At 58.6% G+C, this 230,470-nt stretch carries 208 protein-coding genes and 7 pseudogenes (1 of these 215 cut by a window edge); 129 read left to right on the top strand and 86 right to left on the bottom strand.

Translation table 11 applies throughout. The features are described from left to right. Positions 1-285 precede the first annotated feature (285 nt). Positions 286-2,178 carry a penicillin-binding protein 2 gene (mrdA, locus tag H8B20_RS16820; protein ID WP_210623921.1) on the top strand — a complete coding sequence of 631 codons (1,893 nt, stop codon included), beginning with the start codon at positions 286-288 and terminating at the stop codon, positions 2,176-2,178. A 165-nt stretch (positions 2,179-2,343) separates the two neighbouring features. Here mrdA and H8B20_RS16815 read toward each other — a convergent pair whose 3' ends face one another. Both H8B20_RS16815 and H8B20_RS16810 read right to left on the bottom strand, forming a co-directional pair. After that, positions 2,344-2,748 carry a lysozyme inhibitor LprI family protein gene (locus H8B20_RS16815; RefSeq protein ID WP_210623920.1) on the bottom strand — a complete coding sequence of 135 codons (405 nt, stop codon included), beginning with the start codon at positions 2,746-2,748 and terminating at the stop codon, positions 2,344-2,346. Between the two features lie 56 nt (positions 2,749-2,804). Further along, positions 2,805-3,725, bottom strand: coding sequence for an ADP-ribosylglycohydrolase family protein (locus H8B20_RS16810; RefSeq protein WP_210623919.1), 921 nt, complete (start codon positions 3,723-3,725; stop codon positions 2,805-2,807). 197 nt (positions 3,726-3,922) lie between these two features. Between H8B20_RS16810 and H8B20_RS16805 the strand changes: the two genes are divergently transcribed. After that, positions 3,923-4,411, top strand: a complete 489-nt coding sequence (locus H8B20_RS16805) for an SRPBCC family protein (protein ID WP_210623918.1) — start codon at positions 3,923-3,925, stop codon at positions 4,409-4,411. Between the two features lie 7 nt (positions 4,412-4,418). Next, positions 4,419-5,219, top strand: coding sequence for an aminoglycoside phosphotransferase family protein (locus H8B20_RS16800; protein ID WP_210623917.1), 801 nt, complete (start codon positions 4,419-4,421; stop codon positions 5,217-5,219). 287 nt (positions 5,220-5,506) lie between these two features. On the opposite strand, the gene acnA is transcribed toward H8B20_RS16800, so the two are convergent. Continuing rightward, the gene (acnA, locus tag H8B20_RS16795; RefSeq protein WP_210623916.1) at positions 5,507-8,248 is read right to left on the bottom strand and encodes an aconitate hydratase AcnA; all 2,742 of its coding nucleotides are present in this window, start codon (positions 8,246-8,248) and stop codon (positions 5,507-5,509) included. A 222-nt stretch (positions 8,249-8,470) separates the two neighbouring features. On the opposite strand from acnA, the gene rlmM reads away from it, so the two are divergent. Beyond that, on the top strand, positions 8,471-9,544 hold the full coding sequence (rlmM, locus tag H8B20_RS16790; protein ID WP_042560180.1) for a 23S rRNA (cytidine(2498)-2'-O)-methyltransferase RlmM: 1,074 nt from the start codon (positions 8,471-8,473) through the stop codon (positions 9,542-9,544). A 165-nt stretch (positions 9,545-9,709) separates the two neighbouring features. Further along, positions 9,710-9,961: a sulfurtransferase TusA gene (gene tusA / locus H8B20_RS16785; protein ID WP_042562150.1), complete on the top strand. Its 252-nt coding sequence runs from the start codon at positions 9,710-9,712 to the stop codon at positions 9,959-9,961. Positions 9,962-10,096: 135 nt separating this feature from the next. Here the strand turns inward: tusA and H8B20_RS16780 are convergent, their stop codons facing one another. Beyond that, positions 10,097-11,506: an MATE family efflux transporter gene (locus tag H8B20_RS16780; protein ID WP_210623915.1), complete on the bottom strand. Its 1,410-nt coding sequence runs from the start codon at positions 11,504-11,506 to the stop codon at positions 10,097-10,099. Positions 11,507-11,721: 215 nt separating this feature from the next. Here H8B20_RS16780 and pdxB point away from each other — a divergent pair, with 215 nt between their 5' ends. After that, positions 11,722-12,864 (top strand): 4-phosphoerythronate dehydrogenase PdxB, encoded by a 1,143-nt coding sequence (gene pdxB / locus H8B20_RS16775; protein ID WP_210623914.1) that lies wholly within the window; start codon positions 11,722-11,724, stop codon positions 12,862-12,864. Positions 12,865-12,939: 75 nt separating this feature from the next. On the opposite strand, the gene H8B20_RS16770 is transcribed toward pdxB, so the two are convergent. Beyond that, the gene (locus tag H8B20_RS16770) at positions 12,940-13,119 is read right to left on the bottom strand and encodes a PA1571 family protein (RefSeq protein WP_042560177.1); all 180 of its coding nucleotides are present in this window, start codon (positions 13,117-13,119) and stop codon (positions 12,940-12,942) included. 256 nt (positions 13,120-13,375) lie between these two features. Here H8B20_RS16770 and H8B20_RS16765 point away from each other — a divergent pair, with 256 nt between their 5' ends. Next, on the top strand, positions 13,376-15,154 hold the full coding sequence (locus H8B20_RS16765; RefSeq protein WP_210623913.1) for an ABC transporter transmembrane domain-containing protein: 1,779 nt from the start codon (positions 13,376-13,378) through the stop codon (positions 15,152-15,154). A 100-nt stretch (positions 15,155-15,254) separates the two neighbouring features. On the opposite strand, the gene H8B20_RS16760 is transcribed toward H8B20_RS16765, so the two are convergent. Continuing rightward, positions 15,255-17,183: a transglycosylase SLT domain-containing protein gene (locus H8B20_RS16760; protein WP_047302248.1), complete on the bottom strand. Its 1,929-nt coding sequence runs from the start codon at positions 17,181-17,183 to the stop codon at positions 15,255-15,257. 214 nt (positions 17,184-17,397) lie between these two features. Here H8B20_RS16760 and H8B20_RS16755 point away from each other — a divergent pair, with 214 nt between their 5' ends. Continuing rightward, positions 17,398-19,314 (top strand): ATP-binding cassette domain-containing protein, encoded by a 1,917-nt coding sequence (locus H8B20_RS16755; RefSeq protein WP_047302246.1) that lies wholly within the window; start codon positions 17,398-17,400, stop codon positions 19,312-19,314. Positions 19,315-19,434: 120 nt separating this feature from the next. Here H8B20_RS16755 and H8B20_RS16750 read toward each other — a convergent pair whose 3' ends face one another. After that, positions 19,435-19,872 (bottom strand): universal stress protein, encoded by a 438-nt coding sequence (locus H8B20_RS16750; protein WP_042560173.1) that lies wholly within the window; start codon positions 19,870-19,872, stop codon positions 19,435-19,437. Between the two features lie 103 nt (positions 19,873-19,975). Here H8B20_RS16750 and H8B20_RS16745 point away from each other — a divergent pair, with 103 nt between their 5' ends. The 7 genes from H8B20_RS16745 (at position 19,976) to H8B20_RS16715 (ending at position 28,383) form a co-directional block, all read left to right on the top strand. Then, positions 19,976-20,413 carry a hypothetical protein gene (locus H8B20_RS16745; RefSeq protein WP_210623912.1) on the top strand — a complete coding sequence of 146 codons (438 nt, stop codon included), beginning with the start codon at positions 19,976-19,978 and terminating at the stop codon, positions 20,411-20,413. 527 nt (positions 20,414-20,940) lie between these two features. After that, positions 20,941-23,088 (top strand): fatty acid oxidation complex subunit alpha FadB, encoded by a 2,148-nt coding sequence (gene fadB / locus H8B20_RS16740; RefSeq protein WP_210623911.1) that lies wholly within the window; start codon positions 20,941-20,943, stop codon positions 23,086-23,088. Between the two features lie 32 nt (positions 23,089-23,120). Continuing rightward, positions 23,121-24,296 (top strand): acetyl-CoA C-acyltransferase FadA, encoded by a 1,176-nt coding sequence (fadA, locus tag H8B20_RS16735; protein WP_042560170.1) that lies wholly within the window; start codon positions 23,121-23,123, stop codon positions 24,294-24,296. Positions 24,297-24,393: 97 nt separating this feature from the next. Next, a complete protein-coding gene (locus H8B20_RS16730; protein ID WP_042560169.1) occupies positions 24,394-24,630 on the top strand; it encodes a DUF1653 domain-containing protein in 237 nt (78 codons plus the stop codon). 114 nt (positions 24,631-24,744) lie between these two features. Beyond that, positions 24,745-27,375 (top strand): type I DNA topoisomerase, encoded by a 2,631-nt coding sequence (gene topA / locus H8B20_RS16725; protein ID WP_042560168.1) that lies wholly within the window; start codon positions 24,745-24,747, stop codon positions 27,373-27,375. A 143-nt stretch (positions 27,376-27,518) separates the two neighbouring features. Further along, entirely contained in the window at positions 27,519-28,043 is a 525-nt protein-coding gene (locus H8B20_RS16720; protein WP_042560167.1) for a DUF6586 family protein, read from the top strand. Between the two features lie 106 nt (positions 28,044-28,149). Beyond that, positions 28,150-28,383, top strand: coding sequence for a hypothetical protein (locus tag H8B20_RS16715; protein ID WP_042562149.1), 234 nt, complete (start codon positions 28,150-28,152; stop codon positions 28,381-28,383). A gap of 97 nt (positions 28,384-28,480) precedes the next feature. Here H8B20_RS16715 and sulA read toward each other — a convergent pair whose 3' ends face one another. Then, on the bottom strand, positions 28,481-28,954 hold the full coding sequence (sulA, locus tag H8B20_RS16710) for an SOS-induced cell division inhibitor SulA (RefSeq protein ID WP_042560166.1): 474 nt from the start codon (positions 28,952-28,954) through the stop codon (positions 28,481-28,483). Positions 28,955-28,964: 10 nt separating this feature from the next. After that, complete coding sequence (gene lexA / locus H8B20_RS16705; RefSeq protein ID WP_042560165.1) at positions 28,965-29,573, bottom strand: transcriptional repressor LexA; 609 nt, start codon at positions 29,571-29,573, stop codon at positions 28,965-28,967. 229 nt (positions 29,574-29,802) lie between these two features. Between lexA and H8B20_RS16700 the strand changes: the two genes are divergently transcribed. The 3 genes from H8B20_RS16700 (at position 29,803) to H8B20_RS16690 (ending at position 32,429) form a co-directional block, all read left to right on the top strand. Continuing rightward, positions 29,803-30,510, top strand: a complete 708-nt coding sequence (locus H8B20_RS16700; protein WP_042560164.1) for a TetR/AcrR family transcriptional regulator — start codon at positions 29,803-29,805, stop codon at positions 30,508-30,510. 158 nt (positions 30,511-30,668) lie between these two features. Continuing rightward, a complete protein-coding gene (gene nagZ, locus H8B20_RS16695; RefSeq protein ID WP_042560163.1) occupies positions 30,669-31,679 on the top strand; it encodes a beta-N-acetylhexosaminidase in 1,011 nt (336 codons plus the stop codon). Between the two features lie 12 nt (positions 31,680-31,691). Beyond that, positions 31,692-32,429, top strand: a complete 738-nt coding sequence (locus tag H8B20_RS16690) for an S-methyl-5'-thioinosine phosphorylase (RefSeq protein ID WP_210623910.1) — start codon at positions 31,692-31,694, stop codon at positions 32,427-32,429. A gap of 138 nt (positions 32,430-32,567) precedes the next feature. Here H8B20_RS16690 and H8B20_RS16685 read toward each other — a convergent pair whose 3' ends face one another. The 3 genes from H8B20_RS16685 to mfd are packed head-to-tail and all read right to left on the bottom strand — an operon-like array spanning position 32,568 to position 39,296. Then, positions 32,568-35,258 carry a DEAD/DEAH box helicase gene (locus H8B20_RS16685; protein WP_210623909.1) on the bottom strand — a complete coding sequence of 897 codons (2,691 nt, stop codon included), beginning with the start codon at positions 35,256-35,258 and terminating at the stop codon, positions 32,568-32,570. Positions 35,259-35,269: 11 nt separating this feature from the next. Next, positions 35,270-35,836 (bottom strand): CsiV family protein, encoded by a 567-nt coding sequence (locus H8B20_RS16680; protein ID WP_210623908.1) that lies wholly within the window; start codon positions 35,834-35,836, stop codon positions 35,270-35,272. A 10-nt stretch (positions 35,837-35,846) separates the two neighbouring features. Then, a complete protein-coding gene (gene mfd / locus H8B20_RS16675; RefSeq protein ID WP_210623907.1) occupies positions 35,847-39,296 on the bottom strand; it encodes a transcription-repair coupling factor in 3,450 nt (1,149 codons plus the stop codon). Between the two features lie 354 nt (positions 39,297-39,650). Between mfd and H8B20_RS16670 the strand changes: the two genes are divergently transcribed. Further along, positions 39,651-41,114, top strand: a complete 1,464-nt coding sequence (locus H8B20_RS16670) for a glyceraldehyde-3-phosphate dehydrogenase (protein WP_210623906.1) — start codon at positions 39,651-39,653, stop codon at positions 41,112-41,114. Positions 41,115-41,299: 185 nt separating this feature from the next. Here H8B20_RS16670 and tcuC read toward each other — a convergent pair whose 3' ends face one another. Then, on the bottom strand, positions 41,300-42,598 hold the full coding sequence (gene tcuC / locus H8B20_RS16665; protein WP_210623905.1) for an MFS transporter: 1,299 nt from the start codon (positions 42,596-42,598) through the stop codon (positions 41,300-41,302). 74 nt (positions 42,599-42,672) lie between these two features. Here tcuC and H8B20_RS16660 point away from each other — a divergent pair, with 74 nt between their 5' ends. Together H8B20_RS16660 and sthA are read left to right on the top strand one after the other, a co-directional pair. Next, complete coding sequence (locus H8B20_RS16660) at positions 42,673-43,719, top strand: FAD:protein FMN transferase (RefSeq protein ID WP_210623904.1); 1,047 nt, start codon at positions 42,673-42,675, stop codon at positions 43,717-43,719. A 201-nt stretch (positions 43,720-43,920) separates the two neighbouring features. Beyond that, positions 43,921-45,315, top strand: coding sequence for a Si-specific NAD(P)(+) transhydrogenase (gene sthA, locus H8B20_RS16655; protein WP_042560156.1), 1,395 nt, complete (start codon positions 43,921-43,923; stop codon positions 45,313-45,315). Between the two features lie 42 nt (positions 45,316-45,357). Here the strand turns inward: sthA and H8B20_RS16650 are convergent, their stop codons facing one another. Together H8B20_RS16650 and H8B20_RS16645 are read right to left on the bottom strand one after the other, a co-directional pair. Beyond that, the gene (locus tag H8B20_RS16650; RefSeq protein ID WP_042560155.1) at positions 45,358-46,080 is read right to left on the bottom strand and encodes a glycerophosphodiester phosphodiesterase; all 723 of its coding nucleotides are present in this window, start codon (positions 46,078-46,080) and stop codon (positions 45,358-45,360) included. 14 nt (positions 46,081-46,094) lie between these two features. After that, a complete protein-coding gene (locus tag H8B20_RS16645) occupies positions 46,095-46,676 on the bottom strand; it encodes a PilZ domain-containing protein (protein WP_047302229.1) in 582 nt (193 codons plus the stop codon). Between the two features lie 94 nt (positions 46,677-46,770). Between H8B20_RS16645 and H8B20_RS16640 the strand changes: the two genes are divergently transcribed. From H8B20_RS16640 to H8B20_RS16630, 3 genes are all read left to right on the top strand, one after another. Beyond that, positions 46,771-48,021, top strand: a complete 1,251-nt coding sequence (locus H8B20_RS16640; RefSeq protein WP_042560153.1) for a lipoprotein-releasing ABC transporter permease subunit — start codon at positions 46,771-46,773, stop codon at positions 48,019-48,021. Positions 48,022-48,028: 7 nt separating this feature from the next. Then, positions 48,029-48,712 (top strand): lipoprotein-releasing ABC transporter ATP-binding protein LolD, encoded by a 684-nt coding sequence (lolD, locus tag H8B20_RS16635; protein WP_164488114.1) that lies wholly within the window; start codon positions 48,029-48,031, stop codon positions 48,710-48,712. 63 nt (positions 48,713-48,775) lie between these two features. Then, the gene (locus tag H8B20_RS16630; RefSeq protein ID WP_042560151.1) at positions 48,776-50,020 is read left to right on the top strand and encodes a lipoprotein-releasing ABC transporter permease subunit; all 1,245 of its coding nucleotides are present in this window, start codon (positions 48,776-48,778) and stop codon (positions 50,018-50,020) included. Between the two features lie 99 nt (positions 50,021-50,119). Here H8B20_RS16630 and H8B20_RS16625 read toward each other — a convergent pair whose 3' ends face one another. Then, entirely contained in the window at positions 50,120-51,469 is a 1,350-nt protein-coding gene (locus tag H8B20_RS16625) for a heavy metal sensor histidine kinase (RefSeq protein ID WP_210623903.1), read from the bottom strand. Further along, entirely contained in the window at positions 51,469-52,149 is a 681-nt protein-coding gene (locus tag H8B20_RS16620) for a heavy metal response regulator transcription factor (protein ID WP_210623902.1), read from the bottom strand. The genes H8B20_RS16625 and H8B20_RS16620 overlap by 1 nt, the downstream gene beginning before the upstream one ends. Positions 52,150-52,323: 174 nt before the next feature. Here H8B20_RS16620 and copI point away from each other — a divergent pair, with 174 nt between their 5' ends. Together copI and queF are read left to right on the top strand one after the other, a co-directional pair. Then, the gene (copI, locus tag H8B20_RS16615; RefSeq protein ID WP_042560147.1) at positions 52,324-52,857 is read left to right on the top strand and encodes a copper-resistant cuproprotein CopI; all 534 of its coding nucleotides are present in this window, start codon (positions 52,324-52,326) and stop codon (positions 52,855-52,857) included. A 61-nt stretch (positions 52,858-52,918) separates the two neighbouring features. Further along, entirely contained in the window at positions 52,919-53,749 is an 831-nt protein-coding gene (gene queF / locus H8B20_RS16610) for an NADPH-dependent 7-cyano-7-deazaguanine reductase QueF (RefSeq protein ID WP_042560146.1), read from the top strand. Between the two features lie 26 nt (positions 53,750-53,775). Here the strand turns inward: queF and H8B20_RS28135 are convergent. From H8B20_RS28135 to H8B20_RS16600, 3 genes and pseudogenes are all read right to left on the bottom strand, one after another. Further along, positions 53,776-53,862: pseudogene (locus H8B20_RS28135) on the bottom strand (metal ABC transporter ATP-binding protein); the annotation flags it as partial. A 76-nt stretch (positions 53,863-53,938) separates the two neighbouring features. Continuing rightward, positions 53,939-54,202 carry a DUF4404 family protein gene (locus tag H8B20_RS16605; RefSeq protein WP_042560145.1) on the bottom strand — a complete coding sequence of 88 codons (264 nt, stop codon included), beginning with the start codon at positions 54,200-54,202 and terminating at the stop codon, positions 53,939-53,941. Between the two features lie 109 nt (positions 54,203-54,311). Continuing rightward, a complete protein-coding gene (locus tag H8B20_RS16600; protein ID WP_210623901.1) occupies positions 54,312-54,932 on the bottom strand; it encodes an HAD superfamily inactivated hydrolase PcrP in 621 nt (206 codons plus the stop codon). Between the two features lie 198 nt (positions 54,933-55,130). On the opposite strand from H8B20_RS16600, the gene H8B20_RS16595 reads away from it, so the two are divergent. Continuing rightward, entirely contained in the window at positions 55,131-55,820 is a 690-nt protein-coding gene (locus tag H8B20_RS16595; RefSeq protein WP_042560143.1) for an MlaA family lipoprotein, read from the top strand. 53 nt (positions 55,821-55,873) lie between these two features. On the opposite strand, the pseudogene H8B20_RS16590 reads toward H8B20_RS16595, so the two are convergent. Then, positions 55,874-56,173, bottom strand: a pseudogene (locus tag H8B20_RS16590) (PilZ domain-containing protein). A gap of 274 nt (positions 56,174-56,447) precedes the next feature. Between H8B20_RS16590 and rssB the strand changes: the two are divergent. Together rssB and rssC are read left to right on the top strand one after the other, a co-directional pair. Next, positions 56,448-57,629, top strand: coding sequence for a two-component system response regulator RssB (gene rssB, locus H8B20_RS16585; RefSeq protein ID WP_047302218.1), 1,182 nt, complete (start codon positions 56,448-56,450; stop codon positions 57,627-57,629). Next, the gene (gene rssC / locus H8B20_RS16580; RefSeq protein ID WP_042560140.1) at positions 57,629-58,111 is read left to right on the top strand and encodes an anti-sigma factor antagonist RssC; all 483 of its coding nucleotides are present in this window, start codon (positions 57,629-57,631) and stop codon (positions 58,109-58,111) included. Before rssB ends, rssC begins: the two co-directional genes overlap by 1 nt. Positions 58,112-58,295: 184 nt before the next feature. Here rssC and tal read toward each other — a convergent pair whose 3' ends face one another. Beyond that, the gene (tal, locus tag H8B20_RS16575; protein ID WP_200616759.1) at positions 58,296-59,222 is read right to left on the bottom strand and encodes a transaldolase; all 927 of its coding nucleotides are present in this window, start codon (positions 59,220-59,222) and stop codon (positions 58,296-58,298) included. 202 nt (positions 59,223-59,424) lie between these two features. Then, complete coding sequence (locus H8B20_RS16570) at positions 59,425-60,387, bottom strand: cellulase family glycosylhydrolase (RefSeq protein WP_210623900.1); 963 nt, start codon at positions 60,385-60,387, stop codon at positions 59,425-59,427. A gap of 291 nt (positions 60,388-60,678) precedes the next feature. Between H8B20_RS16570 and H8B20_RS16565 the strand changes: the two genes are divergently transcribed. The 8 genes from H8B20_RS16565 to H8B20_RS16530 all read left to right on the top strand — a co-directional run bounded on the left by H8B20_RS16565 (position 60,679) and on the right by H8B20_RS16530 (position 70,354). After that, on the top strand, positions 60,679-61,119 hold the full coding sequence (locus H8B20_RS16565) for a low molecular weight protein-tyrosine-phosphatase (RefSeq protein ID WP_042560138.1): 441 nt from the start codon (positions 60,679-60,681) through the stop codon (positions 61,117-61,119). 39 nt (positions 61,120-61,158) lie between these two features. Next, positions 61,159-63,387 carry a polysaccharide biosynthesis tyrosine autokinase gene (locus H8B20_RS16560; RefSeq protein WP_210623899.1) on the top strand — a complete coding sequence of 743 codons (2,229 nt, stop codon included), beginning with the start codon at positions 61,159-61,161 and terminating at the stop codon, positions 63,385-63,387. Positions 63,388-63,423: 36 nt separating this feature from the next. Continuing rightward, on the top strand, positions 63,424-64,506 hold the full coding sequence (locus tag H8B20_RS16555) for a glycosyltransferase (protein ID WP_200616757.1): 1,083 nt from the start codon (positions 63,424-63,426) through the stop codon (positions 64,504-64,506). Positions 64,507-64,521: 15 nt separating this feature from the next. Next, entirely contained in the window at positions 64,522-65,634 is a 1,113-nt protein-coding gene (locus H8B20_RS16550) for a polysaccharide pyruvyl transferase family protein (protein WP_210623898.1), read from the top strand. Beyond that, positions 65,631-66,863 carry an MATE family efflux transporter gene (locus tag H8B20_RS16545; RefSeq protein WP_210623897.1) on the top strand — a complete coding sequence of 411 codons (1,233 nt, stop codon included), beginning with the start codon at positions 65,631-65,633 and terminating at the stop codon, positions 66,861-66,863. Before H8B20_RS16550 ends, H8B20_RS16545 begins: the two co-directional genes overlap by 4 nt. Further along, a complete protein-coding gene (locus tag H8B20_RS16540; RefSeq protein WP_210623896.1) occupies positions 66,854-67,957 on the top strand; it encodes a hypothetical protein in 1,104 nt (367 codons plus the stop codon). Before H8B20_RS16545 ends, H8B20_RS16540 begins: the two co-directional genes overlap by 10 nt. Positions 67,958-67,969: 12 nt before the next feature. After that, positions 67,970-69,019, top strand: a complete 1,050-nt coding sequence (locus tag H8B20_RS16535; RefSeq protein WP_210623895.1) for an acyltransferase family protein — start codon at positions 67,970-67,972, stop codon at positions 69,017-69,019. A 198-nt stretch (positions 69,020-69,217) separates the two neighbouring features. Then, positions 69,218-70,354, top strand: coding sequence for an SGNH/GDSL hydrolase family protein (locus H8B20_RS16530; protein ID WP_210623894.1), 1,137 nt, complete (start codon positions 69,218-69,220; stop codon positions 70,352-70,354). 112 nt (positions 70,355-70,466) lie between these two features. On the opposite strand, the gene H8B20_RS16525 is transcribed toward H8B20_RS16530, so the two are convergent. Together H8B20_RS16525 and galU are read right to left on the bottom strand one after the other, a co-directional pair. Beyond that, positions 70,467-70,877: a phosphohexomutase domain-containing protein gene (locus tag H8B20_RS16525; RefSeq protein WP_210623893.1), complete on the bottom strand. Its 411-nt coding sequence runs from the start codon at positions 70,875-70,877 to the stop codon at positions 70,467-70,469. 47 nt (positions 70,878-70,924) lie between these two features. Continuing rightward, complete coding sequence (gene galU, locus H8B20_RS16520; protein ID WP_042560129.1) at positions 70,925-71,758, bottom strand: UTP--glucose-1-phosphate uridylyltransferase GalU; 834 nt, start codon at positions 71,756-71,758, stop codon at positions 70,925-70,927. A gap of 390 nt (positions 71,759-72,148) precedes the next feature. On the opposite strand from galU, the gene galE reads away from it, so the two are divergent. The 6 genes from galE (at position 72,149) to H8B20_RS16490 (ending at position 78,350) form a co-directional block, all read left to right on the top strand. After that, the gene (galE, locus tag H8B20_RS16515) at positions 72,149-73,165 is read left to right on the top strand and encodes a UDP-glucose 4-epimerase GalE (protein WP_210623892.1); all 1,017 of its coding nucleotides are present in this window, start codon (positions 72,149-72,151) and stop codon (positions 73,163-73,165) included. 231 nt (positions 73,166-73,396) lie between these two features. After that, positions 73,397-73,633 (top strand): hypothetical protein, encoded by a 237-nt coding sequence (locus H8B20_RS16510; protein WP_210623891.1) that lies wholly within the window; start codon positions 73,397-73,399, stop codon positions 73,631-73,633. 91 nt (positions 73,634-73,724) lie between these two features. After that, positions 73,725-74,840: a polysaccharide biosynthesis/export family protein gene (locus H8B20_RS16505; RefSeq protein WP_210623890.1), complete on the top strand. Its 1,116-nt coding sequence runs from the start codon at positions 73,725-73,727 to the stop codon at positions 74,838-74,840. Between the two features lie 11 nt (positions 74,841-74,851). Continuing rightward, entirely contained in the window at positions 74,852-75,517 is a 666-nt protein-coding gene (locus H8B20_RS16500) for a YjbF family lipoprotein (protein ID WP_210623889.1), read from the top strand. Between the two features lie 29 nt (positions 75,518-75,546). Beyond that, positions 75,547-76,275, top strand: coding sequence for a capsule biosynthesis GfcC family protein (locus H8B20_RS16495; RefSeq protein ID WP_210623935.1), 729 nt, complete (start codon positions 75,547-75,549; stop codon positions 76,273-76,275). Then, entirely contained in the window at positions 76,272-78,350 is a 2,079-nt protein-coding gene (locus H8B20_RS16490) for a YjbH domain-containing protein (RefSeq protein ID WP_115147229.1), read from the top strand. Before H8B20_RS16495 ends, H8B20_RS16490 begins: the two co-directional genes overlap by 4 nt. Positions 78,351-79,224: 874 nt before the next feature. Here H8B20_RS16490 and H8B20_RS16485 read toward each other — a convergent pair. The 3 genes from H8B20_RS16485 to H8B20_RS16475 all read right to left on the bottom strand — a co-directional run bounded on the left by H8B20_RS16485 (position 79,225) and on the right by H8B20_RS16475 (position 82,680). Then, positions 79,225-80,619, bottom strand: coding sequence for an undecaprenyl-phosphate glucose phosphotransferase (locus H8B20_RS16485; RefSeq protein WP_210623888.1), 1,395 nt, complete (start codon positions 80,617-80,619; stop codon positions 79,225-79,227). A 389-nt stretch (positions 80,620-81,008) separates the two neighbouring features. After that, positions 81,009-81,668: a winged helix-turn-helix domain-containing protein gene (locus tag H8B20_RS16480; RefSeq protein WP_115147230.1), complete on the bottom strand. Its 660-nt coding sequence runs from the start codon at positions 81,666-81,668 to the stop codon at positions 81,009-81,011. A 271-nt stretch (positions 81,669-81,939) separates the two neighbouring features. Next, a complete protein-coding gene (locus tag H8B20_RS16475; protein WP_042560122.1) occupies positions 81,940-82,680 on the bottom strand; it encodes a winged helix-turn-helix domain-containing protein in 741 nt (246 codons plus the stop codon). A 567-nt stretch (positions 82,681-83,247) separates the two neighbouring features. Here H8B20_RS16475 and H8B20_RS16470 point away from each other — a divergent pair. Continuing rightward, entirely contained in the window at positions 83,248-84,081 is an 834-nt protein-coding gene (locus H8B20_RS16470) for an undecaprenyl-diphosphate phosphatase (RefSeq protein ID WP_210623887.1), read from the top strand. Here H8B20_RS16470 and H8B20_RS16465 read toward each other — a convergent pair whose 3' ends face one another. Together H8B20_RS16465 and dusA are read right to left on the bottom strand one after the other, a co-directional pair. Continuing rightward, positions 84,082-84,453: a DUF2388 domain-containing protein gene (locus tag H8B20_RS16465; RefSeq protein WP_210623934.1), complete on the bottom strand. Its 372-nt coding sequence runs from the start codon at positions 84,451-84,453 to the stop codon at positions 84,082-84,084. Between the two features lie 75 nt (positions 84,454-84,528). Further along, entirely contained in the window at positions 84,529-85,548 is a 1,020-nt protein-coding gene (gene dusA, locus H8B20_RS16460; protein WP_210623886.1) for a tRNA dihydrouridine(20/20a) synthase DusA, read from the bottom strand. Positions 85,549-85,650: 102 nt separating this feature from the next. Here dusA and H8B20_RS16455 point away from each other — a divergent pair, with 102 nt between their 5' ends. The 3 genes from H8B20_RS16455 to H8B20_RS16445 all read left to right on the top strand — a co-directional run bounded on the left by H8B20_RS16455 (position 85,651) and on the right by H8B20_RS16445 (position 89,559). Continuing rightward, positions 85,651-86,745, top strand: a complete 1,095-nt coding sequence (locus H8B20_RS16455; protein ID WP_071550931.1) for a site-specific integrase — start codon at positions 85,651-85,653, stop codon at positions 86,743-86,745. Between the two features lie 90 nt (positions 86,746-86,835). Further along, entirely contained in the window at positions 86,836-87,561 is a 726-nt protein-coding gene (locus tag H8B20_RS16450) for an ImmA/IrrE family metallo-endopeptidase (RefSeq protein ID WP_210623885.1), read from the top strand. Positions 87,562-87,627: 66 nt separating this feature from the next. Next, the gene (locus tag H8B20_RS16445; RefSeq protein WP_210623884.1) at positions 87,628-89,559 is read left to right on the top strand and encodes an AAA family ATPase; all 1,932 of its coding nucleotides are present in this window, start codon (positions 87,628-87,630) and stop codon (positions 89,557-89,559) included. A 72-nt stretch (positions 89,560-89,631) separates the two neighbouring features. On the opposite strand, the gene H8B20_RS16440 is transcribed toward H8B20_RS16445, so the two are convergent. From H8B20_RS16440 to H8B20_RS16410, 7 genes are read right to left on the bottom strand one after another with little or no spacing between them, the layout of a single operon-like run. Next, positions 89,632-89,901, bottom strand: coding sequence for a pyocin activator PrtN family protein (locus H8B20_RS16440; RefSeq protein WP_071550928.1), 270 nt, complete (start codon positions 89,899-89,901; stop codon positions 89,632-89,634). After that, on the bottom strand, positions 89,898-90,536 hold the full coding sequence (locus tag H8B20_RS16435) for a hypothetical protein (RefSeq protein ID WP_210623883.1): 639 nt from the start codon (positions 90,534-90,536) through the stop codon (positions 89,898-89,900). Before H8B20_RS16435 ends, H8B20_RS16440 begins: the two co-directional genes overlap by 4 nt. Continuing rightward, a complete protein-coding gene (locus H8B20_RS16430) occupies positions 90,533-90,952 on the bottom strand; it encodes a hypothetical protein (protein ID WP_210623882.1) in 420 nt (139 codons plus the stop codon). Before H8B20_RS16430 ends, H8B20_RS16435 begins: the two co-directional genes overlap by 4 nt. Before the next feature lie 58 nt (positions 90,953-91,010). Then, positions 91,011-91,328 carry a pyocin activator PrtN family protein gene (locus tag H8B20_RS16425; RefSeq protein WP_210623881.1) on the bottom strand — a complete coding sequence of 106 codons (318 nt, stop codon included), beginning with the start codon at positions 91,326-91,328 and terminating at the stop codon, positions 91,011-91,013. Further along, complete coding sequence (locus H8B20_RS16420; RefSeq protein ID WP_210623880.1) at positions 91,321-91,500, bottom strand: hypothetical protein; 180 nt, start codon at positions 91,498-91,500, stop codon at positions 91,321-91,323. Before H8B20_RS16420 ends, H8B20_RS16425 begins: the two co-directional genes overlap by 8 nt. Further along, positions 91,487-91,771, bottom strand: a complete 285-nt coding sequence (locus H8B20_RS16415; protein ID WP_123595049.1) for a phage antirepressor KilAC domain-containing protein — start codon at positions 91,769-91,771, stop codon at positions 91,487-91,489. The genes H8B20_RS16420 and H8B20_RS16415 overlap by 14 nt, the downstream gene beginning before the upstream one ends. Positions 91,772-91,781: 10 nt before the next feature. After that, positions 91,782-92,372, bottom strand: coding sequence for a hypothetical protein (locus tag H8B20_RS16410; RefSeq protein ID WP_210623879.1), 591 nt, complete (start codon positions 92,370-92,372; stop codon positions 91,782-91,784). 420 nt (positions 92,373-92,792) lie between these two features. On the opposite strand from H8B20_RS16410, the gene H8B20_RS16405 reads away from it, so the two are divergent. Together H8B20_RS16405 and H8B20_RS16400 are read left to right on the top strand one after the other, a co-directional pair. Then, complete coding sequence (locus H8B20_RS16405) at positions 92,793-93,347, top strand: mobilome CxxCx(11)CxxC protein (RefSeq protein WP_210623878.1); 555 nt, start codon at positions 92,793-92,795, stop codon at positions 93,345-93,347. 9 nt (positions 93,348-93,356) lie between these two features. After that, positions 93,357-93,563 carry a hypothetical protein gene (locus H8B20_RS16400; protein ID WP_210623877.1) on the top strand — a complete coding sequence of 69 codons (207 nt, stop codon included), beginning with the start codon at positions 93,357-93,359 and terminating at the stop codon, positions 93,561-93,563. A gap of 32 nt (positions 93,564-93,595) precedes the next feature. Here H8B20_RS16400 and H8B20_RS16395 read toward each other — a convergent pair whose 3' ends face one another. Next, the gene (locus H8B20_RS16395; protein WP_210623876.1) at positions 93,596-94,327 is read right to left on the bottom strand and encodes a LexA family protein; all 732 of its coding nucleotides are present in this window, start codon (positions 94,325-94,327) and stop codon (positions 93,596-93,598) included. Positions 94,328-94,406: 79 nt separating this feature from the next. Here H8B20_RS16395 and H8B20_RS16390 point away from each other — a divergent pair, with 79 nt between their 5' ends. From H8B20_RS16390 to H8B20_RS16370, 5 genes are all read left to right on the top strand, one after another. After that, positions 94,407-94,667 (top strand): hypothetical protein, encoded by a 261-nt coding sequence (locus tag H8B20_RS16390; protein ID WP_210623875.1) that lies wholly within the window; start codon positions 94,407-94,409, stop codon positions 94,665-94,667. 331 nt (positions 94,668-94,998) lie between these two features. After that, on the top strand, positions 94,999-95,517 hold the full coding sequence (locus H8B20_RS16385) for a phage regulatory CII family protein (protein WP_083366735.1): 519 nt from the start codon (positions 94,999-95,001) through the stop codon (positions 95,515-95,517). Continuing rightward, positions 95,510-95,737: a TraR/DksA family transcriptional regulator gene (locus H8B20_RS16380; protein WP_083369365.1), complete on the top strand. Its 228-nt coding sequence runs from the start codon at positions 95,510-95,512 to the stop codon at positions 95,735-95,737. The genes H8B20_RS16385 and H8B20_RS16380 overlap by 8 nt, the downstream gene beginning before the upstream one ends. After that, the gene (locus H8B20_RS16375) at positions 95,727-97,943 is read left to right on the top strand and encodes a VapE domain-containing protein (RefSeq protein WP_210623874.1); all 2,217 of its coding nucleotides are present in this window, start codon (positions 95,727-95,729) and stop codon (positions 97,941-97,943) included. Before H8B20_RS16380 ends, H8B20_RS16375 begins: the two co-directional genes overlap by 11 nt. Further along, entirely contained in the window at positions 97,936-98,295 is a 360-nt protein-coding gene (locus H8B20_RS16370; protein ID WP_210623873.1) for a PA0613 family protein, read from the top strand. The genes H8B20_RS16375 and H8B20_RS16370 overlap by 8 nt, the downstream gene beginning before the upstream one ends. 498 nt (positions 98,296-98,793) lie before the next feature. Here H8B20_RS16370 and H8B20_RS16365 read toward each other — a convergent pair whose 3' ends face one another. After that, complete coding sequence (locus H8B20_RS16365) at positions 98,794-99,141, bottom strand: hypothetical protein (RefSeq protein WP_210623872.1); 348 nt, start codon at positions 99,139-99,141, stop codon at positions 98,794-98,796. A gap of 108 nt (positions 99,142-99,249) precedes the next feature. On the opposite strand from H8B20_RS16365, the gene H8B20_RS16360 reads away from it, so the two are divergent. The 28 genes from H8B20_RS16360 to H8B20_RS16225 all read left to right on the top strand — a co-directional run bounded on the left by H8B20_RS16360 (position 99,250) and on the right by H8B20_RS16225 (position 122,885). Further along, positions 99,250-99,594, top strand: a complete 345-nt coding sequence (locus tag H8B20_RS16360) for a phage holin family protein (protein ID WP_210623871.1) — start codon at positions 99,250-99,252, stop codon at positions 99,592-99,594. Positions 99,595-99,762: 168 nt separating this feature from the next. Beyond that, a complete protein-coding gene (locus H8B20_RS16355; protein WP_210623870.1) occupies positions 99,763-100,365 on the top strand; it encodes a terminase small subunit in 603 nt (200 codons plus the stop codon). Between the two features lie 4 nt (positions 100,366-100,369). After that, positions 100,370-102,391 carry a phage terminase large subunit family protein gene (locus H8B20_RS16350; RefSeq protein WP_210623869.1) on the top strand — a complete coding sequence of 674 codons (2,022 nt, stop codon included), beginning with the start codon at positions 100,370-100,372 and terminating at the stop codon, positions 102,389-102,391. 1 nt (position 102,392) lies between these two features. Then, on the top strand, positions 102,393-102,599 hold the full coding sequence (locus tag H8B20_RS16345; protein WP_008087653.1) for a phage head-tail joining protein: 207 nt from the start codon (positions 102,393-102,395) through the stop codon (positions 102,597-102,599). Continuing rightward, positions 102,599-104,080: a phage portal protein gene (locus H8B20_RS16340; protein WP_210623868.1), complete on the top strand. Its 1,482-nt coding sequence runs from the start codon at positions 102,599-102,601 to the stop codon at positions 104,078-104,080. Before H8B20_RS16345 ends, H8B20_RS16340 begins: the two co-directional genes overlap by 1 nt. Further along, positions 104,077-105,225: a head maturation protease, ClpP-related gene (locus tag H8B20_RS16335; RefSeq protein WP_210623867.1), complete on the top strand. Its 1,149-nt coding sequence runs from the start codon at positions 104,077-104,079 to the stop codon at positions 105,223-105,225. Before H8B20_RS16340 ends, H8B20_RS16335 begins: the two co-directional genes overlap by 4 nt. A gap of 2 nt (positions 105,226-105,227) precedes the next feature. Further along, entirely contained in the window at positions 105,228-105,572 is a 345-nt protein-coding gene (locus H8B20_RS16330) for a head decoration protein (protein WP_210623866.1), read from the top strand. 64 nt (positions 105,573-105,636) lie between these two features. After that, entirely contained in the window at positions 105,637-106,632 is a 996-nt protein-coding gene (locus tag H8B20_RS16325) for a major capsid protein (RefSeq protein WP_210623865.1), read from the top strand. A 2-nt stretch (positions 106,633-106,634) separates the two neighbouring features. Further along, positions 106,635-106,955 carry a head-tail joining protein gene (locus H8B20_RS16320; protein WP_210623864.1) on the top strand — a complete coding sequence of 107 codons (321 nt, stop codon included), beginning with the start codon at positions 106,635-106,637 and terminating at the stop codon, positions 106,953-106,955. Continuing rightward, positions 106,952-107,617 carry a hypothetical protein gene (locus H8B20_RS16315; protein WP_210623863.1) on the top strand — a complete coding sequence of 222 codons (666 nt, stop codon included), beginning with the start codon at positions 106,952-106,954 and terminating at the stop codon, positions 107,615-107,617. The genes H8B20_RS16320 and H8B20_RS16315 overlap by 4 nt, the downstream gene beginning before the upstream one ends. Beyond that, positions 107,610-108,125, top strand: coding sequence for a hypothetical protein (locus H8B20_RS16310; protein WP_210623862.1), 516 nt, complete (start codon positions 107,610-107,612; stop codon positions 108,123-108,125). Before H8B20_RS16315 ends, H8B20_RS16310 begins: the two co-directional genes overlap by 8 nt. Positions 108,126-108,154: 29 nt before the next feature. Then, the gene (locus tag H8B20_RS16305; RefSeq protein WP_150592594.1) at positions 108,155-108,688 is read left to right on the top strand and encodes a phage baseplate assembly protein V; all 534 of its coding nucleotides are present in this window, start codon (positions 108,155-108,157) and stop codon (positions 108,686-108,688) included. Positions 108,689-108,740: 52 nt separating this feature from the next. Then, positions 108,741-108,989 carry a hypothetical protein gene (locus H8B20_RS16300; protein ID WP_150592465.1) on the top strand — a complete coding sequence of 83 codons (249 nt, stop codon included), beginning with the start codon at positions 108,741-108,743 and terminating at the stop codon, positions 108,987-108,989. 5 nt (positions 108,990-108,994) lie between these two features. After that, complete coding sequence (locus H8B20_RS16295) at positions 108,995-109,321, top strand: GPW/gp25 family protein (RefSeq protein ID WP_150592464.1); 327 nt, start codon at positions 108,995-108,997, stop codon at positions 109,319-109,321. Next, a complete protein-coding gene (locus H8B20_RS16290) occupies positions 109,318-110,199 on the top strand; it encodes a baseplate assembly protein (RefSeq protein WP_210623861.1) in 882 nt (293 codons plus the stop codon). Before H8B20_RS16295 ends, H8B20_RS16290 begins: the two co-directional genes overlap by 4 nt. Before the next feature lies 1 nt (position 110,200). Beyond that, positions 110,201-110,806, top strand: coding sequence for a phage tail protein I (locus H8B20_RS16285; RefSeq protein ID WP_210623860.1), 606 nt, complete (start codon positions 110,201-110,203; stop codon positions 110,804-110,806). Then, entirely contained in the window at positions 110,803-112,761 is a 1,959-nt protein-coding gene (locus H8B20_RS16280; protein WP_210623859.1) for a phage tail protein, read from the top strand. Before H8B20_RS16285 ends, H8B20_RS16280 begins: the two co-directional genes overlap by 4 nt. A 2-nt stretch (positions 112,762-112,763) precedes the next feature. Continuing rightward, positions 112,764-113,225 carry a phage tail assembly chaperone gene (locus tag H8B20_RS16275; RefSeq protein WP_210623858.1) on the top strand — a complete coding sequence of 154 codons (462 nt, stop codon included), beginning with the start codon at positions 112,764-112,766 and terminating at the stop codon, positions 113,223-113,225. A gap of 103 nt (positions 113,226-113,328) precedes the next feature. After that, positions 113,329-114,495: a phage tail sheath subtilisin-like domain-containing protein gene (locus H8B20_RS16270; RefSeq protein ID WP_150592459.1), complete on the top strand. Its 1,167-nt coding sequence runs from the start codon at positions 113,329-113,331 to the stop codon at positions 114,493-114,495. Positions 114,496-114,508: 13 nt separating this feature from the next. Next, positions 114,509-115,012 (top strand): phage major tail tube protein, encoded by a 504-nt coding sequence (locus H8B20_RS16265; protein ID WP_210623857.1) that lies wholly within the window; start codon positions 114,509-114,511, stop codon positions 115,010-115,012. 13 nt (positions 115,013-115,025) lie between these two features. Further along, positions 115,026-115,625 (top strand): phage tail assembly protein, encoded by a 600-nt coding sequence (locus tag H8B20_RS28335; protein ID WP_210623856.1) that lies wholly within the window; start codon positions 115,026-115,028, stop codon positions 115,623-115,625. 150 nt (positions 115,626-115,775) lie between these two features. Further along, positions 115,776-118,619: a phage tail tape measure protein gene (locus H8B20_RS16255; RefSeq protein WP_210623855.1), complete on the top strand. Its 2,844-nt coding sequence runs from the start codon at positions 115,776-115,778 to the stop codon at positions 118,617-118,619. Positions 118,620-118,628: 9 nt separating this feature from the next. Next, positions 118,629-119,474 (top strand): phage tail protein, encoded by an 846-nt coding sequence (locus H8B20_RS16250; RefSeq protein ID WP_210623854.1) that lies wholly within the window; start codon positions 118,629-118,631, stop codon positions 119,472-119,474. After that, positions 119,449-119,655, top strand: a complete 207-nt coding sequence (locus H8B20_RS16245; protein WP_064596196.1) for a tail protein X — start codon at positions 119,449-119,451, stop codon at positions 119,653-119,655. Before H8B20_RS16250 ends, H8B20_RS16245 begins: the two co-directional genes overlap by 26 nt. A 98-nt stretch (positions 119,656-119,753) precedes the next feature. Beyond that, positions 119,754-120,803, top strand: coding sequence for a phage late control D family protein (locus H8B20_RS16240; RefSeq protein WP_210623853.1), 1,050 nt, complete (start codon positions 119,754-119,756; stop codon positions 120,801-120,803). A 48-nt stretch (positions 120,804-120,851) separates the two neighbouring features. Next, positions 120,852-121,415, top strand: coding sequence for a glycoside hydrolase family 19 protein (locus H8B20_RS16235; RefSeq protein WP_206420770.1), 564 nt, complete (start codon positions 120,852-120,854; stop codon positions 121,413-121,415). Then, entirely contained in the window at positions 121,397-121,939 is a 543-nt protein-coding gene (locus tag H8B20_RS16230) for a lysis system spanin subunit (protein WP_210623852.1), read from the top strand. Before H8B20_RS16235 ends, H8B20_RS16230 begins: the two co-directional genes overlap by 19 nt. A gap of 151 nt (positions 121,940-122,090) precedes the next feature. Continuing rightward, positions 122,091-122,885 carry a DNA adenine methylase gene (locus H8B20_RS16225; RefSeq protein WP_210623851.1) on the top strand — a complete coding sequence of 265 codons (795 nt, stop codon included), beginning with the start codon at positions 122,091-122,093 and terminating at the stop codon, positions 122,883-122,885. 94 nt (positions 122,886-122,979) lie between these two features. Here the strand turns inward: H8B20_RS16225 and H8B20_RS16220 are convergent, their stop codons facing one another. From H8B20_RS16220 to H8B20_RS16190, 6 genes are all read right to left on the bottom strand, one after another. Next, positions 122,980-123,507: a hypothetical protein gene (locus tag H8B20_RS16220; RefSeq protein WP_210623850.1), complete on the bottom strand. Its 528-nt coding sequence runs from the start codon at positions 123,505-123,507 to the stop codon at positions 122,980-122,982. 316 nt (positions 123,508-123,823) lie between these two features. Beyond that, the gene (locus H8B20_RS16215; protein WP_210623849.1) at positions 123,824-125,158 is read right to left on the bottom strand and encodes a hypothetical protein; all 1,335 of its coding nucleotides are present in this window, start codon (positions 125,156-125,158) and stop codon (positions 123,824-123,826) included. Positions 125,159-125,239: 81 nt separating this feature from the next. Further along, the gene (locus H8B20_RS16210; protein WP_210623848.1) at positions 125,240-126,442 is read right to left on the bottom strand and encodes a hypothetical protein; all 1,203 of its coding nucleotides are present in this window, start codon (positions 126,440-126,442) and stop codon (positions 125,240-125,242) included. Then, positions 126,429-127,727 (bottom strand): hypothetical protein, encoded by a 1,299-nt coding sequence (locus H8B20_RS16205; protein WP_210623847.1) that lies wholly within the window; start codon positions 127,725-127,727, stop codon positions 126,429-126,431. The genes H8B20_RS16210 and H8B20_RS16205 overlap by 14 nt, the downstream gene beginning before the upstream one ends. A gap of 749 nt (positions 127,728-128,476) precedes the next feature. Beyond that, the gene (locus tag H8B20_RS16200; protein WP_210623846.1) at positions 128,477-128,716 is read right to left on the bottom strand and encodes a hypothetical protein; all 240 of its coding nucleotides are present in this window, start codon (positions 128,714-128,716) and stop codon (positions 128,477-128,479) included. A 508-nt stretch (positions 128,717-129,224) separates the two neighbouring features. Further along, positions 129,225-129,443 carry a hypothetical protein gene (locus tag H8B20_RS16190; protein WP_210623845.1) on the bottom strand — a complete coding sequence of 73 codons (219 nt, stop codon included), beginning with the start codon at positions 129,441-129,443 and terminating at the stop codon, positions 129,225-129,227. 170 nt (positions 129,444-129,613) lie between these two features. On the opposite strand from H8B20_RS16190, the gene H8B20_RS16185 reads away from it, so the two are divergent. The 6 genes and pseudogenes from H8B20_RS16185 (at position 129,614) to rimA (ending at position 136,048) form a co-directional block, all read left to right on the top strand. Continuing rightward, positions 129,614-130,120, top strand: coding sequence for a hypothetical protein (locus H8B20_RS16185; RefSeq protein ID WP_210623844.1), 507 nt, complete (start codon positions 129,614-129,616; stop codon positions 130,118-130,120). 817 nt (positions 130,121-130,937) lie between these two features. Further along, the gene (locus H8B20_RS16180; protein WP_150592445.1) at positions 130,938-131,600 is read left to right on the top strand and encodes a hypothetical protein; all 663 of its coding nucleotides are present in this window, start codon (positions 130,938-130,940) and stop codon (positions 131,598-131,600) included. A 780-nt stretch (positions 131,601-132,380) separates the two neighbouring features. Beyond that, positions 132,381-132,743: a DUF6124 family protein gene (locus tag H8B20_RS16175; protein WP_210623843.1), complete on the top strand. Its 363-nt coding sequence runs from the start codon at positions 132,381-132,383 to the stop codon at positions 132,741-132,743. A gap of 360 nt (positions 132,744-133,103) precedes the next feature. Beyond that, positions 133,104-134,273 (top strand): annotated as a pseudogene (locus H8B20_RS28330) (methyl-accepting chemotaxis protein); the annotation flags it as partial. Further along, positions 134,259-135,131 (top strand): methyl-accepting chemotaxis protein, encoded by an 873-nt coding sequence (locus H8B20_RS28325; RefSeq protein ID WP_414704603.1) that lies wholly within the window; start codon positions 134,259-134,261, stop codon positions 135,129-135,131. The pseudogene H8B20_RS28330 and the gene H8B20_RS28325, both read left to right, overlap by 15 nt. 137 nt (positions 135,132-135,268) lie before the next feature. Beyond that, a complete protein-coding gene (rimA, locus tag H8B20_RS16165; protein ID WP_210623841.1) occupies positions 135,269-136,048 on the top strand; it encodes a S6 modification regulatory phosphodiesterase RimA in 780 nt (259 codons plus the stop codon). Between the two features lie 6 nt (positions 136,049-136,054). Here rimA and pseH read toward each other — a convergent pair whose 3' ends face one another. The 5 genes from pseH to H8B20_RS16140 form a co-directional block, all read right to left on the bottom strand. Beyond that, complete coding sequence (gene pseH, locus H8B20_RS16160; RefSeq protein WP_210623840.1) at positions 136,055-136,606, bottom strand: UDP-4-amino-4,6-dideoxy-N-acetyl-beta-L-altrosamine N-acetyltransferase; 552 nt, start codon at positions 136,604-136,606, stop codon at positions 136,055-136,057. 154 nt (positions 136,607-136,760) lie between these two features. Then, positions 136,761-137,180, bottom strand: a complete 420-nt coding sequence (locus H8B20_RS16155; protein WP_042560113.1) for a DUF6691 family protein — start codon at positions 137,178-137,180, stop codon at positions 136,761-136,763. A 2-nt stretch (positions 137,181-137,182) separates the two neighbouring features. Further along, positions 137,183-137,617, bottom strand: a complete 435-nt coding sequence (locus tag H8B20_RS16150) for a YeeE/YedE family protein (RefSeq protein ID WP_210623839.1) — start codon at positions 137,615-137,617, stop codon at positions 137,183-137,185. A 91-nt stretch (positions 137,618-137,708) separates the two neighbouring features. Then, the gene (locus tag H8B20_RS16145) at positions 137,709-138,494 is read right to left on the bottom strand and encodes a transporter substrate-binding domain-containing protein (protein ID WP_210623838.1); all 786 of its coding nucleotides are present in this window, start codon (positions 138,492-138,494) and stop codon (positions 137,709-137,711) included. Between the two features lie 58 nt (positions 138,495-138,552). Then, entirely contained in the window at positions 138,553-139,209 is a 657-nt protein-coding gene (locus tag H8B20_RS16140; protein WP_210623837.1) for an FMN-dependent NADH-azoreductase, read from the bottom strand. Positions 139,210-139,311: 102 nt separating this feature from the next. Here H8B20_RS16140 and H8B20_RS16135 point away from each other — a divergent pair, with 102 nt between their 5' ends. Then, positions 139,312-140,166: a LysR family transcriptional regulator gene (locus H8B20_RS16135; RefSeq protein WP_210623836.1), complete on the top strand. Its 855-nt coding sequence runs from the start codon at positions 139,312-139,314 to the stop codon at positions 140,164-140,166. A 6-nt stretch (positions 140,167-140,172) separates the two neighbouring features. On the opposite strand, the gene H8B20_RS16130 is transcribed toward H8B20_RS16135, so the two are convergent. Next, a complete protein-coding gene (locus H8B20_RS16130) occupies positions 140,173-140,655 on the bottom strand; it encodes a hypothetical protein (RefSeq protein WP_210623835.1) in 483 nt (160 codons plus the stop codon). 163 nt (positions 140,656-140,818) lie between these two features. On the opposite strand from H8B20_RS16130, the gene H8B20_RS16125 reads away from it, so the two are divergent. The 3 genes from H8B20_RS16125 (at position 140,819) to H8B20_RS16115 (ending at position 143,946) form a co-directional block, all read left to right on the top strand. After that, positions 140,819-141,484 (top strand): ribonuclease T2, encoded by a 666-nt coding sequence (locus tag H8B20_RS16125; protein ID WP_210623834.1) that lies wholly within the window; start codon positions 140,819-140,821, stop codon positions 141,482-141,484. A 160-nt stretch (positions 141,485-141,644) separates the two neighbouring features. Next, positions 141,645-142,169, top strand: coding sequence for a hypothetical protein (locus H8B20_RS16120; protein WP_210623833.1), 525 nt, complete (start codon positions 141,645-141,647; stop codon positions 142,167-142,169). Between the two features lie 208 nt (positions 142,170-142,377). Beyond that, a complete protein-coding gene (locus H8B20_RS16115) occupies positions 142,378-143,946 on the top strand; it encodes a sensor domain-containing diguanylate cyclase (protein WP_210623832.1) in 1,569 nt (522 codons plus the stop codon). Between the two features lie 192 nt (positions 143,947-144,138). Here the strand turns inward: H8B20_RS16115 and H8B20_RS16110 are convergent, their stop codons facing one another. After that, positions 144,139-144,426, bottom strand: a complete 288-nt coding sequence (locus H8B20_RS16110) for a hypothetical protein (RefSeq protein ID WP_042560105.1) — start codon at positions 144,424-144,426, stop codon at positions 144,139-144,141. A 178-nt stretch (positions 144,427-144,604) separates the two neighbouring features. Between H8B20_RS16110 and H8B20_RS16105 the strand changes: the two genes are divergently transcribed. Then, complete coding sequence (locus H8B20_RS16105; protein ID WP_042560104.1) at positions 144,605-145,045, top strand: carboxymuconolactone decarboxylase family protein; 441 nt, start codon at positions 144,605-144,607, stop codon at positions 145,043-145,045. A gap of 46 nt (positions 145,046-145,091) precedes the next feature. Here the strand turns inward: H8B20_RS16105 and H8B20_RS16100 are convergent, their stop codons facing one another. Then, entirely contained in the window at positions 145,092-145,856 is a 765-nt protein-coding gene (locus H8B20_RS16100) for an AraC family transcriptional regulator (protein ID WP_210623831.1), read from the bottom strand. A 98-nt stretch (positions 145,857-145,954) separates the two neighbouring features. On the opposite strand from H8B20_RS16100, the gene H8B20_RS16095 reads away from it, so the two are divergent. The 6 genes from H8B20_RS16095 to H8B20_RS16070 all read left to right on the top strand — a co-directional run bounded on the left by H8B20_RS16095 (position 145,955) and on the right by H8B20_RS16070 (position 157,776). Then, positions 145,955-147,088, top strand: coding sequence for a multidrug effflux MFS transporter (locus H8B20_RS16095; RefSeq protein WP_210623830.1), 1,134 nt, complete (start codon positions 145,955-145,957; stop codon positions 147,086-147,088). 108 nt (positions 147,089-147,196) lie between these two features. Then, positions 147,197-148,924 carry a ShlB/FhaC/HecB family hemolysin secretion/activation protein gene (locus H8B20_RS16090; RefSeq protein ID WP_210623829.1) on the top strand — a complete coding sequence of 576 codons (1,728 nt, stop codon included), beginning with the start codon at positions 147,197-147,199 and terminating at the stop codon, positions 148,922-148,924. A 107-nt stretch (positions 148,925-149,031) separates the two neighbouring features. Next, positions 149,032-153,501 carry a hemagglutinin repeat-containing protein gene (locus tag H8B20_RS16085; RefSeq protein ID WP_210623828.1) on the top strand — a complete coding sequence of 1,490 codons (4,470 nt, stop codon included), beginning with the start codon at positions 149,032-149,034 and terminating at the stop codon, positions 153,499-153,501. Between the two features lie 186 nt (positions 153,502-153,687). Continuing rightward, entirely contained in the window at positions 153,688-154,179 is a 492-nt protein-coding gene (locus H8B20_RS16080) for a sigma-70 family RNA polymerase sigma factor (RefSeq protein ID WP_150605333.1), read from the top strand. Positions 154,180-154,267: 88 nt separating this feature from the next. Then, positions 154,268-155,251 carry a FecR family protein gene (locus tag H8B20_RS16075; RefSeq protein WP_210623827.1) on the top strand — a complete coding sequence of 328 codons (984 nt, stop codon included), beginning with the start codon at positions 154,268-154,270 and terminating at the stop codon, positions 155,249-155,251. A gap of 98 nt (positions 155,252-155,349) precedes the next feature. Next, positions 155,350-157,776, top strand: a complete 2,427-nt coding sequence (locus H8B20_RS16070) for a TonB-dependent siderophore receptor (protein WP_210623826.1) — start codon at positions 155,350-155,352, stop codon at positions 157,774-157,776. A gap of 900 nt (positions 157,777-158,676) precedes the next feature. On the opposite strand, the gene H8B20_RS16065 is transcribed toward H8B20_RS16070, so the two are convergent. Continuing rightward, positions 158,677-159,828 carry an MFS transporter gene (locus H8B20_RS16065; protein ID WP_115147256.1) on the bottom strand — a complete coding sequence of 384 codons (1,152 nt, stop codon included), beginning with the start codon at positions 159,826-159,828 and terminating at the stop codon, positions 158,677-158,679. 248 nt (positions 159,829-160,076) lie between these two features. On the opposite strand from H8B20_RS16065, the gene H8B20_RS16060 reads away from it, so the two are divergent. Beyond that, entirely contained in the window at positions 160,077-161,057 is a 981-nt protein-coding gene (locus H8B20_RS16060) for a diaminopimelate epimerase (RefSeq protein ID WP_210623825.1), read from the top strand. A 150-nt stretch (positions 161,058-161,207) separates the two neighbouring features. On the opposite strand, the gene codA is transcribed toward H8B20_RS16060, so the two are convergent. The 5 genes from codA to H8B20_RS16035 form a co-directional block, all read right to left on the bottom strand. Then, on the bottom strand, positions 161,208-162,455 hold the full coding sequence (codA, locus tag H8B20_RS16055; protein ID WP_042560094.1) for a cytosine deaminase: 1,248 nt from the start codon (positions 162,453-162,455) through the stop codon (positions 161,208-161,210). Between the two features lie 14 nt (positions 162,456-162,469). After that, entirely contained in the window at positions 162,470-163,741 is a 1,272-nt protein-coding gene (gene codB / locus H8B20_RS16050) for a cytosine permease (RefSeq protein ID WP_210623824.1), read from the bottom strand. A gap of 293 nt (positions 163,742-164,034) precedes the next feature. Then, entirely contained in the window at positions 164,035-164,847 is an 813-nt protein-coding gene (locus H8B20_RS16045) for an alpha/beta fold hydrolase (RefSeq protein ID WP_042560092.1), read from the bottom strand. Between the two features lie 199 nt (positions 164,848-165,046). Then, positions 165,047-165,403, bottom strand: coding sequence for a 6-carboxytetrahydropterin synthase QueD (gene queD, locus H8B20_RS16040; RefSeq protein ID WP_003223505.1), 357 nt, complete (start codon positions 165,401-165,403; stop codon positions 165,047-165,049). 85 nt (positions 165,404-165,488) lie between these two features. Continuing rightward, positions 165,489-166,568: a patatin-like phospholipase family protein gene (locus tag H8B20_RS16035; protein ID WP_047300665.1), complete on the bottom strand. Its 1,080-nt coding sequence runs from the start codon at positions 166,566-166,568 to the stop codon at positions 165,489-165,491. A 180-nt stretch (positions 166,569-166,748) separates the two neighbouring features. Here H8B20_RS16035 and H8B20_RS16030 point away from each other — a divergent pair, with 180 nt between their 5' ends. From H8B20_RS16030 to H8B20_RS16015, 4 genes are read left to right on the top strand one after another with little or no spacing between them, the layout of a single operon-like run. Continuing rightward, positions 166,749-167,057: a PepSY domain-containing protein gene (locus tag H8B20_RS16030; protein ID WP_150592424.1), complete on the top strand. Its 309-nt coding sequence runs from the start codon at positions 166,749-166,751 to the stop codon at positions 167,055-167,057. After that, positions 167,057-167,368, top strand: a complete 312-nt coding sequence (locus tag H8B20_RS16025; RefSeq protein ID WP_210623823.1) for a PepSY domain-containing protein — start codon at positions 167,057-167,059, stop codon at positions 167,366-167,368. Before H8B20_RS16030 ends, H8B20_RS16025 begins: the two co-directional genes overlap by 1 nt. A 3-nt stretch (positions 167,369-167,371) precedes the next feature. Then, a complete protein-coding gene (locus H8B20_RS16020; protein WP_042560088.1) occupies positions 167,372-168,040 on the top strand; it encodes a response regulator transcription factor in 669 nt (222 codons plus the stop codon). After that, complete coding sequence (locus H8B20_RS16015) at positions 168,037-169,350, top strand: sensor histidine kinase (protein ID WP_210623822.1); 1,314 nt, start codon at positions 168,037-168,039, stop codon at positions 169,348-169,350. Before H8B20_RS16020 ends, H8B20_RS16015 begins: the two co-directional genes overlap by 4 nt. 172 nt (positions 169,351-169,522) lie before the next feature. Here H8B20_RS16015 and H8B20_RS28320 read toward each other — a convergent pair. Both H8B20_RS28320 and H8B20_RS28315 read right to left on the bottom strand, forming a co-directional pair. Further along, a pseudogene (locus tag H8B20_RS28320) lies at positions 169,523-170,116 on the bottom strand (methyl-accepting chemotaxis protein); the annotation flags it as partial. A gap of 264 nt (positions 170,117-170,380) precedes the next feature. Next, positions 170,381-171,349: pseudogene (locus tag H8B20_RS28315) on the bottom strand (PDC sensor domain-containing protein); the annotation flags it as partial. 577 nt (positions 171,350-171,926) lie between these two features. Between H8B20_RS28315 and H8B20_RS16005 the strand changes: the two are divergent. From H8B20_RS16005 to H8B20_RS28305, 3 genes and pseudogenes are all read left to right on the top strand, one after another. Further along, positions 171,927-173,243: a Na+/H+ antiporter family protein gene (locus H8B20_RS16005; RefSeq protein WP_042560084.1), complete on the top strand. Its 1,317-nt coding sequence runs from the start codon at positions 171,927-171,929 to the stop codon at positions 173,241-173,243. Between the two features lie 33 nt (positions 173,244-173,276). Then, positions 173,277-174,260: pseudogene (locus tag H8B20_RS28310) on the top strand (cache domain-containing protein); the annotation flags it as partial. Between the two features lie 36 nt (positions 174,261-174,296). Beyond that, a complete protein-coding gene (locus H8B20_RS28305) occupies positions 174,297-175,118 on the top strand; it encodes a methyl-accepting chemotaxis protein (protein WP_395593806.1) in 822 nt (273 codons plus the stop codon). 114 nt (positions 175,119-175,232) lie between these two features. Here H8B20_RS28305 and H8B20_RS15995 read toward each other — a convergent pair whose 3' ends face one another. Next, on the bottom strand, positions 175,233-176,168 hold the full coding sequence (locus H8B20_RS15995; RefSeq protein ID WP_210623820.1) for a LysR family transcriptional regulator: 936 nt from the start codon (positions 176,166-176,168) through the stop codon (positions 175,233-175,235). Between the two features lie 111 nt (positions 176,169-176,279). Between H8B20_RS15995 and H8B20_RS15990 the strand changes: the two genes are divergently transcribed. The 3 genes from H8B20_RS15990 (at position 176,280) to H8B20_RS15980 (ending at position 177,715) form a co-directional block, all read left to right on the top strand. Then, positions 176,280-176,765 carry a DMT family transporter gene (locus tag H8B20_RS15990; protein ID WP_042560081.1) on the top strand — a complete coding sequence of 162 codons (486 nt, stop codon included), beginning with the start codon at positions 176,280-176,282 and terminating at the stop codon, positions 176,763-176,765. A 3-nt stretch (positions 176,766-176,768) separates the two neighbouring features. Continuing rightward, positions 176,769-177,224, top strand: a complete 456-nt coding sequence (locus H8B20_RS15985; protein WP_042560080.1) for a DMT family transporter — start codon at positions 176,769-176,771, stop codon at positions 177,222-177,224. Positions 177,225-177,547: 323 nt separating this feature from the next. Then, on the top strand, positions 177,548-177,715 hold the full coding sequence (locus H8B20_RS15980) for a metallothionein (RefSeq protein WP_080896040.1): 168 nt from the start codon (positions 177,548-177,550) through the stop codon (positions 177,713-177,715). 24 nt (positions 177,716-177,739) lie between these two features. On the opposite strand, the gene H8B20_RS15975 is transcribed toward H8B20_RS15980, so the two are convergent. The 3 genes from H8B20_RS15975 to H8B20_RS15965 form a co-directional block, all read right to left on the bottom strand. Then, entirely contained in the window at positions 177,740-178,012 is a 273-nt protein-coding gene (locus H8B20_RS15975) for a hypothetical protein (protein ID WP_210623819.1), read from the bottom strand. Between the two features lie 39 nt (positions 178,013-178,051). Beyond that, positions 178,052-178,279: a DUF6555 family protein gene (locus tag H8B20_RS15970; protein ID WP_034154602.1), complete on the bottom strand. Its 228-nt coding sequence runs from the start codon at positions 178,277-178,279 to the stop codon at positions 178,052-178,054. 132 nt (positions 178,280-178,411) lie between these two features. Then, positions 178,412-179,368, bottom strand: a complete 957-nt coding sequence (locus tag H8B20_RS15965) for a nucleoside-specific channel-forming protein Tsx (protein WP_210623818.1) — start codon at positions 179,366-179,368, stop codon at positions 178,412-178,414. Between the two features lie 439 nt (positions 179,369-179,807). Here H8B20_RS15965 and H8B20_RS15960 point away from each other — a divergent pair, with 439 nt between their 5' ends. Further along, the gene (locus tag H8B20_RS15960) at positions 179,808-190,334 is read left to right on the top strand and encodes an autotransporter-associated beta strand repeat-containing protein (protein ID WP_210623817.1); all 10,527 of its coding nucleotides are present in this window, start codon (positions 179,808-179,810) and stop codon (positions 190,332-190,334) included. A gap of 136 nt (positions 190,335-190,470) precedes the next feature. Here H8B20_RS15960 and H8B20_RS15955 read toward each other — a convergent pair. Beyond that, positions 190,471-190,689: pseudogene (locus tag H8B20_RS15955) on the bottom strand (DUF6124 family protein); the annotation flags it as partial. A 594-nt stretch (positions 190,690-191,283) separates the two neighbouring features. Here H8B20_RS15955 and selD point away from each other — a divergent pair. Further along, positions 191,284-192,318 carry a selenide, water dikinase SelD gene (gene selD / locus H8B20_RS15950; RefSeq protein ID WP_210623815.1) on the top strand — a complete coding sequence of 345 codons (1,035 nt, stop codon included), beginning with the start codon at positions 191,284-191,286 and terminating at the stop codon, positions 192,316-192,318. Next, positions 192,318-193,421 carry a tRNA 2-selenouridine(34) synthase MnmH gene (gene mnmH, locus H8B20_RS15945; protein WP_210623814.1) on the top strand — a complete coding sequence of 368 codons (1,104 nt, stop codon included), beginning with the start codon at positions 192,318-192,320 and terminating at the stop codon, positions 193,419-193,421. The genes selD and mnmH overlap by 1 nt, the downstream gene beginning before the upstream one ends. 362 nt (positions 193,422-193,783) lie before the next feature. Here mnmH and H8B20_RS15940 read toward each other — a convergent pair whose 3' ends face one another. After that, positions 193,784-194,458, bottom strand: coding sequence for a hypothetical protein (locus H8B20_RS15940; RefSeq protein ID WP_042560072.1), 675 nt, complete (start codon positions 194,456-194,458; stop codon positions 193,784-193,786). 343 nt (positions 194,459-194,801) lie between these two features. Between H8B20_RS15940 and H8B20_RS15935 the strand changes: the two genes are divergently transcribed. Further along, entirely contained in the window at positions 194,802-195,500 is a 699-nt protein-coding gene (locus H8B20_RS15935; RefSeq protein WP_210623813.1) for a glutathione S-transferase family protein, read from the top strand. Between the two features lie 245 nt (positions 195,501-195,745). After that, positions 195,746-196,720, top strand: coding sequence for a porphobilinogen synthase (gene hemB, locus H8B20_RS15930; RefSeq protein WP_047300672.1), 975 nt, complete (start codon positions 195,746-195,748; stop codon positions 196,718-196,720). Between the two features lie 130 nt (positions 196,721-196,850). Here hemB and H8B20_RS15925 read toward each other — a convergent pair whose 3' ends face one another. Beyond that, positions 196,851-198,386, bottom strand: a complete 1,536-nt coding sequence (locus tag H8B20_RS15925) for an FAD-dependent oxidoreductase (RefSeq protein ID WP_210623812.1) — start codon at positions 198,384-198,386, stop codon at positions 196,851-196,853. A gap of 339 nt (positions 198,387-198,725) precedes the next feature. After that, a complete protein-coding gene (locus H8B20_RS15920; protein ID WP_210623811.1) occupies positions 198,726-200,930 on the bottom strand; it encodes a TonB-dependent receptor in 2,205 nt (734 codons plus the stop codon). Between the two features lie 225 nt (positions 200,931-201,155). Between H8B20_RS15920 and H8B20_RS15915 the strand changes: the two genes are divergently transcribed. Next, entirely contained in the window at positions 201,156-202,247 is a 1,092-nt protein-coding gene (locus H8B20_RS15915; RefSeq protein WP_210623810.1) for a DUF1615 domain-containing protein, read from the top strand. 85 nt (positions 202,248-202,332) lie between these two features. Here H8B20_RS15915 and H8B20_RS15910 read toward each other — a convergent pair whose 3' ends face one another. The 4 genes from H8B20_RS15910 to H8B20_RS15895 form a co-directional block, all read right to left on the bottom strand. Then, complete coding sequence (locus tag H8B20_RS15910; protein ID WP_210623809.1) at positions 202,333-202,890, bottom strand: hypothetical protein; 558 nt, start codon at positions 202,888-202,890, stop codon at positions 202,333-202,335. Between the two features lie 113 nt (positions 202,891-203,003). Then, complete coding sequence (locus H8B20_RS15905) at positions 203,004-203,696, bottom strand: anti-sigma factor (protein WP_210623808.1); 693 nt, start codon at positions 203,694-203,696, stop codon at positions 203,004-203,006. After that, complete coding sequence (locus H8B20_RS15900; RefSeq protein WP_042560064.1) at positions 203,693-204,220, bottom strand: sigma-70 family RNA polymerase sigma factor; 528 nt, start codon at positions 204,218-204,220, stop codon at positions 203,693-203,695. The genes H8B20_RS15905 and H8B20_RS15900 overlap by 4 nt, the downstream gene beginning before the upstream one ends. Before the next feature lie 155 nt (positions 204,221-204,375). Further along, positions 204,376-204,897 (bottom strand): DUF3455 domain-containing protein, encoded by a 522-nt coding sequence (locus tag H8B20_RS15895; RefSeq protein WP_042560063.1) that lies wholly within the window; start codon positions 204,895-204,897, stop codon positions 204,376-204,378. A 235-nt stretch (positions 204,898-205,132) separates the two neighbouring features. Here H8B20_RS15895 and H8B20_RS15890 point away from each other — a divergent pair, with 235 nt between their 5' ends. Beyond that, positions 205,133-205,756, top strand: a complete 624-nt coding sequence (locus H8B20_RS15890) for a glutathione S-transferase (protein WP_210623807.1) — start codon at positions 205,133-205,135, stop codon at positions 205,754-205,756. Positions 205,757-205,825: 69 nt separating this feature from the next. On the opposite strand, the gene H8B20_RS15885 is transcribed toward H8B20_RS15890, so the two are convergent. Then, complete coding sequence (locus H8B20_RS15885; RefSeq protein ID WP_210623806.1) at positions 205,826-206,266, bottom strand: CBS domain-containing protein; 441 nt, start codon at positions 206,264-206,266, stop codon at positions 205,826-205,828. Between the two features lie 233 nt (positions 206,267-206,499). On the opposite strand from H8B20_RS15885, the gene H8B20_RS15880 reads away from it, so the two are divergent. Beyond that, on the top strand, positions 206,500-208,860 hold the full coding sequence (locus tag H8B20_RS15880) for a DNA polymerase II (protein ID WP_210623805.1): 2,361 nt from the start codon (positions 206,500-206,502) through the stop codon (positions 208,858-208,860). On the opposite strand, the gene H8B20_RS15875 is transcribed toward H8B20_RS15880, so the two are convergent. The 3 genes from H8B20_RS15875 to H8B20_RS15865 all read right to left on the bottom strand — a co-directional run bounded on the left by H8B20_RS15875 (position 208,825) and on the right by H8B20_RS15865 (position 211,484). Then, positions 208,825-209,295 (bottom strand): DUF1810 domain-containing protein, encoded by a 471-nt coding sequence (locus H8B20_RS15875; RefSeq protein ID WP_210623804.1) that lies wholly within the window; start codon positions 209,293-209,295, stop codon positions 208,825-208,827. The genes H8B20_RS15880 and H8B20_RS15875 overlap by 36 nt on opposite strands. A gap of 24 nt (positions 209,296-209,319) precedes the next feature. After that, on the bottom strand, positions 209,320-210,141 hold the full coding sequence (locus H8B20_RS15870; RefSeq protein WP_210623803.1) for an aldo/keto reductase: 822 nt from the start codon (positions 210,139-210,141) through the stop codon (positions 209,320-209,322). A gap of 194 nt (positions 210,142-210,335) precedes the next feature. After that, the gene (locus H8B20_RS15865; RefSeq protein WP_210623802.1) at positions 210,336-211,484 is read right to left on the bottom strand and encodes an aldose epimerase family protein; all 1,149 of its coding nucleotides are present in this window, start codon (positions 211,482-211,484) and stop codon (positions 210,336-210,338) included. 246 nt (positions 211,485-211,730) lie between these two features. On the opposite strand from H8B20_RS15865, the gene H8B20_RS15860 reads away from it, so the two are divergent. From H8B20_RS15860 to H8B20_RS15845, 4 genes are all read left to right on the top strand, one after another. Next, positions 211,731-212,480 carry a hypothetical protein gene (locus tag H8B20_RS15860; protein WP_210623801.1) on the top strand — a complete coding sequence of 250 codons (750 nt, stop codon included), beginning with the start codon at positions 211,731-211,733 and terminating at the stop codon, positions 212,478-212,480. A gap of 153 nt (positions 212,481-212,633) precedes the next feature. After that, a complete protein-coding gene (locus H8B20_RS15855) occupies positions 212,634-213,848 on the top strand; it encodes an MFS transporter (protein WP_210623800.1) in 1,215 nt (404 codons plus the stop codon). Between the two features lie 980 nt (positions 213,849-214,828). Next, a complete protein-coding gene (locus H8B20_RS15850; protein ID WP_042560052.1) occupies positions 214,829-215,614 on the top strand; it encodes a sulfite exporter TauE/SafE family protein in 786 nt (261 codons plus the stop codon). 9 nt (positions 215,615-215,623) lie between these two features. Continuing rightward, entirely contained in the window at positions 215,624-215,950 is a 327-nt protein-coding gene (locus H8B20_RS15845) for a hypothetical protein (protein WP_210623799.1), read from the top strand. A gap of 34 nt (positions 215,951-215,984) precedes the next feature. Here H8B20_RS15845 and H8B20_RS15840 read toward each other — a convergent pair whose 3' ends face one another. Next, positions 215,985-216,455, bottom strand: a complete 471-nt coding sequence (locus H8B20_RS15840) for a GNAT family N-acetyltransferase (RefSeq protein WP_210623798.1) — start codon at positions 216,453-216,455, stop codon at positions 215,985-215,987. A gap of 206 nt (positions 216,456-216,661) precedes the next feature. On the opposite strand from H8B20_RS15840, the gene H8B20_RS15835 reads away from it, so the two are divergent. Further along, positions 216,662-217,231, top strand: coding sequence for a DUF4174 domain-containing protein (locus tag H8B20_RS15835; RefSeq protein ID WP_047300688.1), 570 nt, complete (start codon positions 216,662-216,664; stop codon positions 217,229-217,231). Between the two features lie 98 nt (positions 217,232-217,329). Here H8B20_RS15835 and ampC read toward each other — a convergent pair whose 3' ends face one another. Continuing rightward, complete coding sequence (gene ampC / locus H8B20_RS15830; protein WP_210623797.1) at positions 217,330-218,496, bottom strand: class C beta-lactamase; 1,167 nt, start codon at positions 218,494-218,496, stop codon at positions 217,330-217,332. 160 nt (positions 218,497-218,656) lie between these two features. Here ampC and H8B20_RS15825 point away from each other — a divergent pair, with 160 nt between their 5' ends. After that, entirely contained in the window at positions 218,657-219,529 is an 873-nt protein-coding gene (locus H8B20_RS15825; protein ID WP_210623796.1) for a LysR family transcriptional regulator, read from the top strand. 177 nt (positions 219,530-219,706) lie between these two features. On the opposite strand, the gene gudD is transcribed toward H8B20_RS15825, so the two are convergent. Then, a complete protein-coding gene (gudD, locus tag H8B20_RS15820; RefSeq protein ID WP_210623795.1) occupies positions 219,707-221,050 on the bottom strand; it encodes a glucarate dehydratase in 1,344 nt (447 codons plus the stop codon). Positions 221,051-221,079: 29 nt separating this feature from the next. Continuing rightward, positions 221,080-222,426: an MFS transporter gene (locus tag H8B20_RS15815; protein ID WP_210623794.1), complete on the bottom strand. Its 1,347-nt coding sequence runs from the start codon at positions 222,424-222,426 to the stop codon at positions 221,080-221,082. A 369-nt stretch (positions 222,427-222,795) separates the two neighbouring features. On the opposite strand from H8B20_RS15815, the gene H8B20_RS15810 reads away from it, so the two are divergent. Together H8B20_RS15810 and H8B20_RS15805 are read left to right on the top strand one after the other, a co-directional pair. Next, complete coding sequence (locus H8B20_RS15810) at positions 222,796-223,509, top strand: FadR/GntR family transcriptional regulator (protein ID WP_042560044.1); 714 nt, start codon at positions 222,796-222,798, stop codon at positions 223,507-223,509. A gap of 92 nt (positions 223,510-223,601) precedes the next feature. Further along, complete coding sequence (locus H8B20_RS15805; RefSeq protein ID WP_042560043.1) at positions 223,602-223,832, top strand: hypothetical protein; 231 nt, start codon at positions 223,602-223,604, stop codon at positions 223,830-223,832. A gap of 128 nt (positions 223,833-223,960) precedes the next feature. Here H8B20_RS15805 and H8B20_RS15800 read toward each other — a convergent pair whose 3' ends face one another. Further along, complete coding sequence (locus H8B20_RS15800; protein WP_210623793.1) at positions 223,961-224,863, bottom strand: DMT family transporter; 903 nt, start codon at positions 224,861-224,863, stop codon at positions 223,961-223,963. Between the two features lie 100 nt (positions 224,864-224,963). On the opposite strand from H8B20_RS15800, the gene H8B20_RS15795 reads away from it, so the two are divergent. Next, a complete protein-coding gene (locus H8B20_RS15795; RefSeq protein ID WP_210623792.1) occupies positions 224,964-225,827 on the top strand; it encodes a LysR family transcriptional regulator in 864 nt (287 codons plus the stop codon). A 146-nt stretch (positions 225,828-225,973) separates the two neighbouring features. On the opposite strand, the gene trhP is transcribed toward H8B20_RS15795, so the two are convergent. Continuing rightward, positions 225,974-227,311 carry a prephenate-dependent tRNA uridine(34) hydroxylase TrhP gene (trhP, locus tag H8B20_RS15790; RefSeq protein ID WP_210623791.1) on the bottom strand — a complete coding sequence of 446 codons (1,338 nt, stop codon included), beginning with the start codon at positions 227,309-227,311 and terminating at the stop codon, positions 225,974-225,976. A 156-nt stretch (positions 227,312-227,467) separates the two neighbouring features. On the opposite strand from trhP, the gene H8B20_RS15785 reads away from it, so the two are divergent. Beyond that, entirely contained in the window at positions 227,468-228,529 is a 1,062-nt protein-coding gene (locus H8B20_RS15785; RefSeq protein WP_042560039.1) for an AI-2E family transporter, read from the top strand. Here the strand turns inward: H8B20_RS15785 and H8B20_RS15780 are convergent. The 3 genes from H8B20_RS15780 to H8B20_RS15770 form a co-directional block, all read right to left on the bottom strand. Further along, positions 228,526-228,708 carry a hypothetical protein gene (locus tag H8B20_RS15780; RefSeq protein ID WP_210623790.1) on the bottom strand — a complete coding sequence of 61 codons (183 nt, stop codon included), beginning with the start codon at positions 228,706-228,708 and terminating at the stop codon, positions 228,526-228,528. The two genes, H8B20_RS15785 and H8B20_RS15780, sit on opposite strands and share 4 nt — an antisense overlap. Before the next feature lie 102 nt (positions 228,709-228,810). Continuing rightward, positions 228,811-229,005, bottom strand: a complete 195-nt coding sequence (locus H8B20_RS15775; RefSeq protein WP_016984641.1) for a hypothetical protein — start codon at positions 229,003-229,005, stop codon at positions 228,811-228,813. A gap of 227 nt (positions 229,006-229,232) precedes the next feature. Further along, on the bottom strand, positions 229,233-229,592 hold the full coding sequence (locus H8B20_RS15770) for a hypothetical protein (protein WP_042560037.1): 360 nt from the start codon (positions 229,590-229,592) through the stop codon (positions 229,233-229,235). 255 nt (positions 229,593-229,847) lie between these two features. Here H8B20_RS15770 and H8B20_RS15765 point away from each other — a divergent pair, with 255 nt between their 5' ends. Then, positions 229,848-230,470 carry the 5' portion of a shikimate 5-dehydrogenase gene (locus tag H8B20_RS15765; protein WP_042560036.1) on the top strand. 196 nt of this gene lie beyond the right edge of the window, so the window shows 623 of its 819 coding nt (coding positions 1-623); its start codon is at positions 229,848-229,850; its stop codon lies off the right edge, out of view.

Genomic DNA, 230,470 nt, shown 5'->3' with positions numbered 1-230,470 from the left:
AGTGAAACGATGCATCGCCGATGGTAGTGTGGGGTTTCCCCATGTGAGAGTAGGTCATCGTCAAGATTAAATTCCGAAACCCCAATTGCGAAAGCAGTTGGGGTTTTGTTTTGCCCGCAGGAAAGTTCTCGGGTGAGTCGAACCCTAGCTTTCACAAGCGTTGCCATTGGGAAAAACCTTCTTAAGTGGCCGGGCAGTTTTTGTTATGGTGCAACTCGCTTTTTTCATGGACTGATTTTTCGCCAAAGGATAGGCACTCACTTATGCCAAAGAGTTGCTGTAGAAATGCCTGAACCCATCCCGATCAAGGATCACGAAAAAGAGACGCGCCTGGTCAACAAGCGGTTGATCGCCTGTGCCCTTTTTGTCTTCGCAGTCAGCTGCGCCCTGGTAGCGCGTCTGTACATCCTGCAAGTCGTGGAGTTCGACTACCACTCGACCATTTCCGAAAACAACCGTGTCCATGTCCTGCCGATCCCGCCAACACGCGGACTGATCTACGACCGAAACGGCGTGCTCCTGGCAGATAACCGTCCCAGCTACAATCTGACCATCACTCGCGAGCGCGCTATCGACGTCAATCAGGAGCTTGACGAGGTTATTGATCTCCTGCACCTCCCCGTCGAAGACCGTGCGGTGTTCGACAAAGCCATGAAACAGTCCCGTCATCCATTTACGCCGGTAACGCTGTTTTATGAACTGACCGAAGAGCAGATTGCCGTCTTGGCGGTCAACGAGTTCCGTTTGCCTGGGCTGGATGTCGAGCCACAGTTCGTTCGACATTATCCACTTGGCATGCACTTCGCTCACTCGATCGGCTATGTCGGTCGGATCAACGAAAAAGAATCCAAAACCCTCGACTCGGTGGAGTACCGCGGCACTCAGTCCGTCGGCAAGACTGGCATCGAACGCTTCTACGAAGCGCAGTTGCATGGCCATGTCGGTTACGAGGAGGTTGAAACCAATGCCCAGGGCAGAGTGTTGCGTGTGCTCAAGCACACTGACCCTGTACCCGGCAAAAGCATCGTTCTGAGCCTCGACGTGAAACTGCAAGAGGCCGCCGAAGCTGCCTTGGGTGGTCGTCGTGGTTCGGTCGTGGCGCTGGATCCGTCCACTGGGGAAGTGCTGGCGATGGTCAGCAACCCGAGTTTCGATCCCAACCTGTTCGTCACGGGTATCAGCTCCAAAGAGTATTCGGCGCTGCGTGATTCTATCGACCGGCCACTGTTCAACCGCGTGCTGCGCGGCTTGTACGCACCGGGCTCGACCATCAAGCCAGAGGTGGCGATTGCGGGCCTCGACGCAGGCGTTGTCACACCGCAGACCCGAGTCTTCGATCCGGGTTACTACCAACTCCCGGACTTCGATCACAAGTACCGCAACTGGAACCACAGCGGCGACGGCTGGGTGGATATGGACGCTGCGATCATGCGTTCCAATGACACCTACTTCTATGACCTGGCGCACAAGCTTGGCATTGATCGCCTGCACGACTACATGGCCATGTTCGGTCTCGGCGAAAAAGTCTCGCTGGACATGTTTGAAGAGTCTCCTGGTCTGATGCCATCCCAAGCCTGGAAACGCACTACACGTCGACAAGCGTGGTTCCCGGGGGAAACGGTGATTCTCGGCATTGGTCAGGGTTATATGCAGGTCACGCCGCTACAACTGGCACAGGCCACTGCACTGATCGCCAACAAAGGCGTGTGGAACCGCCCACACCTGGCCAAGACTGTCGATGGCATGGCGCCGGTCGACGAGCATCCGATGCCGAACATCCTGCTCAAGGATCCGCGCGATTGGGAACAGGTCAACCATGGCATGCAGATGGTTATGCACGATGCCCGCGGCATTGCCCGTGCGGCAGCGGCGGGGGCGCAATACCGTATCGCTGGTAAAAGTGGTACGGCGCAAGTGGTGGCGATCAAGCAGGGTGAGCGCTACAACCGCGCGAAGACGCTTGAGCGCCACCGCGATAACGCCTTGTTCGTCGGCTTCGCTCCGGCTGAGCACCCGAAAATTGCGATTTCGGTGATGATAGAAAACGGTGAGGCCGGTGGTCGTGTCGCCGGGCCGGTGGTGCGGCAGATTATGGACGCTTGGCTACTCGATCAGGACGGCCATCTCAAGTCGCAGTATGCGGCGCCGTCGAAAGCGCCGGGTGATCCGCACGTGTAACCGATAACAGCTTCACAGCGCGGTCTTACGGGGGGCTGAGCGTGCCTGAAGTAGTTTCATGCAGTCACCGTATTGCCGCCATTGCTGGCAAGCCAGCTCTCACAAGGTTTTCGAGTGTTCAAATACCTGTGAGAGCTGGCTTGCCAGCGATATGCCCTTGAGCAATCAGGCTCCCGGCACCGGGCAACTCATGTCACCTTCTTCACACTTCAAGTACTGCTTCAGCGTTTCAACCCGCACCTTGGTCACAGCGGTCATGCAGTTGCTATAGATCAGCGGATACACACTTCCGCCCGTCACACCCGAAGACGAAAACTTGCATTCGGCATCACGAAAACCGATCCATGCGCGTTGCGCACTGACCAACAGCTTCTTGCCATCAGGGTTGCCCTTCAAACGCCCGGTGATCTGCTGATACACAGCGTTCAATTCTTTGTCGGCAGCTTTGTAATCCTGCCCGGCGCACTGATTCATCGTCGCCTGATCGCTGGCGTTGGCGCAGTCAACGGCGGCGTGGCTGAGGGTGGTGAATAGCAAAGGCGTCAGGGCCAGGAGCAGACGTGGGGACATGGAGATACTCGCTGTGTCGAATGAAAGTGCAGAGCAGTGTAGTGATTGCACAGATTCTATTCAGGTACTTGTTGTCTTGAGGCCTCCAGCAAGCGATCCGCTGTAGCCGCAATCTCTTCACCATCATGCAGCAGGTCCAGCCAGTTGGCGGGAATGGCTCGCACGCCATAGTGGGCGCCGGCCAGCTGGCCAACGATCGCTGCCGTGGTATCGGCGTCATCACCCAGATTGGCGGCCTGCAGGATTGCCGCCGCAAAACTGTCGGTGTGCTGAAAACACCAAAGCGCTGCTTCCAGCGACTGGACGCAGTAGCCGCTACCGCAGATTTCGTCTATTGATTTCGTGAAATAGTTACCTCGAGCAATCTCCGCGACTTTCGGTTGGCTGAAGGTTGAGTCTGGCAAAAAGCGCAGTTCTGTTTTGGACGCTCCAAGCAGTGCTTTGTTGATCAGCTCTGCCAACAGTTGGCAGCTTTCGATTGCCTCGGGTGCTGCGTGGGTAGTTCGCGAACTTTCGCTGGAGAATTTTCTGACTTTCCGGTCGTCCGGGAAGTAAAACAGCACCACCGGTGCCAGTCGCATCAGAGAGCCGTTGCCAGCACTATTGGGCTCGGTCGACCCCGCAAAGGGCTCACCTGTTCGCTGGTATTGCGACAGCGCCTGACTGACGGTCATGCCGATATCAAAGCATTCGCCGGTCGAACTCAGGTAACCCCATTTCCACCAATTGAGATAGCGTCCCATTTGATCAGTGGCGTCGAAGCCGTTCTTGATCAACAGGCTTTCCGCCAGGCAGAGCGCCATCGAGGTGTCATCGGTCCACTGCCCAGGCTTGAGGTGGAAAGGACCGCCGCCGACCATGTCAGTCAATGGTTGGAATGAATGGCGTGGCTTGAACTCTACCGTGGTGCCGACTGCGTCGCCGCAAGCCAGACCTAGCAGGGCGCCGCGATAACGTTCAGGGAGGGATGGCTGCATGATTCGTCCTTGTCAGGTTCAGCATCGATGGAAAAGGTATCAGCTTCGTCCGTTGGGTTGTGCTGTAAATTGCTCGAATCACCAACGGAAAATGCAGCCGGATGTTTCCTGCCTTTTGCACAGCGGCACCGCTTTGATACAACTTCACCTTGGACATGTGGTCATACAAGCCTACTGTTCAGAACAGGAGGTGACGTATGAAACCAGTACCCAATAGTTTCGAACGAAAAATCACGCTCAAGGCGTCGCGTTCACATGTCTGGCGTGCATTGGTTGATGCCGAGGCGTTTGGCCAGTGGTTTGGTGTGGCGCTGGAGGGCAGGCGTTTTATTGCCGGAGAATGGACGCAAGGGCAGGTCACGTATCCGGATTATGAGCATGTGTTGTGGAACGTATTGATCGAACGGGTCGAGCCGCAGCAATTGTTCTCGTTCCGATGGCATCCGTATGCGGTCAATCCGAAGATCGACTATTCCCAGGAACCGACAACGCTGGTCAGGTTCGAGCTGGAAGATTTCGAGGGTGGCACGTTGCTCAAGGTCTCTGAGTCCGGTTTCGCGCACATTCCCGACATCCGCCAGAAAGAGGCCTATTACATGGACAGTCGTGGCTGGGAAGAACAGTTGAGCAGGCTTGAACAGTTTCTCGCGGAAAGCGCCAGGGCACGCGAGCGTCACGGTGGTTGAGAGCGCGATGTTCGACCCTTGGCTCAAACGCTGGTCACTGGTGCCGGACGGGGCACCGATCATCACCCCCGGCAGCCGTTTGTTGCCGGTGCGCTTGGGTGATGCGCCCGCCATGCTGAAATTGGTCGATGATACGGATGAGAAGTACGGCAACCCGCTGATGATTTGGTGGGATGGCGACGGTGCCGCACGGGTGTTGGCTCATCATGAGGATGGCTTGCTGATGGAGCGGGCCACGGGCGGGCGTTCGTTGATGCACATGGCGATGAACGGCGAGGACGACGAAGCCAGCCGCATTCTGTGCAAAGCGTTGGCACGTTTGCATACTCCGCGCGCGATGCCGGCACCGCCGCTGTTGGAGTTGACGCCGTGGTTTGCTTCTCTGCGAGTGGCGGCCGCACAAGAGGCCGGGCTCTACGCCTTGAGTCTGCAAACCGCCGAAGCCTTGCTTGCCGACCCGCAGGAGGAGGTGGTACTGCACGGTGACATGCACCACGACAACGTTCTCGATTTCGGTGCGCGCGGCTGGCTGGCGATTGATCCGAAACGGGTGAGGGGAGAGCGCGGTTTCGACTACGCCAATCTGATCTGTAACCCGGATCTACCGAGCGCCGGCGACCCTGAGCGCCTCCAGCGACAAGTTGAAGTGATCGCCGAGGCCGCAGGGCTTGATCGTCGCCGACTGCTGCAATGGGTGCTGGCGTTTGCCGGGTTGTCCGCTGCCTGGTTTCTGGAGGATAGCCTGCAGAAGAGGGCCTCTGGGCAGTTGAAAGTCGCGCAAATCGCGACGGGCATGCTCAATGCATGACCCTTCTAAGGGTTTTCGGAAGTGCTTCCATGGCGAATGTCTTACACGCGATGGTAGTTATTACGACTATTGTCGATTGGATCCACCACGTAATCTACACCCATCAACTGAAGCACAGGGAGTACTTCAGGATCAAGGATGATCGACCATGCAAGGATCGCTGCCGACAGGGAGTCGATAATGGTCTTGGGAAAAACCCGCTTCGGCGGGTTTTTTTTCGCCCCAAGAAAAGTACGTCCCCTGTAGACGCTGCCGAGCTCACGGCAGTTCCTACAGGGGGCACGCGTTTATGAAGCGATTAGCTGCCGCAGCACATAATGCAGAATCCCCCCTGACTTGAAGTACTCCACTTCATTCAGGGTGTCGATGCGGCACAGCACTTCGATTTTCTCCTGTCGCCCGTCTTCACGAGTGATCACCAGAGGCAGGTTCATGCGTGGTGTCAGGGATACGCCGGTCAGGCCTTGAATGTCGAAGGTTTCCTTGCCGGTCAGGTTCAGACTCTTGCGATTCTGATCGAGTTTGAATTGCAGCGGCAAGACGCCCATGCCCACCAGGTTGGAACGGTGTATGCGCTCGAAGCTCTCGGCGATCACGGCTTTGACGCCCAGCAGGTTGGTTCCTTTGGCCGCCCAGTCGCGACTGGAGCCGGTGCCGTATTCTTGCCCGGCAATCACCACCAGCGGTGTTCCGGACGCCTGATAGCGCATGGCGGCATCGTAGATCGGCAGTTTCTCACCGGTCGGAATGTAGATCGTGTTGCCACCTTCTTCGCCGCTGAGCATCTCATTGCGTATACGAATGTTGGCGAAGGTACCGCGCATCATCACTTCGTGGTTGCCGCGACGTGAACCGTAAGAGTTGAAGTCCCGCGGCTCGACGCCTTTTTCGCGCAGATAACGCCCGGCCGGGCTGTCAGCCTTGATGTTGCCGGCAGGGGAAATGTGGTCCGTGGTCACCGAGTCTCCGAGCAGCGCCAACATCCGCGCCCCTTTCACATCCTTGATCTCTGGCAACGGGCCGGAAATGTCGTCGAAAAACGGTGGATGCTGGATGTAAGTCGAATCGTCCTGCCACACATAGGTGGCGGCCTGTGGCACCTCGATGGCTTGCCACTGTTCGTCGCCGGCAAACACTTCGGCGTATTCCTTGTGGAACATGGCAGTGCTGACCTGACTCACCGCGTCGGCGACTTCCCGGCTGCTTGGCCAGATGTCACGCAGGTAAACCGGATTGCCCTGTTGGTCATTGCCCAGCGGTTCGCTACTGATGTCGGTACGAACCGTGCCAGCCAAGGCATAAGCCACCACCAGAGGTGGCGAGGCCAGCCAGTTGGTTTTCACCAGTGGGTGCACGCGACCTTCAAAGTTGCGGTTGCCGGACAGCACCGAAGCGACGGCGAGGTCAGCTTTCTGGATGGCTTTTTCGATCGGTTCCGGCAATGGCCCGGAGTTACCGATGCAGGTGGTGCAGCCATAGCCGACCAGCGAAAAACCAAGCTGGTCGAGGTATTGCGTCAGCCCCGCCGCCTTATAGTAGTCAGTGACCACTTTCGAACCTGGCGCCAGCGAACTCTTTACCCACGGTTTGCGCGTCAGGCCTTTCTCCACGGCTTTTTTCGCCAAGAGCCCAGCAGCCATCATCACACTCGGGTTGGAAGTGTTGGTACACGACGTGATTGCAGCGATGACCACCGCACCGTTTTTCAGGCGATAGGTGTGGCCGTCGTGTTCGTACTCCGTTTCGCCAACCAGATCGGCATTGCCCACCGCGACGCCGCCACCGCCCTCGCTTTCCAGGCGTCCTTCTTCCTTGCTCGTCGGTTTGAATTGCAGGTCAAGGAAGTCACTGAAGGCTTGTGCGACATTTGGCAGCGAGACGCGGTCTTGCGGGCGTTTCGGCCCTGCCAGGCTGGCCTCGACGCTGCCCATGTCCAGCGCCAGACTGTCGGTGAACACCGGCTCCTGACCGGGCAGACGCCACAATCCCTGGGCCTTGGTATACGCCTCCACCAGTTTCACCACTTCCGTTGGCCGTCCGGACAGACGCAGGTACTCCAGCGTTACGTCATCGACCGGGAAGAAGCCGCAGGTCGCACCGTATTCCGGGGCCATGTTGGCGATGGTCGCACGGTCAGCCAGCGGCAGGTCGGCGAGGCCATCACCATAAAACTCGACAAATTTGCCGACCACGCCTTTCTTGCGCAGCATCTGCGTAACGGTCAGCACCAGATCGGTGGCGGTGATGCCTTCCTTGAGTTTGCCGGTGAGTTTGAAGCCAATCACTTCCGGAATCAGCATCGACACCGGTTGCCCGAGCATCGCCGCTTCCGCTTCGATCCCGCCGACACCCCAGCCGAGCACGCCGAGGCCGTTGATCATGGTGGTGTGGGAGTCGGTGCCAACCAGCGTGTCGGGAAAGGCGTAGGTGCGGCCGTCTTCATCCTTGGTCCACACGGTGCGGCCGAGGTATTCGAGGTTGACCTGGTGGCAGATCCCGGTGCCCGGCGGCACTACGCTGAAGTTGTCAAAGGCACTTTGGCCCCAGCGCAGGAAGGCATAGCGTTCGCCGTTGCGCTGCATTTCGATGTCGACGTTCTGCTCAAATGCGCTGGGCGTGGCGAACTTGTCGACCATCACCGAGTGGTCGATCACCAGATCCACCGGGGATAGCGGATTGATTCGCTGCGGATCGCCGCCGGCCTTGGCCATGGCCGCGCGCATCGCCGCGAGGTCGACCACGGCAGGGACGCCGGTAAAATCCTGCATCAATACGCGGGCAGGGCGGTACTGGATTTCCCGGTCGGAGCGACGCTCCTTGAGCCACGCAGCAATTGCCTTGAGGTCGGCGCCGGTGACAGTTTTTTCATCTTCCCAGCGCAGCAGGTTTTCCAGCAGGACTTTCAGCGACATTGGCAGTTTGTCGATATTACCCAGGCTTTTGGCAGCATCCGGCAAACTGAAATAGTGGTAGGTTTTGTCGTCGATTTTTAGTGTTTTAAGGGTCTTCAGGCTATCTAGGGACGGCATTGCAATCACTCCTTTGAATCCGCACTGCTACGGATTGAGGGGACGGGCAGAGCTATCAACGTAGCCCTGTTTTCATTAGCTGGCTAATAACTGGACTCTATGAAGAGAACCAAGGTTCCGACATCGGCTATCATGCGCCGGTTTTCGTGACAGGCTTTGCTTCAACGCAAGGCCTGAGCATCGCGCAGGGGCCGAATGTTCGCCCGCTGCTCAGGAGTAAGAATGAACACCCTATTCATGCATTGCCGGCCAGGTTTCGAAGGCGAAGTCTGCTCGGAGATTTCCGACCTCGCTGCCCAGTTGAACGTGTCCGGTTACGCCAAGGCAAAAACCGCCACTGCGTACGCGGAGTTTGTCTGCACCGAAGAAGACGGCGCCGAGCGCCTGATGCGCGGTCAGCGTTTCGCCGAGCTGATCTTCCCGCGCCAATGGGCGCGCGGCGTTTTCATTGATCTGCCGGAAACCGACCGCATCAGCGTGATCCTCGCGCACATGGCCGAATTCCCGGTATGCGGCAGTCTGTGGCTGGAGGTCGTCGATACCAACGATGGCAAAGAGCTGTCGAACTTCTGCAAGAAATTCGAAGGCCCGCTGCGCAAGGCGCTGACGGGGGCCGGCAAACTGGTTGAAGACGCAAACAAGCCGCGTCTGTTGCTGACATTCAAAAGCGGCCGTGAAGTGTTTCTGGGTATGGCTGATGCCGGTAACTCGGCGATGTGGCCAATGGGCATTCCCCGCCTGAAGTTTCCGCGTGAGGCTCCAAGCCGTTCGACGTTGAAGCTGGAAGAGGCCTGGCACCATTTCATCCCGCGTGATCAGTGGGAAGATCGTTTGCACAGTGACATGACCGGCGTTGACCTTGGTGCAGCGCCCGGTGGCTGGACCTGGCAACTGGTCAACCGCGGCATGCTGGTGACCGCTATCGACAACGGCCCGATGGCCGAAAGCCTGATGGAGACCGGCCTGGTGCAACACTTGATGGCGGACGGTTTCACCTTCAAGCCCAAGCAGCCGGTGGACTGGATGGTCTGTGACATCGTCGAGAAACCGGCTCGTAACGCGGCAATGCTCGAAGAGTGGATCGGCGAAGGGCATTGCCGCGAAGCGGTGGTCAACTTGAAACTGCCGATGAAGCAGCGTTATGCCGAAGTGAAGCGTTTGCTTGAGCGCATTGCGGATGGTTTCAAGGCGCGCGGGATCAAGGTTGATATCGGCTGCAAGCAGCTTTATCACGATCGTGAGGAAGTGACCTGCCATCTGCGCCGGCATGACGTGAAGAAAACCAAATCCCGCTAAATGCAAACGCCCCCCGTGCAGGAACTGCCGCAGGCTGCGATCTTTTGAGCTTTCAAAAAGCAAAGATCGCAGCCTTCGGCAGTTCACAGGGGGATTAGTACGAAGCCACAGGTGACCGAGCACCCGGCAATGCGCGACAATGCCGGCCAGTTTCAGGAGTTAATCATGAGTGAAATGATCGATACCCCGGTCGACGGCACCCTCGACGCTACCGGCCTCAACTGCCCGGAGCCGGTAATGATGTTGCACCAGCACATCCGTGATCTGGCCCCCGGTGGCCTGCTCAAGGTGATCGCTACGGATCCCTCGACCCGCCGCGACATTCCCAAGTTTTGCGTGTTTCTCGACCATGAACTGGTCGGCCAGCACGAAGACGCCGGGACTTATCTGTACTGGATCCGCAAAAAACAAGCCTGAGCCTCAGGCCAACGCTAAACCAAATGTGGGAGCCAGCCTGCTGGCGATGTGGTAGTCAATTCAACGTCTATGTTGACCGACTCTCCATCATCGCCAGCAGGCTGGCTCCCACATTTTTTGTCTCGCGTAAAGGACTCAGCCCAGCGAGCGACTGATCCGAATGCGCTTGCGCGCGCTGCGAGTCAAGCGGATCGACAGCATCAGCGCGGCGCAGCTCAGGCCGACGATAAGACCCTGCCACAACCCGCTCGGGCCACGCGGCTCGCCGAGCCAGTCGGTCAGGCCGAGGGCATAACCCACTGGCAGGCCGATGCCCCAATAGGCGAACAGCGTCAGGATCATCGTTACTCGCGTGTCCTGATAACCGCGCAGCGCGCCGGCAGCGGTGACCTGGATCGCGTCGGAGAACTGGAACAGCGCCGAATACACAATCAGCATCGCCGCGATATGAATCACCGTCGGGTCAGCCGTGTAAATCGCCGCAATCGGTTCACGCAGCAACAACATCATGCTCGCCGAGAGACACGCATAGGCCAGTGCAGTCCCCATGCCGACGCCGGCGGCGAAACGCGCCTCGCGTGGTTCCTCACGGCCCAGGGCCTGACCGACGCGCACGGTCACGGCCATGCCCAGCGAATAAGGAATCATGAACACCAGTGAGCTGACGTTCAGCGCAATCTGGTGCCCGGCGACCACGGTAGCGCCGAGGCTGCCGATCAACAGCGCGATCACCGCGAAGATGCTCGACTCGGCAAACACCGCGATGCCGATTGGCAAGCCGATGGCCAGCAGACGCTTGATCACCGCCCACTGAGGCCAATCGAAACGGCTGAACAATTCACTCGAACGATACGCCGGAGCCCAGCGCTCATAACCGGCCAGACCCAGCGCCATCACCCACATCACGATCGCCGTGGCCCAGCCGCAACCGACGCCGCCCATGGCCGGCACGCCGAAGTGGCCATAAATGAAGATGTAGTTCAGGGGAATATTCAGCGCCAGCCCGCACAGACCCAGCACCATCGCCGGGCGAGTACGACCGAGGCCGTCACTGAAGCAGCGCAGCACATGATAGAACGCCACCGCAGGCAAACCGCAGGCGATGCCATGCAAGTACTGCATGCACGGGCCGATCAGCTCGGGATCGACATTCATCAAATGCAGAATCGGCTCTGCGGCAACTAGCATCGCGGTAGCGATCAAACCCACTACCAGCGCCAGCCACAATGCCTGGCGCACGATCGGACCGATCTCGCTGTGGGTTCCGGCGCCGTAACGCTGGGCGACTTTGGGAGTGGTGGCCAGCAGGGTGCCGGTCATCAACAGAAATACCGGCACCCAGATCGAGTTGCCCAGTGCTACCGCCGCCAGATCCTTGGGACCGACGCGCCCGGCCATCACCGCATCGACAAAGCCCATGGCCGTAGTTGCCAGTTGCGCGATGATGATCGGCACCGCCAGGGCAAGCAGAGTCTTGAACTCCAGGCGAATCCGCGCGGGGCGGGTGAGGGAGACGGCGACAGGTTGGTCAGTTACAGGATTCACAGGCAAAGCGTCCACAGATGTTGATGCGCAAGGCGGCGCATTCTACGCCGCTGACGTGTTGGTCAGGAAAAATCCTGTGTTGCGGATTTGTAATCACTCATGGCTTTGCGCCGTCCTCGCCACAGGGGGCATGTCGTTGTCAGGATTGGAATCAAACCCCGCTGGCCCAACCGCGTATCTGCACCTAAACTGCCGATCCGCCCAAGGAGCCCGCCATGCTGATTGTTGCTGACGAAAATATCCCGCTGCTCGATGCCTTTTTTGCCGGTTTTGGCGAGATCCGCCGAGTGCCCGGCCGTTCCATTGACCGTGCGACGGTCGAGCAGGCCGACGTGTTATTGGTGCGTTCGGTGACCAACGTCAACCGCGCGCTGCTCGTGGGCAGCAAGGTTCGCTTTGTTGGCACCTGCACCATCGGCACCGATCACCTGGATCTCGAATATTTCAACGAAGCGGGCATCACCTGGTCGAGCGCGCCCGGCTGCAATGCCCGAGGCGTGGTCGACTACGTGCTCGGCAGCCTGATGACGCTTGCCGAAATCGAGGGCGTTGATCTCACTCAGCGTACTTATGGTGTCGTCGGCGCCGGTGAGGTCGGGGGGCGCCTGATCAACGTCTTGAAGGGCCTGGGCTGGAACGTGAAAGTCTGTGATCCGCCACGTCAGGCTGCCGAGGGGGGGGATTACGTCAGCCTGGAGCAGATCATCGAACAGTGCGACGTGATCAGCCTGCACACACCGCTGACCCGCAGCGGTAACAGTGCGACTTGGCACCTGTTCGATCAACAACGTTTGCAGCAACTCAAACCTGGCGCCTGGTTGATCAACGCAGCGCGTGGGCCTGTCGTGGATAACGCTGCGCTACGCGAAGTGCTACTGGAGCGCGAAGACCTGCAAGCGGTGCTCGATGTCTGGGAGGCCGAACCCGAGGTCGATGTGGCTCTTGCCGAACTCTGTGTGCTGGCCACGCCGCACATTGCCGGTTACAGCCTCGACGGCAAGCAGCGCGGCACGGCGCAGATTTATCAAGCGTACTGCGAGTTCATTGATCAGCCTGCGAGCATCCAGCTCAGTGACCTGCTGCCGGCGCCGTGGTTGTCGCAAGTAACCTTGCATGCCGACAGTGATCCGGCCTGGGCATTGGCGATGTTGTGCCGTGGCGTGTACGACCCACGTCGGGATGACGCGGATTTTCGCCGCAGTCTTGTAGGCAATGTCGCCGAGCAACGTGCGGCGTTCGATGTTTTGCGCAAGCAGTATCCGGTTCGGCGCGAGATTGAAGGGTTGAAAGTACGGATCGAGGGGCATTCGCTAACGTTGCGCCAGATCGTGACAGCGCTCGGAGCAGTAGCTCTCTAGCCCATTCCCCTGTAGGGCGGAAGCAGGCATAAAAAACCCGGCCAAATGGGCCGGGTCAGGAAGACGGTGGCTATATCACTCTTGTTCGGCAGGCTTGACCAATCGTTTCTCCAGTTCGCGGCAAGCGTCCTGGATCATGTCTTCAGTGATCGGTACTTCGCGGCCTTTTTCATCAATAATCGAGCAACCCAGAGTCTGGCCGGGTTTGGTACGGATCACTTGAATCTTGTCTTCGCTGCTTTGTTGCAAGGACATGGCCTGTCTCCTCATCAGGTTGTGCGCCTAGGTTAAAACCCCCACGTGACCGGGCTGTGACAGCTCCCTGCGGTCCGTCGGCGGCGGCATCTCTACTCAACCAGAAATGACCGCGCGCCTCAATCGGGACTTTAGACCAATAGCAACTATGGCCTAGTCTTTGGGGGCATATTTAAACTGACTCATTGTGATTTACAGAGTTCCACCCATCGAATGGTCTAGGATGGCCTCTCCATCAACACGGATGTGTACCTGAATGACACCGACGCTTTCCTCACGCCATCGGCGCGCCTTGAGTTTGACCAGCCGATTCATCGCGCCTTACCGCTGGCAGGTTTGCGGCGCGCTGCTGGCGTTGATCGTCACCGCAGCCGTAACGTTGTCGATGGGGCAAGGGATCAAACTGTTGGTCGATCGGGGTTTCATGACCCAGTCGCCGCACCAGCTCAACCAGACAATCGGCATATTCATGTTGATGGTGGTGGGGCTGGCGATCGGCACGTTCGCGCGATTTTACTGGGTGTCGTGGATTGGCGAACGCTGCGTGGCCGATATCCGGCGTGAGGTGTTCAATCATCTGGTCTACCTGCATCCCGGGTTTTACGAAAACAACCGCAGTTCCGAGATTCAATCGCGCCTGACCGCCGACACCACACTGCTGCAATCGGTCATCGGATCATCGCTCTCGATGTTCCTGCGCAACCTGCTGATGGTTATCGGCGGTGTCATCCTGCTATTCGTTACCAATGCGAAACTCACCAGCATCGTGGTGATTGCCTTGCCGTTCGTGGTTGCGCCGATCCTGATCTTCGGTCGGCGCGTTCGCAATCTGTCACGGCTGAGTCAGGACCGGGTCGCCGACATCGGCAGCTATGTTTCCGAGGCCCTCGGCCAGATCAAAACCGTGCAGGCCTACAATCACCAGGTTCAGGATGAGCGACGTTTCGCAGCGACCGTCGAAGATGCTTTCGAGATGGCGCGCAAACGCATCTTTCAGCGCTCATGGATGATCACCATGGTGATCGTGCTGGTTTTGGGGGCAGTCGCGGTGATGTTGTGGGTCGGCGGCATGGACGTGATCGCTGGGCGAATCACGGGTGGCGAACTGGCCGCATTTGTCTTCTATAGCCTGATCGTTGGCAGTGCAATCGGTACCTTGAGTGAAGTTATCGGGGAGTTGCAACGTGCCGCGGGGGCGGCGGAGCGAATCGCCGAACTGCTCAGTGCGCAAAGCATTATCAAGGCGCCGACCACAGGGTTGGTGGCTTTGCCGGAGCGAGTGAGGGGCGAACTGCAATTGCAGGATGTGCGTTTTTCCTACCCGTCACGTCCGGAAAGCTTGGCCGTCAATGGCTTGAGTCTGAGTATCAAGGCGGGTGAAACGCTGGCGCTTGTTGGGCCGTCCGGCGCCGGCAAGTCCACGGTATACGACTTGCTGCTGCGTTTCTATGACCCTGTTGAAGGGCAGATTCTGATCGATGGCGTGCCGTTGACCAGTCTTGATCCGCTGGATTTGCGCCGCTGTTTTGCTCTGGTGTCACAGACTCCTGCATTGTTCTTTGGCAGTGTGGAAGAAAACATTCGTTACGGCTGCCCGACGGCCACACTTGACCAGGTCAAGGAAGCGGCCCGAATCGCCCACGCTCACGACTTCATCGAGAAAATGCCGAATGGCTATCAGACTCACCTGGGCGATGCTGGACTCGGACTCTCCGGTGGACAACGGCAGCGCCTTGCTATCGCCCGAGCCTTGCTGGTGGACGCGCCGATTCTGCTGCTCGACGAAGCTACCAGCGCCCTGGATGCGCAGAGCGAGCATCTGATTCAGGAAGCGTTGCCAAGCCTGATGCAAAACCGCACCACGCTGGTCATTGCCCATCGCTTGGCCACCGTAAAAAATGCCGACCGGATCGCGGTGATGGATCAAGGCAAACTGGTCGCGGTGGGTACACATCAGGAATTGATTGCGAGCAATCCGTTGTATGCGCGGTTGGCGGCGTTGCAGTTCAACGATGGACAGGCGGCTGTCGTGTAGGCGTTGCTGCAGGCTGCGACCTTTTGATCTTTGCACGTTACAAAAAATGCCCGTATCTCGCGATACGGGCATTTTTTATTACTCGGCGTTAGCCTGCTGATCACTGATCATCGAAGTAGCGTTCATGCCAATCCACCAGCGGCTGCGGTGAGTTGAGCTTCTGGCCGTAGATCACCGAATAGGACAGCACGTTCTGTACGTACTGGCGCGTTTCGTCGAACGGGATGCTTTCCACCCATACGTCGAAGCTCAGGTGATCGGCGCCGCGCAGCCATTGACGCACGCGTCCGGGGCCGGCGTTATAGGCGGCGGAGGCGAGGACACGGTTGCCATTGAACTGGCTGTGCACCTGGCTCAGGTAAGCGGCACCGAGCTGGATGTTCTTGTCCGGGTTCAGCACTTGCTGCGGCGAGGCCAGGGGGATGTTGAACTTGCGTGAAGTTTCCTTGGCGGTGCCGGGCATCAGTTGCATCAGGCCGCTGGCGCCAACGCCGGAGCGGGCGTCGTCCATGAACGCACTTTCCTGACGGGTGATGGCGAACACCCAGCTCGAATGCAGACCACGAACCTTGGCCTCACGCACCAGGGTATCGCGGTGGGCCATCGGGAAACGGATGTCCAGATCGTCCCAGTATTGCGCCTGGCTGATGGTGCGGATCGCCGGGAAATACCACTTCAGGTCGTAGGCCAGTTTGGCCTGGGCAACCATTTCGTCGCGGTTGAAGTGACGGCTGACGTGGTACCACTCGCGGCGTCCGTCGACGATTTGCCCGCGTGCATGGAACTCAAGTGCGCGGCGCACGCCGGGCGTGTTGCGTACCTTGTTGATCAGCGCCTGGCTAAGCACAAGCGGTTTATTGTTCAACGAGTACGGAGATTGCGAACGGTCAGCGGCGAGGAAGCCGTAGAAATCACGCTCGCGCGAAAGATTTTTGTACAGGGTCTGCGCTTCCGGGTTCTGCGGTTGCGCCAGCTCAAGACTGCGCGCCTGCCAGTAACGCCAGCGGTTGGTGGTGGCCAGATCCTGCGGCAGACGGCGGGTCAATTGATAAGCATCGTCCCAGCGCGCCAGACGAAGGAGCAGGCGCAGGCGCCATTCTGAGACGGTGTTGTCACGCAGTTCCGGGTCGTATTTGGTCATCACGTCCAGTGCGCGGCTGTCGAAGCGGCGGGCCAGCGTCAGGCCGATTTCCCGGGCGATCGCGACTTTCTCATCGCGGGAGAAATGCATGCTGCTGGCGTAACCGTCGAGCAGCGCCATGGCTTTGTCCGGATCCTGGCGGGCGAGGCGGCGCAGGCCGAGGCTGACCACATCGGACATCGGCTCATCGGCCGGAGTAAAACGCGACGGCTGGTTGAGCAGTTCGGGTTTCTGCGCCACATCCACCAACAGGCGACCACGGGGGGCGAGGGTGGTCAGGCCGTTGATCAGACTGTTGGCCAGCGGATAGTTGCGCGCCTGGGCGGCAAGCTTGGTGCGCTCCCAGCGCTTCTGTTCGGTCAGTTGACCCTCGGCGGCCCACATGCCGAACAGTGCATCGCACGCGGCGGGTTGCGACTTGCCGGTCAGCCAGAGCTTTTCGGTGGCGGCGTAACCTTCGGTCTTTTTGTTGTGGCTGATCTGATACTGCGCGTTCAGGCAGTCCAGTTCGGTGAAATTGAGCTTGGGATCGTAATACTTGACGAAGGTCGCCCAGTCACCGCGATCGGCCAGCCAGCGCAACCAGCGCAGCTTCATCCAGTTGGCCTGGGGCAGGTCACCGTGCTCGGCGAGGAATTTCTCTATTTCCGCATTGCTGGCGCTTTTCAGGCGTGCGGTCAGCTCGTCGTAAGCAAGATACGGCTCGAGGGGGTAATCGGCCAGCGCCTGGCTATAGCGCATATATGGGCCGGTATCGCCCTTGGCCAACGCGCGTTTGGCTTCATCGTAATACTGACGCTGGGTGGACAGGTCCACCGCCTGGGCGGATTGAACGGCAGCGGCGGAGAGTAGCAAACAGGACAAAACACTGAAGAGGCGACTGCGCATGAGACATCCGGGCAGAGAAATCATGACAAGTGCCGACATCAATCAGCACTGAATTATCTGTAGCTTAGCCTTTTGCCGGCGAGCGGCGAAAGCTTTGCGGGCCTTGCAGCACAAGTTCGCAACAAATGTTGTGCAGAGTGCTTCGACAGACAAATTGCCGGCCTGCTGAAGCCTCAAGTCAGGTAGAATGCGCCCCCGGTTTTTGGAGAAGCTCATGACCCTGCTCAAATTCAGCGATGTGTCCCTTGCGTTCGGCGCTATGCCGTTGTTGGACAAGGTGTCCTGGCAGATCGCCCGTGGTGAGCGGGTGTGCATCATCGGCCGCAACGGCACTGGCAAGTCCAGCATGATGAAACTGGTCAAGGGCGACCAGAAGCCTGATGACGGCTCGGTGTGGCGTGCCCCCGGTCTGAAAATCGGCGAACTGCCGCAAGAATTGCCTGTGGCCGACGAGCGGACAGTATTCGACGTGGTGGCTGAAGGCCTCGACGGCGTTGGCGCATTGCTCGCCGAATACCATCACTTGAGCCAGAACATCGTTACCGATGCCGATCTGGACAAGCTCATGCACGTTCAGCACGACCTCGAAGCCCGTGATGGCTGGCGCTTGCAGACCCTGGTCGACAGCACCCTAAGCCGCCTGCAACTGCCGGCCGACAAGACACTCGCCGAGTTGTCCGGTGGCTGGCGTCGTCGCGTGCTGCTGGCGCAGGCGCTGGTGTCCGAGCCGGATCTGCTGCTGCTCGACGAGCCAACCAACCACCTGGACATCGGTGCGATTGCCTGGCTTGAAGAAGCGCTGAAAGATTTTCAGGGCGCCGTGTTGTTCATCACGCACGACCGTTCCTTCTTGCAAAACCTCGCCACGCGCATCCTGGAACTGGATCGCGGCGGCCTGATCGACTGGAACGGCGACTACGCCAGCTTCCTTGTGCACAAAGAAGCCGAGCTCGCTGCCGAAGCCACTGCCAACGCGCTGTTCGACAAGCGTCTGGCCCAGGAGGAAGTGTGGATCCGTCAGGGCATCAAGGCCCGTCGCACCCGTAACGAAGGCCGCGTGCGCGCCCTGAAAGCACTGCGCGTTGAGCGCAGCGAGCGTCGTGAGCGTACCGGCAAGGCCAACATTCAGCTGGACACCGCCGACAAGTCCGGCAAACAGGTGATGGTGCTCGAGAACGTGAGCTTTGCTCATCCGGGCGGCCCGTTCCTGATCAAGGATTTCTCGATGGTTCTGCAGCGCGGCGACCGTATCGGTTTGCTTGGCGCCAACGGTACCGGCAAGACCACCCTGTTGAAGCTGATGCTCAACGGCTTGCAGCCAACCAGCGGTAAAGTGGAAGAGGGTACGCGGATCGACGTGGCGTACTTCGACCAGTTGCGCCATCAGCTGGATCTGGAAAAAACCGTAATCGACAACGTCGCCGAAGGTCGCGACTTTATCGATATCGATGGTCAGAGCCGCCACGTGCTGAGCTACCTCGGTGACTTCCTGTTCAGCCCGCAGCGTGCTCGCACGCCGGTCAAGGCGCTGTCGGGTGGTGAGCGTGCGCGTCTGTTGCTGGCCAAGCTGTTCAGCAAGCCAGCGAACCTGCTGGTACTCGACGAACCGACCAACGACCTGGACGTGGAAACCCTCGAGCTGCTTGAAGAAGTGCTGCTGACGTTCAACGGCACTGTGCTGATGGTCAGCCACGACCGGGCATTCCTCGACAACGTGGTCACCAGCACCCTGGTCTTCGAAGGTGAAGGCAAGGTGCGTGAATACGTCGGCGGTTATCAGGACTGGATCCGTCAGGGCGGCTCGCCGCGTCTATTGGGCGTGACCGAGAGCAAGTCGGGCAAAGCTGACCTGAACTCGGCAGTGGTTACTGCTGAGCCGGCCGCTGCTGCGCCAGTTGCTGCTCCGGCTGCCAAGAAAAAGCTGAGCTACAAGCTGCAGCGCGAGCTGGAAGCGTTGCCGGGCGATATCGATGCCAAGGAGCAGCAGATCGCTGCCGTTGAGGCTGAAATGGCCGACAGCGGTTTCTATCAGCGTCCTGCGCCAGAGACTGCCAAGGTCATTGCCTCGCTTGAGCAATTGCAGGCGGAACTGGAAGCGTTGGTGGAGCGTTGGGCCGAGCTGGATGCCTGATTGCTTCAGCCATTAAAAAGCCCGGCCTCATTCGCGTGAGGCCGGGCTTTTTGCAGGAGCTGCCGAAGGCTGTGATCTTTTGGTCTGCAAGACCGCAGCCTTGGGCCGCTCCTGCAGGGTTTAGCGTTTGACCAGATGCACCGCCAGCACATCGCAAGGCGCGCCGTGCAGCACATCATTGGCTGTCGAGCCCAGCAATAGCGCCAGACCATGACGGCCATGGCTGCCGACCACGATCAGATCGCATTGCTGTTCCTTGGCGAAGTGATGGATTTCCTGACGCGGCTGGCCGTAGGTCAAATGGCAATTGGCGCCTTCAAGCTCGGTGTACTTGAGCTTAAGGCGCTCAAGGCGTTCCTTGGCCTGATCGAACTGCTGCTGTTGCAGTTGTGACAGGTCCATCGGTACGTCGCCGCCAAAAGCCATGGCCATCGGTTCGACGATATGCACCAGCGACAGCTTGGCGCCGTTGCTCACCGACAGCTCGCGGGCGCGGTGGATGACGGGGTCGCACTCTTCAGTCAGATCTACGGCGACCAGGATGTGGTGGTAGGGCATGAGGCGCTCCTCGTGAGGGTTCAATATTGGTAAGTATGGCTGGTTTCAAGCGCATTGGTTCCGAAGTGAAGCAATGGGCTCATCAGAAAACGGGAGTACAGATATGACGGTCTGGATAGTGGTGTCAATCCTGTTGGTGGTATTGAGCCCACTGGCATGGTTGCGCCCATCGCGCGCGCAGAGCGGTCGAATCGCTCTGCGCATGGAGGCGCGTCGTATTGGCCTGGCCATGCAACTGGCGCCTCAGGAGTGGCCGCACTGGCTGTCGCAAGAGCCGCCGGATCCGTGCGCGCAATACCATCGGCCGCGTCGCGGTAATCAGCCGGCATGCTGGACCTACTGGCAAAAATCGCCAGGCGTGTGGGTCAATCAGTGGCAGGAAGTCTGCGAAGATCGGGCGATGCTCAATCATTTCGAAAAGTTGCCAGGCAACGTCTTCAAGATCGAAGCGGATAAGCAGATGATCGCCTTGTACTGGGGCGAGAAGGGCGAAGCCACGGTTTTGCTGGATATCGACGCCACTCTGAAAGCGCTGGCGTGACTCGCTGACGTTTCGCACCGCAACGGTGCGAAACGTCCGGCAGACGAGCAATAAAAAGCCCGACATGATTCATCGGGCGGGTTGGCCAGGCAGGCCGGAAACTTTATGACCACTGACCCAGGCTTCAAATGGGCAGCGCGTTTATCTATCGTCCCGTGAGCGTAGACTTTTAAACAGGGCTCGCTGCGAATTAGGGCGACTTTTCTAACTATTGATCCTATGAATGGCTTCACATGCAGGCGCGTGTTGTGGATCTGCGTGGTACGGAAATGACCGCAAAGTCGCATTCCAACCCGCATTTTGGGCGATTGACAATTGTTGGAAATTCCGTGAAGGTGATGTACCCAAATCAAACGGGCGTATGAATTGAGCGTTTGTCTTACAGACTGCTCCTACAGAATCCCGACTATCGCGTTGGCGGGTGTGCCGGGTGGATTGGTGTCAGCATCGACGAAAAAGCGTCCTGCCTAGCCATTCGCCTGCGTCCGACGTGTACTGTTCAGCTTCCATATCGTGGAGATCAGTTGATGATTTACGAAGGTAAAGCCATCACGGTTAAAGCTCTTGAAAGTGGCATCGTCGAATTGAAATTCGACCTCAAGGGTGAGTCCGTCAACAAGTTCAACCGTCTAACCCTGAACGAACTGCGTCAGGCCGTAGACACCATCAAGGCAGATGCTTCGATCAAGGGCGTGATCGTCAGCAGTGGCAAGGACGTGTTCATCGTCGGCGCCGACATCACCGAATTTGTCGAGAACTTCAAGCTGCCGGATGCGGAGCTCGTTGCTGGCAATCTCGAAGCCAACAAGATCTTCAGCGATTTCGAAGACCTCAACGTTCCGACTGTCGCCGCGATCAATGGCATCGCTCTGGGTGGTGGTCTGGAAATGTGCCTGGCGGCTGACTATCGAGTCATGTCCACCAACGCCAAGATCGGCCTGCCGGAAGTCAAACTGGGCATCTACCCAGGCTTCGGCGGCACCGTACGTCTGCCGCGCCTGATCGGTGCCGACAACGCCATCGAGTGGATTGCCTCCGGCAAGGAAAACCGTCCGGAAGACGCGCTGAAAGTTAGCGCAGTCGATGCCGTGGTTGCTCCAGAGAAACTGCAGGAAGCTGCCCTTGAACTGATCAAACGCGCCATTTCCGGCGAGTTCGACTACAAGGCCAAGCGCCAGCCGAAGCTGGAAAAGCTCAAGCTGAACGCTATCGAACAAATGATGGCTTTCGAAACCGCCAAAGGTTTCGTCGCCGGTCAGGCTGGCCCGAACTATCCGGCGCCGGTTGAAGCGATCAAGACCATTCAGAAAGCTGCAAACTTCGGTCGCGACAAGGCGCTGGAAGTTGAAGCCGCCGGTTTCGTCAAACTGGCCAAGACCTCTGCCGCGCAGAGCTTGATCGGTTTGTTCCTGAACGATCAGGAACTGAAGAAAAAGGCCAAAGCCTACGACGAAATCGCCAAAGACGTGAAGCAGGCCGCTGTATTGGGCGCCGGCATCATGGGTGGCGGTATCGCTTATCAGTCGGCCTCCAAAGGCACGCCGATCCTGATGAAGGACATTAACGAGCACGGTATCGAGCAGGGTCTGGCCGAAGCCGCCAAGCTGCTGGTTGGCCGCGTTGATAAAGGTCGCATGACCCCTGCGAAAATGGCTGAAGTGCTCAACGGCATTCGTCCGACCCTGTCCTACGGTGATTTCGGTCACGTCGATCTGGTCGTTGAAGCTGTGGTCGAGAACCCGAAGGTCAAGCAAGCCGTATTGGCTGAAGTTGAAGACAAGGTCAAAGAGGACACCATCCTAGCGTCCAACACTTCGACCATTTCCATCAGCCTGTTGGCCAAGGCCCTCAAGCGTCCGGAAAACTTCGTCGGCATGCACTTCTTCAACCCGGTGCACATGATGCCGCTGGTGGAAGTGATCCGTGGCGAGAAGTCCAGCGAGCTGGCTGTTGCCACCACCGTTGCCTACGCCAAGAAGATGGGCAAGACCCCGATCGTCGTCAACGACTGCCCGGGCTTCCTGGTCAACCGCGTACTGTTCCCATACTTCGGCGGTTTCGCCAAACTGGTCAGCGCCGGTGTGGACTTCGTCCGTATCGACAAGGTCATGGAAAAATTCGGCTGGCCGATGGGCCCGGCATACCTGATGGACGTGGTCGGCATCGACACCGGTCACCACGGTCGTGACGTCATGGCGGAAGGCTTCCCGGATCGCATGAAAGATGACCGTCGCTCGGCCATTGACGTGCTTTACGAAGCCAAGCGTCTGGGTCAGAAAAACGGCAAGGGCTTCTACGCCTACGAGACCGACAAGAAGGGCAAGCAGAAGAAAGTTGCCGATCCGTCGGTACTGGAAGTGCTCAAGCCGATTGTTTACGAGCAGCGCGAAGTCACTGACGAAGACATCATCAACTGGATGATGATCCCGCTCTGCCTGGAAACCGTGCGTTGCCTGGAAGACGGCATCGTTGAAACCGCCGCTGAAGCCGACATGGGTCTGGTCTACGGTATCGGTTTCCCTCCATTCCGTGGCGGTGCGCTGCGCTACATCGATTCGATCGGTGTTGCCGAGTTCGTTGCCCTGGCTGACCAGTACGCTGATTTGGGCGCGCTGTACCACCCGACCGCGAAACTGCGTGAAATGGCCAAAACCGGCCAACGGTTCTTCGGTTAAGCGTCCCAACTTTTGAGCGAGAGTGAAATTTTATGAGCTTGAATCCAAGAGACGTCGTGATTGTCGACTTCGGTCGTACTCCGATGGGCCGCTCCAAGGGCGGCATGCACCGCAACACCCGCGCCGAAGACATGTCGGCGCACCTGATCAGCAAATTGCTGGAACGCAACGTCAAGGTTGATCCGAACGAAGTCGAAGACGTGATCTGGGGCTGCGTCAACCAGACCCTGGAGCAGGGCTGGAACATCGCGCGCATGGCGTCGCTGATGACCCAGATCCCGCACACGGCTGCCGGTCAGACTGTCAGCCGCCTGTGTGGCTCGTCGATGAGCGCGCTGCACACGGCTGCGCAAGCGATCATGACCGGTAACGGTGACGTGTTCGTCGTTGGCGGCGTCGAGCATATGGGTCACGTGAGCATGATGCACGGTGTCGATCCGAACCCGCACATGTCGCTGTACGCGGCGAAAGCCTCGGGCATGATGGGCCTGACCGCTGAAATGCTCGGCAAAATGCACGGCATCACTCGCGAACAGCAGGACGCCTTTGGCGTGCGCTCCCACCAGCTCGCCCACAAGGCGACTCTGGAAGGCAAGTTCAAAGACGAAATCATCCCGATGCAGGGTTACGACGAGAACGGTTTCCTGAAACTGTTCGACTACGACGAAACCATTCGTCCGGAAACCACCCTGGAAAGTCTGGCGGCCCTCAAGCCGGCGTTCAATCCAAAGGGTGGCACCGTGACGGCCGGTACTTCGTCGCAGATCACCGATGGTGCCTCGTGCATGATCGTGATGTCGGCTCAGCGTGCGCAAGACCTGGGTATCCAGCCGATGGCGGTGATCCGTTCGATGGCAGTGGCGGGTGTGGATCCGGCAATCATGGGCTATGGTCCAGTTCCGGCAACACAAAAAGCCCTGAAGCGTGCGGGCCTTGGCATCAACGATATCGACTTCTTCGAGCTCAACGAAGCTTTCGCCGCGCAGGCTCTGCCAGTGCTGAAAGATCTGAAAGTGCTCGACAAGATGAACGAGAAGGTTAACCTGCACGGCGGCGCGATCGCCCTGGGTCACCCGTTCGGTTGCTCCGGTGCTCGGATTTCCGGCACTTTGCTGAACGTGATGAAGCAGAATAGCGGCACCTTCGGGGTGGCCACTATGTGCATTGGTCTCGGCCAAGGCATCTCCACCGTCTTCGAACGCGTTTAAGCGTCTCGTCGATGGAAGCCGGGGCCAAGTGCCCCGGTTTTTGTTTTTGTGGATTTATTTTGTTTTTATTTTGAAAAAATTGAGGGAGGGCCAAACCATGCCGATACAACCTGGGCTCTACCAGCATTACAAAGGTCCGCAGTACCGCGTTTTCAATGTCGCGCGGCATTCCGAGACGGAAGAAGAAGTGGTGTTTTACCAAGCCCTGTATGGCGATTACGGCTTTTGGGTGCGTCCACTGAGCATGTTTCTGGAGTCCGTCGAGGTTGACGGCGAGCAGGTCCCACGCTTTGCTTTGGTGCAAGCCGAACCGAGCCTGTTTTCCAAGGCATAAGGCGAGTGCGCGCAATACCCTGCGCTTGACCTCACCTTGTATCAACTATATATAGCGGTGCCGCGTCAGGCGCCAACCGCCTTTCACTTCTAGAATTCAGGAATTTTCTGATCCATGGGCAAATCGCTGGTCATTGTGGAATCCCCGGCTAAGGCCAAGACCATCAACAAGTATCTGGGCAACCAATACGTGGTGAAGTCGAGTATCGGCCATATCCGAGACCTGCCCACCAGCGGTTCGGCTAGCGCCAGCAAAGAGCCAGCCGCCAAGCGCGGCAAGGCTGCCGCAGGCGAAGGTCCGGTGCTCACGCCGAAAGAGAAAGCGCGCAAGCAGCTGGTCTCGCGTATGGGTGTCGATCCCGATCATGGCTGGAAGGCCAAGTACGAGATCCTCCCGGGCAAAGAGAAGGTCATCGAAGAGCTGCGCCGGCTCGCCAAGGACGCTGACACCATCTATCTCGCAACCGACTTGGATCGCGAGGGGGAAGCCATTGCATGGCACCTGCGCGAAGCCATCGGTGGTGACGACAGCCGCTACAAGCGCGTGGTGTTCAACGAAATCACCAAGAAGGCGATTCAGGAAGCCTTCTCCAAGCCAGGCGAGCTGGACATCGATCGTGTCAACGCTCAGCAGGCGCGTCGTTTCCTCGACCGCGTTGTGGGCTACATGGTCTCGCCGCTGCTGTGGGCCAAGATCGCCCGCGGCCTGTCCGCCGGTCGTGTGCAATCGGTCGCCGTGAAACTGGTGGTTGAGCGTGAGCGTGAAATTCGCGCGTTCAACCCGGAAGAGTACTGGGAAGTGCATGCCGATCTCGGCAGCGCCAAAGGCTCGACCGTACGTTTCGAAGTAGCGCGTGAAAAGGGCGAAGCCTTCAAGCCGCTCAACGAAGCCCAGGCGATGGCCGCGCTGGAGAAACTCAAGTCCTCCAGCTACAGCATCGTCAAGCGCGAAGACAAACCGACCAGCAGCAAGCCGTCGGCGCCGTTCATCACGTCCACCCTGCAGCAGGCGGCGAGCAACCGTCTGGGCTTCGGCGTGAAGAAAACCATGATGATGGCCCAGCGTCTGTACGAAGCCGGCTACATCACTTATATGCGTACCGACTCGACCAACCTCTCGGCAGACGCCGTGACGATGGCACGTGCTTACATCGAAGATGAGTTCGGCAAGAAGTATCTTCCGGAAACGCCGAACGTCTACAGCAGCAAGGAAGGCGCACAAGAGGCTCACGAAGCCATTCGTCCCTCCGACGCCAACACCATTCCGAGCAAGCTGGCGGGTATGGAGCGCGATGCTGAGCGTCTCTATGAGCTGATCTGGCGTCAGTTCCTGGCTTGCCAGATGCTACCTGCGCAATACCTGTCGACAACTGTCAGCGTCGGCGCTGGTGATTTCGAGCTGCGCGCCAAAGGTCGTATCCTGAAGTTTGACGGTTACACCCGCGTAATGCCGCAGATTGCCAAACCTGGCGATGACGACGTTCTGCCCGATATGGCGCAGGGCGACGTGATGAAGCTGATCAAGCTTGATCCGACCCAGCACTTCACCAAGCCGCCGGCGCGTTATTCGGAAGCCAGCCTGGTTAAAGAAATGGAAAAACGCGGTATCGGTCGTCCTTCGACTTACGCTGCGATCATTTCGACTATCCAGGATCGCGGTTACGTGACCCTGCACAACCGTCGTTTCTATTCGGAAAAGATGGGCGACATCGTTACCGAACGTCTGTCGGAGAGCTTCTCGAACCTCATGGACTACGGCTTCACCGCCGGCATGGAAGAAAACCTCGATGACGTGGCTCAGGGCGAGCGCGACTGGAAGAACGTGCTGGACGAGTTCTACGGTGACTTCAAAAAGAAACTCGAAGTAGCCGAGAACCCGGAAAGCGGCATGCGTGCCAACCAGCCGGTCATGACCGACATTCCGTGCACCACTTGCGGCCGTCCGATGCAGATCCGTACCGCATCGACCGGCGTGTTCCTCGGTTGCTCGGGCTACAGCCTGCCGCCGAAAGAGCGCTGCAAAGCCACCGTCAACCTGGTGCCGGGCGATGAAATCGCTGCGGACGATGAGGGTGAGTCGGAGTCGCTGGTGTTGCGTGGCAAGCATCGCTGCCCGATCTGCAGCACGGCGATGGACGCTTACCTGCTCGACGAGAAGCGCAAGCTGCACATCTGCGGTAACAACCCGGATTGCGCTGGCTACGAAATCGAAGAGGGCAGTTATCGCATCAAGGGCTACGAAGGTCCGAGCCTGGAATGCGACAAGTGCGGCAGCGAGATGCAGCTCAAGACCGGCCGTTTCGGCAAGTTCTTCGGCTGCACCAATCCGACCTGCAAAAACACCCGCAAACTGCTGAAGAGCGGTGACGCGGCGCCGCCGAAGATGGATCCGGTGAAGATGCCTGAGCTGAAATGCGAAAAGGTCAACGACACCTACATCCTGCGCGATGGTGCGTCCGGCCTGTTCCTGGCGGCCAGTCAGTTCCCGAAAAACCGCGAGACTCGTGCTCCGCTGGTGATCGAGATTCTTCCGCACAAGGATGAAATCGATCCGAAGTATCACTTCCTGTGCGAAGCACCGCAGAAGGATCCTGATGGTCTGCCAGCGGTGATCCGCTACAGCCGCAAGACCAAGGAGCAATACGTGCAGACCGAAGTCGACGGCAAGCCAACTGGCTGGAAGGCGTACTTCGACGGTGGCAAGTGGACTGTTGAAGACAAGCGCTCCAAGGCCAAGGCTGAGTAAGCGTTAGTCTGATACTGAAAGGCCGCATGAGAACCCTCGGGTTTTCATGCGGCCTTTTTTTTTTGTGCTTGCGGTGTGATCCGTTGATCCACGACACTGTCCGGCCTGTGTGAAGCAATTATTTCGTTGTGGAGGCTGCCGTCATGGCCCACGAACTCTATACCCGCACCAATCAGAAAATCTATTTCGCCGGCCTGTCGCTGGAAGCCTTGGCTCGAGCTGAAGAAGGGCGGGCGATGAATTCTCTGGCGCTGATTCAGGCTGGGCGTGAATCGGCGTTGTTCCACCTCTATGGCGCGCTATTGGGACTGTGTCATGAAATTGCCGGGTTCTATCGCCTGCCTCAGGCGAGTGCACCACGGGCCGAGATGCTGTTGACACGTGAAGTGCTCGAGTCGATCGCGATTCCGGAGCTGGCGGAAATGGTTGAACTGGCAACCAATCCGGAGACCTGGCTGGCAGAATTGCTGGCAGCGCATTCGGCATTGTTCCAGCCGCCTCGCGTGCCACACAAGCCCAAGGGCGATGTGACACAGCCGTTGATTCAGGCTGTTAATCTGGATGAAGAAGAGGCTCCCCAAGAGTTGAGCCGTGAAGAACTTGAGAGTTGGCGGCAGAACCTCAAGAGCCTGGCTATTCGTTTTCGCGAAGGTTTGAACGAATGCTGACGCTGATTGACACGGTGGCAATCTGAAACATGCTGCTGGTCAAGATCACGAGCGAAGCCTGAATGATGTCTATATAATGCCTGCCTTTCGTGGAGAACAGACCTATATGCCAACGTCCTTTCTAGAAATTGTCGAGTTACCCGACGGCCGAATCGAACTGCGCAGGGCTGAGGACGAGGGTTCTCTGGTGACTCTGGATTTCTCCGAGGACGCCAAGACATTCCTGCAGGGCCAGCACGTGGAAATCGCAAAAGCGATGTTGAGCGTTGGCGTGCAGATGGCAGGCCGAATGATCGAAGGTGAGTTTGAAAAAGATGAGGGGTCTCGGGTTCTTCATTGATTCCCGACGGCTTTTTGATTTTGTCACTACCGCTTCAGATCGGCTTCTCTATCCCTGGAGAAGCCCTGCGCTTCACACAGCGCTTATAGCTTGTAAATCAACCCAATCGAATGTTCAAACTCTGAGCGTCGCCCGTGCGTGCAGCGCTGATCAACAGTTGCCGTGAACTTGTGTTCAGCGGGTTGAGCCAGGTGACGACTGTGTGGCTGCGGCCTAGACGCAAGGCTTCGCAAGCGAGTTGTTGAGCACTTTGAGTGCCTCTCGGTTGCAACAGTAGGATGCGCTCTCGATTCAGGCCAGCATCGCGCAGCCATGTTTGGGTCAGGCTGGCAGGTGGCGCAATCAGCGTCAGCCAGCGTGCGTCCAGATCGTCGCTGAGCTCACGAAGGATCGGCGCCAGCAGATTCAGGCAGTTCCCGGCGGCACCACGCAGTGACAGCTCACTGAATACTTCGGGTTCAGTATTCCAGGGGCGCTCGACCACGTCTTTCAGGATCGGCGCCATCGGTTGCGCCATGAACGCTTCGAATAACGGCAGTTGTGTTTGCTGAGGTGTGTGTGGGAACTGCATAAAGCCTCCTTTAGCGGCGGATTACGCCGACACTCAAGCCTTCGATCACCAGTTCCTGATCTTTCAGGTCAACTTCGATAGGGGCGAACTCGGGGTTTTCGGCCATCAGCCAGACCTTGCTGCCTTCGCGCTTGAAGCGTTTTACGGTCACTTCATCGCCGATGCGGGCAACGACGACCTGGCCATTACGCGCTTCGCGGGTGGTATGAACCGCCAGAAGGTCGCCGTCGAAAATACCGATGTCCTTCATGCTCATGCCGTGCACCCGCAGCAGATAGTCCGCACGTGGGTGGAAGAACGCTGGATTGATATTGCAGGACTCTTCGATGTGCTGCTGGGCAAGGATTGGCGCGCCGGCAGCCACCCGGCCGATGATTGGCAGTGTAGAGTCATCGGCCTTCGCTTCGAAGCCAGGGATGCGAATGCCGCGAGAGGCGCCGGGCGTCATCTCGATGGCACCCTTGCGGGCTAGTGCCTTGAGGTGTTCTTCCGCCGCGTTGGGCGACTTGAACCCTAATTCCTGAGCGATTTCCGCGCGGGTTGGCGGATAGCCATTGTCTTCGAGGCAACGTTTGATAAAGGCCAGAATCTCGGCTTGGCGTGGCGTCAGCTTTAGCATATTGATCGCTCTGTTTTTTTATACAGTGACTGGGATTATATACAGTGAAGCGGTCTTGGCAATGCCCGTTTTTTTGCAAGCCGCCAGACGGTCAGTGGACGTGCTTATTAATGCGTCGTCCTTGTGTGGTTAAATAGCTGACTGACCATTCCCAAAACGAACCGACAGGCTTGACAAGACACAGGCTGAAACGTATGTTTCAAACAAGTGTTTGTCAGGCGGAGTAGCCATGGCCCAGTCGGAAACCGTTGAACGCATTCTTGATGCTGCCGAGCAGTTGTTCGCGGAGAAAGGTTTCGCTGAAACCTCATTGCGTTTGATCACCAGCAAGGCTTGCGTCAACCTGGCTGCGGTCAACTATCATTTCGGCTCCAAGAAAGCGCTGATTCAGGCGGTGTTCTCGCGCTTCCTCGGGCCTTTCTGCGCCAGTCTCGATAAAGAGCTGGAACGCCGTCAGGCCAAACCTGAAAACAAGCCGACCCTCGAAGAGCTGCTGGAAATCCTCGTCGAACAGGCCCTCGTGGTTCAGCCTCGCAGCGGTAACGACCTGTCGATCTTCATGCGTCTGCTCGGCCTCGCGTTCAGCCAAAGCCAGGGTCACCTGCGCCGTTACCTGGAAGATATGTACGGCAAGGTGTTCCGTCGCTACATGCTGCTGGTCAACGAAGCGGCACCTAACATTCCCCCGATTGAATTGTTCTGGCGCGTGCACTTCATGCTCGGCGCCGCGGCGTTCAGCATGTCCGGCATCAAGGCGTTGCGCGCGATTGCCGAGACAGATTTCGGCGTCAATACCTCCATCGAGCAGGTCATGCGCCTGATGGTGCCGTTCCTCGCTGCGGGTATGCGCGCTGATACCGGCGTCACCGACGCTGCCATGGCCACTGCGCAATTGCGCCCGCGCAGCAAATCAACGCCGGTGGCCGCCAAGGTTTAACCGCGCACGGGTGGGCGCGGCAGCTTGTATCCGCTAAGCTAGCCGCCCATGCCGACTCTCGTTCTGAATCCGTTCTCCATCGATATCGCCGACCTGCCGGGCACTGCCCTCGGTGGCGATTCCATGCGGATCGGGTTTTTCGTTTTCAAGGAATCTCTATGACTGCTGGCCTGCAAGGCTCGTTGATGGTGGACGTCGCCGGTACCTGGCTGACGGCTGAAGATCGCCAATTGTTGCGTCAGCCTGAAGTGGGTGGCCTGATCATTTTTGCCCGCAATATCGAACATCCGCGCCAAGTGCGTGAGCTCAGCGCGGCGATCCGTGCGATTCGCCCGGACTTGCTGCTGGCGGTGGATCAGGAGGGCGGTCGCGTGCAGCGTTTGCGTCAAGGCTTCGTGCGTCTGCCGGCCATGCGCGCCATCGCCGACAATCCGAATGCCGAATACCTGGCTGAGCAATGTGGCTGGATCATGGCGACCGAAGTGCTGGCCGTCGGCCTCGACCTGAGCTTCGCGCCAGTGCTGGATCTCGATTACCAGCGCAGCGCCGTGGTTGGCACTCGTTCGTTTGAGGGTGATCCCGAGCGTGCCGCGTTGCTCGCTGGCGCCTTCATCCGGGGCATGAACAGCGCCGGAATGGCCGCCACGGGCAAGCATTTCCCCGGTCACGGCTGGGCCGAAGCCGACTCCCACGTTGCGATCCCCAACGACGAGCGCAGCCTTGACGAGATCCGCGCCAACGACCTCGTGCCTTTTGCCAAACTGAGCAAACAACTGGCCGCGGTCATGCCGGCGCACGTTATCTATCCGCAAGTCGATTCGCAGCCTGCTGGCTTCTCTCGGCGCTGGTTGCAAGACATCCTGCGAGGCGAGTTGCAGTTCGACGGCGTGATTTTCAGCGATGATCTGTCGATGGCCGGCGCCCACGTGGTTGGCGACGCGGCCAGTCGCATCGAAGCCGCACTCTCTGCTGGGTGCGACATGGGCCTGGTCTGCAATGACCGCGCCGCTGCCGAGTTGGCCCTGAGTGCTGCGCAACGCATGAAGGTCAAACCGTCTGCGCGTATCGCACGTATGCGCGGTCAGGCGTTTGCCAGCACTGACTACCGCCAGGATCCACGCTGGCTGCAAGCCATCGGCGCACTCAAAGACGCCCAATTGATCGACTAAGGATTTTTCGTTATGACGGTTTACGCAATCATCGGTGGCACCGGCCTGACCCAGCTCGAGGGCTTGAGTATTCGCCAGTCGCTGGCAGTGGACACGCCATATGGCGCGCCTTCGGCCGACGTGCAGATTGGCGAATATGCCGGCAAGGAAGTGCTGTTCCTCGCGCGTCACGGGCACCCGCATCGCTTCCCACCGCACAAGGTCAACTACCGCGCCAACCTTTGGGCGCTGAAGCAGGCCGGTGCCGAGGCGATCATCGCGGTCAACGCCGTGGGTGGTATTCATCCTGCGATGGGTACGGGGCATTTCTGTGTGCCGCATCAAATCGTCGACTACACCAGCGGGCGCGAACACACCTATTTCGCCGATGACCTGGAAGAGGTCACTCACATCGATTTCAGCTTTCCCTACAGCGAGCCGTTGCGTCAGCAATTGATTGCGGCTGTGGCTGCCGAAGGTTGCGATTACAGCGATCAGGGTGTTTATGCCTGCACGCAGGGACCACGTCTGGAAACCGTGGCCGAGATCGTGCGTCTGGAGCGTGATGGTTGCGACATCGTCGGTATGACCGGTATGCCGGAAGCGGCGTTGGCGCGCGAGCTGGATCTGGATTACGCGTGTCTGGCGCTGGTGGTGAACCCGGCGGCGGGCAAGACCACGCAAGTGATCACCATGGCCGAGATCGAGCAGGCGTTGCATGCCGGCATGGGCAAGGTGAAATCGACGTTGGCGCGGGTGCTCAAGGGCTGATCAGGCCTGTACCGAGTTGACTCCATCGCTGGCAAGCCAGCTCCCACAGTGATTCGGGTTGATCACTATTTTGTGAACAATACAAACCCTGTGGGAGCCGGCTTGCCAGCGATAGCTATCTAACAGACGAGAAAGATCTCAACGTTTGTCGAGCTTGTCCGGCAACGGCGCAAACAACGCTTCAATATCGTCATTCTGCAACTTCCAGTCCCCAGCCTTGCGCCCATCCAGCACGCCCGCTGCCAGATCAGACTTCTCTTTCTGCAAGTGCTGAATCTTCTCTTCCACCGTGCCTCGGGCAATCATCTTGTAGACGAACACCGGTTTCTCCTGGCCGATCCGATAGGCGCGGTCGGTCGCCTGATTTTCGGTCGCGGGGTTCCACCACGGATCGTAGTGAATCACCGTATCCGCTTCGGTCAGGTTCAGGCCAACGCCACCTGCCTTCAGGCTGATCAGAAAGATCTGACGATTGCCGCTCTGGAATTCCTTCACCGGTGTGCGCCGATCGCGGGTTTGACCGGTCAGAAGTGCATAGGAGATTTTTCGTTTCTTCAGTTCGTCCTCGATCAGTGACAGCATCGAGGTAAATTGCGAAAACAGCAGAATCCGCCGGCCTTCTTCGAACAGCTCTTCGAGCATTTCCATCAGGCTGTCGAGCTTGCCGGAAGTGCTGCCGCGGGCGGGCAGGGTGGCGCCATTGACCAGGCGCAAATCACAGCAGACCTGACGCAGCTTGAGCAACGCTTCAAGAATGATGATCTGGCTGCGCGCCACGCCTTTGCGCGTGATCTCGTCGCGGACTTTTTTGTCCATGGCCAGGCGCATGGTTTCGTACACGTCGCGCTGCGCTTCGTTGAGATCGACCCAGTGAATGATTTCAGTTTTGGGCGGCAGCTCGGTGGCAACCTGTTCCTTGGTGCGGCGCAACAGAAACGGTTTTATCCGACCATTGAGGTGCTGAAGTCTGACCTCGCTACCGCGTTTTTCGATCGGCACACGGTAGTCGGCGTTGAAGCTTTTGACGTCGCCAAGCCAGCCCGGCAGCAGGAAATGGAACAGTGACCAAAGCTCGCCCAAGTGATTTTCCAGCGGTGTACCGCTCAGGCACAGGCGTTGACGAGCATTCAACTCACGCGCCGCTTGCGCCGCTTTGCTGTTGGGGTTCTTGATGTACTGCGCCTCGTCCAGCACCAAGACATGCAAAGGCTGTTGCACCAGACGTTCGATGTCCTTGGGCAGCAACGCGTAGGTAGTGAGGATCAGGTCGAAGTCAGCCAGATTGTCGAAGTGCTTTTTGCGACTGGCGCCATAAAGCGCGAGCACTTTCAGTTGCGGCGTGAAATGCGCCGCCTCATCGAGCCAGTTCGGGATCAGGCTGGTAGGCATCACCACCATGCACGGACGATCCAGGCGTCCGGCGATTTTCTCGCTGAGAATATGCGCCAGCGTCTGTAGGGTTTTACCCAAACCCATGTCATCCGCGAGTATCCCGCCGACTTCCAGCTGGCGCAGCGACTGCATCCAGCTCAAGCCTTCGAGTTGGTACGGACGCAATGTTGCGTTCAGGCCTTCGGGGGCCTCGATGCTGAAGTCACGAATGTCGCGCAGGCGTTGAGCAAACGATCGGATCTGCTCGCCGCCCTCCCACAGCAGCGGCAGCCCCTCCAGCGAATTAAGGCGCGTGGCGTCAGCCTTGCTCAGGCGCAGGGTGGTTTCGCCAGGTTCCTGCAAATAAAACTCGCCGAGCGTGGCCAGCACCGGTTTCAACCGGCCGAGCGGCAACGCCACCTGCAACGGCCCATGCTCGAGGTTGCGCTGTGGAATGTTGACCAGAATCAGCTCGTCGTCACGGCGCCGCGCAAGGCGCTCCGGATTGAGGATTTCCGCGTGCGAGCGCATCAGGTTGAGCAGGATTGGCAGCAAACTGAGGCGCTCGCCATTGACGATGATCCCCAGCTCCAGATCAAACCAGTCGCGCTCCGGCGCCTGTTCAACCGTGGCGTACCAGTCATCCACCGCGGTCAGGTCGAAGCCGAACTCTTCGTCGATCTGCAATTCCCAGCCTTGGGTGCGCAGCTTTGGCAGTTCGTTGAGGGTGAAGGTCAGCCAGGCGCTGTCATTGACCATTTCATACAGTTCGCCAGCGCTTTCCGGTAAGGCTTTGCTCTGCCGGGTGGCGATACGAAAGCCGAGGATTCTTAACTGTTCGCGGTAGGACTGTTCCACATCCGGGTGGCGTTTTATCCGCAACGTCTGGTTTTCCTGGCGGATCAGGATGTCGCTGTTTTTCTGCCCGCTGACGTATTCGTCCAGATAGCTGAACGACAACGCCGCGCGATGCTGAATGTAGCGCTGCATCTTGCCGTTACGCGGTTCAAATGCACTGAACTCGACGCTGGCCAGCCACAGGCGAGGCATTGGTTGAACGTTGTCGACCAGCACTTGCGGTGGTGCCTTCGGGCCACGGTTTTCCAGCACGGCCTGGAGTTTTTCCAGCAGCTCGGCGTCTTTTGCGGCAGCGGGGTACTCGAGGGTTTCCTGGATTTTCAGCAGCACCGCTGCACAATGCTTGCAGTTGGTGCGAACCGGGCAGGTGCACGTGGCGTCGACCAACAGCAAAGTGCCTTTGGCTGACTCGCGCAGGTGAATGGTCTGACGGTACACGTTACCGCCAGAGCCTTCGCAACTGGCGGTAATGGTCGCATCGCCGACCTGGGCGATGCGTACCCGGTTTTCCAGGGCGTAGCGGCGACCACGCTCCAGGCTCTGTTCCTTGAATCGGCTGACCCAGGAGGGTGCCAACGGTTTACTCAGGGGCGGGGACATAAGGACTTCGATCAGTCCGGAACGACTTCAGGCGCTTCCCGTGGCGCAGGCGCGGTCAGGGAAGTGATCTTGATCAGCAGGGCCAGATGGCCGTTATCGAGATAATTGAGCTGGCCGTTTTTGGTGTGGCTGTCCTGTTTCAGGCGCTCACTGGCAGTGACCAGGCCATTGGCGTCGATCTGATTGACCCAGAAATCCGCAGCCACGTCGGTGAAGCGCCCGAGTTTCATCTCAAGCGTACCCTCGATCGGGAACTGACCGAATTGCTCGTTGCCTTCGCTGACCGCGACTTTTGCCGGCGTCTCACCGAGGGTTTGCTGCCAGGCCTTGTGCATCAACACGCTGTACTCGCCGCTGGCGGTGAGTTTGGTGACAACGTCGTTCAGCGCCGGCGTACGTTTGCTGTCGTCGCCCAAACGCTGGGCGCCCGCGGCCCAGTCTTCCGGCGCGGCGCGGCTGACAATCGCCGGCACAGCGTTCTGGCGCACCAGAATCATTTCGACCTGATACAGGTCATCGGCAAACGCCGAAGGTGCTACCAAGGTGAGTAGCAAAGTCAGTGAACGAAACAGGCGCATGCGGCGTCCTTCAAGCAGTTTTCGGGATGAGGCGCTCAAACAGCGCCTCTACAGTATTAAAGCGCTCTTCCGGGCGCTCCATCGGCACCTGGAACTTGAACATCGTGGCGCCTTCGAATTTGTAGCGTTTTGGCTGGCTCTGAATCAGTTTGATCAGGGTCATCGGGTCGACTGGGGTCTGCGCTTCAAACTCAATGCGTCCACCCTGCGGGCCACCGTCGACTTTCTTGATGCCCAGCTTTTCGGCCTGCAACTTCAACGCCGTGATGCGCACCAGATTCTTGGTCGGCTCCGGCAGCAGGCCGAAACGATCGATCATCTCGACTTGCAGGTCCTTCAGACCTTCCTCGTCGGTGGCCGACGCGATGCGCTTGTACAGGATCAGGCGGGCGTGGACGTCCGGCAAATAGTCTTCCGGAATCAGCGCCGGTACCCGCAGATTGACTTCCGGGCCACCGCCAAGCGGTTGATCGAGATTCGGTTGCTCGCCCTTGCGGATCGATTTCACCGCGCGCTCAAGCATTTCCATGTACAGCGTGAAACCCACGGCTTGAATCTGGCCACTCTGGCCATCGCCGAGCAGTTCGCCGGCGCCACGGATTTCCAGGTCGTTGGTGGCCAGCACGAAACCGGCACCGAGGTCCTGGGTGTTGGCAATCGCCTCCAGACGCTTTTCCGCGTCTGAAGTGATCTGCTGGCGCGGCGGCGTCAGCAGATAAGCATAAGCCTGGTGGTGACTGCGACCGACGCGGCCACGCAGCTGATGCAGTTGCGCCAGACCGAACTTGTCGGCGCGCTCGATGATGATGGTGTTGGCGCTCGGTACGTCGATACCGGTCTCGATGATGGTCGAGGCAATCAGCACGTTGAAACGCTTGTGATAGAAGTCGCTCATCACCTGTTCAAGTTCGCGCTCGCGCATCTGTCCGTGGCCGATGGCGATCCGTGCTTCCGGAACCAGTTCGGCCAGATCGGCGGCGCACTTCTCGATGGTTTTCACATCGTTGTGCAGGTAATAAACCTGACCGCCACGCAGCAGTTCGCGGAGCAGGGCTTCTTTGACCGTGCTCTTGTTCTGCTCCATGACGAAGGTGCGCACCGATAGGCGTCGCGCTGGTGGCGTGGCAATGATCGACAGGTCTCGCATGCCCGACACCGCCATGTTCAGCGTGCGCGGAATCGGTGTGGCCGTCAGGGTCAGAATGTCGACTTCGCTGCGCAAGGCCTTGAGCTGTTCTTTCTGGCGCACACCAAAACGGTGCTCTTCGTCGATGATCACCAACCCGAGGTTTTTGATTTTCACGTCGTCGGACAGCAATTTGTGCGTGCCGATGACGATGTCGATCTTGCCTTCCGCCAGATCGGCAATCGCCGCGTTCACTTCCTTGGCGGACTTGAAGCGGCTCATCACTTCCACGCTCACTGGCCAGTCGGCGAAGCGGTCGCGGAAGCTGTTGTAATGCTGCTGGGCGAGCAGGGTGGTCGGCACCAGAATCGCAACCTGGCGGCCGCCGTGTACAGCGATGAACGCTGCGCGCATGGCCACTTCGGTCTTGCCGAAACCCACGTCACCGCAGACCAGGCGATCCATCGGTTTCGGCGCGAGCATGTCGGCGCGCACTGCTTCGATGGTGGTTTGCTGGTCGGGCGTTTCTTCGAACGGGAAACCGGCGCTGAACGTCGCGTAATCGGCTTTCGGATCGGCGAACGCATAACCTTCGCGAGCGGCGCGGCGGGCATAGATGTCGAGCAATTCGGCAGCAACGTCGCGCACCTGTTCGGCCGCTTTGCGTTTGGCTTTCTGCCAGGTCTCGGAGCCGAGGCGGTGTAGCGGGGCCAGTGCATCGTCGCTGCCGGTGTAGCGGGCGATCAAGTGCAGGTTGGCCACCGGAACATAGAGCTTGGCGTTCTCGGCGTATTCGAGGGTGAGAAATTCTGCAGCCTGATCGTCGATTTCCAGAATCGTCAGGCCCAGGTAGCGGCCGACACCGTGATCGATGTGCACCACCGGCGCGCCTTCGCGCAGTTCGGTGAGGTTCTTGATCACCGCGTCGTGGTTGCCGTCGGCGCGCTTCTCGCGACGGCGACGCTGCATGACTCGCTGACCGAACAGCGGACTTTCGGCGACCAATGCCAGCGCCGGGTCGTCGAGCAAAAGGCCTTCGTCGAGCGGCGCAATGGTGATCGCCAGGCGATCCTTGCTCGCGACGAAATCCGGCCAGCTGTCGACCGTTTTTGGTCGCAGTTTCAGGCGTTCGAGCAACTCCAGCAGTACTTCGCGACGGCCCGCCGATTCGGCCGTGAACAGTACGCGTCCTGGGAATTCATCGAGGAAACCTGCCAGCGCTGCCAGCGGTTGCGTGGCCTTGGCTTCGATCGCCAGATTCGGCAGCGTTTGCGCCGGGAAGCGCTCGCGACCTGCACCGACTTCTACGTCCTGTTGGCTGGCGACCACGCGCGGCCAGCTCTTGAGCCTGGCAAAGCAATCTTCCACCGGCAGGAACAATTCCGCCGGTGGCAATAAAGGACGAGCAGGATCGACGCGGCGTTCTTCATAACGATTGCGTACGTCGTTCCAGAAATTCTCCGCCGCTTGCTCGATGCCCGGCAGCGAGAACACTTGCGTGTCCTGGGGCAGGTAATCGAACAGGGTCGAGGTTTCGTCAAAGAACAGCGGCAAGTAGTACTCGATACCGGCCGGTGTGATACCGCTGCTCAAATCCTGAAAGATCGGGCAGCGACGGAAATCAACGTCAAAGCGTTCGCGGAAACGCGCCTTGAAGCGGGTGACCGCATCTTTCTGCAGCGGGAACTCACGGGCCGGCAGCAGCTTGACCGAATCGACCTTGTCGATGGAGCGCTGGTTTTCCGGATCGAAGGTGCGCAGGGTTTCGATTTCGTCGTCGAACAGGTCGATGCGATAGGGCAGCTTGCTGCCCATCGGGAACAAATCGATCAATGCGCCGCGCACGGTGAACTCGCCGTGCTCGTAGACGGTGTCTACATAGCGATAGCCGCTGGCTTCGAGTCGCGAGCGCATTTGCTCGACGTCGAGCTTCTGGCCGACATCCAGCACCAGGCTGCTGCCGAGCAGGAACTTGGTCGGCGCCAGACGATGCAGTGCTGTCGTGATCGGCACCACCAGCACGCCATGCGCCAGCTCCGGCAACCTATATAAGGCGGCAATGCGCTGGGAAATGATGTCCTGATGCGGCGAGAACAGGTCGTAGGGCAGGGTTTCCCAGTCGGGAAAATGCAGGACGGGCAAATCCGGGGCGAAGAAACTCAGCTCCTGTTCCAGCCGTTCGGCACTTTGGCTGTCGGCGGTCAGGAGCAGGGTGAAGCGCTTGGCAGCGCTGGCAGCCTCGGCAATCGCCAGGCTGAGGGCGGCACCGGGCAAATTGCCCCAATGCTGTTTACCTGCCGCAGCAGGGAGAAGCGGTAGACGCAGAACAGGCACGGAAGGTTGAGCTCCAGGCGTTGCGACAAAGTCGGTAATTGTAGCGGCGTCCGATGCTGCCTGTCAGTTGCAGACTGTGTCTATCTTCGATGTTTGGGTGAAATGTAGTGGTAACCATAAAAACCAGCACTTTTTTAGCGGTTATGTAGTGCCGAAACCGCGTGGTGTTTCGGAGGGTTACAGACATCGTCTAACAGTCGTCGAAAAATTGACTGTGCTGGAGGCCGCGTATTTACTGGGCTGGAGAAGGGCGTAATTTTTTTGAACGGAAATTTGTTAGCGTTTGCGCGACAGGCGCGCATTGCTACGTGCGGTTCTGAGCGGCATAATGTAGCCCCTTTTTTCTGCCCCTACATGTGGAAGGTTACCGTGACTCAGAAGCCCGACCAGTGTCTTGGTGAATGGATCGACCGTGAAGCACTCGCAGAAGCGATGATCCCGCTTATCGGTCAGCTCTACCGCAATAACAACGTGGTGAGCTCGATCTATGGCCGCAGCCTGATCAACCAGTCTGTCATCGCGATTCTCAAAGCTCACCGCTTTGCGCGCCACCGTTCTTCCGACGACAGCGAACTCTCCGTCCACGAAACATTCCCCCTGCTCAAAGCCATGAGCGAGCTCAAGCTCGGCGCGGCTTCGGTAGACCTGGGCAAGTTGGCGTTCAAATTCCGCAACGAGGGCAACGGCCGCAGCGCCGAGCAGTTCGTTCGTGAAGAAATGGCTGATGTGGTTGGCCAGCAAAACGCCTCGGCCCGCAAAGGCACTGACGTTGTGCTGTACGGCTTCGGTCGAATCGGCCGTCTGCTGGCGCGCATCCTGATCGAAAAAACCGGTGGTGGCGACGGTCTGCGTCTGCGTGCCATCGTCGTGCGTAAAGGCGCCGACAACGACCTGACCAAACGCGCCAGCCTGCTGCGTCGCGATTCGGTCCATGGTTCGTTCAACGGCACCATCACCATCGACGAAGAAAACAACACCATCACCGCCAACGGCAACCTGATCCAGGTGATCTACGCGAAGAACCCGACTGAAGTGGATTACACCCAGTACGGCATCAAAGACGCGCTGCTGGTGGACAACACCGGTGTATGGCGTGACGCTGATGGCCTGGGTCAACACCTGGCGTGCCCGGGTATCGACCGCGTTGTTCTGACCGCGCCTGGCAAAGGCAAGCTGAAGAACATCGTTCACGGCATCAACCACGGTGAAATTACCGCTGACGACAAGATCGTGTCTGCCGCTTCCTGCACCACCAACGCCATCGTGCCGGTGCTCAAGGCTGTGAATGACAAGTTCGGCATCATCAACGGTCACGTCGAAACCGTTCACTCGTACACCAACGACCAGAACCTGATCGACAACTTCCACAAGGGCGATCGCCGTGGCCGTAGCGCCGCGCTGAACATGGTCATCACCGAGACCGGTGCTGCCACCGCTGCTGCCAAGGCTCTGCCTGAGCTGGCCGGCAAGCTGACCGGTAACGCGATCCGTGTTCCAACGCCGAACGTGTCGATGGCCATTCTCAACCTCAACCTTGAGAAAGCCGCCACCCGTGAAGAAATGAACGAGTACCTGCGCTACATGGCGCTGCACTCCGATCTGCATAAGCAAATCGACTACGTCAACTCGCAGGAAGTGGTTTCGACCGACTTCGTTGGCTCGCGCCACGCCGGTGTGGTCGACGCTGAAGCGACCATCACTCAGGATAACCGCGTTGTTCTGTACGTCTGGTACGACAACGAGTTCGGTTACAGCTGCCAGGTGGTTCGCGTGATGGAAGACATGGCCGGTGTAAACCCGCCTGCGTTCCCGCGCTAAGCCTTGGCTGCACATGAAAACGCCCCGACTTAGGTCGGGGCGTTTTTTTATGCCTTGTAAATCTCTGTTGCCTGTACCGGCCTCATCGCTGGCAAGCCAGCTCCCACAGGTTTCTTGAGAGCTTGCACAATCGCATTCACACCCGAAACTCTTGTGGGAGCTGGCTTGCCAGCGATGGCGTCCTGTCAGGCGTGACCGACCACAGCCGCTTGCGCAGTACGCAGCTCATGCCTGTTGCCACGAAACAACACCAGCGTCGCAATCAACCCCAACACCGCTGCACCCGTGAGCCAGATGCCCGGCGCAGCCTTGTTACCCAGCACATGAATCAGATAAGTGCACGCTGCCGGTGTAAAACCACCAAACGTCGCCGTCGCCAGGCTGTAGGCCAACGAGAACCCGGTCGTACGAACTTCCACCGGCATGATCTCCGTGAGCGCCACCACCATCGCGCCGTTATAAGAGCCGTACAGGAACGACAGCCACAGCTCGACGATCAGCAGATGGCTGAAACTCGGGTTCGCCACCAGCCACGACAGTGCCGGATAAGCCGTCAGAATCGCCAGAATTGTCGCCGCGAGCAGTAGGGGTTTACGTCCGACCTTATCGGACACCGCCCCCATCACCGGCAACCAGAAGAAGTTCGACAGACCGATGCAGACCGTCACCAGCAAGGCGTCCAGGTCCGACAGATGCAGTTCGGATTTGCCGAAAGTCGGGGTGTAGGCGGTGATCAGGTAGAACGACACTGTGGTCATCACAACCAGCGCCATGCCGGCGATGACAATGCCAAAGTTCTGACCGATCGAACGGACGATTTCGCGCAGGGTAGGGCGATGTTTACGCGCCTGGAATTCCGGGGTTTCCTCCAGCGACCGACGGATGACGAAGATCACCGGTACGATCATGCAGCCGATCAGAAACGGCGCGCGCCAGCCCCATTCGCCCATTTCCTCGGGGCTTAGCCAGTGATTGAGACCGACACCGAGCAGGCCGGCGAATACCACGGCCGCCTGTTGGCTGGCGGACTGCCAACTGACGAAGAAGCCTTTGCGGCCGGGGGTGGAGATTTCCGCCAGATACACCGACACGCCGCCCAGTTCCACACCGGCCGAGAAGCCTTGCAGCAGGCGTCCGAACAGCACCAGCAACGGTGCTGCCACGCCAAGCGTTGCATAGCCGGGTACGCAGGCAATCAGCACGGTGCCGGCGGCCATCATTGCCAAGGTAATGATCAGGCCTTTGCGCCGGCCATGACGGTCGATGTAAGCGCCGAGGAAAATCGCCCCCAATGGACGCATCAGGAAGCCGGCGCCGAACGTGGCCAGCGACAGCATCAGGGATGCGAAGGCGCTGTCGGCTGGGAAGAAGGTTTTGGCGATGGCCGTGGCGTAGAAGCCGTAGACCATGAAGTCGAACATTTCGAGGAAATTGCCGCTGACAACGCGAAAAATCGCTTTGCCGTTGCCCGTGGTCGAGGACATTTGCAGATTCTCACTATTGAATTTGTATGAAGGCGTTGCATCCGTTTCGGAGCGAGCGCGCTCTGTAGTCCATAATGGCCGCCGCGGTTTTGCAGGGAGATGAAGATTTGTTAACTGGACGGTGCAGAGGGCTTGTGGTCCTGGCCGCTATTTTGTCGGGCTGCGGCAACGGCGACAGCCTGGAAAACTTTGGCGGCGCGACCATGGGCAGCACGTATTCGATCAAGTACGTGCGTCATGCAGGTCAGGTGGATGCTGCGCGCGTGCGCAGCGAAGTGGAGGGCATCCTCGCCGAAATCGAGCGGCAAATGTCCACGTATCGCAGTGACTCGGATATCGAGCGCTTCAACGCGTTTCCCGCCAATACTTGTCAGAGAATGCCCGCGCCTGTCCTCGAGTTGGTCCGCGTAGGCGAGCAGCTGTCAGAGCAAAGCGAAGGTTCCTACGACCTGACCGTGGAGCCACTGCTGAATCTGTGGGGTTTCGGCCCGCAAGGTCGCGAAGAAAAGGTCCCGAGCGCCGCTGCGTTGGCGCAGGTGTTGCAGGGCGTCGGTCATCAGCATTTGCGCATCGATGGCGAGCAGTTGTGCAAGGACGCCGCCGTCGAAGTCGACTTCAACAGTATCGCCGCCGGTTACGCCGTTGACACGATTGCCGCCAGGCTCGACGCCATGGGCATCCACGATTACCTCGCCGAGGCCACTGGCGAGCTCAAGGCCAAGGGCAAAAAACCTGACGGTTCGCCATGGCGCATTGCGTTGGCAGCGCCTCGCGACGATCAGCAGGTCGCCGAGCGCATCATCAACGTCGACGGCTATGGCGTTTCCACCTCGGGTGACTACCGCAACTATTTCCTGCAGGACGGTCGGCGTTATTCCCACACCTTCGATGCCCGCAGTGGCGCGCCCGTCCTGCACGACCTGGCGTCGGTCACGGTCATTCATCCTTCAGCATTGATGGCCGATGGACTATCGACGCTGTTGCTGATTCTCGGGCCTGAAAGGGCGTGGGCCTATGCCGAAAAACATGACATTGGTGCATTCTTTGTCATTCGTGCCGATACAGGTTTTGTCATACGCACCAGCAAGGCTTTCGATCGGCTCTCGGGCGCAAAGAATTGACTGAGAACAATACGAAAGCTGGCGTTGTAGTGCAGGCAAAAGTAGCCTACGACGCGACCAAGGGTTAATGTGCGCGGCGTTGACGCTTCTATAGACTGTGTCCGGGTTCTTTACTGACCCCCAATTGTTCCTTCACGCCGCCGTTCGGCGTGATTTAGCCGCCGGTGCTGCTGGCACCGCGGCCTGTTCTGAGGAGTACGCATGGCTGTCTACAACTACGACGTGGTGGTGCTGGGTTCCGGCCCGGCAGGAGAAGGCGCGGCAATGAACGCCGCCAAAGCAGGGCGCAAGGTCGCGATGGTCGACAGCCGTCGCCAGGTCGGCGGCAACTGCACCCACCTCGGCACCATCCCGTCCAAGGCACTGCGTCACTCGGTGCGGCAGATCATGCAGTTCAACACCAACCCTATGTTCCGGGCCATCGGCGAGCCGCGCTGGTTCTCCTTCCCGGACGTGTTGAAAAGCGCCGAGAAAGTCATTTCCAAACAAGTCGCCTCGCGCACTGGCTACTACGCCCGTAACCGTGTCGACGTGTTCTTCGGCACCGGCAGCTTCGCCGACGAGCAAACCATTGAAGTGGTCTGCGCCAATGGCGTGGTCGAAAAACTGGTGGCCAAGCACATCATCATCGCCACCGGTTCGCGCCCGTATCGCCCGGCGGACATCGATTTCCATCACCCGCGTATCTACGATAGCGACACCATCCTCAGCCTCGGCCACACCCCGCGCAAACTGATCGTTTACGGCGCCGGCGTGATCGGCTGCGAATACGCGTCGATCTTCAGTGGTCTGGGCGTGCTGGTCGAGCTGGTGGACAACCGCGGTCAGTTGCTGAGCTTCCTCGACTCGGAAATCTCCCAGGCGTTGAGCTACCACTTCAGCAACAACAACATCACCGTGCGCCACAACGAAGATTACGATCGCGTTGAAGGCGTCGACAACGGCGTGATCCTGCACCTGAAGTCCGGCAAGAAGATCAAGGCCGACGCCTTGCTCTGGTGCAACGGGCGTACCGGCAACACCGATCAGTTGGGTCTGGAAAACATCGGCGTCAAGGTCAACAGCCGTGGCCAGATCGAAGTCGACGAGGCTTATCGCACCTGCGTGCCAAACATCTACGGCGCGGGCGACGTGATCGGCTGGCCGAGCCTGGCCAGCGCTGCTCACGACCAGGGCCGTTCGGCCGCTGGCAGCATCGTGGATAACGCTAGCTGGCGCTTCGTCAATGACGTGCCGACCGGTATCTACACCATTCCGGAGATCAGCTCGATCGGCAAGAACGAGCAGGAACTGACCCAGGCCAAAGTGCCGTACGAAGTTGGCAAGGCGTTCTTCAAGAGCATGGCGCGGGCGCAGATTGCCGGCGAGCCGCAAGGCATGCTGAAGATCCTGTTCCACCGTGAAACCCTGGAAGTGCTGGGCGTCCACTGCTTCGGTTATCAGGCGTCGGAGATCGTTCACATCGGTCAGGCGATCATGAACCAGCCGGGTGAGCTGAACACGCTGAAGTACTTCGTCAACACCACGTTCAACTACCCGACCATGGCTGAAGCCTATCGGGTAGCGGCGTACGACGGCCTCAACCGGCTTTTTTGACGGGCTCCGGCCGGTGGCCTGAGCCGGCCGGGGAGACCGATTTCAGCAATTCTCGAGCGTGGCAGTGGCCAAACCGGGAAAGTCTGTAATCAGGCTGTCAACGCCGAAGTCGGCGAGTCTGCGCATCAGCGCAGGCTCGTTGACGGTCCACACCGACACATGCAGGCCCTGACGCTGCGCTTTTTGCAGGCGCTCAGGCGTACACAGCGTCCAGTTCAAAGCCAGAATCTCGCAGCCGTAGCTTTGCGCGACCTTCAGCGGGTCGAGCCAGGCGTACTCGGCGACCAGACCGCGCGACACATCCGGCACCAGATCCAGTGCAGCCTTCAACACTTCCCGCGAGCTCGAGGTGATGGTCACCTTGTCGAGCAAGCCGTGGCGTTGCGCCATTTCCCGAATCGCCAACACGGTGGTGGCAGCGCGGGTGCGAGATGCACTTTTGACTTCGAGCTGCCAGTGCTCGAAATCGCACTTCTCGAACAACTCTTCCAGCGTCGGAATAGGGCACGGCTTGATCCAGCCAGGGCCGCCCTTACGCGCATCAAATGTCACCAGATCGGCGGCAGTCTGCTCGACGACCTTGCCGCGACGGTCGGTGGTGCGCTTGAGCGTCGGGTCGTGGATGACCATCAGCTCGCCATCCTTTGACAGGTGCAGATCCAGTTCGCAGCGGCGCACGCCGTGCTTGAGACATTCCTGAAAACTGGTCAGTGTGTTTTCCGGTGCTTCGCCCTTGGCGCCGCGGTGGCCGTAGATGAGGGTCACGGTTCTTCCTTAATTTAAATGCCTGATTCGTTCTGTTCGCGGGCCAGACGCCGTTCCTGAGCCTGCTTCTGCAAGATATAGCGGGCAAGTAGCTGGCGCTGGGCATCGGTCAGGTGTTCGAACTCGGTCCCGACGTCATAACCCTCACCCTTGCGCTCGCAATGGGTGACACGGGCGCGCAGCAACAGGCCGAGCGCCTGGGGCATCAACACCAGTTTGATCGACAGGTGTGCACCGGCTGCGATGGGCGTCGGGTGCTGGAAGTCGATCCCGCCCTCGGAGATGATCACCGGTTGCGGCTCGCCGATGTGGCCGAGCACGGTGAGGGCGACCACCTGGCTGAGCAGGTCGATGCGTTTGTTCTGGGATTTCAGGAACGCGGCGATGGCCCGATCGCGCTCGCTGATCTGGCGCAACAGGTGCTGCGACTCGAATTCGCTCAGGTGCAGCTCGCTGAGCAGGTTGAATAGAGGGGAAGCATCCTGCAACACTTCCTGGCCTGCGGCTTCGGGAGCGGACAGGGGCCGAATTTCCAGTGCGATCGTGTCCTCGATACGGTAGTATTCGCGGCGATCTTCTTCATCTAATGTCGACATGGCGAACCCATGGTAGCGGCGGTGGTCTGAGTGTAAAGCTGGTTATCGACCCCCGCCACAAGGACGTTCCTTTTCCCTCCGAACAAGCCCCGACATGTTCAGACCTCTCTTCGTATTTATCGGCACGCGTTATACCCGTGCAAAGCGTCGCAATCATTTTGTGTCATTCATTTCCCTGACTTCGATGATCGGGCTCGCCCTTGGCGTGGTCGTGATGATCGTGGTGCTCTCGGTGATGAATGGCTTCGATCATGAGATGCGCACCCGCGTGCTGGGCATGGTGCCCCACGCGACCATTGAATCCACTGATCCGATCAACGATTGGCAAAGCCTGGCCACCAAGGTCAAACAGAACCCGCAGGTGGCGGCCGTCGCGCCGTTCACCCAGATGCAGGGCCTGCTGACCAATAACGGTCAGGTCTCCAAGGTGTTGCTCAACGCCATCGACCCTGCGCTCGAGCGCAATGTGTCGATCATCGACAACTTCATGAAGCAGGGCAAACTCGACGACCTGACGCCGGGCAGCTTCGGCATCGTCATCGGCGACAAGGCCGCGACCAAGCTCGGCGTGGGGCTCGGTGACAAGGTCACCTTCGTCGCTCCGGAGGTCAGCGTGACCCCGGCCGGGATGTTCCCGCGCATGAAGCGCTTCACCGTGGTCGGCATTTTCCATGTCGGCGCCGGCGAGCTCGACGGTTATCTGGGCGTCACCAACCTGCAGGATCTGGCGAAAATGCATCGCTGGAAGCCTGATCAGGTGCAGGGCCTGCGTCTGAAGTTCGACGACCTGTTTCAGGCACCGCGTGCGGCATGGAACATCGCCCAGCAACTTGGCGATGACCGTTTCTACGCCCGTGACTGGACCCGCACCCACGGCAATCTGTATCAGGCGATCCGCATGGAAAAAGCCATGATCGGTCTGCTGTTGCTGCTGATCGTTGCGGTGGCGGCGTTCAACATCATTTCCACGCTGGTGATGGTGGTAAACGACAAGAAGGGCGACATCGCCATTCTGCGCACCCTCGGCGCTACGCCGGGGACGATCATGCGTACGTTCATGGTGCAAGGCACGGTCATCGGTGTGGTCGGCACAGCCATTGGCGCGGTGCTCGGGATTCTCGCCGCGCTCAACGTCAGCGCTGCGATCTCGGCCCTCGAAGGGCTGCTCGGGCACAAGTTCCTTAATGCTGACGTTTATTTCATTGATTATCTTCCGTCGCAGGTGCAGAGCCAGGATGTGATCATGGTCTGCGCCGCTGCGTTGGTTTTGAGTTTCCTCGCCACCCTGTATCCCGCCTGGCGTGCCGCGCGCACCCAGCCGGCGGAGGCGTTACGTTATGAGTGAGTCGGGCATGAGTGAAAAAGCAATCTTGAGCTGCCGCAACCTGGGCAAATCCTACGAGGAAGGTCCGGAGTCGGTAGAAGTGCTGGCCGGTCTGCAACTGGAGTTGAACCCGGGCGAGCGTGTGGCGATTGTCGGCACCTCGGGCTCGGGCAAAAGTACTTTGCTCAACCTGCTGGGCGGCCTCGACACGCCGACCCAGGGCAGTGTCTGGCTCGATGGTGAAGAATTGTCGGCGCTGAGCGAGAAGAAGCGCGGTCTGCTGCGTAACCGTTCGCTGGGCTTCGTCTACCAGTTCCACCACTTGCTGCCGGAATTCACCGCGCTGGAAAACGTCTGCATGCCGCTGCTGATCGGCAAGACGTCGATCCCGGAAGCGCGTCAGCGCGCCACCGCGCTGCTGGAGCGAGTGGGGCTGGGCCATCGCCTGGAACACAAACCCTCCGAACTGTCCGGCGGTGAACGCCAGCGTGTGGCGATTGCCCGCGCACTGGTGAACAAGCCGGGGCTGGTAATGCTCGACGAGCCGACCGGCAACCTCGACTCCCACACCGCCCAGGGCATTCAGGATTTGATGCTGGAACTCAGCACCTCGATGCGCACGGCGTTCCTGGTGGTGACACACGACATGAACCTGGCTCGCCAGATGGATCGCGTCCTGCACCTGCAAAACGGTTGCCTGACGCCCATCTGATGAGTTGAAACCCGGCGTCTGAAAAGGCGTCGGGTCTTTTATTTTTATACGGTGCCCCAGCGAATGTTCAGACCGTTATCGATCTTTATCGGCACGCGCTATACCCGCGCCAAGCGCCGCAATCGCTTTGTTTCGTTCATTTCGATGACCTCGATGATCGGCCTCGCCCTCGGCGTGCTGGCGATGATCGTGGTGTTGTCGGTGATGAATGGCTTCCAGCGCGAAATGAGCTCGCGCATCCTCGGCATGGTGCCGCACGCAACCATCGTTGGCGTCAAACCGATTGACGATTGGCAGCCGGTAGCCGCCGCGGCCATGAAAAATCCCGAAGTGACTGCCGCCGTGCCGTTCACTGAAATGGAAGGCATGCTCTCCTACAAGGGTTTGATGCAGCCAATCCAGATCAGCGGCGTCGATCCGGCGCAGGAAGGCAAGGTGTCGATCGTCGCCCAGCACATTGTTCAGGGCCGTCTCGACGCGCTGAAACCAGGTGAGTTCGGCGTGGTCATTGGTGAAATTACCGCTCGCCGCTTCCGCCTGAATGTCGGCGACAAGATCACCCTGATCGTGCCGGAAGTCAGCACCGCGCCGGGCGGGATTACCCCGCGAATGCAGCGGCTGAACGTGGTCGGCGTGTTCAAGGTGGGGGCCGAGCTGGACGGTTCGATGGGCCTGATTCACGTAGCCGATGCCGCGACCATGCAGCGCTGGGAGCCGAATCAGGTGCAGAGCGTGCGTCTGGCAGTCAAAGACTTGTACGCCGCGCCGAAAGTGTCTTCAGACATCGCCGCCGGGCTTGGCGCCGAGTTCAAGGCGGACGACTGGACCCACACTCAGGGCAGTCTGTTCAGTGCGATGAAGATGGAAAAAACCATGATCGGCCTGTTGCTGCTGATGATCGTCGCGGTGGCGGCGTTCAACATCATCGCCACATTGATCATGGTGGTGAACGACAAGGGCGCGGACATTGCGATCCTGCGTACCATCGGCGCCACGCCCCGGCAGATCATGGCGATCTTCATGGTGCAGGGCACGGTGATCGGCATTGTCGGCACGCTGATTGGTGGTGTGCTGGGCGTGATCGCGGCGCTGAATGTCAGTGAACTGGTCGGCTGGTTCGAGCGAGTGAGCGGGCAGCACATCTTCAGCTCCGATGTGTATTTCGTCAGCAATCTGCCGTCTGAATTGCAGGGTGGTGATGTGCTGCTGATCTGCTCCGCCGGGTTTGTCTTGAGCTTCCTCGCGACGCTGTATCCGGCGTGGCGAGCGGCGAAGATCGAGCCGGCTCACGCCCTGAGATATTCGTAAGCACTGACGCGAAATACTGTAGGAGCTGCGGCACGCTGCGATCTTTTGATCTTGATCTTTAAGATCAAAAGATCGCAGCGTGCCGCAGCTCCTACAGTTTCAATCTTCTTTGGGCAACTCAATCACAAACCGCGTCCAGCCCCGATCCGATTCGCAATGAATCTGCCCACCATGGGCCCGAACGATCGATTGAGTAATCGCCAATCCCAATCCCGCATGTTCGCTGCTACCTTCCTGCCGCGCCGGATCGGCCCGATAGAAACGATCAAACAATCGCGGCAACAGCTGCGCTGAAATCCCGTCCCCGGTGTTCTCGACCGATACACGCACAGTATTCGGCAGATCCTGGATCGCCAAGCGAACCTCTCCCGAGGCGGGTGTAAATCGCAGCGCGTTATCCAGCAGATTCGACAACGCTCGGCGCAACATGCTGCGGTCACCTTCGATTCGCGCAGTGCCTTCACGGCTCAACGTCACTGCGGCGTCCTCGGCCAACGGCGCAAAAAACTCCAACAGCGCATCCGCTTCATCCGCCAACGTTAGTGGTTCACGCTTGGGCATCAGCAAACCGTGATCAGCCTTGGCCAGATACAACATGTCATTGACCAGTTGCGCCATCCATTGCAGTTCTTCAAGGTTGCTGTGCAGCGCTTCGCGGTAATCCTCGATCGGCCGCGGGCGGGTGAGGGTGACCTGGGTATGGGTCAGCAGGTTCGACAGTGGCGTGCGCAGCTCATGGGCGATGTCGGCCGAAAATGCCGAGAGCCTCTGAAACGAGTCGTCGAGGCGTGCGAGCATGGCGTTGAAGCTGTGGGCCATTTCCGCAAGCTCTGGAGGCATTTGCGCTTCCGACAGTCGGGCATTGAGCGATTGCGCCGAAATCCCACGCGCCACCGCACTCATGCGCCGCAATGGGCGCAAGCCGCTGCGCGCGGCCCAGGCACCGAGCAACGCGGTAGCCAGCGCCGAAAGCCCGACGGTCAGCCAGATCAGATGCTGCATGCGTTGCAGAAAGTGCTGGTGATGGGTGATGTCCAGCAACAGCGTCAATTTTGGCGAGTCGGGTTTATCCGGGTAGAGCGGGGCATTCAGCACGCGGTACTCGGTGTCGTTATTGCTCACGGTCGACAGGCCGGATTGTTGCGGCAAGACATCTGGCACCTTGATCGAGCTGTCATACCAGCGTTGCCCGTCACCGCCAGTGATGCGCAACGACAGATCGGCTTGTCGGCTCAGTTCGTCCGCCAGCCGTGCCTCAGCCTCACCGGCCTGAACATCCTGCAAGGCGCGGCGCAGGCCGATCAGTTTGCCGTCGAGCAATTGCTGGTCGAGCTCAATGAAATGCGCCTCACTGGCGCGGTTGAACAGCACCCCGGCGAACAGTGAAACCACAGCGGTGCAGGCAGCAAACAACAAGGCCAGGCGTGAACTCAACGACAACCGGCGCATCAGGCTGGGCGCTCTTCAAGCACATAACCCATGCCGCGCACGGTGTGGATCAGTTTGTTGGGGAATTCGTCGTCGACCTTCAGGCGCAGGCGCCGAATCGCCACTTCGATGACGTTGGTGTCGCTGTCGAAATTCATGTCCCAGACCTGCGAGGCGATCAGCGATTTGGGCAGCACTTCCCCCTGACGGCGCAGAAGCATTTCCAGCAGGGCGAATTCCTTGGCGGTCAGGTCGATGCGCTGGCCCTGACGTTCGACTCGGCGACGGATCAGGTCCAGACGCAGATCGGCCAATTGCAGACTGGTTTCCTGCGGTGTGGCACTGCCCCGACGCAACAGGCTACGCACCCTGGCCAGCAGTTCGGAGAAGGCGAACGGTTTGACCAGGTAATCGTCGGCGCCGAGCTCCAGGCCGTGAACCCTGTCCTCCACCGCGTCTTTTGCTGTCAGAAAAAGCACCGGCGTATCCAGGCCAGCACTGCGCACTGTTTGCAGAATCCGCCAGCCATTACGCCCGGGCAGCATCACGTCGAGGATCAGCAATGCGTAATCACCGCTCAAGGCTAGTTGCTGGCCGCTGTCGCCGTCGGCCACCAGTTCGGTGTTGAAGCCGGCCTCGGTCAGGCCCTGACGCAAGTATTGGCCGGTTTTCGCTTGGTCTTCGACGATCAACAGTTTCATGGGCAACTCGGGTTGATTCAATGTGATTCGGGGTGTAGTAACGAAAGCTTTATACCGCGAGAGCAGGCAGCAGCCGTTAACCTGACAAAGTTGTAATCTGCCTGTCAGGTAGATGCCAGCGCCGGCCGGCTAGAGTTTCCCACAGGCTGAACCTTATCTTGTTGGAGTACGACCATGTTTTCGCGCAAATCCCTGATGTTGACCGCTTGTTTGTTGGTATTGAGCGCGTCAGTGTCGGCCGGAGCAGGGCACACCTACGAATTCGGTCAACCGGCCACGGCAAGCAAAGCCACCCGAAGTATTGAAGTGGTGATGGGTGATATGTCGTTCGAGCCAAAGGCTATCAAGGTCGAGGCCGGTGAGACCGTTCGCTTTGTGCTGGTGAATAAAGGCCAGTTGCTGCATGAATTCAACCTCGGTGACGCGGCGATGCATGCCAGTCATCAGAAGGAAATGTTGCAGATGCAGCAGAGCGGCATGCTTACGCCTACTGGCATGAAGGAAATGTCCCACGACATGGCGGGCATGGATCACGCGGCGATGGGCCATGGCATGAAGCATGACGATCCGAACAGTGTGTTGGTCGAACCGGGTAAAACCGCTGAGTTGACCTGGACCTTCAGCAAGGCGACGGGTCTGGAGTTTGCCTGCAACATCCCCGGCCATTATCAGGCCGGTATGGTCGGCAAACTGACTGTCAGTCAGTAAGCACTCAAAGGTGCGGGCAAAGACTGGTAGAATCCGCTGATTCTTCAGTCAGGTTTCCGCCATGCATCCCGCAGCCGAACACTCGCCGCTGGGCAAATCCAGCGAATACATCGCCACCTACACACCGTCCTTGCTGTTCCCGATTCCGCGCACCGCTAAATGGGCGGAGCTGGGCCTGACCGCCGAAACCCTGCCGTATAAAGGCGTGGATTTCTGGAACTGCTTCGAACTGTCGTGGCTACTGCCGTCGGGCAAACCGGTGGTGGCCATCGGCGAATTCAGCATTCCGGCGGATTCGCCGAATATCATCGAATCCAAGTCCTTCAAGCTCTATTTGAACTCGCTGAACCAGACGCCGTTTGCCGATAGCGCCACGCTGGAAGCGACGTTGGTCAAGGATCTGTCGGCAGCGGCCGGCAAACCGGTCGGCGTGCGGGTTCGCAGCCTGAAAGAAGTCGAAGCTGAAGGCGTCGTGGCGTTGCCGGGTGTGTGCATTGATGACCTGGAAATCAGCGTCAGCAACTATGAGCACCCGCGTCCGGAACTGCTGCGTTGCGATGATTCGCGCGTCGTCGAGGAGAGCGTACACAGTCACCTGCTCAAGTCCAATTGCCCGGTGACCAGTCAGCCGGACTGGGGCAGTGTAGTGGTGGAATATCGCGGCGCGGCGCTGGATCACGCCAGTCTGCTGGAATACATCGTCAGCTTCCGTCAGCACTCGGACTTCCATGAGCAATGCGTCGAGCGGATTTTCCTGGATCTGCAGCGTTTGTTGAAACCAGAAAAACTGACGGTATTTGCACGTTACGTGCGTCGTGGTGGATTGGACATCAACCCGTACCGCAGCACCGAAAGCGCACAACTGCCGAACCACCGGCTCGTGCGTCAATAAGTTCCCGGAATGTGGCACATCCAGTGTGGGAGCGAGCCTGCTCGCGAATGCGGTGTGTCATTCAAGGATGATGTCGATTGACACGACGCCTTCGCGAGCAGGCTCGCTCCCACAGGGGCTGTGTTTCAAGTCCGGAAATGAAAAAGCCCTGCCATCACTGGCAGGGCTTTTTTTGCGTTTCGGGGGGAATCAGATCCCCATGCTGCCCAGTGTATTGATGATGTTGCGCAGGGTACCGGCAATGGCTGGGTGTTCGACTTCAAAACGTTCGACAGCCAGGTTCACGCCATCAGCGAGGCTGGCATCCTGGGTCTTGGTTTCAAGTTCAAGCTCCAGCTGGATCTGCTGCATCAGCGTACGCAGATCTTCCCGTTCGGCTTCAGTCAGCGGCGGATTCTGATCCAACTGCTCGCGCAGGGTATCGAGCTGTTTTTGAAGTTCTTGAGCGGGCATGGTGTTTTCCTTTTTATCGAGAGGCACTGGCATTGACCGCAGTCACGCGCCAAAGGTCTATGGCTGACCTTTAGATTAATCCACTCTCGAGCACCCTGCATGATCCCGATCAGGGCTTTTCGCCTTTGAGGCGGCGCAGGCTGATGTCCGCCAGACAGGTTTCCAGCTCGCCCAAATGATCGATCACCGAGTGCACGCCAAGGCCGAACAGCTGCATCGTCGCTTTGCCGCGCAACTGCTCCCGTTCCTTTTGGCTCAAGGCTTGCCATTCGCCCGGCGCCAGACCACACAGTGAACCGCAGGATGCCAGGCCGATTGTCCATAAGCCGGCATTGAGACCCGATTGCAGCAGTCGAGGCTCGCCGCTGACCAGTACGCAGCCGTCCAGGCTGCCAACGTTCAAGTCCATCAGCGCTTGCCAACAGGCGTTGGGAGCGGGCCAGGGATTGATTGTTGCCGAATGTTGCGCAGGCTTGATCCACGCCGGTAAGGCAGCCGATAGCGGTTGCGCAAGGGCTGCGGGCAGGTCGTCGATCCACGCGCAAGGAATGTGCTGGCGCTGCAGGCTCTGCAGACTTTCGAGCGCGCCCGGTGTGGTCTCGGCATGTTCGGGCAGGGCGACGCTCTGTTGTCGGGCGCGGGCACCGAAATCCACCAGGCAACCACTGAGTCCGAACAGTATGGCGTTCAGGCCGGGCGCGGCGACGGGCAAGGTTTCGGCGTGTGACATGGCAACATCCCTGAAATATCCATGAGGCTAGAACGTGTGGATGACAGTTGCATGACGGCGGTGTGAATGGAGGGCTCGAAAAACGTCCTGCAAGTCACTGCATTCCCGGACTGCTCAAAAGGACTTTTGCGCTTATACTAGCGGCCTTACCGCCCAGGTCGAGATGCCTGTGCCAGTACAAATCCAAGGAGTTTCTCTATGCGCTTGAGCCCTTCGCTCGCTCAGCTTTGTGTATATGCCGGCCTGGTGCTGGCGCCGTTCGCCACTCAAGCGGCAACGGAAGAAGACCCTTGGGAAAGCGTCAACCGTCCGATCTTCCAGTTCAACGACTTCGTCGACACCTACGCGCTGAAGCCTTTGGCGCAGGGCTATGAGTTCGTGACGCCGCAATTTGTCGAAGACGGCATCCACAACATGTTCCGTAACGTCGGTGACGTCACCAACCTGGCGAACAACATTCTGCAGGCCAAACCCGCTGCGGCTGGCGTCGACACCGCACGCCTGATCTTCAACACCACATTCGGCCTGCTCGGCTTCTTCGACGTCGGCACCCACATGGGCCTGACCCGCAGCGACGAAGACTTCGGTCAGACCCTCGGTTACTGGGGCGTGGGCAGCGGCCCGTACGTGATGCTGCCGCTGATGGGCCCGAGCACCCTGCGTGACGCACCGTCCAAGTATGTCGACGGCTTCACCGGCATGTACCGCTACATCAACGATGTGCCCGTGCGTAACTCGATATTCGGCCTGAACATCGTCGACACCCGCGCCAGCCTGCTGTCCAGCGAGAAGCTGATCAGCGGCGACAAGTACACTTTCATCCGTAACGCCTACTTGCAGAACCGCGAGTTCAAGGTGAAGGACGGCCAGGTCGAAGACGATTTTTGATCTCGACCGGTGAAAAAAGAAGGCGACCCTCGGGTCGCCTTTTTTGTGTGCGCTTATTTCATCTTCAGGATGCTCAGGCCAAGCTTTTGGCTGTCGCCCTCCTGAGCCTTGACCCAAACCACTTCGGTCTCGGCTTCAAGGCCGCTGAGTGCCGAGTGCTCGGAGTCAATGCTCACGTACAAACGATCACCCACCTTGAAGCTGCGCGGTGCTTCAACCTGCATGCCGCTGCTGGAGAGGTCGATGCACACGGCCGAGACCTGATCCCCTTCATGAATCAACACGACATCGGCATCGACACGCATGCGGATGAAATCGCGCTTTTCGCTTTAGTCCCGACCGGTTTGACTCATGGTTCTGACCTTCCATTGGGTTACGGTTTGAGCAGTTCTTATAACTCTCGGTGATTTGACAAGTAAAGTCGTCAAGCGACCATCGGCGCATGCTTGAAACGCCCAGCGGATGGGAGTACCGTCTGCGCCTTAGAAGGGCACCTCTGGTGCAACCGTGTACGCAGCTAACGCGCGAAAGCGGTGCAGCAGAGAGGCTAGAAAGCGAATCCAGTAGTCTGCGCAGGGCCGTTGCCCCGCCAACTACGCCAACCTAATTCTGGCGCCGTTTGCCCACATGCCAAAAACCAGTGCCACGCTGCTGATAATCGATGATGACGAAGTAGTGCGCGCGAGCCTCGCGGCCTATTTGGAAGACAGTGGTTTCAGCGTCCTGCAGGCCAGCAACGGCCAACAGGGTCTTCAGGTATTCGAGCAAGACAAGCCCGACTTGGTCATCTGCGATCTGCGCATGCCGCAGATGGGCGGTCTCGAACTCATCCGTCAGGTCACCGAGCTGTCACCGCAAACGCCGGTGATCGTGGTTTCGGGTGCCGGCGTGATGAACGACGCGGTCGAGGCGCTGCGCCTGGGCGCGGCGGATTACCTGATCAAGCCTCTCGAAGATCTGGCTGTGCTCGAGCACTCTGTGCGCCGGGCCCTGGATCGTGCGCGCCTGCTGCTGGAAAACCAGCGCTACCGCGAGAAGCTCGAAAAGGCCAACCGCGAGCTCGAAGCCAGCCTGAACCTGCTCCAGGAAGACCAGAACGCCGGTCGCCAGGTGCAGATGAACATGCTGCCGGAAAGCCCGTGGAGCATCGACGAGTTCAAGTTTGCCCACCAGATCATCCCGTCGTTGTACCTGTCGGGTGATTTTGTCGACTATTTCCGTGTCGACGAGCGCCGGGTTGCGTTTTATCTGGCGGACGTATCGGGTCATGGCGCCTCTTCAGCCTTCGTCACCGTGCTGCTGAAGTTCATGACCACGCGCTTGCTGTTCGAATCCAAGCGCAACGGCACTTTGCCTGAATTCAAGCCTTCGGAAGTCCTTGGTCATATCAACCGGGGGCTGATCAGTTGTAAGCTGGGTAAACACGTCACAATGGTCGGTGGAGTCATCGACGAGGAGACCGGTTTGTTGACCTATAGCATCGGCGGCCATCTGCCGTTGCCTGTGTTGTACACGCCTGACAGTGTTCGATATCTCGAAGGACGCGGTCTGCCGGTGGGCCTCTTCAATGAAGCCACCTACGAAGATCACGTGCTTGAGCTGCCGCCGACGTTCAGCCTGACGCTGATGTCTGACGGCATTCTGGATCTATTGCCAGAACCTACGCTCAAAGAAAAAGAAGCCGCTTTGCCTCAACGGGTGAAGTCGGCGGGCGGCAGCCTGGATGGTCTGCGGCAAGTTTTTGGATTGGCCACGCTGGGGGAGATGCCGGATGATATCGCCCTGTTGGTGTTGAGCAGGAATCTTTAATGAGTACCGGTAGAATCCAGTTCGCCGAGCAGGATGGCACCTTCGTCCTGAAGTTCGTTGGTGAAGTTCGCCTGACCCTGTGTTCGGCGTTGGATGCGACTATTGAGAAAATCTTCACCGCGCTGAATTTCAACGCGATCGTGATTGATTTGACCGAAACCCGCAGCATCGACAGCACGACATTGGGCCTGTTGGCCAAACTGTCGATCCTGTCGCGGCAGAAGGTTGGTTTGCTGCCGACCGTGGTAACCACCCACGATGACATCACCCGTCTGCTGCAATCGATGGGCTTCGAGCAGGTGTTCAACATCGTCAATCATCCCGTACCGTGCCCGGAATGCCTTGATGACTTGCCGGATCAGGATCAGTCGGAAGAAGTGGTGCGGATCAAGGTGCTGGAAGCGCACAAGATCCTCATGGGCCTGAATGATTCCAATCGTGAAGCGTTTCACGATCTGGTGAATGCGCTCGAACGCCATTAAGTGATGTGGGCCGATCGGGCCTCATCGCTAGCAGGCTAGCTCCCCCAGTGAGTTTGTGTCGAGCCAGTCATTGTGGGAGCTAGCCTGCTAGCGATAGCGTGCGCAAGAACACCGCAAATTTCCAGCAGCCACAAAAAAGGGCGAACCCACCAGGGTTCGCCCTTTTTGCATTTGCCGAACTAGATCACAGCTTGGCCTGCAGCAACGCCTCGAGCTTTTCCTGGTCTCGGGCGAACTGACGAATGCCTTCAGCCAGTTTCTCGGTGGCCATCGCGTCTTCGTTGGACAACCAGCGGAACTGCGCTTCATTGAGGCTCAGGCGCGCTTCACCCGCGTGTCCTGGCGCCAGTTTGCGCTCCAGCTTGCCAGTGTCGGCCGCCAGTTTGTCGATCAGGTCCGGGCTGATGGTCAGGCGGTCGCAGCCAGCCAGTTGCTCGATCTGGTTGAGGTTACGGAAGCTCGCACCCATGACCACGGTCTTGTAGTCATTGGCCTTGTAGTAGTTGTAGATGCGCGTTACGGACTGCACACCCGGATCGTCGGCGCCGGTGTAGTCGTTGCCGTTGGCCTTCTTGTACCAGTCGTAGATCCGGCCTACGAACGGCGAGATCAGGAACACACCGGCATCGGCGCAAGCTGCCGCTTGGGCGAAGGAGAACAACAAGGTCAGGTTGGTCTGAATGCCTTCCTTCTCCAGTACTTCGGCGGCACGGATGCCTTCCCAGGTCGAAGCAATCTTGATCAGCACGCGGTCACGGCCAATGCCGGCCTTGTCGTAAAGCTCGATCAGGCGATGCGCACGTTTCAGCACGGCGTCCTTGTCGAACGACAGGCGCGCGTCCACTTCGGTGGAGATACGGCCCGGGATTACTTTGAGGATTTCCTGACCCACCGCAACGCCGAAACGGTCGCTGGCCAGGCCAACATCGCCCTTGCAGTCGCTGACGCAAGCATTCAGCAGTTCGGCATAACCAGGAATGGCCGAAGCTTTGAGCAGCAGGGAAGGGTTGGTGGTGGCGTCGACCGGTTTGACTCGGGAGATCGCTTCGAGGTCGCCGGTGTCGGCCACAACGGTGGTGAATTGTTTAAGTTGTTCCAGCTTGGAAGTCATGGGTGTGCTCTGTCCTGTGGGTCTGACGACATTACCCGAGCGCTGACAGCCACTCAAGGGCGCGTGCGTGGATCGATGGCCCCTGAGGCAACAACCTGAAAACGATTGTTTGAAAGGCGGGGCGCGGTATCGATGAATACGACGTCAAAACCCCTGACAGGTTCAAAGCAACTGACCTGCGTACAGATCAGTCGCACAGGGGCTACTGCATGTTCAGCTGAGTGGCGGCGGCCATTTTCGCCGGTTTCGGTTGCCCGTCTGTGGTCAGCAGGCCGAAGTTCTTCTCGCGTTCGTTACTGCCAGATGCGCTGTTGCGCCATTCGTAGATCGACGTCAGCGCAATGTTGAGCTTTTTCACATCGGCGATAAACGCGCTGACCTTGCTGGCCTGCCCGTCGATGCCGCCATTGGAGCTGAGCGCCGATACGCCCCATTCGCTGATGACCCCGGGCAGATGAAAGTTTTGCTGGATAAACGACTGTGCGTTGCTGATTTGCGTGGCCGTCATGCCGTACGGGTGATAGGAAATCGCGTCGAGGCATTTCGGGTACTCACTGACGATCCCGTTAAGCGCTACCGTTGACGCAGAGCCTGCGGTCGGTGCCCGGGCAAAACCGAAGCCGACCACTGGCGTGGTTTGCGCTGTGGCCTGCAACGATTTGCACACGGCGCTCATGAACGGCACGAACGTCGTAGCGAAATTGCGCGTTGGCCAGTAGGTTTCAAGGTCGGGCTCGTTCCAGATCTCGATCGCCACCAGTTGTGAACTGTAGGTTTTCTCCAGGCCTGTCAGTGCGGTGGCGAACGATTCGCCAGCCTTTGTCAGTTCACCGACGTTGTCGGGTGTCGGGGTCAACGGCTTGATCGCGCGCACGGTCAGCAACACCGGCAGGCCAGCGGATTGCGCGGCTGCAAAGGCATCGCTGACCTGCTTCTGATAAGCCTTGGCGCTGAGACTGTCGCTCCATACGCCGAAGCGCACAAAACTGAAGCCTGAGGCTTTGATATGGGCAGCATCCTCGGCGGAGAAGTTCTGGATCTTGACCTGGATTCCGACGGTCTTGGCGGGGAGGTTGGGAAACAGTTCGCTGGCATGAACTTGAGGTGCGGCACTGAGCGCCAACAACAGCGAGGCACTGAGGCGTTTGAGACGGGCTGATTTCATGTCTGCTCTCCAATGAGAATGACAACGGCGAATAGTTCTCTGGGCGTCTGTTGTTTGAAACTAACAATCGCGCGAAGTGCGCGAATGTTATTTTTTGTCGGAAATAATTCGCGTGAAAATCACAGTTATTTTTAGTCCGCTAATTCTGGTTGGGGGGCTTTTAAGCGCTGTGGTACTTAGTGTTCCGGTACTAACAGGGTGAATCTATTTTCTGAGTGCAGGAAGATCTAGTGGGTTCATTAAAGTTCGCTCTAGATGTTGGCAGTTTGATATTACACAGGAAAGTAAACCTTGTTTAAAAAGATCCTTGTCGTCTGCGTTGGCAATATATGCCGAAGTCCTACCGCAGAACTGTTGCTGCGTAACGCGCTGGCCCCCGGAGCAATCTCGGTGACCTCCGCAGGCCTCGCGGCACGTGTCGGAGAAGGCGTTGAAGCTTCGGCGCGGCAGGTTCTGGAAGACCACGGGCATAGCGCCGAAGGCTTCAGGGCGCGGCAACTGACCTCGGACATCGTCAATGAATCAGATCTGATTCTGGTCATGGAAAAGCAACACGTTAACCAAGTATTGAATATTGCCTCCCATGCGCGGGGCAAAGTCTTTCTGCTCGGCAAATGGCAGAGCGAACGAGAGATACAAGATCCATACCGTCAAGGCAAGGCCGCTTTTATTCATGCCCATGCATTGATTGAAGATGCTGTCAGCGCATGGGCGCAACGTCTTGTACGTTGATCAATATTCTTCAGATCAGTGAATGGTAAGAACAGACTTATGCAGTTACCGTCAGTAATCGCCAACCGTGACAACGATCAAGACAGTATTGATCTACTCGGCATATTCGGCAGTTTGATAGACCAGAAATGGTTGATCGGCGCACTCACCGGTGCCTTTATGGCTGCCGGCGTTGCCTATGCAGTGTTGGCCACGCCTGTGTACCTGGCGAACGCGCTGGTGCAGGTCGAACCGAAAAAGAACGACATGCTCGGTTTTTCCGACCTCAACAGCATGCTCGGTGGGCAATCGCCGTCGGTGACCGAAATTGGCATCATCAAGTCGCGCGCGGTGATCGGCAAAACCGTCGATGACCTGCGGTTGGATATCGATGTCACGCCTAATACCTTCCCGCTGATTGGTGGTTTTCTCGCTCGCCGTTATCGCGGCGAAACCGAGTTCAGCGTCGCGCCGCCAAAGTTCGGCATGAACAGCTATGCGTGGGGCGGCGAGCGTGTCGAGATCGCCCGGCTGGACCTGCCAAAAGAACTGCTGGGCAAAAAGCTCACGCTGATTGCCGGTGAACAACATCACTTCAAGCTGTTCGATGAAAACGACAACGTGCTGGTAGACGGTGTTGTCGGTGAAGCCTTCGCACAAGATGACGTAGAAGGGCTGATCGCCCAGCTGTCGGCCAATCCTGGCACGCAGTTCCAGGTGGTGCGCAATCCACGGATCGTGACCATCCAGAGTTATCAGGATGCGCTGGATATTTCCGAGCAGGGCAAAGAGTCGGGCATCATCCGCCTCGCGCTGGCCAGCGCCGACGCGCCTGAGGCGGTGAAGATCCTCAACAAGATCGCGGCGCTGTACGTCGAGCAGAATGTGCGCCGCACGTCTGCCGAAGCGGCGCAGAGCCTGGCTTTCCTGCAGAGTCAGCTACCGCAGGTCAAACGTGATCTGGCCAAGGCCAGTGATGCGCTCAACGCCTACCAGACGCACGGCAAGACCGTGAACATCTCCCTGGAAACCCAGTCGGTGCTCGGTCAGTCCGTGGCGCTCGATACGCGGATTTCCGAGCTGAAAATGCAGCAGGCGGAGATGGATCGCAAGTTCACCAAACAGCATCCGGCCTATCGCGCACTGATGAGCCAGATCGGCGAATTGACGCAACAGCAGAAGTCGCTTGAAGGCAAGGTTCAGGATTTGCCGGCCACGCAACAGGAGCTGTTGAACCTGACCCGCGATGTTGAAGTGGCCTCGCAGATCTACACGCAATTGCTGAACAAATCTCAGGAACTGGACATCGTCCGTGCCGGCGCAGTCGGCAACGTCCGCTTGATCGACATGGCGGATGTCGACCTGACCAGCCCGGTCAAACCGAAAAAAGCCCTGATCGTGCTTATCGCAACCTTCCTCGGCGCCTTCGTCGGCGTCGCCCTGGTGTTGCTGCGCAAATCCCTCAGTCGTGGCCTGGAAGGGCCGGAGGCGATCGAGCAACTTGGCTTGCCGGTGTACGCGTCGATTCCTTACAGCGCGTTGCAACAGGAAGAGGACGGCAAAAAGGGTCGCGCCCGCGATGGCGTGGACAAACCGGCGTACCTGTTGGCGTTGCGCAACCCGACGGATCTGTCCATCGAGTCGATCCGCAGCCTGCGTACCTGCCTGCACTTCGCCGGGCTGGACTCGACCAACAACCGCATCATGATTTCCGGGCCGAGTCCGCAGGTCGGCAAGACGTTCGTCTCTTCCAACCTTGCCGCCGTCATGGCGCAAAGCGGTCAGCGTGTGGTGCTGATCGACGCCGACATGCGCAAAGGGCATCTGCACAAAACCCTCAACGTACCGATCGCCAATGGTTTGTCGGATCTGCTGGTCAAGCGCTGCAGCCTCGAGCAGTCGATCAAAAAAATCGAAGGCGCCGACTTGCATTTCATCAGTCGCGGGCAGGTGCCGCCCAATCCTTCCGAGCTGTTGATGCACGCCAATTTCCGCGAGCTGCTGGCAGAACTCAGCGAGCTGTACGACGTGGTGATCATCGATACGCCGCCGCTGCTGGCGGTGACCGATGCGGCCATTGTTGGCCGTGAGGCGGGCATCAGCCTGATCGTCACGCGCTTCGGGGTGAACCCGGCCAAGGAAATCGAATTGACCATTCGCCGCTTCGCCCAGAACGGCATCGAGTTGAAAGGTGCGGTGTTCAACGGCGTCGAGAAGCGCGCGGCCAGTTACTACGGCAACGGCGGCTACGGCTATTACAACTACGAATACGCCTCCGACAAATCCTGATTTGCCGCGATTTTTCTAAATTTGGAGTGGGTGGTTGTGAAAAAAATACTGCACGTGGCTGAGACGATAAAAGGTGGCGTTGCGACGGTCATTCGCACGATTTCGACGTCGCCCGAAGACGATGCTGCCAATTACGAGCTGGTTTATCTGGTCCCGCAGGATCAGGAAAAAGAGCTGCATGGCATTGCTGCGCAGCAGATTCGCACCTTTGCCCGAACCGGGCGCAACGTGCCGTCGCTGCTGCGTTTCGCCTGGCGCCTGGCGCAGGTGATGATCAAGGAAAAACCCGATGTGGTGCATCTGCACAGCACTTTTTCCGGGGTGATCGGCCGTTGCGTTTGCGTGCTGTTGCGACCTTGGCGCAAGCCGAAAATCGTCTACTGTCCGCATGCGTTTTCGTTCCTGATGGAAAGCTCGCCGATCAAGCAGAAAGTCTATGCGTGGATCGAGCGTGTCTTGCAGAAGGTCACCGACGTGATCATCTGCGTCAGCCAGTACGAACTCGACAAAGCTGCGAGTTTCGGCATCGAGCGCAAGCGCATGCGCCTGATCTATAACGGCATTCATCGCCGGGACGAGGCGGCAAAAATCGCCAACCCCGAGCCGATTCATCTGTTGTTTGTCGGCCGCCTCGACTACCAGAAAGGCTTCGACGTGTTGCTCAAGGCCTACGCCAAGGTGCAGCGCAACGATCTGAAACTGACGGTGGTCGGCAGTGCGGTCAACGAGGACGTGGTCGAGTGCCCGCCCATGGATGGCGTTGAATATCTGCCGTGGGTCACACCGAGTGAAGTGCACGCGCTGTATCAACAAGCCGATGCCTTGATCGTCCCGAGTCGCTGGGAAGGTTTTGCCATGGTGCCGCTGGAAGGCATGGCCATGGGGCTGCCGGTGATCGCCAGTGACTGCACGTCGCTGCCCGAGCTGGTCAGCAACGAGGTGTCCGGTTACGTCTTCCCGACCGGTGATCACCAGGCGCTGGCGGACGTGCTGGCGAAAATCCAGAAGCCGCGGTTGCTCGACCTCGGCAACGAGGGCCGCAGCATTGTCCGCGAGCGTTTCAGCGCCGCGTTAATGATCCGCCAGACCTACGACCTGTATCGCGCTCCCACTTATTAAGTAGAACTCAAGCTTATGAACGTAACGATTTTGCATGGCTACAGTGCGTCCAACTCCGGTGACGGTCTTCTTGTCGATCTGGCCATTGCCCTGGTGCAGCGCAACTTTGGTGACGACACCGCGATCAGCGTTGTGGCGTCCGATCCGCAATCCTTCAGCTACCTGCCGCACCCACGTTTTGACGCGCCGGTGATGGCGGCCAAAGGACTGGGGCGGGTCAAGCAAGCGGTGTTTCTCAATCAGTCCTACGCAGGGCTCGCCGATCTGTTGCGCAAGACCGACCTGATCGTCGGCGTCGGCGGCGGTTACATGCGCTCGAAAAGTGCGTTCGAGCACATCAAGTTGAAACTCGGCCACGCCAAGCAACTGGAAACCGCGATCCTCAGCAAAGTGCCGTCGGTGTACCTGCCGCAAAGCATCGGCCCGTTCCATGGCGAGAGCAGCAAAATCGTCGAGCATTACGCCAGCGCCGACGCGGTGTTCGTGCGCGATAATCGTTCGTCGGCGATCTTCGACGCCTGTGACAACGTCTATCGTGCGCCGGATCTGGCCGTGCAATCGTTGGCCAGCAAAATCCTGCAGCAACCCAAGTTCACCCGTTGCGCTGCGTCCCCGGCCACGGTGTGCGTCGTGCTGCGCAAGCCTCCTGAGTGGAGCAAGGAAAAGAAGGTCGCCTACGTCGCCAATCTGAAGCTGCTGCTGCAACGCCTGAAGAACAAAAGCAAAGTGGTCTGCGCCGTGCAAAGCGCCGTGCGTGGCAATGATGACGGCGCGTTCTATCGCGAACTGGGCATCAGCGAAGACCTGCTGCCACTGAAGGCGACAATTGCCAAGTATCAGCCGGATCTGGTGATTTCCGTGCGCTTGCACGGCGCGATCGAATCGCTGCTCTCGGGCGTTCCGGCGTACCACATCAGCTACGAACGCAAAGGCTTCGGCGCCTATCAGGACATGGGTGTCGAGGACTGGGTGATCAACGGCGGCGACATCAATGTCGATACCATCATCAACACGGTTTACGCGCCGAACGCGCTGTCGAATTTCGGCAAACGCCTGACCGACACCTGCCGCGAGATCGAGGCAAAAACCGTGGCCATGGACGAGATCATCAAAGGGATCGTTCGATGATATTTCGGCTACTGCTTCGCGGCGGAGCCTTGGGCGCGAAGTTTTTGCTGGTGCTGGCGATCACTCATTACCTCGGTTATGAGGCATTGGGCTTTTACGGCGTGGTGGTCGCGGCGTCGCTAATTGCCTCGAAGTTCTACAGCGTCGGCTTCAGTTCGGAAATCAATCGGCTGATCAGTGTCGGCGGCAGTTCGCGCCGGGTCGTCGATAAGGTTTTGCTGCTGTATCTGGCGGTGGGGCTGTTGTTGTCGGTGGTGACAGTGCTGATTTATTCACTGTTCCAGGCCGTCGAGGCGCCGATGGCGCTGATCCTCTGCGTGACCCTGGTGTTGCTCACCGAACACCTGTCGTTCGAAATCAACTCGTTCGTGTTTTCCGCGCAGAAAGCCACGGCGGGCGCGCTGCTGTTTTTCATCAAGACCGGCCTGTGGGCGCTGTTGGCGGTGAGCGGGATGATGCTCGGCTGGGTGTCGGGCATTACCAGTGTGTTGTGGTTGTGGGTGGTCGCCAACGTGCTGGTGATCATCGCCGGCTACCTGATCGTGGTGAACGTGCATCGGGGGCGAGAAGCCGAAACGCTGGCCACCGCGACTGTCTGGAAGGCCGGGTTGCCGTTCTACCTCGGCACCGGTCTGATCGCGTTGAGTCAGTACGCCGAGCGCTTTCTGATCATCGACCTCGAACCCTACGCCAGCCTCGGTAAATACGTGTACGCATGGTCGGCGGCCAACACCTTGCAAGCGTTGTCCTACGCGGTGGTGGCGGTGGTCGGCATTCCGGTGTTGGCCAAACGTTTTCAGGCCGATCAGCAAGCGTTCACGGTCAGGCAATTGTTCGTCAACAAATGGGTCATGCGTTCACTGGCGGTGTCCGCTGTGGTAGCGGTGGCGATCTATCTGTTCTTCAACGTGGTGCTCGATTACGTCGCGACCAGCGTGCCACGTCCGGACAACGCGATCCTCGCTGTGCTGATCTTCTCTTTCGCCTTGCGCGCGATTGGCGACATCGTCTGGGGCGGTTTGATTGCCTCGAAAAACAGTCGCGTGTCACTCGCCAGCGCGGCGATCTGCCTGCTGGTTTCGGTGCCGGTCAGCTACCTGCTGATCAAGCACTATTCGATCTATGGCGCGGCGTGGGGCAACGTCTTTGCGATCATCGTGCAGCTTGGCGTGATTGCCGTGTTGACCCGCGTGACTGGCGTGAAGAAGGCCGCTGTGTCATGGGCCTGAAGCTGCCGTGCATCGAGTTTCGTGGCAAGAAACTCGATTCGTACGTCTCGTTCCTGATCCTCTTCACCGGCCTGTTTCTGTCGGTGGCCATGCCGCTGTTGGTCCCTCGCGCGCCCGGGCCGGATGCCATGACGTTATGGTCGTCCTATGCACGCGCCGACAACTGCAATTTCTGGAACCCGTTCTCGCCGGATCGCTCCTCCTACGAGTGTTCGGCGTTCCTGCTGCGGCCCACCGGGATCAACCTGACCAATGCCTGGGCCTACGGCATGTTCTGCAACTTCTTCCTCACGGCGATTCCGGTGGTGGTGTTTCGGCGCATGCCGCTGGCGATCTTCGGCACCCTGTGTCTGTGGGGCATCGTCCGCTCGTTTTTTCTGGAAAACCTGACCAAGGAAATCATCGTCTCGGTGGCGGTGCTGAGCATTTTGCTCAGCTCGTTGACGCGTAAATATCGCGGCGGGTTTTTCCTGTCGGCGGTGATCTACGGCGTATTGATCCGGCCTTACTGGATTCTGTTTTCGCTGTCCTGGGTCGGCGTCTGTGTGATGAAGAAGTATGTATCGCGCATGACCTTTTTCCTGATGCTGTTCATGTTCTATCTGGCGGTTGCCATGGCGATTCAGTTGGCGCTCGGGTTTCCGGTGTCGTCGATTCGCGCGAGTAACAACGAATTGCGCACGGCGGGGGAGGAGGGCTCGAAATCGCTGATCGTGTCGTGGCTCAGCGGCAGTGACTTCGTCTCGCAAGCGCTGGACTCGATGATCATCTTCTTCCGGTTGTCGTTCCCCGTGGAGCTGATTCTGCTGTCCGGGCCGGGTCAGGCGATCTTCGTTGCCTTGATGATCATGACCGCGCTGCTGCTGTTCAAAGTCATCACCTCCACCGATTACAAGGGCACACCGATACAGACCAAACCCAAGGAGCTGATCGCGATTCCGCTGGCGTTTTTGCTGGTGCAGGGTTTGTTCGAACCGGACTTCGGCTCCTTCGCCCGGCACTTCTCGATGGTCGTGCCAGTGCTGTTCGTGGGCCTGGGATTGATGCTGCGCGCGCACAAACCGGTGCAGGTTGAATCAAGAATTCTGAATTGAGGCAGGTGCTTTATGTCGAGCAAGAAAAAGTCCCTGGAGATCGAAACCCTGCGCGGCCTGGCGTGTCTGCTGCTGGTGCTTTATCACGTCATCGGCCCGTTGGGCGGCGGCTTGAAGATCGACCTGGGCTCACCGTTTCGAGTGCTCGCCGACTCGATGGTGTACGTGCGCATGCCGCTGTTCACCTTCATTTCCGGCTACATCTACTCGATTTACAAAATCCGCGGGAATGACTTTTCCACGTTCTTCACCGGCAAGGTTCGGCGGCTGATCGTGCCGCTGTTTTGCGTAGGCGTGCCGTTCTCGGTGCTGCAAGCGGTCGGCCCGGGGGTGAACAAGGATGTCGGTGTGATCGACGCGTTGTTGTCGTTCTGGGTGCCGATCAACCACTTCTGGTTCTTGCAGGCGGTGTTCATCATTTTCATGTTCGTCGGCTTGCTGGAGTGGCGTGGCCTGCTGCGTTCGCCCACGCGCCTGTATCTGCTGTTTGCCTTTGCCGCAGCGATATTTCTGCTGCCGCCGTTCACCTTTGATGCGTTCGGCATCAACGGCGCAATTTACCTGCTGCCGTTTTTCGTGGCGGGGATGATCGGCCAAGAGAGCGTCGACGCGTTGAGGCAGCGGTTCAAGATGATCGGGCCGTTGGTGTTTGTGCTGATCTCGCTGACGCTGTTGTATGTCGCGGCGGTGGATCGCGAACTGATTGTTGATCGCCGTAGTGTGATTGGTCTGACGGTGGGTTGCGTGTCCTGCTTCGCGCTGCTGTCGAGCGATATGCGCTCGAAGTGGTTGACCTGGCTGGGCGGTTATTCCTATGCGATTTTCCTATTCCATGTTTTGTTTGCCGCCACTTCGCGGTTTGTCCTGGGACGTTTGGGCGTGAAGGATGAGAGCTTGCTGGTGTTCGGCGGCGTGGCGTGCGGGTTGCTTGGACCTGTGGTGTTGTCGATGGTTTTCAGTCGGTTCAATGTGACCTCGGTGCTGTTTCTGGGGGAGCGGGCGGCAAGCAAAAAGCCACTGGGCCCCATCACCCCGGTGGTGCCAACCCAATCATCCCTGTAAGTCACACCATCCCTGTGGGAGCTGGCTTGCCAGCGATGGCGGTGGATCAGGTAATGAATCTGTGCCTGACTCGGCCCCATCGCTGGCAAGCCAGCTCCCACAGGTTTATTGGTATGCACAGATTTAATGGATGACCACAAACCCTGTGGGCGCGAGCTTGCTCGCGAAGGGGTCGTCACTGAATGAAGGAATTTATGCATGTTGGCAGTTGATGACGCTCAGCCCGTTGCAGCGTCGGTGGTTGAGGTGGGGGATGCGCGCGAGCGCTTTGCCCAGTGGCGTGAAGGCAAGGCCGGCAAGGTGCTGGCAGTCTCGGTGATCGGCGACAGCTACAGCGCCGGACAGGATTTCTATCTGAACAAACTGGTGCAGCGGGTGGCCGGGGAGGTGGGTTTTGCCGGGCCTGGCTACGTCGGTTTCAACCACGGCGCGGCGCTGGGCGGCACACACTTCAAATACACCCGCAGCAGCGAGAAGTATTTTGGCGGCGACTGGAAGGTCTCCGGGCTTGGCCAGGCCAGCCCTGATAGCCGAACAGTGACAGGGCGGCCCGGTGCATGGTTGCAGGTCGATGCCAGCCCGACACCGTCGATCAACACCGTCGTCACTCAAGCGAAATTACTTTATCTGGGCAACGGTGAGCCCATTGAGATCCGCTATCGCTGGACGCCATCACAAGACTGGAAACCCTTGAAGCTCGCCGGTTACGGCGTGCAAGAGGTGCCACTGCCTGACACGCCGACAGCGGCTGATTGGGCGTTCCGGCTCGAAGTGGTGAACGGCGCGCCAACCCTGTTTGGCTTGTGGATGAGCAACGATCAGGGCGGCGTGCGGGTGTCCAAACTGGCGGCGTCCGGCGCGGCATCCGCTGACTTCTATCACAGCGATCCGAAGTGGCAGACACAGTGGAAAGCGGCCGTGTCGAAGATTCCTGCCGACGTTTATTTGATCATGCTCGGTGGCAACGATCAGGGCTTTGGCGTGAAGCCGCAGACGTATTTGCACAATGTGCAGGGGCTGGTGGCAATGATTCGCGAGATTCAGCCAGCGGCGAGCATCAACCTGATCATGCGTCAGGACACCACGCGCTCCAGTACCTATCCGATGTCGGCTTATGCGCAGGTTTTGCAGCCTTGGGCTCAGTCCCAGCATCTGGGGTACGCCAATCTGCAATGCGCGTTCGGCAGCGACGTCAAACGCTACGCGGCGGCGATGATCGGCCCGGACAAGATTCATCCGGTGCCGGCCACGGGCGGCAAGGTGATTGCCGATTATTTCTATGGCTGGATCGTGGGCGGTCACACAGGCAATTGCGACACCCCAAAACCCCTGTAGGAGCTGCCGAAGGCTGCGATCTTTTGATTTTTTTCAAGATCAAAAGATCGCAGCCTTCGGCAGCTCCTACAGGGATGACCGGGATTTAAGAGCTACAGGTGAACGTTGGGGCTTACGCTTTTTCGAAGCCGTCCAGTTGACTCAACAACTCCGCAAGCTTCTGCGGCATCAACCGCGTATCACAACGCGTCTCCACGTTGATGATGATCGCCGGGTCGTTGCAGCAGATGCGCACTCGGAAGCGCCAGTCGCTGAAAATCACTTTCAGGCCGTCGTGGTCATCGATTTCCAGCGCCTGCTCGCCATAGAGCTTTTTCAGGTGAGCGAGCAGGGGATAGGGATCGGCCAGCGGCCGGCGAATGTCGCCGGAGGACGGAAACATGCCGATGCGCTCCACCAGCAAAATGGTGCCCAGCCAGGACTCGTTGGCGCTGGGCAACGGCTGCTGACGCGACAACCAACTGACCACCCCGAGGTTGCCCACCTCACGTTCAATGTCTGCCGAATGTTGTGCAATGTTCATAGAGGCCTGCCTGAAATGAAGAGTGGGCGGTGGGTGTGGGAGCCGTCTCAGCGGCCCTTGAGGTAGACGTTTTCGTAGCAGAAGTTGGTCGCTTGCAGGTAACCCTCGGCGTCGCCGCAGTCAAAGCGCAGGCCTTTGAACTTGTAGGCCAGTACGCAACCGTTTTGCGCCTGTTTCATCAGGGCGTCGGTGATCTGGATCTCGCCGCCCTTGCCCGGCTGGGTGTCGGCGATCAGGTCGAAAATGTCTGGCGTCAGGATGTAGCGACCGATGATCGCCAGGTTCGAAGGTGCGTCCTGCGGCGCCGGTTTTTCGACCATGTTGTTGACCCGATAAATGCCATCGGAAATCAGCTCGCCGGCAATCACGCCGTACTTGTGCGTCTGATCGGCCGGGACTTCCTGGATCGCTACGATCGAGCAGCGGAATTTCTTGTAGAGCTGGATCATCTGCGTGAGCACGCCATCACCTTCCAGGTTCAGGCACAGGTCATCGGCCAGGACCACGGCGAATGGCTCGTCGCCGATCAACGGGCGACCGCTGAGAATTGCGTGGCCCAGGCCTTTCATTTCTACCTGGCGCGTGTAGGAGAAGGTGCAGGTGTCGATCAGCTCGCGGGTGCCGGCAAGGAACTTCTCTTTCTCGGTGCCGCGGATCTGGTGTTCAAGTTCGTAGCTGATATCGAAATGATCTTCCAGCGCACGCTTGCCCCGGCCGGTGACGATGGCCATGTGTTGCAAGCCGGCGTCTCGCGCTTCTTCAACGGCGTACTCGATCAACGGCTTGTTGACGATCGGCAGCATCTCTTTCGGCATGGCTTTGGTGGCTGGCAAGAAACGCGTGCCGTATCCGGCAGCGGGAAACAAACATTTACGAATCATAAAAGTATCCTGGACAGTCATGGAACACAGCCAACGGGTGCGCGCACTAACGAAGGAGTGCAAGTTTCAATAGTTATTGAACGACTGCTTTAATACCTGAGTCAGGTTATTAATAGCAATTGAATGCGCCGGTAAATCGCGACAATGTTATGAGATGTCGGATGGCGCGTTATTAGTTATTTTTAGTCGGTATCTGTTGATAGTGATGAGTGCACTTGCAGTGCTAATAAGTACCGGGCAATACAGTGTGACCTGCAAAAATATTTATTGCCAGTCATTGAACTAGTTTTGTTTTCGGTTGTTGTCGCCTGGTTTGTGTGAATTGCGACACATCTCCACAACAACAGGCTTGACACGCTACTTGTTACTTATCCAATCACGGACCGCGCTATGAAGATTCTGGTAACCGGTGGCGCCGGCTATATCGGCTCGCACACCACACTTGCGCTGCTTGAAGCAGGTTATGAAGTTGTCGTGCTGGATAATCTTTGCAACAGCAGCGATGCGGCACTGCATGCGGTGGAAGCCATCTGCGGCAAAAGTGCGCAGATGATTCGCGGTGATGTCTGCGACCGGGCGCTGCTTGATCGGATATTCAACGAGCATGCCATCGACGGCGTGCTGCATTTCGCCGGTCTCAAAGCGGTCGGCGAGAGCGTGCGCAAGCCGCTTGAGTATTACGAGACCAACGTCAGCGGCAGCATCACGTTGTGTCAGGCGATGGCGGCGGCTGGGGTGTTTCGCCTGGTGTTCAGCTCATCGGCCACGGTCTACGGCGAGCCAGCGCAGATGCCGATCCGCGAAGACTTTCCGACCGGTACGCCGACCAATCCCTACGGGCAATCCAAGCTGATCGTCGAAAACGTCCTGCGTGATCTGTGCCAGTCCGAGCCGCGCTGGAGCATCGCGTTGCTGCGTTACTTCAATCCGATCGGCGCGCACCACAGCGGCCATATGGGTGAAGACCCGAACGGCATTCCCAACAACCTGCTGCCTTATATCAGCCAGGTCGCGGTGGGCAGCCTGCAAGAGTTGTCGATTTTTGGCGACGATTACCCCACGGTCGATGGCACCGGTGTGCGTGATTACATCCACGTGGTCGACCTGGCGGACGGGCATTTGAAAGCCTTGCAGTCGATTTCCGGACGCAGCGGCATTCATACCTGGAACCTCGGCACCGGCGATGGCTACAGCGTGTTGCAAGTGTTACGTGCTTTTGAGCAGGCCTGCGGACAACCCGTGCCATATCGGGTGATGCCGCGACGTTCGGGGGATATCGCCGAGAGTTGGGCCGACGCGTCCAAAGCTGCGCAAGAGCTGGGCTGGAAAGCCAGGCGTAACTTGCAGGACATGGTCAACGACACGTGGCGCTGGCAATCGAACCATCCGAAGGGCTATCTCCGATAATGTCGTTTTGATGCCCAATGTTAGTTTCGGTCAGGTGTTAGATATCGTCGGGAAAATACGCTGGAAATGCCTTTTGCAAGTCCGTAGATATAAACCTGCCGTTCGACTTTTATCAGTTGCGTAAGACTGTGAAAGAACAACGGATCTTGTTCGCATTTTTCGCGGACTTGAACTCTACCACCTCTAGCACCGGCCGGTTTTTAACAGGTCGAATGTTAGAAAGGAGTTGATATGAAGAAAGTGATGGCAGTTGCCCTGTTGACGATGTTGAGCAACTGGGCTGTCGCAGCTGAAGCGCCGCTTACTGCGGTGACCAATGTGGGCGGTAGTGTAGCGGCTTCGCAAGCCCCTGCAGCCAGTACTGCAATGGTCGCCAGTGCAGTAGCGGCGTCCAACAGCGGTGGCAGTGCCAACGGCGGTACCACCGGTACGACGGGTACCACCGGTACAACCGGCACGCATAACTAACAGCGGTTTTTGTTAGTGCAGTACAGGGTCGCCCGACGCAAGTCGGGTGACTTCTTTTTTTAGATCCGCCCTTGAATAGCGTAGTGCCATTATGACTCGTAGTTTTTCTCTTTTAATGTTGGCAAGTCTCGCTTTACAAGGTTGCATGTTTTCCCCCGGCCAATACCTGAGCACCAGCGACATCACCCGCCAGGGTGCCAGTGAGAGCAGCCGGGTCGAGCTGATTCCGATCACGCCCAAGCTGATCTCCACTACCCGCGCCACGCAAAAGCGCACGTCGCTGCCGCCGGAGTTATTGACGACCCCGGCCGAGTACCGCATCGGCAATAACGATGTCTTGTACATCACGGTCTGGGATCACCCCGAGCTGACAGCGCCGTCCGGTGCGCAGCAACAGATCGATGCCAACGGCCGTCTGGTGCGTTCCGATGGCACGCTGTATTACCCGTTTATCAAGGAAGTCCAGGCCACCGGCCGGACCATCCAGCAACTGCGCGCAGACATCGAACAACGGCTGTCGGCGTTCATCGCCGAGCCGCAGGTGGACGTCGCCGTATTGCGTTTCGCCAGTCAGAAAGTGGTGGTCACCGGCGCGGTTACGAAGGCCGGCCCGCAGGCGATTTCGACCAATCCGCTGAGCGTGGTCGAAGCGCTGGGTTCGGCCGGCATCGATACCAGCAACGCGGACTTGTCCGGCCTGCTGCTGACGCGTAACGGGCGGGTGTATCCGCTCAATCTCGACTCGCTCAACCATCATGATTCCGAGTTGCAAGGCGTGTACCTCAAGGGCGGCGATCAGTTGTACCTGCCATACAACGACAACAAGCGAATTTACGTCATGGGTGAGGTCAACCAGCCACGCGCATTGAGCTTCAAGACGGCGACGATGAACCTCTCCGATGTGCTCGGTTCGGTCGGCGGCTTGAGCCAGACCACCTCCAACGGCAACGCGGTTTACGTCATTCGCGGCGTAGAGAACCTCGACGTCGAGCCGGCGAAAATCTACCAGTTGAATGCCCAGTCGCCGACCGCCATGGCGCTCGCCACGCATTTCGAAGTGCGTCCGCAGGATGTCGTTTATGTCGGCCCTGCGAACGTGACGCGCTGGAACCGCTTCATCAGCCAATTGGTGCCGTCGGCGTCGATTGTCGGATCCGGGGCTTCCGCTGCGAAGAACTGGAGCGAATTCAGTAACAACAGCAAATAAGGCCGCCGACTGTGAACACGTTGAAAGTGGGTGTCTGCCTGATGGCGGCCCTGTTGTTGTGCGGCTGTAACCCACTGATGAGCGCGTCGCTGAACAACCTCAAATCGGCGGTGATCGGCCCTGACGAAGTGGACGTGACGCCGGCCCAGGTGGCCGAGGTCAGCTATCCGCAACTCAAGTTGACCACGCCGTCCGGCTCCGGGGTGCTGGCGTTGGTGCGTGAGCGTGAAGACCTGCAGTTCTGGGTCGCCTCCGGCAAGCAAGTGCTGCTGCTGCGCGATGGCCTGGCCGTGCGCAGCATTGGTCTGGGCCTTGAGGGCGATCTCGACGGCACGCGTCTGGCGGATGACTCGCCGTTCAAGTCAGGCCTGCATCAAGTCGCCGATGGTTTTACCACGCGGCGCTGGATCGACCTCTACAAGGGCCAGGAAGTGGGGGTGATCGTCAACAGTCGCTTCACCCGCCGCTCGACGGAAACCCTCGACATTCTTGACAAGGAATACACCGTGCTGCGTGTCGATGAGCAGCTTGAAGCTCCGGCCATCGGCCTGAGTGCGACCAATCATTATTGGGTTGATCCGCGTGACGGTTTCATCTTCAAGAGTGAGCAGCAACTGACCTCGCAACTGCGCGTCAGAATCGTGCAACTGACACCTGATCGCAGGCATCTGCCGTGAAGCGTCTTGGTTTTTTTTCAGCGTGTCTGATGGTGATTGCCGGTGTGAGCCAGGCCGCTGTCACGGTGACGGGCGATGTCGCCAATCCCGGGCCGGTCGAACTGCCGGCGGGCGGGCGCTTGCTCGATGTGATCAACGAAGCGGTGCCCAATGCCGAAGGTTATTGGTTGGCGGGGGTGTTGCTGCGCCAGTCATTGCTGGAGGAGCAGACGCGGCTCAAGGCTGGTGTGCTGTTCGATCTGGATGTCTTGCAGCGCATGGCGTTGCTCTTTGACATGCCGAGCCGTGTGGCGCTGGCGCAACGGTTGACCGAGCAAGTCCGGCAGATGCCGGTGACTGGCCGGCAGATCGCCGATCTCGATCCGGTCGCGGTGGAAGTCGGCTTCGCGCGCAACATCCGTCTGGACGATGGCGATCGTCTGATCTACCCCAAGCGCATCGACGAAGTGGAAGTGCTCGGTGCTGTCGCCGAGCCTTGCCACTTGCCGTATCAACCGTTGCAGGAGGCTCGCGAATACCTGCAAGGCTGTTCGATCCTGAGCGATGCCGAGGCCGATTACCTGTGGTTGATCCAGCCCAACGGTGTTACGCGGCGTGTCGGTATTGCGCACTGGAATCGCGAGAGCGGGCACATGCCCGTCGCCGGCAGCAAGATTCTGGTGCCGGTCAAAAATGATGATCTTGATCCGCCTCTTCCTGAACTGAATCAGCAGTTGGCCGAATTGATTGCCACGCAATTGGCTGAGGTGGTTCGTTGAATTTTCGTTTTGCAGCTGTTTTTTTATTGCCCGTTGGTCTGGCCCATGCCGAGCCGCGTATTACTCAAAGTGACTTCGGTGGCACGGGCCTGTTGCAGACGCCTACGGCGCGCATGGCCCCGGCCGGCGAGTTGAGCGTCAACGCCAACCGCACCGAGCCTTACAGCCGTTACAGCGTTTCGTTGCAGCCTCTGGATTGGCTCGAAGGCTCGTTTCGCTACACCGCGATCACCAACCGGGCGTACGGCTCCGAGGCCCTCAGCGGCAGCCAAAGCTATAAGGATAAGGCGGTCGACGCCAAAGTCCGGCTGTGGCAGGAAAGCCATTGGCTGCCCGATGTGGCACTGGGCTTCCGAGATATCGGCGGTACGGGTTTGTTCTCCAGTGAATATTTCGTCGCCAATAAGCGCTACGACAATTTCGATTTCAGCGCCGGCATTGCCTGGGGTTACCTGGGCAATCGCGGCGACATCGACAACCCGCTGGGCTATGTCAGTGATCGCTTCGATACCCGGCCCGCGCTCGAAGGCACCGGTGACGTCAACTCAGGTTCGTACTTTCGCGGTAAACCTTCGTTTTTCGGCGGCGTGAGTTATCAGACGCCATGGGATCGCCTGAGCCTGAAACTCGAATACGAAGGCAACGACTACAAGCACGAGCCGAAGGACAACGTGATCAAGCAGGACTCGCCGATCAACTTCGGCGCGGTGTTCAAGGTCGCGGATTCGGTCGACATCAGCGCGGCGTGGGAGCGCGGCAACACGGCGATGTTCGGCGTGACATTTCACACCAATTTCGTCAGCCGCAAGGCGCCGGCCAAGACCTACGACCCAACCCCTGAACCGCTGCCGGCGAAGATGCCGACCACGTCGATGGAGCAGGTCGACTGGGCCAACGTCTCGCAACGGTTGCAGCAAAATGCCGGCTACAAGGTGGAGCGCATCACTCAGCGCGATTCCGAGCTGATCGTGTATGGCGAGCAGCAGCGTTATTTTCATTCGTCCAAAGCGGTCGGGCGTGCGAGCCGGGTTCTCGACAACAGCGTCAACGACGACATCAACTGGTTCACCGTCGTCAACAAGCGTTACGACCTGCCGCTGGAAGAAACCAGCGTGCCGCGCGAGACCTTTCGTGAAGTGATCAACAACGAGGAGCCGCTGCTGTCGTTGCACCGCACCACCGAAATCAATCCGGCGATGCCGCACAACGAGAAAACCCTCTACAGCGAAGCGCCGCAGCACTTCAGTTATGGCGTGGGTCTGGGCTTCAAGCAAAACGTCGGCGGCCCTGACGGTTTGCTCTATCAGTTCAGTGCCGACGCGGACGCCGAGTACCGCTTCAACCGCAGCACATGGTGGAGCGGTTTGCTCAGTGCCAACCTGATCAACAACTTCGACAAATTCACCTACGACGCACCCAGCGGGTTGCCGCGCGTGCGTACGGATTTGCGTCGGTACCTGACCGAGTCCGAAGTGACCATGCCGATGTTCCAGCTGAGCCACACCGAACAGTTGGATAAAGACTTGTACGGCATGGTTTACGGCGGTTATCTGGAGTCGATGTTTGCCGGGGTAGGGGGCGAAGTGCTGTTCCGCCCGACCGGCGAGCGCTGGTCGGTGGGCGCGGACCTCAATTACGTGCGCCAGCGTGAATTCGACCAGGGTTTCGGCCTGCGTGATTACTCGGTGGTGACCGGTCATGTCACCGGTTATACCGACTTGCCTTACGACATGCTGGCGGCTGTCAGCGTCGGCCGTTACCTGGCGGGCGACTGGGGCGGCACGATGGACATTTCCCGAGAGTTTTCCAACGGCGTGCGGGTCGGCGCTTGGGCAACGATAACCACGGCCAGCAGCGCCGAGTACGGTGAAGGTAGCTTCGACAAGGGGCTTTATCTGTCGATTCCGTTCGACGAAATGATGAGCATGTCGACCATGCGCCGGGCCAACCTGGTCTGGGCACCGCTGACCCGAGACGGCGGCGCGCGGCTTAATCGTGGTTATCAACTGCACTCGATGACCGATAGCCGCGATGACGATATGTTCTATCGCAACTTTGAGAAGATCACTGAGTAATCACTGATCTTCCGAACACTCAACCCGTGTGGCTGGCCTGCCAGCCGACGAGTTTTTGTCTGAATACACCGAGTCCAAATTTGTAGCAGCCAGCCTGCTGGCGATAGCCATATATCAGACACAGTTGATATAGCGGATGTATCCGAATCCCTGTGGGAGCTGGCTTGCCAGCGAAGGCGTCCGCTTGGTTGATGATGTTTTTGTTGGTTGGGGTACATATCCGTTGCTGCGGTAACGGCTTCTTAGGGTTCCGCCCTTACGGCGGGTCACCTTTTCCAAACGCCGAAAAGGTAACCCAAAAGGCTTTGCCCTGACGTCCGGCCCACTCGCTAAAGCTCGGGGTTCCTTCGCTCCGGAATCCATCCGGGGCATCGATTCCGGTTTGCTTCGCTGCACCTCCTTTCGATGTCCTCCCCGGATGAATCCCTGCACTCAGCCTCCCGACGGGCTTTCAAGATCAAGAACCGCACTCGAGCTAACGCTCATTGTGTTGAGTGGTGAGAAGCAAGGGCGGCGGCACATTCAGCACTGATGTTGACTGACTGACCTTCCGCAATCGCTGGCAAGCCATCCCCACAGGGTCATTCGCCGCAGCCCCAAACTCGGATCCACCACAAGTCCCCTGTAGGAGCTGCGGAACGCTGCGATCTTTTGATCCTGATCTTTACGATCAAAAGATCGCAGCCTCGTTTCACTCGACAGTTTCTACAGGGTCAGATGTCGAAACCAAAGATCCGATTCATACCCATTCCCCCATGGGCTCTTAGTGAGCCCCGAGTCAGGGTCCATATCCGACTTCGGTCAACCCCAAATCCCAGGCACAAAAAAGGGGACTTTCGTCCCCCTGCGGTCATGCATTGCGTAACGCCAACCCTCAGTAGATATCCTTCGACAACAACGTAAACGGTGTCTTCACCAGGATCTTCAGGTCCAGCCACAACGACCAGCTGTTGATGTACTGCAGGTCAATCTCGACACGTCGCTGCATCTTGTCGATGGTATCGGTCTCACCCCGGCAGCCACTGATTTGGGCGAGGCCGGTAATGCCTGGCTTAATCCGATGACGCGCCATGTAAGCGAGGATTTTCCCCGAGTAGAAATTGTTGTGCGCGACGGCATGAGGACGTGGGCCGACCAGCGCCATGTGCCCTTGCAGCACGTTGAACAATTGCGGCAATTCATCCAGCGAAGTGCGGCGGATGAAGCGTCCGACCGGGGTGATGCGCGAATCGTTGCGGCTGGCCTGCTTGACCTCTTTGTCATCGTGCACCCGCATCGAGCGGAATTTCCAGACCTGAATCACCTTGCCATTCCAGCCGTGGCGATCCTGCTTGAAAAACACCGGGCCCGGCGAGTTGATCTTCACGGCCAAGGCAATAATCGCCAGCACCGGACTCAACAGGATGATCGCCAGCAGCGCGACGCTTTTCTCCATCAGGCTTTTGCTCAGTGCAGCGGTCGGGCGGCTGGTCAGCGGGCTCTCGTTCAGGTAGATCGCCGGCAGGCCGTCCACGACTTTCACCGAATGATTGAGCAGCGTCAGGCTGTTCAAGTCCGGCACCCAGACCACATCCACGTTGGCGCCGAGCAAGTCGACATACATGGCTTCGATTTTCGCCGCTTCCGACAGCGGCAGGGTGATGTACAAACGGCGGATGTCGTGGGCTTCGATCAACGCCAGCAGATCTTCCTGGGCGCCGACCACGCGAGGTGCATCCGAGGTAAGAGAAGGGACCACGCCGTTGCTGATCAGCCCCACCAGCGGCAGGTTTTCAATTTGGCTCAGCTTCTTCGCCAGCCCCAGCGCCAACTCACCGGTGCCGACGATCAAGGTCTTGTGCTCGCTTTTACGCGAACGCTGGTAGAACTTCGAAAACGCATGCAGCGGCGCGTACAACAGTGCCTGGCCAAGGAAGCCGTACACCGCCCAACTGAGGATGACCTGTCGGGAAAACAACTCATCGGCCTTGCACACAACCGCGATGAAAGCCAACGCCGCCATGGTCATGGACCAGCCCATGAACAGGCGTCCCAGCCCCGTCAGATAGTTATCCCGTTTACGATAAACGCCGCTGAACGTGTAAGCCGGCACCGATGCCAGTACCGCCAGCGTTGCGCACATCCGGTAGTAGAACGCGACGGTTCCCGTGTGTTGCTCCGCCAATACAAACAGCAGGGCTACGATAAAGCCCTGTGCCAGCGCCCATTGTCCCCAGAAGGTAAGTCCCTTGAGGCCCGTGCTTCGATTGATACTAAGAGAAAGATCCATACGATATCCCCAAAAGACGTCCATTCAGGTTTCAACAGTTGAAAGCCGAGTTGTTAGTCAGATGTATTGTTTTTGTTCTGGTTAGTGTTCTGAGGTAACAACGTCGATATGCCGAACTGTCGTCAGTCAATAGACTAATTTATTGTCGGGAATGGTGTCTGACGAGTTCTAACAAGGTGGCACAATGCCAACTTTTTAATAATTAAATAGTTGGTTGTTAGAAAAGGTCGCAGAGGAGGGGGTGAATAGTTGTTGTTGTATTTGTTACTGTTAGAGGGTGGAGGCAGGGATTTTTATTCTCATCAGGGAGATGGAACCAAACAGAGTGCTCTTGTTGTTTTTGTAATCGCACTGTTATCTGTTTGTGTGTTCGCAGATATTGCCTGTGTTTACGCGACGATGTCCTGGATGAGGCAATAACCGCGATTTCTCACGGCACGGAACAGTCGCTCACCTTGGCTGGCACTTTTGAATTTGTCTTGCAGGCGACTCAGGCACATTTCCAGTCCGCGATACTGCTCCGGCTCTCGGCCGATGCTCAGGATCAAGTCATCTCGACTGACCACGCGGTCTTCGTGATGCAGCATTTTTCTCACCAGTGCCGTTTCCAGGCCGGTAAGACTGATCTCGATATCGTCTTTGACCAATGCGCCTTGATCATTATCCAGATGCCAGGTTTCGGTACACGGCGTAACGCCTTCATTACCAACAGGCAGTTTGCCGGATTCGCCGGTTATGGCCGGAGCGCTGCGAAAGGGATTGCTTGATTGTGCTGCCCGCCACTCGGATTCGAGTGTGGCCAATATACGCTGGGTGTCATGTTCAATCGTGCGGGCAACGTGCTTTCGGGTGCCGCTTGGGTAAGTGAACTCCATCAGCATGGGGGCGGAAGAGGGCGAAGTAGCACCTTCAATAAACATTTGTGCCTGAGACGTGCCCAGTGAATTGAAGCGCTCGCTCGACAGGATGTTCTCGAGTTCACGTTGCGACGCTGTGCTGTTGGTCACGACAACAAAGTATTTTCTGGGGAGGGTTGTACTAGTTTCCATGTCTCTCTCCTTAACTGCGCACCAAAATTGGTTAAAAGGTAAATCGGCAGGCGAGCAATGACTTCCTTGGAAGTAATCGACAGGCAGGGTCTGGGCCCGAAAATGGCCCTCGATAATTCCACTCGATCTGCTGCTATGTTGTTGAGTTTATTGTTATGTTATTGCGCTCATTCGATCGCTTTTTTATAGGTAGGCGTGAACTAAAACCATAGATATATCGTTGCATCAGACGATCCTTCGTGAGCATGCAAAAGGGATGGCTGCCCGAGACTCAGGCAGTCGATATCAGGCCCCGCATCAAACGATAGCCATAGCCGCGGATGCTCTGAATCGCGTTTGTACCATACACGTCCTTGATTTTTCCACGCAAGCGACTGATGGACTTCTCCAGCGCACGAGGATCGTAGAAATTGGGATTGAGTCCCATGATGTTGGCGATTTCATCATGGCTCAGAATGTGATTATTACTTTGCGCAAACGCTTCAAGGATTTTCATCTCGGCAAACGAGATATCCAGGCGTTTATTTGTGCTCAGCAGACAGATCCGAGTTGGATCAAGTGTCAGTTTGATGTCTCTTTGCCATTCTTCACTGCTGAAGAATTCTCCTAACGACTCGGCGCTATCGTCGGAAAGGGTGTTGATTTTGATACAGAAGTCGGCACCGGCAAGGTAGTACTTGATCTTGTTGAAAGCACCGCGGCCAGTGATAACGGCACAAATGAGCGGCTTAAAGTTGTCTTTGCGCAGGTTCTCGACCAGTGCAAGATTGTCTTCGAGTGCTTGTGGGCTGTCGATGACAATGAAGATTGCTCGATACAATGCAGAATCTTCATTCTGCATATAGGCATCAGTGTACGAGTTGGCTTCAAGCGCCACATCGGTTCGCACAAGCTTTGCGAGTAGCGCACTAAAATGCTCCGCCACGCCACGGGTTCGACCCAAAGTGAGTACACCTGGTTCGTCGATTGTCGGGCGCGGACTTCTAGTCGCCAAGTTCCCTGAGAGCATCATGCATTGACTCGAAATTAGGTGCTGACATCAGGATGTTAAAGCACAGGTTCTCATCTGTGACTGACAATTGGTAACATTTACGCCGTTTTTAGACGTAGCTCCCGAGTTTTCTAACAATAAATAAGCTTTTCAAGCTTTTAGTTGATTTTCTCGGCTTTGTGAACTAGTGAGTATGTGGTGGCAATATGAAATTGTGCCACTATTTTGAACTCATGACGACATCTTTGTTTATGTCCATTGGCCACTGTATAGCCAGCCTTCAATATGTGAGGCAGGTCACACTTTATTGGCGCAATGAAATTTTTCCTACTAAGTGCCTAAATAATTTCACATTAGTTCGTACGCGGACGTTTATTAACATGGCTTGAGTGTGTCTTTTGATAAGACGTAATCTCCTCGGCCAACAAGAGCAAAGATCGCAGCCTTCGGCAGCTCCTACAGGTGAATGCTTTCCAAATGTAGGAGCTGCCGAAGGCTGCGATCTTTTGACCTTTGTATTATTTCAGATACTCAATCCCTGAGTGTTATCGACCAGTCGCTCACCAAGAGCGCTCTGACGGAGGATTAATGGATTTCTGGACCTTTTTCCAGGTGTTGATTTTGGGTGCAGTAGAGGGCCTCACCGAATTCTTGCCGATCTCCAGTACTGGCCACCAGATTATCGTTGCCGACTTGCTGGAGTTCGGCGGTGAACGCGCCATGGCGTTCAACATCATTATTCAACTGGGTGCCATTCTTGCCGTCGTCTGGGAGTTCCGGCCGAAGATCATCGAAATCGTCAAAGGCTTGCCGACCGAGCGTAACGCCCAGCGTTTCACCCTCAACCTGTTGATCGCCTTTCTGCCGGCCGTGGTTCTGGGTGTGCTCTTCGCTGACACCATTCATCACTACCTGTTTAACCCGATCACAGTCGCCGTCGCTTTGGTTGTCGGCGGTATCGTGATGTTGTGGGCCGAACAGCGCAGCCATGTGATTCGCGTCGAGCATGTCGATGACATGCGCTGGTCTGACGCGCTTAAGGTCGGTTTCGTACAGTGTCTGGCGATGATTCCCGGCACTTCGCGTTCCGGATCTACCATCATCGGCGGCCTGCTGTTCGGTCTGTCGCGCAAAGCCGCCACCGAGTTCTCGTTTTTCCTGGCCATGCCGACCATGGTCGGTGCCGCCGTGTACTCAGGCTACAAATACCGCGACCTGTTCCAGCAAAGCGACCTGCCGGTCTTCGCCTTGGGCTTCGTCACCGCATTCATCTTCGCCATGATCGCCGTGCGCGGCTTGCTCAAGTTCATCGCCAACCACAGCTATGCCGCGTTCGCCTGGTATCGGATCGCGTTTGGCTTGTTGATTCTGGCCACGTGGATGTTTGGCTGGGTGAACTGGACGGCGGCTGCGGCGAGCTGATTACTGGCTGCTGATCAGCGCGGCGACGGCGAGATCGTTTAATTCACTGTCGGGGGATTCCCGACGAAAACGCTGCAAGGCCGAAGTGAAATACGCGGCTTGCAGCATGCCGTCGCTGGCGAGGTAATAGCGCGCGTCTTCCTGCTCCTCGGCGGAGTAAACACGTTTGAAGTTTTCGGTCGTGTTATTCGTCGCAGAAAAAGGTGTGAGAAACAGCACAAGGATGGAGAAACCGGAAAATTGCGTGGCCTCCCACGGCGTATCGGTGCTCCCCATGCAGAACCCGTCGCAATGTGCATAAACATTCGAGGTGAAGCTAAACAAGGCGAGCAGGTAGTAACGCTTCAAGCGAGAAAAAATAAACGCGGGCATAAACAAAAGACATCCTGTCAGTACAACAACACTCCGGGCAACGCTCATTCGTTGCCCGCACATACAACGCGTCGATCAACGACCCGCCAACAACTCCGCCGCCTGATCCAGCAACGCCAACGGATCCTTGGCCTTGTGAATATCCACCGACAACAATTGCCGAAACTTGCGCGCCCCCGGAAACCCGGTGCCCAGGCCCAGCACATGCCGCGTGATGTGATGCATCGCCCCACCCGCCAGCAAATGCTCGGCTATATAAGGTCGCAACTGCGCCAACGCCTCAGCCCGGCTGATCACCGGCGCCGAACTGCCGAACAACTGCTGATCCACCTCCGCGAGCAGATACGGATTGTGATAAGCCTCACGCCCCAGCATCACACCGTCAAAAGTCTGCAAATGCTCATGGCAGGCCTCCATCGTCTTGATCCCGCCGTTCAGCACAATCTCCAACTCCGGAAAATCCGCCTTCAACCGCGCCGCGACGCCATAGCGCAATGGCGGAATGTCGCGATTCTCCTTCGGCGACAACCCCTCCAGAATCGCAATCCGCGCATGCACCGTAAAACTGGTACACCCGGCATCCCGCACCGTCCCGACGAAATCACACAGCTCCTCGTAACTGTCCCGCCCATTAATCCCGATCCGATGCTTCACCGTCACCGGAATCGACACCGCATCACGCATCGCCTTCACACAATCCGCCACCAGTTGAGGGTGCCCCATCAGGCACGCACCGATCATGTTGTTCTGCACACGATCACTCGGGCAGCCGACGTTGAGATTCACCTCGTCGTAACCGTGCTCCTGCGCCATGCGGGCGCAAGCGGCCAGATCGAGTGGCACGCTACCGCCCAACTGCAAGGCCAACGGGTGTTCAGCTTCGTTGTGGCGGAGGAAACGTTCGTAATCGCCGTTGAGCAGCGCGCCGGTGGTGACCATCTCGGTGTAGAGCAGAGCGTTCTTCGACAGGAGGCGTAGGAAGAAACGGCAATGGCGGTCAGTCCAATCCATCATCGGCGCCACACTGAAGCGGCGCGACGGCTCGGAACGGGCGGGACTAGAGTTTACGGGCGTTTCAGGTTTTTCAAAATTCATTGATACTGATCTTTTATACAGCAGTTTTTACCCATTTTTCCTTGTTTTTCGAAGTCGCTTGCTACAATGTAGCAAGCGAGATCAGCAATGTAGCAACTGGAAATGGGCACGATCACATCACGCAAGCGCAAGGACAACTCGACAGCCTACACGGCGCAGATACGGATTAATCGGGACGGGAAGACAGTTTATCAGGAAAGCCAGACCTTCGACCGTAAGCAGGTCGCCCAGGCTTGGATCAAGCGCCGCGAAACGGAGCTGGCGGAGCCTGGTGCCATCGAGCGCGCGAACCGTAAGGGTGTGACGATCAAGAAGATGATCGAGCAATACCTGGATGAGTACGAGAAGATCCGACCGCTGGGCAAGACCAAGAGCGCGACACTGAACGCAATCAAGGACACCTGGCTGGGCGAGCTCGACGACTCGGCACTGACCAGTCAGAAGCTGGTGGAGTTCGCTCAATGGCGGATGAGCAAGGAGGGCGGTGGCGTCCAGGCGCAGACGGTCGGCAACGATCTGTCGCACCTGGGCGCGGTGTTGTCGGTGGCACGACCGGCCTGGGGTTATGAGGTGGATGCGCTGGCCATGCCGGACGCGCGCAAGGTGTTGCGCAAGCTTGGCATGGTCAGCAAGAGCAAAGAACGCAACCGAAGGCCGACCTTGGAAGAGTTGGATAAGCTGATGGAGCACTATTTCGAGATGCAGGCACGACGTAAAGCCCAGATCGACATGCCAAAGATGATCGCCTTCGCGATCTTCTCGACGCGCCGGCAAGAGGAAATCACGCGTATTCGTTGGGAGGATCTCGATGAATCCCGACAGGCCGTCCTCGTCCGAGACATGAAAAACCCTGGGCAGAAAATTGGCAATAACGTGTGGTGTCATCTGCCGGATGAAGCCTGGGCGATCATTCAGTCCATGCCTAAAAAGGAAAAGGAAATCTTCCCCTACAACGGCAAGTCGATTTCAGCGTCCTTTACCCGGGCCTGTCCGCTATTGGGCATTGAGGATCTGCATTTCCATGATTTGCGACATGAAGGGGTAAGCCGGCTGTTTGAGATGGACTGGGATATTCCGAGGGTGTCGAGTGTTTCGGGGCATCGTGACTGGAACTCGTTGCGTCGGTATACGCACCTGCGAGGCCGAGGTGATCCCTATTCTGGATGGAAATGGCTGGGTAGGATCAACGCTGGTTGATGTATAGCTACGAAGACTAAGCGGCTCCTGTATTTTTGCTTAATATGGGCCACTGAGAGCAGCTAATCGAGGCATGGAGAAGGGGGCGTCATGAAGAAGCTTGGGGCAAAAGAAAAAAAACCTAAGAAAAAGAAAAAAGTCGTAAGCATTCCTGTTCCCTTTCTTGATCCGGATTTTATTGAGAGTGAATCATATCGTCGCGTCCGATTTTGTAATGATCGAGTTAGTCTTGAAGAGGTATGCTCGACGCAAGAGGTTGAGTCGGGCCTGCGCGTCATCTTTTCCAATGACGTTTCGACAGCATTAGGAATTATCGATTTTATTACCTCTGTCGTGACTATATTTACAGTGGGCAGAAGTTTAGATGTGCAGCGTTTGGCGTTGGCCCATTGTATTGGTCATGCCGCTCTGGACCATGGTAGGTTCATGGAGTCAGGGGTTGTTTACGATTCGCATGTGGATATTCGGCTGAAGCCCAGCACATCTATTAATGGTTCAAGCAGCTTGGAGTGGCAGGCGAGGTCTTTTGCTTCGAGTTTACTGATGCCACGTCAGGTTTTTTTAAGTTATTTCTCATACCTTCAGGAGAAATTAGATTTCAAAAGTCGTGGGCATGGACCCATTTATCTGGATGATCAGCTTTGTAATCGGATATTGTACGCAGAAATTGTCACGGAGATGCGAATTTTCTTCGATGCCCCGAAAACACTGGTGGCGTTCCGTATTAACGCGCTCAAACTGTTGACTGATGCTCGTAGGCCGCTGCGCGCTACTGAAGAAGTGGCCGCAGAAACGCTAAATACATTTTTTAACTAGGTTTGTTTTTTCGATGTGCGTTGTGGCTTGTAGGCTGCTTTTGTTGATTGCTCGGTGGGAATGATAATGCGTAAATTTTCAAGTGGTGTCGAAGATAAATTATATATCCCGCTGAGCGAACAAAAAGCCAATGCTTTAGTCGCATCCAACGCCGCCTTCGAGATGTTGGACGTATTAACTGATGCGGAAATTGCTGCGGTCCTGATGATTCAGCATCTTACGAGTTTTGATCAAGGGAGGAGCATGGTTTTTTCCGCTGAACGGCTCTTGGCTAATCTAGTTGCTTGGGGGGTTAGGCAAAAGCAGGGCGACGTAAATTTAGTGCAGGAAGTAAAGCGGTTGTTCGACGTGAGTAAGTTAAGTGCTGGGCTGGATGTGTTGCACGAGACGGGATTGGAATTATTGTCTCAAGATGAGGTGGATGCAGGTGAATATTTGTTGGGTGATGGTAGTTGGGACTTCGAGTATCGAGTTCGTCACTATAAAAAAGTAGCCGCATTTAAGGCGGAAGTCGAGACGCCTAAGGGCAAACTGTTGGTGTTGAGTGCCCCGCAGGATCTTATCGTTCGATCCTTTTTAGCGGAAAAGGATGAGTCAATTCATATTCAGGGTTACGCCGGCACTGGGAAAACGTATCTCATCTCTTCGTTGGCAAAATTTATGGATCCATACACAACGTTGGTGCTCGCACAAACCCAGGCTCAGTTGTACCAGTTAACCTATCGTTTGCAACAGGGGCATATTGTTGCAAGGACATTCATGATGTTGGCGATGGAGCTACTGGTAACGAAACGTCCACATCTTGTAGAGGCGGCGGATGACTACCTCAACCTGAAAGATTCTGAAGTATCACGGGTCTTGAATATAGGGTCTGTTGGGGTGATAACTCCCGCTAGGGTTACGGCGATTTGCAGGCGAGCTGTAAAGAAGTACTGCCAAAGTGGGGATAAGTATATAGCCAAGTGGCACCTTCCTTATATTAAGGAAGATGTTACTCCAGTTGATGTGGCTATTCTTGTTCAATATACGGAAAGAATTTGGGAGGCGACGATATCTCCTCCCGTGTACGAAGTGAAATTTCCAGTGCGGGGCTTTCACTTAATTAAGTACTTGTCGTTAACTGAGGAAGTTATACCTGAAAGCTTTGCTCACGTAATTGTAGATGAGAGTCATGATCTTTCTCGTCCAATACTTAAAATTCTTGATCGAAGTCCTCAGGCAGTCATAACCTTGGGGGATGAATATCAGTGTATTAATGGTCCTGTGTTTAAGCGATCCAAAAATATACGTCAGCGGGATATCACGCTGTCCGTGAGGGCTGGGAAGAATATGGAGAATATCTTAAATCCCCTGATTGATGCTCATCCAACGAAAATTAAGCTGCCCTTTGAAGGCGGCAGCAATGATGGAACTAAAGTAGTTTATTATGATGTTGGTAAGGTGCCTGACAGGCCGTCGACAATTCTAGTTGACTCAGAGTGGGGGATGTTCGAATGGTTTCAGCGCCTGTCTCACGCGGGCCTGCGTTTCGCTTTGTTGCACGGATCGAAGCAAGAGTTTGTCGATTTTATGACGGATTGCATAAATCTGTTTCACCGTGGCGTGCAACCCAAGCATAGAATTTTATTTTTTCACACTTCATGGGAGTCGTTGGCGCAAGCTCAAATCAATAATGGAGTGTTTGAGAAAATCGAGGCAATGTTGGTAAGAGGATATGATATCGATAAGCTTAAAATTTCTTTGTTGTTACTTGATGACGTCTCACCTAGCGGTTACCAGTTGGGCATGGTAGGGAATGTGAAAAATGCGGAGTTTGATTCGGTCATGCTTGCTCCGGACTTGTTAAACGAAATTAGGCCTGGAGATGTTCTAGGGTACGACAGGAAAATTTGTGCATTGTACACCGGTGGATCCCGAGCTAAATACGAACTGCTTGTGCCTGGGGGGATCGGAGAGTGGATTGGAAGTCAGAAATACAACGCGACGAAAAATAAATGATCTGATGCTGGGTTACTTCTGATCGTTACAGGGTTTAAGTAAGTGGGGCCAAAATGGCCCCGTTCGTTTAGTTTAGGCGGCACGTCCCATTAATTTGTTTTGTTCGATGGCAGCTTTCTCGCGCTGCCTGTCTATGTAGTCTGCCAAGTCTTTTAAATGGATGCCAAGGGCTGCTTTTTGACTGTTGGCTCCTAGTCGCACAATAGGTATGTCTATCTCGCCCGATAAACATTTCAGTTTAAATTTCTCGACAGTCAAAAACATATAATCGGCGCAAACACGGCTCAGTGGAATCACTGCCTGGCCATCGTACTGGGCCATAAGTAAAAAGAGTGTATTCATTCTTCCTCCTGGGACTTCTTCATCGCCAGACGGACTTGGACAGGCTTCTTCGCGTCCCAAACGGCTCGCTTCCAAGATCGGCGCAACCATCCAGCAAGGCCCACTCTATACGCGTAAAGCTCACGGGCGAACGTATCGGATTTACCCGCACATGGTGAGCTGATATACGTCCCGCGTTGTTGGCAGTACTGCACGCCTTCGGGGACTGGAAACTCTTTCTCGAACTCGGCGCGCTCGTCAATTTGGAGCACGTCGACGGCTAGCTGCTGAACAGTTTTCTGTTCAGGCAGAGGGGGCTTATACCCCTCGATAGGCTGCGCGTGCGGGCGATTCTGAGCGATTAGCGTTGCATTGGGTGCGGCTGCCTCGCGCAGCTTTTCGTGGGGTGTAAGTGTCTCGGTGGTGCTGCTGGAAGGAGCAATAATGCCTGCTGCTACGCAGCAGAGGCTGTTTGTTTCAAGTGTGTCGACGCTGGCTTCCTTGCGGAGCAAAGCGGTCGTGGATTGGGTGTCGTGCTGGTCCAATTGCATGCCGCTTTCCTCCGAGGTTCGATTGCGTGTTGGTTCATCTTCCGCTGATGGGGCGTGAGCCGGGTTGCGGGGGGGGGTGGTGGATTGGGGCGGGATCTGGCTCATGCCGCGTCCTCCAGCTCTGCCGGTTCCAGCAAGGCGGCGATGGCGAGCGCCTGGTCGCGCAAGGCGCAGGTGTCGCGTTCGAGTTTTTTTCCAGTGCGGAAGGCGCTGAAGGTCTCCGCCGCGATCCGGAGCTTCTCTGCGATGTCTAGTAAGGTTTGACGCTCCTGCTCCCCCAGCTTTGTGGCTGACACCGCGCGCTCGTAGTGATCGAAAAGTTGCAGGCGGTCGGCACGAACTCGAAGTAGTGAGTGCTCCAAATTACGGATAGCTTCTGAACTGTCGGATTGTTGGATAGCTTTGCCTTCGTCGATTCCTTCGACACGGCCATCAATCAATCCCCCTCGGTAGCCGGTCCAATAGATGAGGACAGCGCCGATGATGAGGCCGATCAATGCGCAGATCTGAATTGCGGTCATGTGGTGTGCTCCTGGTGATGTCTTCGGCTGGTGGTGGCAGCCATTCGGCTTGTCGTTGTTACTCGTTGGTGTCGTCCTGCTGTCGCTGCATGTCTTCGTCGGCCTTGTAGGCGCGGATGTCTATCAGTGAGGCGACGTGCCGGATGTGGGCGTACTTCGGTGCCTTGCGGCTGGTGTCCAGCGTGGTGATTGGGAGCTGGATGCGGCCGCTGCTGATCTCGGCCACGAACGATTGCTCGTTGAGGTTGCGGAAATACTGCTCGCGCACTTTGTCGAGCGGGATCAGGACGTCGCCGAAGATGCGGTAAAGCAGTTCGACGGTGGCTGCCTCCGGCGCCGGGGGTAGGCGTAGCGGGTTTTGTGCTGTGTTACTCATGGCTTTGTTGGGCCTCTTTGCGTTGTTTTCTGGCCGGGTGGTTCCAGGCGTTCAGGCAGTGCCGTTTGGTCAGCTCGCGCAGATGTTCGGGCACTTCGAGGAGCGCGGTGTTGCGCTCCTCTCGTGTCCGCATGGCGATGATCTGGCGGGCGTATTCCCTAGGCCACGTCACGGTTGTCTGCCGGGATGGCAGGCAGATCGATGCCCAACTGTTCGGCCAGCCAGCGGATGCCGGGTTGTTTCACCCGGGTCGACTGGCTGTACTGCATGCCGAGTTGGTCGTGGTACCACTGGCCGTCCTTGATGCGCAGGTAATCGCGGTCGCGGTTGGGGTAGGCCGGTAGGTTCTTCTCGTTCAGCAGGCCTTTTTCCCGCATGCGAGCGATGAGCTTTGGCCGGGTGAGGCCGAGTTGGGTCGCGGCTTGGGCGAGGTTGCGTTCCATGGCGCCCCCCTTATGCCGCGTGCGCGGCTGGGGTGGCCGCTGCAGCGAGGTGGTTGATGGACTCGGTGACCTTGCCGTAGATATCGACATCGCTGCCGTATACGGTGAAGCACCGGGTGTGCGGGCTTGTGTTGCCTATACTCAGGATGGTGGTGACACCTGAGCGCGATTGCGTGCGATGCATCGCGACTTGCACGGGGTAATCGAAGCCCATGTCGAGGCTCAGCACGCCGCCGGTGCGTACCAGCTCGAACACGCGTTGCTTGTCGGAGACCTCGAAGCGCCCGTATTCGCGGCTGGCATGCGGGCGGCGCACCAGGTCGCTGGTGTTGCTCGTGTCGAACGGGCCGTTGGCGATCTCTTCGATGAAGTCGGCAAGTTTGAGATGCATCTTCTTTTCGTTCGTCAGGGTCAGCGTGTGGCGTTCGCTGCTCAGTTCGATGACGAAGGTGCTTTCCGTTGTGCCGCGTTCGACCTTGAGACGGAACGCCAGGCACTCACGCTTGGGCGCTGTCCTTAGGACGTGGTTGAAGGTTTCGGTCAGGTTGACCTGGGCGTTGAGCAACTGCAGGGTGCGGTTGTCGATTTTGAACTTGATCATGCTGCGTGTCCTCCGCCGTTCGGATCGAATGGGGTGGGGGCAATGCGAGGTTGCTGCTTCGGTTTGGTGGTGACAAACGAGCAGCCGCTCTCGCGGGCCAAACGACGGATCTCAAAGATTTGAAAGGGGGTGGCCGTGGCCGGGTGAACGTGCAAGGTTGCTGTGGTGTGCATGGTGTTGCCTCGCTCTGTGGTGGAAGAGTGAGGCAAATATCAATCCTTGGTTGTCAAAAGTCAACCGGTGGTTGATATTGTGTTTCGATCTCGACGATATTTGACATTGGCATGTAGGAGATAGCATTCTGCCTTCTAGGAAGGCTCAGCGTCATGCTTACTCTGTGTTTTGAGTAAATTAGAAGTAGTGTTCTTCATACGTCTGAGATGTAATTATTCGTCGGGTGTACCAATTCAAGGAGCGAAATTGTCTACTTTTCAAGAGCTATGTTTGAATAAAGAGTTAGACTCATATGGAACTTCTCGCGTTTTTAAACGACGCATGGATAGGCTTTTTTTCAAAAGAAACTTAGTTACATACCTCGGCGTAGCGGTTCCAGCCCTGGTAGGTGCTAGCGCGCTCGCTTTTGGTACAAAAGTATTTGAGTTTCTTGTGTATCCAGCTGGTGTTGCTGTAGTTATTCAGTTGGGTGTGTCTTTATGGGCAATTGTTGCTCAGTGGGACGGAAAATTTGCATATGCTGTTAATGCGATGCAAGCGAATCTGAGAATCTGCCAGTCATGGAAAAGCCTTCGGGCAAATCCGCCGCCGAACCAACAGGATGCCCAGGATGCCTTTGATCTTCTCTCTGCTGAAGACGGGCGGCAAGAGGCTGCGGATCTAACTCAAAATATTAAAGATTCTGAGATTCGTTATGGTATGAGAATGTCTCTTTATCAATATCGTGTTGCTTGTGCGGTATGTAAGTTAGTGCCTGAAAATCCGAAACCAACCGATTGCCATACTTGCGGTAAATTCTAGGAGAGAATCATGAACTTGAAAGTCCGACTGGCACTGAGTAGCTATGTTAGCTTAACTCCAGAAGATAAGCGGGAGTTCATACAGGAGCTTTTGAAGCATCACAAGGTCGATGTGAAAGAGGTTATCTCCTTGGAGGCTTTAGGTAGCACTATCAATGAAACAATGATCACCCTTGGGCCGCGAGAAGGTCGTTGTGGAGTCTGTGGTCGAGGCTAAATTAATGATTTCATTGTAAGAAAGGGTCGGTATTATTCAGGAATGAATGAGCCGACTACTTTTCCACAGATATGCGTCTCTTCCGTAATATCGATGATTGGATATTGCGGGTTGATGGGGCGGAGAAACTGCCGTCCGGCATCCTCAACCAATATTTTGAAAGTTGCTTCATTAGTCCGTGGGACTCTGGCAATTACTCTATCCCCAGTCTTCGTTTCCGCCTCCGGGTCCACAAAAATAATGCATCCTGTTGGATAGCTGCGTCCAGGTCCGGGATTTGTCATCGAGTCACCGAGGACTTTCAGTGCATAGCCATGGTTGCTAATTGGCACCGGACAAGACAACCAAGAATCGCTGTCATAGTTCTCAATATTTGAAATCGCCTCACACCAAGCACCAGCCTGCACCCAAGAGATCAATGGAACCTTGCCAAAGCGCTGATTGATTTCACTAACGTTGCTCAAGTCACTAGGGGCTAGAGCGCGAACATTGCTATGGCCAATCTGCTCTTTCGGCAGAACCCCGTACTCAAGCCATTCCCGCCTGACACCAAGCCATGTGCAGAGGGCAGACATGCTATCCGCCTCAGCCATCGCTTCGCCATTCAGCCATTTACTGATGGCCTGTGTTGTTTTATCAACACCCACGCTTTTCAACTGACGATGGATATCCACTCCTCGACCACGTGCGCGTACGCCGGCATCGTCGAGGGCTTCGTGTAGGCGCTCGCTGAAAGCTGCGCGGAGAGAATTTTTATCAACCATGGGTTGAGAGTCTCATAAAGGTTGCGCAATAGTCAGTTGATCTATAACATCAACCGCAAGTTGATAAATGGAGGTTGTCATGCTGAACCCCGCAGACTTTTCGAGTGCTATTGCGTTCGCTTTTGAAGCCGTAGGCGGCATCGGAGCCGCTGCGAAGGTATGCAATAGAAGCTATCAAGCACTGAACAAATGGCGTCAGGCTGCATGCCTGCCGAGAACGGATTACACAGGTGAAACCAATTACGCCGAGCTGTTGGCAACTGCTGCGAAGCAGAAAGGCAACGCGTTCCAAGCTGCTTGGCTTTTGAACGCTTCGGCTCCACAAAAAGCTGCAGCGTAGATAGAAAAAAGGCGACCCAAAGGTCGCCCAGTTCCTCCCAGCACGCACCACCACAGCGCTGTCGGGTCGCGATAAAGATAGGCGGGCACACCACATGTAACCACCTCTCTTTATCGCGCTTTTCCAAGGCTCGGAAGCCTTGGTGTTGCTGCCTCTTCCACCACAGATTTGGCAGCTGTTGCGCCAGGGGTGAGCAATGGATTGCTCGCCCCGGCACGGTGCCGGTATCGATCCCGAAGATCTAGCCGGCGTTTGGGCCCTTTCAAGCCACGCGGCAAATGTATCACCACTGCATGTCGCGCGGCACTGGCAACTTACAAGGATTAATGCCATGAGCCGTATCGCTCTGAGTTCTGTTGAGCGGGCGCAGCGGGAAGTTTTGCCGCTCGATCTCGCGCTTTACCATGCCGCACGGGACTACCCCGGCGGCGCTGCTGCCATCGCCGCCACTACCGGCCGGAATGCGACCACGCTGCAGCACAAGCTTTCCCCAACCCACCCCAGCCACACGGTGAACATCCAAGAGTTCGGCGAGATTCTGGAGCTGACCAAGGATCGCCGCATTCTGGATGCGGTGCATGCATTGGTCGGTGATACGACTTGGCAGGAGCTGGCTGAGGCGTACACCAATGACATGCCGGAGACGTTGACGACCGGGATTGCCGAGTACTTCCGACAGGTCGCGGATCTGGCGGATACCTGGGCCAAGAGCATTGGCGATGGGGTTGTTTCCGATGAAGAACTGGCCGCGATTCGCCTGCAGGTGTTTCGTGGGATTCAGGGGTTGCTGGGGTTGTTCAACCGCGCCACATATGTCAACCAGACGACGCGGGGTGTTGATCGTGGCTGACATCGCTGACTTTGCAAATGACCTGGTGCAAGAGCGTATCGATCAGGCGCTCGCTGCACGCAACGCCGCTAAACCTGCTTTGGCGGCGCATTCGTTTCTATTCTGTGAAAACTGCGACAGCCCAATTCCCGAGGGCCGGCGTTTAGCTGTTCCTGGCTGCACGCAATGCGTGAGCTGCCAGGAGGTCGAGGAGATCATGGAGGCCATCCATGCTCGATGAAGTGTTGGGGCAATTCGCGGATTACGGCCTTGAGCCTGCGCAGCCGCTGGTGTTCGGCAAGCTGACCCGGTGTAAGACTTCGCAGGACAAGGGCAAGGAAAAGAATGGCTGGTATGTCGTCCATGAACAGCACACGGAGAAAGGCGAGACGCTGATCTTCGGTGCGTTCGGTGACTGGCGCTCGGGAGAGTCTCAGAAGATCAAGGTCAAGGCTGGTCGAATGTCGCCTGAAGAGCGCGAGGTAATGCGCGCTCGACAGGAAGAGGCCAAACGCCGCGCGGCTGAGATCTCGGCCAACGCGGCACGTCGTGCGGCGAAGCGTGCAGCGGGTATGTTCAAACGCATGCCAGAGAAGGGCCGTAGCGACTATCTGGATCGCAAGCAGATCGTCGGTTTCGGCGTTCGGTATGCGCCGCGTACCGGGGCGTTTTTAGTACCAATGAACAACGTGCGTGACGAGATTGTCGGACTGCAGGTGGTGTTCCCGACCAAGCAAGAGGACACCGGGCGGGACAAGTCCTATTGGCCTTACGGCATGTCGAAGGAAGGTGCTTTCCATCTGATCGGGCCGCACCCGGATCCGGGCGAGCCGGTGCTGGTGTGTGAGGGCTACGCGACCGGCGCAAGTCTGCATATGGCCACGTCATTGACCGTGGCCGTTGCGTTTGATGCGGGCAATTTGCTGGTGGTTTGCAAGGCCATGCGCGAGCGTTTCGCCGGTTGTCCGCTGATCATCTGCCGGGACGATGACTGGAAGACCACGAAGCCGAATGGTGACGCGTGGAATCCCGGTGAAGAGAAAGCAAACAACGCGGCGCTAATTGTCGGTGGCCAGGTGGTTGCGCCGATCTTTTCCAGCGAGCGGGAAGCTAAGTGGACCGACTTCAATGATCTGCATGTCGCGGAAGGCTTGGAGGCGGTGCGCCGTCAGGTGTTGGCGGTGGTCAAACCCCCGGCCGCTGGTGGCTGGAAGGACATGCTCGCCCGTAGCGAAAGCGGTGCGTTGATCGCGCATATGCAGAACGTCGAGTTGATCCTGGCCAACGATGAGCGTTGGGCCGGCGTGATCAGCTACAGCGCATTCAGTTCGAAGATCGTGAAGCTGCGTGCGGCGCCTTATGGCGGCGGCACGGGCGATTGGGCGGACATTGATGATGTGCGGGTGATGAAGTGGCTCGCGCAGCAGTACAACTTGCGGGTTAAAGCTTCGCATGTGATCGAGGCGGTGAGTGTGGTTGCGCATGACCATGCGTTTCATCCTGTGCGGCAGTACTTGCGCAAGCTGCAGTGGGATCAAGTGCCCCGGCTTGAAAGCTGGCTTACCGATGTCATGGGCGTTAAGGCCACCGACTACTCGTCGAAGGTCGGTAAGCGCTGGATGTTGTCGGCCGTCGCTCGGGTGATGAAGCCCGGCTGCAAGGCTGACTCGGTGATGATCCTTGAGGGTGCGCAGGGCGCCGGTAAGTCAACGGCGATGAGCATCCTCGGTGGCGAGTGGTTTATGGACACGCCGTTTGCGCTGGGCGACAAGGACGGCTTTCAGGCGATCCGGGGAAAGTGGATCGTTGAGCTGGGCGAGCTGGACAGCTTCAACAAGGCTGAGAGTACGAAGGCCAAGCAGTTCTTTTCGGCGTCCACGGACACTTACCGCGAGAGCTACGGCCGCAGAACGATGGACGTGCCACGCCAGTGTGTTTTCGTGGGTACGACCAACCAAGACGAGTATCTGAAGGACGCCACCGGCAACCGGCGTTACTGGCCGGTGGCGTGTACCAAGGTGGATCTGGAGTTGTTGCGCTCGATGCGCGATCAGCTGTGGGCCGAGGCGGTGTTCTGCTACGACGCGGGCGACCTCTGGTGGGTGACGCTGGATGAGGCGGCGATGTTCGGCGAGGAGCAGGACGAGCGCTTCGTTGTGGATGAATGGGAAGGGCCGATTCTCACCTGGCTCGAGGAGTCGCAGATCGGCGAGACCACCACCGGCAGTGACGTGCTCACCAGTGCGTTGAAGTTGGACTTCGGACACTGGGGCAAGCCGGAGCAGATGCGCGTCGGCGCGATCATGCACCGGTTGGGCTGGCGGCGTGTTCGGTTGCCGGCATTGGCTAAGAGCGGGCAGCGGCCTTGGGCATACAAGAAGCCGGCAGGGTGGGGCGGTGCCTCGGCGTTGCAGCGGGTTCAGTTTGAGGAGCCTTGCTTTGATTAAGGAGATCGATTCGCTGCTGAGGTTGTGGGCGCAGGAGCTGCATTCAGAACATTCGAAAGGGGGGCTGGCCGGGGGAAATATGGTTGCCATGATGATGGAGAGCAACGGGCAACTGATCAGGGGGCGGCGTGCCTTCCGTGCACCAATGGAGAGTTCGCTGGACATCGAGCTGATCGTGACCAAGCACCTCGCGCCGGAGCTGGTAACGGTGGTGCGTGAGCATTACTGCACGCTCGATGTGGATATGCGCCTGCGGTATGCCCACTGCGGTTGTGGGCGCGATACGTACTATCAGCGGTTGCATGATGCGCATCTGCAGATCTTCGGCGTGATGATGGGGCAGGCTGCGTGACCCCAGGTATTCGTCCGGTTGTGGTTGTCCCACTGGCCCGTCTTGTCCCGCTGCGTTTTGATGCAGTGGGACAGGTGCGGGCCTTGTCGTTGCTGGGTTGTCCCACCGTCCCGCCTAGTAGTGCCTCCCGCCCGTGTGAGCGTAGCGGGCAAGCAGTACGCGCTTACGCGCGAACGCGTGCTCTTTAAATTTCTTCCTTTACACGAGAAAAGAGAAAGATAAGTAGGACAGTGGGGCGAAGCCCCGAATTCAGGCGCTCTCAGGTGTCCCACTTCAATTATGAAAAGTGGGACGTATGGGACAACGCCGCAATAACAGAATGCCGGGGAGGTGTATTCGCCGACATTCGCTAGGCGTTCACCCTGCGTTACCCACTTATTCACCGGGTGGCATTAAAACAGGGTTGCTGCCACCGGAATCGACCTGTAAAAAGTAGTCATCTTCGATAGGTGCGACCGCAGAGAGCGGCACAAAAAACCGGCCAAACGGCCGGTTTTTTTATTTGTCGCTGGTGGGAATTCGAAAGGCTGCCAGCTTTTCCTTCGTACCCTTGGGGCTAGACCAGTACGCGGCAAGAGCAACGCCAATCGCTAGATAAAATATTGTGTTCCAAAGGTTAGCCAAGAGCCACAAGATATCCATGCGCGTCAAAGGCGCATCACTCCTACCGAACTTGATCGTTTCCCATATCCCGCTGCCCACCACCAACAGAACACTGGCAATCGTTGCGAGCTTGATCGCCCATGTGCGCAGCTCCAATCGCTTCTGATCTGTTAGTTGAACCCATCCAATCATTAGCGAGCCAACCACACCCACTGTGGTTACGACATCGATCAATACACTCATTGCTCTGCTCCGATCCGTTGGATTACGTCGGATAGAGCTTCTTACATTCTGGTGTGACAGCCAAGTAACTTGGACGTGTTCCGAATCTATAAACCATGGGGAGCAGACATGACGAATGAGCAACAAGCACTGGCAGAAATGCCGATTTGGTTAGTGATCGTTCTGGCTCTGGTCGGTGGCGTATCGGGGGAGATGTGGCGGGCAGACAAGGATGGGGCGCGAGGCTGGGCATTGTTGCGCCGGCTGGCACTTCGGTCTGGTGCCTGCATCGTCTGCGGGGTGACGGCGATGATGTTGATGATCGCCGCCGGGATGTCGCTGTGGACGGCGGGCGCGTTGGGTTGCCTGACGGCGATGGCCGGCGCGGACGTTGCCATCGGATTGTACGAACAATGGGCTGCCAAGCGATTGGGCCTCAGCGAAGCCCCGCCAACCAGCGGCGGGCAGGGGTGATGCACCGCCCCGGCACCCCGAAAACCACCGGGGACCCTAGGGGTATCTGAAGGACACGGGGTCGGAAACCCGCGGGAAACTGTTAGCCGCAGGCTTCCCAGCTTACTGAAATTTCAATCATTGAAATCTTGAAAGGATTCATTGAAATACGTTGAAAAAGGAGGGCTCATGACAGAACCAACCTACCTGTCAAAGAGCGCCTTCGCGGCTCGGCTTGGCAGGTCGCCGAGCTACATCACTTGGCTGAAAGACAACAACCGGCTGGTACTTTCGCCGAATGGTAAGCAGGTTGATGTAGATGCCACCGAAGCGCTGATTCGCGACACCGCAGACCCGAGCAAGGCCGCTGTTGCCGAACGACACCAACAGGACCGGATTCAGCGCGACGTTTACAGCCAACTATCCAGCCAGGCCGAGCCGACTTCAACGGCTGCGCCGCCGCTCACGATCACACCTGCGGGGCAGCTCCCCGACTTCCAGAAGGCCCGGGCACTGCGCGAGCACAACTTGGCACAGCTCGCCGAGATCGAGTTGCACAAGGCCAAGGGTTCGCTGGTTGCCCTCTCGGCGGTGCAATCCGGCGCTTACAACGCCGGTCGCATGCTGCGCGATCAATTGCTGGGCATGCCGCCGCAACTGGCTCCGGAACTGGCGTCGATGACCGACCCTTGGGAAATCGAAAAGCACCTCACGGCGGCGATCCGCCGCTCGCTTGAAGACGCAGAGCGCATGTCTTCAGCGGATCTTGAACACGCACTGACCACGAGTTAAGCCCATGCCCACGGAAATTCCCGACGGTGCAGAGGTGTACCGCGAGGCGTATTTCCGTGGGCTACGGCCCGACCCGGATGTCTGGATCGATCAGTGGGCCGATGAGTACATGCGAATCCCGCGTGACACCGGCGCCGCTGAGCCTGGCCAGTACCGCACCTCGCGTACACCTTATGCCCGCGAGCCCATGCGGTGCCTATCGCCGGCTCACCCATGCAAGCGCGTGATCACCATGGTCGCGTCGCAGCTAATGAAAACTCAGATCGGCCTGAATTGGATTGGCGGCCTGATGCACATGGCACCGTCGAATATCCTGGCGTTGCTGCCAAGCCTCGGCCTGGCCAAACGGGTGTCCTCGCGGATCGGCAAAACGATCAAGGCAACGCCGGTGCTACGCGAACGCGTGGCGGCCAACCGCTCGCGGGATTCGCGCAACACGATGGACACCAAAGAGTTCGAGGGTGGCACGTTGTACGTCACCACCGCCGGCTCGGCCGCCAACTTGTCGGAGCTGTCGGCGCGCTACGTTTACGGCGACGAAATCGACCGCTGGGAAGTCGATATCGGCGAGGAGGGCGACCCCATTGAACTGGCGGAAACCCGGGGCAGTACCTTTGGCCGTAACGCCAAGTTCTACTTCTCCAGCTCGCCGACGATCAAGGGCGCCTCGCGAATCTCCGACCTATTCGACGGCAGTGACCAGCGTCATTACTACGTGCCATGCCCGTACTGTGGGCACATGCAGGTGCTTGAGTGGGAGAACCTTCTCTACTCGGCAGACTTCAGCGTAGTGCATTACAAATGCGCGGCGTCCGGGATGGACTGTGACGTACTGATCGATGAGTACCACAAAGGTGAAATGCTCGCCAAAGGCGAGTGGCGTGCTCATGCCGAGGGGGACGGAGAGACGGTGGGTTTCCACCTCAACGCGCTTTATTCACCGCTCGGTTGGATGGACTGGAAGTCGCTGGCCAAGCAATTCGAGAAGGCGAAGAAGGCCCAGGCCAAAGGCGATCTTGAACCCATGCAGGTGTTCTACAACACCCGTTTGGCGAAGGTTTGGGACGCGGCTCAAGAGCAGACCAAAGCCGACGTTCTGAGGCAGCGCGCGCGGTTGGAAAGTTACACCCTTGGCTCTCTGCCGGCGGCGGTGATGATGATCACCGGCGCCGTTGACGTTCAAGCCAACCGGCTGGAATTCATGGCCATGGGCTGGGGCGTCGGCATGGAGCGTTGGGTCGTCGACTACCAAGTGGTCTCCGGCGATCCCGCAGACGACCGCACCTGGGCGGCGCTCGACGAATTGCTCAAGGCCAAATATCGCCATCCGTGCGGTGTCGGTCTGGGCATTCTTGCGGTGGCCGTTGACTCCGGTGGTCACCACACCGATGAGGTCTACCAATTCTGCCGCGTTCGTCGCTGGCGGAATGTTTTCGCCATCAAGGGGGCGAGCAAACCCGGCAAACCGGTCATTGCACAGCGCCCGTCCATGGTCGACGTGACGTGGAAAGGCCAGACCGAACGCAACGGTGCCGAGCTTTGGTTCGTCGGTACCGATACGGCGAAGGACTGGATCTACAACCGCTACCCGTTTGAGTCCGGGCCGGGCGCGTTGCACTTCGCGAATGACCTGCCAGACGACTTCTTCGACCAGTGCGTAGCAGAACGCAAGGTCGCCCGTTATGTGCGTGGCCACAAGCGCGTCGAATGGGTGAAGGGCAAGGCCGAGCGCAACGAAGCGCTCGATCTGATGGTGTATTGCCTCGCCATGGCGCATTACCTGGGCCTCCACCGATACAAGGAGCACGACTGGGAGCGCGTGCGTCAGTCCCTGGCGCAGTCCGGACTGTTTGACGAAGCTCTGGGCATTAAGTCCGTTCAAGGTGAACGGGTCGATAGTCTTGGCCCAGCTACACCTATTCGGCCTCCGGCTTCACCACCCGCTGCTCCGGTCGTGCCACCGCTTCCAGCAGCAACACCCCCTCAACGCCGCTGTTCCACCAGCGGCTACCTGAAGAGACGCTGATATGTCATTTACCAAGAAGCACCTCGACGCGGTTGAGGCGGCTATTGCTCGCGGTGAAAAAACTGTGCGCTACACCGACCGTACCGTGGAATATCGCACGGTCGACGAGCTGCTCAAGGCGCGCGAAGAAATACGCTCGTCACTGGCCAGCGCCGCCGGGCCGCGTTCACGCGTGGTCCGGCTGTACCACGCAGGGAAGGGGGTCTGATGGCCCGACAGTTTCCAACGCTGACCCGTAACGGATTCGTCTTGCCGTCCAACATCAAGGCCAGTTACGAAGGCGCCGGAGAAGGGCGCCGCTCCGCTGGCTGGGACGCGCCCGACAACGGGATTAACAGCATCAACACCCCGGCACTGCGCAACCTACGGTCGCGTTCTCGCGCAGCGGTTCGCAACGACCCGTACGCCTTCAACGTCATCGACAAGCGCGTCAGCAACCTGATCGGCACCGGCATCACGCCTCGGCCAACGACCGACGATGATGCTCTGCGCAAACTGCTGCAGGAGCTGTGGGGCGATTGGGTCGATGAGTCGGATGCGGATGACCGTACCGACTTTTACGGCCAGCAGGCGCTGGTGGCGCGCACGGTGGAGACCTCGGGTGAATGCTTCGTGCGCTTGCGTCCGCGCAGCCTGAACGAAGGTTTGGCGGTTCCGCTGCAGTTGCAGATCCTGGCGCCGGAGTTCGTGCCGCACGACAAATTCGAGAGCGCCAAAAACGGCAACGTCATCCGCGCCGGCATCGAGTTCACTCCCAGTGGCAAGCGGGTGGCGTACCACATGTACCTGTCGCATCCGCGTGATGCAGCTTCACTGAACGCTGGCTACAACCAGCTAGTGCGTGTGCCAGCCGCGCAGGTGCTGCACATCTTCGAACCGGTCGAGCCGGGCCAACTGCGCGGTGTGCCGCGATTGTCGCCGGTGCTCAAACGCTTGCGCAGTCTCGATAACTACGACGATGCGGTGCTGTTCCGTCAGGAGGTGGCCAACCTCTTCGCCGGTTTCATTAAGCGTCCCGCGCCCGATTCTGGGCCGGTACCTCGCGATCCCGTCACGGGCGCGCTGTTGGATCTGGATCGCGACGGTTTCACACCGATGGTAGCACTCGAACCCGGCACCATGCAGGAGCTGGGGGCAGGCGAGGAGGTTGAGTTTTCCAAACCGCCAGACGCCGGCAACAACTATCCGGACTTCATGCGACAGCAACTGATGGCCGCAGCAGCGGGGTCGGGCACGCCTTACGAGATCCTCACCGGCGACATGCGCGGGATCAACGATCGGGCGCTGCGGGTGGTGCTCAACGAGTTTCGGCGCCGCCTCGAACAACTGCAATTTAGCGTGTACGTGCATCAACTTTGCCGTCCGGTGCGGGCCGCATGGATGGACATGGCCGTGCTGTCGGGTGTCCTGGTGCTGGACGATTACGCACAGAAACGGCGCGATTACCTGCGAACCCGTTGGGTGCCACAGGGTTGGGCCTACATCCAGCCGGTGCAGGACGTGCAGGCACGGCGGATGGAAGTGCAAGCCGGTTTTTCTTCGCGCAGCGAAATGGTGCTGCGCACCGGTTACGACGCCGAAACGGTCGATCTGGAAAACGCCGCCGATCTGGCGCGGGCCACAAAACTGGGCCTCAACTACAACACCCTGGATGCCGTCGAAGACAACGATGACAAGGAGCAACCATGAGCAAACAAGCGCGACCGCGCATTTACAACCGCGCCGGCAAACGCGTCGAGGTTCAAGACAAGACCTGGTACGCCGTGCATGCCAGCGGCGAGTCCACCGAGCGAGTGATCGAGGTTTTCGTCTATGGCGAGATCGGCGGCTGGGGCATCACTGCCAATCAGTTCGTGCAGGATCTGCGCGCCATGGATGACGGTGTGTCACCGGTGGTGGCCGCGTTCAACAGCATCGGTGGCGACCTGTTCGACGGTCTGGCCATGCACAACGCGCTGTCGCGCTTGGGCGAACGTTGCACCGGGCGGATCGATGCGCTGGCAGCGAGTGCGGCCAGTGTGGCCGTGTGCGGTGCTCACCGGGTGGTGATCGCCTCCAACGCAATGTTGATGATCCACAACCCATGGACTTACGCCGCCGGTGATGCTGAAGACTTCCGCAAGGTCGCCGACGTCCTCGACCAGACCATGGAAGCGATCATCGCGGCGTACAAGGCCAAAGCGCCCGACATTGATGAGGTGGAGCTGCGGCGATTGGTGGCGGCTGAAACCTGGCTGACCGCCAACGAAGCGGTGGCACTGGGGCTTGCCGATGAGGTCGGTGACGGCGTGAAGGTCAAAGCCTGCCTCGGTCAAGGCGCGGTGCTGCAACGATTCCAGAACGCACCGGCCGAATTGCTGGCCCAGCTCGACGAGCCAGCCGAACCGGATCTGGAGCTTGAACCTGTGGATCCGCCGCTGGTACCGCCGGTGATCGACTCGGCCAAATTGGCACTGTTGATCACTCAGCGCTGCACGGCTGCGGGCATCAGTAACTTGGTCGAGCCGCTGCTCAGTTCAACCCAGCTCGAAAGCGAAAAAATCGTTCTGGCTGGACTGGCACGTGCCAAGGCAGTGAACGACCTCTGCGTGGCCGCGCGACTGCCGGAATTCAGCGCCGAGTATGTCGCCGCAGGTCTGGACGCTGCGGCAGTGCGCGCGCGTCTGTTCGACAAGATTGTTACCAGCGGCAAGGGCTTTGAAATTGACAGCAGTCTGCCACTCGATGATGACCCGGTGCCGAAGGTGCATGCCAGGCAAATCGACCAGCCCTCGATCTGGTCTGCTCGCCAAGCGGCGCACACCGGAAAACGAACTTCTCTTACTGGAGCTTGAGTATGACCATTCAACGTGAACCGATGCACGCCGGAGAATTCCTCCTGTCCGAAGGTGCCGGCACCATCTCCCGCGAAGCGATCAACGTCGCCGCAGGCCCGGCGCTGGAGCCTGGCCAGATCCTTGGCCTGGTCACCGCCACTGGAGAATTCGCTCCGTACAACCCGACCGCCGAAGACGGCAGCGAAAACGCCCAGGCCATTCTTTTCGGGCCACTGAGCTCGTCTGACATTGTCCGTCGCGGTCGCGCCGTGGTGCGCCTGGCCGAGGTTAGCGAAGCGCACCTGAGTGGTCTGGATCTGGCGGCTGAGAAAGCGCTGGCTGCCCATAACGTGATCGTCCGTTAAGGCGATCACCCTCGATTTTTTCAGCCCGCCCTGTGCGGGTTTTTTGTTTTCTGGAGACTGCCTCATGGCTGACATTCAAATCTTCAACGACGAGGCGTTTTCTGTGTCCTCGTTGACCGCCGCCATCAACGAACAGGAATACTTGCCCGGCCGTATCGGAAGCCTCGGTCTGTTCCAGGAAGAAGGCATCACCACCCTGACCGTACAAATCGAGAAGGACGGTGACACCCTGGCGCTGGTGCCGGCCGGTGAGCGCGGTACCTCTGGTCTGGTGGTTGCTGGCAGCAAGCGCACCCTGATCCCGTTCAACACCGTGCACCTGCCTGAGCGTTTCACCATCAAGGCCGATGAGATTCAGGGCATTCGCGCTTTCGGTACGCGCTCCGAGTTGCAGTCGGTACAGGACGTGGTCAACAAGCGGCTAGCCAAGGCCCGCCGCCAGTTGGACGTTACCCACGAGTTTCAGCGTCTGGGCGCGCTCAACGGCAAAATCTACGACGCTGACGGCAAGACAGTATTGCTCGATCTGTATGAGCGTTTTGGAGTGAAACGTAAAACCTTGCCCATGGGCTTTGGTGGCTCGGACGAAGACTTTCGTATCAAGTGTGGTGATGCGTTGGATTTGCAGGAGGACGCTCTTGGGAGCGTTACCCGCAGTGGTTCGCGCGCTTTCTGTGGCAAGAACTTTTGGAACGCAATGCTGAAACTCAAGGAAGTGAAGGCGACGTACCTCAACACCCAGCAAGCGGCTTCGCTGCGCGGTGATGCCCGCGAAAGCTTCGACTATGGCGGCATCACCTGGGAGCGTTACCGTGGCAAGATCGCCGGCATCACTTTTGTGCACGACGACAAGGCACTACTGATTCCCGAAGGTGTGCCGGATCTGTACATCTCGGTGTTCGCGCCTGCCGACTATATGGAAACGGTCAACACCGAAGGCGTGCCGTACTACAGCAAGATCGAACCGTTGCCGTTCAACAAGGGTATGGCCGGTGAAGCGCAGTCCAACCCTCTGCACATGTGCACCCGGCCATTAGCGCAGATCCTGTTGGAGATGTAGTCATGGGCTTTCGCGATTTGATCGCCGATGTAGACGCAGTGGTGTTCGAAACGCTGGGCGATACGGCGCGGATCGAGGGTCGCGAAGAGCCAGTGTTCGGCATGTTTGCCGCGCCCTGGCTGCAACCCAAGTTCGGCAAGCTCAACACCGGTTTGCGCGAGCCGCGCTTCGAGATCCGTGTAAGCGATTCGCAAGGTCTGGAGCAGGGCATGCTGATCAGCGTCGATTTGCCCGCCTTGGATGGTGGCGGTGACTACGACCTGATCCAGCTCGAGCCGAGCGGCGACGGCCTGGTCGCCCTGATTCTGAGGTTGCGGCCATGAGCGTCGGCAGCTATTTCAAACCCTCGGCCGGGGGCGGGATGATCTCTATCCAGTCCTCGGCCGCAGATTTTCAGGCGTTCCAGGACGTTGCCAAGGTAGTGCCAAAAGCGGCGGCTGCGGCGCATCGGCGCGCAATCAACAAGACGTTGGGCTGGTTGCGCACGCACATTGCCCGAGCCGTCAGCCGGTCAGAGCGCATTGCTGTTGCAGCGGTGCGTCAGCGGTTGCGCAGCTATCCGGTTTCCGGCGGTGCCACGAGCGGCAAACTGTGGTTTGGGTTGAACGCCATCGAATCCAGCCGGATCGGCCGGGCGCGGCAAACCGGCAGCGGTGTATCAGTGGCGGGGCGGCGTTACCAAGGGGCTTTCCTCAAGAAGGTCTACGGCAACAAGCCCGACATCTGGATCCGCACAGCCAGCAAGCATTTCAACGGTGACGATTACCCGGACAGCACGGTGTCACCTGGTCGCGGGCCGAGTTCGGGTTGGGTCGCCGAAAACGGCAGTCGTTTCCCGCTGGCCAAAGCCAAAGTGTCGCTGGAGCAGGCCCGACCGCATTTCGACAGTTGGGTCAAAAAGGCCGATGAGCGTCTGCTGGAGATTCTCAAGCAGGAACTCAACTTTGAGCTGCAGAAATACCTTAAGAGGATCGGCAATGTCTGACGAACCGTTCAGCCTGGACCAGCTTTATCGGGCGGTAGAACAGCATCTGCGTACCCACTTGCCTGGCGTGCAGGCCGTCACAGCTTGGCCAGACATTAAGGGTCGCGTGTTGCTGCCAGCGGTATTTCTGGAGGTGGCCGAGATCGAGCCGGGTACCGATATCGGAACCGGCGAAACCTCGCTGGTCTGCAAGTTCGAGGCGCGCATCATCGTCGACCCGATCAAGCCGCACCATCATCAACAGGCCGTGCAATTGGCGACCCAGTTGGCGGTGCTGCTGCGTGCGCAGACGTGGGGGTTGGCAGTTGAACCCGCCGAGTTCGTTCAATCGCTGCAGGACTGGACGCAGCCGCATCTGGATGGATACACCGTGTGGCTGGTGGAATGGACTCAGCAAGTCTATCTCGGCCCGGAGGAATGGCTCTGGCCTGACGAGCCGCCGGGCATGTTGCTCATTGGATTCAACAACGACGCCAAAGAGGATTTTGTCCCTGCGGAGGATGTGTGAGTAGCTACGCGAGTGCCCAGCACGACCGCATGATTGCGGGGGCGGTAAAGGCTTGCTACGTGGTCGCGGTAGATCTGTCCGCATCGCCGCCAGTGTGCAGGGTATCTGATGGTGAGTGGACCAGCGCCTGGGTGCGCTGGCACAGCATCGCGGCGGGAAAGGCCAGGCATTGGCGGGCGCCGTCCATGGGCGAGCAGGGCAGTTTGATCAGTCCCAGCGGTGACGTGTCACAAGGCACGTTTGTCCCGGGCTTGTATGGCAATGCCGGACCGCCGCCAGATAATCGCGACCATGTCGAGGTCTGGCGTTTCGATGATGGCGGCTCGCTGATCTACGACTGGCAGGCCAAGAGCTACAGCATCACCCTGCCGAGCGGTACGGTGACCATCAAAGTGGCCAGCACGGAAGCGGTTGTTACCGATGCCGCCGTGAACGTAACCACCGGCAACATCAATCTGAAAGCGGCGGTGATGATCGACGGCGCGCTACACGTTACCAAGGGCATCACCAGCGCCGGCGCGATCATTGATGCCACCGGCAACAGCAACCACCACACGCATTAATTCATTCACGACAGCCCGCCCAGTGCGGGCTTTTTCATGCCTGGAGAAATACATGGCCAAGATCGATACGACCTCAACCGATGCGCAAACGTCCTCGCAACCGGCATTGCCATCCTCAACTTACTCATCGCCTGAGTCCTTGAAATTCCGCGACAAGCTCTACACGTCGCGACTGGTGATCGTGCCCGGTACTGACCGTTCCTATCCGGTCGAGAAGGCGACGGTCGAGGTACCGGCCTCCGACATCGAAGCGGTCAAGTTCCTGAAAGCCAGCGAAGAATACGAGCCGTTCAAGGAGTGACATAGATGATCGGAATGGATCGCCACACCGGCCAACCCATTTCCGGCATCAAGCACTTGCGCCAATCCATCGCAGACATCTTGGGCACGCCGCTGGGCAGTCGCCGGCACCGTATGGAATACGGCAGCAAGCTGCGCCGGTTTGTCGATTTGCCCGTTAACGAGGGCTGGAAAAGCGCCGTACAGGCTGAAGTCGCCCGCGCTCTAGGGCGCTGGGAGCCGCGTTTGAAGCTGGATCAGGTGCGCGTCATTTCCGTCATTGGCGGGCAAATCAATCTGCAAATCGTCGGGAAGTACCTGGGCGACAGCGTCACGTTGGAGGTGGCCGCTTGAGTACCGTTGATCTGTCGTCGTTGCCGGCACCGACCGTGTTGGAGCCTCTGGACTTCGAAGAGGTTTATCAGGATGGGCTGGGCGTGTTTCGCGGGTACATGGGCGGCAACTGGACGGCCGCGCTGGAAAGCGATCCAGTGGTCAAGACGCTTGAGGTTGGGGCTTATATCAAGGTCAGCAACCGCGCCCGGGTCAATGACGCCGGCAAGGCGCTACTGCTCGCGCACGCTATTCGCGGTGACCTCGATCAGTTAGGGGCTAACGTCAATCTGAAGCGCCTGGTTATCCAGGCCGAGGATCTGCTGGCGGTGCCGCCGGTGCCCAAGGTCATGGAAGAAGACGACCCGTTTCGCGAACGCATCCAGTTGGCTTATGAGGGCTTGACCACGGCCGGCCCGCGTAACAGCTACATCCTGCACGCGCGTAACGCCTCGGGGCTGGTGGCGGATGCCACGGCTGAAAGCCCGGCGCCTTGTTACGTTACGGTAACGGTGCTGGGGCTGGACGGGGAAGGCGAAGCTTCGCCGGAGCTGCTGGCCACTGTCGCCGCTGCGTTGAACGACGAAGACGTGCGCCCGGTCGGTGATCGGGTGACCGTGCAGAGTGCGCAGGTGATCCGCTACGAGATTGACGCCATCTTGCATATGACCGGCGCCGGCCCGGAAGCGGATGCCAGTTTGGCCGAAGCGAAAAGCCGATTGGCCGGTTGGATCAATACACGCAAGCGGCTGGGCGTCGAGGTCGCACGCTCCGCTGTTGACGCTCAGTTGCACGTTGCCGGCGTTGCCCGGGTTGAGTTGGTTGGGTGGCAGGACTTGGCCCCGACCAAGGCTCAGGCGGCGTTCTGCACGCGCTACAACGTGAGGCTGGCGGGCTGATATGAAAAGTCTACTGCCGCTCAATAGCACGCAACTGGAACGGGCCATGGAGGCCGCGTTTTTCGAAAAGACGATTGTCCCGCTGCGCGACCTCTACAACCCCGACACCTGTCCGGTGCATCTGCTGCCGCATCTGGCGTGGGCGTGGTCGGTCGATCGCTGGGATTACCGATGGTCTGAGGCGACCAAGCGCGCGGCCATCAAAGCGTCGTTTTACATCCACAAACACAAGGGCACGATCGGCGCGATACGTCGTGTGGTCGAGCCGCTGGGCTATCTGATCGAGATTATCGAGTGGTTCAAGATGGCGCCCGAGGGCGTGCCGGGAACCTTCGCACTGAAGATTGGCGTACTCGATACCGGCATCACTGAAGAAATGTATCAGGAGCTTGAGCGCCTGATCGACGACGCTAAGCCCGTCACGCGGCATCTGACCGGGCTGGCGATCAGCCTCGAAACCAAAGGCGATCTGAACATTGCCGTTTCCCTTTATGACGGCGACGAAATTGACGTTTACCCACCCGTCATGCGTGACATCGAGGTCACCGGCAGCTTCGGCGTGGTCGGTCGCGAACACTCTATAGACACTCTGGATATCTATTCATGATTGATGCGAATTCGCAGTTTTTAGCCATCCTCACGAATGTGGGCAGGGCCAAACAGGCGAATGCCGACGCGCTCGGGATTGCCTGGAAGATTACTGAAATGGGCGTGGGTGATGCCAACCCGAACGGGCTGGCGGATCCGCCGAATCCCGTCCCGGCGGCCACTCAAACCCGACTGTTAAACGAGTGGCGGCGCAAGCCCCTGAATCAGCTACGCATTGACCCGGTCAACTCGGCGGTGATCATCGCCGAACAGATCATTCCGGCCGATGAGGGCGGTAAGTGGATTCGCGAAATCGGCCTCTACGATGCTGACGGGGATCTGGTGGCGGTGGCCAACTGTGCGCCGAGTTTCAAGCCGCTGCTGTCGCAAGGTTCGGGCCGCACGCAAGTCGTGCGCATGAACTTCGTGGTCACCAGTACCGGCAACATCACGCTAAAGATCGATCCGGCGGTGGTGCTGGCTACTCGCGAATACGTCGATTCGCGCATTCTGGAAGAGCTGGGCAAGCTGGACATTAAGCAGTCCGTGCGCGTGGCCACTACGGTCAACATCAATCTGGCGGGCTTGCAGACGATTGATGGTGTCGCTCTGGCTGTGGGTGATCGGGTGTTGGTGAAAGACCAATTCGCGGCCAAGAACAATGGCCCGTACGTGGCTGCGGTCGGGTACTGGGTTCGCGCCAAGGATGCGGACAACAACGTCGAGGTGACTCCGAATCTGACGGTAGCAGTCGAGGAGGGCGCTACACAGGCTGATAGCATTTGGCAGTTGGTGACGGATGGCCCGATTGTGGTTGGCACCACGGCGCTGACGTTCAAGGACATCACCGATGGGTTGGCCCGGTTGTTCTCGCCAAGCTTCGCGGGCAATCCGACAGCACCTACCCCTGTGCTGTTTGACAGTAGCAAGTCGTTAGCTACGACAGAGTTTGTCGCGCGCGCCGCTGGCAATTATCGCGGTTTCACCAGTCTGACGGCGTCGGCGTCATTGACCACGGCGTCGGCCGGTACATTGGTTACAGTCATCGGCTCATTTACGGTCAAACTGCCGCTGGCCAGTGATATGACCTATGGGGCCGCCATCCACTTCCTTAACATTGGTGGTGGCGTCGTTAACGTGGAGTGTGTCGGTGCGGATTCGTACAACGTCGGCAGCGGGGCCCATCCTGTCAGCATCCCTTTGCAGCCTGGCGCCTCGCTGACAGTAGTGACCAGTCCCACGCAAGCAGCGTGGTGGGCGTGGGGCTCTGCACAGCTGCAATATGCCAAGGTGCAGGGCTTTACCGCGCCGCAATTTGATAACAGCAAATTGTTAGCCACAACTGAATTCGTGCAAAGAGCCTTGAACGGATACTCTTCGTTTCAGACTGTCTCGGCTTCTCGGAACGTGGCACTGGCGGACATTGGCGCGCTTGTCTGGTTTAACTCTCTTGGGTCATACACCCTGAGCCTGCCGCCACCATCGGTAATGGGTATTCCGTATTCGGGGGCCAGCTTTACGGTATTCAGTACCTCTGTCGGGGGAACTGTTGCCGTTTCGGGTGGTGCGATCATTCAGGATCAGATGGGCGGGAATCTCACCACTTTCGCAGTTAAGCCGGGTCAGTCAGCCAAGTTTGTGGCGACCTCCCCGACCACATGGACTGTTCTTGAGTCCACGGCCAACCTCTTAAGAAACTCGGACTTTGCCGCTGCTCTAGCGCTCACTGCTGCCAGTCAGCAGCTTCCGGGGTTGATGATCAAAGTGGGGAGCATCTCCAACGCTTCGACTGCGGCAACGATCCCGCTGACATTTCCTGTGTCGTTTCCGAATGCCTGTGTCGCCCTGGTGCTTTCGCCATGGTCAGTCGGCGGCAGTGCGTACTCGCATAATGGACGAGACAAATCGGGCGCCACCATTTCCCGAGTGGCTAACGCCAATTTCTACTTTGACTACATCGCTATCGGGTACTAAGCATGGCCAAGTTTTACAGTTGTATCGATGAAGTCCGGGGCGGCTTTTTTGACTCCGATGTTCACGGGGAAGTTGGAAGCCCGGGCTGCACTATCCCAAAGGGTGCCAAGGAAGTTACTGATGAGCTGCACGCGGATCTTGTGGCCGCACAAAGTGAGGGGAAGTTGATTGTCCCCGATCGTGACGGTTATCCGGTTGCGATAGATCCGCCGCCGCCGGATGCGGAGGCATTGGCCGAAGCTGAGCGCGCCTGGCGCGATGCGCAATTAGCATTGACGGATCCGCTGGTGTCCCGGCACCGCGACGAGGTCGAAGAGGGCGGTTTGACCTCGATCATGGCCGAGCAATATACCGAGCTGCAAGCCTACCGCCGGCAGTTGCGCGACTGGCCGCAAGGCTCGCAATTCCCGCTTGTCGAACACCGGCCGCCGGTACCGACCTGGCTGTCAGCACAACCCGACTAAACGCCCCGCACTGACGGGGCGTTTTTCATTCCGTTACGCGTAACACCAACACCCACACAGCCTCGCTTAAGCGGGGCTTTTTCGTTTCTGGAGATTGGACTTTATGAGTTTCTTTCACGGCGTCACGACCACTGATGTCAAGACGGGAGCGCGCACCATCTCGCTGCCGTCTTCGTCGATTATCGGCCTGTGCGACACCTTCACACCGGGCATTCTCGGCGGCGGTACGGCCAAGGCCGGCGAACTGAAGTTGATCACCACCGAGCGCGAAGCCATTGCCGCGTTCGGTGCCGACTCGGCCATCACCAAGGCCTGTCAGGCGATCTTCGTCAAAGCCAAGGCGGTGATCGTCGCCATCGGTGTGGCCAAGCTGGAAGACGCCGCGCTGCAAACCTCGGCGATCATCGGGGGTGTTCTGGCCTCGGGGCAGCGCACCGGTTTGCAGGCGCTGCTCGACGGTAAAAGCCTGTTCAACGCACAGCCGCGATTGCTGATCGCCCCGGGCCACACCGCGACTCAGGCTGTGGCCACTGCGCTCGACAGTGTGGCGCAGAAGCTGCGCGCCATCGGCATCATCGACGGCCCTGGCACCACCGATGAGGCCGCCATGGCCTACGCCGATAATTTCGGCAGTCGCAACCTGTTCATGGTTGACCCGGGTGTGAAGTATTGGGACACCGTCACCAGCTCGACGGTCGACGCGCCCGGCTCGGCTTGGGCAGCAGGCCTGTTTGCATGGACGGATGCTGAATACGGTTTCTGGGCCTCGCCATCGAACAAGGAATTGACCGGTATCACCGGTACCGGCCGCGCGGTCGAGTATCTGGACGGCGACGAAACGTGCCGGGCAAACCTGCTCAACAACGCCAATATCACCACGATCATTCGCGATGACGGTTATCGCCTGTGGGGCAACCGCACGCTGTCGAGCGATCCGAAGTGGGCCTTCGTTACTCGCGTTCGCACGCTGTTCATTCTCATGGATGCAGTGCAGGCCGGGCACAAATGGGCTGTCGACCGCTCGATCACCAAGACCTACGTGACCGATGTCACCAACGGTCTGGATGCGTTCATGCGCGACCTTAAAGCCCAGGGCGCAATCATCAACTTTGAAGTGTTCCCCGACACCGAGCTGAACACGGCCAGCCAGATTGCCCAAGGCAAGGTGTATTGGCGCATCCGTTTCACCGACGTGCCGCCGGCAGAAAACCCGAATTTCCTTTTCGAAGTCACCGATCAGTGGATGACCGAAGTGCTTGAAGCAGCCTAAGGGGGCGTAGCAAATGATTCCTCAGACTTTGTACAACACGAACATGTTTGTCGACGGCGTTAATTTCGCCGGCGAAGTGCCGAGCATGACGCTGCCCAAGCTGACCACCAAGACTGACGAGTATCGCGGGGGCGGCATGGCCGGCCCTGTCGAGATGGATCAGGGGCTCGAAAAAATGGAGGCGTCCTTTGTCACCAAAGGCGTGCGCCGTGAGTCGCTGAAAAACTTCGGTTTGGCCGATGGCACGGCATTCAACGCCACGTTTCGTGGAGCCTTCAGGGGCCAAAAGGGCGCGGTGACAGCGGTCGTTGCAACCCTGCGCGGTCGGCTCAAAGAGGTCGACATGGGCGACTGGAAAGCGGGCGACGCCGCCGAGATCAAACACGCTGTTGCGGTCACCTACTACAAGCTCGAAATCGACGGGCGCCTGATGTACGAAATCGACATGGTCGCCGGCATTCAGGTGATCGACGGCAAAGACCAACTGCTCGAAGTGCGCAACGCGCTCGGCCTGTAAGGAATAGATCCAGATGACTCAAGCAATCGCTAAAAACCTGCCGGCCTGGCTGTCGCTCAGTGCAGTCGGTGCCGTCGTAACGCTGACCCGCCCAAGCCAAGCCAATAGCATCGACGTCGAGACGTTGAACCTGCGCAACCCGACCGTGCGTGAAGTGCGCGCGGCTGACCGTGCCGCAAACGGTGACGACGAACAACGCGAATTGATGCTGTTCGCCGGTCTGGCGGAAGTCGGACTGAAGGATCTGGAAGGCCTCAAGCTGGCCGACTATCGCCGCGTGCAGGCGGCGTATACGCACCTGGTGCCGAAAACCGATTATTCGGACTCGATGCCGGCATGGTTGTCGCTGACGACCGATCAGGTGGTGGTGACGTTCTCGTGTCCGAGCGAAATCAACGGCGTGACGGTCGACAAGCTGGCCTTGCGCTCCCCTACTGTGGGCGACGTGCGTGCGGCCAACCGTGAGGTCAGTGGCGACGATGAACAGCGCGAGCTGGTGTTGTTTGCGGCGCTGTCCGGGGCGTCGGTGGCGGATCTGGAAGGGCTGAAGCTGTTGGATTTTAACCGCTTGCAGGCCGGCTATTTTCGCATGGACAACGACGACGGGCTTTAACCCCAGCGTTATCAAGTCGGCAGCAAAACGTCTGGCGGCGGAAACCGGTTTTTCCGCCGCTGAGATCCAGTCGATGCCGTTTGCGGAAATGGTGTGGTGGCTCACGGATTGAGCCGCTTTGGGTAGTGCTGGGCACATGGGGGCCATCACATGGCAAACAAAATCGCCCTCGGGCTGGTGATCGGCGGCGCCGTCAGTTCCACGGTCGGCGCCGCGTTCAAGGATGTGACCGGGCGTATCAAGCGCCTCGAGGCAGAAGGCAACAAAGCGCGTGTGCTGCAGCGCACGATTGGCGACACCATCCGCCTGCGCGAAGAATGGAAGAAGGCTCACGACACCGGCGCGGCCGGTGCGTCCAAATTACTCAACCGTTTGAACTCAAACCTCGACAGCCTGAAAAAGCAGGGGATCGAGGTCGGCCGGCTGGAAAAAGCCTATCGCTCGATGGGGCAGACGGCCAACAAAGCCGAGCTGAAAGCCAAGGGGCACCAGCAGATTGATTCGGGTGTAAAGGGCATGAAGGGCGCCGTCGGTGCAGCGGTCGTCGGTGTCGGTGCCATGGCGGTGCCGACCAAGGTCAGCGCTGATTTTGGCGCGATTGTGCGGGACATCGCGATCAAAGCCGGCATTGCCAACAAGCCGCAAGAACAGGAGATGTCGCGCAAGATCATCGACACCACACGCGATACCGGCATGGCGCGTAACGACGTGGCCGACGTGGTCAATCAGTTGGTCGGCGCCGGTATGGACCTGAGCAAGGCGCTGGAGTACGCGCCTGTCGCGGCCAAGTTTGTCGTGGGGCAGGGATCCAGCGGTGTCGACACGGCGAAGATGATCAACGCCCTGGGACAGAACGCCAAGATCACCGACCCCAAGCAGATGCAGCAGGCGCTGGAGGCGATCGCCTACCAAGGTCAGGCGGGCAGCTTTGAAGCGGCTGATATGGCCAAGTGGTTCCCTGAGTTGCTGGCTAACATGGCCAGCAACGGCATCACCGGCATGGACGCGGTGACCCAATTGGGCGCCATGCTGCAGGTGCAGATGAAACAGGCCGGCAGTTCGGACGAAGCGGCCAACAACCTGAAAAACTGGATGGGAAAAATCGGCTCGACCGACACGGTCAAGGCCTACGAAAAAGCCGGTATTGATTACAAGGGTTCGATGCAGACCGGTTTGCAAAACGGCATGTCGACGCTAGAAACCAGTATGGCGCTGGCTCAGAAATACATTCAGGCCACCGATCCGAAGCGTGCGGCGGCCATGGCCGAAGCCACGTCAAAAATCAGCAAGGAAGCCGATCCAGACAAGGCCAAGGCCATGATGGCCTCGCTGGAAGAATCCCTGCGCACCGGCGACCTGTTCGCTGACATGCAGGTTAAGGCGGCGCTGTCGGCCTACATGCAGAACAAGGCGCTGTACAGCCAGCTTAAAAACGATTCTCGCGAGGCGACCGGGATCCTCGACAAGAACCTCGCCGAGCGGCGAGAGTCGTCGTCGCAGAAGTGGGCCGAAATGGCCCAGTCGATGGATGATGCTATGCGCAGCATCGGCGATGCCCTGCGGCCGGTAACGGACGTCGTTGCAGAGTCGCTGACCAAAGTCACCAAGGGCATCACGTCGCTGTCTGACAGCGCGCCCGGGGTGGTGACGGGTGTCGTGGCTGTCGGTGGTGGATTGATTGCCCTCAAAGGGATTTTCAGTTCGTTCAAGATCGGCAAAGGGTTGTTCAACCTGGCGCGCGGATCCTTGGGCAAGGGCAAGGCCGGCGAAGTGCAAAAGGTCTTTGTGACCAACGCCAAAGACGGCGACGGTGATGGCGACGGCAAGGATGCAGAACCCAAAGGCAAAGCCGGCAAAGCGCTGTCGCTGGTCGAAACCGGGCTCAAGGCCGTCGCCGCGTTCAAAGGCGAGCCAGCGGATGGCGATGATGGCGCCGGTGAAGGCGACGACAAGAAGCCCGGGAAATTCGATCTGGTTTCCACTGGCCTCAAGGTCGTGTCGCTGGCCCAGGAAGCCGTTTCGGGCGGCGATGGTGAGGGCGAGGCGGGCGGCGGTGACGACGCGGTCAAGAAGGTTTTCGTCGTCAATGCCAGCGCCTTGGGCGGCGCCGGTGGCGCAGATGTTCAAGGCGAAACTCGCCGGCGTGGGCGCGGCTCGCGGCGCGGTGCTTCGCGGCGCCGGCCGTTGCCTCGCCCTGGGCCGCCACGACCACCCGGGCCGCGGCCACCTGTACCACGGCCACCGGTTCCCGTACCGCGTCCGCCCGTTCCGGTGCCACGGCCGCCGATTCCACCGGTGCCACCTGTCCCGGCCGGGACGATGGCCAAGCTGGGCGGGGTTGTGCAGGCCGTTGGCAAGGTCGGCAAAGTCGCCAAGATGATTCCGGGCGGTACGCTGCTGGAGTCTGGAGCGATGGCCTACGAGACATTTGAAAACGCCAAGACCAAGGACGAAAAAGCCGAGGGCTACGGCGCGGCCGCTGGCAATCTGGCCGGCACCATGGCCGGTGCAGCAGCAGGCGCGGCCATTGGTTCGGTGGTGCCGATTATCGGCACGGCCATCGGCGGCTTGATCGGCGCCTATCTGGGCAGTCAGGGCGGTGCGGCGTTGGGCGGATCTTTGGGTAAATCGCTGTTCGGTGGCGAGGATGAAAAGCCCGAGGAAAAGCCAAAGGCGCCCGTGCCGACCACGCCGCTCATGATGGCGTCAGCGGCGCAACAAGGCCCTGTGTTGGGTGATGTCGCGCGCTCGATGGCGGTGACGGCGCCGCTCAAGTCGGCGGCGCTGGCGATTCAGCCCAAAGAGCCGGAGAAGCCGGTGCCTGCCAAGGTGGATCAGCAATTTCAATATTCGCTGAGCATGCCGGTCACGGTGCAGGGTGATGTCAAAGATCCGCAAGCCTTGGCGCAGGATCTGATGCCGCACATGCAGCGAATGATGGCGGACGCGGCGAAGAGTAACGCTGCCAAGCTGTACGACGAACCCCATGTGTAAGGAGGTTTCATGGCTTACATGGAACAGATGCAATCAACTCTGAAATATCTGGTGGAGGCGGCGGAAACCGGGCGGCGTAGTGCGGATGGCATGCTGAGCCCGGTCAACGGTGCTATCCGCGAACTGACCGGTGCCGCGTCCGAGCTGGAGAACATCCCGTTTGTCGGGCCGGCCATCGGCGCCAAACTTCAGCGGGTAATGCGCGGCGTCGATGCGGCTCAAGCCAAGGTCGGTCAGGTGGTGGCGGTGTACGGGCGCGCCACTCGGGCGGCCGCCGAGGTGCAGGAGCGGCTAGGGACGTTGAAGGAACAGGCGGGCAAGGCGGCCACGGCGATCAACAACGTCGCCGGCAAAGTCAGCCCGGCGCTGGCCAACATCGTGCCCACCAGTTCCTTTGCCGTGGATGCCACGCCGGCGCCGGAGGCGGTGAAGCCGTTCCCGCACCTGATGATCATTCAGCCGCGCGATCCGAAGATTGAGCCGTATTACTTCAACCTGGACACGGCAGCTTTCGACGAGCTGAGCCGTTCGACCGAATTCCGCTGGGCTTCGCAGGAGCGCTTGACGCGCCGGCCGGCGAAGCAAGCCATCGGTATGGGTGATGAAAAGTTGACGCTCAAGGGCACGATCTACCCGGGCTTCAAAGGCGGATTGAAGCAGCTCGACACGCTGCGTTCCATCGGTGCCAGGCTGCAGCCGCTGACATTGACCACTGGCTATGGCGAGGTGATCGGTACGTGGTGCCTGAAAAACATCAACGAGGAACAGTCCGCGCTGCTCCACGGCGGGATTGCTCGAAAACAGGGTTTCACTTTGGAGTTTGAGCGCTATGGCGACGACATGCAGGACGTCTGATGGCGACATGCTCGACGTCATTTGCAATAACGTTTACGGCCATCTGAATGGCAGCGTCGAGGCTGTGCTCGATGCCAATCAGGGGCTGGCTGATGAGCCTCAGCCGTTCCGGTCTGGCGTGATCATCGTCCTGCCGGATCTGCCCAGCCCGACCAGTGAGGGCGTCAGCTTGTGGGATTGACCCTGGGCGATGCCTTCGCCGGCGCCGCGTCGCGCTACGCGTAACGGCACCTTGTTTTTCTGGCCCGCCTTGTGCGGGTTTTTTATTGGAAAAAGACTATGACACCGATGTTTCGAATCGTCGCCGATGGGGCCGATGTCACGGCCAAGATCAATGATCGGCTGTCGTTACTGCGTACCTCTGACAAGCCGGGCATGGAGTCCGACGAGTTTGAGTTGCGTATCGACGACCGTGATGGTCAGGTGAAATTGCCACGGCGTGGCAGCGCTATCGAGATTTACCTGGGCTATGCCGAAACGACCTTGGCGCGCATGGGCAGCTACACGGTGGACACCGTCGAGGTATCAGGCCCGCCGGACACCATCGTGATCAAGGGCAAGGCCAGCGACATGCGTGGCAGTGGCAAAACCATCCGTAGCGGAAGCTGGGAAAACGTGCCGCTGTCGAAGATCGTGGCTGACGTTGCCGCGCGCAATGGCTGGACGCCGGTGTGTCCGGTGTCGACCAAGGTCGCCCGCGTCGACCAGCTCAACGAGTCCGATTTTAACTTCATCACCCGGCTGGCCAAGCAGTACGACTGCACGGCCAAGGTCGCCGACGGCAAGCTGTTGGTGATGCCGCGCCAAGGTGGTCAGACCGCCAGCGGCAAGGCGTTCGGTGCCGTCACCCTGACGCGCAGCGACCTCAGCCGCTGGCAATTCAGTCTCGGTGATCGCAATTCGCACAAGGCGGTGGCCACCAAACATCAGGACAAAAAGAACGGCAAGCTCGCGGTGGTCACCATCGACAATGATGATGCGCCGGACGGTCTGCCAGCAGTGCATACCGACCGCCATATCTACCCGAACAAGACCGCCGCCGAAGCAGCCGCCAAAGCGCGTCTTTCTGCATTCAATCGTTCGACGGCCGACGTTCGGCTTGAGATGCCCGGTCGCACCGACATCTTTGCCGAGCGGCCGATTCTCGCCCAGGGCTTCAAGGTCGGGCTTGATGGCGAGTATCTGGCGGACTCGGTGGAGCAGGTGTTCACCCAATCCGGCTGGTCGACGACCGTCGAATGCAACGCCGGCAAAGCAGGTAAATCCAAGGGCAAGAAAAAGAAGGGTGCAAAACCACCACTCAAGGTGGTGAACATCGAGAAGCAATAGCCGCATTCCATCGCCGCCTGAGTGCGGTTTTTTACGTCTGGAGTTTGTATGTCCATCACTGAACAACAGCTGCAAAGCATCATGCCCAACGCCCGCCGCCAAGCGGGCGTTTTTGTATCCGCTCTCAACGCAGCCATGACCCATCGACAGATCAACACGCCGAAACGCCAGGCCGCGTTCCTGGCGCAAGTCGGTCACGAGTCGGGTCAGCTGCAGTACGTCCGGGAGCTGGGCGGCGACCAGTACCTAAGCAAATACGACACCGGCAACCTTGCTGCAAAACTGGGCAACACGCCGGCAGCAGATGGTGATGGCCAGCGCTATCGCGGTCGCGGCCTGATCCAGGTCACAGGCCACGACAATTACCTGCGCTGCAGCTTGGCGCTGTTTGGCGACGAGCGATTGCTGCGCACGCCTGAACTGCTGGAACTGCCGCAGTGGGCCGCCGAATCGGCCGCATGGTTCTGGTCGGTGAATGGGCTGAACGCGCTGGCCGATCAAAATGAATTCAACACGATCACCCGCAGGATCAATGGCGGCCTCAATGGTCTGCAGGATCGGCTGGAGTTGTGGGGGCGGGCGAGGGCGGTGCTATGCGTTTCGGCGAACTGATCCCGGCGCCGTATCGGCTACTGGCAAAAGGCGCGCTGCTGGTCGTCGTGGTCGGTGGTTCTGCGGCCATCACCTGGCGAGTCCAGGAGTGGCGTTATGGCACCCAGCTCGCCGAACAGGGCCGCCTGCACACCGAAACGCTCAATCAGATAACCCTTGCTTCGGCCGCTCAGCAGCGTGCCGAACAGGATAAACGCCTCGCGCTCGAGCAGCGCCTGGCAACCAGTGAACAAACCCATTATCGAGCCTTGAGCGATGTCCAACGTGATCAAGGTCGCCTGCGCGACCGCCTTGCCACTGCTGATCTGCGCCTGTCAGTCCTACTCGGCGCCACCACTGGCGCCGGCATTGGATCGATTTCAGCCACCACCGCCACCGGCGGCGTGGTTCATGGCCCCACAAGAGCCGAACTTGACCCAGCGCATGCTCAACGAATTATCGGCGTCACCGATGACGGCGACCGGGGGCTAATTGCCCTCGCAGCCTGTCAGGCATACGCCAAGGAAGTCTCGACACCGAAGTGAAAAAAGAGCGGCCGGTCCGGATGCGTCAACATCCTGATCGACCGCCGTCCCTGCAGATGGTCCCTGCAAGTCCAGCCAAGGCTCTTGCTCCGTGCACAAAGCGCGGCGAGCCTAGCACCTGTTTATCCATACAGTAAAGGTCTTGCTATCAATGTCTACACCCATCATCCCTTGGATGGGCGGCAAACGCCGCTTGGCCGACCGTCTCATTCCGCTTTTTCCGCCACACGAATGCTACGTCGAAGTCTTTGCCGGCGGTGCCGCGCTGTACTTCATGAAGCCCCAGCCATCGCCGGTCGAAGTCCTCAACGACATCAACGGCGACTTGGTCACGCTTTACCGCGTCGTGCAGAACCACCTGGAAGAATTCGTGCGCCAGTTCAAATGGGCGCTCAGTTCGCGACAGGTGTTCGAATGGCAGAAAATGACCCGCCCCGAAACCCTCACCGACATCCAGCGCGCCGCCCGATTCTTTTACCTGCAGCATCACGCCTTTGCAGGCAAGGTTTCGGGTCAGACGTTCGGCACGGCGACTACTGCACCGGCCATCAACCTGCTGCGAATCGAGGAAAACCTCTCGGCCGCGTGGCAGCGCTTGTCCGGCACCTACGTCGAAAATCTCCCTTGGCTTGAATGCGCTGAACGCTACGACCGTGCCCACACCTTCCATTACATGGATCCGCCTTACTGGCAGACCGCAGGTTATGGGGTGGATTTTCCGTTCGAGAACTACGAACGGATGGCCGACTTCATGCGCAGTTGTAAGGGCAAAGTGATGGTCAGTATCAATGACCACCCGGACATTCGGCGGGTATTTGAGGGGTTTCACTTCGAAACGTTGGACATCCGTTACAGCAATATCAATCAGCGACAGGGGAAGGCAGATGTAAGCAGTGAACTAGTGATTATGAACTGGACGCCCACTGAGCTAGGAGGACTATTCTGATCATCCAGAAAATAGACAGGGATAAAATAGTCGCTAACGAGATGGCGATTTCTTATTCTTAATTTATAAAGACATATCGCGTCGGAGAGGCGGATCAATTATCTTTGCTGACGTTCACCTCTCCGATATTTTTGTTATAGATTTTATCGTATTCCTTTAGTAGCTTTTGAAGGCTGCTAAGTCTCAACGAATTCTCATTGCATATGCCGTAATTCTGAACTGTGTTTAGTAAAAGATCTCCGTTTGTGATCTGATGCTTGCTGCTGTCCAGCGGTATTAATTCTTTGGGGGGTTCCATGAATACTGCTGGAGGGAGTTTATAGCCTACGTTAACAAATGTGGTGTTTCCTTTGCTCAAGTTTTCTTTGAGTCCTTTAGAAAACGGAACTGGGGAATTTTTATCTAGAACTGCAATAGCCCAGCTTCGCATGTCGTCATCCGCTTTGCCTTTTTCTGCGTTCAGAATAGTTAAGGCCATTTGGACATAATCTTTCTTCACGCCTTCTTCAGAGGTTTGTGTTTGTATTAGCCATCCGAACGTTGCTATCAGAACGGGAACAGCTATAGAGGAAAAGATAGAAGTATAAGCTTGGATTTTTGGCAACGAATCTGATGGTTCCACCGGTATTCATTCCTTTTGCAAAGAACCGATCATATCATTTTGATCCATTTTTCTACAAGAATGGTAAAATTTTGCATTGGTTGCGATCATTGCCCATGCCGTGACCTTCATTGAGCCCTTCAAAATTCTCGGTCAACTCGCCTTGAAGCAAAGCTATATGCTCAGATCATTCTGTAGGGAACACTGCTTCCAGCCTCACCCGAGCTAGATCGAGTGAAAGTGCAACCGGGCGTCTACCATAGAGATCCCATGCCCCGGGAACTATTTTGTAGCGGGAACTAAATGCTCTAAGTTGTCAACGTAATGGCTAAAAAATTTACTGAATGTATTCCTCTCGCTTCGTAGGTTTTTTTGGGTATTGAGCAAATACAGGTAGTTCGAATAAAGCGCCGCTCCGAGCTTCATTGAGCCATTGAAAAACATGTTCTATGTTATGGTTGGCAATAATTTGCTCGGCTAGGATGTGGTGGCCTAAAGCATATAGCGACTGAATTACATGGTGGAGAAAGTTTGACTTTTCAAATACGTGCATGAATTCATGCTGGATCGAATCTTGATCAATGTTTGCTTGGTTGCTAATTTCGGATGCGTAGCGGGAGTACAGTGATTCATAGTATTCTGTAAAAGTGTAGTCATAAGCAAAGTAAAATAATGCATGCAGGCCGGCGGTAAGTTTGGGTGTGACAATGCTTTCTAAATCATCCCATGATGAATTATCGCTAATCATTTCACTTAGCAAATCAGCATAGGTAATAATAGTGCCTTCGTCATGCTTGGTTTGTGTTGTTTTTATCTCCTGGTTGGACTCAATCCAGATATCGATGATGTGCAGTAGCTGGGGGGGCGTGATTCCGGTAAGAGGTATGCAAATGCCGATGTGCGGGGCAAGAGTATAATGATTTTGAATTAGGTTAAGGATTTTTGAAAGAGCAGTATTTGAGATGTGATATTTTATTTTTAAATGGTTTTTCGTTTTGATAAATTCTTCATTGTTCCAAGTCTTTTTGTGAGGGAGTTCCATCGCTAGCTGAAAAATCTCATTTCGTTGAAGTATATTGAATAGTCCTTGGCTGTATTCGGTGTGCAGCCATTCATAGAGTCTTAATAATTCGTCTAAATTTGTTTCAAGGTCGCGAAATTTTTTATAAAGCACCACAAAATTAATCAACGATACTTCAGTTAGATGTTTTGTTGACTGTGTGCTAATTGGGTATCGGAATGTTTGCCCTGAAGGATCTACTTCGGCTATATCGAGTATCGTTGGCTCTATATGGGTATTTATTGTTTTGAAGCGGTTGTCGAGATTTTCGGATTCTGTTAAAAAAAATTGCCAAATCTTGTAAATGTCATGTGACCCAGAAAAATCGAACTTGATTTCCCTGTTTCTGAGCCTCGCTAGAACCTGAAGAGCGGATATGGCTCCTTTGAGGCGTAATTCAACTGAGTGTCGCATGTTGAAGCACACAGGGTAGACAAAGACGTCGGTTGTTAAGTGTAAAGAGCGGTCTTCCAGGACTGCGGTAATCAGCATGTTAGCTGCTTTTGAAAAGCCTTTGGAGTACTCAACGTAGCTAGGGCTTCCATTATCGCCCACACAAGCATTTGCCCAAGTCGGGTGGGCGCCACGAAAAGTTGAGTTTTTTTGCCTCATGATTACCCGTCCTAATGAATTACATGCTGGGCTGTTGAATCCCTATCCCCTTCTCGTTTACTTGTCCTGAAACCCGACTTGTTATTTATCATCCAGAGGTGGTAATGGTGTTAATAGAGAGTATTGCCTATCCTTGCTCGAGTCACCCGGCTCGACAGATTCATATGTTTTTAACGAGCTGATCTTTTCTTCAGTCTCGCCGCCAGTAGACGCCGGCGCAGTAATGAGATTTAATATTATTTTGCTGAACTCAATGTCTAGGGAGTTGCTTTTAACAAATAAATTCAGTATGTCTGATGCCATTTTTGCAGACAGAATAGACTCACTTCCACTCAAGTGGCGCGGCAATGAAGTGGTGCCTGCCGCAATGTAATGTAAAGAAAGGTCAGTGATTCGGATTGCATCATTCAATGCATAGCGTCTAATTAGTAAACGATTAACCTCTTCTAACAGATGAGGAAAAGTATCGTGATCAATCGCTTGCTCTGCGTTTGACTCACCAGTTAAGCGATGTATAGCCTTAGCGAAACGGACCTTCTGCGCTAGTGATTCGGCTCCGCCGTGTAACTCTTGTCGAAGCCTGTCTTCGACGCTTAAAACGTCTGTTACATTGAGATTGCTGATCAATATTCCTAAGCTAATGGCAAGTGCGCGCGCTGCGAGAAGTACAATGCAGATATGAGAAAGATCATCGCCTCGTAGTTTTCTATGCAGTTCGTTTTGTTGTCCTAAGTTCAATAGTGTAAGTACTCTATGTGCAGGACTAAGGCTCCACACACCTACCTTTAGAAACTGAACAAGAGAGCGGTATTCGCTTCCTTTAGGAAAGTTAGTGATCTTTTCGATACTTTCGTATCCGCTCCCGTCAAAATATGGTCCACGCAAGCGGCTTAGTCCCAAACGTGCATCCAATTCATACATCTCTTTCTCGTCGACACAAATGACTTTCAAAAGATGTGCCAGCCATCTGGCATTGTCGGGAACTTTTTTCTTGAACAGATATAGCTCGTCTAGTTTTAATACATCCTGCAGTCCTCTCACCCAGAGGACTCGGTCGACGGCTCTACCGCTTGTTGTTTTACAATCAACAAGCAGCCGAGCTACCCCGCCGCTAGAATCAAATCTAAAGCCGTACACGTCTGCATCTGTGAGGTCTGTGCCCGCTTTCCCGTTTGCGTCAACCGGTAAAGTGACAGGGACGTTTAGCAGTGGAATATAACCTAGGGCCCAAGCAAGTCGTTTACCAAGTAGCTTATATTGATGATCTTGATCATTTGATGACACGATGGATGCCCCTCAAATCGTCGAGTAGTGCTTGGCCAAGTTTAGAAGCTGTCTGCGTACTGGCATCTAGCTGACGAGACTTAATCAGTTTACCAGCAGTTGAGCGATTTGCCTCGGGTAGCAAGATGCCACCTGGTGTGGCCGATGAAAAGTGCGCTTGAACTTCTGATGGTTGTAGCAATGACGATGAAGCATCCTCTGTCTGTCCAGCACACATAGCAATTGCCAGATTTACAGCTGCCAAGTTGTCTGCGGTATCGTAAAGTCGGAAACGGAATCTGCCGTTTTCAGGCTCAATAAATCCAACACCCATATTCGCAGCGGCTGCATACTGTGATTTAATATTTGAATGGGGCGTACGGCCTATCATTTTGTTATCCCGTAGACCTTGTAGGATGGCCCTTGGGTCTGAAATTTTCGTGATGGAGGAATAGCCTTGCCCATACCTTACACATGCTAAAACAATTCGAGCTTTTTCTAGAATTGTCCGAGGCTGCGTAGTCTTATATGGCGCGAACGCGAATGATTGTATTCCTCCAGAGGATATTATCGCAGGGGCGCATAGGATGTTTTCGCTGACTAATTCAAGAACCATTGGATTAGCTTGTTGCAATGTACTGATTGGACTGCCTGGTTGGTTTTTGGCAGCTTTCAAAACGGCCTCAATTTGACTGTGAGCTCCTGGATTTTTGGCCATGAAATTTAGTAGGTTCTCGGGATTTTCCTCGGTGAAGCTTGGTGCGTACAGTATGGGGACTCTATCGCGAGGGGAGTCGTACTGTCTTAGATATCCCCCCAAGTCGCCTATATCAACGACTGTTTGTAGGTTTTCTCTGCTGATTCCAAGATCTGACGCTAGTGTTTCCGATGGTACTGGAGCGACAGTAAGTCGTTCTAATATCAACATCGTAATTTGCTCTAGCTCTCCAGGTTTTCTTTCTGACCACTGCTCGCCAAGAGAATCATAAATCACTTGAAAAAAGGGGATTTGCTCCTCAATACGAACTGGAGCGTAGATATTGGGGCTAACCCGAATCCATTGAATTTCCTCCAATGTTCGTAGAACCATAGGGAGTGAATCGGACGAGATGCCGAGGTTGCTACAAAAGCCGTGAAAACCGATGATGTTCGTGATGGTTTGCAGGCCCCGAATATGGACCGCCAGTTGTGCCGCCATACCTATCTGACGGGTGATTGGGACAGTCGCCGATACCCGGTGATCGCTTACATCGCGTAGACCCGCTTGAATATCTTGAGATCTTCGTCCTACCGCCTCATGCTCCATGATGTACTCCGTATGCGCTGTGTGGCCAATATGCCACTTAACTAAATAAGTCCTTTTTATGTCGCAAATTTCGGGCTTCGCGGTGCGGGTACGGACCCTATCTAGTGTCAGCATACCCGGCTTGATGCTGCGGAGTGATGCTCAAAAATTGTCTCGCCCGCGAGAATAAAAACGTATGAGGCGAGAGTGGGGCCGCTCGACCAATAGCTGACAGCTGACGATGATGCCTATCGGCCACCTAAAAGAAAAGTGATAACAAGACAACTCGGGGCAATCTCAACGTGCTTATATTTCTGGTGCCAAACTATCTTGGAGTGCTGGATTTCAACATTGGCGCTAAATGTAGTGAATTGCCCCTAGTTTCGTAGACGGTTTCGGTGAACGCGTTTGGCAGTTTTCTCCCTGTGAAGACCGGCAGAATGCTGCCAATTGCACTGAGACGTTTAGGGCAAAATTAGGGCATATTCCAGGCCGCCGTTTTCCGCTAGACGCCTTCGACACAGAGCTCAAGTGCCGATTTTTCTGGTATGGGGCGGCCTAGACGTACGTAAGAAGGGGTTCGAATCCCTATTCAGACTTTGTAAATGGGCAGCCCCGCGCTGTCCGCAAAACGCCCCACCGCGTTCAAGCTTGACCAGGTGCGCAGCGACTCGCGCCGCGAGGGCCACCGTCGATCATGGCCACTGGCATTCGCGCACCGCGTGTTGCTCAACCAGCGCGCAACAACTCCTTGTGAATGCCTTCGCCGATCACTGTTCGTGCTCCTGACGCCGAGCCGTGGCCGCTGCCTCGAAGATCCTATACAAACCTTCGATACTGGCCCCGTTCAGCACCTTGACCGTCTCCAGGCCCAGCACAAAACCTTCGGCACGATCACTTGCGCGAAACAGAGCATCCGCCGTGTGCGCCAGCTCAATTTGGTGCAGCAGTTTCAGGGTTTGCATCTCCACCTCGTTCGGCAGGTTCAATGCAGACAGTGCCTTATCCATGCTGCCCCTCGTTCGATTCGGCGCCGTTCACCGGCGGCGCAAACCCCAGCTCGCCGGATTCGACATCGAGCAGCAGCCAGCCGCCAGCCGCCCAGCGGTTGATTGCAGGCACCAACGATCATCCCCTGCACCATCAGCCCATCGGGCAGAATCACCCGCAGCATGTTGGCGTCGTCGGAACCTTCCAGAAAGCTCGCCAGTTCGACACGGGTGATTGGGGCCGATCTTGCTCAAGCGCACCGGACATTCGAGCGTCGTTAACTCGGCGCGTGGACGCCCCTCGTAGCGGGCGATCACCGCCGACGGTGGCCAACCCTTCATAGACGTAGGACATGAACGGTGTTCTCTGTTCGAAGAAGTGGGCCGAATACATCGACCAGACATTGAGGCAATGGTAGACCAGGCCGGGGGGATCTGGTTTCCACGGAGCAAATAAAAGGCCCTCACACCGGGGCCAGGTGTGGGGGCCGATTGAACATAGGCTGGATTCTGTCAATCGGTAAGCCGTTTATGAATTTCTGAGTCGCATGATCGCATCGGTGATCGCTTGCGCATTTCTATCCAGCGTTTCCAGTGCTGAAACGGCGTTATCGGCGACTTTGTCTGCACCAGACCCCGAGATCCAATGGGCGATCTCTTCGATCGCAGCACCCAGCGCATGCTGGTTGTGCAAAAGTAATGTCAAAGCGTCCGCAGTGGCGATTCTGAAGTCTGAGTTATCTGGCATAGCGGTCGTCCTTGATGGGTGATCCTGAAGACTAGTTCATCTCGCTACCGGCTACAGCTGATTATCCCATCCCGAAATGCCTCGATGTCTGCGAGACGTGGATCTATGCAAAATCAAATCGTCTCAATATCATTAATTGACAAACCAAGACGACTAGGATCAGCGCCTGTATGGATATCGAACCAACGCTACATGCGGAATGGATTAAGCTTTTACCGATTATAGTGGGAGGAACATTAACGCTGCTTGGCGGAATTTCCGGCCAGCTCGTTACCCAATTTATATCGGCACGTCGTGAACGAAAGAAATTCTTGGCTGGAAAATTAGAAGATATTGCTAGGGCCGTTTCCGCCTACTCCGCGTGGATATCAGAAAAGCAAAATACACTGCTCTTCAAGGACGAAACACACGAATCCCCCTCGCCTCTAGATGAAGCTGTCCTGCTCCAGCGATTATATTTCCCAGAACTCCATGGAGAGATCTTAGCGCTTATGCAAGCTTCCATCCCCTTGTTAGAACTCATTGGAAAACAATCGGTAGCAAGGAAAGAAAATTTCGATCTGTGGCTGAAAAAATTCGACAATACTGCCTATGAGTCAGGCTATAAGATCCACCTTCAGGCCTTAGGCTTGGCCATTAAGAAGTGCAGAGATATCGCTGAAAGTGGACTTAAATGATTACGTCTATCTAGTACGCCATTCATGCACAAGTCTTCGCGATTGCGGAACGCGGACGCCTGGCATCACCGGTGATCTGCAACGCGGAGGCAATCCCTAGCAATCCGCCAAAGCGTGCCTCCAATTTATTATTCGTAGCTTCGACCCAATCCCACACTCGATGGCGGTCTACTTTCGCAACGAATAGCGATCCCAGTCCCATTTCAATCCCATATGGCCTTTTTTCAGCCGCAAAAAAGCACAAACCCCAGACTTTTATCTATGAAAATCAGCTGCTTGCGTTTACTGAATGTGGCGGTGAAGGAAAGGTTCGAACTCCTAACTCTTGGAAGCCTGAAGTCGACATGCGCGCATACGCTCGCTCCTCATTGCCTAGGCAGATTATCAATACCGACAGCCCGAGGTACGTGGTAATTGTCGCATGCTTAAAAATTGCTACAACGTGACGCGTTTTTGAGACCTTAACCAATCAATCTGGTGGGGAGGGTGGTTACTGCACCCAATCCATCATCGGGGCGACGGAGAAGCGGCGGGAGAGTGGGGCGGGTTTTAGAGGCATTGGGGGAATCTGGATCAGAGGGGCGAAGGTGAGGGAGTTTATCAGGAATGGGGTGGGCAGAGTCTCACGCGTCCCTGTTTATGAGTATGGCGCGGACGGCTGATTATAGGTTCTGTAGTGGGCAACGACTCCTAGACACGACTGGCCTAGTGGCACCTGTTCTCGAGCAAGGCACGTTGTGGGATAGAGGAAGACAAATCCTGCTGATGGTTGATAGCATGTGGCTATCAATGTCCATACCATTCAGGAACGGAATCCATGTCGAAGAAAGTACACGCGTTAGTCCTGTCCTTGGCTAGCATTTTTGCAGGCATGCAAAGTGCTGCTGCAGCCGATAATCTCTTTAAAAGTTACGCTTATGACTCGCCTATTTCGAGCTATACCGAGGCTGCGGGTTTCTATGACTGCTCGGCAGATGTAGGCGCGACTGCCAGGTGTATTGATGACGTGAACTTTATTGATCAGAACTTCACTGCCGGTCTGGTTTTCAGCGGTGACAAGCTGATCATGGTTTCGCTATTTGCTCCGTATGATCGTGATCTGTACGGTCGTGCGATCGGCGCCCTTGCCAAGAGTTTTGGCCTAGTCGCATTGACTGATGGGAAATCCATGCTGGATCTCATCGATCTCGCGGCTAAAGCTAAAAACAGGGATGAATACACAGCCAAACTCACGAACTATGAAAGTGTCGCTTTAAACGCTAACGAGTTGACCTACTCCTTTATTGAAGGTGCGGCGTCGATAAAGGGCGCTTCGAGTGTTCCTGGCTTGATGAAACTCGCGCCTGCCAACATCAGAGGTGCTGATTTAATCCTCAGTGGCGAAGGTGAAGAGTCAATCATCATGATCAAGTTCTCGTTCCCGAAACTCGACGAAAACAAGCTTATTCAGCAAGCCCAGAAGCCAGTAGAGTCGTTCTAGAACCGATTCTTTGTCCGTATCGAGCCCCGCTAGGACGGGGTTTTTTCAAAGCGATAAAAAGTGGCAAAGGAAAAAGGAGAAGGATTTTTTAGAGAGATGGGGCTTGGCAGTAAATAAATCCGTCCCCTTTTTCTAGGGGATTTTCGCTGCGCAAATTTACGCCTCCAACGAATTGCAACCTGTACAAGCCGAATGATGCAGTTACCCGCTGTGATTCATTTAGCCCTGCTCGATTCTAATTTGCCGACACCAGCGGGCTGCTTATCGTGGTCGGTCCCCGATTTGTTTCGCCGGTTCTACTCAAAGTGCACACAGCCACTAATGCCTAAACAAGAATCGAATTAACCGGTGTCGGCTGCATCAAACTTTCTTTCGTCGGTGCTCGATGGCGAGGCAGGCGGAATTTTTGTGAATTTAAACAGCGATGCCTGTGCTTGTTTAAGTGAATCGATCTGGTGCAGTCCAAGACCTACACCACCTTGCGCCACACCCTACACCTAAGACAGAATCCGCCGGCTTGTGCCTCTAGCTCGCGGGTTCTATCGTTCCTGGGTCACTGAAAACCGGTGATCGGGTTTGGTAGCCCGTCTCCGTCAGAAGCACAAGACTACTGTCTTTCGAGGGCGTTTCTCGTCTTCGTTTTATGGTGGTCATGCGCGGGGCGTCTTCGGATGCGCCGGGGTTCCTGACGACCGGTCTACCAACCTGCGTATGGCCTCCACCCTTCGTTTGGTAGCGAGAGTGATGGCTCCTTTTCGTTAATCCGTCAGGAGTTACACCATGTTCAAACCAACACCCAACCCACCAGATACCGATCCCGCATCCCCCTACGAATCCCCCAATTCCAAAAAACTCCACGAAGCCGCCGAGCGCGCGCTCGATCACTATCTCCTTCCCGCCAGCCAGATCATGGCCAGCACCGACGAGCCCGAACGCATGTACCTCGCCAATCCGAAGTACGACATGGAATCCCTGTTGGCCAATGCCTGCGAAACCCTGGGGTCTGCCTCCGAGATGCTCAACAACTTTGCCGCGACGCTGGATAACTCGCGCCGCAAATCTGCGCTAGGCATTGCGCAGGTGGTGATGTTGGCCGAGTTGGCGGTGAATCAGGCGTTGGATAAGGTTGAAATCAAGCCGTAAACCCGTGTCCCTCTGTGGCATGCGGCACGCCGTTGCTGCAGAGGGGCGGGGTTCTGAATTGGCATTTTCGGCGTCTTTTTGCGCCAGTAGCGATGTGCCACAATTCGTGATGGCAATGCGTCATCATGCCGAGCTGAAAGTTCACTTCCTGTACAAAAATAAAAAGTTGTACAAGTTTTCCTAAAGTTTATAGCATCCCTTCCAGATACTTTGCTGAATCGATAAATCTTGCGTGCAGACGCCTTGTTTGCCACGTGATGGTTTGTCTGCCGATGCTCGCGTCGGATTTCTCTTTGACGCATCAACAGCATCGCATTTTGCATTTCCGGGACAGCTGGAGCGTCCCGTATTACGCCTTGGATGACGACCCCCGAATGTCTGGACGGTGACCGCGGTTGCCAAAGATCTATTTTTTGTGCCCGGCGTTTCGCGTCAGGGCGTTTGAGGCTGAATATGGCAGTAGCATCGAATTTCCTGGGTGACATCAAAGTTTCCCGCAAGCTGGGAACCGGTTTTGGCATTCTGTTGCTGGCTGTTTTGGCGGTTGCCTTCATTGGCTATAACAGCAACAGCGTGCTGGTTGATCGCTTGAGTACGACGCGTCTGATTGGCACGTTGAATGACGCTACGCAAGATATGCGTCTGTCCGAGAAACAGTACGAAGCCGCCGCTGACGCCGCTTTCGCCGACTCTTATCACGCGCAGCTGAATGTCTTGCAGGGCCTTGTGAGCAAGGCCCTGGAAACGTTGACGCGCGCTGAAAACCAGCAAGCCTTGAAGGCATTGCAAGCCACGATCATTGCTTATGATCAGAAGGTAAAGCGCCTGATCGATGCCGATAAGTCGACGACGGATGCCCTGAAGCCGTTGGGTGCGCTGTCGGACAAGTACGCGCAGACCTTCGGCGACATGCTTGAAAGCACTACGAGCGGTGCCTTGGCGTCCGCCGATGGCGAACGCGTGCGGGAGCTGCGCACGGTGGCCGATTTGCGCTACGGCATGACCACGTTTCGCCTGATGTTGCGTCGTTACATTGCGGTGCCCAACGACGCGAACAAAAAAGTGCTGATGGACACCATCGACACGTTCCTGAGCGATATCACCAAAGCGCGTTCCAGCCTGCCGGCGACCCTGTCGAGTCAACTGGAAGAAGCGCACGCGGGCATCCGTCGTTATCGCGAAGTATTGGTGGAAGTGGCCGGGCTGTTTGAGCAGAAGCAGAACATGCGCGAGCAGGTCGATCAGGAAAGCAAGGCGATGGACAAGATCATGACTGGCCTGATGGACACCCAGCAGCGCCTGGCGCGTGAAGATCAGCGCTCAGCCTTTATCCAGATGGCCGTACTGACCGTGTTGGCGCTGGTGATCGGACTGTTTGCTTCGGTAGTCATCTCGCGCCAGATCACTTCGCCGCTGGCGCTGACGGTTGATCTGGCTCGGCGTATTGCCAAAGGCGATCTGACGGTACAGGCCAAATCAAACCGTAAAGATGAGTTGGGCGATCTGCAAAATGCGATGCAGGACATGGCGCAGAACCTGAACACGCTGGTTCAAGGTATCGGCAATGGTGTGACGCATATTTCCACTTCTGCGGAAAAACTCTCGGCCATGAGCGAGCAGACCAGCGCGGGTGTGCGTCAGCAGAAAAGTGAAGTGGATCAAGTCGCCACGGCGATGCATGAAATGGCTTCGACCGTGCAGGAAGTTGCGCGTAACACGACCGATGCGTCCGCTGCCGCGACCTTGGCCGATCAACAGGCGCGTCACGGCAGTACGGTGGTGAAGCAGGCGACGGCGCAGATCAGTGAGCTCGCTGTGGCCATTGAAGAGTTGGGCGGTGCGATGAACGTGCTGTCTCAGGACAGTGAGCAGATCGGCAAAGTGATCGATGTGATCAAAGCCGTTGCGCAGCAGACCAATTTGCTTGCGTTGAACGCCGCTATCGAAGCGGCGCGAGCGGGGGAGCAGGGTCGTGGTTTCGCCGTGGTGGCAGACGAAGTGCGTTCGTTGGCCCAGCGGACACAGGACTCGACCAAGGAAATCGAAGCACTGATCGTCACCCTGCAACAGGGCACGCAAGCGGCTTCTGCGCTGATGGCTTCCAGCCGCGAGCGCACTCTCGATACGGTGGAGTTGGCGCAGAAAGCCGAGTTGGCGATTACCGAGATCAATCAGTCCATCGGCACGATCCAGGAAATGAGCCTGCAGATCTCGGCCGCGGCCGAGCAGCAAAGTGCCGTGGCCGACGAGATCAATCGCAGCATCGTCAGCGTGCGTGATGTGGCCGACCAGTCGGCGGTTGCCAGCGAAGAGAGTGCGGCCGCGACGATTGAGCTGGCGTCGCTGGGGCAGGACTTGCAGCGAATGACCGCGCATTTCCGCACCTGATTCGGTGAACGATGAGCCCACGGCACCTTCAAAATATTCAGGCGCCGTTGGGCTGCAGTTATGGCTGGTCAGCACATAACCCGAGCAGCTGTTTATTTATCACCATGGAGGGTTACAACCCGTTATCAGAGGGTGTCATGACCGACTTTTCAAAATCATCCGCCTCGCCCGGAGGCTGCCAGGGCTGTAAAAACAAAGGCGCGCCGGATATGAATTTCGCCTTCGCGTTCCAGCCCATAGTGGATCTGCGCGATCAAACGACTTTTGCCCATGAAGCCTTGGTTCGCGGCGTGAATGGTGAGGGCGCCTTGTCAGTCCTGGATCAGGTGGACGATCAAAACCGTTATCGATTCGATCAACTGTGTCGAGTTCGGGCGATTTCCACGGCGGCTCAGTTAGGGATGACCGAGTACCTGTCGATCAACTTTTTGCCGAATGCCGTTTACCGTCCGGAACTGTGCATTCGCAGCACACTTGAAGCAGCACGCGCTCACGGGTTTCCGCTGGATCGCTTGATCTTCGAAGCGGTTGAGGGCGAGTACGTTGAAAAGAACAGTCACTTGACGAATATCTTGCGTGAGTACCGCGAGTTTGGTTTCAAGACAGCGATCGATGATTTTGGCGCAGGCTATTCCGGTCTTAACCTGCTGGCAGATTTTCAGCCGGATTTGATCAAGCTGGATATGGCGCTGGTCCGCGATATTCACCTTGACCGGGTACGCCAGACCATCGTGCGTAACGTCGTGAACATGTGCAGAGAGTTGGGCGTGGAGGTGATCGCCGAGGGCATAGAAGATGCCCAGGAAAGAGACTTTCTCGCCGATTGCGGCATTTATCTGATGCAGGGTTACTGGTTCGCCAAACCTGCTTTCAAATCGCTGGCGCAGATCCCCACGGGTGCGTGGCTGAAGAGATGACCTCTCTCAGCTCGCACTGAGCCGCTCGATTACGGGGGCCAGTGCCGGACGTTTGCTGAGCCATTCTTCCTTGGTAATCCCCAACAGAACGACGTCAATCCGAACCCCATCCTTCGCCACGTTCTGCCGCCTCACACCTTCAATCTCAAACCCAAACTTCTGATGCATCTTCACCACCGCCGAGTTCATCGCCAGCACTTCGCAATTCAGCTTCTCCAACCCCGCCACATCAAATGCGTAATCGAGCATCCAGAACTCGATCACGCTGCCCAAGCCCTTGCCCTGCAACCCGATGTCCAGATAGAAAGCCCAATCAGCGGTTTTGTGAAGTTGGTTAATCGCATTCAGCGAAACAACCCCGACCGCCTGCTCATCCTTGATCACCACAAACACTTGCTGCCGTGGATTGCCCTGCAAAGAGGCCAGCCAGTTGGCATGTTCCTGTTCGGTGATTTCATGGGAGGTGTACATGAATTTGCGCACGTCTTCCTGGTTGCGCAGGGTGCGGACGTGGGCCTGGATGGCGGCGCTGGCGTCGGTGAGGGGGAGGAATTGCATGGGGATGTCCTTGTCTGGCGGGTGAGCGATTCTGAACCGGCGCTGTCGATCAGGGAAGTTGCATGTCGCCGCATGCGGTGCAGTATCGGCAGCAGTCTCAATCAGTACAGCTTCGGCATGTTGCACGACAACTGGCTGTGCGATTGATCGAGAGTCAGGCGTTGCGTCGGGCTTCCAGTACGCTAAACAGCAACATGCCCGCCAACATCGCCAGGACGAACACGATCACTTGCCAATGGCCTGTCAGCAGGATGGTCACTGCCGGTCCGGGGCAGATACCGGCAACTCCCCAGCCAACGCCGAACAGCAGACTGCCGCCAATCAATCGTCGGTCGAGTTCACGTTTGACGGGTAACTGCATGGGGTTTCCCAGCAGGGATCGGGATTGCCGACGGGCCCAGGTCAAGGGGCCGATGGCGACGGCAATTGCCCCCACCATGACCAATGCCAGAGAGGGATCCCAAGCACCGGCCAAATCCAGAAATGCCAGTACTTTTTCCGGGTTGGCCATGCCCGCCAGAAGTAGACCCAGGCCGAAGAGCAGGCCGGCAATGAAAGCGTTCAGCTTGATCATGTTCATGCTCCCAGCAGATGGCGCAGGACAAACACCGTCATGAACCCACTGAACATGAAACAAGCAGTGGCAGCCATTGAACGCGGTGAAAGGCGCGATATGCCGCAAACCCCATGACCACTCGTGCAACCTGAACCGTATCGTGTGCCAATGCCGACCAACAGCCCGGCGACGATCAGCCCCATCCAGCCACTTTGGAATTCGATGCGCGGCAACGTGGTGAACAATCCCCAAAGCACTGGCGCGACGAGCAGGCCTAGGAGAAACAGTGCTTTCTCACTTGCTCCTTCACGGCTGCGTTGCAGCAGACTGCCAATCAGGCCGCTTATTCCGGCGATTCGACCATTGCCGACGACCAACAGGCTGGCCGCCAGGCCAATCAGTGCGCCACCGGCAAGGGATGACCACGGAGTGAAGTTGAGCCAGTCGACATGCATGGGGCACCTCGGGTACTGAAAGTTTGAATTTTTGGGCAGATGGAGAGGTGATTAATCCACTCTCTCCACAGTTAGTGCCAATCCTGCATGCTTACTGCGGAACCGCCAGCCACTCGCCAATGACCTTCTGGTATTTGCCGGTCACTTTGCTCAAATGCAACCACTGATCGACGTACAGCTTCCAGCTGTTGTCATCACGCGGCAGCAGGTAGGCCTTTTCCCCGTACTGCATGAACTGCTGCGGATTGACCGCGCACAACCCCGGTTTCAACTTCTGCTGATACAGCGCTTCCGAGGCGTCGGTGATCATCACGTCGGCCTTGTTGTCGAGCAGTTGCTGGAAGATCGTCACATTGTCGTGCAGGGCCAGTTGCGCTTTTGGCAGGAAGGCGTGGACGAAGGCTTCGTTGGTGCCGCCGGCCGGTTCAACCAGGCGCACGTTGGGCTGGTTGATCTGCTCGACAGTCTGGTACCTGGATTGATCGGCGCAGCGCACCAGCGGGATCTTGCCGTCGACATCGAGGGTGTTGCTGAAGGAGGCCTTTTTCTGCCGCTCCAGCGTCACCGAAATGCCGCCCATGCCAATGTCGCACTTGCCGGCCTGCATGTCTGGCATCAGGGTTTTCCAGGTGGTCTGCACCCATTCGACCTTGACCCCGAGGCTGTCGGCCAGCGAGCGCGCCATGCTGATGTCTATGCCCTCGAAATCGCCGTCGGTGCGTTTGAAGGTGTAGGGCTTGTAGTCGCCGGTGGTGCAGACGCGCAGTTGGCCTTGTTGCTGGATGGTGTCGAGGTGCGAAGTGGCTTCCTCGGCTTGGACGCTGGTGCCGAGTGTCAGTAGGCCGCAGAAGATCATCGTGCTTTTTAGTGTTGTCATTGTGATCGGGCTTATGCAGGGAAGGGTGGCTCAGTGTAGTGAATGCCGTTCCCGGGTGTCATCCCGATGACGTGCAGCGAGTGAGTCGGTCGGCCAGATCTCGAGCCTGTTGCGAGGCGACAAGCCGCGAATCGCGATCCATTTCTTCACCGAGAATCGTCTTCTCGACGATCAGCGCGTGTACATCAGTGATACCGATAAATTCGAGCCACGCTTCAATGTACGGTTTCTGAAAGTCGAAACGCTCGGCGGGCGTGGTGGATTGCGCGGAGAAATCCAGGCCGCGCGCATAGGCGACCACGGCGGTTTTGCCTCGCAGCAAACCTTGCGGGCCACGCTCGGGATCGAAGCTGAAGAGGATGTCTTTCTGCGACACCAGGTCGATGTAGTGCTTGAGTTTGTAGGGGATGCTGTAATTCCACAGCGGCACCGACATCACAAGCATGTCAGCGCGGTGCAGGTGTGCGGCGAGTTTTTCAAGTTCTTCCCAGGCCGATTGCTGAGCCGGTGTCCGTGGCTTGCCGCTGAGGCCGGCGTATTTGGCGTTCATTGCCTCTTCATCGAACTCCGGAAGTTGCAGGCCCCACAGATCCAGCGTTTCGACTTGGGTGTGCGGGTTGTGTTGCTGATGGCGCTCGATGAAGTTGCGGGCGACTTCCAGTGAGGCGGAGCGTTGTTTGCGCGGTGAACATTCGATGTGAAGAAGGGTGGTCACGGTAGAGCCTCGGCATGCGATGAGAGAGTGCGAGGCATTGCAACATAGCGAGCTTCAAACTATAAATCGTAAATACTCAAGTCATTGATCACGTATCTCACTATGTTTGACGCTCTTCTGCTCAGGACTTTTGTCACCGTCGTCGATGAAGACGGTTTCAGCCGCGCCGCCGAAAAATTGCATCTGACTCAGTCGGCGGTCAGTGGTCATCTGCGCCGGCTAGAGGAGCAGATCGGCAAACCCTTGCTCAAACGCACCACACGCTCCCAGCAACTGACGCCCGATGGCGAACGACTGATCGCCTATGCGCGGACGATTCTGGCGTTGAACCGCGATGCCTGGGCGCAGCTGACGCGCACACCGTTCGCGGGGCGCGTGCGGATCGGCGTGTCGGAGGATTTTGTTGAGGCGCGTCTATTGCGAGCTTTGCAGGATTGCGCGGCGCAGCATCCGGGGATGGAGATCGACGTGCAGGTCAATATTCCCGGCACGTTGCTCGGCCTGATGAAACAGGGCGAGTTGGAACTGGTGATTGGATCGCTCTGCGAGACCGGGGCCCCCGGACTTTTGCTTTGGCAGGAACCGTTGGTGTGGGCGTGGTCGGCGCAACCGCTTGTGCATCTGCCGTCACCGTTGCCGCTGGCGCTATTCCCCGAGCCGTGCCCGTATCGCGAAGCCGCATTGACCCGACTGGCGCAGGCCGGCATTGCCCAGCGCACCGCGATGCTGTGCACCAGCACCGCCGCTTTGCGCGCGGCGGCGTTGTCCGGGTTTGCCGTCTCGCCGATGGCCGCCAGTCAGCTCGGTCCGGGGCTCGCCGCGTTGGGGCCCGAACTGGGGTTGCCGCTGTTGCCGGATGTGCAATTTCGTTCGTTTACAGCCTCGCACGCCGATCCGCAGATGATCGCCGCTGTTTCGCAGGTGATCGTCGATTTCTGCTCGGCGCGCAGGCAGTAATCCTTCCTACAGGCCGAGTCCTTCCTGCACCACCGACAACAGGTTGTTCTCCGTCAGCGCGATGGCATCCAGCTGTTGCCCGGTTTCAACGGTCTGCATCCACCAATGGCTTTCGTGATGTTCATCGACGGTGCGCAGCAGATAGGTGTTTCTGTCCGGCAGGGTGATTTGCACGCGTCCGGCGCCGTCTTCGGTAAATCGGGCGATGGGATCAAAGGTCAGGGTTTGGTTATTCGCTTCGATCACCAACTGATCGATAGCGTAATCGTGGGATTCGCCGTCCGGAGAGGTTTCGCAGATATGCGTAGGATTGCGCCGAATTTTCAGGCCGACTTCGGTCACCGGTTGCAGCCAGGTTTCGATGCGGTGGTACAGGGCATACACCTGCGCGGGCCAGCAATCGATCTCCAGTTCGGCGCAGGTGATGTCGTCCGCGTGGCTATGCCGGGTTTGCTTGAGCTTCGCGGCGAGTTCGTCTGCTTTACTCATTTCGGTTCCCTGTTTGTGGTGTCTGCTTATTAATCGTAGACCTTTCAACGGGGTACAACGTTGCCGTGCGTCATGCGCTTGCAACACAAGCGTGTCCAAATCTGCGTTGACCAGTCTGGTCAGGTTAGAAACCACGGACGCAGGCGTCCCAAGGAGCGGGTACATGAAAAAGCTGTTTACAATTTTGGCAGTGATTGCGCTGACGGCCGGTAGCATCGGCCTGAGTTCGGCGCGCCAATCGCAGTCGAGCAAGGCGCAAGCGGAGTCGGTGGCGGGGGTGTTCGATTATTACCTGCTGACGCTGTCCTGGTCGCCGACCTTCTGTTTGACACACAAGGACGACGTGCAGTGTTCCGGCAAGGGTTATGGCTTTGTCCTGCACGGCTTGTGGCCGCAATACGCCAAGGGCGGCTGGCCGCAATCCTGTCCGCCGCTGACCACATTGTCGGCCGCGGAAAGCAACAAAGGCATGACGTTGTTCCCGACCAAAAAACTCCTCGATCACGAATGGTCCAAGCACGGCACTTGCAGCGGCCTCGGTGCAGTGGGGTATCTGGATGCGGCGGATAAAGCGGTTGGCACGGTGAAAATTCCCCAGGAGTTGCAACCGTTCAGTACGTCGTATTACTTCGAGGCGCAGGAAATTTCCGACTTGTTTCGCAAGGCCAATCCGGGGATTCCCGCTGATGGCATCGCGGTGATTTGCAGTGGCCCGGAGTTGTCGGAAGTGCGCGTGTGCATGGGCAAGGATCTGCAGTTTGGCGCGTGCGGCAAGGGTGTGAAAACACAGTGCCGGGCGGGGGATATTCGGGTGCCTCCGGCGCGGTGATGTGATCGCCATTTGCTCATGAAATGCAGGCGCCAAAATGGGCGCCTGCAGACGTAGACGCTAATCACGCAAATGCATTGGGGCTGTTTACCGCCCATATAGCCGGGGCCAAATCGGCAAGTGACTTGCTGTTTGACTCAGTCATGAAGGAGTTTTCGTGATGTATAAGTTGTTCCTTTGTGTGGTTATAGCTATTTGCTCCGGGTGTGCAAAAGACCATTTACAGCCTCCAGCAAATTTGATTTTTGTATCTGTAGAAAGAGAACGATCTCTTTTATACGTCATCAGGTATCAGTCGGATGTTGACGTTCTGGACCTTTTTGGCCGAGGAGAAAGGCAGGGAATGATCTCAGGCACGCTTAGGTGTGCTTTGGCAGATGACCACGACTTTTCGGTTGGTAAAGCCATACGATTTTCTGCAATCGGCTTGATCAGGTCTGAAAAAAATCAAGCTGACGAGACAAAATTCTCGTATCTCACCCCTGCGTTTATCACTGAAAACTCTGACAACCGTAGCTCTGAGAGAGACTTGTCAGTAGCAGAAATGAACCAACTTCTTTCCAACAAACAACAAATCCCCTGCAAAGTCGTCGTCACCGCCTACGGCTATAAACCCTATTATTCAAACACCATGCACATTCCCGTCGCGGACTTGCTCCGGGAAATCAACAAACCTCGTTCGTAAGACCGGGGGGCTGGCAAAGCCCCCGGTATCCCTCGGCTCATTCGCCTGAGCAAAAATAATTCGACCCACGGCAGTCATCCAATCGTGCATTGCGCCGATACAACTGGGCGGGAGCGGGGCGTTTGCCCCTTGCACCCCGGTGGACTAAGCTCACAATTCATAAGGGTTTCGGGCTCGCGCCCCTGTCGTACCTGCCCAGGACATGCTTTTGCCAATCCCCATTCACGATCCTCATCAGGCTCCCGGCACGCTAAAGCGTCTGCCGCTGCGCAAAGCGGCGGTGCTGTTTATCGTTGCTGTGAGTTTGTGCCTGTTTGGTTTGCTGTACCTGCAACTTGAGCAGTCGCGGCGCCAGGATCTGGCGGTTGCGCAAATGGCCTCGAGCAACCTGACCCGGGCGATGGCGCAGCAGGCAGAGGATACGTTTCTGGCGGCGGACCTGGTGCTGACCAGTCTGGTCGACTGGGTTCAGGACGACGGTTACGGTACGCCGCTAAGACCGCGCTTGCAGAAAACGTTCTCCCGACGGGTGCAGCAGCTGGAGCAGTTGCACGGCATGTTTCTGTTCGACGACCAAGGGCACTGGGTCGTTACCTCATTCCCTGATCTGCCCCATGGCAACAGCGTGGCTGACCGCGAATACTTCAAGTTTCATCAGCAGAACGTCTCGGCGGTAGCGCATATCGGCCCGGCGATTCGCAGCCGCGAGAACGGCGAATGGATCATCCCGATCTCCAAACGCGTCAACGATCGTGCCGGCAACTTTCAGGGTGTGTTGCTGGCCGGGATCAAAATGTCGTATTTCGAGCAGTTCTTTAAAAGCTTCAGCCTCGATGAAAACGGGATCATGTTTATCGGCCTGACTGACGGCACTTTGCTCGCCCGCCGGCCGTACGATGAATCCCTGATTGGCACTTCACTGGCCAAAGGCGAAATTTATCAGTCGCTGTTGCCCAATGCCTCTGCCGGAACGGCGATGTTCAAATCGGTCGTCGATGGTGTCACCCGTTTGTACGGCTACCGGCAACTGTCGGCGTATCCGCTGGTGGTGTCGGCCGCGACTTCGCGAGACACGATTCTCAAGGGTTGGTATGAACGCGCGTTTCAGTCCAGCGTGATTGTGGCGTTGGTGATGCTGGGTATCGGTTTGTTCGGCTGGGTGTTTATCCATCAGGTGCGCGACGGCGAGCGGATCGAGAAAAACCTGCGCAAGGCGCAACGGGCGCTGGAGCAGATCGCCACTCACGACAGCCTCACCGGGCTGGCCAATCGGCGCCTGTTCGAGCGATCGCTGGAGATCGAGTTTGCCCGTGGTGCGCGGCAGGTCAGTCCGGTCAGCCTGATCATGCTCGATATCGATTTCTTCAAGCGTTACAACGACGCTTATGGGCATGTGGCGGGGGATCATTGCCTGACGCAGGTGGCCCAGGTGCTGAAGAACTGCTGCCAGCGCAAGTCCGATCTGGTCGTGCGTTACGGGGGGGAGGAGTTCGCGGTTTTATTGCCCGATACGGACATCAATGGCGCATTGGCGATTGCCGGGCAGATTCGCCGCAGCGTGATCGACAAGCGCATCACCCACAGTGGTTCGCCCACCGGTTATCTGACGGTCAGTTTGGGCTGCTACTCGTTTGTCCCCAGCGGCAATGACAGCATTGAAGTGTTTATCCAGCGCGCGGATGCGGCGTTGTATCAGGCCAAAAATGCCGGGCGCAATCGGGCGGCGGTGCTGTCTACGGATGACGGCATCGGTGAGCTGATGCGCTACGACCGCTGACACAAAGACCACCACAAAAACCTGTGGGAGCTGGCTTGCCAGCGATAGCGGTCTGTCAGCTTGAGAAGAGGCTGACTGTAGTGACGCCATCGCTGGCAAGCCAGCTCCCACAGGTTTTTTCAGCGAGCACAGATTGTGTGAATGTCTAGAGAGCACGTGGAAAGATTTTTACCACGGATGGCTCTTGTTCGTTCAGCCACCTGTGCCACCGCCCGCACCGCCGGTACCACCACCCGCCGAACCGGTGCCACCACCAGCACCAGAGCCCGATCCGCTGGCGCCGCCGTTGGTGCCGGTGCCGTCGGCGCCGTTACCGCCAGATGGCGCGCCCGGCGTGTTGTCCGGTGGCATGGTCGAGCCGCTGGTGGATCCCGATTTGGTGCCCGTTGCATCGGCGCCGTCGTTGGCAGCGAAGCTGGCAGCCGATGCCGTGGCCAGCAGGCCAGCGAGCAGTAACGAGGTAAGTTTGCGCGTCATCATGGTACGTCTCCAAAAAGGGGATTTACCTGATATTGGTCTGAGGCCCCCAACGCTTTGTGCCGTCCGAGTGACGAGCGGTCGATGGAGTGGCCTACTGTTCTTCAGGAATATTGGCTATTTGCCGAGCGCTGCACCGGGACTAACGTAGCCACACATTCACTTGCCCCGGAAAACTACCATGCAACCTCGTATCGATTTCTACACTGCTTCCCCGGACGCCCTGAAAGCGATGATCGCCCTGGAAACCGCCGTCTCAAAGCTGCCGCTGGAAAAAACCCTGATCGAACTGGTCAAGCTGCGCGCCTCGCAAATCAACGGCTGCGCTTTTTGTATCGACATGCACACCGCCGATGCAATCAAGGGTGGCGAAACTCCACGGCGCCTGTTCGCGGTGACCGCATGGCGTGAAGCGCCATTCTTCAGTGACCGCGAGCGCGCCGCGCTGCTGTGGACCGAATCGCTGACCCAACTGAGCCTGACCCACGCGCCGGACGAAGACTACGACGTCGTTGCCGCACAGTTTTCGCCCAAGGAAATGGTCGACCTGAGCGTCGCGATCAGCACCATCAACAGCTGGAACCGCTTGGCGGTAGGCTTTCGCAAAACGCCTCAGGCCTGAGGCCACATCACAATTTGCGTGGAGGCGTGCGCCGGTCGTCAAATGTTTATTTGAGCCACTGGCCGGGTGTGCTGCCGGTCATGGCTTTGAAGAACGCGATGAATGCGCTGTCACTGGCGAAGCCCAGTTCGAAGCTGCAATAACTGAGGCTGCGTCCGGTGGCGAGCAACTCCATGGCGCGTATCAACCGCCATTGCTGGCGCCACTGCTGATAACTCATGCCGGTCTCGCGCTGGAAGATTCGGCCGATGGTGCGGCTGCTGGCGCCGATCTGGCGTTCCAGCACCTGCAGTTCCGGCGGCAATTGTTCCGGTGTTGCGAGCAGTGGCAGCAAACGCTTGTCCCGTGGCAACGGCAACAACATCGGTTGTTGTGCCGCTTCAACAATTTCGCTCAGGCACAAGCCAAGTAGATGGGCGAATTTGCCCTGTTGCCAATCAGTGTCGAAATCCGCCGTGGCCATGGGCTCCAGCACGGCGCGCAGCAGAGGGCTGACTTCGATAACGCAGACCTGTTGCGGCAGCTCGCGGCACAGTTCCGGGATCAGGTAAATAGAGCGGTAATCGACGCTTTGCTGCATCACCGCGCGATGGCTCACCCCCGCCGGAATCCACGCCGCGCGCGACGGTGGCAGCAGACACAATTGTTGCGCGAGGGTGATGCGCGTGCAGCCCTGGCGGGTGTACAGCAGTTGTCCGTGCAGGTGCTGATGTTGTCCGGAATCGTGATCACCCAGTATTGCTGCGATGCCGATCACCGGCGCCGAGTAATGGTTTGCATCAAAGAGTGTGTGGGCGTCGATCCAGGCCATGGGTTGTCCGATTTGCGCGATAAATTGGCAGGATTCGGATAATACGCCAGTCAGCAGTTCTTAAACTCCCCGGCGATTTACTCGAGGAGTCATAAATAATGAACAACAGAAATCTGTTACCGCTGGCGATAGCGTTGCTGATGTTTCCGCAGATTGCGCAGACCCTGTACAGCCCGGCGCTGGGGGATATCGGTCGGGTGTTTGAAGTCAGTCCTGAGGCGGCAGCGCAGACTTTGTCGGTTTACTTTCTCGCCTTTGCCGTGGGCGTGGTGGTGTGGGGGCGATTGTGTGATCGCATCGGCCGGCGTCCGGTCATGCTTGTGGGGTTGGCGATCTACGCGGTCGCCACGGTTATCGCGCTGCGGGTCAGCAGTTTCAACGGTCTGCTGCTGGCGCAGGGTTTGGCGGCATTCGGCGCGGCGGTGGGCTCAGTGGTCACGCAAACTTTGCTGCGTGACCGTTTCAAAGGCGCAGAACTGGCGCAGGTGTTTTCCCTGGTGGGCATCGCGTTGGCGGCCAGTCCCGCGATCGGTTTGTTCAGCGGTGCCAGTCTGGTCGAAGCATTCGGCTATCGCGGCGTGCTGATTGCGCTGGTTTTAATCGCTGCGACGCTGTGGTTCTGGAGTTGCTACGCTTTGCCGGAAACCCGCCCTCAGCAAACGCCCCACGTTTGTGTGTGGGAAACCCTCGCTCGCATGCTGCGCGACTTGGGCATCTGGCGCTCGGCGTTATGGATTGCTGCGTTCAATGTGGCGCTGTTCAGTTATTACAGCCTTGGCCCGTTCATTTTTCAGCGTCTGAATCTGGACGCAACATGGTTCGGCTACAGCGGCGTGATCCTCGCGCTGGGCTCAGGTTTTGGCGCATGGGCCAACAGGCGTTTGTTGCAGGCAGGGTGTGCCGCGATGCAGTTGATCCGGCTCGCCGCCGTTACCGGTTTGCTCGGTGGCCTTGGCGTCTGGTGGCTGCAGGACAGTGGCGCGTTTGTGCTGCCGATGTTGCTGATCGTGCTGGCATTCGGCATGGCAATCCCCAATATTCTTGGCATGGCTCTGGTCAATTACTCGGATCGTCTCGGCACTGCCGGAGCTTTGTTGGGACTGATTTATTACCTGCTGATCGGCGCGGGCATGATGCTCGCCGGGTGGTCTCAGGCCCTCGGGGAAACCCTGATAGCCTGCAGTGCCGTGGCGTTGCTGCTGACAATAAGAGCAACAAAAGCAATTGTTTAAGAAATGTAAGCGCTGTAGGAAGCGTCTTGCATTTGTGTAGGAGGGCTCCGACTATCACGATCATTGATGATGTGGCATTACGCCATTCAATGATCGCAAGGATGTTGCGTGCCGTATTCGATTCGCGCTGTTTTTCCTGGTTATGTCACGGGTTGGCCGCTGTGGTCGGTCGTTGTGTTGAGCGTGGTTGCGTCCTCGCTTGAAGCGGCCGAACCTGTCGCACCGGGCCAGGAAGTGCTGCGCCAGCAGCAACAGCAACAGCGCGATTTGCAACAGCTGCAACTTGAGCAAAGAAAACGTCAGTTGGAGCGCGGCGCGTTCGGCCCGGCGCCGGTCACTCCAGCGATTCCCCAAACCGTTACTCCCGATGAGCGCTGCTGGCCGTTGAGCGGCACGCGCATCGGCGGCGTCACGCTGATCGACAGCGACAAACTCAATGCCCGCATCAAGCCTCTGCTTGCGCCATGCATGGGCGTCGGCCAGATCAATCATCTGCTGGCGACCATCACCGCGATTTACGTCGAGAAGGGCTACATCGCCAGCCGTCCCTACCTGGTGAGTGCACCGGCGGCGGGGCAGTCGCTGGACATCCGGATTGACGAAGGCTACATCGAGTCCATCGAACTGGCCGATCAAAGCCTGCCGGTTTCCCTCGGTGGTGCGTTCCCGGGCATGCTCGGTGGGCCGTTGAACCTGCGCGATCTGGAGCAGGGGCTGGATCAGTTGAACCGCTTGCGCTCGGTTGACCTCACCGCCGACATCGCCCCCGGCAGTCAGCCCGGCGCCTCACGGATCATCCTGCGTTCGCGCACCACCGGGCACTCGCGCTGGGCCTTGAATGCAGGGATCGACAACCTCGGCAGCGCCAGCACCGGGCGCGACCGCGATACCCTCAGTCTGAGCCTCGACAGCCCGCTGGAACTCAACGACCTGTTGAGCCTCAGCGCCAGTGACACGTTGAATCAGGGCGACCGCTATAGCCGCAACGCCAGCCTTTATTACGCGATCCCCTACGGCTACTGGACCTACAGCGTGTTCGCCAGCCACGCCGAATACCGCGCGCCGTTCAAATTGCCGAGCACGACTTTTCACAGCACCGGCATCACTGACCAGGTCAGCCTGCGCGCCGACCGCGTGTTGTGGCGCGACCAGAGCCGCCAGCTCAGCGCCAATCTGCAACTGGCGCACAAGGACGTCGACAGTTATCTGCAACACGTCCGTCTGGGCATCCAGAGCCCGACCCTGACCGTGGCCGAAGCCGGGCTCAATCTGTTCTGGATCGACCGCGCGGTTTGGAATCTCGACGTCAACTACGCGCAAGGCCTGCGCTGGTTCGGTGCCGATGACGATTCCCGACAGGCGATCAACAACCTGCCGAAGGCACAGTTTCGCAAGTACCGCGCCGGCCTCAGTCAATGGCGCAATGGCCAGTTCGGCGCGCAAGTCTGGCAATGGCAGAGCCAACTCAATTTGCAGTACAGCCCTGATCCGCTGCCAGCCATCGAGCAACTGCTGGGTACCGACGATTCGGCGGTGCGCGGTTATCGCGTCAGCAGTGCCTCCGGTGCCAGCGGTGCGATCTGGCGCAACACCTTGCGCCTGCCGCTGCGCAGCGAATGGCCGGTGCAGATGACCCCGCGTGTCGGCCTCGACCACGGCTGGATCAAGGCCGATCACGGCGCTCAGGGTCAACGCCTGAGCGGCGCCAGTGTCGGCCTGAATCTGGGCTGGAAGAACCTGCAAGTGGACGTCGATTACCAACGCGCCCTCAACACCCCAAACGGACTGCAACACGAGCCCGAAACCTGGCTGATGCGGGTCGGGGTGCAGATATGACTGATACGAACAATGCAGTGAACAAACAGCCGTCGGATCTGAGCGCGACAGCCACGGCCAACACCAAAACGCGCGACGTGATGCCGTACTTACATGGAGACGTTCTTATGCCAGCACCTACCTTTGCATTTCATCTTTCCCCACGGGGCAAATTGCGTTGGGCGATCGCCAGTCTGTTCTTCGCCGTGCACCTGCCGAGCGCTTTGGCCGGTGGTGTAGTCGTCGCTCCCGGACCGGGCGGCACCGCGCAATTGCAGACTCAGGGCGGTGTGCCGATCGTCAATATCGTCGCGCCCAACGGTTCGGGCCTGTCGCACAACCAGTTCCTCGACTACAACGTCGACCGCCAGGGCTTGGTGCTGAACAACGCCTTGCAGGCCGGGCAATCGCAACTCGCCGGCCAACTGGCGGCCAACCCGCAACTGCAGGGGCAAGCGGCGAGCGTGATCCTCAACGAAGTGATCAGCCGCAACCCGTCGGCCATCAACGGCGCACAGGAAATCTTCGGTCGCGCCGCCGATTACGTGCTGGCCAACCCCAACGGCATTTCGGTGAATGGCGGCAGTTTCATCAACACGCCGAACGCCAATCTGGTGGTCGGTCGTCCGGAGTTGAACGACGGCAAACTGCAAGCCCTGAGCACCCGTGACGCCAGCGGCCAGTTGCAGATTCAGAACGGCGGCCTGCGTAACGGCGAGGGCTCGATCAACCTGATTGCCCCGCGTATCGACAGCCAGGGCGCGCTCAATGCCCGCGACCAACTCAACCTCACCGTTGGCCGCAATCAGGTCGATTACGCCAGCGGCCAGGTGAAGACTGTGGACCCGGCAGGCAACACCGCCGATCAACGCATCGACGCCAGCCTGTTCGGGGCGATGCAAGCCGGACGCATCAACATCGTCAGCACCGCTGAAGGCGCTGGCGTGCGAGTTGGCGCGGTACAAGTGGCCGGGCGCGATGGCGTGCAGATTCGTTCTGCCGGCGACCTCAGCGTCAGCGGCGATGCAGTGGCGAACAGTCTCGACGTGACGCGCGCGGGTATCCGCAGCAGCCAGGGCGATGCCGGTCTGCACAGCGGCAAGGACCTGACCTTGGCCGCCACCGATGTCAGTGGTCGTGACGTTAGCGTCGATGCCAAGCGCAATCTGACCCTGAGTACAGTCGAAAGCCGCAAGCTCCAGGAAAAGCGCGAAAACTGGAGTAACAGCACCATCGGCATCACGTGGGAAACCTACGACCGTACCCAAACCGACAGCGAGTCGCGTCAGCACGGCAGCCAGATTATCGCCAGCCGCGACGCGACATTGTCGTCCGGCAAAGACACTCAGTTGCAGGCTGCAAAAGTCGAAGCGGCGAAGAATCTCAGCGTGCAAAGTGGCGGTGACCTGCGTCTGACCGCCGCCACCGAAAGCCACACCCAGACCGATCAGGGCAATCACCGCAAACACTTGTGGAAAGCCAACTGGAACACCAGCAGCGAAGAGCAGCGCAGTGTCACCAGCCAGTTGAAGGCTGGCAATATCGCCCTGCAAACCGCAGCGCTGTTGCGTTCCGAAGGTGCCGAGTTGAACAGTGCGGGCGACCTGCAACTGGCCGGCAAACAGGTGGAAATCACCACGGCCACACGCACCGATCGCAGCAACGACAATCGCTATTCCGGCGATCTGGTGGGCGGTGGTTTCTTTGGCAAAACCGGTGATGCCGACAAGGGCCAGACCCAGCATCAGGGCAGCAAGGTCAATGCGGCGGGCAAACTGATCGTCAAGGCTGACGACGTACGCATCAGCGGCAGCCAGGTCCGTGGCGGCACCGACGCAAGCGTGATCAGCGACAAGGGTTCGCTGATCGTCGACGGCGTGCAAGACACCTCGCACAGCAACAATCATGACAAGGACAGCAAGTTCTTCGGCATCAGCAAGGACGAGTCGCGCCAGAACGCCAAGGACAGCACCACGGTGCGCAGCGAACTGGTGTCCGACAGCAACCTCAAGCTCAAAAGCGCCAAGGACATCGAAGTGGCCGGCTCGACCGTCAAGGCGGGCGGCGCGTTGACGGCGGATGCGGCGGGGGATGTGAACGTGCATTCCGCGCAGAACAGCCACGACAGCAGCACCACGACTGAAACCCGTGGCTTCGATGCCTACGCCAAAGAGCAGACGCCAGAGCAATATCGCGCAGGGATTCATTACGAAGACAAGCAACAAACCGTGACCCGTAACGACGTGACCCAGCAAGGTTCCAGCCTCAGCGGCGGTAGCGTGCAAGTGAAGGCGGGTGGCGACGTGATCCTCAAGGGCGCGGACGTTAAATCCACCGCGGGCGACACGACGTTGAGCGGTAAAAACGTGTCGTTGCTGGCCGAGCAGGACAGTCACAAAACCTCCACCGACCAGTCCAGCACCGGCGGCGGTTTCTATTACACCGGCGGCCTCGATCGCGCCGGCAGTGGCATCGATTTCGCCCACAGCACCTCGCAGGACAGCAGCAGCAAAACCACTGCGCAAACCACCAGCGTGCAGAGCAGCGGCGGCCTGACGATCAACGCCGACAAGCTCGCCACCGAAGGCGCGCAAGTGAAGGCTGGCAACGGTCTGAACATCGTGGCCAACGAAGTCGATAACCGCGCGGCCAGCAACACCGAAAGCAGCACCCATAACCAGAGCAACTGGTCGGCGGACATCGGTGCCAACGTCGAGTACAAAGACATCGCCCGGCCTATCGCTGGTGCGGTTAAAGATGTGCTGAACGCCAAGGTGCCGGACAAGGATGCACTGGCCAATCTCGGTCAGCCGAGCGTCGGTATCGACGTCGCGGTCGGTCACGGCAGCGCCGAGAAAACCGAGCAAGCCAGCAACGCTGTGGTCAGTCGTTTTGACGGCGGCACTGTCGACGTGAACGTCGCCGGAACGCTGCACGACCAAGGCACGCAGTACAACGCCAGCGCCGGTAAAGTGAACATCAGCGCCGACAAACTGGTTGCCGATGCCGCGAGCAATACCCACGCCAGTACCGACAGTTCGGTGGATGCCAAAGTCGACGTGCGGGTCTACACCAAAACCGGCGAAGACGTGAATGTCGCCGGTAGCGGCGCGGGTGGCAGCAGCCAGTCGAGCAAGGACAGTTCCACGGCGGTGGTCGGCGCTTATGCCGGCAGCCAAGGTGTGAACATCAAGGTCGGTGGCGACGCGCAGTTCGAAGGCAGCCGTTTCGACGGCGGGCAGGGCGGCGTGAGCATCAAGACCGACGGCGATCTTGCGCTCAATCAGGCCAACGATCGCCAGAACAGCAGTGATGCCAGTCTGCGCGGCAATGTTTCGCTGACAGTTGGCACCTTGCCGGGCAGCGATGGCACCAACGTTGATCTCGGCGCCGGGTTCCAGCTCGACCACACCGGCAAGCAGACCTCTGACACTCAGGCCCATGTCGCAAGCATCACCGGCAACGGCCCGGTACAACTGAGCAGCGGCGGCAATCAGGTCCAGCAAGGCACGACGATCGACAGCGCTGGCGCTATCGATCTGCATGCTGACGGCAAACTCGATCTGCAAGCAGCGACAGACACTCACACTGCCACCGGCAGCAATCTCGGCGGCGGCTTGAAGGGCGGCGGTAGCAAATCCAGCAGCGAGAAGAGCCGCGATCAGGGCGGCAATCTCAGTGGCAACTTCAACATTGGCCGGGTCAATGAGCACTCACAAACACTGACCGGTGGCCAAATCACTAGCCAGAGCGGGATCAACCTGAGCGGTGACGCTGTTCATCTGCAAGGCACGCAAGTCAGTGCACCAAACGTCAACGTCGATGCACAGAAGGGCGGCTATGTTCAGGAGTCGGCACAGTCCACTGAAAGCCGTAACAACTGGAACGTCGCACTGAATGCCGGCGGTAATCTGAGCAGCAAGAAACCGACAGCCGCCGATGAGAAGGCCAGCAGCGACCATGGTTTCAATGCCGGCGCCAAGGTGGGCGTGGATTACCTGCAGGGCACCACGCAGCAGAACAGCCAGATCAAGGCTGACAGTGTGGTGTTGAACAGCGCAGGTGATGCAGAGTTGGCTGGCGCGCGAATCGATGCGAAGACTGTCAGCGGGAATGTCGCCGGTAATCTGACAGTCGACAGCCGCCAAGACTCGAAGACAAGCGCCAAGGTTGACGTGGATCTGGGCCTGACCGCCAAGAAGAACCCACCGAACGACAAGGAGAAACTCGCCGGCACCGACTACAAACCGACGCTGAAAGCGCAGGGCGAATACGCGCACAAGAACAGCGTCGCGCAGGCGTCCGGCATCAGCGCCAGTCAAGGTGTAAACCTGAATGTAGGCGGCGCGACACAACTGACCGGCGCGCGCATTTCGGCGAGTGACGGCAAGGTTGATCTGGGTGGTTCGAAGGTCAGCAGCACCGACCTGAACAATCGCGATTACGGCATCAAGGCTGGCCTGGATCTGCCACAAAAAACCGAGGAAAACGCGCCGAAGGTGTCGTTTGAGAACGGTGATCTGAAAGTCGGCCCGGTCACCTTGAGCGGGCATCTCGATACCCAAACCCTGCAAGCCGGCATCGACGAAAAAGGCTGATCCCGATACTCCCGTGTAGGAGCTGCGCCAGGCTGTGACCTTTTGATCTTGGAAAACCAGGATCAAAAGATCGCAGCGTGCCGCAGCTCCTACAGGGGGATTTGCTTATGATCGGAATGATTTGCCGGTATTAATAGTAACCATTACTATTCGCGCTCCTTACCTCAGCACAACACCCATACCCCCATGCGTCCCCGCAGACCCGGCTTTTTCGAGCATTACGAAGAGTTGATCGGCACCTGGACTCGTCGCCTGCGCAATCGCGCGCAGGCCGAGGATCTGGCGCACGACACCTTTGTGCGGGTGCTCGAATCCGATTCGGCGCAGGTGCAGCAACCCCGGGCGTATTTGCACCAGACCGCGCGCAATATCGCGGTCGATGGCTATCGGCGGGAGGATCGGCGCGGCGCCATGGAGTCGGAGGCGATCGATCACAGTGCGTCGTCATCCGGCGACCCGGAGCATTACATGCATGCGATCCAGTTGGCCGACTCCATCGAACGGGCGCTCGCGGAGCTGCCAGTCAATTGCCGGAAGATTTTTGTCTGGCAGAAGATCGAAGGCCTGACCCAGGCGGAAATCGCAGAACGCCTGGGGCTGTCCAAGAACATGGTCGAAAAGTATATGATCCGCACCCTGCGGCATCTGCGTGATCGACTGGACGGGCTGCAGTCGTGAATCTGCGTTGTGACGAAAAGATCGCAGCCTTCGGCAGCTCCTGCACGGGGCTGTGTGTAATTGAATCCCCGGCCAAACAGGACATTCCATGATGGATACTCGTGATTGCGCGTGCGGGCAAACGACGGTGCGCGATGACGCGGCTCGCTGGTTTGTGCGTTTGCAGGAGCCGGCCGTCAGTGCCGACGAGCAGCAGCGCTTTGACGCCTGGCTGAATCAACATCCGCAACACCGTGATGAATTCCAGCTGCTGCAAGGGCTGTGGACGGCGGCTGACCTGCTGCCGGCGCCACGCCTCAAAGCCCTCGCTGAAAACCAACCGGCGCGTCGTGAGCGGCGTCCGCTGCTGCGTTATGCGGTGGCCGCCAGTGTGCTGGCGGTGGCGCTTGGACTGGGACTGTTCAGCGGCCTTAATCACCCGGGCGGTTACAGCGCAGAATTCTCCACCGCGCTCGGTGAGCGCAAGCATGTGGCATTGCCGGACGGCTCGGTGATCGACCTCAACAGCCGCAGTCGCTTGCAGGTGCGTTATGAAACGGATCGCCGGCTCATCGAATTGAGTGAAGGCGAGGCGATGTTCAGCGTCGAGCACGACGCCTCGCGACCGTTTGTAGTCGAGGCCGGCAGCGGCAAGGTCACGGTCACCGGCACGCGCTTCGATGTGCGCCGCGACGTGACGCAGACACGGGTGGCGGTGGAGCAGGGCACGGTGAAGGTCCAGGGACACGATGCGCCGGACAACGAATTTATCAACCTGACCGCCGGCCTCGGCACCCACGTCGATGCGCAAGGCAAAGTCGCGGCAGCCTACGCGGTCAACCCGGCGGAGCTGACGGCGTGGCGCAGTGGCAAACTGGTGTTCAACAACGCCCGCCTCAGTGAAGTGGCCGCTGAAGTGTCGCGTTATCGCGAGCAACCGCTGACCGTCGGCAACCCCGGCGTGGCCAATCTGCGCCTCACCAGTGTGTTCAAATCCGACAACACCGACGCCTTGCTCAAGGCCTTGCCGAACATTCTGCCGGTGGACATTCGCACTCTCGCGGATGGCAGCCAGGAAATAATTTCAAAATAACATTCAGGTTTTTTTCGAGTTCATCGTCTTCCTGTTCAACTGCAACTGGTTTGCATTAACAGCCGCACACTCTTGCGATCCACAGGACTACGTTCGACGTGAAAACCATCACTGCCAACAACAAAAAATCTCCTTGGTTGCCGCTGGCCCTCGCGCTGGCGGTCAACGCTGCCGTGCCTTTGGCGTTCGCTGCTGAAGCTATTCATATTCGCGCGCAGCCGCTGGGTCAGGCCTTGAGTGAACTGGGCCAGCAAACTTCGCTGCAAGTGTTTTTCAGTCCGGATCTGGTCGCCGGCAAACAAGCCCCGGCGGTCGACGGTGATCTCTCGCCAGAACAGGCGCTGCGCCAATTGCTGCAAGGCAGCGGTCTGGATTATCAGATCAACGAAGGCTCGGTGACGCTGTCGCCCGCCGCGACTTCTGCCGCCACCAACGGCCCGCTGGAACTGGGCGTGACCGATATCAAAGTGGTCGGCGACTGGCTCGGCGACGCGAATGCGGCCGTGGTGCAAAACCACCCCGGCGCGCGGACGGTGATTCGCCGCGAAGCGATGGTCGAGCAGGGCGCAATGAACGTCAGCGACGTGCTCAAACGCGTGCCCGGCGTACAGGTGCAAGACTCCAACGGCACCGGCGGCAGCGACATTGCCCTGAACGTTGGCGTGCGCGGTCTGACGTCGCGTCTGTCGCCACGCTCCACCGTGCTCATCGATGGCGTGCCAGCGGCGTTTGCGCCGTACGGTCAACCACAACTGTCGATGGCGCCGATCTCGTCGGGCAACCTCGACAGCATCGACGTGGTGCGTGGTGCCGGTTCCGTGCGTTATGGGCCGCAAAACGTCGGTGGCGTGATCAACTTCGTCACTCGCGCAATCCCGGAAAAAACCACTGGCGAGATCGGCACCACGCTGGAAACCACTCAGTATGGTGGATGGAAGCACATCGACACGGCGTTCCTCGGCGGCACCGCCGACAACGGCATGGGCGTGGCGCTGTTGTACTCGGGCGTCAACGGCCACGGCTACCGCGAGCGCAACAACGGCAACGACATTGACGACGTGCTCCTCAAGACGCACTGGGCGCCGACCGATCAGGATGATTTCAGTCTCAATTTCCATTACTACGACGCCAGCGCCGACATGCCGGGCGGCCTTACGCAGAAGCAGTACGACGACAATCCGTATGAGTCGGTGCGCGACTACGACAGCTTTACGGGCCGTCGCAAGGACGTATCGTTCAAGTGGATTCGCCAGATCGACGAGCGCACTCAGGCTGAAGTGCTGACCTACTACACCGACAGTTTCCGTGGCAGCACCATCGCCGCACGCGACCAGAAGACCCTCAGTTCGTATCCGCGCTCTTATTACACCTTGGGCATCGAGCCGCGTGTGTCGCGCGTGTTCGACGTCGGCCCGACCACCCAGGAAGTCAGCGTCGGTTATCGCTATCTGAAAGAGGCGATGCACGAACAGTCGAGCCGACTGGCGCTGGTCAATAACCAGCCTGTCGTCACGCCGACTTCCGACGGCCACGTGTTCCAGGATCGTACCGGCGGCACCGAGGCCAACTCGGTTTACGTCGACAACAAAATCGACGTTGGCAACTGGACGATCACGCCGGGCATTCGCTTCGAACACATCAGCACGGATTGGCACGATCGCGCGGTGCTTGATACCGCCGGCAGACCGGTGCCAGAGAAAAACCGCAGCATCGAAAGCAATGAACCGCTGCCAGCGTTGAGCGTGATGTATCACCTGTCAGACGCGTGGAAGCTGTTTGCCAACTACGAAACCTCGTTCGGCAGCCTGCAATATTTCCAGCTGGGGCAGGGCGGCTCGGGCGATAGCACCGCCAACGGTCTGCAACCGGAAAAAGCCAAGACCTACGAGATCGGCACGCGTTACAACGATGACGTGTGGGGCGGGGAAGTGACGCTGTTCTACATCGACTTCGACGACGAACTGCAATACATCAGCAACGACGTGGGCTGGACCAACCTCGGTGCGACCAAGCATCAGGGCATTGAAGCCTCGGTGCACTACGACATGGCTGCATTGAACCCGCGCCTTGATGGTCTGACCGCGAATGCCGGTTTTACGTATACCCGTGCGACCTATGAAGGCGAGATTCCAGGCTTCAAGGGCCGTGACCTGCCGTTCTATTCGCGTCAGGTGGCGACCGTTGGTTTGCGCTATGACGTCAACCGCTGGACCTACAATCTTGACGGTTTTGCCCAGTCGAAACAGCGTTCGCCGGGTACTGGTGTGAACGCCGATGGTAGTTTTAACGGTAACTACATCACTGACGGCACGGCGGATGGGCAGTACGGTGATATTCCGGGTTATGTGACGTGGAACGTGCGCGGTGGTTATGACTTCGGGCCGCAGGTGTCGAATCTGAAGCTGGGCGCCGGGGTGAAGAACGTCTTTGACAAGCAGTATTTCACGCGTTCCAGTGATAACAATTCGGGGATGTATGTGGGGGCGCCTCGTACGTTCTTTGTGCAGGCTAGTTTGGCGTTTTGAGGCCTTGGGGTGCAGATCCGTTTTTGGGGTGATGGCTGAGTAGGGTTCCGCCCTTACGGCGGGTCACTTTTGGCAAACGCCCCAAAAGTAACCAAAAGGTCTGTGCCCTGACGTTCGGCCCTCGCTGTGGCTCGGGTTCCTTCGCTCCGGGATCCATCCGGGGCATCGATTCCGGTTTGCTTCGCTGCACCTCCTTTCGATGTCCTCCCCGGATGAATCCCTCCACTCAGCCTTCCGACGGGCCTTCGATATCAAGAGCTGCACTCGAGCTAACGCTCATTGTGTTGAGTGGTGGGAGAGCGGTGCGGTTGGCTTTGGTTTTGGGTTGGATTCGCCCCTCATCGGAACGCCGCCCGCCCAGCCCTCTCCCCGAGGAGAGGGAGCCGATTTGTGAGGCTTTCAGAATCTGAGTTCGACTCGGTATCGCACGTCGGCGTAGTTCGCCCAAGCACCCCGGTCAGTCCCCTCTCCCTCCGGGAGAGGGCTAGGGTGAGGGGCTTTTGATCTTGCTTTTGATCTTGCTTCGGCTTTTGATTTTTTGCCCCATCGGCAGGCCGAGCGAAGGTGTTCATCCGGGGGTTAGGCGCGTAGCGCCGTGCGGCGAAGCCGCATACATCGAGAGGAGGTGCAGCGAAGCAAACCGTACACGATGCCCCCGGATGGACACCGTAGCGAGGGAACACTGATCCTCAGCGAAGTGCCGTACGCCGGGGCAAAGCCTTTTGGTTCCTTTTTGGCGTTTGAAAAAGGGACTCGCTGTAAGAGCGAAACCGCCAGCGGCAGCACCCGCACCAACGGATATGCCCACAAACCCCAAACCCAACCCCCAAAAAACCAAATCAAAAGACCGCAGCCTTCAGCAACTCCCACACAGTTCGCGATCTGGCAGCTGCACTCGGTTCAGACTTTCAACACCTTCCCGCCAATCGCCACCGCCACCAACAACACCGCCATTAGCCCAAACGCGAAGCTCAAGCTGCTGGCATGCGCGACAAACCCGATCACCGCCGGCCCCGCCAGAATCCCCGCATAACCCAGCGTAGTGATCGCCGGCACGGCAATGCTTTCCGGCATCACCGTCTGCTTGCCCACCGCCGTGTACAGCACCGGCACGATGTTCGAACAACCGGCACCGACCAGCGCATAACCGACCAGAGCGAGTTGCCAGCTTGGCGCGAACGTCGCCAGGAACAAGCCTGCCGCCGCCAACAGGCCACCAAACAGAATGATCCGCGTCGCACCGACACTGCGCACAATCCGGTCGCCCATCAAGCGGCCGGCGGTCATGGTCAGGGCAAATGCCGCGTAACCCAAACCCGCATACGCCGTGTCGATCCCGCGTTCCTGAGCGAGGAACACCGCGCTCCAGTCCAGCGCCGCGCCTTCGGTGAGGAACACGATGAAGCACATCCCGCCGATAAACAGCACGATGCCGTGCGGCACCGCGAAGGCCGGGCCCGAGCTTTCGCTGCCATACGGCAGCATGTGCGGGACGCATTTGAACAGCGCGCCGATCAGCACCGCGACCACCACCAGCATCGCACCCAGCGGCGACATACCAAGGCCGAGCAGGGCGCTGACGCCCGCCGCGCCGACAATCCCGCCGAGGCTGAACAAGCCGTGAAAACCCGACATCATGTTCTTGCCGCTGGCGCGCTCGACGATCACCGCTTGCAGGTTTACCGTCGAATCCACCGTACCCAGCCCTGCGCCGAACATGAACAGCGTGGCAATCAGCGCCGGAACCGACGACACCGTCGCCAGCAACGGCAACGCCGCGCAGATCAGTAACGTGCCGCCAGTTGCCACGCGTCGGCAGCCAAACCGCGTGGCCAAAATACCCGCCAATGGCATCGCCAGAATCGAACCGACGCCGAGGCACAACAGCAGCAATCCCAAGGTGCCCTCATTGAGCCCGGCGCGGGCCTTGGCGTACGGCACCAGTGGCGCCCACGCGGCAATACCGAGGCCGGCGATGAAAAAAGCGATGCGGGTGGACATCTGTTGCATGCGTCCGGGGACGAACGTGTCTTGGGGGGTGAGGCTGGTCATATCGATCCTTGGGAAAAATACATCGCGTCCCCGAGGGACAGTGATTGAGCGTCGAGGTTCGATCACAGGGCTTGGTGGAACGCAGGAGGATATCGTTGCACAGTCCAACCCGTGGGAGCGAGCCTGCTCGCGAAAGCGGTGTGTCGGTGGACAGGTTCTTTGACTCAGCCCACGCATTCGCGAGCGGGCTCGCTCCCACAGGGGATTGCGTTTTACAGTGCTATTTTCGAAACGATGAAGGGCAGGTGATGACGCAGTTCTACGATGCTCGGGGCAACATCTATGGGATGGTTTCTCCGGCGACGTTGCGTGAAGCGGGGATTGATTTGCCAGCGAGTGCAACCGAATGTGCGTCATCGCGCAAGGCATGGAGTAAAGCGGCCATCGCGCTGTGCTGCGACTGGCCGGAAGGTCAGCGCCCGCCCCACAGCAAACCTCACCGCAGCGATGGCCTGCTGATCGGCCCTTTCCAGAACTCGCCGCCGTTTGACGTGCTGATCGTCAACACCGACGGCACCCTCGCCGAGCGCAGTGGCAACGGCCTGACGATATTTTCTCAAGCGTTGACCGAACAGGGATCGATGCCGGATCAGGGGGCACGATTAAGCGTCCACCACGACAAGGGTGATGCGCTGCAAACTTCGGTGAAACCGGCGCAAATCGAAGGTGTGAAAGGTTTCTGGCTGGATCTCGGCCAACCCGAATTCGGCGCGGATGCGGTCGGGGCGCAGAACATTGCAAACGGCGAATTCAATGGGCGTGCCGTGAGCCATGTGCAGCCCTTGGCGCAACTCGATCCGACGTGGAGCCGCAGTCAGTTTGTACGCATCGGCAATCCGCATTGTGTGACGTTACTGACAGACGCTGGCGCATTGCCGAGTAACGAGCAAATGCGCGAATCACCACTGACCGAAGGCCTGACCCGGATTGCTTATGCGATGCCGACGGGTGAAGGTGATCCTTGCCCGGCGGGCGTCAATCTGCAGTGGGCCGTGCGCGAGTCCGAGCAGCGAATTGTCGCGCGGGTGTTCGAACGCGGCGAAGGGCCGACCGCTTCCTCCGGTACCAGCGCCAGTGCGGTGGCGTGCGCGGCGTGGCGAGTCGGTTGGGTTGACGCGGGCGAGGTGCACGTCGTGATGCCAGGCGGCACCGCTCCGATTTTGCTTGAAGAAGAGCACGGTGAATTGATCGGGGTCAGATTGTTCGGTACGGCGCAGTTGATGGGTTGAATTTGAAATCGCCATCGCTGGCAAGCCAGACTCCCACAGGTTTTTGTGCTGAGCACTGCGTCTGTGTACACGGCAGTCCTAGGCCAGACACACACTGTGCTCACCGAAAATCCTGTGGGAGCTGGCTTGCCAGCGATGGGGCCCTCGGCCTCAGCTCAAACTGCTGCTGAACTCCACCACCGGCATCTGCCGCTTCATCAACACCTTGCCGCCGCGAATCGAATACAGCGGCAAGCCCTGGCTGCGAATGACCTCGTAATCGCTGTCCGCCGAGAGGATCAGCAGGTTTGCCGGTCGCCCCTGTTCCAGGCCATAGCGCTCGCCCAGATTCATCGCTTTGGCGCTGTTATCGGTGACCAGATCCAGCGCACTTTGCAGGTTGCGGTAACCGAGCATGTGGCAGATGTGCAGGCCGGCTTCAAGCACGCGCAGAATGTTGCCGTTGCCCAGCGGATACCACGGGTCGACGATCGAATCCTGGCCGAAACACACGTTCATTCCGGCTTCGAGCAGCTCATTCACGCGGGTCACGCCACGGCGTTTCGGGAAGTTGTCGAAACGCCCTTGCAGGTGAATGCTCTCGGTCGGGCACGAGACGAAACTGATCCCGGAATGGCCGAGCAGGCGGAACAGTTTTGCGCAGTAGGCGTTGTCGTAGGAGCCCATCGCCGTGGTGTGGCTGGCGGTGACGAGGGCGCCCATGTCACGGCTGCGTGCTTCTTCGGCGAGCACTTCGAGGAAGCGTGAGTGCGGGTCGTCGGTCTCGTCGCAGTGCACGTCGACCAGGCATCCGGTGCGTTCGGCCAGGTCCATCAGGAACTTCACCGAACTGACACCCTGATCGCGGGTGTACTCGAAATGCGGGATCCCGCCGACCACGTCGGCGCCCATGCGGATGGCTTCTTCCATCAACTCGCGCCCATTGCGGAACGACTCGATGCCTTCCTGCGGAAACGCGACGATTTGCAGGTCGATCAGGTGTCGACTTTCCTCGCGCACTTCGAGCATGGCTTTGAGTGCGGTGAGTTGCGGGTCGGTGACGTCGACGTGGGTGCGCACATGCTGGATGCCGTGAGCCGCCAGGGTCTGAATGGTTTTCTTGGCGCGGGTCTTGGTGTCTTCTTCGGTGATAGTGACCTTGCGCTCGCCCCAGCATTCGATGCCTTCGAACAGCGTGCCGCTCATGTTCCAGCGCGGTTCGCCGGCGGTGAGGGTGGCGTCGAGGTGAATGTGCGGCTCGACGAAGGGCGGCACTACCAGATTGCCGCCGGCGTCGAGGTCGTCGGGGCCCAGGGTCGGGGCTTCGGTCTGGCGGGCGATGCTGCGGATCAGCCCGTCTTCAAGGTGCAATTCGTGCAAACCTTCCTGGTTGCGCAGTCGGGCGTTGATGATGTGCATCAGGCAAATCCTTCTTATAAGTCTTGAAGTGGCGCGCTTGCACTGCGGGCGCCGAGTATGGCGGTGAAGATGACATACGTTAGCGCGGCAGCAGCGATCCCTACCAGCGGCGCGACCCACGGCGAGCTGAACGCCGCGACGGTGCCGATCCCGTAGGCCCCGAGGCCCGGCCAGTTGAAGGCCGGCAGCCGTGCGTCGGCCAGACGCGGATAGCGCCCGCGCCAGCGGTAGAAGAAGTCGGCCATGATCACGCCGCCAATCGGTGGGATCACCGTGCCAAGCAGAATCAGATAAGGCACCAGCATGTCGTACATGCCCAGCAGGGCGAGCAGGGTGCCGATCACCGCACCCGCCAACGTCACGGTCTTGCGCCGCCCGGTGCGCAACAGGTTGCAACCGGCGACGGCGAAGTTGTAGATGGTGTTGTCCTGAGTGCTCCAGATGTTCAGCAACAGCATCGCCATTGCGGCCATGGCGAAACCCTGCAACAGCAGCACTTCAACCACGTCCGGTTGCTGGTAGACGATGGCGCCATAGGCGCCGATCAGCACCATCAGGCCGTTGCCGATGAAGAACCCGATCAGGCTCGCCAGTACCGCAACTTTTGCCGAACGCGAAAAGCGCGTCCAGTTGGTCGCCTGCGTCGCGCCACTGACGAAAGTGCCGAACACCAGGGTGATGGCGGTCGACCAGTCCAGCGAACCACTGGGCACAACGCTCAGCAGTCCCTCGAAACCGCCGACTTTCACCGTCGCGGCCCACATCGACAGCATCAGCAGCAACATCATTGCCGGCACCGCGATGTACGACAGAATCTCCAGCCCGCGATAACCGACATACGCCGTGGCGCAGAACATCAGGCCGAACAACACCATCAACCCGAGGACCGTGGCCTCATCGAGGTTGAAATACTTGCCGATCACCACCGCTGCCGTCGCCGTGCCCCAGGCATACCAGCCGATCTGGGTGAAACCGAGGATCAGGTCGCTGAGCTTGCTGCCGACTTCGCCAAAGCAGAAACGCCCCATCAGTACCGAATTGAGACCGCTCTTGAAGGCGATGTAACCCAGGCCCGCTGCGTACACCCCGAGCAGCAGATTGCCGATGATGATCACCGCCATCAACTCGGCAAAACCGAACGCCACGCCGAGCTTGCCGCCGGCAAACATGGTCGCGGTGAAGAAGGTAAAACCCAGCAACACCATCGCCGTGGAGGCCAGGCCTTTGCGCGCATGCAGGGGGACTTCGCTGAGGGGGTAATCGTTGCCGGAATCGTTTTGCGTCATGAGGCGGTCCTTGCTGAAAGGGAAGACGCGGGGAGGGTTGCAGTGCTCGTGCCAAACCGGGCGCTGTGGCTATGTATAGACGAGACGGTGGTTTTCGGCGCGAAAGCGGTGCACCTGAACACAACCGGGCCCCATGTGAGGGCCAGCAGTCCAGCGCTCGCACAGTCTTGTGCTGACCCCATCCCGGAGCTGCCGCAGGCCGCGATCTTTTGATCCTGTTTTTGCGGATCAAGAGCAAAAGATCGCAGCCTGCGGCAGCTCCTAAAGAGGATGTTTGTGATCGTTTTGTGGGCTCAGAGAAACCGCAGGAGCGCGGCGACGATGGCTTCCGGGGCGTCTTCCTGGACGAGGTGGCCGGCGTTGGGGATTGGGTGGAATTGTGATCCCGGGATCATGTTGTGTAACGCTCGACCACGTTCGATGGGAATCCACTGATCTTCTTCACCCCAGAGAATCTGTACCGGGCAGCGGATGTTCGGGTACTGATTTTCAGCGTCACGGGTATAGCGCTCATCCATCTGCGCAATCTGCCGATAGAACGCCGCTTGGCCCGGATCGCCGAGCCAAGGCTGCACGTAGGGCGCCAATTCATCATCAGGAATCTCGCGGTGAATCGCCCCGCGAATGTAGGTCGGTACGATGGCGCGCTGAATGTAGTCGGGCAATCCGCTGAAAGCTGCTTCATGCAGGCGCACATGCTGCACAAACGGCGAACCCCAGGGCGTCAGCGCCACCGGATCGATCAGCGTCAGGCTGCGGTAGTCCTTGCCATCGAGCAGATGTGTGCGCAACGCGGTGGCGCCGCCGAAGTCATGGGCGACCACGTCGGGACGTTGGATATTCCAGTGATCAAGCAATTGCGCGAGGAGTTGGTTTTGTATGCCGAGGGACACATCCGCATCAGGTTGCTCGGAACGCCCGTAGCCGAGCAGGTCGAAATAATGCACCCGGTGCGTCGCGAAAAAATGCGGCGCAATGCGGTGCCATACGTAGGAAGAGAAGGGCGTGCCATGCACAAACACCAGCGGCGGGCCGTCGCCGCGCACGGCATGACGTACCTGTCGGCCATGGAAATCAAAGACCTGATCGAGCAGCCAGTCCGTCATGGATCTGTCCTCTTGGCGGGTTTGAGCCAAGAAGCATAGGCGTAAAAAAACAGCCATGGCGGCTGTTCTCTATTTCCCTGGATAAACACAAATCCCCTGTAGGAGCTGCCGCAGGCTGCGATCTTTTGACTTTCTTTGTCAGGACCAAGATCAAAAGATCGCAGCCTGCGGCAGCTCCTACAGGGGGATTTGTGTTGAATCATTCACCGCGATAAATGCAACCGCTGGTGCAAGTTTCATGAATGCGGATCGCGCTGAGTTCCGGCAGCAGTGGCTTCATTTCATTCCAGATGAATTTGGCCAATACTTCGCTGGTCGGGTTTTCCAGACCGGGGATATCGTTCAGGTAGTTGTGATCCAGACGCTCGTACAAAGGCTTGAAAATCGCCTTGATCTCGGAGAAGTCGCGGATCCAGCCGGTGTGCGGATCGAGGTCACCGCTGAGGTGAATCGCCACTTTGAACGAGTGACCGTGCAGACGCCCGCACTTGTGGCCGTCCGGGACGTGCGGCAGGCGGTGGGCGGATTCGAATGTAAATTCCTTGAAGATTTCCACAGTGTTTTCAGCTCTGTTCAGATGGCGTTCGCCGCAGCGATTCGGGCAGGCGGCGAGTTTACCAGCTTGTGTTTGGCCGTGCTGACTAAAGGGTCAGCAAGCGCTCGGCGAGGCGACCATTGGCAGCCAGTTCGAGAAACTCGTCGCCCAGTCGGCGGCTCTCGTCCATCGCCGCGTGCCAGTATTTTTGCCGGCTCGGTGCATCGCCCATGAAGCGCTTGAAGTCGTTGCGGTCGGGCAGTTTGCCGTAGGGCAGGCGCGCCAGGTATTCCTTCGAAGGCGCGAGCAACAGCACGTCCTGCAAGCGCTGCACCGAAGCACGGCGCCACGGCAACGTCTTGTCGAACCAGCCCGGAATCACCCGGTCGGTGAAGTGCGGATAGAGCACGATACCGTCGCCGCTGTAGGGCAGGTCGAGGTGATAGTCGAGCAGGCCACCGTCGCGAAACGTCCCGGCACCGGCGCCCGGCAAATCACGCACGCCTTCCATGACCATCGGGATCGACCCCGACGCCAGCAGCGCTTGACGCAGATTGCCGGCATTGAGCGCGACGAAGCGTGACGGAAAGTCATTCAACGCATTGACCGGCGGCGCCAGGCGCGGATCGTGGATGATCAACCGTTCGAAGTGCCGCGACAGCCGTGCGCGGCCTCGCAAGTTATCGGCAATCACGGAGCCCAGCGCCAGACCGAGACGACCACGATGATCATCGGCCAGACGCCCCTGGCTCTTCACCACCATGATGTTCAAGCGGTAATCAGCGTTGGTGAGGATGCTCGCATCGCGGCCGTCGAGCAGGTCGTTGAGCATGCGCTGCGAGCTCTGGCTGATCTCGGCCATGGTCACGCCTTTGTTGAAATTCTGCTCGGCGTAGAGCTGGCCGAGGCGACGGATGCCTTCGGCGGCGTCCGGCAGGCAGGCGCTGGCGAAGCGCCAGGAACCGACCGATGCCCCGATCAGCGAACGCTCGCGCGGCGCACTTGGCAGCCACTCACCGAACAACGCCAGATCCAGCCCCTGAATCCCCAGCGCCTTCGGCCCACCGGCCGCGCCGGGCAGGGTGCCGACGTCTGCAGCGTTCAGGCCTTGCGCACGAATGCGCGCCATGGCCCGTGGGCCAGCCTTGAGGGTGAGGGCGGGAAACTTGATGTGGATGGCAGTCATACCGGTCTCGATCGTTAGCAAGCTTGGAATTATAAGCACATGTTGCCAATCCCTGTAGGAGCTGCCGCAGGCTGCAGGGGAACGGGTTCTGCCGGCACAATGATGGCCATTCAGTTTCAGTTAAGTTCATCCCGTTAAGGTGCCCACCGTAGGCAACACATAAAAAATACGGAGATACCCATGAAAACCCTGACTGCCCTGTCCCTCGTCTCGATCATCGGCCTGACCACCAGCCTCGCCCATGCCCGCGATTTGGGCCCTGATGAGGCCCTGCGGCTGCGCGACGCTGGTACTATCGTCTCCTTCGAGAAGCTCAATGCCACGGCACTGGCCAAACACCCGGGTTCGACCATCACCGAAACCGAGCTGGAAGAGGAGTACGGCAAGTACATCTACCAGGTCGAACTGCGTGATCCTCAAGGGCTGAACTGGGATCTGGAATTAGACGCGGTCAGTGGGCAGGTTCTCAAGGATCATCAGGATACGTAATGAAGGTTAATGTTCGCGCCACCAGCCTCGCTGCGTTGGCGCTTGTGATGTTCTGGTCGTCGGCGATGGCTCGCGACCTCGATCAGGACGAGGCACTGAAGCTGCGTCAGCGCGGGGTGATCCTGCCGCTGGAGCAAGTGTTGCAGCAGGCCATGGATCGTTATCCCGGGGCAAAACTGCTGGAAGTCGAGCTGGAAGAAAAACACGACGTCTACATTTATGAAGTCGAGTTGCTGACGGCCGAGGGGGTGGCGCGCGAGCTGCACCTGAAGGCCGATACCGGTGAACTCGTGAAAGACAAGGAAGATTGACCGATGCGCTTGCTTCTGGTGGAAGACCACGTACCGCTGGCTGACGAGTTGATCGCCGGCCTGCAACGCCAAGGCTACGCGGTGGATTGGCTGGCGGACGGACGCGATGCGGTGTATCAGGGCAGCAGCGAGCCCTATGACCTGATCATCCTCGACCTCGGCCTGCCCGGTGTGCCGGGGCTTGAGGTGCTGGCGCAGTGGCGCGCGGGCGGGTTGGCGATCCCGGTGTTGATCCTCACGGCGCGCGACTCCTGGGCTGAACGTATCGAGGGCCTCAAGGCCGGCGCTGACGATTACCTGACCAAACCGTTCCACCCGGAAGAGCTGCACCTGCGGGTGCAGTCGCTGTTGCGTCGTTCCAAGGGGCAGGCCAATCAAACCACGCTCAAGGCTGCCGGCCTGCATCTGGACGAGGGCCGTCAGTGCGTGACGCGCGATGGTGCCGATATCCAGCTGACCGCCGCAGAATTCCGTCTGCTGCGCTATTTCATGCTGCACCCGGAGCAGATCCTTTCCAAAAGCCACCTCGCCGAACACCTCTACGACGGCGAGACCGAGCGTGACTCCAACGTCCTCGAAGTCCACGTCAATCACCTGCGCCGCAAACTGGGCAAAAGCGTCATTGAAACCCGTCGCGGTCAGGGTTACCTGTTCGGCGGGCAAGCTTCATGAGGTCGATCCAGCGCCGCTTGAGCCTGGGTTTGATCAGCGTGATGGTGGTGGTGGGGCTGGTGTTGGCACAAACCAGTCTGTGGTTGTTCGAAATGGGCTTGCAGCGCTACCTCGAAGCTGGATTGCGCAACGACAGCGAAAGCCTTTTGGTGGCGCTGGTGCGCGGCCCGCAGGGCTTGCAGCTGGATGAGCGCCACCTTTCGCCAGCCTATCAGCGGCCGTTTTCCGGACATTATTTCCGCATCGATTTTGCCGACAGCCACTGGCGCTCGCGCTCGTTGTGGGATCAGGATCTGCCGCTGCTCGAGCATCCGGGGCTGCACAGTAATCTGCAATTGGGCCCGGACGGCCAGAAACTGCTGGTGCTGCGTTCGGACTATCGCCGGTTGGGCCAGTCGATCTCCATCAGTGTCGCGCAGGATTACACGCCGGTGAGCGAGAGCTTCGAGCGCATGCGCCAGGTCGGCCTCGGTCTCGGTCTGGCCGGTTTGCTGCTGATTCTGTTGTTGCAACGCCTCACCGTGCGTCGCGCGCTGCGGCCGTTGGAAAAGGCGCGTGAGCAAATCGCTCAGTTGCAGCAGGGCCAGCGCTCGCAACTGGACGATCAAGTGCCGGTGGAGCTGGAGCCGTTGGTGGCGCAGATCAACCATTTGCTCGCGCACACCGAAGACAGCCTCAAGCGTTCGCGCAATGCGCTGGGCAATCTCGGCCACGCGCTGAAAACGCCGCTGGCGGTGTTGCTGAGCCTGGCGTCGAGCGAAAAACTCGACAGCCATCCCGAGCTGCGCAAGATCCTCAAGGAACAACTGGAACAGGTGCAGCAACGGCTCAATCGTGAACTCAATCGCGCGCGACTGTCCGGTGATGCGTTGCCCGGGGCGCTGTTTGATTGCGATGCCGAACTGCCGGGATTGCTGGCGACGCTGAACATGATCCACGGCGAGCACCTGGCGCTCAGTTATGTTGCGCCCAAAGGGCTGCAACTGCCGTGGGACCGTGAGGATTTGCTGGAGCTGCTCGGCAACCTGCTGGATAACGCCTGCAAGTGGGCGGATGCCGAGGTGCGTTTGAGCGTAGTCGAGAGCGCTGACGGTTTTGCCTTGAGCGTCGAGGATGATGGCCCGGGGATTCCTGCCGAACAACGCGCTCAGGTGTTCAGTCGCGGGACACGGCTTGATGAGCAGACTGACGGGCATGGCCTGGGGCTGGGGATTGTGCGCGATATCGTCGATACGTGGGGCGGGACGTTGGTGTTGGGCGAGAGTGAGTGGGGCGGGTTGAAGGTAGAGATTCAGCTGCCTCGGCGATAACCTGAACCCTTGCACAAACCCTATAGGAACTGCCGAAGGCTGCGATCTTTTGATCTTGATCTCTTAAAAACAAGATCAAAAGATCGCAGCCTTCGGCAGCTCCTACAGGGGGAGTGCGTTTCTGGGTGAACCGCTGTAGCTCGAACAAGCAAGCCGCAACAGGTTCTTCGAATCAGACGCGAAACTGATCCATCAAACTCTGCTGCTGATTCGCCAGGCTGTTCAGCGACTGGCTCACCCGCGCCGACTCGTTCGCTTGCCCGGACAGCGATTCAGTCACATCGCGAATCGTCGCCACGTTGTTGTTGATCTCTTCCGCCACCGCGCTCTGCTCTTCAGCGGCACTGGCAATCTGCAGGTTCATGTCGCTGATCACCGTCACCGCATCACCAATCTGACGCAGCGCCGTCACCGCTTGGCCCACCTGCTCGACACTGCCCTGCGCCTGACGATGGCTGTTACTCATCGAGCCGACCACATCCTGCGTGCCGCTCTGCAACTGTTCGATGACCTGACGGGTTTCCTCCACCGACTCCTGCGTGCGGCGGGCGAGGTTGCGGACTTCGTCGGCGACGACGGCAAAACCGCGTCCGGCTTCACCCGCACGAGCCGCTTCGATCGCGGCGTTGAGGGCCAGCAGGTTGGTTTGTTCGGCAATGGCGCGGATGGTTTCCAGCACCGCGCCGATTTTCTCACTGTTGGCGGCCAGGCCTTCGACTTGCACCATTGCCGCGCTCATGTCGGCGGCGAGGGTGTCGATGCTGGCGGTGGTGCGGTCGATCACGGTCAGGCCCTGACGGGTGGCACGATCAGCATCCTTGGCCGCTTCGGCCGCCTGAGCGGCACTGCGAGCCACGTCCTGCGCGGTGGCGCTCATTTCGTGGGACGCGGTCGCGACCTGATCGACCTGACGGTATTGCTGTTCCATGCCGGCGCTGGTCTGCGTAGCGATGGCCGAGGACTGGTCGGCGGTGTTACGCGCGTCCTGCACCGAGCGTTTCACTTCGGCGATGATCGGCTGCAACTTGTCGAGGAACTTGTTGAACCAACCGGCCAGTTGACCGAGTTCATCCTGCTTGTCATACGCCAGACGGCGGGTCAGATCGCCTTCGCCGCTGGCGATGTCTTCGAGCATGTGCGCCACGCCAAGGATGGGTCGGGTCACGCTGCGCGCCATCAGCCAGACCAGCAGCAGGCCAATCAACGCCGCCAGAACGCCGAGGCCCAACTCGATCAACGTGCCGGTGTTGTTGCTCGCATCCAGTTGCTGCTTGAGCGCTTCGGCGCGTTCCACCAGCACTTTTTCAGGGACATCCAGCAACACTGCCCACGACGGTCCGCCGGGAATCGGCTGGAACGGCGATAGCACTTTCAACTGGCCGTTGCTGTGCAGGCTGCTGACGTTGGTATTTGAAGCAAGTTGGCGCAGCAGTTCGGCGCCGCTGGTTTTATCCACGGCGTCCAGACGCTGGCTGAGTTTGCCGGCATCCGGGCTGTAACCGGCGAGCAGGCCGACCGGGCTGATGATGCTCACGGCGGTCTGGCCGTCGTAGAGTTTTTTGCTGGCGCTCTGGCTGATCGCTTGCAGGCTGTTGAGGTTGATGTCGACCGACAGCGAAGCGATGACTTTGCCGTTCACCATCAGCGGGAAAACGATGCTGGTCATCAGCACGTTCTGGCCGTCGATCACGTAGAAGTACGGTTCGATCACGCAGGGTTTGAGCGTGGCGCGCGGGCAGGTAAACCAGGCGTTGGCAGCCTGACCGCTGGGGCCGGTGCTGGTGTCGGCCATGTCGCTTTCCGGCAGGGCCATCGAGGTGATTTTGCCCGGTGTCGGCTGCGACCAGTACAGGGCGAAACGGCCCTTGTCGTTACTGCCCAGCTCGGCCTGGCCGGCAAACAGTTCATCCTTGCCGTCCAGCGCGTTGGCTTCGAACACCAGCGACAGACCGAGCAAATCCGGGTTGGCCTGCAACGCGGACTTGACCTGACGGGTCATGTCTTCGCGCAGGTCGAAGGCATCAAGGAAGCGCTTTTCGGCCTGCTCGCGCAGGAACAGCACCTGACGCGAGAAACCATGGCCGTATTGATAGGCGTCCATGAACTGCTGGCGAATGCCCGCCGCTTGCACTTCGCCCTGGGATTCGATGCGCGCCTGAGCCGATTCGGTGAGCATCTCCATGCTGGAGGCTTTCACCATTTCGGAGCTGTGCTCCATGCGATACAGCGAAAGACCCACCAACAGGGTCACGATACCGGCCAGGCAAAGCCCGGCGAGCAGGGTGATTTTCCATTGGATGGAAAGTTGTCTCAGCGACATGGACACGTCCTTATTCGATAAATATCTTAGACTTTGCACTGTAGCGGCCTGACAGCAACTTTCTTGAGCTTCCAGCCGCAAGCTGCAAGCGAAAAAACGCAAAAGCTTGCAGCTTGTTACTTGCAGCCTGTCGCGGCTTCATTCACAGTGCGCGCCCTTCTAATAAGACCCTCTTTGCAATCCGCCGGTTAACCTTTGGCGGGCTCATCCTGTCTGGCGGTCGGTTTTCCACCGCAGTGTTTTTTGAGGTAGTGAAATGAATGCAGTCATAGCGGCGGTTGGCATCATGCTGATTCTCAGCCTGTCCCGCGTGCACGTGGTGATCGCTTTGATCGTCGGCGCGCTGGTCGGCGGCCTGACCGGTGGTTTGGGCATCGATGCCACGCTAAAGGCGTTCAACAGCGGTTTGGGCGGCGGAGCGACGGTGGCGTTGTCCTACGCATTGCTCGGCGCTTTCGCCGTGGCGATTGCCAAGTCGGGCTTGGCCCATGCGCTGGCCGACAAGGCGCTGGCGATGGTCGACCGCCAGCACAGTACCGGTGGCGGCAACGTAAAATGGCTGCTGATCGGCTTGTTGTGGGTGGTGGCAATTGCCTCGCAGAACATCCTGCCGATCCACATTGCGTTCATTCCGTTGCTGGTGCCGCCGCTTCTTTATGTACTGACCAAGCTGCAACTCGACCGCCGCTTGATCGCCTGCGTCATGACGTTCGGTCTGATCACGCCGTACATGTTCCTGCCGGTGGGGTTCGGCAACATCTTCCTCAATGAAATCCTGCTGGCCAACGTTGCACGCAGCGGCGTCGACATCAGTGGCATTAATGTCACCCACGCCATGGGTATTCCGGCGTTGGGCATGGTGTTCGGTCTGGCGATGGCCTTCATCAGCTACCGCAAGCGGCGCGTGTACGACCTGGCGAAGATCGAGCAGGTCGAGCAAGCGGCGGTGCAGTACAACCCGCTGAGCCTGATGATTGCCGGTGTGGCGATTGCCGCAGCGTTCATCGTGCAGTTGCTGCTCGATTCTATGATTATCGGTGCGCTGGTGGGCTTCCTGATCTTCTCGGTGTCTGGCATCGTCAAATGGCGCGACACCGATGATCTGTTCACTGAAGGCATGAAGATGATGGCGATGATCGGCTTCATCATGATCGCCGCCTCGGGTTTCGCCGAAGTGATGAAGGCCACCGGGCAGATACAGACCCTGGTCGAGTCGTCGGCGTCGTTGATCAATCACAGCAAGGGCGTGGGCGTGCTGTTGATGCTGCTGGTCGGGTTGCTGGTGACCATGGGCATCGGATCGTCGTTTTCCACGGTGCCGATTCTGGCGGCGATTTTCGTCCCGCTGTGCGTGCAACTGGGCTTCAGCCCGTTGGCCATCGTCTGCATTGTCGGCACTGCCGGTGCGCTGGGCGACGCCGGTTCACCTGCCTCGGACTCGACCCTGGGCCCGACCTCCGGCCTGAACATCGACGGCCAGCATCACCATATCTGGGACACCGTGGTGCCGACGTTCCTGCACTACAACCTGCCTTTGCTGGCGTTCGGCTGGGTGGCCGCGATGGTGTTGTAACCGCTGAACCCTGTGGGAGCGGGCTTGCCCGCGATGGCTTCGACACATTCAACAATTATGTGGCAGACACACCGCTATCGCGGGCAAGCCCGCTCCCACAGGGTGATGAGGTGTCTGCTGACTCAACTTTTGACCTGGCGTGCCGTTAAAGCCTTTAACCACGCCAATAAAACCAAAAGAGTGAGCCCCCCAATGCGTCTGAGCCTCAAGGCTAAAGTCCTCTCCCTTGCCGTCCTCCCGGTATTGCTCTTTGCGCTGGTCATCAGCCTGACCACGCTGTTCATTCTTCAGAAACAGGCGCGCGAAGAGGTCGAACAGACGCGCGAGCGCCTGCTCGGCGACGCCAAAGCCACTCTGCAAAGTTACGTCGCCGTGGCCATGACCACGATCAAACCGTTGTACGACGCTGCCGCCCCCGGCGATGAAGCGGCGCGCGCGCAGGCGATCAAACTGCTGTCGGGGATTCGCTATGGCAAGGACGGCTACTTCTTCGGCTACGACTCCGAGACCGTGCGCCTGTTCAAGGCCAACGATCCCGAAGGCGTGGGCAAAAGCTTCAAGGACAACCGCGACCCGAACGGCGTTTACGTCAACCTCGGTCTGGTGAAAGTGGCGAAGGACGGCACGCATTACCTGCAATACAGCTCGCCGCTGCCGGGCAACGCAAAGGTGCTGGTGCCGAAACTCGGCTACACCGAATACCTGGCGAAGTGGGACATGGCGGTCGGTACCTCGGTCAACCTCGACGGCATCGAAGCGCAAGTGGCGCTGGTCGAAACGCAGGTGCAGGAACGCATGCAAGGCGTGGTGCTGAGCATCGTCGGCGTGGCGGTGGTGGTGCTGCTGGTGATTGCCGCGGTGGGGATGCTGCTGGCCAATACCATTTTGCGTCCGCTGACCCAGATGAAAGCCAACCTCGACGATATCGCGGCGGGTGAGGGTGACCTGACCCGCCGCTTGAACATCACCAGCCAGGACGAACTGGGTGAACTGGCCGGCTCGTTCAATCGCTTCGTCGACAAGATTCACGGCCTGGTGCGGCAGATCACCGAGATGACCACACAACTGACCGGGTTGGTGACGCAGGTGTCGGATCAGGCCCAGCGTTCGGATCAGGCGATGGAGCGTCAGCGCCACGAGACGGATCAGGTCGCCACGGCGATCAACGAAATGTCCGCCGCCGCCCAGGAAGTCGCCAAGAGCGCACAGAACGCCGCTGTCGCCGCCCAGCAGACCGATGAAGAAGGCCAGAGCGCCAAACGCGTGGTGGCGGGCAGCATCAAACAGATTCATGCGCTGGTCGATGACATCCGCAGCAGCGGCGTGTCGCTCGATAGCCTGCAACAGGACGTCAGTTCGATTGTCGGTGTGCTTGGGGTGATCCGTTCGATTGCCGAGCAAACCAACCTGCTGGCACTGAACGCGGCAATTGAAGCGGCGCGGGCCGGTGAGGCCGGGCGTGGCTTTGCAGTGGTGGCGGATGAGGTGCGTGCGTTGGCCAGTCGTACGCAGATCAGCACTCAGGAAATTCAGGCGATGATCGATCGCTTGCAGGCCGGCACGCAAGCGGCGGTCGAAGCGATGCGCCGCTCCAGCGAGGCGGGTGACGGTACATCGGCGCAGGCCAATCAGGCCGGGGCTTCGCTGGACGCGATGGCAGAATTGATCGCGACCATCAACTCGATGAACGCACAGATTGCCAGCGCTGCCGAGGAACAGACGGCGGTGGCCGAAGAGATCAACCGCAGCGTGCATCAGATTGCAGTGGCGGTAGATAGCGTGGCGGATGAAACGCAATTGGGGGCGCAGACGTCGCGCAGTCTGGCGGATCTTGGCCAGCGGTTGGGCAAACTGGTTGGGCAGTTCCGAATCTAGGAGCCGTACGCAAACCCCTGTAGGAGCTGCCGCAGGCTGCGATCTTTTGATCTTCTGAAAAGCAAAATCAAAAGATCGCAGCCTGCGGCAGCTCCTACAGGGATGGTGCAGTCCTCAAGGTCTGTCCCAATAAGGCACTTCGCCAAAACATTCGACAAAGAAATCAATCACCGTCCGTACCTTCACCGACAACCGCCGGCTCCCCGGCCACAGCACCGCGATCTGCTGCGGTTCCAGACTGTTCGACACCTGATACTCCCCAAGCACCGGCACCAGCGTGCCTTCGCGCACCGCTTCACCAATCAGCCATGACGGAAACATCACTAACCCCAGCCCCTGTTCGGCCGCCTGGGTGAGGGTGTCGGCGTGGTTGCCGGTGATCGGACCCCTCACCGAATAGGGCGTCCAGTCGCTTTGACCCTGACGGAAAAACCAACGCTGCTGGCCAGTCGCGCCTTTGTAGGCCAGACACTGATGGCGCGCAAGATCGTCGGGATGTTGCGGCGTGCCGTGACGTTTCAGGTAGGCCGGGCTGGCAGCGACCTGAAATCGGTGCGGCGCAATTATCCGCGCCTGCATGCTCGAATCGTGCAGCGGGCCGATGCGAAACAACAGGTCTGCCCCTTCCTGCAACGGGTCGATGTAATGGTCGGTTTGCTGGATGTCCAGTTGCAGCTTGGGATAACGCGCGCACAACTGACCGAGCCACGGCGTCAGATGCCGTTGACCAAACACCACCGGAGCGTTGATCCGCACAAGGCCGGTGGGTTCGCTTTGCTGTTCCTGCAAGGCTTGTTCGGCTTCTTCCAGTTGCACCAGCACCAGCCGCGCGTGGTGGCCGAGCATGCGTCCGGCTTCGGTCGGCGTCACCGCGCGCGTATGGCGATAGAGCAATTGCTGGTTCAGCGCTTGCTCCATCAACTGGATTTGCCGCGAGATGGAGGAGGGCGCCACGCCCTCGCGGCGGGCGACTTCGGAGAAGCTGCCGTGGTCGAGCACTGCGACAAACAGTCTGAGTGCCTTGAAACCGAGTTCATTGAGCCCGTGCATGGATCGTCCTGCTGTGCGAGTTACGCAAAAGTGTTGTCCGGATGCTCCCATTTATCGCACAGCGAAGCCAGCCGATAATCCGCGCCATCGTTTACTTGCACAGGTTTTGTTATGCAGACGTTGGATGAGGTGAGTGTTAGCGCGCCAGTGGCCAAGCCGTTGTTGCGATTGTTGTTGCTGCCGCTGGTGATTCTGGCGGGCATGGGTTTGTCAGTGGAAGCGGGCTTGCTCGGGCCGTTGGGGGTGCAGGTCGGGCATCTGTGGGCGACCTTGAGCATCTTTGGCGTCGGCTCGGCGATTCTGTTTTTGCTGTTGTTGTTCGCAGGCCCGCAAAAGGGCCCTGCGCTCACCGATCTGCCACGCTGGCAGTTGATCGGTGGGTTCCTGGGGCCGATGTATGTGGTGGTCTTGACGTTGGCGACGCCGCATATTGGTATTGCGATGACGATGATCGCAATTCTGTCCGGACAGGTCGGCAAGAGTGTCTTGATCGATCATTTTGGTTGGTTCGGGGCGACGCGCAAGAAGGTTAACGCTGAGCGCTGGCTGGCGTTGGGATTGATCGTGGTGGCATTGGTTTTGATTGCGCGGGGGTGAGTGATGAGTCTGATTATTTTGTTGGCAGTGGTGGTATTGGCCGGCGCGGTGTTGAGTGTGCAGGCGGCGATCAATGGGCGTTTGGGGGAAACCGTTGGTGTATTGCGCAGCAGTTTGCTGACGTTTGTGGTGGGCGCGGTGGTGACCGGGTTGTTGATTCTGTTTTTCGAGCCGGCGCAGGCGGTGAGTCTGCTGGATGTGCCAAAGTGGCAGTTGATGGGGGCGCTGTTTGGGGTGGTTTATATGATGGTGATGGTGGGCGCGGTGCCTGTAGTGGGGACGGCTGTGGCGACGGTAGCTGTCATTGTCGGACAGCTTGGGATGGGTATGTTGATTGATAATTTTGGCTGGTTGGGGAATCCGGCGATTGAGCTTTCCTCCAGTCGGGTTTTGGCGATGGTTTGTTTGGGGTTGGCTTTGGTTTTTATGTATCGCAGTAGTGTTCGTGGGGTTGATTGATTTACTGACTGAGTACATATCCGTTGCTGCGGCAACGGTTTCCTAGGGTTTCGTCCTTCATTGGAACGCAGCTTGCCCAGCACTCGCCCGAGGGAGAAAGGGCCGACTTTTGTGCTTTTTCAAACGTGGGTTCGACCCGGTATTTCACATCGGCGTAACCCTTCAGCTCACCTCGGTCAGTCCCCTCTCCCTCGGGGCGGTCCGACGTTTCGGGAGGGCTACAGTGAGGGCTTTTGATCTATTGCCCCCTTCTGCAGCTCCTACACTGTTGTTTACGGCTCGCATTCGAGCCTCAGACAACCACAACCCAAGGAGTCTGTCCCATGCCTGATAGAAAATGCGATTGTCCCGGATGTAAATGCACCATCAAAGACGGCGAGCATGCGTACGCTGTGCACGGTAAGCACTATTGCTGTGAGGCCTGCGCTCACCACCACAAGGGGGGCGAGGAATGTTCCAGCAAGGGCTGCCAGTGCGCGCATCCCAAGTAAACGTACACCTAAAAAAAGTGGAGCCTAATCAGGCTCCACTTCCAGTTTCAAGCTGTCGTCATCCAGCCGCTCTATATGCCGCACCGTGCCTTGCAAGCGTCGGCCTTCGACCGTGACCACGACGGTTTTCGCCTGGTCAAGATCTTCAGGTAGCGGCGCCGGCACCTTCAGCGCGAAGCGAAACGGATCATCCTCGACGGCTTCAAGCCCTACCGCACAATCAACACTTTTGGTGATACGCCCGAACAAGGTGTCCAGGCCGTAATCCAGATGTGCCGGGCTCATGAGGTGGGTCATTGTGCGTTCCCCCGAATGATGTCGATCACTGTGCGCAGCTTAGCTGGTCGGTCGCCAGACAACGTTTTCCACGCCGAATTTTTCCGCCATCGGTTTACTGGTCTTCTGCACCTTTTCCCGGCCGAAACGCGGGATCCGACCTACGCCTGCGTCGCAACTCGCCCAATGCCAAGCTTCGGCGTTGTCCATCTTGTCCGAGCGGATAATGAAGGACTTGGGCGTGCCGTGAAGGGTGTAGTCGATGACATAAAGTTTTGCGTTGTTCATAAAGCCCGTATTCCTCCCTGTGGTAATAGAAGGATCGCGGCGCACCGGGAAAATTCACTCGGATTGTCCGACGGTATCTACCCTGATCTGATGGGCGCTACCGATGGCTGCGATCCAATGATCATTTACAGGTCAGAACTGATACCCGATCCCCGCGTAATACCCCCAACCATTCGAACGCGCGCGGAAATTACCGTCGCCGAAATTCAGCTCGCTGCCATCCTCCCAGTTGCCGCCGTTATGGAAATAACGCCCGACCAGGGTGAAGCGCAAATGGGTGAACGCGTAGAGCAACACGTTGGTCGCCACCGTCGCGTTGGCGGTGCGTGCCGGGTTGTCCTTGTGGATGTCGGAGCCGAAATCGAAGTTGGTGAAGCCGATGTAGGTCAGCGAGGCGCCGTTGCTGAATTTGTCGATGGGGATGATGTACTTGAGCTGTGCACGGTAGCCGTCCCAGGAATACTCGTTGCTCGCACCGTAGTTTTCCCACTGGTAGCGCCCGTACAGGTTGGCCGACAGGTTGACCCGCGAATGGGTGTCGATGTCGGTGCCGAAACCGCTGTAGAGGGTGTTGGCGCGGTTTTCTTTGCGGCTGCCGTGGTCGTAGATCCAGTCGAAGGCCACATACCATTCCTTGAACGGGCCGATAGCCAGGCTGCGGCCGGCGAGGTAGTCGATGGAGATCCGCGGTTCGTGCTCCATGAACACTGGCGAACCGTGGTCCCATACGCCTTTGTCGTGGCTGTTGCCGATGTTGAAGATTTTCGGCACGTCGATGTAGCCGTATAGCTCGAACGGGCCCTTGCGCCCGAAGTATTCATATTCCAGGTAGATGTCGTCAGCCGGTTGCGGGCCGAAGCTGATGTCTTTGCTGCCGATCAGGGTCAGGTCCTGGTTGTACCAGTCCGACAGGTACGCGCCTTTTTTCGGCTGGCTGGCTTCGGGGCTGAGGGTTTCGCCCTGGGCGGACTCGGGCATGGCCGGTTGTGCAAATGCGCTTTGACTGAGAACTCCGGTAACGCCAGTCAGTAGCAAGGAAACAGCAAACGTGCGCGCGAGGGGCGCGCGAAGAAGGGAAGCGACGTGCATGCAAAGTCCTTTTTTTGCGGATCAAGGCCCGGAATCTGCGGGCCTGGCGGATGTGTGGCGAAAATGCCGTGATTGACGGCTCGCAAACGTTTGCATAAGCCGTACCAGTTTTCTTTCAGCGGCCATGCAGGAGCTGCAGCACGCTGCGATCCTTTGATCTTGGTGCTTGAAAGCAACATCAAAAGATCGCAGCGAGCCGCATCCCCTAGAGAGGGATGTGTTACAGCAAATTCCCTGTGTTCACAGGCTCAAAGCCCCGGTTTAGAGCACCTAGTATTAAAGTATTAATACCATTTAATCCGCACCCATCTCCAAGGCTCTACTAGCTTTGTCAGCAATCAACGGTTTTGTGATGACCGTCGCAGTCTTGATTGGCGTGCGAAACAGGCACGACTTCGCACGCCTTCAAGGAAGAATTGGCCACGACAAGGAGTAGCCTGTGCAAGTAAGGTCCGGTGTCGCCCTCGTTTCGCGTTTTTCCCCTCTTTCCCTTGCTGTGCATTTGAGCGTCGCCGGACTGTTGTTCGGCGCGGTGAGCACTCCGGCGCTGGCCACTTGCTCCACCGCGGGTTCCACAGTGACCTGTACCGGCGTGCCGAGCCTGCCGCTGTTTCTTAACAACTTCAGCAGCGCTACCAACGGCCTTACGGTCAACGTCAACAGCGGGGCGCAGATGAACGCGACCCTCGGCGGCCACGTGATGGACCTGACCGGGGTGAACATCAGCCTGAACAACTCCGGCACCCTCGACCCGGCACTGTTGGGGCTGGTGTCGGTGCTGAGCGGCGGCGCCTTCATCGGCACTGGCGCCACCAGCACGGTCAGCGTGCTCAACAATGCCAGCGGGATCATTCGCGGCACCGGCATGCTGCTCGGCCTCAACCTGACCAGCATCGATGGCTTGGGTGTCGCGGTGAACAACGCGGCGGCCGGTACCACTACCATCACCAACAACGGCACCATCACCTCGACCGGGCTTTCGGTGGGTGGCATCACCCTGGCCGATACCCCGGTAGTCGGCGTCTACGGCGGTTCGCAGGTCAACATGACCAACAGCAGCACCGGTGTCATTAACGGCCGGATCGCGTTCGAGACGTCGGCTGCGGGCAATACATTTACCAACGCCGGCGCAATTACCGGCGGCGTGTCGATGGGCGCAAGCAGCACCAACACGTTCACGGCGATTACCGGTTCTACGGTGCAGGTCGGTGACGGTGTTCAGGTCAGCGTCGGTCTCGGTGGCCTGATCGGCATCAACCTGACCTTCGCCCCGACCGGTACAGTCGATGGCGGCGCAGGCGGCACCAACAGCCTGATCCTGCAAAACCCGATCGGCGTCGGCGGCGGTACGACCGGGACTGGAACGGCGTCCAGCGCGACCTACGTCAACTTCAACAACCTGACCATCAACAGCGGCACCTGGACCTTGCAGGGGCCATTGGTCAGCGGCGCGACCACGCTCAACGGCGGTGTCGCCCAGTTCAACAACAACGCCACGTTTGGCAGCGGTGTCCTCACCTCCAACGGCGGGATCCTGCAGGCCAGCAATGCCGGCTTGAACGTCAGCAACCTGATCTCCCTCGGTGCCGGTGGCGTGACGGTGCAAGGCACCAACGCCACCACCCTCAGCGGGGTGATTTCCGGCAGCGGCGGCCTGACCAAAGTCGGTTCCGGGCAACTGAGCCTCAGCGCCGCCAACACGTACTTGGGCAACACCACACTCAACGGCGGCACCGTGCAGTTGGGCAACAACCTGGCGCTGAGCACTGGCACCCTCAACGTCACCGGCGCGACAACCCTGAGTGCCCCCGGCACGATCAGCCTGAACAACGCCGTCAGCCTCGGCGGCACATTGACGGCCGGCGGCACCGGCGCACTGACCCTCGGCGGGTTGATCTCCGGCAGCAGTGGTATCACCAAAACCGGCAGTGGCAGCCTGACCCTCAGCGGCGCCAACAGCGGTTACACCGGCACGACCACCCTGAGCGCCGGCAGTTTGCTGGTGACCAATAACAACTCGCTGGGCAGCGGCGCACTGAACACGGCTGCCGGTACCAGCCTCGACAGCACCGCCAACGTCTCGCTGGACAACAACATCGCCATGACTGGCGCGCTGAACGTGCTCGGCAGCAATGCCTTGACCCTGGGCGGCATTTTGTCCGGCACCGGCGCCATCACCAAAAGCGGCAGCGCCAGCCTGACGCTGACCGGCAACAACACCAACGCCGGCAACACCGCGCTCAACGCCGGCAGCCTGTTTGTCGGCAGCAACACCGCGCTCGGCACTGGCGCATTGAACGCGGCGGCCAACACCACGCTGGACGCGACCACGGCCGTGACGCTCGCCAATGCTGTAGCGCTGGCGGGAGGGCTGACCATCGGCGGCACGCAGGCATTGGGTCTGAGTGGCGTCGTCAGCGGCGCCGGCAACCTGATCAAGAACGGCACGGCGGACCTTGCCCTCAGCGGCAACAACACCTTCGCCGGCGGTACCGCGCTCAATGCCGGCACGCTGATTGTCGGCTCCAACACTGCGCTGGGTACGGGTGCCTTGACGACTGCGGCAGGCACCGCGCTTGATGCCAGCACCACGGTCGCATTAAACAACGCCGTTTCCCTGGGTGGCGATCTGGAATTCAGTGGCAGCGCTGACCTGACCCTCGGCGGTGTAGTCAGCGGCAGTGGCGGTCTGACCAAACGCGGGTTCACCAATCTGGTGCTCAACGGCGCCAACACCTACACCGGCGGTACCACGCTGGCGGCGGGCACCCTCACCGTTGGTAATGCTGCTGCATTGGGCACTGGCGCCTTGTCGGTCACCGATACGGCAACACTGGACAGCAACACCTCCGTCAACCTGACCAACAACGTCAACCTCAACAGCAGTGCCCTGACCCTCGGCGGCAGCAGTGGCCTGACCCTCTCCGGTGTGATCAACGGCGCCGGTCAGTTGCTCAAGAATGGCGCGGCCAACCTGACCCTCAGTGGCGCCAACACGTTCACTGGCGGTACCACGCTGAACGCCGGCAGTCTGACTGTCGGCAATGGCGCAGCACTCGGCACTGGCGCACTGACCGTGTCCGGGGCGGGCACCCTCAACAGCAGCTCGGCGGTGACGTTGAGCAACGCGATCACCCTCAACGCCAACCTCACCGCTGGCGGCGCCAACGCGCTGACCCTTGGCGGCGTAATCAGCGGCGGTAACGGCCTGATCAAGACCGGCGCCTCAAGCCTGACCCTCAACGGCAATAACACCTATACCGGCACCACCGCGCTGAACGCCGGATCGCTGATCGTCGGCTCCAACACGGCGCTCGGCACTGGTGCGCTGAACGCATCGAACGGCACCACGCTTGATGCCGGCACCGCAGCAACCCTGGCCAACGACGTCAACCTCGGCGGCACGTTGACTCTGGGCGGAACCAATGCGCTGACCCTCGGCGGCGTGGTCGCCGGTATCGGAGGGCTGGTCAAGAACGGCGCCGCCGACCTGACCCTCAACGGCGCCAACACCTATTTTGGCAACACCGCCCTGAACACCGGCAAACTGATCCTCGGCAGTAACAACGCGCTGGGCGCCGGCACATTGAACGCGGCGGCAGGCACTACGCTGGACGCCAATACCGCCGTGAGCCTGAACAACGCGGTGGCATTGGCCGGTGCCTTGAACATCGGCGGCACGGAGGATCTGACCCTGACCGGCCTGGTCAGCGGCGCTGGCAGCCTGGTGAAAGACGGCGCGGCCAATCTGATTCTCAACGCGGCCAATAATTTCCTCGGTGGCACGACCCTGAACGCCGGCACGCTGACCGTTGGCAACAGTTCGGCATTGGGCTCCGGCGCACTGACCGTCGCTGGCGCGGCAACACTGGACAGCAACTCGCCGCTGGTCAGCCTCAGCAACGGCGTCGCGCTCAACGCTGCACTGACCGTGGGGGGTACGCAAAACCTGACCCTTGGCGGCGTCACCAGCGGCACCGGCCAATTGATCAAGAATGGCGCGGCCAACCTGACCCTCAACGGCAACAACACCTTCAGCGGCGGTACGACTCTGAACGACGGCACCCTGACCCTGGGCAATGCCAACGGCTTGGGCAGCGGCGCGTTGATTGTTGGTGGCGCGGCGACCCTGGATAACAGCGCTTCCTTCGGCATCGGCAATGCGATCACGTTGAACGCCGGTCTGACCGTCGCGGGCAACAACGACCTGAGCCTCAACGGCATCATCGATGGCGCCGGCAACCTGACCAAAAACGGTCTGTCTGACCTGACCCTGGCCGGCAACAACACGTTCACCGGGGCGCTGAACATCGTCTCCGGCAGCGTCACCACGTTGAACAGCAATGCGCTGGGCAACACCGCAGGCGTGAATATCAGCGCTGGCGCCGGTTTGAATCTGGGCAGCGACGCCAGCCTCGGCGCGCTGACCGGCAGCGGCGACGTGCAGCTCACCGGCAGCAACACGCTGACCGTCGGCAGTGGCAACGTCACCAGTACGTTCGACGGCGGCCTCAGTGGCAGCGGTGGCCTGATCAAGGTCGGCACCGGCACTCTGAACCTCACCGGAATCAACGGCATCACCGGCGACACCGCGATCAACAGCGGCATCGTGAATCTCAGCGGTTCGCTGGCCAGCGCGCAGATCAACGTCAATACCGGCGGCACCCTGAGCGGTACCGGTTCGGCGCTCGGTACCGTCAACGTCAACAGCGGCGGTCATCTGGCGCTGTCCTCGGGCAATCAACTGTCCGCCGGTGCACTGACCCTCGCGGCCGGCAGCAATGTTGATGTGGCACTGGGGACACCGTCGACCGCGTCGTTGATGAATGTCGGCGGCAACCTCACCCTCGACGGTAATCTCAACGTCACTGACGCCGGCGGTTTCGGGGTCGGTGTGTATCGCTTGTTCAACTACACCGGTGCGTTGACCAATCTCGGTCTCGACGTTGCCGGCGTACCGGTCGGCTACGGCCTCGGCGACTTGATCGTGCAAACCGGTGTGGCCAACCAGATCAACATTCAAGTGTCGGCACCGAACGTGAGCATCCGTTATTGGGATGGCAGCCAGACCATTGCCAACGGCGTCGTCGACGGCGGCACCGGTACCTGGAATGCGGTCGGCACCAACTGGACCGATGCCAACGGTCTGGTCAATCAACCGTGGGCGGGCGACTTCGCGGTATTCCAGGGTACGGCGGGTACGGTGACGGTCAACGGCACGCAGGCGTTCACCGGCATGCAGTTCCTCACCGATGGCTACAACGTAGTGAATGGCACGGCGGGGCAACTGACTGCTGTCAACGGCACCGGGGGGACCACCGCGTTGCGCGTTGATCCAGGTGTGACCGCGACCATCGGCGTCAATATCGATGGCAGCGGCATCCTCAACAAACTCGATACCGGCACCCTGGTGCTCAACGGCGCCAACACTTACAGCGGCGGCACGCAACTGGACGGCGGCAAGATCATCGTTGGCAGCAACACCGCGCTGGGCAGCGGCACACTGACCGCCAACGCCGGCACGCAACTGGACAGCAATGCTGCGGTGACTCTCGGCAACGCAGCGACCCTTAATGGCAACCTCACCGTGGTCGGCAGCAATGCGCTGACGCTCAACGGCGTGATCGGCGGCACTGGCGGCCTGATCAAAACCGGTGCGGCCAACCTGACGCTCGGCGGCAACAATGCCTTCCTCGGGCCGGTGGCGCTGAATGCCGGCGGACTGATTCTGGCGTCGAACTCGGCGCTGGGCTCCGGCACCCTGAACGCGGCGGGCGGCACCACGCTCGATGCCGCCACCGGGGTTTCGGTGAATAACGCGGTCAATCTGGCGGGTAACCTTGTCATTGGCGGCACGGCAGACCTGACGCTTGCCGGCACGATCAATGGTGCGGGCAGCCTGAGCAAAACCGGCGCTGCCAACCTGACCCTGAGCGGCAACAACAACTTCCTTGGCGGCATCAACCTGGGCGCCGGTACCCTGACTGCCGGCAGCAACTCGGCGCTGGGTCTGGGCAACCTCACCGTGGCCGGCGCTTCGGCGCTGGACAGCACCAGTGCGCTGAGCCTGGGCAACAACATCGTGCTCAACGCCAACCTGAGCAACACCGGCAGCAACAACCTGACGCTCGCCGGTGTAGTCAGCGGCGCGGGTGGACTGATCAAGGACGGCGCGTCGAACCTGACCCTCAACGGCGTCAATACCTTCACCGGCGGCACTACCTTAAATGCCGGCACCCTAACTCTTGGCACCGCTGCAGCATTGGGCTCCGGCGCACTGACCGTGGCTGGCGCGTCGACCCTCGACAACAGCTCGCCGCTGGTGCTGGCGAACGACGTCAACGTCAATGCGAATCTGGCCTTGGCCGGTAACAACAACCTGACCCTGGGCGGCGTGGTTGCCGGGGCCGGAACCTTGAGCAAAAACGGCTTGGCCGACCTGACGTTGAGCGGCAACAACACGTTCAGCGGGACCTTCGATGTGCTGTCCGGCAGCCTCACCACCCTGAGCGGTGCAGCGCTGGGCAATGATGCGACGGTCAACCTCGGTGCTGGCGCAGCCCTCAACCTCGGCGCATCGGGCAGTCTCGCCAGCCTGACTGGTAGCGGCATTGCGCTGATCGGCACCGGCAACACGCTGAGCCTGGGCGGCAATAACGTCAGCAGCACGTTCGCTGGCATCCTCAGCGGTGACGGCGGGCTGACCAAACTCGGCACTGGCAGCCTGACCCTGAGCGGCATCAGCGACCTCACGGGCGATACCAACGTCAACGCGGGCACCTTGCAGGTCAACGGTTCGCTGGCCAGCGCCAATGTGTTGGTCAACAACGGCGGCACACTCGGCGGCAGCGGCACGTTGACCAGTGCGGTGACCGTGGCCGATGGCGGACATCTGGCGGGTGTCACCGGCAGCACCTTGTCGGTCGATTCCCTGGTGTTTGGCGGCAACTCCAACTTCGACGTCGGCCTCGGTACGCCGGTGTCGGGTGGCGGTAACGCGCTGGTCAATGTCGGCGGCAACCTGACCCTTGATGGCACACTCAATGTCAGCGACATCGGCGGTTTTGGCAGCGGCGTGTATCGCCTGATCAACTACACCGGTGGCCTGATCGACAACGGCATGCTCATCGGCAGCGTGCCGGGCAGCGTCTCAGTGGGCGATCTGCAACTGCAAACCGCGCAGGCCAATCAGCTCAACCTGCTGGTCACCGCGCCAGCCGCCACCGTGCAGTTCTGGGACGGTAGCCAACTGGTCGCCAACGGCACGGTCGACGGTGGCAACGGTACCTGGGGCACCGGGACCACGAACTGGACCGACGTCAACGGCACCACCCATCAGGGCTGGACCAGCAACTTCGCGGTGTTCCAGGGCGCGGCGGGCACGGTTACGGTCAACGGCGCGCAAACCATCACCGGCATGCAGTTCGTCACCGATGGCTACAGCCTGCAGAACGGCACGGCGGGATCGCTGAATCTGGTTAATGGTTCGCTCGGCAACGCCTCGGTTCGCGTCGATCCGAATGCAACGGCAACCGTCGGTGTAGCGCTCAACGGCGCAGGCACCCTCGGCAAATATGACACCGGCACCCTGGTGCTCAACGCTGCCAACGGCTACACCGGCGGCACCGCGCTCAATGGCGGTACGATTGTCGTCGGCAACAATGCGGCGCTCGGCACTGGTGTGTTAACTGCAGCGAACGGCACTGCGCTGGGCAGCAACACCGCTGTCAGCCTCGGCAATGATGTGGTGCTCAACGGAGGATTGAGCGTTGCCGGCTCCAACGCCTTGACCCTCGGTGGCGTCGTCAGCGGCAGCGGCAGTTTGATCAAAACCGGTGCTTCGAGCCTGACTCTCAATGGCAGCAATACTTACTCCGGTGGCACCCAACTGAGTGGCGGCACGCTGGTTCTCGGCAACAACAGCGCAATCAGCAGCGGTGCATTGAGTGTGCTCGGCAACGGCATGCTGGACAGCACCTCGGCGCTGCAACTGGCCAACGCCATCAACCTGGGCGCCGAGCTGACACTGGCCGGCAACCAGAACACCACGCTGATCGGCGCTGTCACCGGCACCGGCAGTCTGGTGAAAAACGGCAGCGGCGACCTGCTGCTCAGCGGCGCCAACACTTACAGCGGTGGCACTACGCTGAACGGCGGTAGCACTCGAGGCGACACCAGCAGCCTGCAAGGTGCAATCGCCAACAACGCGGCGCTGACCTTCGAGCAAAACGCCGACGGCAGCTACACCGGCAACCTCACCGGTACCGGCACGCTGAACAAAACCGGCAGCGGTCAGTTGCTGCTGACCGGCAACAACAGCTTCACCGGCAACACCTCTGTGCAGGCCGGCACCTTGACCGTCAACGGTGTGCTCAACAGCGCCAACGTCAACGTCGCCAGCGGTGCGCAAATTGGCGGTGGCGGTCAGTTGGGCGGTTCACTGCAACTGGCCGACGGCGCGACGCTGGCCGGTGGCAGCACGGCGACGCCGCTGTCGGTCGGTGCGTTGGCGTTGTCTTCGGGGACTGATCTGGACTTCAGCCTCGGGTCTGCCGCCAGCTCGACCACGGTGGTCAATGTCGCCGGCAACCTGATCCTCGACGGCACGCTGAACATCAGCAACGCCGGTGGTTTCGGCACAGGCGTTTATCAACTGTTCAGCTACGGCGGCAGCCTGACCGACAACGGTCTGGTCTACGGCAGCCTGCCGGTTGCGCAGGCCAACCTGACCTTGCAAACCGCCATTGCCAATCAGATCAATCTGCTGGTGCAAGACTCGCCGCGTGAAGTGCAGTTCTGGAACGGCGGCACCACCAATCCTGATGGCAGCATCGGTGGCGGCAGTGGTGTGTGGGGGCCGGGGACCAACTGGACTGATCCAAGCGGCACCCAGGCGTTGGCCTCCAACGGGCAGTTCGCTGTGTTTGGTGGTCAGGCCGGCATTGTCACCGTGTTGGGTAATCAGAACTTCACGGGTTTGCAGTTCCTCAGCAATGGCTACAGCCTGGCGCCTGGCGCTGGCGGTACGCTAACTCCGGTCAACGGCGCAGACGGTAGTCTCGCACCGGTGCGGGTGAATGCCGGCGGCAGCGCGGAAATCTCCACACCGCTGGTGGGCACGGGCGGCATCGAGAAGCTCGATTCCGGGACTCTGGTGTTGAGTGGTGCCAACACCTATAGCGGTGGCACCAAGGTCAGTGGCGGTACGCTGGTCGGTAACAGCACCAGTCTGCAAGGCAACATTCTCAACAATGCCTCGCTGTTTTTTGTGCAGAACCTGGACGGGCGATTCAGTGGTCGCCTCAGTGGTCTCGGCGCCATGGCCAAACGTGGCACCGGCACCTTGCTGTTGACCGGTGATAACCCGTTCAGCGGCACCGTAGCGGTCGATCAAGGCGTGCTGCAAGTCGGCAGCCGCGCTGCTCAGGCCTCGTTGGGAGGGCAAATCACTGTCGCCAGCGGCGCTGCGCTCAGCGGTAACGGCAGCGTCGGTTCGGTGGTCAACAATGGTCTGGTGCAATCCGGGGCCGAGGCGGGCACGTTGAGTGTCGCCGGCAACCTGACCAATGCTTCCAGCGGTGTGCTGGCGCTGACAGTCAGCTCGCCGACCGCTACACCGCTGGCGGTCGGCGGTACGGCTGCGCTGGGTGGCGGTCTGCAAGTCAACTCGCTTGCGCCGTTCACTGGCAACACCACGTATTCGCTGATCACGGCGGGCGGCGGTGTCACCGGTACCTTCAGCGCAGCGGATCTGCCGCAATACGCGTTCCTCGACTCGGCGCTGGTGTACGACGCCAACGCGGTAAACCTGGTGGTGAGCCGCAACGACAACTCGTTCGCCGACGTCGCCGCTACGGGCAACCAGCGCAACAGCGCTTCGGCGTTGTCGCGCAATGGTGCGGCCGGCGCGGCGTTGCAGGACGAAATCGTCAACCTCAGTGCGGCGGGTGCACGCAATGCCTTCGACAGCCTGTCTGGGGAGATTCATGCGAGTACCGCCAGTGCGATCCTCGAGGATTCGCGTTATGTGCGCGAAGCCGTCAACGACCGCATGCGCCAGCCTTCGTGCAGTGCGCCGGATGATCCACGCCGTGCCTTGGCGCCAAGCGACAACCAGTTGAGCAGCAACGGTTGCCACGGCGAGATGGTCGGCTGGGCGCGCGCACTTGGCGCCTGGGGTGAGTCGGATGGCGACAGCAACAGCGCCAAACTCGACCGCAACCTCAGCGGCTTCATGCTCGGCACCGACAAGCAACTCGATGACCAGTGGCGCCTGGGCATGGCCGCCGGTTACACCCGCAGCGACCTCGATGCGCATGATCGTCGCTCGGATGCCACGGTCGAAAGCTACCACCTGGCGGCATACCTCAACTCGCAGTTCGATGCTTTGGCAGTGCGCCTCGGCGCGGCTTACAGCTGGCACGACATCGAGACCAAGCGTGATGTCAGCGTCGGCACCTACAACGACCGTCTGGAGGCCAATTACGACGCTCGTAGCGCTCAGGTGTTCGGTGAAGTCGGTTACACAATGCAGGCTGCCGGCATTGCTCTGGAGCCGTTCGCCGGTCTGGCCTACGTCAACTACGACACCGACAAGGCCAAGGAAAAAGGCGGAGTAGGGCGTCTGAAGGCTGATGCCGAGCAGGACATCACCTTCTCCACCCTCGGCCTGCGCGCCGGCAAAGTCATCACCCTGGCCAACGGCGGGCAATTCACCCCGCGCGCGGCAGTGGGCTGGCGGCATGCCTTCGGCGACACCAAACCTGATGCCGACCTGACCTTCATCGACGGCGGCGCCTCGTTCAGCACCCAAGGCGTACCAATTGCCAAGGACAGCGCGATAGTCGAAGCAGGCGTGGACTTCCAGATCAGTCCGACCGGCAAACTGGGTATCGGCTACTCGGGGCAACTGTCGGATGACAACAACGATCATGCGATGACGATCAGCTTCAGCCTTGGCTTCTGATTTAGGGTCGAAGCACTTTTAACCGCCCGAAAGGGCGGTTTTTTTGCAGTGGCAGAAGATCGCAGCCTGCGGCAGCTCCTACATGGGAATTCGCGTTTTCCTGTAGGCGCTGCCGCAGACTGCGATCTTTCGTTCTTTACTGCTGCGGGTCGATATTGTCCAAGGCCCGGTTCACTGCAAGTTCACCGAGCATGACGATCTGCGCGATGCCCAGCACGATGCTGCGGTTAGGGCCATTCAGCACGGCGGCAAACTCGGTCAGCATCACTTTGGCAGAGGCCAATGATTCACAGGTATTGGCGAGGAGAGATTCGGTGTCGATGTCGGGGGCGACCATGAACATGGTGCTGGGGGATCCGGAGTAACTTTGACCATTGTGAAATCACCTTTCAGATCGATGGACTTACCCCATCTGCCGCCAAGCAGAGTGGGTGGCAGGTTGCACAAGGTTGGCGGACCGAGAAAGGTGAATCGGCATCCCCGAAGGAATCCATGTGCAACCTGCCATAAAGTGAGTCCGGCACTCATAAGCGCCTGAAACTTTCATGACAGAACCTGCAACACCTTTCCGGGCCGCCAAGCCCGACCGCTGTATTTCAGCGACCGAGAAACAATAGGGACAGCGCGCAAGGCACACAAGCCGGCCGATTCTGGCGTTGTTGTAGGCAAAGACGCAACCTGCCGTAGCCCAAACATGTAACCAGTGAAATCGGTGTAGGAACTGTCGAACAGTGGCGGATGATTTTTCATCAGGACACTTTCTGCGCTTTGCAGTGACATGCTCATTGACTGCTCAATAGCTTTCGCGAGCAGGCTCGCTCCCACAGTGGGTCTGAGCGATCTGAGGTGGGAGCGAGCTTGCTCATGAAGGCACCCTGACAGTCAGCAGAAAAATTGTCAGCCGCGCTCTGCTAGAATCCGCCCCATTCCCTGCCAGAGACTCTTTCCCATGAGCGAGCCGATTCGCCTCACCCAATACAGTCACGGTGCCGGTTGCGGCTGCAAGATTTCCCCGCAGGTGCTGGAGGTGATTCTGGCCGGCAGTGGCGCGCAGAACCTTGACCCGAAACTGTGGGTCGGCAACGCCTCGCGCGATGACGCGGCGGTGTACGAGATTGATGCCGAGCGCGGTGTGGTGTCGACCACGGACTTCTTCATGCCCATCGTCGATGATCCGTTCGACTTCGGCCGTATCGCCGCGACCAACGCGATCAGCGATATCTATGCGATGGGCGGTGATCCGTTGATGGCGATTGCGATACTCGGCTGGCCGGTGAATGTGCTGGCGCCGGAAGTCGCGCGGGAAGTCATCCGTGGCGGCCGTGCGGTGTGCGACGCCGCAGGCATTCCATTGGCGGGTGGGCATTCGATTGATGCGCCAGAGCCGATCTTTGGCCTTGCGGTTACCGGTCTGGTGGAAAAACGCCACATGAAGCGCAACGACACCGCTACCGCCGGTTGCCTGCTGTACCTGACCAAACCGCTGGGCATCGGCATCCTCACCACGGCCGAAAAGAAAGGCAAGTTGCGTCCTGCCGACGTCGGCGTCGCTCGCGACTGGATGTGCACGCTGAACAAACCCGGCAGCCGCTTTGGCAAACTCGCTGGCGTTACGGCGATGACCGACGTCACCGGTTTCGGCCTGCTCGGGCATCTGGTGGAAATGGCCGACGGCAGCCAGCTCACGGCACGCATCGCCTACGACCGAGTGCCGCGTCTGGACAGCGTCGAGTATTACCTCGAACAGGGCTGTGTCCCCGGCGGTACGTTGCGCAACTTCGACAGTTATTCGAGCAAGGTTGGCCGCGTGCAGGAGCTGCACAAACGTGTGCTCTGCGACCCGCAAACCAGCGGCGGTCTGTTGATCGCGGTAACGGCTGAAGGCAATGACGAGTTCCTCGCCGTCGCCGCCGAACTGGGCTTGAACCTGGCGCCAATTGGCGAACTGGTCGAGCGACAGACGAACGCAGTCGAGGTGATTTGATGCTCCGCGACTGCACCGATTACCGCGATATTTTCCTCAACGATCGGCCGCTGATGGACGCCCGCGCGCCGGTCGAATTTCACAAAGGCGCGTTTCCTGGCGTGATCAATCTGCCGCTGATGAATGACATCGAGCGGCAGAAAATCGGCACCTGCTACAAGCAGCACGGCCAGCAGGCCGCCATCGAGTTGGGCCATCAAATGGTGTCCGGTGCGGTGAAGGCCGAGCGTATTCAGGCCTGGGCGGATTTCGCCCGGGCCCATCCCGATGGTTACCTCTATTGCTTCCGCGGCGGGTTGCGTTCGCAGATCACCCAACAATGGCTGCGTGACGAAGCCGGCATTGACTATCCGCGCGTGGGCGGCGGTTACAAGGCGATGCGCAGCTTCCTTATCGACACCACTGAACAAGCCATCGCGCAGTGTGATTTCGTCTTGCTGGGCGGCATGACCGGCACCGGCAAAACTGAAGTGCTGGTGCAATTGCGTAATGGCCTGGATCTGGAAGGACACGCCAATCACCGCGGCTCCAGTTTCGGTAAACGCGCCACCGCGCAGCCGTCGAACATCGATTTCGAGAACCGCTTGGCCATCGACATCCTCAAGAAGCGTGATGCCGGTATCGCGCAGTTTGTGCTGGAGGACGAGAGCCGGGTGGTCGGCAGTTGCGCCTTGCCGCTGGCGATGTATCAGGGCATGCAGCAGTACCCGATGGTCTGGCTGGAAGACAGTTTCGAGGATCGCGTGGAGCGGATTCTGCGTGATTACGTGGTCGATCTGTCTGCCGAGTTTGCATCGGTGCATGGCGAGGAAGGTTTTGCGCTGTTCGCAGAGCGGCTGCTGGAGAGCCTGAACAACGTGCAGAAACGCCTGGGTGGCGAGCGCCATCGGCGGCTGTTCGATTTGATGGAAGCGGCGCTGTCAGAGCAGGCCCGCAGTTGTGCGGTGGATCTGCATCGCGGCTGGATCGAGGGGTTGCTGCGTGAGTATTACGATCCGATGTATGTGTTTCAGCGCGAGAAGAAGGGCGGGCGTATCGAGTTTGCCGGGGAGCGTGAGGCGGTTATCGAGTATCTGCGCGAGCGGGTGAATCAGAAAGTCTGATGGCGTGTTTGCCGGCCTCATCGCTGGCAAGCCAGCTCCCACAGTGTTGTGGGGGCACCGCAAATATGCGCATCACTCCAAACCTGCGGGAGTCCGGCTCGCCAGCGATGAGGCCATCACTGACAGTAAAAGGCTCAAGTCAGGCAAGTGTCCCAGCCATCATCCAGCCTTCCACAGCCTTCGTTGTGCATTCAAAACCTGTGGGAGCTGGCTTGCCAGCGATGAGGCCATCACTGACAGTAAAAGGCTCAAGTCAGGCAAGTGTCCCAGCCATCATCCAGCCTTCCACAGCCTTCGTTGTGCATTCAAAACCTGTGGGAGCTGGCTCGCCAGCGATGAGGCCCGAATAGACACCCGAAGACTTAAGTCGGGCAGGTGGCCTTGCCGTTATCCAGCCCTTGCTTGTAGCTGTGGCTCTGCAAACTGGCCTTGCCGTTGTGCCACGTCAGGGTCAGCACGTACAGCGAATCGAAGTCGCTGCCCGCCCAGTCCTCGGTGATGGACTGTTTTTCGCCGACGGCATTCCCGGCCACCTTGTTGATCAGTTCCGGCAAATAGCCGTGGGACCACGCGGTGTAGATGGTGGAGTTGTGATACTTGTCCTCCAGCAGTTCGCGCGCCAGATCGCTGGTGTCATTGGCCGAAAATTCGATGTTCACTGGCAGGCCGAGCTTGATGGCGGCGGGGCTGATGGTCATCAGCGGGCGAATATAGCTATAGGAGTTGTCCAGCTCGCCTTCCTCGACATTGCGCGTCGGATTGGCGGCGAACACGTAGTCGGCAGCGCCGAATTTCTCCGGCAGCAACGTCGACAGGTCAATGGCTCGGTTCAAGCCCTGGCAATTGAGCTGGCCGAGGCCACCTTCAGGCTTTTCGGCGTGGCGCAGGAACACCAGGGTCTGGGTGCCGTCCACCGGTTGTGCACGGCTTTCGCTGGACTCAAGCGACAGAAACAACGCGCTGACCGCCAACAGGGAGGGCAGGGCAACGTAGGCGCGATGTTTGAAGCGTTTGGCGAAACTCATCAAATTCGACATGAAATAAAAAGGTCTTCAGCGTGTTCGGTTAAGGCTGACAAACCTTTACACCGCAGGCTCCCAGCACCGGGTGTTTTCCATGTCATAAAGCGCTTCCTCTGCAACAAGGGCATAGCTCAGAGTCCTCTGAGGCCCTTTGGTTCGATTCGCAAGCGTGCGCGGCACTCTAATGGCAAGCACTCACGGCATTGGCAGAGAATAATCACTGAATGTTACGGTTCCTGTAGGCGTTGCCGAAGGCTGCGATCTTTTGATCCTGGTGAAACGCTCAAGATCAAAAGATCGCAGCCTGCGGCAGCTCCTACATTATGATCGGGCTTTAATTTGTGACTGGATGCTTCCCATGACCGATCTGTCCGCGTTCCCGATCACCCAGAAATGGCCGGCGCAGTACCCTGACTGGATTCAGCTCTATTCCTTGCCGACACCCAACGGCGTCAAGGTGTCGATCATGCTTGAAGAGATCGGTCTGCCTTACGAGCCGCACCGCGTGGGTTTCGATACCAATGATCAGTTGTCCCCGGAGTTCCTCTCGCTGAACCCGAACAACAAGATCCCGGCGATTCTTGATCCTCACGGCCCCGAAGATCAGCCGCTGCCGTTATTCGAGTCTGGCGCGATCCTGATTTACCTCGCCGACAAGAGCGGCCAGTTGCTCGCGCAGGAGGGCAACTTGCGCTATGAAACCCTGCAGTGGCTGATGTTCCAGATGGGCGGCATCGGCCCGATGTTTGGCCAGCTCGGTTTTTTCAACAAATTCGCCGGCAAGGATTACGAGGACAAGCGCCCGCGTGATCGTTACGTCGAAGAGAGCAAACGTCTGCTCAAGGTGCTCGACGGTCGGCTGGAAGGTCGCGACTGGATCATGGGCGAGCGTTACACCATTGCCGATATCGCGACATTTCCGTGGGTGCGTAATTTGATCGGGTTTTATGAGGCCGGTGACTTGGTGGGCATCAGCAACTTCCCGAATGTCACCCGGGTGCTGGAGCGTTTTCTGGCACGGCCTGCGGTAATCCGTGGTTTAACGATCCCTTCCTGATTGACACACAACCCTGTGGGAGCTGGCTTGCCAGCGATAGCGGTGGAAATGGCAACATTCATGTCGACCCTGCCGCCGTCATCGCTGGCAAGCCAGCTCCCACAGAGTTTCAGGATGTGCCTGAAAGATTATTACGCACTCAGTAATGCTGTCTTGATTGATCCAGGTTTGTACGCCAACGCCCGCAGGGCATAAGCTTCGCCCCCTACGACTTTCGTCTCATCTTCCGTTTTCAGGAAAGCCCCATGTCCAGTCAGTTCCCCGAAGCACGTCCCCGCCGTCTGCGCCGCAATGCGAGCCTGCGCAGTCTGTTCCAGGAAACCGAGTTCAGCCTGAATGATCTGGTGCTGCCGATTTTCGTCGAGGAAGAGATCGATGACTTCGTGCCGATCAAGAGCATGCCCGGTGTGATGCGTATTCCCGAGCGCAAACTGGCCAGCGAAATCGAGCGCTATGCCCGCGCCGGTATCAAGTCGGTGATGACCTTCGGCGTGTCCCATCATCTGGACAGCAACGGCAGCGACACCTGGCGCGAAGAGGGCCTGGTGTCGCGCATGTCGCGCATCGCCAAGGACGCCGTGCCGGAAATGATCGTGATGTCCGACACCTGCTTCTGCGAATACACCGATCACGGCCACTGCGGCGTGATGCACAACCATGAAGTCGACAACGATCAGACCCTGATCAACCTCGGCAAGCAGGCCGTTGCCGCTGCCCGTGCCGGTGCTGATGTGATTGCGCCGTCGGCGGCGATGGACGGTCAGGTGCGGGCGATTCGCCAGGCACTGGACGCGGCCGGGTTCACCCAGATTCCGATCATGGCCTATTCGACCAAATTCGCCTCGGCGCTGTACGGCCCGTTCCGCGAGGCCGGCGGCAGCGCGTTGAAGGGCGACCGCAAAAGCTATCAGATGAACCCGATGAACCGCCGCGAGGCTCTGCGCGAATCGTTGCTCGACGAGCAGGAAGGCGCCGATGCGCTGATGGTCAAACCAGCCGGTGCGTACCTGGACATCATCCGCGACATCCGCGAGGCCTCGAACCTGCCGCTGGCGGCGTATCAGGTCAGCGGCGAGTACGCGATGATCAAGTTCGGCGCGCAGGCCGGAGCGATTGATGAGGATCGCGTGGTGCGCGAGAGCCTGGGTGCGATCAAGCGTGCGGGGGCGGATCTGATCTTCACGTATTTCGCGATGGATCTGGCGCTGGCCGGGATCTAAGCCACACGGCAAAACACGGTGGGAGCTGGCTTGCCAGCGATAGCGGTGGTTCAGTCGAGGCTGGTTTTGGCTGTGCTGACCACATCGCTGGCAAGCCAGCTCCCACAGGTTTTTGTGGTGTTCGTGCGTCTCAGGAACAGGCGAAAAATGGCCGTATTCCTTGGTCGCGGAAGTAGCGTTCGATCACTTTCGGATCGGCGCTGCTATCGGCAATCGCCACGTAGGTGTCCGGGCGCAACAGGTAAAAACCGTTGCGCGCCAATCCTGCCGTTTCAAACGCCGGTCGCCAGTCGAACACGTGCAGCGGCAAATGATGTTCAAGGCACCAGGCGAGCATTTCGTCGCTGGTGTCGCCATACACATGCACCTGCCAGCATGGCTGGCGCAGCGGTTCGTAATTATCTCCCTCACCGTCATGTGCCCACGGCAAGCGATCGCCACCGTGGACGTGGCCAGCCGTGCCTTGACTCAGCGGCATGCCACGATAGTTGAGAGTGACTTGTGAAACCGTGCGAAAAAGGAATTCGCGACTCGCCTCGAACGACGCCATCCTGGGAATCAGAAACGGTGCCAGCCGCGTGCGCAACAGATCGGCCATGCGCCCCTCGGCCGTGACGAAACTGAACACTTTGTCGGTGGTGGAGACCAGTCGCCGGGCGAAGGCGATGCGTTCAATTTCGTAACTGTCGAGCAGTTTCGCCTCGGCACCGCCACTGAGGACTGCAGCGAGTTTCCACGCCAGATTGATCGCATCGCCGATGCCGGTGTTCATGCCCTGACCGCCCGCCGGGCTGTGCACATGGGCCGCGTCGCCGAGCAGAAACGCCCGCCCGCCGCGAAAATGCTCGGCCACGCGGTGGTGCACGCGGTAGGTGGAAAACCAGTGGACGTCCTCGATGTGCACTTTCAGGTGTTCGATGGCGCGGCTGCTGACATCAGAAAACTCCAGCGTTTCGGCACGCTCCGCACGTTCGTCACGCACGGTGCCGATCAATCGCGCGCGGCCTTTGCCGGCCAGTGGAAACACCGCGAGAAAGTCGGCTTCGTCCAGATCCAGATGCAACTCGCCGTTGAGCGCCGGGCCGCTGGCCTGGACATCCGCCACATAGAAAATCTGCTGATAAGTGCCACCGGGAAAACCGGCGTCGAGGTTTTTGCGCACCACCGACCGCGCCCCGTCTGCACCTGCCAGATAGCAGGCCTGGCAGATTTCCTGTTCGCCATCGGGCAGGCGCAAATGGGCGGTTACGCCGTCGCTGGTTTCCTCGAAATTTTCCAGCGTGGTTTCGCGCTCGACGCGCACGCCATAGTCTTCGAGACGCTCGATCAACAGCTGTTCATGTTGGTCCTGCGGGAATATTTCGACGAACGAGTAGGGCGTCAGGCCTTCGCCGATACGGTTTAGCGGCAACTGTGCGACCGGTTCGCCATTGACCCAGAAGTTTGCCGCCGCCACCTGATGACCGTTGCGCACGATGGTCTCGGCCAGGTCCAGTTGCCGATACAGCTCCAGCGTTCGCGCCTGCACCGCCAGCGCCCGGGAAGTGGTGCCGGGTGCGGCAGTCTTGTCGATGATGCGCACCTTCACGCCGAATTTGCTCAGCCACAGGGCCAGCACCAGCCCGGTGGGGCCGGCGCCGATGATCAGGACGTCGCTGCGGTTCATGGGCCTGCTCTCCGTTTGCTGAGGAGCAAGTATGGATCAGAAGGAGAGGGTGGCCAGTTTGTCGGCCAGACGGAAAAAGGCCCCGCAGCGTTGAAGTTGCGGGGCCTTTTTGGGGTTCGACTGACGTGTAATGGTGTGACGGGAATCCAGCCCCTCACCCCAGCCCTCTCCCAGAGGGAGAGGGGGCCGACCGAGCGGTCTTGAGCGATCCGTCGACCTGAGAAATCGAGTCGATTGTGGATTCAGTACAGCATGTTCACGTCGGTGTATCTCTTCAGCATCCCCCGGTCAGTCCCCTCTCCCTCCGGGAGAGGGTTAGGGTGAGGGGCTTTTCAGGCCTTAGAAATCAATCGTGCCCGACAACTTCGCCACGCGCGGCTCACCTTGCGTCAGATAACCACCCTGCGCCGATTCCCAGTACTTCTTGTTGGCCAGGTTCTCTACACCCAGACGCACCGTCACGTCTTTCTCCGACACCTTGAAGGCATAACGCGCACCCGCGTCAAAGCGGTTCCAGGTCGGCAGGCTGAGGTTGTTGGCCGCGTCGGCGTATTGCCCGCCGGTGCGCAGCATCCGCGCATTCAGCGCTACGCCTTGCAGGCCGGGAACGTCCCAATCAGCGCCGGCGTTGAACTGGAAGGTCGGCACGCCAATGGCACGGTTGCCGTCATTGGCGCCGTTGAGGGTGTTTTTCAGTTCGGTGTCCATCAGGGTCAGGCCGCTGATCAGGCGCAGGCCTTGGATCGGCTCGCCAAACACGTTCATTTCTACGCCTTTGTTGACCTGCTCGCCTTCACGCACGTAGGTGCACGTGGTGGCGCTGTCGATTTCACAGTAGCCGTCGCTCGGCTGCTCGATGCGGTACACACCCAGGCTCGCGCCGTAAGTGCCCATGTCGACTTTCACCCCGGCCTCGGTCTGCTTGGAGCGGGCGGGTGCATAGACTTCGTTGCCGTTGGTCACGCGAAAGCCACCGGAGCTGGTCGGCGAAGTCGGGCCTTGAGCGAGGCCTTCGATGTGGTTGGCGTAGAACGAAACGTGCTCCCACGGCTTGAATACGATGCCGTACACCGGCGTGGTGATCGACTCGTCGTAGCTCGAAGAGCGCGGGCCGCTGCCGTAGCTGGCGTAACCGTAACCTTGCACGACCAATTGCTGACGACGCAGGCCGGCGGTGATCAGCAGTCGATCATCGAAGAAACCGAGGGTGTCGGAGATCGCGAGGCTGCGGTTGAAGGTTTTGCCGACGATGCCCGGGTCATTCAGATCGCCACCGGAAAAGTTGCCGACCGGCGATGGGGTCTGTACCGGGTGATAGATGTTGTTGGCGTATTTGGTCAGGTCAAAATCATAGGCGCTGCGCTGTTCGGCCCAGATGCCGGTCAGGCCGAAATTGAGCTTGTGGCTGACCGGGCCGGTGTTGAATTTACCGTTAAGGCCGGCCATCACACTGGTGTTGTCTTCATCGTGGGGAATGAACGAGCCAGTGGTGAATGATGCACCGTTGTTGCCGACCAGCGTGGTCGAGTTATAGCGCCCGACTTCACGGGTGTGCTTGGCGCCGCCAGCGGCGTAGGCGGTCCAGTTGTCGTTCAGGTCGTACTCGGCGCGGAGCATGCCGAAGGTGTCTTCGATGTCGGTGTAGCCCCATTTCGGCGCGTAGTTGGTGTCGGCTGATGGCGCATCCGGAATGTGCGTGGCGGTGCCGAGGTTGACCGAGTTGCGGCCACCGTTGACGCGCTCTTTCTGATAGGCGAAGTCGCCGGAAATTCGTAGCGCATCGCCGCGATAGTCGAGGCCGATGGCAAACAGTTTCGAACGCTGGTTCTCGTGATCAATGCCGGTATCGCCTTCGCGCTGGGACAGGTTGATCCGTGCGCCAAAGCGGTTGTCTTCACCAAAACGCTGGCCGATGTCGAAGTGATGACCGATGCGGCCTTCGCTGTTGATGTCGGTGGTGTAGCGGCGCAGCGGCACGTCGCCGGCGCGTTTTGGCTGCAGGTTGACGCCGCCGCCGATGCCGGAGCCGGTCGGGGTCACGCCGTTGATAAAAGCGTTGGGGCCTTTGAACACTTCCACGCGCTCCAGGGCGTCGGTGGAAATGATCTGCCGCGGCAACACGCCATACAGGCCGTTATAGGAAATGTCGTCGCCGTTGAGCGGCAGGCCACGGATCATGAACACCTGCGACTGGTTGGAAAACCCCGAAGCCTGACGCACTGACGAATCGTTGAGCAGCACGTCGGCGACGTTTTCGGCTTGCTGATCCTGAATCAGTTGTTCGGTGTAGGACGCGGCGCTGAACGGCACGTCCATCATGTCCTGATTGCCCAACACGCCGAGCTGGCCTCCGCGTGCGACCTGACCACCGGAATAGACCGGGGGCAGGGCGTTTGGTGTGGGCGCTTGAGCGTTGATATTGACGTTATCGAGCACCAGCGCTTTGTTGTCTTCTTCAGCAGCGTGGGCGGTAACGGTCAGGGAGCAGAGCAGGGCAAGAAGCGTCGGACGAAAAGGAACGCGGAGTCGGGCAGGAGCGGACATGTTTCATACCTGGAGGCGCACGGCCGGTGAGAAAGTGGGGCGGCGCGGGAACTCCTTGCGCAAATGCGACTCCAGGCGCGAATGATATATTTTCTCAATAACGTTTTGCAATCAGTTTGTCATCACGCCTTTCTGACTTCCTTCGGCAACTCCCACGGGGGGAAGTGTTCAGATTGGGCTATTGAACGTATGGTGAACCCGCCTCAACGGACTGGATGAAGCAACATGCACACCCCTCGATTACTGATCACCCTCGCGGCAATGCTGGTGCTGGCCGGTTGCGCCAGCCAGCGCAATGGAGAGCCCGCCCCGCGTCCTCCGGCCGAAGTGAAGGCTGAGATCGTGCGCCTGATGCCGGCGAAAATCGCTGACCGCCAGGGCTGGGCGACTGATATTTACGTGGCATTCGCTGCACAGGACATCAGCCCGACCACGCAAAACCTGTGTTCGGTGCTGGCCGTTACCGAGCAGGAATCAACCTTTCAAGCCGATCCGACGGTGCCGGGCCTGGGCAAGATCGCCCGCGACGAAATCGACCGTCGTGCCGGCAAAGTCCACATCCCAAGCTTGCTGGTCAGCGGCGCCTTGCAGGTCCGCTCCTCCAATGGCAAAACCTACAGCGAACGCTTGAAGGCGGCGCGCAGTGAAAAGGAATTGAGTGCCATTTTTGACGAGTTCATCGGCATGGTGCCGATGGGTCGCACGCTGTTTGGAGGCTTCAACCCGGTGCACACCGGCGGGCCGATGCAGGTCAGCATCGAATTTGCCGAGCAGCACGCCAAGGACTATCCGTACCCCGTCGACGGCACGATCCGCCGCGAAGTGTTCAGCCGTCGCGGCGGCATGTATTTCGGCATCGCGCATTTGCTCGGCTACCCCGTGAGCTACCGCGAGCCGCTCTATCGCTTCGCCGACTTCAACGCCGGTTGGTACGCCAGTCGCAATGCGGCGTTTCAGAATGCGGTCAGCCGCGCATCGGGTATCCCGCTGGCGCTGGATGGCGACCTGATCCGCTACGACTCGATCATGCCCGGCGGCACGGAGCTGGCGGTGCGTACCCTTGGCAAGTCATTGGGCATGCGCAATCCGACCATTCGCGATCAACTGGAGAAGGGCAAAACCCTGGAATTCGAAGAGACCAAGCTGTACCGAGAGGTTTTTGCACTGGCCGAAAAGGCCGAAGGCAAATCGCTGCCAAGGGCGGTGCTGCCGGGGATCGTCCTGCAGAGCCCGAAAATCACCCGCAAACTGACCACCGCGTGGTTCGCCAAACGTGTGGACGAGCGCTACAAACGCTGCATGGCCAAGGCCGGATAACTTTCCCGTACATAAAAAACCAGACATAAAAAACCCGGCTGCGGGAGCCGGGTTTCTCTGGGTTGTTGCGATTAACGCCATTCATTCAAGCGTTACGAAGTTCGTTCAGACGATCCGCACCACCTTCAGCGACACGGTTGCCATTCAGGCGATCTGAACCATCAGCGGCGATGGTGTTGCCTTTGACACGATCAGCACCGTCAGCGGCGATGGTGTTGCCTTTGACACGATCAGCACCGTCAGCGGCAATGGTGTTGCCTTTGACACGATCAGCACCGTCAGCGGCGATGGTGTTGCCTTTGACACGATCAGCACCGTCAGCGGCGATGGTGTTGCCTTTGACAGGATCAGCACCGTCAGCGGCGATGGTGTTGCCTTTGACACGATCAGCACCGTCAGCGGCGATGGTGTTGCCTTTGACGCGATCGGCGCCGTCAGCGGCGATGGTGTTGCCTTTGACACGATCAGCACCGTCAGCGGCGATGGTGTTGCCTTTGACGCGATCCGAACCGTCAGCGGCGATGGTGCTCTGGTGCACACGATCTGCGCCATCGGCAGCGATCATCGTGTGAGCCGGGGTAGCGGCAAAAGCGTTAACTGCGAAAACCGAGAAAGCGATGCTGAGAAGAGTTTGGCGTTTCATGATGGTGTGCTCCGGGGTGTTATTGGGTTGGTATGGAGCAGATGTTACGCCGGAGATTTTTTAAGAGAACTTCATTGCCGTGATGGTGATCATCGACGGCAATGATGATTGATTCAGAGGACTTTGACTGCCCGGCCAATCGCCTGGATCGGCCCGGTCGGCTTGCCGATTGGCGAACCGTTCGCCCCTTCAAGCGTCAACTCGAACAGCTGATTCGCTTCCAGCGGCGGCAACTTGTCCAGAGGCACCGAGAGCGCCTGCCCCGGTTTGACCAACCCCAGCGATACAGGGCCTTGCCAGCCGTCAGCCTTGGTCCAGAACTCCAGCGCCTTGTCCGCGGGCACTTCCATCACACCCAAGGGAATCAGCTGGATTTCCCGCGAATTGCTCGCCTGGATCACCCAGCCCGGAGCCTTGTCCTGCGGCGCGACCAGCACCACCAGATAACTCGGTTTCGGTGTGGTCTGGGTCAGCAGCATCGCGCCCAACAACAATGTGGCGGCCAGGCCGGCAGCGCTCAAACCGCGCCACAGCGGCAGCAGGTTCCACCATGAGGTTGAAGGTGTTGGCTGCGTGAGTCGATCAATGCTGCGATTGATCCGCGGCCACAGCAGCGCTGACGGTTGTTGCGGCGAGGCGAAATCCGTCAGTTCCAGCAAGCGCCGTTCCCAGGCATCCACCGCCGCACGCAGATCAGGCTCATGTGGCAGGCGTTTCTGCACCTCGATTCGCTGTTCGGCAGAGAGCGTGCCGAGCACGTATTCTCCTGCCAGTTCATCGCGTTCCTGCGCCGATTCAGTGGTCATCCCATGCACTCCCGCAAGGCGTTGAGGCTGCGTTTGATCCAGGCCTTGACCGTGCCGAGCGGCGTGCCGAGGCGCGTGGAAATTTGCGCGTGGGTATAGCCGTCGACGTAGGCGTGGAGGATGCAGCGCCGACGCTGTGGGTCGAGTTGTTCCAGGCAGCGATGGATGCGCGCCGAATGATCCTGCGCGTTAAAAGTCTCGTCGAGCACTTCGTGGTCTTCGTCGAACGGCGTTTCCCGACGGTGATCACGCAGTTGATTCAACGCCAGATGCCGCGTCACGCTGTACATCCAGCCACGCGCCGAACCCCGTGAAGCGTCAAACCCCGCCGCACCGTTCCAGATCTTGATAAATGCGTCATGGACAATGTCCTCCGCCAGCGCCGTGTCGCGCACCAGCCGTTTGGCCACACCGAGCAGGCGCGGGCCTTCCTGCACGTACAAATCGCGCAGGGCAGAACGCTCGCCGCGGGCACAGGCAGCGAGACGGGCTTCATAATCGAATTCGGTTTCAGGCAAGGTCATGTGGTGCAATCTAGCTGACATTTAACTTCTGCACACAGAACCTTGTGGGAGCGGGCTTGCCCGCGATGGCGTCGTGTCAGCCAGTTTCTACTTCACTGATCCACCGCTATCGCGGGCACGCCCGCTTCCACAGGTTTTGTGTCAGGCCTGTAACGTCAGTTCGCTGCCCAGAAAATGTAATCCGCCTGATACTTCACCACTTCCTGCTTGCCCTTGTTATCCGCCGTGCAGGCACTGCCTGGCGCCACGCCACCCTTGAGCGCGACGCGCTGGATGTAGCTGACACCCGTCATTGCGCCTTTGCCTTCAGCAGGGTTGGCCTTGACCAGTTGATAGGGCAGGTTGCCCGGAGTCGACGGCGCCACGGCCAATTGCGTACCGGTGACTTTCGAACCGTCCTTGGCCTGCCAGGTGGCTGGCGGACCGAAATAGGTGCCGACCTGCTTGCCGCTGCGATCATTGAGCACCGCTTTCGGGCCGACGAAGGTCCACTCGGTCTGCCCGGCAGCGTTGGGCTTGTCGCGGCATTCGTAAGTGATCTCGCCCACCCCGGTGGTTTCCAACGCGATCTTGTGGCCTTCCGGAACTTTGATGGCGTCCGGATAGTTGCTTTGGGCGAAGGTCGTCGAGGTGACGGCGAGCAAACCGGTGAAGCAGATCAGCTGTGTGGTGTTCATTAGTGTCTTTCTCCGAAAAGGGTAAACCGCTGACAGCCGAGGAGGGCTGTTACAGGGACTACCCGTGACGGAGGGGTTTGGATGCAGTGACTGAAAAATATTTTTTAATCACCGCCAGCGCTTTCTTGCGAGGTTTGATTTGCAGGTACGAGCGCATGGGAAAATCGGGCCAAATCGCATACAACAGCTATAAATAGTGCTACATCAGAGGCCTGTCGGGGATTGAGGAGGGGATATGTATCAGCTCTACGGACATCGCAACTCAGGCGCAGCCGCCATCGAAGCGGCGCTGGAGTTGTGCCAGATCGCTTATCGCTTCATTGATATCGAAGCCAGTACCGAAGCCGCCGAGGATCTGGCGAAGCTCAATCCCCTGAAGCAGATCCCGACCCTGCAATTGCCCGATGGCAGCGTGCTCACCGAGAGCGCGGCGATTCTGATTCATTTGGGCCTGACATTTCCCAAATCGGGTTTGCTGCCGGCCAAGGCGGACGAACGCGATCAGGCCATTTGCGGTCTGGTCTACATCGTCAGCAATTGCTACGCGGCGATCGGCGTCGTCGACTACCCCGAGCGCTGGCTGGTGATGCCGGATGAAGCGTCGCGGCAGAACCTGATCGCCGGCGCTCGTCAGCGATTGCACTGGAGTTGGGAAGTGTTTGCCGACCAGTTTTCCGCCGAACTGTACCTGGACGACGAGACACCGGGTGCGCTGGATGTGCTGGCGGCGGTGGTGACGCGCTGGGCGGGCAGCCGCGAGCATCTGCGTCAGACCCGGCCGGGATTTTATGCGTGGTTGCAGCGCATTGATCGACATCCGGTGCTGGCACCGGTGTTTGCACGGCATTGGCCCGTGTGAACACACGGTAAATCCAGTAGTAGGAGTGAGCAGACTCACTCCTACAGGGAATCGTGGTGTTTCGGGAGATCACTCCCCGCGAATGTACTGCTCCAGTTGCTTGATCAGCTCGGCTTGTTCGGCAATCGCTTCCTTGACCAGGTCACCAATCGACAGCAAGCCAATCAACTTGCCGTTCTCCACCACGGGCAAGTGGCGCAGGCGCTTTTCCGACATGATGCTCAGGCAGGTGTCGACGGTCTGGTGGGTATCAACGGTAATGACGTTCGCCACCATGATGTCGCGAACCGGCGTACCCACCGATGAGCGGCCATGCAGCACCAGTTTGCGCGCGTAATCGCGCTCGCTGATGATGCCGACCACGTTGTCGTCTTCCACCACCAGCAGGGCACCGACGTTTTTCTCGGCCATCTTCATCAGCGCTTCAAGCACCATGTGATCTGGCTTGATCTGGTGCACTTCCTGGTTTTTCTGATCTTTGAGCTTGAGCAGTTGGGCGACGGTCTTCATGGCGGTTACTCAGGTGTTGTCGTTGTTATCCAAGCATCGTAGACGCTGGCGCGCAGGGCAAGGTGGCAAAGCGGCAGATAGCACGCAAAAAACGTCATTTGCCGAAAAAAACCGCCGAGCACTCCGACGAGAACCCCTCGCCACAGATAAATCCCTACCACCACAGGTGTTGAGGGCATTCTGGGGAATGCCGCGTAGAATGCCATCCTGATTGGAACGTTGAGGTTGCAGTGGTGGATTTACAGCAGGGCTTCGTCCTGACCCGGCATTGGCGCGATACCCCCGCCGGCACCGAAGTCGAGTTCTGGCTGGCGACCGACGCCGGGCCGCGCCGTGTGCGTTTGCCGCATCAGCCGTCGGTGGCGTTTATACCTGCCGAGCAGCGTGAAGCGGCCGAACGTCTGCTGCACGACGAAAAAAACGTCGAACTGCGACCTTTGGCCCTGCTGGATTTCGAACATCGTCCGGTGCTGGGCCTGTATTGCCAGCAACACGGTCAGTTGATGCGCCTGGAAACCGCGCTCACCCGCGCCGGCGTCGATGTCTTCGAGGCTGATGTCCGCCCGCCCGAGCGTTACCTGATGGAGCGTTTCATCACCGCCCCGGTGTTGTTCAGTGGCACACCCGATGCCAACGGCATATTGCTCAACGCTCAACTGAAGCCCGACCCCAACTACCGGCCGAAGCTGCGGCTGGTCTCGCTGGACATTGAAACCACCGAAAACGGCGAGTTGTATTCCATTGCGCTGGAAGGCTGCGGCGAGCGTCAGGTCTATATGCTCGGCACGGCGAATGGCGATGACAGCGTCGTCGACTTCGACCTTGAATATTGCGATTCACGCACGGTCATCCTGAAGAAGCTCAACGACTGGTTCGCGCTGCACGACCCTGACGCAATCATCGGCTGGAACGTCGTGCAGTTCGATTTACGCATTCTTCACGAACACGCGCGACGCCTCGGCGTGCCGCTGAAAATCGGTCGTGGCGGTGAGGAGATGCAGTGGCGAGAACACGGCAGCCGCAATCATTACTTCGCCTCGGCGGCGGGGCGGTTGATCATCGACGGCATCGAATCCCTGCGTTCGGCGACGTGGAGCTTTCCCTCGTTCAGCCTGGAAAACGTCGCCCAGACCCTGCTCGGTGAAGGCAAGGCCATCGACAATCCGTACCAGCGCATGGACGAGATCAACCGCATGTTCGCCGAGGACAAACCGGCGCTGGCCAAGTACAACCTCAAGGACTGTGAGCTGGTCACGCGGATCTTTGCCAAGACTGAACTGCTGACATTTTTGCTTGAGCGCGCCAGCGTCACCGGCCTGCCGGCGGATCGCAGCGGTGGTTCGGTGGCGGCGTTCACGCACCTGTATATGCCGCTGATGCACCGCCAAGGGTTTGTCGCGCCGAACCTCGGGACCAATCCGCCGCAGGCCAGCCCCGGCGGGTTTGTCATGGATTCGCAACCGGGCCTCTACGAATCGGTGCTGGTGCTCGACTACAAGAGCCTTTATCCGTCGATCATCCGCACTTTCCTGATTGATCCGGTAGGGCTGATCGAAGGCTTGCAGCACCCGGACGACGTTGATTCAGTCGCGGGTTTTCGGGGCGCACGGTTTTCGCGCACCCGGCATTGCCTGCCGTCGATTGTGTCGCGGGTCGCCGAGGGGCGCGAGACCGCCAAACGCGAGCACAACGCGCCGCTGTCGCAAGCCTTGAAAATCATCATGAATGCCTTCTACGGCGTGCTCGGCTCTAGCGGTTGCCGCTTCTTCGATACGCGACTGGCTTCATCCATCACGCTGCGCGGACACGAAATCATGCTGCGCACGCGCAAGCTGATCGAAGAGCAGGGGCATGCGGTGATCTACGGCGACACCGATTCGACCTTTGTCTGGCTGCGTCGCGCCCATGGTCAGGAGGAGGCGGCGACGATCGGCCATACGCTGGTCAAGCACGTCAACGACTGGTGGCGCGAGCATGTGCGCGAAGAGTACGGGCTGGAAAGTGCGCTCGAATTGCAGTTTGAAATTCACTACAAACGCTTCCTGATGCCGACCATTCGCGGCGCAGAGGAGGGCAGCAAGAAGCGCTATGCCGGTCTGGTAACGCGCGCTGATGGCACAGATGAGATGGTCTATAAAGGCCTGGAAACCGTGCGCACCGATTGGTCGCTCCTGGCCCGGCAGTTCCAGCAGGAGCTGTATGAGCGAATCTTCCAGCGCAAGCCGTATCAGGATTACGTGCGTGATTACGTGCGCAAAACCCTCGCCGGGGAATTCGATGATCGGCTGGTCTATCGCAAACGCCTGCGTCGCACCCTCGATGATTACGAACGCAACGTGCCGCCCCATGTGCGCGCCGCACGGCTGGCCGACGAATACAACTCGCAGCACGGCCGTCCACGGCAATACCAGAATGGCGGCTGGATCAGCTACGTCATCACCCTGGCCGGTCCGGAACCGCTGGAAGTGCGACGTTCAACCATTGATTACGACCACTACATCACCCGGCAGCTGCAACCGGTGGCGGACGCCATCCTGCCCTTCGTCGGCGATGATTTCTCAACCCTGATCGGGGGGCAGCTGGGCCTCTTTTGAGTCCAGCAGTTGCAGCGTCCATTCGTCGGGGATGCCGTGGAAGTAGCGCTCGAGGGCCTGATTGAACAGGCTTTCGTCAGCGGCAAACTGGCTGAAGAGCGTCATCGATGAGTGAAATTTCAAGTCATCGGGATGACCAAAAATCTCTGCAATCGAACGCTGCTCCGTATTCAGCACAAGCTGCGTGCAGGTGCGCAGTCGTACGCCGAGCAATGGGTGATCGAGGTAGGCCTGGGTTTCTGCGGCTGACCCGATGGCGAAGCGTCGGGACATTTCACTGCCGCCAAGCCCTGCGAACTGCGGGAAGACAAACCACATCCAGTGGCTGCGTTTGCGGCCCGCTTCGAGTTCGCGCAGGACCCGGTCAAATACCGGGTCCTGCGCCTGGACGAAACGTTGCAGGTCAAACGGGTCGTGATGATCAGTGCTTCTCATACGGAACCTCGGCCAGTCGTCAGCTCAGACCATGGCCAGCCGCTGCTTGCATTGTGGCGCTCGAAACACCTGGTCCAGCGCCGCCAGATCCCCGGCCTCCAGTTGCAGCTGCGCGGCTTGTGCATTGAGTTGCACGTGTTCCGGCCGCACAGCCTTGGGAATCGCAATGACGCCATCCTGACGCAGAATCCACGCCAGCGACACCTGTGCCGGGGTGACGCCGTGACGAGCGGCAATCTGTTTCAGCACCGGGTTGGCCAGCATCGCGCCGCCCTGACCGATCGGACAGTAAGCCATCAGCGGCAGGCGCTGTTGCTGGCACCACGGCAGCAGGTCGAATTCGACGCCACGCTCTTCAAGGTTGTAGAGCACCTGATTGGTCGCGCAGGCAGGAGACGCCAGTTCTTCAAGGTCATCGACGTCGAAATTCGACACGCCCCAGCGACCAATCTTGCCCTCTTCGCGCAGGCGTTCGAAAGCCTCGACGGTTTCATCCAGCGGATACTGGCCGCGCCAATGCAGCAGGTAGAGGTCGATGTAATCGGTATCCAGCCGACGCAGACTGCGTTCGCAAGCTTGCGGGATGCCTTTGCGGCTGGCGTTGTGCGGGTAGACCTTGCTGACCAGAAACACCTGATCACGCAGACCGGCGATAGCTTCGCCGACCACACTTTCGGCGCCGCCCTCGGCGTACATTTCGGCGCTGTCGATCAGGGTCATGCCCAGTTCGATGCCGCTGCGCAAGGCGGTAACTTCGCGCTTGTGGGCCGAACGATCTTCACCCATACGCCAGGTGCCCTGGCCAATCACCGGAACCTGCACGCCAGCCAATTCGAGGGTACGCATTCAAACCTCCTGCCTGAAAGGGTCGATACCTTAGTGGGCAGCAGGATAGCGCAGGGGTTCCATGCGCTTCATAAAGCAAAAGATCGCAGCCTGCGGCAGCTCCTACAGGTGGGGGTGGATTCACCGCCATTCAAACGGTGTACCCGAACAACTGTAGGAGTTGCCGCAGGCTGCGATCTGTTGATCTTCAGCTTCTACTTCGCAGAAAACTTCAACACCACGCTATGCGCGTAAGCCTGCCCCGGATCCAGCCGCGTGCTGGGGAAGTTCGGCTGATTCGGTGAGTCAGGATAGTGCTGGGTCTCGAGGGTAAACGCGCCCCAGTGCGGGTAGACCTTGCCACCCTTGCCCTTGACCGTGCCGTCGAGGAAGTTGCTGGTGTAGAACTGCACGCCCGGTTCGCTGGTGAACAGCTGTAGATGCCGGCCGGACTGTGGGTCGCTGACTTCGACGGCCAGTTTGCTCGCATCACCTTGGGTATCCAGCGCCCAGTTGAAGTCGAAGCCACCCTGTTTCGGCTCGGCAAACTTCAGTTGCGGATGATCCGCCTTGATGTGCGTGCCGATGGCGGTCGGTTTGCTGAAGTCCATCGGTGTGCCGGCCACTGGCGCCAGCTCTCCGGTGGGGATCAGTTTGCCGGTGACCGGGGTGTAATGACTGGCATGCAAGGTCGCGACTTGCTTGAGGATGTCGCCATTACCGGCGCCGGCGAGGTTGAAGTAGCTGTGATTGGTCAGGTTCAGCACTGTCGGTTTATCGGTGCTGGCCTTGTAGTCGATGCGCAATTCGTTGTCGTCGGTGAGGCGATAAGTCACCTCGGTGGTGAGGTTGCCGGGGAAACCCATTTCACCGTCCACCGACAGATAGGTCAGGGTTACGCCGACTGAATCCTTGTCTTTTGTTTCCCGGGCTTTCCAGACCTTTTTATCGAAGCCCTGAGTACCACCATGCAAGGCGTTGGACTTGTCATTCTGCGGCACTTGATAGCGTTTGCCGTCGAGTTCGAAAGCACCTTCTGCCAGACGATTGCCGAAGCGGCCAATGGTCGCGCCGAAGTACGCGGTGCCTTTCTGGTAGCCCTGCACATCGTCGAAGCCGAGTACGACATCGTCGAACTTGCCGTTCTTGTCCGCCACTTGCAGCGATTGCAGGGTTGCGCCGTACGTGATGACCGTGGCTTGCATGCCATGGCTGTTGCGCAAGATGTATTGCTCGACGGGCGTGCCGTCATTGGTTTTGCCGAAGGCCTTGTGTTCGGCGCTCAGGCCGGCGGCGTTGGCAGAGAGGGTGGCGATCATCAGGGACAGTCCAAGGCCGGAGAGCAGGTGACGGGATTGAATCATGGTTGACCTTCCTTTTTGTTGTTGTTTTGTAGGGTGGGGCAATAGTCATGCTATTTGTCGTGCGAGTGAGAATTTATAGCGGATTAAACGTTTATTGCAAAAATAAAGTCGGACTAAATAGATCGCTGTGTCACGCCGAAGGTCGGGAAATACCGCCAGCACTGCACTTTTGCGCAATCAGCGGCTCTATCCATGGCCAGGATGCGGTGACTCCCGCCGCACAGGAATGTGCCTGTTCGAGAATTCATGCCGAGAGTGTTTAAGCTGATCACCCGATTTGTCCGTCGCCCGTGCCTGTTGTTGGTGTGTTTGTCGTCGCTGTTGTTCAGCGGTTGTAGCCATCAGGACGGTAACGGTTTCATCAACCAGATCCGGGAAGGGCAGCCGCAGGAATTTCTGCAGACCAGCGTCGACCGGATGGCCACGCTGGCGATGCGTGACAACCTTGGCAGTCTTTATCGGTTGATGGGCAAGCTGTACCTGCGCAACCCGGACGAGTTGCGCAAGTCGGGTTTCCTCAACATTCACGCCGCCGTCAAACAGGTTCGACTGGCCATCGAGCAGCAACAGCCATTGCCGGTGCTCGGCGGCAGAAAGGACCTCGCGGCGCTCAGCTATGCGATGAGCCCGGAGTTTCGTGGTGACCGCGTCGGCGCGTTCATTTATGCCATCGGCAGCATGCTGGTGACGGCCCATGGCAATCGAACCCAGTTCTACATGACGGACGCGATCAACCCCACGTTCGTGCATAACGCGGCGCGCAACATCGAAAAAGCCACGTGGATTCTGTCGCAGCGTCAGAACAAGGAAGGCCAGCCGCTGTTGTTTTCCAATGAGATCTCGGAGGAGGGCAGCAACCTGAGTTTTGCCGTGGAGTTCGGCAAAATCGTTGCGCGCCTGGATCTGCTGACGCAAATGCTTGATGAGCGCTACCGGCGGATCGGGCTCAATTACGCGCAGAGTTTGCTGTTCCTCAACTTCCTCCCGGTGCAATAGATCTGTGGATACGCTGCTGGCGCAATAAAGTGAGCTGCCGAAGGCTGCTCCTACAGGGGAGATAGTGTTGTCAGCGGTACTGGGTTGATTGGTGGCTGGATAACTTGTATACAATCACTCGCTAATTTTGATCCAAATGGAGCTGCATCCGTCATGACCGACCCCGCAAGCGCCGATTTCAGCCGTGTCGATCACGCGACCCGCGCCGACAAACTGCCCTATGCCGCGTTGCTGGCCTTCGCCATGACCGGGTTCATCGCCATCCTCACTGAAACCCTGCCGGCCGGACTGCTGCCGCAAATCAGTGCCGGACTGAACGTCAGCGAAGTGCTCGCCGGGCAATTGGTGACGCTGTATGCGCTGGGTTCGATTGTTGCGGCGATTCCGCTGACCGTGGCCACCCGTGGCTGGCCACGGCGCCGGGTGCTGTTGATGACGGTTGGCGGGTTTGTGCTGTTCAACACCATCACCACGTTCTCTAGTCATTACGGCCTGACGCTGGCCTCGCGCTTTCTCGCCGGTATGGCGGCTGGGCTGTCGTGGGGAATCATGGCCGGTTACGCCCGCGGGATTGTGCCGGTGCATCAGCAGGGGCGAGCGCTGGCGATTGCCATGCTCGGCACACCGGTGGCGCTTTCTTTGGGAACACCGGCGGGGACGTGGCTGGGCCATCTGATCGGTTGGCGCGCCTCCTTCGGAATAATGTCGGCACTGGCGCTGGTGCTGGCGGTGTGGATTGTTGTGGCGGTGCCGGATCGCCCGGGGCAGGCCAGTGCCGAGCGTCTGCCGTTGATGCAGTCCCTGCGCCTGCCGGGTGTGCGCCCGGTGTTGTTGGTGGTGCTGACGTGGATGCTCGGGCACAACATTCTCTACACCTACATTTCTCCGTTTTTGATGCAGGCCGGACTCGCCGGACGTGTCGATCTGGTGCTGCTGGTGTTTGGCGTGTGTTCGCTGGTGGGAATCTGGATCATCGGCATGCTGGTGGATCGCTGGTTGCGCTGGCTGACCCTGATCAGCCTCGCGGTGTTTGCCGTGACGGCGCTGGTGCTGGCCCTGGCGAATCCGTCGCCATGGGTGATCTACGGCTGCATGGCGGTGTGGGGGTTGTCCTTCGGTGGTTCGGCGACGTTGTTGCTGACGGCAGCGGCGGATTCTGCCGGTGATCATGTCGATGTGGTGCAGGCAATGCTGACGACTTCCTGGAACGTGGCAATCGCCGGAGGCGGGCTGTTCGGTGGGTTGCTGCTGGATCGAGCGGGGGCGATGTCGTTTCCGTGGGCGCTGCTGATCCTGTCCCTGATCGCGCTGGCCACGGTGTGGATCAACAGCACACACAGCTTCAAACCGGGACGACGCCAACACTGACCCCCCTGTAGGAGCTGCCGAAGGCTGCGATCTTTTGATCTTTCTTGTTGCGTTCGTCGTGGAGCACCTGAACGCCGGATTGGGATTGGGATTGGGATCGGGATTGGGGGTATATCCGTTGCTGCGGGTGTTGCCGCTGGCGGTTTCGCTCTTACAGCGAGTCCCTTTTTCAAACGCCAAAAAGGAACCAAAAGGCTTTGCCCCGGATGAACACCTACGCTCGGCCTGCCGAAGGGGCAGAAGATCAAAAGCCAGATCAAGAGCCAAGGCCAGATCAAGAGCCCCTCACCTTAGCCCTCTCCCGGAGGGAGAGGGGACTGATCGCGTTGTTTGGGCGAGGTGCGCCGACGTGGGATACCGAGTCGAATTCCAATTTTGAAAATCGACCCCCTCTCCCTCGGGAGAGGGCTGGGGGTGAGGGGAAAATCCACCACAAAACCAATGCCGACCGCATCGCTCTCCCACCACACAACAGGATGAGCGTTAGCTCGGCTGAGCTTTTGATCTTCAGGCCCGTCGGCAGGCTGAGTGGAGGGATTCATCCGGGGAGGACATCGAAAGGAGGTGCAGCGAAGCAAGCCGGAATCGATGCCCCGGATGGATCCCGGAGCGAAGGAACCCCGAGCCCCAGCGAGTGGGCCGAACGTCAGGGCAAAGCCTTTTTGGTTACTTTTTCGGCGTCTGGAAAAAGTGACCCGCCGTAAGGGCGGAACCCTACTCAGCCATCACCCAAAAAACGGATATTCACACAGCCCCCCCAACAACCTGGTCGGCCCACAGGCCGCCAAGACACAAAAAAAGCGCAACCAAAGTTCCCAAAAACCAGAAAGCGCGACCTTCAAAGGATCGCAGCCCTCTGCAGCTTTTACAGGGGGAGGTGGTGATTGGGCATAACGATAGACCGCATCGATATATGTGGTTATAAGAAAAATCGCTATGCTGCGGACCAGATTTTTCCTGTCGTGTTTCTGGACGTCTTAATGGAATTGGCAAATTTCGGCCTGGTGATTGCCGGGCTGGTGGTGGGTTTTATTGTCGGTATGACCGGTGTCGGCGGTGGTTCGTTGATGACGCCGATCCTGCTGTGGTTCGGCATTAACCCCGCAACGGCGGTCGGCACCGACCTGCTGTACGCGGCCATTACCAAATCCAGTGGCGTCATTGTTCACAAGAAGAACAAGAACATCGATTGGGCCATCACCGGTTGGTTGACCCTCGGCAGCGTGCCGGCGGTGGTCATGACCTTATGGTTTCTCAGCACGTTGCACACCGCGCCGGACGCGATGAACGCCATCATCAAACAAGCCTTGGGCTTTGTGTTGTTTGCCACGGCGTTGGCGATCTTCTTCAAGAAACGCTTGCTGGAATTCGCCCACAAACGCGCTGGCGGCAACTACAACCCGAGCGGTTCGCGGCTGAACGTGATGACGGTGATCACCGGCCTGATCCTTGGCACCATGGTCGCCCTGACATCGATTGGTGCCGGCGCCCTCGGCACCGTGGCCTTGTTCATCCTCTATCCGCTGCTGCCGACCCGCCGCCTGGTCGGCACTGAAATCGCTCACGCCGTACCGCTGACCCTCGTCGCCGGCCTCGGCCATGCGAGCATGGGCAACATGGACTGGAGCGTGCTGGGCTTTTTGCTGATCGGTTCGTTGCCAGGCATCTGGCTTGGCAGCCACCTGACCGGCCGCATCTCCGACGAAGTGCTGCGGCCCTGCCTGGCGACGATGCTGGTATTGATCGGCTATAAACTGGCGTTTTGATCGACAACCATGAGCGAAACCACTGTGCACTGCGATGGCCGTATCGCCATCACTGTCGAACCTCGCGAGATGCGCATGAGCCATTGGCTGTATGCGCCGCTGGTGGTTGATCAGCAGCGTCAGCAGGTTTTGCTGGATCTGAGCGACAGCGTATGGGATTTGATCGGCACAGCGCAGGAGACGGTCAGTGGCATCGACTTGCTGCTGCGCAAATACCCTGGCGATCGCTCGTCGGTGACGGTGAGCATTGATCTGGACGGCGGGGTAATCAGACTCGGCGAGCGCCTGATCGAATCCGCACATCTACTGGCGGCACTCGATTCGGCGCTGGACTGACGTCGCGCTAGATCCCCTCGCTACACATATCTTTTTATGTTGGTTGCCGCGTGGTGTATTTCATGACGGTGACCGGCAAATTCTCGTAAACCATCTCCTCGACCACCTCCCAACCCAGCCGCGCATACAGCGACTGCGCTGCGTCGGTGTACAGGTAAAGTTCCGGCACATCCAACGCCTCAGCCTCTTCAACAATGCGCTTGACCAGTTGCGAAGCAATCCCGCGGCCACGTTCTTCAGCCTTCACATAAACCCCGGCCAGCCAGGGCGTGAGTTCGGGGCGGACCTTCATGTCGCTGTCGATCAGCAGTGCGCCGCCCAGCAACCTGCCGTCTTCAATCGCTACCACGACACTGGGGATCGCACCTTTGCCGCACGCCGCACGCATGCGTTCGGTGCGGGCAGCAAGGGTGTCGTCGGGACTAAAGCTACCCCACTCCTTGAAGTTGAGTTCAGCCAGTTCTTCGATCAATTCAGGGTGATCGCACAGGTAATCGATGTGCACGGGGTGACCTCCATTTCGTGAGCAGAACAGCCACCCTAATGCGCTCTTGAACGGTAATCAAATTGGCGTGGCAATCGCGTTTGTGCAGTTGCGCAATGTCGGGCCTGACCTAAGCTTCTGGCAGGGCGACAGATATTTGCCGGATACACCGGAACAATCGCCGCGATGCGCAATCATTAGAGCGTGGATATCAAAAGGAGATGCGCATGCTCATCAGGTCACTGACCCTGACACTCTTGCTGGCAGTTGCCGGCCCCCTGTTCGCCGCTGACAACGATTCGCCGATTGCCGCAGACATGGGCCGCGCCCGACCGCTGATCGTGATCGCGCAAAGCACCGCCGACCCCGTGTGGCTGAACCTGAAAAAGTCGCTGGACGACCCGGCCAACAAAAAGGGTGTCGCCGACCGCAATATCAAGGTTTACACCATCCTCAGTATGTCGGGTCAGCTCGACGGCAAGGACATGGGCCAGCAAGACACCATGGCCCTGCTGCGCTCACTGAAGCTGGGCGCCGGTGCTTATCCGAAAGTGTTCCTGGTGGGCAAGGACGGCGAGACCAAACTCTCCGCCTCGGGGGATGACGCGAAGGCCATCGACCTGAAGAAAATCTTCGACACCATCGACGCCATGCCCATGGCCGAGAAAGAAGCGGCCGCCGCTGCTGCAGCCCAGGCCCCGGCCGCTGCCGAACCTGAACCGGCCAAAGGTGCGAAAGGCGCCAAGCCGAGCAAACCTGCCAAACCGACCAAGCCGCCAGAAATGCCGAATGATTGATGTCGGGATCTGAATCAAAAAAATGGGCGACCTCTATAGGTCGCCCATTTTTATTGCCTGCAAAAAGGGCGCTGCCGAAGGCTGCGATCTCTTGATCTTTAGTCGGTCAGCGCACTGAAAATCTCATGCGCAATCTTCACCCGTTCCGCATTCGGGTAGTTCTTGTTGGCCAGAATCACGATGCCAATATCCTTCGATGGCACGAACGCCACGTACGCGCCGAAACCGCCGGTTGCGCCGGTTTTGTTGTAAAGCACATTGGCCGGCTCAGGCTGTGGCGGGGTCAGCCATTTGACCTTGTGCGGCTCCATTGCCATCGGCGTCGAGTTGCCGGCCTGCAGCTTCTCCAGGCTGATCGGATAGTGATAACGCTCCCAGCCCAGACCCTGCGTCATATCGCCGACTGTGTAGTGACCGGTGTGGGTCGCGGCGATGGCTTTTTGTAGCGGCTGTTCAAGGTTCACAGGCTTGAGGTTGGCCTCGACGTAGCGCAGCAGATCCGCCGCACTGGTTTTGATGCCATAGGCTTCGGTATCCAGTGCGCCGGGGCTGACGCGAACCGGTTTGTCGTTCTTGTCGTAACCCTGCGCGTAGAGCTTCGCTTCTGAGGCGGGCACTTCAATGAAGGTGTGCTTGAGGCCCAGCTTCGGTAACAGGGTTTCAGTCATGGCCTGAGCAAAGGGTTGACCGAGGCTTTTTGCCGTCAGATAGCCGAACAGCCCGAGGCTGGGGTTCGAATACAGGCGATGGCTGCCCGGCGAATAGTCCGGTTTCCACTGCCGGTAATAGCCGAGCATCTTGTCCGTTGAGTCCGCATCAGCGGGAAACTGCAGCGGCAAACCGCCCGCGCTGTAGGTGCCCAGTTGCAGCACGCTGATGTTGTCGAAGGCGCTGCCTTTTAGCTCCGGCCACAGCGTGCTGGCCTTGGTCGACAGGTCCAGTTTGCCCGTGGCCTGCGCATAACCGGCCAATGTCGCGGTGAAGGTTTTGCTCACCGAGCCGACTTCGAACAGGGTGTTTTCGCTGACCTTCTGCCCGGTGTCCTTGGCGGCAACGCCGTAGTTAAAGTAATGCGGCTGGCCGTTGATGGTCAGTGCAACGGCCAGGCCGGCAATGTTCTGTTGCTGCATCACCGGTGTGACGGCGGCTTTGACCAGCGCTTGCAGTTGTTCATCCGTTTGCGGGGCGCCGAGGCAGGTTGCAGCGCCGAATAGCAGTCCGAACGCGCTACAGGAAAAGGCTTTGGTCAGGTGGATGGATGACATAAGTGAACCACTCTCCATGAGTGTTAATGGTGGTATCGCGCTACACTGCGGGCGATTTTTGTAATGGGCGGCTGATCAGCGCCGACAATTTAGGCAGTCCGACGTGAATCGACAAACGACGAAATCTTGGATTAGCCATTAGAAAAATTAGGGGCTGGGCATGATTCGACCGCAATTGCCGCTCAATGCACTGCGCGCTTTCGAAGCATCGGCGCGTCACTTGAGTTTCACTCGAGCTGCCGTGGAGCTGTGCGTGACCCAGGCAGCCGTCAGTCATCAGGTCAAAAGCCTCGAAGCGCAGCTCAACGTAACACTGTTCAAACGCCTGCCCCGTGGGCTGATGCTGACCAGTGAAGGTGAAACGTTGCTGCCGGTGTTAAGCACCTCGTTTGACCACATCGCGCAGATCCTTGAACGCCTTGCCGGTGGACAGTATCGCGAGATGTTGACCGTCGGGGCGGTCGGCACTTTCGCCGTGGGTTGGCTGTTGCCAAGGCTTGCGGACTTCCGGGCGAAACATCCGCTCATAGATTTACGGCTGTCGACGCACAACAATCGCGTGGATGTTGCCGCCGAAGGGCTGGATTATGCGATCCGCTTTGGCGCTGGCGCCTGGCACGGTATCGAGGCGATGCGCTTGCTCGATGCGCCGCTATCAGTGCTGTGCGTGCCGGAGATCGCCCGGCAATTGCATGCGCCTGGGGATTTGTTGCAGCAGACGTTGCTGCGTTCCTATCGCACTGATGAATGGCCAGCGTGGTTTCAGGCGGCAGGTCTGGCGACACAGGCCGCGCCGCCACAAAGCATCATGTTCGACTCGTCGCTGGCGATGATGGAGGCGGCGTTGCAGGGCAGTGGCGTGGCGTTGGCCCCGCCGCTGATGTTTGCCCGGCAACTGGCGGCGGATGCGATCTGCCAGCCGTTCGCGATCGAGATCACCACCGGGAGTTACTGGCTGACGCGGTTGCAGTCGCGGCCGGAGACGGCGGCGATGAATGCGTTTAAAAACTGGTTGCTACAAATCGCTGTCTAGCACACGACCCTGTGGGAGCTGGCTTGCCAGCGATAGCGTTGGGTCAGTCACCTTCAATGTTGCCCGTGTTGACGTCATCGCTGGCAAGCCAGCTCCCACAGGTTTATGTGTCGGACCGGCAATCACATACCTCCTGCAAAATTGAGAGTGCAGGAGATCCGTGATGTCAGTGAAGCGTTAGCGCACCAGACACGGCCGCTTGTTATTGAACTTCCAGCCCGGAATCAGAAACTGCATCGCCACGCTGTCATCCCGTGCGCCAAGGCCCATGCCTTTGTACAGTTCGTGAGCCTTGGCCACCTGATCCATATCCACTTCCACACCCAGCCCAGATGCCTTCGGCACCTGCACGCAACCGTCGACGATTTGCAGCGGTGCCTTGGTCAGGCGCTGGCCGTCCTGCCAGATCCAGTGGGTGTCGATGGCGGTGATTTCACCCGGTGCTGCCGCCGCAACGTGGGTGAACATGGCCAGCGAAATATCGAAGTGGTTGTTGGAGTGCGAGCCCCAGGTCAGTCCCCACTCATGGCACATTTGCGCCACGCGCACGGAACCCTGCATGGTCCAGAAGTGTGGGTCGGCCAGCGGGATGTCCACCGATTGCAGCTGGATCGCATGCCCCATTTCACGCCAGTCGGTGGCGATCATGTTGGTGGCGGTTTTCAGGCCGGTGGCGCGGCGAAACTCTGCCATCACTTCGCGGCCGGAATAACCGTTTTCCGCACCGCACGGATCTTCCGCATACGCCAGAACCTGATGCTGGTCGCGGCACAAGCGGATCGCTTCCTTGAGTGACCAGGCGCCGTTCGGGTCGAGGGTGATGCGCGCCTGCGGAAAGCGTTCGGCCAGCGCCGTCGCCGCTTCGATTTCCGCGTCGCCACTGAGCACGCCGCCCTTGAGCTTGAAGTCCTTGAAGCCGTATTTCGCGTGGGCCGCTTCGGCGAGACGCACTACGGCTTCGGCGGTCATGGCCTTCTCATGACGCACGCGGAACCAGTCGTTGTCGGCGTCCGGTTCGCTGCGGTAGGCGAGGTCGGTTACGTGCTGATCGCCGACGTAAAACAGGTAGCCAAGCATCTTCACTTCATCGCGTTGCTGGCCTTCGCCGAGCAGCGCTGCGACTGGCACGTCGAGGTGCTGACCGAGCAAGTCGAGCAGTGCGGCTTCGAGGCCGGTGACCGCGTGAATAGTGATGCGCAGGTCGAAAGTTTGCAGGCCGCGGCCGCCGGCATCGCGGTCGGCAAAGGTCTGGCGCACTTGATTGAGCATCTTTTGATACGTGCCGATCGGGCTGCCGATGACCAGGCTGCGTGCGTCTTCCAGCGTCTGGCGAATGCGCTCGCCACCGGGTACTTCACCGACACCGGTATGGCCGGCGTTGTCTTTGAGAATGACGATATTGCGGGTGAAAAACGGCCCGTGGGCGCCGCTCAGATTAAGCAGCATGCCGTCGTGGCCGGCCACCGGAATGACCTGCATATCAGTGATGATCGGGGCTTTGGCGGTGTCGTGTACGTTCATTGTTTTTATCCTTTTCGTATCTTTCAGAATCAGGCGTGTTTCGGCGCAGTTTCAGCTATAGCAATATCCGCAGCCGTCTTAGGCTTGGTGCGGGCGAAGAAGACGATGATCGCGGCAATGATCGAGGTAGCGGCCAAGCCGTAGAGGCCACCCTGAATCGAGCCGGTGTGTTCTTCGAGCAGGCCGAAAGTGGTCGGCGCAACGAAGCCGCCGAGGTTGCCCACCGAGTTGATCAGCGCGATCACGGCGGCGGCAATTCGCGCATCCAGATAGGCCTGCGGAATCGGCCAGAACAGCGACGAAGCCGACTTGAAACCCAGCGCCGCAAAGCAGATTGCGACGAAGGCGAAGATCGGCCCACCCGTGGTGGACATGAACATTCCCGCTGCAGCGATCAACAGCGCAGTGGCGACCCATGCCTGCTGGTGTTTCCATTTGGTGGAGAGGGAGGCGAAGGCATACATTCCGACAATCGACAGCAGCCACGGAATCGAGTTGAACAAGCCGACCTGCACATCGCTGAGTTCGCCCATCTTCTTGATGATGCTCGGCAGCCAGAAGGTCGCGGCGTAGATCGTCAACTGAATGAAGAAGTAGATCAGGCAGAACAGGATGATCTGCCGGTCCTTGAGCAGTTTGCCCATCGATGGCCGGATCGGTGTGGCAGCTTCGCGGGCCTTCTGTTCGTCGTCGATGGCCGTGACGAGCGCGTCCTGTTCGGCGCGGCTCAGCCATTTTGCATCGTGAGGTTTGGCGTCGAGCCAGAACCAGACGAACACGCACAGGCACACCGAAAACATCCCTTCAATAAAGTACATCCATTGCCAGCCGTGCATGCCCAGCCCGTTGATTTGCAGGAGCAGGCCGGACAGCGGGCCGGAGATCAGGGACGCAATGGCCGAGCCGCTGAGGAAAATCGCAATGGCTTTACCGCGTTCGGCGCCGGGCAACCAGCGGGTGAAGTAGTAGATCACCCCGGGAAAGAACCCGGCCTCGGCGACACCAAGCAGGAAACGCAGAATGTAGAAGTGGGTTTCGTTCTGGATGAACGCCATGCAGGTAGCGACCACGCCCCAGGTGAACATGATTCGGGTCAGCCAGATGCGCGCGCCGACTTTCTGCAAGAGCATATTGGAGGGGACTTCGAACAGCGCATAACCGATGAAGAACAGACCGGCGCCGAAGCCGTAAGCGGCGGCGCCAATGCCCAGGTCATGTTCCATGTGGGTGCGGACGAAACCGATGTTCACCCGGTCAATGTAATTGACGATGAACATGATCACGAAGAGCGGCAGGACGTGGCGTTTCACTTTCGAGATGGCGGACGCCAGCGTTGCATCAACGCCCTCGTTCATCCCGGAGACGGAGGTTTTCACTAGGTTTTCTCCCACTGATTATTTTTATGCGGGGTAGGGCTGGGTGCTGCGCTGTTGATAGACATCATACAACTAGGTTTTTTTGTCCTACAAGTGGCAAGGACCGACTAAATTCTTTGGAGAGGCAGATTTCTTATGCCTTTTTTGGTTGTTAAGCCCGTATTTACTGGCTTAATGTTGTTTTGGGTGGTCGTGTCTTTTGAGCGGCTCCGCATTTTATTTCAGCGGAGCGCTTAATTTATGAACGAGGTTTTCCACAGATAATGAGTGTTGTCATACAAGTTGGTCGGGCTCAGAGGAGTAACATCGACTCTTGTCAGCCATCCCCGCAGTGCTACGATCCGCAAGCACCGTTCACCGGAACCGATTATGCAAGAAGACCTCGACGCCCCCGCGCGCAAACGTGCGCACAACCTGGCCCATGACCTGGTGGAGAAGCTCACCCAGAGCATCCTGCTCGGGCAAATGTCGCCCGGCGACAAATTGCCGTCGGAGAATTCCATTGTTCAGGAATACGGGGTCAGCCGCACAGTGGTGCGCGAGGCGATTTCCAAATTGCAGGCGTCGGGGTTGGTCGAGACCCGGCATGGCATCGGCACGTTCGTGATCGAGCGGGCGCCGGAGCAGGGGTTGCGGTTGAACGTCGACACCGCGCTCGGGGTGCGCAGCATTCTTGAATTGCGCATGGGGCTGGAGACGCAAGCCGTGGCGCTGGCGGCGCAACGCCGCAGCGAGCAGCAAGTGTTGCAGATGCGCCAGGCGCTGGATGACTATCAACGTCTGTTGGCCAACAACGACAGCTGCGTCGAGGCCGATCGGCGTTTTCATCTGTTGATCGCCGAGGCCACCGGCAATGTGTGCTTCAGCGAGATCATGCAGCACTTGGGCAACGCGATGATTCCGCGGGCGCGGGTCAATGCAGTCGAGCGCGGGGCGGCGGATTTGAGCAAGCTGGGGCAACTGGCCAATCTGGAGCACGAGGCGATTTTGAATGCAATCAAGCGCCAGGATCCGGATGCAGCGCGGGCAGCCATGTGGCTGCATCTGACCAACAGTCGCGACCGGTTCCTCGCACAGGATTGAGCGCCGTTGGTCTGTTCGATGGCACGCCGTTCCCCGGGTCGCTTCCAAACTGTACGGCCCGGGTTTTCCGGACCTCTTTGGTGAGGTGCGTCATGGCTAACGACTTGCTGTTTCAGGGGGGAGTGCTTCCCACCGACCCGACCCTCCCGGTGCCCGGTACCGATGAGCCGTCACTGGGCGATCACGATGCACCGCCAGGGATGACCCCGGGGCGCGATCCGTTGAGTGACGCCGATCGGCCGGAGGACTGGAAGGACCCACCGGCGGATGAAGAAATGCCGCCGGCGGATGAACCGACGCCGTTGTCGGATGATCGGCGCTGATGGGCATCTGGCTCTGATTGATGTGATGGCTCCCACCGGTTATGCGGGTGTGCAGCAGAACCTTTGCACAACCCCGAACCCTGTGGGAGCTGGCTTGCCAGCGATGGCGGCATCCGTCTCACTCGATATCAATCATTAGCGCACGCAGTCCGCCCCAGCCAAAACCGCCCCTCCAGATTTAACGCCAGCACACTGACCAATACCACCGCCGAGCCCGCCAGCATCACCACGGTCGGCCGCTCGCCCAGCCCCACCGACGCAATCCCCATCGCCGTCGGCGGAATCAGGTAGAGGGTCATGGTCGCCCGACTCAAATCCACATGCCTGAGCACAAACCCCCACGCCAGATAGGCCAGGGCACTTGGAAACACACCCAGCGCCAACACTGCCCATTGCACCCGCAGCGGCGCTTTCATCACCGCGTCGCTCAACCCCGGCAGATAAATCAGCAACAGCAATGTCCCCGACCACACCGCGTAGCACGTCAGACTCAAACCCTCATAACGCCGGGCGTGATGCTTTTGCAGGGCGAAATAAATGCTCCAGGAAACCGCCGCCAGCAAGATCAGCAAGCCATGCGCGTCGATCTCGCCCACACCACGATCGCCGCTGACCACAATCGCCACGCCGACCAAACCCAGCAACACGCAGCCCCAACGCCAGACACTGACCTGATCCTTGAACACGAAGCGCGCCAGCAGCGTGCTGAACAGTGGACTCGATTGCGCCAGCACGCTCGACGCCCCGGCGCTGACGCTTTGCTGGCCGATGTTCAGCGCGACGTGATGCAGGCTGACCGCGAAGAAACCCAGGGCGAACAGCAGTGGTACGTCCCTCACGCGGGGAAGTTGAAGACCTTTGAACGCGGCGATGACCGCCATGAACAACGACGCCAACAGAAACCGCAGCAACGCCAGATGCCCGGGATCGTAGGCTTGCAGGCCGATGTGGATGCCGGTTGGCGAATACGCCCAGCAGCCGACGACAAACGCCATGGCCAGTAAAATTTTCAGCGAAGCAGGGGACGGCATGATCGAGCACCAGTAGGCAGGATGCGCCGAGTATCCGGGCGGGCAATCATTCGCCACAACTGACTTATACTGCGTTGAATGCTCACTCAGAGTGATGAGTATGGAGCTGGCACAAATCCGTATGTTCAAGACCGTGGCCGAGGAAGGCAGCATCGCCCGGGCGGCGGAAAAACTGTTCTGCGTGCCGTCGAACATCACCGCGCGGATCAAGGCGCTGGAGGCGGAGTTGGGTGTTGCACTGTTCGTGCGCCAGGGGCGTGGGCTGCGGATCAGTCCGGCAGGGCAGACTTTTCTTGCCTATGCGCAAAAAATTCTGGCGCTGACGGCGGAGGCCAAACGCGCAGTTGATCCCTCGGCCGAGCCGTCCGGGCCGCTGCGCATCGGCGCCATCGAATCGTCGGCCACCGGGCGTTTGCCACGGTTGCTGGCGAAGTTTCACAAGCGTTATCCGCAGGTCGCACTGGAACTCACCACCGGCACCTGGGGCCATTTGCTCGACGACACGCTGAACCATCGCCTCGACGGCGCGATTGTCGCGGTGGACGTTGAGCGCTCGCAGCTCAAGCGCACACCGATGTATCGCGAAGAGTTGCTGCTGATTGCCTCGACGTCGTTCGGGCCGGTGCGCGGCATCGATGATCTGCAGGACAAAACCGTGTTCATGTGGCCGCAAGGCTGTCCGTATCGGGCGGCGCTGGAGCACTGGTTGTTGCGTCAGGGGCAGGCGTTGCCGATTGTCAGCCTGGCCAGTTACGGGGCAATTGTCGGGTGCGTCAGTGCAGGGGCGGGCGTGGCGTTGGTGCCCAAAGGGGTGTTCGAGCAATACGCCAAAGGCGCGGGGTGTGTGGGCTATGAGTTCCCCGAACTGACGGCCATCGAGAATCTGTTTTACTGGCATGAAAACGCCGGGGTGCATCCGGCGCGCGAGGCGTTTGTGGCGATGTTGCGCGAAGAATTCACCTGACCCGGCCGCCCTTTATGCTCCGAACACATCACCCCTGTAGGAGTTGCCGAAGGCTGCGATCTTTTGATTTTGCTTTTTTAAATCCAAGTCAAAAGATCGCAGCCTTCGGCAGCTCCTGCACGGGTTCGTGTGGATGATGGCGCTGGTTAGTTTGGCTTGAGGTCGCGCATCAACAACCCGAAGCGCAAATCCACCCCGTCCGGAATCGGCACGAACACCGTGTGCCCATCCCCCGGCGCCACCTCGACAGCTTCACCCTTGAGGTTGCGCAGTTCCTGCAGATCAAAATGAAAGTTGCCCTCGGGCGTCATCAATTCCAGATGATCGCCCAGCGCAAAACGGTTCTTCACCTTGACTTCGGCCAATCCGTCACGCCGCTCGCCGGTCAACTCCCCGACAAACTGCTGTCGCTCCGAGACCGAGCTGCCATGCAGATAATTCTGGTACTCGTCATGCACATGGCGACGCAGGAAACCCTCGGTGTAGCCGCGCTGGGCCAGTGATTCCAGATCGTTCATCAGGCTGCGATCGAACTCGCGCCCGGCCACCGCATCATCAATTGCCCGGCGATACACCTGCGTGGTGCGCGCGCAGTAAAAGTGCGATTTGGTCCGGCCCTCGATTTTCAGTGAATACACGCCCATGCGGGTCAGGCGCTCGACGTGCTGTACCGCGCGCAGATCCTTGGCGTTCATGATGTAGGTGCCGTGCTCATCCTCGAAAGCGGGCATCAATTCGTCAGGGCGATTGGCTTCCTGCAGCAGAAACACCTGATCGGTCGGCGCGCCAAGGCCCAGGGTTGGCTCGGGCTGGAAGGTCTGGACGATCTCGCCCAGCTGATTCTCCGTGGCCTCCTGCGCCGAGTATTTCCAGCGGCAGGCGTTGGTGCAGGTGCCCTGATTGGCGTCACGTTTGTTCATATAACCCGAGAGCAGGCAACGTCCGGAATAGGCCATGCACAGGGCACCGTGAACGAACACCTCCAGCTCCATGCCCGGCACTTGCTCGCGGATTTCGGCGATTTCTTCCAGCGACAGTTCGCGGGACAGGATGATCCGGCTCAGGCCCTGTTGCTGCCAGAACTCGACGCTCGCCCAGTTCACCGTGTTGGCCTGCACCGAAAGGTGGATCGGCATCTGCGGGTAATGCCGGCGCACCAGCATGATCAGCCCCGGATCTGACATGATCAGCGCGTCCGGCGCCATCTCGATGACTGGTGCCAGGTCCTTGAGAAAGGTCTTGAGCTTGGCATTGTGCGGCGCGATGTTGACCACCACGTAGAAGCGCTTGCCCTGCGCCTGCGCTTCACGAATACCCAGTGCCAGATTGGCGTGATCGAATTCATTGTTGCGCACCCGCAGGCTGTAGCGCGGCTGGCCGGCGTAAACCGCATCGGCACCGTAGGCGAAGGCGTAACGCATGTTTTTCAAGGTGCCGGCGGGGGCGAGCAGTTCGGGGGCGGCGAGAGTGAGGGTGGGAGTCATGGCGGCAGCGCTCGCAAAAGCGCGGCAGGGTAGTGCGGTTGTCTGCGGGGTTTATTGATCTGGATCTATGCTCCTTGAATAAAGATGGCACTCGCGCGGTTGGCGGCTGACTAAGTTGGGCTGGCGTGCATGGCGCCTGACTGACATGGACTGGACATGAACCAAAAAAGTATTCAATTCAAATCGCTGACGGTGTTGCTGTTACTGGTGACGGTGGCCTTCATCTGGATTCTGTTGCCGTTCTATGGCGCGGTGTTCTGGGCGGTGATCCTCGGCATTCTGTTTGCGCCGATGCAGCGCCGGTTGCAGGCCCGATTCGGCTGGCAGCGCAACCTGACGTCGCTGTGTACGTTGAGTGTCTGCCTGGTGATTGCGATTTTGCCCGTGATCATCATCAGCGTGTTGCTGGTCCAGGAAGGGGCGATGGTCTACAAGAACATCGAGAGTGGCGAGCTGGATGTCGCGGCTTATCTGGCGCAGTTCAAGCAGAGTCTGCCGCCGTACTTCCAGCATTTGCTGGACCGTTTCGGCATGGGCGAGCTGAACGGCTTGCGCGACAAAATCGTCAAGTCGGCGATGCAGGGCAGCCAGGTGCTGGCCACTCAGGCATTCAGTTTTGGCCAGGGTACGTTCGAGTTTGTGGTGAGTTTCTTCATCATGCTCTATCTGCTGTTCTTCTTTCTGCGTGACGGCCCGGAACTGGCGCGCAAGATACGCACCGCCGTACCGCTGGAAGAGAGTCACAAGCGACGCCTGCAGCTGAAGTTCAACCGCGTGGTGCGGGCAACGGTGAAGGGCAACCTGGTGGTCGCGGTCACGCAAGGCGCGCTGGGCGGCGCAATCTTCTGGTTTCTCGACATCCCCAGCGCGCTGCTGTGGGCGGTATTGATGGCGTTTCTGTCGCTGTTGCCCGCTGTCGGAGCCGGGATCGTCTGGGCACCGGTGGCGGTCTATTTCCTGCTCAGCAACATGATCTGGCAGGGTGTCGTGCTCGGCTTGTTCGGCATTTTCGTGATCGGGCTGGTCGATAACGTGCTGCGCCCGATTCTGGTCGGCAAGGACACGCGCATGCCCGACTACCTGATCCTGATCTCGACCTTGGGCGGTCTGGCGGTATTCGGCTTGAACGGGTTCGTGATCGGGCCTTTGATTGCCGCGCTGTTCATGTCCAGCTGGGCGCTGTTTATCGAGACCAAGCCCAAGGTGCAGTTGCCTTAAACCCGGAACCGCGCGCCGGCGACCTGTTGCGACAGTGCCTGCGCTGCCGGCAAGGACGTGAGCGGGCCGCTGATCGGCTCGCCGTCACGCACCAGATACCAGCAGGCGAGCAATCCCAGCTCTCTGAGTGAGGCGGGAACGGCGCTGCCAATAACGGACATGATTTGAACCTGAGCCATGACAAGGACCTCCATCAATCGATGGCGCTACCTTAGGGACTCGGCGTTCTCAGTGACAATCAACGCTTTCGATAGTGGTCATTGATAACAGTGAGGGCTGTTTCAATCGACCACTTGATCAAGCATGTGCATCACTTCACGCTCATTGAGCAGCCCTTTGTGCACGAGGTTCTCGGCCAGCAGCGAAAGAAACTTGGCGCAGCGGTGGCCTTCCAGGTGCTTGAGCTCGGTCAGCGCGCTGTACACCTTGCTGGAGGTGCACAAGCCGACGATGCGGTGCGGATTTTGTGTTGGCATGGAGTCGTCCTTGTTGTTATCAACCTGTTGTTTACGGACGGATTCAGCTTGCGGTTCCGTCATGACAAATAAATGACCGTTCGATGTTTCCCCAGCGGTCAAATCCATCATGCCGACTTTAGCTGTTGAAACTGTCCTCACAGCGACCTTGGCGAGATTTTTTCAGACGCTGGCCGACAGACGGTCACAAAAAAGCCCCGCTATCAAGGCGGGGCTTTGTGTTTCGGTTACCAGCGTGGGCCACCGTAGTAACCGTGTGGCCGACCGTAATAACCGCGAGGCGGGCCGTAATAGACGGGCGCCTGTTGGATATATACCGGTTGCTGCACATACACCGGTGCCGGTTGGTAATAAACCGGTGGGGGCGGCTGTTGCACGTAAACCGGTTGTGGCTGAACGTAAACCGGTTGTTGCTGGACATACACCGGTCGATCCTGATTGATCAGCGCCGAGCCGATGATGGCCGAGCCGACGATCGCGCCAAACACCGCAGGGCCTTGCCAGCCATGGCCACCACCGGCTTCTGCCTGTCCTGTGACAGCGAGTGCGCCAATCAACATTGCCATGATGGAGAGTTTACGAATCATGATAATTCCTCGGTTCTTCGACCCGGCGGCAGGGCCTGCACCAGGCCCGCAGTCGTCGCGGGGATACTTCTAAGACAGCGATTTTTTGAAATTCAGCACAGCCGCCAGGTAAATTTTGTGTAAGGTCTGTACCGTTTTCTTTACCGGACGCTCAACGCTAACGTCATCGCGTACAGACACGCCGATATGATCGAACAGAACCCGATGGGCTGGCTAATCCCGCCCATCCGAAAGTGCGTTTGAAGGAGAAGTTTCATGCAGATGAACCCGAACAAAGACACCCAGCTGTGCATGTCCCTGTCCGGCCGGCCGGGTAATTTCGGTCTGCGTTTTCATAACCATTTGTATGAGCAGTTGGGCCTGAATTTCTACTACAAGGCCTTCGCCAGCAAGGATCTGACCGGCGCAGTCAGTGGGATTCGCGCGCTGGGCATCCGTGGTTGCGGAGTGTCGATGCCGTTCAAGGAGGCCAGTATTGCGCTGGTCGATGAGCTGGACGCGTCGGCGGCGGCGATTCAGTCGATCAATACCATCGTCAACACCCATGGCCATCTCAAGGCTTACAACACTGACTACATTGCCATCGCACAACTGCTGGAAACCCACGCGGTGCCCAAGGAATCGACCTTCGCCCTGCGCGGCAGCGGTGGCATGGCCAAGGCCGTGGCCAGTGCCCTGCGTGATGGTGGCTACAAAAACGGTTTGATCGTCGCCCGCAACGAGCGCGCCGGGCGTGCACTTGCAGACTCGCTGGGTTATCGCTGGCTGGCAGCATTGGGCGATGAGCGCCCGCAGATGCTGATCAACGTCACTCCGGTCGGTATGGACGGTGGCCCGGAAGCAGGGCAACTGGCGTTTGAGCCTGAGGTGATCAACGC

This window comes from Pseudomonas sp. P42 (assembly GCF_017973755.1).
Classification (GTDB): domain Bacteria; phylum Pseudomonadota; class Gammaproteobacteria; order Pseudomonadales; family Pseudomonadaceae; genus Aquipseudomonas; species Aquipseudomonas iridis.
This window is presented reverse-complemented; position numbering and strand designations above follow the sequence as displayed.

Coding starts and splice junctions, on each gene's coding strand:
- mrdA (WP_210623921.1), top strand. CDS start 286: ATGCCTGAACCCATCCCGATCAAGGATCACGAAAAAGAGACGCGCCTG.
- H8B20_RS16815 (WP_210623920.1), bottom strand. CDS start 2,748: ATGTCCCCACGTCTGCTCCTGGCCCTGACGCCTTTGCTATTCACCACC.
- H8B20_RS16810 (WP_210623919.1), bottom strand. CDS start 3,725: ATGCAGCCATCCCTCCCTGAACGTTATCGCGGCGCCCTGCTAGGTCTG.
- H8B20_RS16805 (WP_210623918.1), top strand. CDS start 3,923: ATGAAACCAGTACCCAATAGTTTCGAACGAAAAATCACGCTCAAGGCG.
- H8B20_RS16800 (WP_210623917.1), top strand. CDS start 4,419: ATGTTCGACCCTTGGCTCAAACGCTGGTCACTGGTGCCGGACGGGGCA.
- acnA (WP_210623916.1), bottom strand. CDS start 8,248: ATGCCGTCCCTAGATAGCCTGAAGACCCTTAAAACACTAAAAATCGAC.
- rlmM (WP_042560180.1), top strand. CDS start 8,471: ATGAACACCCTATTCATGCATTGCCGGCCAGGTTTCGAAGGCGAAGTC.
- tusA (WP_042562150.1), top strand. CDS start 9,710: ATGAGTGAAATGATCGATACCCCGGTCGACGGCACCCTCGACGCTACC.
- pdxB (WP_210623914.1), top strand. CDS start 11,722: ATGCTGATTGTTGCTGACGAAAATATCCCGCTGCTCGATGCCTTTTTT.
- H8B20_RS16770 (WP_042560177.1), bottom strand. CDS start 13,119: ATGTCCTTGCAACAAAGCAGCGAAGACAAGATTCAAGTGATCCGTACC.
- H8B20_RS16765 (WP_210623913.1), top strand. CDS start 13,376: ATGACACCGACGCTTTCCTCACGCCATCGGCGCGCCTTGAGTTTGACC.
- H8B20_RS16760 (WP_047302248.1), bottom strand. CDS start 17,183: ATGCGCAGTCGCCTCTTCAGTGTTTTGTCCTGTTTGCTACTCTCCGCC.
- H8B20_RS16755 (WP_047302246.1), top strand. CDS start 17,398: ATGACCCTGCTCAAATTCAGCGATGTGTCCCTTGCGTTCGGCGCTATG.
- H8B20_RS16750 (WP_042560173.1), bottom strand. CDS start 19,872: ATGCCCTACCACCACATCCTGGTCGCCGTAGATCTGACTGAAGAGTGC.
- H8B20_RS16745 (WP_210623912.1), top strand. CDS start 19,976: ATGACGGTCTGGATAGTGGTGTCAATCCTGTTGGTGGTATTGAGCCCA.
- fadB (WP_210623911.1), top strand. CDS start 20,941: ATGATTTACGAAGGTAAAGCCATCACGGTTAAAGCTCTTGAAAGTGGC.
- fadA (WP_042560170.1), top strand. CDS start 23,121: ATGAGCTTGAATCCAAGAGACGTCGTGATTGTCGACTTCGGTCGTACT.
- H8B20_RS16730 (WP_042560169.1), top strand. CDS start 24,394: ATGCCGATACAACCTGGGCTCTACCAGCATTACAAAGGTCCGCAGTAC.
- topA (WP_042560168.1), top strand. CDS start 24,745: ATGGGCAAATCGCTGGTCATTGTGGAATCCCCGGCTAAGGCCAAGACC.
- H8B20_RS16720 (WP_042560167.1), top strand. CDS start 27,519: ATGGCCCACGAACTCTATACCCGCACCAATCAGAAAATCTATTTCGCC.
- H8B20_RS16715 (WP_042562149.1), top strand. CDS start 28,150: ATGCCAACGTCCTTTCTAGAAATTGTCGAGTTACCCGACGGCCGAATC.
- sulA (WP_042560166.1), bottom strand. CDS start 28,954: ATGCAGTTCCCACACACACCTCAGCAAACACAACTGCCGTTATTCGAA.
- lexA (WP_042560165.1), bottom strand. CDS start 29,573: ATGCTAAAGCTGACGCCACGCCAAGCCGAGATTCTGGCCTTTATCAAA.
- H8B20_RS16700 (WP_042560164.1), top strand. CDS start 29,803: ATGGCCCAGTCGGAAACCGTTGAACGCATTCTTGATGCTGCCGAGCAG.
- nagZ (WP_042560163.1), top strand. CDS start 30,669: ATGACTGCTGGCCTGCAAGGCTCGTTGATGGTGGACGTCGCCGGTACC.
- H8B20_RS16690 (WP_210623910.1), top strand. CDS start 31,692: ATGACGGTTTACGCAATCATCGGTGGCACCGGCCTGACCCAGCTCGAG.
- H8B20_RS16685 (WP_210623909.1), bottom strand. CDS start 35,258: ATGTCCCCGCCCCTGAGTAAACCGTTGGCACCCTCCTGGGTCAGCCGA.
- H8B20_RS16680 (WP_210623908.1), bottom strand. CDS start 35,836: ATGCGCCTGTTTCGTTCACTGACTTTGCTACTCACCTTGGTAGCACCT.
- H8B20_RS16670 (WP_210623906.1), top strand. CDS start 39,651: ATGTGGAAGGTTACCGTGACTCAGAAGCCCGACCAGTGTCTTGGTGAA.
- tcuC (WP_210623905.1), bottom strand. CDS start 42,598: ATGTCCTCGACCACGGGCAACGGCAAAGCGATTTTTCGCGTTGTCAGC.
- H8B20_RS16660 (WP_210623904.1), top strand. CDS start 42,673: ATGGCCGCCGCGGTTTTGCAGGGAGATGAAGATTTGTTAACTGGACGG.
- sthA (WP_042560156.1), top strand. CDS start 43,921: ATGGCTGTCTACAACTACGACGTGGTGGTGCTGGGTTCCGGCCCGGCA.
- H8B20_RS16645 (WP_047302229.1), bottom strand. CDS start 46,676: ATGTCGACATTAGATGAAGAAGATCGCCGCGAATACTACCGTATCGAG.
- H8B20_RS16640 (WP_042560153.1), top strand. CDS start 46,771: ATGTTCAGACCTCTCTTCGTATTTATCGGCACGCGTTATACCCGTGCA.
- lolD (WP_164488114.1), top strand. CDS start 48,029: ATGAGTGAAAAAGCAATCTTGAGCTGCCGCAACCTGGGCAAATCCTAC.
- H8B20_RS16630 (WP_042560151.1), top strand. CDS start 48,776: ATGTTCAGACCGTTATCGATCTTTATCGGCACGCGCTATACCCGCGCC.
- H8B20_RS16625 (WP_210623903.1), bottom strand. CDS start 51,469: ATGCGCCGGTTGTCGTTGAGTTCACGCCTGGCCTTGTTGTTTGCTGCC.
- H8B20_RS16620 (WP_210623902.1), bottom strand. CDS start 52,149: ATGAAACTGTTGATCGTCGAAGACCAAGCGAAAACCGGCCAATACTTG.
- copI (WP_042560147.1), top strand. CDS start 52,324: ATGTTTTCGCGCAAATCCCTGATGTTGACCGCTTGTTTGTTGGTATTG.
- queF (WP_042560146.1), top strand. CDS start 52,919: ATGCATCCCGCAGCCGAACACTCGCCGCTGGGCAAATCCAGCGAATAC.
- H8B20_RS16605 (WP_042560145.1), bottom strand. CDS start 54,202: ATGCCCGCTCAAGAACTTCAAAAACAGCTCGATACCCTGCGCGAGCAG.
- H8B20_RS16600 (WP_210623901.1), bottom strand. CDS start 54,932: ATGTCACACGCCGAAACCTTGCCCGTCGCCGCGCCCGGCCTGAACGCC.
- H8B20_RS16595 (WP_042560143.1), top strand. CDS start 55,131: ATGCGCTTGAGCCCTTCGCTCGCTCAGCTTTGTGTATATGCCGGCCTG.
- rssB (WP_047302218.1), top strand. CDS start 56,448: ATGCCAAAAACCAGTGCCACGCTGCTGATAATCGATGATGACGAAGTA.
- rssC (WP_042560140.1), top strand. CDS start 57,629: ATGAGTACCGGTAGAATCCAGTTCGCCGAGCAGGATGGCACCTTCGTC.
- tal (WP_200616759.1), bottom strand. CDS start 59,222: ATGACTTCCAAGCTGGAACAACTTAAACAATTCACCACCGTTGTGGCC.
- H8B20_RS16570 (WP_210623900.1), bottom strand. CDS start 60,387: ATGAAATCAGCCCGTCTCAAACGCCTCAGTGCCTCGCTGTTGTTGGCG.
- H8B20_RS16560 (WP_210623899.1), top strand. CDS start 61,159: ATGCAGTTACCGTCAGTAATCGCCAACCGTGACAACGATCAAGACAGT.
- H8B20_RS16550 (WP_210623898.1), top strand. CDS start 64,522: ATGAACGTAACGATTTTGCATGGCTACAGTGCGTCCAACTCCGGTGAC.
- H8B20_RS16545 (WP_210623897.1), top strand. CDS start 65,631: ATGATATTTCGGCTACTGCTTCGCGGCGGAGCCTTGGGCGCGAAGTTT.
- H8B20_RS16540 (WP_210623896.1), top strand. CDS start 66,854: ATGGGCCTGAAGCTGCCGTGCATCGAGTTTCGTGGCAAGAAACTCGAT.
- H8B20_RS16535 (WP_210623895.1), top strand. CDS start 67,970: ATGTCGAGCAAGAAAAAGTCCCTGGAGATCGAAACCCTGCGCGGCCTG.
- H8B20_RS16530 (WP_210623894.1), top strand. CDS start 69,218: ATGTTGGCAGTTGATGACGCTCAGCCCGTTGCAGCGTCGGTGGTTGAG.
- H8B20_RS16525 (WP_210623893.1), bottom strand. CDS start 70,877: ATGAACATTGCACAACATTCGGCAGACATTGAACGTGAGGTGGGCAAC.
- galU (WP_042560129.1), bottom strand. CDS start 71,758: ATGATTCGTAAATGTTTGTTTCCCGCTGCCGGATACGGCACGCGTTTC.
- galE (WP_210623892.1), top strand. CDS start 72,149: ATGAAGATTCTGGTAACCGGTGGCGCCGGCTATATCGGCTCGCACACC.
- H8B20_RS16510 (WP_210623891.1), top strand. CDS start 73,397: ATGAAGAAAGTGATGGCAGTTGCCCTGTTGACGATGTTGAGCAACTGG.
- H8B20_RS16505 (WP_210623890.1), top strand. CDS start 73,725: ATGACTCGTAGTTTTTCTCTTTTAATGTTGGCAAGTCTCGCTTTACAA.
- H8B20_RS16495 (WP_210623935.1), top strand. CDS start 75,547: ATGGTGATTGCCGGTGTGAGCCAGGCCGCTGTCACGGTGACGGGCGAT.
- H8B20_RS16485 (WP_210623888.1), bottom strand. CDS start 80,619: ATGGATCTTTCTCTTAGTATCAATCGAAGCACGGGCCTCAAGGGACTT.
- H8B20_RS16480 (WP_115147230.1), bottom strand. CDS start 81,668: ATGGAAACTAGTACAACCCTCCCCAGAAAATACTTTGTTGTCGTGACC.
- H8B20_RS16475 (WP_042560122.1), bottom strand. CDS start 82,680: ATGATGCTCTCAGGGAACTTGGCGACTAGAAGTCCGCGCCCGACAATC.
- H8B20_RS16470 (WP_210623887.1), top strand. CDS start 83,248: ATGGATTTCTGGACCTTTTTCCAGGTGTTGATTTTGGGTGCAGTAGAG.
- H8B20_RS16465 (WP_210623934.1), bottom strand. CDS start 84,453: ATGCCCGCGTTTATTTTTTCTCGCTTGAAGCGTTACTACCTGCTCGCC.
- dusA (WP_210623886.1), bottom strand. CDS start 85,548: ATGAATTTTGAAAAACCTGAAACGCCCGTAAACTCTAGTCCCGCCCGT.
- H8B20_RS16455 (WP_071550931.1), top strand. CDS start 85,651: ATGGGCACGATCACATCACGCAAGCGCAAGGACAACTCGACAGCCTAC.
- H8B20_RS16450 (WP_210623885.1), top strand. CDS start 86,836: ATGAAGAAGCTTGGGGCAAAAGAAAAAAAACCTAAGAAAAAGAAAAAA.
- H8B20_RS16445 (WP_210623884.1), top strand. CDS start 87,628: ATGCGTAAATTTTCAAGTGGTGTCGAAGATAAATTATATATCCCGCTG.
- H8B20_RS16440 (WP_071550928.1), bottom strand. CDS start 89,901: ATGAATACACTCTTTTTACTTATGGCCCAGTACGATGGCCAGGCAGTG.
- H8B20_RS16435 (WP_210623883.1), bottom strand. CDS start 90,536: ATGAGCCAGATCCCGCCCCAATCCACCACCCCCCCCCGCAACCCGGCT.
- H8B20_RS16430 (WP_210623882.1), bottom strand. CDS start 90,952: ATGACCGCAATTCAGATCTGCGCATTGATCGGCCTCATCATCGGCGCT.
- H8B20_RS16425 (WP_210623881.1), bottom strand. CDS start 91,328: ATGAGTAACACAGCACAAAACCCGCTACGCCTACCCCCGGCGCCGGAG.
- H8B20_RS16415 (WP_123595049.1), bottom strand. CDS start 91,771: ATGGAACGCAACCTCGCCCAAGCCGCGACCCAACTCGGCCTCACCCGG.
- H8B20_RS16410 (WP_210623879.1), bottom strand. CDS start 92,372: ATGATCAAGTTCAAAATCGACAACCGCACCCTGCAGTTGCTCAACGCC.
- H8B20_RS16400 (WP_210623877.1), top strand. CDS start 93,357: ATGAACTTGAAAGTCCGACTGGCACTGAGTAGCTATGTTAGCTTAACT.
- H8B20_RS16395 (WP_210623876.1), bottom strand. CDS start 94,327: ATGGTTGATAAAAATTCTCTCCGCGCAGCTTTCAGCGAGCGCCTACAC.
- H8B20_RS16390 (WP_210623875.1), top strand. CDS start 94,407: ATGCTGAACCCCGCAGACTTTTCGAGTGCTATTGCGTTCGCTTTTGAA.
- H8B20_RS16385 (WP_083366735.1), top strand. CDS start 94,999: ATGAGCCGTATCGCTCTGAGTTCTGTTGAGCGGGCGCAGCGGGAAGTT.
- H8B20_RS16375 (WP_210623874.1), top strand. CDS start 95,727: ATGCTCGATGAAGTGTTGGGGCAATTCGCGGATTACGGCCTTGAGCCT.
- H8B20_RS16365 (WP_210623872.1), bottom strand. CDS start 99,141: ATGAGTGTATTGATCGATGTCGTAACCACAGTGGGTGTGGTTGGCTCG.
- H8B20_RS16360 (WP_210623871.1), top strand. CDS start 99,250: ATGACGAATGAGCAACAAGCACTGGCAGAAATGCCGATTTGGTTAGTG.
- H8B20_RS16355 (WP_210623870.1), top strand. CDS start 99,763: ATGACAGAACCAACCTACCTGTCAAAGAGCGCCTTCGCGGCTCGGCTT.
- H8B20_RS16350 (WP_210623869.1), top strand. CDS start 100,370: ATGCCCACGGAAATTCCCGACGGTGCAGAGGTGTACCGCGAGGCGTAT.
- H8B20_RS16345 (WP_008087653.1), top strand. CDS start 102,393: ATGTCATTTACCAAGAAGCACCTCGACGCGGTTGAGGCGGCTATTGCT.
- H8B20_RS16340 (WP_210623868.1), top strand. CDS start 102,599: ATGGCCCGACAGTTTCCAACGCTGACCCGTAACGGATTCGTCTTGCCG.
- H8B20_RS16335 (WP_210623867.1), top strand. CDS start 104,077: ATGAGCAAACAAGCGCGACCGCGCATTTACAACCGCGCCGGCAAACGC.
- H8B20_RS16330 (WP_210623866.1), top strand. CDS start 105,228: ATGACCATTCAACGTGAACCGATGCACGCCGGAGAATTCCTCCTGTCC.
- H8B20_RS16325 (WP_210623865.1), top strand. CDS start 105,637: ATGGCTGACATTCAAATCTTCAACGACGAGGCGTTTTCTGTGTCCTCG.
- H8B20_RS16320 (WP_210623864.1), top strand. CDS start 106,635: ATGGGCTTTCGCGATTTGATCGCCGATGTAGACGCAGTGGTGTTCGAA.
- H8B20_RS16315 (WP_210623863.1), top strand. CDS start 106,952: ATGAGCGTCGGCAGCTATTTCAAACCCTCGGCCGGGGGCGGGATGATC.
- H8B20_RS16310 (WP_210623862.1), top strand. CDS start 107,610: ATGTCTGACGAACCGTTCAGCCTGGACCAGCTTTATCGGGCGGTAGAA.
- H8B20_RS16305 (WP_150592594.1), top strand. CDS start 108,155: ATGATTGCGGGGGCGGTAAAGGCTTGCTACGTGGTCGCGGTAGATCTG.
- H8B20_RS16300 (WP_150592465.1), top strand. CDS start 108,741: ATGGCCAAGATCGATACGACCTCAACCGATGCGCAAACGTCCTCGCAA.
- H8B20_RS16295 (WP_150592464.1), top strand. CDS start 108,995: ATGATCGGAATGGATCGCCACACCGGCCAACCCATTTCCGGCATCAAG.
- H8B20_RS16285 (WP_210623860.1), top strand. CDS start 110,201: ATGAAAAGTCTACTGCCGCTCAATAGCACGCAACTGGAACGGGCCATG.
- H8B20_RS16280 (WP_210623859.1), top strand. CDS start 110,803: ATGATTGATGCGAATTCGCAGTTTTTAGCCATCCTCACGAATGTGGGC.
- H8B20_RS16275 (WP_210623858.1), top strand. CDS start 112,764: ATGGCCAAGTTTTACAGTTGTATCGATGAAGTCCGGGGCGGCTTTTTT.
- H8B20_RS16270 (WP_150592459.1), top strand. CDS start 113,329: ATGAGTTTCTTTCACGGCGTCACGACCACTGATGTCAAGACGGGAGCG.
- H8B20_RS16265 (WP_210623857.1), top strand. CDS start 114,509: ATGATTCCTCAGACTTTGTACAACACGAACATGTTTGTCGACGGCGTT.
- H8B20_RS28335 (WP_210623856.1), top strand. CDS start 115,026: ATGACTCAAGCAATCGCTAAAAACCTGCCGGCCTGGCTGTCGCTCAGT.
- H8B20_RS16255 (WP_210623855.1), top strand. CDS start 115,776: ATGGCAAACAAAATCGCCCTCGGGCTGGTGATCGGCGGCGCCGTCAGT.
- H8B20_RS16250 (WP_210623854.1), top strand. CDS start 118,629: ATGGCTTACATGGAACAGATGCAATCAACTCTGAAATATCTGGTGGAG.
- H8B20_RS16245 (WP_064596196.1), top strand. CDS start 119,449: ATGGCGACGACATGCAGGACGTCTGATGGCGACATGCTCGACGTCATT.
- H8B20_RS16240 (WP_210623853.1), top strand. CDS start 119,754: ATGACACCGATGTTTCGAATCGTCGCCGATGGGGCCGATGTCACGGCC.
- H8B20_RS16235 (WP_206420770.1), top strand. CDS start 120,852: ATGTCCATCACTGAACAACAGCTGCAAAGCATCATGCCCAACGCCCGC.
- H8B20_RS16230 (WP_210623852.1), top strand. CDS start 121,397: ATGCGTTTCGGCGAACTGATCCCGGCGCCGTATCGGCTACTGGCAAAA.
- H8B20_RS16225 (WP_210623851.1), top strand. CDS start 122,091: ATGTCTACACCCATCATCCCTTGGATGGGCGGCAAACGCCGCTTGGCC.
- H8B20_RS16215 (WP_210623849.1), bottom strand. CDS start 125,158: ATGAGGCAAAAAAACTCAACTTTTCGTGGCGCCCACCCGACTTGGGCA.
- H8B20_RS16205 (WP_210623847.1), bottom strand. CDS start 127,727: ATGGAGCATGAGGCGGTAGGACGAAGATCTCAAGATATTCAAGCGGGT.
- H8B20_RS16200 (WP_210623846.1), bottom strand. CDS start 128,716: ATGGATAAGGCACTGTCTGCATTGAACCTGCCGAACGAGGTGGAGATG.
- H8B20_RS16190 (WP_210623845.1), bottom strand. CDS start 129,443: ATGCCAGATAACTCAGACTTCAGAATCGCCACTGCGGACGCTTTGACA.
- H8B20_RS16185 (WP_210623844.1), top strand. CDS start 129,614: ATGGATATCGAACCAACGCTACATGCGGAATGGATTAAGCTTTTACCG.
- H8B20_RS16180 (WP_150592445.1), top strand. CDS start 130,938: ATGTCGAAGAAAGTACACGCGTTAGTCCTGTCCTTGGCTAGCATTTTT.
- H8B20_RS16175 (WP_210623843.1), top strand. CDS start 132,381: ATGTTCAAACCAACACCCAACCCACCAGATACCGATCCCGCATCCCCC.
- H8B20_RS28325 (WP_414704603.1), top strand. CDS start 134,259: ATGCAGGACATGGCGCAGAACCTGAACACGCTGGTTCAAGGTATCGGC.
- rimA (WP_210623841.1), top strand. CDS start 135,269: ATGACCGACTTTTCAAAATCATCCGCCTCGCCCGGAGGCTGCCAGGGC.
- pseH (WP_210623840.1), bottom strand. CDS start 136,606: ATGCAATTCCTCCCCCTCACCGACGCCAGCGCCGCCATCCAGGCCCAC.
- H8B20_RS16155 (WP_042560113.1), bottom strand. CDS start 137,180: ATGATCAAGCTGAACGCTTTCATTGCCGGCCTGCTCTTCGGCCTGGGT.
- H8B20_RS16150 (WP_210623839.1), bottom strand. CDS start 137,617: ATGCATGTCGACTGGCTCAACTTCACTCCGTGGTCATCCCTTGCCGGT.
- H8B20_RS16145 (WP_210623838.1), bottom strand. CDS start 138,494: ATGACAACACTAAAAAGCACGATGATCTTCTGCGGCCTACTGACACTC.
- H8B20_RS16135 (WP_210623836.1), top strand. CDS start 139,312: ATGTTTGACGCTCTTCTGCTCAGGACTTTTGTCACCGTCGTCGATGAA.
- H8B20_RS16130 (WP_210623835.1), bottom strand. CDS start 140,655: ATGAGTAAAGCAGACGAACTCGCCGCGAAGCTCAAGCAAACCCGGCAT.
- H8B20_RS16125 (WP_210623834.1), top strand. CDS start 140,819: ATGAAAAAGCTGTTTACAATTTTGGCAGTGATTGCGCTGACGGCCGGT.
- H8B20_RS16120 (WP_210623833.1), top strand. CDS start 141,645: ATGTATAAGTTGTTCCTTTGTGTGGTTATAGCTATTTGCTCCGGGTGT.
- H8B20_RS16110 (WP_042560105.1), bottom strand. CDS start 144,426: ATGATGACGCGCAAACTTACCTCGTTACTGCTCGCTGGCCTGCTGGCC.
- H8B20_RS16105 (WP_042560104.1), top strand. CDS start 144,605: ATGCAACCTCGTATCGATTTCTACACTGCTTCCCCGGACGCCCTGAAA.
- H8B20_RS16100 (WP_210623831.1), bottom strand. CDS start 145,856: ATGGCCTGGATCGACGCCCACACACTCTTTGATGCAAACCATTACTCG.
- H8B20_RS16095 (WP_210623830.1), top strand. CDS start 145,955: ATGAACAACAGAAATCTGTTACCGCTGGCGATAGCGTTGCTGATGTTT.
- H8B20_RS16085 (WP_210623828.1), top strand. CDS start 149,032: ATGCCAGCACCTACCTTTGCATTTCATCTTTCCCCACGGGGCAAATTG.
- H8B20_RS16080 (WP_150605333.1), top strand. CDS start 153,688: ATGCGTCCCCGCAGACCCGGCTTTTTCGAGCATTACGAAGAGTTGATC.
- H8B20_RS16075 (WP_210623827.1), top strand. CDS start 154,268: ATGATGGATACTCGTGATTGCGCGTGCGGGCAAACGACGGTGCGCGAT.
- H8B20_RS16065 (WP_115147256.1), bottom strand. CDS start 159,828: ATGACCAGCCTCACCCCCCAAGACACGTTCGTCCCCGGACGCATGCAA.
- H8B20_RS16060 (WP_210623825.1), top strand. CDS start 160,077: ATGACGCAGTTCTACGATGCTCGGGGCAACATCTATGGGATGGTTTCT.
- codA (WP_042560094.1), bottom strand. CDS start 162,455: ATGCACATCATCAACGCCCGACTGCGCAACCAGGAAGGTTTGCACGAA.
- codB (WP_210623824.1), bottom strand. CDS start 163,741: ATGACGCAAAACGATTCCGGCAACGATTACCCCCTCAGCGAAGTCCCC.
- H8B20_RS16045 (WP_042560092.1), bottom strand. CDS start 164,847: ATGACGGACTGGCTGCTCGATCAGGTCTTTGATTTCCATGGCCGACAG.
- H8B20_RS16035 (WP_047300665.1), bottom strand. CDS start 166,568: ATGACTGCCATCCACATCAAGTTTCCCGCCCTCACCCTCAAGGCTGGC.
- H8B20_RS16030 (WP_150592424.1), top strand. CDS start 166,749: ATGAAAACCCTGACTGCCCTGTCCCTCGTCTCGATCATCGGCCTGACC.
- H8B20_RS16025 (WP_210623823.1), top strand. CDS start 167,057: ATGAAGGTTAATGTTCGCGCCACCAGCCTCGCTGCGTTGGCGCTTGTG.
- H8B20_RS16020 (WP_042560088.1), top strand. CDS start 167,372: ATGCGCTTGCTTCTGGTGGAAGACCACGTACCGCTGGCTGACGAGTTG.
- H8B20_RS16015 (WP_210623822.1), top strand. CDS start 168,037: ATGAGGTCGATCCAGCGCCGCTTGAGCCTGGGTTTGATCAGCGTGATG.
- H8B20_RS16005 (WP_042560084.1), top strand. CDS start 171,927: ATGAATGCAGTCATAGCGGCGGTTGGCATCATGCTGATTCTCAGCCTG.
- H8B20_RS28305 (WP_395593806.1), top strand. CDS start 174,297: ATGACCACACAACTGACCGGGTTGGTGACGCAGGTGTCGGATCAGGCC.
- H8B20_RS15995 (WP_210623820.1), bottom strand. CDS start 176,168: ATGCACGGGCTCAATGAACTCGGTTTCAAGGCACTCAGACTGTTTGTC.
- H8B20_RS15990 (WP_042560081.1), top strand. CDS start 176,280: ATGCAGACGTTGGATGAGGTGAGTGTTAGCGCGCCAGTGGCCAAGCCG.
- H8B20_RS15985 (WP_042560080.1), top strand. CDS start 176,769: ATGAGTCTGATTATTTTGTTGGCAGTGGTGGTATTGGCCGGCGCGGTG.
- H8B20_RS15980 (WP_080896040.1), top strand. CDS start 177,548: ATGCCTGATAGAAAATGCGATTGTCCCGGATGTAAATGCACCATCAAA.
- H8B20_RS15975 (WP_210623819.1), bottom strand. CDS start 178,012: ATGACCCACCTCATGAGCCCGGCACATCTGGATTACGGCCTGGACACC.
- H8B20_RS15970 (WP_034154602.1), bottom strand. CDS start 178,279: ATGAACAACGCAAAACTTTATGTCATCGACTACACCCTTCACGGCACG.
- H8B20_RS15965 (WP_210623818.1), bottom strand. CDS start 179,368: ATGCACGTCGCTTCCCTTCTTCGCGCGCCCCTCGCGCGCACGTTTGCT.
- selD (WP_210623815.1), top strand. CDS start 191,284: ATGAGCGAGCCGATTCGCCTCACCCAATACAGTCACGGTGCCGGTTGC.
- mnmH (WP_210623814.1), top strand. CDS start 192,318: ATGCTCCGCGACTGCACCGATTACCGCGATATTTTCCTCAACGATCGG.
- H8B20_RS15940 (WP_042560072.1), bottom strand. CDS start 194,458: ATGTCGAATTTGATGAGTTTCGCCAAACGCTTCAAACATCGCGCCTAC.
- H8B20_RS15935 (WP_210623813.1), top strand. CDS start 194,802: ATGACCGATCTGTCCGCGTTCCCGATCACCCAGAAATGGCCGGCGCAG.
- hemB (WP_047300672.1), top strand. CDS start 195,746: ATGTCCAGTCAGTTCCCCGAAGCACGTCCCCGCCGTCTGCGCCGCAAT.
- H8B20_RS15925 (WP_210623812.1), bottom strand. CDS start 198,386: ATGAACCGCAGCGACGTCCTGATCATCGGCGCCGGCCCCACCGGGCTG.
- H8B20_RS15920 (WP_210623811.1), bottom strand. CDS start 200,930: ATGTCCGCTCCTGCCCGACTCCGCGTTCCTTTTCGTCCGACGCTTCTT.
- H8B20_RS15915 (WP_210623810.1), top strand. CDS start 201,156: ATGCACACCCCTCGATTACTGATCACCCTCGCGGCAATGCTGGTGCTG.
- H8B20_RS15910 (WP_210623809.1), bottom strand. CDS start 202,890: ATGAAACGCCAAACTCTTCTCAGCATCGCTTTCTCGGTTTTCGCAGTT.
- H8B20_RS15905 (WP_210623808.1), bottom strand. CDS start 203,696: ATGACCACTGAATCGGCGCAGGAACGCGATGAACTGGCAGGAGAATAC.
- H8B20_RS15900 (WP_042560064.1), bottom strand. CDS start 204,220: ATGACCTTGCCTGAAACCGAATTCGATTATGAAGCCCGTCTCGCTGCC.
- H8B20_RS15895 (WP_042560063.1), bottom strand. CDS start 204,897: ATGAACACCACACAGCTGATCTGCTTCACCGGTTTGCTCGCCGTCACC.
- H8B20_RS15890 (WP_210623807.1), top strand. CDS start 205,133: ATGTATCAGCTCTACGGACATCGCAACTCAGGCGCAGCCGCCATCGAA.
- H8B20_RS15885 (WP_210623806.1), bottom strand. CDS start 206,266: ATGAAGACCGTCGCCCAACTGCTCAAGCTCAAAGATCAGAAAAACCAG.
- H8B20_RS15875 (WP_210623804.1), bottom strand. CDS start 209,295: ATGAGAAGCACTGATCATCACGACCCGTTTGACCTGCAACGTTTCGTC.
- H8B20_RS15870 (WP_210623803.1), bottom strand. CDS start 210,141: ATGCGTACCCTCGAATTGGCTGGCGTGCAGGTTCCGGTGATTGGCCAG.
- H8B20_RS15865 (WP_210623802.1), bottom strand. CDS start 211,484: ATGATTCAATCCCGTCACCTGCTCTCCGGCCTTGGACTGTCCCTGATG.
- H8B20_RS15860 (WP_210623801.1), top strand. CDS start 211,731: ATGCCGAGAGTGTTTAAGCTGATCACCCGATTTGTCCGTCGCCCGTGC.
- H8B20_RS15855 (WP_210623800.1), top strand. CDS start 212,634: ATGACCGACCCCGCAAGCGCCGATTTCAGCCGTGTCGATCACGCGACC.
- H8B20_RS15850 (WP_042560052.1), top strand. CDS start 214,829: ATGGAATTGGCAAATTTCGGCCTGGTGATTGCCGGGCTGGTGGTGGGT.
- H8B20_RS15845 (WP_210623799.1), top strand. CDS start 215,624: ATGAGCGAAACCACTGTGCACTGCGATGGCCGTATCGCCATCACTGTC.
- H8B20_RS15835 (WP_047300688.1), top strand. CDS start 216,662: ATGCTCATCAGGTCACTGACCCTGACACTCTTGCTGGCAGTTGCCGGC.
- ampC (WP_210623797.1), bottom strand. CDS start 218,496: ATGTCATCCATCCACCTGACCAAAGCCTTTTCCTGTAGCGCGTTCGGA.
- H8B20_RS15825 (WP_210623796.1), top strand. CDS start 218,657: ATGATTCGACCGCAATTGCCGCTCAATGCACTGCGCGCTTTCGAAGCA.
- gudD (WP_210623795.1), bottom strand. CDS start 221,050: ATGAACGTACACGACACCGCCAAAGCCCCGATCATCACTGATATGCAG.
- H8B20_RS15810 (WP_042560044.1), top strand. CDS start 222,796: ATGCAAGAAGACCTCGACGCCCCCGCGCGCAAACGTGCGCACAACCTG.
- H8B20_RS15805 (WP_042560043.1), top strand. CDS start 223,602: ATGGCTAACGACTTGCTGTTTCAGGGGGGAGTGCTTCCCACCGACCCG.
- H8B20_RS15800 (WP_210623793.1), bottom strand. CDS start 224,863: ATGCCGTCCCCTGCTTCGCTGAAAATTTTACTGGCCATGGCGTTTGTC.
- H8B20_RS15795 (WP_210623792.1), top strand. CDS start 224,964: ATGGAGCTGGCACAAATCCGTATGTTCAAGACCGTGGCCGAGGAAGGC.
- trhP (WP_210623791.1), bottom strand. CDS start 227,311: ATGACTCCCACCCTCACTCTCGCCGCCCCCGAACTGCTCGCCCCCGCC.
- H8B20_RS15785 (WP_042560039.1), top strand. CDS start 227,468: ATGAACCAAAAAAGTATTCAATTCAAATCGCTGACGGTGTTGCTGTTA.
- H8B20_RS15780 (WP_210623790.1), bottom strand. CDS start 228,708: ATGGCTCAGGTTCAAATCATGTCCGTTATTGGCAGCGCCGTTCCCGCC.
- H8B20_RS15775 (WP_016984641.1), bottom strand. CDS start 229,005: ATGCCAACACAAAATCCGCACCGCATCGTCGGCTTGTGCACCTCCAGC.
- H8B20_RS15770 (WP_042560037.1), bottom strand. CDS start 229,592: ATGATTCGTAAACTCTCCATCATGGCAATGTTGATTGGCGCACTCGCT.